Annotated in this window: 199 protein-coding genes, 1 tRNA gene, 2 pseudogenes and 1 riboswitch (2 of these 203 only partly in view); of the genes and pseudogenes, 125 read left to right on the forward strand and 77 right to left on the reverse strand. The window is 47.7% G+C overall.

Features of this window, described 5'->3' with window-relative positions; genetic code table 11:
* Window positions 1-6, reverse strand: the start of a protein-coding gene (locus tag MHM89_RS01340) for a YciK family oxidoreductase (protein WP_022943559.1). The gene continues 744 nt to the left of window position 1, outside the view; the window shows 6 of its 750 coding nt (coding positions 1-6); the start codon lies at window positions 4-6; its stop codon lies off the left edge, out of view.
* A gap of 198 nt (window positions 7-204) precedes the next feature.
* Between MHM89_RS01340 and MHM89_RS01345 the strand changes: the two genes are divergently transcribed.
* Both MHM89_RS01345 and sohB read left to right on the forward strand, forming a co-directional pair.
* Window positions 205-2610, forward strand: coding sequence for a VolA/Pla-1 family phospholipase (locus MHM89_RS01345; protein ID WP_239407886.1), 2406 nt, complete (start codon window positions 205-207; stop codon window positions 2608-2610).
* 100 nt (window positions 2611-2710) lie between these two features.
* Window positions 2711-3727 (forward strand): protease SohB, encoded by a 1017-nt coding sequence (gene sohB, locus MHM89_RS01350; RefSeq protein WP_151172608.1) that lies wholly within the window; start codon window positions 2711-2713, stop codon window positions 3725-3727.
* 54 nt (window positions 3728-3781) lie between these two features.
* Here sohB and MHM89_RS01355 read toward each other — a convergent pair whose 3' ends face one another.
* Window positions 3782-5116 (reverse strand): dicarboxylate/amino acid:cation symporter, encoded by a 1335-nt coding sequence (locus MHM89_RS01355; protein WP_239407887.1) that lies wholly within the window; start codon window positions 5114-5116, stop codon window positions 3782-3784.
* Window positions 5117-5281: 165 nt separating this feature from the next.
* Between MHM89_RS01355 and MHM89_RS01360 the strand changes: the two genes are divergently transcribed.
* Entirely contained in the window at window positions 5282-8194 is a 2913-nt protein-coding gene (locus MHM89_RS01360; protein ID WP_239407888.1) for a hypothetical protein, read from the forward strand.
* A gap of 266 nt (window positions 8195-8460) precedes the next feature.
* Window positions 8461-11106: a type I DNA topoisomerase gene (gene topA / locus MHM89_RS01365; RefSeq protein ID WP_138507853.1), complete on the forward strand. Its 2646-nt coding sequence runs from the start codon at window positions 8461-8463 to the stop codon at window positions 11104-11106.
* Window positions 11107-11181: 75 nt separating this feature from the next.
* Here topA and MHM89_RS01370 read toward each other — a convergent pair whose 3' ends face one another.
* On the reverse strand, window positions 11182-11418 hold the full coding sequence (locus tag MHM89_RS01370) for a hypothetical protein (RefSeq protein WP_239407889.1): 237 nt from the start codon (window positions 11416-11418) through the stop codon (window positions 11182-11184).
* 187 nt (window positions 11419-11605) lie between these two features.
* Complete coding sequence (locus tag MHM89_RS01375) at window positions 11606-13225, reverse strand: alpha-glucosidase family protein (protein ID WP_239407890.1); 1620 nt, start codon at window positions 13223-13225, stop codon at window positions 11606-11608.
* Window positions 13226-13877: 652 nt separating this feature from the next.
* Between MHM89_RS01375 and MHM89_RS01380 the strand changes: the two genes are divergently transcribed.
* The 6 genes from MHM89_RS01380 to MHM89_RS01405 all read left to right on the forward strand — a co-directional run bounded on the left by MHM89_RS01380 (window position 13878) and on the right by MHM89_RS01405 (window position 25878).
* Window positions 13878-16682 carry a TonB-dependent receptor gene (locus tag MHM89_RS01380; protein WP_239407891.1) on the forward strand — a complete coding sequence of 935 codons (2805 nt, stop codon included), beginning with the start codon at window positions 13878-13880 and terminating at the stop codon, window positions 16680-16682.
* An 86-nt stretch (window positions 16683-16768) separates the two neighbouring features.
* Window positions 16769-18262 (forward strand): tryptophan halogenase family protein, encoded by a 1494-nt coding sequence (locus tag MHM89_RS01385; RefSeq protein WP_239407892.1) that lies wholly within the window; start codon window positions 16769-16771, stop codon window positions 18260-18262.
* Complete coding sequence (locus tag MHM89_RS01390; protein WP_239407893.1) at window positions 18262-20076, forward strand: glycoside hydrolase family 13 protein; 1815 nt, start codon at window positions 18262-18264, stop codon at window positions 20074-20076. The genes MHM89_RS01385 and MHM89_RS01390 overlap by 1 nt, the downstream gene beginning before the upstream one ends.
* A gap of 82 nt (window positions 20077-20158) precedes the next feature.
* On the forward strand, window positions 20159-21991 hold the full coding sequence (locus tag MHM89_RS01395; RefSeq protein ID WP_239407894.1) for an alpha-amylase family glycosyl hydrolase: 1833 nt from the start codon (window positions 20159-20161) through the stop codon (window positions 21989-21991).
* The gene (locus MHM89_RS01400) at window positions 21991-23478 is read left to right on the forward strand and encodes an MFS transporter (RefSeq protein ID WP_239407895.1); all 1488 of its coding nucleotides are present in this window, start codon (window positions 21991-21993) and stop codon (window positions 23476-23478) included. The genes MHM89_RS01395 and MHM89_RS01400 overlap by 1 nt, the downstream gene beginning before the upstream one ends.
* Before the next feature lie 45 nt (window positions 23479-23523).
* The gene (locus MHM89_RS01405; protein ID WP_239408092.1) at window positions 23524-25878 is read left to right on the forward strand and encodes a glucan 1,4-alpha-glucosidase; all 2355 of its coding nucleotides are present in this window, start codon (window positions 23524-23526) and stop codon (window positions 25876-25878) included.
* A gap of 86 nt (window positions 25879-25964) precedes the next feature.
* On the opposite strand, the gene MHM89_RS01410 is transcribed toward MHM89_RS01405, so the two are convergent.
* A complete protein-coding gene (locus MHM89_RS01410) occupies window positions 25965-26990 on the reverse strand; it encodes a LacI family DNA-binding transcriptional regulator (RefSeq protein WP_239384091.1) in 1026 nt (341 codons plus the stop codon).
* Window positions 26991-27337: 347 nt separating this feature from the next.
* On the opposite strand from MHM89_RS01410, the gene glk reads away from it, so the two are divergent.
* The 11 genes from glk (at window position 27338) to MHM89_RS01465 (ending at window position 39388) form a co-directional block, all read left to right on the forward strand.
* Window positions 27338-28354: a glucokinase gene (gene glk, locus MHM89_RS01415; RefSeq protein WP_239407896.1), complete on the forward strand. Its 1017-nt coding sequence runs from the start codon at window positions 27338-27340 to the stop codon at window positions 28352-28354.
* A 12-nt stretch (window positions 28355-28366) separates the two neighbouring features.
* Window positions 28367-29407 carry a LacI family DNA-binding transcriptional regulator gene (locus MHM89_RS01420; protein WP_022945105.1) on the forward strand — a complete coding sequence of 347 codons (1041 nt, stop codon included), beginning with the start codon at window positions 28367-28369 and terminating at the stop codon, window positions 29405-29407.
* Between the two features lie 360 nt (window positions 29408-29767).
* Complete coding sequence (gene edd / locus MHM89_RS01425) at window positions 29768-31630, forward strand: phosphogluconate dehydratase (protein ID WP_045978380.1); 1863 nt, start codon at window positions 29768-29770, stop codon at window positions 31628-31630.
* A gap of 24 nt (window positions 31631-31654) precedes the next feature.
* On the forward strand, window positions 31655-32275 hold the full coding sequence (locus tag MHM89_RS01430; protein ID WP_022945107.1) for a bifunctional 4-hydroxy-2-oxoglutarate aldolase/2-dehydro-3-deoxy-phosphogluconate aldolase: 621 nt from the start codon (window positions 31655-31657) through the stop codon (window positions 32273-32275).
* A gap of 16 nt (window positions 32276-32291) precedes the next feature.
* Window positions 32292-33296: a type I glyceraldehyde-3-phosphate dehydrogenase gene (gap, locus tag MHM89_RS01435; RefSeq protein ID WP_022945108.1), complete on the forward strand. Its 1005-nt coding sequence runs from the start codon at window positions 32292-32294 to the stop codon at window positions 33294-33296.
* A gap of 143 nt (window positions 33297-33439) precedes the next feature.
* Window positions 33440-35203, forward strand: coding sequence for a HAMP domain-containing sensor histidine kinase (locus MHM89_RS01440; protein WP_239407897.1), 1764 nt, complete (start codon window positions 33440-33442; stop codon window positions 35201-35203).
* A 91-nt stretch (window positions 35204-35294) separates the two neighbouring features.
* Window positions 35295-35627 carry a metalloregulator ArsR/SmtB family transcription factor gene (locus MHM89_RS01445; RefSeq protein WP_239407898.1) on the forward strand — a complete coding sequence of 111 codons (333 nt, stop codon included), beginning with the start codon at window positions 35295-35297 and terminating at the stop codon, window positions 35625-35627.
* Window positions 35628-35638: 11 nt separating this feature from the next.
* A complete protein-coding gene (locus MHM89_RS01450) occupies window positions 35639-36643 on the forward strand; it encodes an ArsJ-associated glyceraldehyde-3-phosphate dehydrogenase (RefSeq protein ID WP_239407899.1) in 1005 nt (334 codons plus the stop codon).
* Between the two features lie 9 nt (window positions 36644-36652).
* Entirely contained in the window at window positions 36653-37846 is a 1194-nt protein-coding gene (arsJ, locus tag MHM89_RS01455) for an organoarsenical effux MFS transporter ArsJ (protein ID WP_239407900.1), read from the forward strand.
* A 159-nt stretch (window positions 37847-38005) separates the two neighbouring features.
* Complete coding sequence (gene lepB / locus MHM89_RS01460; protein WP_239407901.1) at window positions 38006-38692, forward strand: signal peptidase I; 687 nt, start codon at window positions 38006-38008, stop codon at window positions 38690-38692.
* 3 nt (window positions 38693-38695) lie between these two features.
* Window positions 38696-39388 (forward strand): aspartate/glutamate racemase family protein, encoded by a 693-nt coding sequence (locus MHM89_RS01465; RefSeq protein ID WP_239407902.1) that lies wholly within the window; start codon window positions 38696-38698, stop codon window positions 39386-39388.
* 17 nt (window positions 39389-39405) lie between these two features.
* Here the strand turns inward: MHM89_RS01465 and MHM89_RS01470 are convergent, their stop codons facing one another.
* The 5 genes from MHM89_RS01470 to MHM89_RS01490 all read right to left on the reverse strand — a co-directional run bounded on the left by MHM89_RS01470 (window position 39406) and on the right by MHM89_RS01490 (window position 45209).
* The gene (locus tag MHM89_RS01470; protein ID WP_235418924.1) at window positions 39406-40002 is read right to left on the reverse strand and encodes a DUF998 domain-containing protein; all 597 of its coding nucleotides are present in this window, start codon (window positions 40000-40002) and stop codon (window positions 39406-39408) included.
* 58 nt (window positions 40003-40060) lie between these two features.
* The gene (locus MHM89_RS01475; protein WP_239407903.1) at window positions 40061-40534 is read right to left on the reverse strand and encodes a hypothetical protein; all 474 of its coding nucleotides are present in this window, start codon (window positions 40532-40534) and stop codon (window positions 40061-40063) included.
* A gap of 68 nt (window positions 40535-40602) precedes the next feature.
* Window positions 40603-43389, reverse strand: coding sequence for an ATPase (locus MHM89_RS01480; protein WP_239407904.1), 2787 nt, complete (start codon window positions 43387-43389; stop codon window positions 40603-40605).
* Window positions 43390-43938, reverse strand: coding sequence for a hypothetical protein (locus MHM89_RS01485; RefSeq protein ID WP_022945119.1), 549 nt, complete (start codon window positions 43936-43938; stop codon window positions 43390-43392).
* Window positions 43935-45209, reverse strand: coding sequence for a hypothetical protein (locus MHM89_RS01490; RefSeq protein WP_239407905.1), 1275 nt, complete (start codon window positions 45207-45209; stop codon window positions 43935-43937). The genes MHM89_RS01485 and MHM89_RS01490 overlap by 4 nt, the downstream gene beginning before the upstream one ends.
* A 314-nt stretch (window positions 45210-45523) precedes the next feature.
* On the opposite strand from MHM89_RS01490, the gene nhaD reads away from it, so the two are divergent.
* The 7 genes from nhaD to lysC all read left to right on the forward strand — a co-directional run bounded on the left by nhaD (window position 45524) and on the right by lysC (window position 51342).
* Window positions 45524-46771 (forward strand): sodium:proton antiporter NhaD, encoded by a 1248-nt coding sequence (nhaD, locus tag MHM89_RS01495; protein WP_045978368.1) that lies wholly within the window; start codon window positions 45524-45526, stop codon window positions 46769-46771.
* Between the two features lie 247 nt (window positions 46772-47018).
* A complete protein-coding gene (locus MHM89_RS01500) occupies window positions 47019-47438 on the forward strand; it encodes a GNAT family N-acetyltransferase (protein WP_026111135.1) in 420 nt (139 codons plus the stop codon).
* A gap of 37 nt (window positions 47439-47475) precedes the next feature.
* Window positions 47476-47967, forward strand: coding sequence for a M23 family metallopeptidase (locus tag MHM89_RS01505; protein ID WP_022945123.1), 492 nt, complete (start codon window positions 47476-47478; stop codon window positions 47965-47967).
* A gap of 11 nt (window positions 47968-47978) precedes the next feature.
* Window positions 47979-48323 carry a hypothetical protein gene (locus tag MHM89_RS01510; protein ID WP_022945124.1) on the forward strand — a complete coding sequence of 115 codons (345 nt, stop codon included), beginning with the start codon at window positions 47979-47981 and terminating at the stop codon, window positions 48321-48323.
* 31 nt (window positions 48324-48354) lie between these two features.
* Window positions 48355-48810, forward strand: a complete 456-nt coding sequence (locus MHM89_RS01515) for a hypothetical protein (RefSeq protein WP_022945125.1) — start codon at window positions 48355-48357, stop codon at window positions 48808-48810.
* A 299-nt stretch (window positions 48811-49109) separates the two neighbouring features.
* Window positions 49110-49583, forward strand: coding sequence for a hypothetical protein (locus MHM89_RS01520; RefSeq protein ID WP_239407906.1), 474 nt, complete (start codon window positions 49110-49112; stop codon window positions 49581-49583).
* Between the two features lie 156 nt (window positions 49584-49739).
* Window positions 49740-49912: riboswitch (Lysine riboswitch) on the forward strand.
* Between the two features lie 80 nt (window positions 49913-49992).
* Window positions 49993-51342 carry a lysine-sensitive aspartokinase 3 gene (gene lysC / locus MHM89_RS01525; protein ID WP_239407907.1) on the forward strand — a complete coding sequence of 450 codons (1350 nt, stop codon included), beginning with the start codon at window positions 49993-49995 and terminating at the stop codon, window positions 51340-51342.
* Here lysC and MHM89_RS01530 read toward each other — a convergent pair.
* Window positions 51314-52027, reverse strand: coding sequence for a 4'-phosphopantetheinyl transferase superfamily protein (locus tag MHM89_RS01530; protein WP_239407908.1), 714 nt, complete (start codon window positions 52025-52027; stop codon window positions 51314-51316). The two genes, lysC and MHM89_RS01530, sit on opposite strands and share 29 nt — an antisense overlap.
* A 90-nt stretch (window positions 52028-52117) precedes the next feature.
* Here MHM89_RS01530 and MHM89_RS01535 point away from each other — a divergent pair, with 90 nt between their 5' ends.
* Window positions 52118-53440 (forward strand): sodium-dependent transporter, encoded by a 1323-nt coding sequence (locus tag MHM89_RS01535; RefSeq protein WP_239407909.1) that lies wholly within the window; start codon window positions 52118-52120, stop codon window positions 53438-53440.
* Between the two features lie 18 nt (window positions 53441-53458).
* Here MHM89_RS01535 and MHM89_RS01540 read toward each other — a convergent pair whose 3' ends face one another.
* Window positions 53459-54439, reverse strand: coding sequence for a 2-hydroxyacid dehydrogenase (locus MHM89_RS01540; RefSeq protein ID WP_239407910.1), 981 nt, complete (start codon window positions 54437-54439; stop codon window positions 53459-53461).
* The gene (locus MHM89_RS01545; protein WP_022945131.1) at window positions 54405-54917 is read right to left on the reverse strand and encodes a glutathione peroxidase; all 513 of its coding nucleotides are present in this window, start codon (window positions 54915-54917) and stop codon (window positions 54405-54407) included. The genes MHM89_RS01540 and MHM89_RS01545 overlap by 35 nt, the downstream gene beginning before the upstream one ends.
* A 97-nt stretch (window positions 54918-55014) precedes the next feature.
* Between MHM89_RS01545 and MHM89_RS01550 the strand changes: the two genes are divergently transcribed.
* The gene (locus MHM89_RS01550; RefSeq protein WP_239407911.1) at window positions 55015-55899 is read left to right on the forward strand and encodes an NAD(P)-dependent oxidoreductase; all 885 of its coding nucleotides are present in this window, start codon (window positions 55015-55017) and stop codon (window positions 55897-55899) included.
* A 17-nt stretch (window positions 55900-55916) separates the two neighbouring features.
* Here MHM89_RS01550 and sbcB read toward each other — a convergent pair whose 3' ends face one another.
* The 4 genes from sbcB to MHM89_RS01570 form a co-directional block, all read right to left on the reverse strand.
* Window positions 55917-57368: an exodeoxyribonuclease I gene (sbcB, locus tag MHM89_RS01555; RefSeq protein ID WP_239407912.1), complete on the reverse strand. Its 1452-nt coding sequence runs from the start codon at window positions 57366-57368 to the stop codon at window positions 55917-55919.
* Between the two features lie 354 nt (window positions 57369-57722).
* A complete protein-coding gene (locus MHM89_RS01560) occupies window positions 57723-58250 on the reverse strand; it encodes a cytochrome b/b6 domain-containing protein (protein WP_239407913.1) in 528 nt (175 codons plus the stop codon).
* On the reverse strand, window positions 58250-58531 hold the full coding sequence (locus MHM89_RS01565) for a PepSY domain-containing protein (RefSeq protein WP_022946512.1): 282 nt from the start codon (window positions 58529-58531) through the stop codon (window positions 58250-58252). The genes MHM89_RS01560 and MHM89_RS01565 overlap by 1 nt, the downstream gene beginning before the upstream one ends.
* A gap of 132 nt (window positions 58532-58663) precedes the next feature.
* Complete coding sequence (locus MHM89_RS01570) at window positions 58664-59887, reverse strand: HD domain-containing phosphohydrolase (RefSeq protein ID WP_239384064.1); 1224 nt, start codon at window positions 59885-59887, stop codon at window positions 58664-58666.
* 231 nt (window positions 59888-60118) lie between these two features.
* On the opposite strand from MHM89_RS01570, the gene MHM89_RS01575 reads away from it, so the two are divergent.
* Window positions 60119-61432 (forward strand): PAS domain-containing methyl-accepting chemotaxis protein, encoded by a 1314-nt coding sequence (locus MHM89_RS01575; protein ID WP_239384063.1) that lies wholly within the window; start codon window positions 60119-60121, stop codon window positions 61430-61432.
* A gap of 17 nt (window positions 61433-61449) precedes the next feature.
* On the opposite strand, the gene MHM89_RS01580 is transcribed toward MHM89_RS01575, so the two are convergent.
* Window positions 61450-62193, reverse strand: a complete 744-nt coding sequence (locus MHM89_RS01580; RefSeq protein WP_239384062.1) for an EAL domain-containing protein — start codon at window positions 62191-62193, stop codon at window positions 61450-61452.
* Between the two features lie 223 nt (window positions 62194-62416).
* Between MHM89_RS01580 and MHM89_RS01585 the strand changes: the two genes are divergently transcribed.
* On the forward strand, window positions 62417-62986 hold the full coding sequence (locus tag MHM89_RS01585; protein WP_239384061.1) for a DUF922 domain-containing protein: 570 nt from the start codon (window positions 62417-62419) through the stop codon (window positions 62984-62986).
* 3 nt (window positions 62987-62989) lie between these two features.
* On the opposite strand, the gene MHM89_RS01590 is transcribed toward MHM89_RS01585, so the two are convergent.
* On the reverse strand, window positions 62990-63682 hold the full coding sequence (locus tag MHM89_RS01590; RefSeq protein WP_239408093.1) for a haloacid dehalogenase type II: 693 nt from the start codon (window positions 63680-63682) through the stop codon (window positions 62990-62992).
* A 142-nt stretch (window positions 63683-63824) separates the two neighbouring features.
* On the opposite strand from MHM89_RS01590, the gene MHM89_RS01595 reads away from it, so the two are divergent.
* Complete coding sequence (locus MHM89_RS01595) at window positions 63825-64706, forward strand: LysR family transcriptional regulator (protein WP_239384060.1); 882 nt, start codon at window positions 63825-63827, stop codon at window positions 64704-64706.
* On the opposite strand, the gene MHM89_RS01600 is transcribed toward MHM89_RS01595, so the two are convergent.
* The 4 genes from MHM89_RS01600 to MHM89_RS01615 all read right to left on the reverse strand — a co-directional run bounded on the left by MHM89_RS01600 (window position 64678) and on the right by MHM89_RS01615 (window position 67698).
* On the reverse strand, window positions 64678-65217 hold the full coding sequence (locus tag MHM89_RS01600; RefSeq protein WP_022946519.1) for a DUF2937 family protein: 540 nt from the start codon (window positions 65215-65217) through the stop codon (window positions 64678-64680). The genes MHM89_RS01595 and MHM89_RS01600 overlap by 29 nt on opposite strands.
* 92 nt (window positions 65218-65309) lie before the next feature.
* On the reverse strand, window positions 65310-65984 hold the full coding sequence (locus MHM89_RS01605; protein ID WP_239384059.1) for a lytic transglycosylase domain-containing protein: 675 nt from the start codon (window positions 65982-65984) through the stop codon (window positions 65310-65312).
* 100 nt (window positions 65985-66084) lie between these two features.
* The gene (astB, locus tag MHM89_RS01610) at window positions 66085-67437 is read right to left on the reverse strand and encodes an N-succinylarginine dihydrolase (protein WP_239407914.1); all 1353 of its coding nucleotides are present in this window, start codon (window positions 67435-67437) and stop codon (window positions 66085-66087) included.
* A gap of 45 nt (window positions 67438-67482) precedes the next feature.
* The gene (locus MHM89_RS01615; RefSeq protein WP_022946522.1) at window positions 67483-67698 is read right to left on the reverse strand and encodes a hypothetical protein; all 216 of its coding nucleotides are present in this window, start codon (window positions 67696-67698) and stop codon (window positions 67483-67485) included.
* 439 nt (window positions 67699-68137) lie between these two features.
* On the opposite strand from MHM89_RS01615, the gene MHM89_RS01620 reads away from it, so the two are divergent.
* From MHM89_RS01620 to MHM89_RS01675, 12 genes are all read left to right on the forward strand, one after another.
* A complete protein-coding gene (locus MHM89_RS01620) occupies window positions 68138-68698 on the forward strand; it encodes a type 1 glutamine amidotransferase domain-containing protein (RefSeq protein ID WP_022946524.1) in 561 nt (186 codons plus the stop codon).
* Between the two features lie 535 nt (window positions 68699-69233).
* Window positions 69234-70214 carry a hypothetical protein gene (locus tag MHM89_RS01625; RefSeq protein WP_045978352.1) on the forward strand — a complete coding sequence of 327 codons (981 nt, stop codon included), beginning with the start codon at window positions 69234-69236 and terminating at the stop codon, window positions 70212-70214.
* Window positions 70215-70292: 78 nt separating this feature from the next.
* The gene (locus tag MHM89_RS01630) at window positions 70293-71537 is read left to right on the forward strand and encodes a hypothetical protein (protein WP_045978351.1); all 1245 of its coding nucleotides are present in this window, start codon (window positions 70293-70295) and stop codon (window positions 71535-71537) included.
* 659 nt (window positions 71538-72196) lie between these two features.
* Complete coding sequence (locus MHM89_RS01635) at window positions 72197-72982, forward strand: DUF2071 domain-containing protein (protein WP_239407915.1); 786 nt, start codon at window positions 72197-72199, stop codon at window positions 72980-72982.
* Between the two features lie 151 nt (window positions 72983-73133).
* Complete coding sequence (locus MHM89_RS01640; RefSeq protein ID WP_239407916.1) at window positions 73134-73541, forward strand: GFA family protein; 408 nt, start codon at window positions 73134-73136, stop codon at window positions 73539-73541.
* A gap of 450 nt (window positions 73542-73991) precedes the next feature.
* Complete coding sequence (locus MHM89_RS01645) at window positions 73992-74294, forward strand: isoamylase early set domain-containing protein (RefSeq protein WP_239407917.1); 303 nt, start codon at window positions 73992-73994, stop codon at window positions 74292-74294.
* Window positions 74295-74296: 2 nt separating this feature from the next.
* On the forward strand, window positions 74297-76300 hold the full coding sequence (gene malQ / locus MHM89_RS01650; RefSeq protein WP_239407918.1) for a 4-alpha-glucanotransferase: 2004 nt from the start codon (window positions 74297-74299) through the stop codon (window positions 76298-76300).
* On the forward strand, window positions 76281-78512 hold the full coding sequence (glgB, locus tag MHM89_RS01655) for a 1,4-alpha-glucan branching protein GlgB (RefSeq protein WP_239407919.1): 2232 nt from the start codon (window positions 76281-76283) through the stop codon (window positions 78510-78512). Before malQ ends, glgB begins: the two co-directional genes overlap by 20 nt.
* Window positions 78505-80580: a glycogen debranching protein GlgX gene (gene glgX / locus MHM89_RS01660; protein ID WP_239407920.1), complete on the forward strand. Its 2076-nt coding sequence runs from the start codon at window positions 78505-78507 to the stop codon at window positions 80578-80580. The genes glgB and glgX overlap by 8 nt, the downstream gene beginning before the upstream one ends.
* Window positions 80577-83072, forward strand: a complete 2496-nt coding sequence (locus MHM89_RS01665) for a glycogen/starch/alpha-glucan phosphorylase (protein ID WP_239407921.1) — start codon at window positions 80577-80579, stop codon at window positions 83070-83072. Before glgX ends, MHM89_RS01665 begins: the two co-directional genes overlap by 4 nt.
* 2 nt (window positions 83073-83074) lie before the next feature.
* Window positions 83075-84367 (forward strand): glucose-1-phosphate adenylyltransferase, encoded by a 1293-nt coding sequence (gene glgC, locus MHM89_RS01670; RefSeq protein WP_239384052.1) that lies wholly within the window; start codon window positions 83075-83077, stop codon window positions 84365-84367.
* A 2-nt stretch (window positions 84368-84369) separates the two neighbouring features.
* Window positions 84370-85887, forward strand: a complete 1518-nt coding sequence (locus MHM89_RS01675; RefSeq protein ID WP_239407922.1) for a glycogen/starch synthase — start codon at window positions 84370-84372, stop codon at window positions 85885-85887.
* Window positions 85888-85926: 39 nt separating this feature from the next.
* Here MHM89_RS01675 and MHM89_RS01680 read toward each other — a convergent pair whose 3' ends face one another.
* Window positions 85927-86961 carry a GGDEF domain-containing protein gene (locus MHM89_RS01680; RefSeq protein ID WP_239407923.1) on the reverse strand — a complete coding sequence of 345 codons (1035 nt, stop codon included), beginning with the start codon at window positions 86959-86961 and terminating at the stop codon, window positions 85927-85929.
* Window positions 86962-87276: 315 nt separating this feature from the next.
* Between MHM89_RS01680 and MHM89_RS01685 the strand changes: the two genes are divergently transcribed.
* Window positions 87277-90081 carry a collagenase gene (locus MHM89_RS01685; RefSeq protein ID WP_239407924.1) on the forward strand — a complete coding sequence of 935 codons (2805 nt, stop codon included), beginning with the start codon at window positions 87277-87279 and terminating at the stop codon, window positions 90079-90081.
* A 52-nt stretch (window positions 90082-90133) separates the two neighbouring features.
* Here the strand turns inward: MHM89_RS01685 and fur are convergent, their stop codons facing one another.
* The 5 genes from fur to MHM89_RS01710 all read right to left on the reverse strand — a co-directional run bounded on the left by fur (window position 90134) and on the right by MHM89_RS01710 (window position 92664).
* Window positions 90134-90580 carry a ferric iron uptake transcriptional regulator gene (fur, locus tag MHM89_RS01690; RefSeq protein WP_022946542.1) on the reverse strand — a complete coding sequence of 149 codons (447 nt, stop codon included), beginning with the start codon at window positions 90578-90580 and terminating at the stop codon, window positions 90134-90136.
* 137 nt (window positions 90581-90717) lie between these two features.
* Complete coding sequence (fldA, locus tag MHM89_RS01695) at window positions 90718-91245, reverse strand: flavodoxin FldA (RefSeq protein WP_022946543.1); 528 nt, start codon at window positions 91243-91245, stop codon at window positions 90718-90720.
* A gap of 14 nt (window positions 91246-91259) precedes the next feature.
* Entirely contained in the window at window positions 91260-91538 is a 279-nt protein-coding gene (gene ybfE, locus MHM89_RS01700; RefSeq protein ID WP_022946544.1) for a LexA regulated protein, read from the reverse strand.
* A gap of 2 nt (window positions 91539-91540) precedes the next feature.
* The gene (locus MHM89_RS01705; RefSeq protein WP_022946545.1) at window positions 91541-91762 is read right to left on the reverse strand and encodes a DUF2788 domain-containing protein; all 222 of its coding nucleotides are present in this window, start codon (window positions 91760-91762) and stop codon (window positions 91541-91543) included.
* Window positions 91763-91887: 125 nt separating this feature from the next.
* A complete protein-coding gene (locus MHM89_RS01710) occupies window positions 91888-92664 on the reverse strand; it encodes an alpha/beta fold hydrolase (protein ID WP_151172658.1) in 777 nt (258 codons plus the stop codon).
* Window positions 92665-92846: 182 nt separating this feature from the next.
* On the opposite strand from MHM89_RS01710, the gene seqA reads away from it, so the two are divergent.
* The 7 genes from seqA (at window position 92847) to MHM89_RS01745 (ending at window position 100779) form a co-directional block, all read left to right on the forward strand.
* Window positions 92847-93392, forward strand: coding sequence for a replication initiation negative regulator SeqA (seqA, locus tag MHM89_RS01715; RefSeq protein ID WP_239407925.1), 546 nt, complete (start codon window positions 92847-92849; stop codon window positions 93390-93392).
* Window positions 93393-93402: 10 nt separating this feature from the next.
* Window positions 93403-95043: a phosphoglucomutase (alpha-D-glucose-1,6-bisphosphate-dependent) gene (gene pgm / locus MHM89_RS01720; RefSeq protein ID WP_239407926.1), complete on the forward strand. Its 1641-nt coding sequence runs from the start codon at window positions 93403-93405 to the stop codon at window positions 95041-95043.
* Window positions 95044-95138: 95 nt separating this feature from the next.
* On the forward strand, window positions 95139-96173 hold the full coding sequence (astE, locus tag MHM89_RS01725; RefSeq protein WP_239407927.1) for a succinylglutamate desuccinylase: 1035 nt from the start codon (window positions 95139-95141) through the stop codon (window positions 96171-96173).
* A gap of 291 nt (window positions 96174-96464) precedes the next feature.
* A complete protein-coding gene (locus tag MHM89_RS01730) occupies window positions 96465-97682 on the forward strand; it encodes a thiamine pyrophosphate-dependent dehydrogenase E1 component subunit alpha (protein ID WP_022946550.1) in 1218 nt (405 codons plus the stop codon).
* Entirely contained in the window at window positions 97682-98659 is a 978-nt protein-coding gene (locus MHM89_RS01735) for a transketolase C-terminal domain-containing protein (RefSeq protein ID WP_022946551.1), read from the forward strand. The genes MHM89_RS01730 and MHM89_RS01735 overlap by 1 nt, the downstream gene beginning before the upstream one ends.
* 10 nt (window positions 98660-98669) lie before the next feature.
* Window positions 98670-100247 (forward strand): dihydrolipoyllysine-residue acetyltransferase, encoded by a 1578-nt coding sequence (locus tag MHM89_RS01740; RefSeq protein WP_239407928.1) that lies wholly within the window; start codon window positions 98670-98672, stop codon window positions 100245-100247.
* A gap of 166 nt (window positions 100248-100413) precedes the next feature.
* Entirely contained in the window at window positions 100414-100779 is a 366-nt protein-coding gene (locus tag MHM89_RS01745) for a DUF805 domain-containing protein (protein ID WP_022946553.1), read from the forward strand.
* A gap of 42 nt (window positions 100780-100821) precedes the next feature.
* On the opposite strand, the gene MHM89_RS01750 is transcribed toward MHM89_RS01745, so the two are convergent.
* Both MHM89_RS01750 and MHM89_RS01755 read right to left on the reverse strand, forming a co-directional pair.
* Complete coding sequence (locus MHM89_RS01750) at window positions 100822-101997, reverse strand: putative manganese transporter (protein ID WP_239407929.1); 1176 nt, start codon at window positions 101995-101997, stop codon at window positions 100822-100824.
* 61 nt (window positions 101998-102058) lie between these two features.
* Window positions 102059-103687, reverse strand: coding sequence for a M28 family metallopeptidase (locus MHM89_RS01755; protein WP_235418966.1), 1629 nt, complete (start codon window positions 103685-103687; stop codon window positions 102059-102061).
* 108 nt (window positions 103688-103795) lie between these two features.
* Between MHM89_RS01755 and MHM89_RS01760 the strand changes: the two genes are divergently transcribed.
* The 8 genes from MHM89_RS01760 to MHM89_RS01795 all read left to right on the forward strand — a co-directional run bounded on the left by MHM89_RS01760 (window position 103796) and on the right by MHM89_RS01795 (window position 110836).
* On the forward strand, window positions 103796-104605 hold the full coding sequence (locus MHM89_RS01760; protein WP_152440804.1) for a DUF3025 domain-containing protein: 810 nt from the start codon (window positions 103796-103798) through the stop codon (window positions 104603-104605).
* Window positions 104605-105396 carry an ATP-binding cassette domain-containing protein gene (locus MHM89_RS01765; protein ID WP_045978335.1) on the forward strand — a complete coding sequence of 264 codons (792 nt, stop codon included), beginning with the start codon at window positions 104605-104607 and terminating at the stop codon, window positions 105394-105396. Before MHM89_RS01760 ends, MHM89_RS01765 begins: the two co-directional genes overlap by 1 nt.
* A complete protein-coding gene (locus MHM89_RS01770) occupies window positions 105389-106597 on the forward strand; it encodes an ABC transporter permease (RefSeq protein ID WP_239407930.1) in 1209 nt (402 codons plus the stop codon). Before MHM89_RS01765 ends, MHM89_RS01770 begins: the two co-directional genes overlap by 8 nt.
* A 100-nt stretch (window positions 106598-106697) precedes the next feature.
* Window positions 106698-107972 carry a hypothetical protein gene (locus MHM89_RS01775; RefSeq protein ID WP_239407931.1) on the forward strand — a complete coding sequence of 425 codons (1275 nt, stop codon included), beginning with the start codon at window positions 106698-106700 and terminating at the stop codon, window positions 107970-107972.
* 107 nt (window positions 107973-108079) lie between these two features.
* Window positions 108080-108844 (forward strand): hypothetical protein, encoded by a 765-nt coding sequence (locus tag MHM89_RS01780; RefSeq protein ID WP_239407932.1) that lies wholly within the window; start codon window positions 108080-108082, stop codon window positions 108842-108844.
* A 35-nt stretch (window positions 108845-108879) separates the two neighbouring features.
* Window positions 108880-110019 (forward strand): hypothetical protein, encoded by a 1140-nt coding sequence (locus tag MHM89_RS01785; RefSeq protein WP_239407933.1) that lies wholly within the window; start codon window positions 108880-108882, stop codon window positions 110017-110019.
* A 12-nt stretch (window positions 110020-110031) separates the two neighbouring features.
* Entirely contained in the window at window positions 110032-110571 is a 540-nt protein-coding gene (locus MHM89_RS01790) for a tetratricopeptide repeat protein (RefSeq protein WP_239407934.1), read from the forward strand.
* Between the two features lie 79 nt (window positions 110572-110650).
* Window positions 110651-110836, forward strand: a complete 186-nt coding sequence (locus MHM89_RS01795; RefSeq protein ID WP_045978329.1) for a hypothetical protein — start codon at window positions 110651-110653, stop codon at window positions 110834-110836.
* A 78-nt stretch (window positions 110837-110914) separates the two neighbouring features.
* Here MHM89_RS01795 and MHM89_RS01800 read toward each other — a convergent pair whose 3' ends face one another.
* The 3 genes from MHM89_RS01800 to MHM89_RS01810 form a co-directional block, all read right to left on the reverse strand.
* The gene (locus MHM89_RS01800; RefSeq protein WP_239407935.1) at window positions 110915-112171 is read right to left on the reverse strand and encodes an aromatic amino acid transport family protein; all 1257 of its coding nucleotides are present in this window, start codon (window positions 112169-112171) and stop codon (window positions 110915-110917) included.
* Window positions 112172-112380: 209 nt separating this feature from the next.
* Complete coding sequence (locus MHM89_RS01805; RefSeq protein ID WP_022946566.1) at window positions 112381-113958, reverse strand: peptide MFS transporter; 1578 nt, start codon at window positions 113956-113958, stop codon at window positions 112381-112383.
* Window positions 113959-114135: 177 nt separating this feature from the next.
* Entirely contained in the window at window positions 114136-114936 is an 801-nt protein-coding gene (locus tag MHM89_RS01810) for a UDP-2,3-diacylglucosamine diphosphatase (protein ID WP_022946567.1), read from the reverse strand.
* A gap of 328 nt (window positions 114937-115264) precedes the next feature.
* Here MHM89_RS01810 and MHM89_RS01815 point away from each other — a divergent pair, with 328 nt between their 5' ends.
* Entirely contained in the window at window positions 115265-115501 is a 237-nt protein-coding gene (locus MHM89_RS01815; protein WP_239407936.1) for a DUF333 domain-containing protein, read from the forward strand.
* 34 nt (window positions 115502-115535) lie between these two features.
* Here MHM89_RS01815 and MHM89_RS01820 read toward each other — a convergent pair whose 3' ends face one another.
* From MHM89_RS01820 to MHM89_RS01840, 5 genes are all read right to left on the reverse strand, one after another.
* A complete protein-coding gene (locus MHM89_RS01820; protein WP_138547341.1) occupies window positions 115536-117263 on the reverse strand; it encodes a proline--tRNA ligase in 1728 nt (575 codons plus the stop codon).
* Window positions 117264-117338: 75 nt separating this feature from the next.
* Window positions 117339-118046, reverse strand: coding sequence for a tRNA (N6-threonylcarbamoyladenosine(37)-N6)-methyltransferase TrmO (gene tsaA, locus MHM89_RS01825; RefSeq protein ID WP_152440796.1), 708 nt, complete (start codon window positions 118044-118046; stop codon window positions 117339-117341).
* A gap of 104 nt (window positions 118047-118150) precedes the next feature.
* Window positions 118151-118747 (reverse strand): outer membrane beta-barrel protein, encoded by a 597-nt coding sequence (locus tag MHM89_RS01830; protein ID WP_045978324.1) that lies wholly within the window; start codon window positions 118745-118747, stop codon window positions 118151-118153.
* Between the two features lie 249 nt (window positions 118748-118996).
* On the reverse strand, window positions 118997-119464 hold the full coding sequence (locus MHM89_RS01835; RefSeq protein WP_022946572.1) for an acyl-CoA thioesterase: 468 nt from the start codon (window positions 119462-119464) through the stop codon (window positions 118997-118999).
* A gap of 105 nt (window positions 119465-119569) precedes the next feature.
* Window positions 119570-121216, reverse strand: a complete 1647-nt coding sequence (locus MHM89_RS01840) for an electron transfer flavoprotein-ubiquinone oxidoreductase (RefSeq protein WP_239407937.1) — start codon at window positions 121214-121216, stop codon at window positions 119570-119572.
* Window positions 121217-121447: 231 nt separating this feature from the next.
* Here MHM89_RS01840 and MHM89_RS01845 point away from each other — a divergent pair, with 231 nt between their 5' ends.
* Window positions 121448-122200, forward strand: coding sequence for an electron transfer flavoprotein subunit beta/FixA family protein (locus MHM89_RS01845; RefSeq protein ID WP_022946574.1), 753 nt, complete (start codon window positions 121448-121450; stop codon window positions 122198-122200).
* A complete protein-coding gene (locus tag MHM89_RS01850; RefSeq protein ID WP_239407938.1) occupies window positions 122197-123123 on the forward strand; it encodes an FAD-binding protein in 927 nt (308 codons plus the stop codon). The genes MHM89_RS01845 and MHM89_RS01850 overlap by 4 nt, the downstream gene beginning before the upstream one ends.
* A gap of 139 nt (window positions 123124-123262) precedes the next feature.
* On the opposite strand, the gene asnS is transcribed toward MHM89_RS01850, so the two are convergent.
* The gene (gene asnS, locus MHM89_RS01855) at window positions 123263-124660 is read right to left on the reverse strand and encodes an asparagine--tRNA ligase (RefSeq protein WP_130147800.1); all 1398 of its coding nucleotides are present in this window, start codon (window positions 124658-124660) and stop codon (window positions 123263-123265) included.
* 550 nt (window positions 124661-125210) lie between these two features.
* Between asnS and MHM89_RS01860 the strand changes: the two genes are divergently transcribed.
* Complete coding sequence (locus MHM89_RS01860; protein ID WP_022946577.1) at window positions 125211-125642, forward strand: ATP-binding protein; 432 nt, start codon at window positions 125211-125213, stop codon at window positions 125640-125642.
* Between the two features lie 22 nt (window positions 125643-125664).
* Window positions 125665-126171 carry a phosphate-starvation-inducible PsiE family protein gene (locus MHM89_RS01865; protein ID WP_045978320.1) on the forward strand — a complete coding sequence of 169 codons (507 nt, stop codon included), beginning with the start codon at window positions 125665-125667 and terminating at the stop codon, window positions 126169-126171.
* A 42-nt stretch (window positions 126172-126213) separates the two neighbouring features.
* Here MHM89_RS01865 and MHM89_RS01870 read toward each other — a convergent pair whose 3' ends face one another.
* Window positions 126214-127551, reverse strand: coding sequence for a lysine 2,3-aminomutase (locus MHM89_RS01870; RefSeq protein ID WP_022946578.1), 1338 nt, complete (start codon window positions 127549-127551; stop codon window positions 126214-126216).
* Between the two features lie 239 nt (window positions 127552-127790).
* Window positions 127791-129083 (reverse strand): adenosylmethionine--8-amino-7-oxononanoate transaminase, encoded by a 1293-nt coding sequence (bioA, locus tag MHM89_RS01875; protein ID WP_239407939.1) that lies wholly within the window; start codon window positions 129081-129083, stop codon window positions 127791-127793.
* A 97-nt stretch (window positions 129084-129180) separates the two neighbouring features.
* Here bioA and bioB point away from each other — a divergent pair, with 97 nt between their 5' ends.
* From bioB to htpX, 5 genes are all read left to right on the forward strand, one after another.
* Window positions 129181-130224 (forward strand): biotin synthase BioB, encoded by a 1044-nt coding sequence (bioB, locus tag MHM89_RS01880; protein ID WP_045978317.1) that lies wholly within the window; start codon window positions 129181-129183, stop codon window positions 130222-130224.
* Window positions 130224-131345, forward strand: a complete 1122-nt coding sequence (locus tag MHM89_RS01885; RefSeq protein ID WP_239407940.1) for an 8-amino-7-oxononanoate synthase — start codon at window positions 130224-130226, stop codon at window positions 131343-131345. The genes bioB and MHM89_RS01885 overlap by 1 nt, the downstream gene beginning before the upstream one ends.
* Window positions 131342-132097: a methyltransferase domain-containing protein gene (locus tag MHM89_RS01890; RefSeq protein ID WP_239407941.1), complete on the forward strand. Its 756-nt coding sequence runs from the start codon at window positions 131342-131344 to the stop codon at window positions 132095-132097. The genes MHM89_RS01885 and MHM89_RS01890 overlap by 4 nt, the downstream gene beginning before the upstream one ends.
* Window positions 132094-132774 (forward strand): dethiobiotin synthase, encoded by a 681-nt coding sequence (gene bioD, locus MHM89_RS01895; protein WP_239384030.1) that lies wholly within the window; start codon window positions 132094-132096, stop codon window positions 132772-132774. The genes MHM89_RS01890 and bioD overlap by 4 nt, the downstream gene beginning before the upstream one ends.
* Window positions 132775-132931: 157 nt before the next feature.
* Complete coding sequence (htpX, locus tag MHM89_RS01900) at window positions 132932-133801, forward strand: protease HtpX (protein ID WP_022946584.1); 870 nt, start codon at window positions 132932-132934, stop codon at window positions 133799-133801.
* A 63-nt stretch (window positions 133802-133864) separates the two neighbouring features.
* Here the strand turns inward: htpX and MHM89_RS01905 are convergent, their stop codons facing one another.
* Window positions 133865-134068, reverse strand: coding sequence for a hypothetical protein (locus tag MHM89_RS01905; RefSeq protein ID WP_022946585.1), 204 nt, complete (start codon window positions 134066-134068; stop codon window positions 133865-133867).
* Window positions 134069-134153: 85 nt separating this feature from the next.
* Here MHM89_RS01905 and MHM89_RS01910 point away from each other — a divergent pair, with 85 nt between their 5' ends.
* The gene (locus tag MHM89_RS01910; protein ID WP_138547331.1) at window positions 134154-134672 is read left to right on the forward strand and encodes a GNAT family N-acetyltransferase; all 519 of its coding nucleotides are present in this window, start codon (window positions 134154-134156) and stop codon (window positions 134670-134672) included.
* Window positions 134673-134678: 6 nt separating this feature from the next.
* On the opposite strand, the gene MHM89_RS01915 is transcribed toward MHM89_RS01910, so the two are convergent.
* Window positions 134679-135215, reverse strand: coding sequence for a TetR/AcrR family transcriptional regulator (locus MHM89_RS01915; protein WP_239407942.1), 537 nt, complete (start codon window positions 135213-135215; stop codon window positions 134679-134681).
* Window positions 135216-135297: 82 nt separating this feature from the next.
* Here MHM89_RS01915 and MHM89_RS01920 point away from each other — a divergent pair, with 82 nt between their 5' ends.
* From MHM89_RS01920 to MHM89_RS01940, 5 genes are all read left to right on the forward strand, one after another.
* Window positions 135298-135486 (forward strand): hypothetical protein, encoded by a 189-nt coding sequence (locus tag MHM89_RS01920; RefSeq protein WP_151172694.1) that lies wholly within the window; start codon window positions 135298-135300, stop codon window positions 135484-135486.
* 173 nt (window positions 135487-135659) lie between these two features.
* Complete coding sequence (purE, locus tag MHM89_RS01925) at window positions 135660-136142, forward strand: 5-(carboxyamino)imidazole ribonucleotide mutase (protein WP_022946589.1); 483 nt, start codon at window positions 135660-135662, stop codon at window positions 136140-136142.
* A gap of 11 nt (window positions 136143-136153) precedes the next feature.
* Window positions 136154-137293, forward strand: coding sequence for a 5-(carboxyamino)imidazole ribonucleotide synthase (locus MHM89_RS01930; RefSeq protein WP_045978314.1), 1140 nt, complete (start codon window positions 136154-136156; stop codon window positions 137291-137293).
* A 158-nt stretch (window positions 137294-137451) separates the two neighbouring features.
* Window positions 137452-138645 carry an endonuclease/exonuclease/phosphatase family protein gene (locus MHM89_RS01935; RefSeq protein ID WP_052698113.1) on the forward strand — a complete coding sequence of 398 codons (1194 nt, stop codon included), beginning with the start codon at window positions 137452-137454 and terminating at the stop codon, window positions 138643-138645.
* 197 nt (window positions 138646-138842) lie between these two features.
* Complete coding sequence (locus tag MHM89_RS01940) at window positions 138843-141329, forward strand: prolyl oligopeptidase family serine peptidase (protein WP_239407943.1); 2487 nt, start codon at window positions 138843-138845, stop codon at window positions 141327-141329.
* 20 nt (window positions 141330-141349) lie between these two features.
* Here MHM89_RS01940 and rrtA read toward each other — a convergent pair whose 3' ends face one another.
* Window positions 141350-141904, reverse strand: coding sequence for a rhombosortase (rrtA, locus tag MHM89_RS01945; protein ID WP_239407944.1), 555 nt, complete (start codon window positions 141902-141904; stop codon window positions 141350-141352).
* A 125-nt stretch (window positions 141905-142029) separates the two neighbouring features.
* On the opposite strand from rrtA, the gene ggt reads away from it, so the two are divergent.
* From ggt to MHM89_RS01965, 4 genes are all read left to right on the forward strand, one after another.
* Window positions 142030-143784, forward strand: a complete 1755-nt coding sequence (gene ggt, locus MHM89_RS01950) for a gamma-glutamyltransferase (RefSeq protein WP_239407945.1) — start codon at window positions 142030-142032, stop codon at window positions 143782-143784.
* A gap of 184 nt (window positions 143785-143968) precedes the next feature.
* Window positions 143969-145687 carry an NAD-dependent malic enzyme gene (locus tag MHM89_RS01955; protein WP_239407946.1) on the forward strand — a complete coding sequence of 573 codons (1719 nt, stop codon included), beginning with the start codon at window positions 143969-143971 and terminating at the stop codon, window positions 145685-145687.
* Window positions 145688-145856: 169 nt separating this feature from the next.
* Window positions 145857-146930: a histidine kinase gene (locus tag MHM89_RS01960; RefSeq protein WP_045978310.1), complete on the forward strand. Its 1074-nt coding sequence runs from the start codon at window positions 145857-145859 to the stop codon at window positions 146928-146930.
* Entirely contained in the window at window positions 146927-147754 is an 828-nt protein-coding gene (locus tag MHM89_RS01965; protein WP_022946597.1) for a LytTR family DNA-binding domain-containing protein, read from the forward strand. The genes MHM89_RS01960 and MHM89_RS01965 overlap by 4 nt, the downstream gene beginning before the upstream one ends.
* On the opposite strand, the gene MHM89_RS01970 is transcribed toward MHM89_RS01965, so the two are convergent.
* A complete protein-coding gene (locus tag MHM89_RS01970; RefSeq protein WP_239407947.1) occupies window positions 147751-148740 on the reverse strand; it encodes an ATP-dependent 6-phosphofructokinase in 990 nt (329 codons plus the stop codon). The genes MHM89_RS01965 and MHM89_RS01970 overlap by 4 nt on opposite strands.
* A gap of 37 nt (window positions 148741-148777) precedes the next feature.
* Window positions 148778-150214 carry a pyruvate kinase gene (gene pyk, locus MHM89_RS01975; RefSeq protein ID WP_239407948.1) on the reverse strand — a complete coding sequence of 479 codons (1437 nt, stop codon included), beginning with the start codon at window positions 150212-150214 and terminating at the stop codon, window positions 148778-148780.
* Between the two features lie 276 nt (window positions 150215-150490).
* Here pyk and gndA point away from each other — a divergent pair, with 276 nt between their 5' ends.
* The 3 genes from gndA (at window position 150491) to MHM89_RS18785 (ending at window position 153652) form a co-directional block, all read left to right on the forward strand.
* A complete protein-coding gene (gene gndA, locus MHM89_RS01980; protein WP_239408094.1) occupies window positions 150491-151864 on the forward strand; it encodes an NADP-dependent phosphogluconate dehydrogenase in 1374 nt (457 codons plus the stop codon).
* A gap of 290 nt (window positions 151865-152154) precedes the next feature.
* The gene (locus tag MHM89_RS01985; protein WP_343224210.1) at window positions 152155-153255 is read left to right on the forward strand and encodes an amidohydrolase family protein; all 1101 of its coding nucleotides are present in this window, start codon (window positions 152155-152157) and stop codon (window positions 153253-153255) included.
* Window positions 153256-153283: 28 nt separating this feature from the next.
* Window positions 153284-153652 carry an amidohydrolase family protein gene (locus MHM89_RS18785; RefSeq protein ID WP_343224213.1) on the forward strand — a complete coding sequence of 123 codons (369 nt, stop codon included), beginning with the start codon at window positions 153284-153286 and terminating at the stop codon, window positions 153650-153652.
* 122 nt (window positions 153653-153774) lie between these two features.
* Here MHM89_RS18785 and ansA read toward each other — a convergent pair whose 3' ends face one another.
* Both ansA and sppA read right to left on the reverse strand, forming a co-directional pair.
* On the reverse strand, window positions 153775-154785 hold the full coding sequence (gene ansA, locus MHM89_RS01990) for an asparaginase (RefSeq protein ID WP_022946602.1): 1011 nt from the start codon (window positions 154783-154785) through the stop codon (window positions 153775-153777).
* A 54-nt stretch (window positions 154786-154839) separates the two neighbouring features.
* Window positions 154840-156705, reverse strand: a complete 1866-nt coding sequence (gene sppA / locus MHM89_RS01995; protein WP_151172713.1) for a signal peptide peptidase SppA — start codon at window positions 156703-156705, stop codon at window positions 154840-154842.
* A gap of 198 nt (window positions 156706-156903) precedes the next feature.
* On the opposite strand from sppA, the gene MHM89_RS02000 reads away from it, so the two are divergent.
* The 7 genes from MHM89_RS02000 (at window position 156904) to MHM89_RS02030 (ending at window position 162254) form a co-directional block, all read left to right on the forward strand.
* A complete protein-coding gene (locus MHM89_RS02000) occupies window positions 156904-158871 on the forward strand; it encodes an NADPH-dependent 2,4-dienoyl-CoA reductase (protein WP_138588108.1) in 1968 nt (655 codons plus the stop codon).
* Window positions 158872-158982: 111 nt separating this feature from the next.
* The gene (locus MHM89_RS02005) at window positions 158983-159666 is read left to right on the forward strand and encodes a DoxX family protein (protein ID WP_239407949.1); all 684 of its coding nucleotides are present in this window, start codon (window positions 158983-158985) and stop codon (window positions 159664-159666) included.
* 118 nt (window positions 159667-159784) lie between these two features.
* Window positions 159785-160336 (forward strand): NAD(P)H nitroreductase, encoded by a 552-nt coding sequence (locus MHM89_RS02010; protein WP_022946606.1) that lies wholly within the window; start codon window positions 159785-159787, stop codon window positions 160334-160336.
* A gap of 229 nt (window positions 160337-160565) precedes the next feature.
* Entirely contained in the window at window positions 160566-160943 is a 378-nt protein-coding gene (locus tag MHM89_RS02015; RefSeq protein ID WP_138588110.1) for a hypothetical protein, read from the forward strand.
* A 56-nt stretch (window positions 160944-160999) separates the two neighbouring features.
* A tRNA-Ser gene (locus MHM89_RS02020) sits at window positions 161000-161090 on the forward strand.
* Between the two features lie 90 nt (window positions 161091-161180).
* On the forward strand, window positions 161181-161555 hold the full coding sequence (locus MHM89_RS02025) for a hypothetical protein (RefSeq protein ID WP_239407950.1): 375 nt from the start codon (window positions 161181-161183) through the stop codon (window positions 161553-161555).
* Window positions 161556-161636: 81 nt separating this feature from the next.
* The gene (locus tag MHM89_RS02030) at window positions 161637-162254 is read left to right on the forward strand and encodes an FKBP-type peptidyl-prolyl cis-trans isomerase (RefSeq protein WP_026111357.1); all 618 of its coding nucleotides are present in this window, start codon (window positions 161637-161639) and stop codon (window positions 162252-162254) included.
* A 52-nt stretch (window positions 162255-162306) separates the two neighbouring features.
* Here the strand turns inward: MHM89_RS02030 and MHM89_RS02035 are convergent, their stop codons facing one another.
* Window positions 162307-162825 (reverse strand): DUF2062 domain-containing protein, encoded by a 519-nt coding sequence (locus MHM89_RS02035; protein WP_053910494.1) that lies wholly within the window; start codon window positions 162823-162825, stop codon window positions 162307-162309.
* A 108-nt stretch (window positions 162826-162933) separates the two neighbouring features.
* Here MHM89_RS02035 and MHM89_RS02040 point away from each other — a divergent pair, with 108 nt between their 5' ends.
* The 7 genes from MHM89_RS02040 to tcdA are packed head-to-tail and all read left to right on the forward strand — an operon-like array spanning window position 162934 to window position 170275.
* On the forward strand, window positions 162934-165063 hold the full coding sequence (locus MHM89_RS02040; RefSeq protein ID WP_239407951.1) for a DNA internalization-related competence protein ComEC/Rec2: 2130 nt from the start codon (window positions 162934-162936) through the stop codon (window positions 165061-165063).
* A gap of 59 nt (window positions 165064-165122) precedes the next feature.
* Window positions 165123-166868, forward strand: a complete 1746-nt coding sequence (msbA, locus tag MHM89_RS02045) for a lipid A export permease/ATP-binding protein MsbA (protein WP_239407952.1) — start codon at window positions 165123-165125, stop codon at window positions 166866-166868.
* Window positions 166865-167863: a tetraacyldisaccharide 4'-kinase gene (gene lpxK, locus MHM89_RS02050; protein WP_239407953.1), complete on the forward strand. Its 999-nt coding sequence runs from the start codon at window positions 166865-166867 to the stop codon at window positions 167861-167863. The genes msbA and lpxK overlap by 4 nt, the downstream gene beginning before the upstream one ends.
* On the forward strand, window positions 167864-168061 hold the full coding sequence (locus MHM89_RS02055) for a Trm112 family protein (RefSeq protein WP_022944513.1): 198 nt from the start codon (window positions 167864-167866) through the stop codon (window positions 168059-168061). It abuts the gene before it with no gap.
* Window positions 168049-168798, forward strand: a complete 750-nt coding sequence (gene kdsB, locus MHM89_RS02060) for a 3-deoxy-manno-octulosonate cytidylyltransferase (RefSeq protein WP_022944512.1) — start codon at window positions 168049-168051, stop codon at window positions 168796-168798. The genes MHM89_RS02055 and kdsB overlap by 13 nt, the downstream gene beginning before the upstream one ends.
* Window positions 168795-169460: a TIGR01621 family pseudouridine synthase gene (locus tag MHM89_RS02065; RefSeq protein ID WP_152440776.1), complete on the forward strand. Its 666-nt coding sequence runs from the start codon at window positions 168795-168797 to the stop codon at window positions 169458-169460. The genes kdsB and MHM89_RS02065 overlap by 4 nt, the downstream gene beginning before the upstream one ends.
* Before the next feature lie 5 nt (window positions 169461-169465).
* Window positions 169466-170275 carry a tRNA cyclic N6-threonylcarbamoyladenosine(37) synthase TcdA gene (gene tcdA, locus MHM89_RS02070; protein ID WP_239407954.1) on the forward strand — a complete coding sequence of 270 codons (810 nt, stop codon included), beginning with the start codon at window positions 169466-169468 and terminating at the stop codon, window positions 170273-170275.
* Here tcdA and MHM89_RS02075 read toward each other — a convergent pair.
* From MHM89_RS02075 to MHM89_RS02085, 3 genes are all read right to left on the reverse strand, one after another.
* Window positions 170272-170688 carry a SufE family protein gene (locus MHM89_RS02075; protein ID WP_138588116.1) on the reverse strand — a complete coding sequence of 139 codons (417 nt, stop codon included), beginning with the start codon at window positions 170686-170688 and terminating at the stop codon, window positions 170272-170274. The genes tcdA and MHM89_RS02075 overlap by 4 nt on opposite strands.
* Entirely contained in the window at window positions 170685-171932 is a 1248-nt protein-coding gene (locus tag MHM89_RS02080) for a cysteine desulfurase (protein ID WP_239407955.1), read from the reverse strand. Before MHM89_RS02080 ends, MHM89_RS02075 begins: the two co-directional genes overlap by 4 nt.
* A gap of 75 nt (window positions 171933-172007) precedes the next feature.
* Window positions 172008-173294 (reverse strand): citrate synthase, encoded by a 1287-nt coding sequence (locus tag MHM89_RS02085; protein WP_045978838.1) that lies wholly within the window; start codon window positions 173292-173294, stop codon window positions 172008-172010.
* Window positions 173295-173722: 428 nt separating this feature from the next.
* Here MHM89_RS02085 and sdhC point away from each other — a divergent pair, with 428 nt between their 5' ends.
* The 9 genes from sdhC (at window position 173723) to MHM89_RS02130 (ending at window position 185412) form a co-directional block, all read left to right on the forward strand.
* Window positions 173723-174100: a succinate dehydrogenase, cytochrome b556 subunit gene (gene sdhC / locus MHM89_RS02090; RefSeq protein ID WP_051034453.1), complete on the forward strand. Its 378-nt coding sequence runs from the start codon at window positions 173723-173725 to the stop codon at window positions 174098-174100.
* Window positions 174091-174438, forward strand: a complete 348-nt coding sequence (gene sdhD / locus MHM89_RS02095) for a succinate dehydrogenase, hydrophobic membrane anchor protein (protein WP_022944506.1) — start codon at window positions 174091-174093, stop codon at window positions 174436-174438. The genes sdhC and sdhD overlap by 10 nt, the downstream gene beginning before the upstream one ends.
* On the forward strand, window positions 174439-176211 hold the full coding sequence (sdhA, locus tag MHM89_RS02100) for a succinate dehydrogenase flavoprotein subunit (RefSeq protein WP_045978836.1): 1773 nt from the start codon (window positions 174439-174441) through the stop codon (window positions 176209-176211).
* Window positions 176212-176222: 11 nt separating this feature from the next.
* Complete coding sequence (locus tag MHM89_RS02105; RefSeq protein ID WP_022946093.1) at window positions 176223-176939, forward strand: succinate dehydrogenase iron-sulfur subunit; 717 nt, start codon at window positions 176223-176225, stop codon at window positions 176937-176939.
* Window positions 176940-177054: 115 nt separating this feature from the next.
* Window positions 177055-179868, forward strand: coding sequence for a 2-oxoglutarate dehydrogenase E1 component (locus MHM89_RS02110; RefSeq protein WP_053910500.1), 2814 nt, complete (start codon window positions 177055-177057; stop codon window positions 179866-179868).
* Between the two features lie 10 nt (window positions 179869-179878).
* The gene (odhB, locus tag MHM89_RS02115) at window positions 179879-181405 is read left to right on the forward strand and encodes a 2-oxoglutarate dehydrogenase complex dihydrolipoyllysine-residue succinyltransferase (protein WP_130147848.1); all 1527 of its coding nucleotides are present in this window, start codon (window positions 179879-179881) and stop codon (window positions 181403-181405) included.
* 180 nt (window positions 181406-181585) lie between these two features.
* Window positions 181586-182752: an ADP-forming succinate--CoA ligase subunit beta gene (gene sucC, locus MHM89_RS02120; protein WP_022946096.1), complete on the forward strand. Its 1167-nt coding sequence runs from the start codon at window positions 181586-181588 to the stop codon at window positions 182750-182752.
* On the forward strand, window positions 182752-183624 hold the full coding sequence (gene sucD / locus MHM89_RS02125) for a succinate--CoA ligase subunit alpha (protein WP_045978833.1): 873 nt from the start codon (window positions 182752-182754) through the stop codon (window positions 183622-183624). Before sucC ends, sucD begins: the two co-directional genes overlap by 1 nt.
* A 360-nt stretch (window positions 183625-183984) precedes the next feature.
* Window positions 183985-185412, forward strand: coding sequence for a DEAD/DEAH box helicase (locus MHM89_RS02130; RefSeq protein ID WP_239408095.1), 1428 nt, complete (start codon window positions 183985-183987; stop codon window positions 185410-185412).
* Between the two features lie 93 nt (window positions 185413-185505).
* Here MHM89_RS02130 and MHM89_RS02135 read toward each other — a convergent pair.
* The 7 genes and pseudogenes from MHM89_RS02135 to MHM89_RS02165 form a co-directional block, all read right to left on the reverse strand.
* A pseudogene (locus MHM89_RS02135) lies at window positions 185506-185979 on the reverse strand (SRPBCC family protein).
* A gap of 228 nt (window positions 185980-186207) precedes the next feature.
* Complete coding sequence (locus MHM89_RS02140; protein ID WP_239407956.1) at window positions 186208-187137, reverse strand: hypothetical protein; 930 nt, start codon at window positions 187135-187137, stop codon at window positions 186208-186210.
* Between the two features lie 113 nt (window positions 187138-187250).
* A complete protein-coding gene (locus tag MHM89_RS02145; RefSeq protein ID WP_239407957.1) occupies window positions 187251-188261 on the reverse strand; it encodes a hypothetical protein in 1011 nt (336 codons plus the stop codon).
* A gap of 139 nt (window positions 188262-188400) precedes the next feature.
* On the reverse strand, window positions 188401-189099 hold the full coding sequence (locus MHM89_RS02150; RefSeq protein ID WP_239407958.1) for a hypothetical protein: 699 nt from the start codon (window positions 189097-189099) through the stop codon (window positions 188401-188403).
* A gap of 337 nt (window positions 189100-189436) precedes the next feature.
* On the reverse strand, window positions 189437-191005 hold the full coding sequence (locus tag MHM89_RS02155) for an ATP-binding cassette domain-containing protein (protein ID WP_239407959.1): 1569 nt from the start codon (window positions 191003-191005) through the stop codon (window positions 189437-189439).
* Between the two features lie 614 nt (window positions 191006-191619).
* A complete protein-coding gene (locus MHM89_RS02160; protein WP_239407960.1) occupies window positions 191620-193191 on the reverse strand; it encodes a PepSY-associated TM helix domain-containing protein in 1572 nt (523 codons plus the stop codon).
* Window positions 193188-193478, reverse strand: coding sequence for a hypothetical protein (locus MHM89_RS02165; protein WP_130147858.1), 291 nt, complete (start codon window positions 193476-193478; stop codon window positions 193188-193190). Before MHM89_RS02165 ends, MHM89_RS02160 begins: the two co-directional genes overlap by 4 nt.
* Before the next feature lie 403 nt (window positions 193479-193881).
* On the opposite strand from MHM89_RS02165, the gene MHM89_RS02170 reads away from it, so the two are divergent.
* Window positions 193882-195936: a TonB-dependent receptor gene (locus tag MHM89_RS02170; protein WP_239407961.1), complete on the forward strand. Its 2055-nt coding sequence runs from the start codon at window positions 193882-193884 to the stop codon at window positions 195934-195936.
* A 222-nt stretch (window positions 195937-196158) separates the two neighbouring features.
* On the opposite strand, the pseudogene MHM89_RS02175 reads toward MHM89_RS02170, so the two are convergent.
* Window positions 196159-196562, reverse strand: a pseudogene (locus MHM89_RS02175) (tyrosine-type recombinase/integrase); the annotation flags it as partial.
* Here MHM89_RS02175 and MHM89_RS02180 point away from each other — a divergent pair.
* From MHM89_RS02180 to MHM89_RS02200, 5 genes are all read left to right on the forward strand, one after another.
* Window positions 196493-197077 (forward strand): IS3 family transposase, encoded by a 585-nt coding sequence (locus tag MHM89_RS02180; RefSeq protein WP_239407962.1) that lies wholly within the window; start codon window positions 196493-196495, stop codon window positions 197075-197077. The pseudogene MHM89_RS02175 and the gene MHM89_RS02180 overlap by 70 nt on opposite strands.
* Window positions 197070-197573 carry a hypothetical protein gene (locus tag MHM89_RS02185; RefSeq protein WP_239407963.1) on the forward strand — a complete coding sequence of 168 codons (504 nt, stop codon included), beginning with the start codon at window positions 197070-197072 and terminating at the stop codon, window positions 197571-197573. Before MHM89_RS02180 ends, MHM89_RS02185 begins: the two co-directional genes overlap by 8 nt.
* Window positions 197574-197578: 5 nt before the next feature.
* Entirely contained in the window at window positions 197579-198106 is a 528-nt protein-coding gene (locus MHM89_RS02190; protein WP_239407964.1) for a hypothetical protein, read from the forward strand.
* Window positions 198107-198218: 112 nt separating this feature from the next.
* Entirely contained in the window at window positions 198219-198929 is a 711-nt protein-coding gene (locus MHM89_RS02195; protein ID WP_239407965.1) for a polysaccharide deacetylase family protein, read from the forward strand.
* A gap of 108 nt (window positions 198930-199037) precedes the next feature.
* Window positions 199038-199328 (forward strand): TonB family protein, encoded by a 291-nt coding sequence (locus MHM89_RS02200; protein ID WP_239408096.1) that lies wholly within the window; start codon window positions 199038-199040, stop codon window positions 199326-199328.
* A 499-nt stretch (window positions 199329-199827) separates the two neighbouring features.
* Here the strand turns inward: MHM89_RS02200 and MHM89_RS02205 are convergent, their stop codons facing one another.
* The 11 genes from MHM89_RS02205 to MHM89_RS02255 form a co-directional block, all read right to left on the reverse strand.
* Entirely contained in the window at window positions 199828-200751 is a 924-nt protein-coding gene (locus tag MHM89_RS02205) for a GyrI-like domain-containing protein (RefSeq protein ID WP_239407966.1), read from the reverse strand.
* 128 nt (window positions 200752-200879) lie between these two features.
* The gene (locus MHM89_RS02210) at window positions 200880-201215 is read right to left on the reverse strand and encodes a zinc ribbon domain-containing protein YjdM (RefSeq protein ID WP_045978814.1); all 336 of its coding nucleotides are present in this window, start codon (window positions 201213-201215) and stop codon (window positions 200880-200882) included.
* Between the two features lie 120 nt (window positions 201216-201335).
* A complete protein-coding gene (locus MHM89_RS02215; RefSeq protein WP_239407967.1) occupies window positions 201336-204125 on the reverse strand; it encodes a pitrilysin family protein in 2790 nt (929 codons plus the stop codon).
* 214 nt (window positions 204126-204339) lie between these two features.
* Window positions 204340-204999, reverse strand: coding sequence for a CoA transferase subunit B (locus tag MHM89_RS02220; protein ID WP_045978812.1), 660 nt, complete (start codon window positions 204997-204999; stop codon window positions 204340-204342).
* Window positions 205000-205011: 12 nt separating this feature from the next.
* A complete protein-coding gene (locus MHM89_RS02225; RefSeq protein ID WP_053911611.1) occupies window positions 205012-205713 on the reverse strand; it encodes a CoA transferase subunit A in 702 nt (233 codons plus the stop codon).
* A 23-nt stretch (window positions 205714-205736) separates the two neighbouring features.
* Window positions 205737-206642 carry a hydroxymethylglutaryl-CoA lyase gene (locus tag MHM89_RS02230; RefSeq protein ID WP_138547293.1) on the reverse strand — a complete coding sequence of 302 codons (906 nt, stop codon included), beginning with the start codon at window positions 206640-206642 and terminating at the stop codon, window positions 205737-205739.
* A complete protein-coding gene (locus tag MHM89_RS02235; protein WP_239407968.1) occupies window positions 206642-208594 on the reverse strand; it encodes an acetyl/propionyl/methylcrotonyl-CoA carboxylase subunit alpha in 1953 nt (650 codons plus the stop codon). The genes MHM89_RS02230 and MHM89_RS02235 overlap by 1 nt, the downstream gene beginning before the upstream one ends.
* A 3-nt stretch (window positions 208595-208597) precedes the next feature.
* The gene (locus tag MHM89_RS02240; protein ID WP_239407969.1) at window positions 208598-209374 is read right to left on the reverse strand and encodes an enoyl-CoA hydratase-related protein; all 777 of its coding nucleotides are present in this window, start codon (window positions 209372-209374) and stop codon (window positions 208598-208600) included.
* Between the two features lie 9 nt (window positions 209375-209383).
* Window positions 209384-210991 carry a carboxyl transferase domain-containing protein gene (locus MHM89_RS02245; RefSeq protein WP_138508465.1) on the reverse strand — a complete coding sequence of 536 codons (1608 nt, stop codon included), beginning with the start codon at window positions 210989-210991 and terminating at the stop codon, window positions 209384-209386.
* A gap of 8 nt (window positions 210992-210999) precedes the next feature.
* The gene (locus MHM89_RS02250; protein ID WP_151172754.1) at window positions 211000-212175 is read right to left on the reverse strand and encodes an isovaleryl-CoA dehydrogenase; all 1176 of its coding nucleotides are present in this window, start codon (window positions 212173-212175) and stop codon (window positions 211000-211002) included.
* A gap of 5 nt (window positions 212176-212180) precedes the next feature.
* A complete protein-coding gene (locus tag MHM89_RS02255; protein WP_045978805.1) occupies window positions 212181-212588 on the reverse strand; it encodes a MerR family DNA-binding transcriptional regulator in 408 nt (135 codons plus the stop codon).
* Between the two features lie 293 nt (window positions 212589-212881).
* On the opposite strand from MHM89_RS02255, the gene MHM89_RS02260 reads away from it, so the two are divergent.
* From MHM89_RS02260 to MHM89_RS02290, 7 genes are read left to right on the forward strand one after another with little or no spacing between them, the layout of a single operon-like run.
* On the forward strand, window positions 212882-214075 hold the full coding sequence (locus MHM89_RS02260) for an acetyl-CoA C-acyltransferase (RefSeq protein WP_045978804.1): 1194 nt from the start codon (window positions 212882-212884) through the stop codon (window positions 214073-214075).
* A 59-nt stretch (window positions 214076-214134) separates the two neighbouring features.
* Window positions 214135-215625 carry a CoA-acylating methylmalonate-semialdehyde dehydrogenase gene (locus MHM89_RS02265; protein ID WP_239407970.1) on the forward strand — a complete coding sequence of 497 codons (1491 nt, stop codon included), beginning with the start codon at window positions 214135-214137 and terminating at the stop codon, window positions 215623-215625.
* A 53-nt stretch (window positions 215626-215678) separates the two neighbouring features.
* Window positions 215679-216836, forward strand: coding sequence for an acyl-CoA dehydrogenase family protein (locus MHM89_RS02270; RefSeq protein WP_022944552.1), 1158 nt, complete (start codon window positions 215679-215681; stop codon window positions 216834-216836).
* 9 nt (window positions 216837-216845) lie between these two features.
* Window positions 216846-217625, forward strand: a complete 780-nt coding sequence (locus MHM89_RS02275; RefSeq protein ID WP_022944551.1) for an enoyl-CoA hydratase — start codon at window positions 216846-216848, stop codon at window positions 217623-217625.
* Window positions 217625-218758, forward strand: coding sequence for an enoyl-CoA hydratase/isomerase family protein (locus MHM89_RS02280; RefSeq protein WP_022944550.1), 1134 nt, complete (start codon window positions 217625-217627; stop codon window positions 218756-218758). Before MHM89_RS02275 ends, MHM89_RS02280 begins: the two co-directional genes overlap by 1 nt.
* A gap of 8 nt (window positions 218759-218766) precedes the next feature.
* Complete coding sequence (gene mmsB, locus MHM89_RS02285; protein ID WP_045978803.1) at window positions 218767-219654, forward strand: 3-hydroxyisobutyrate dehydrogenase; 888 nt, start codon at window positions 218767-218769, stop codon at window positions 219652-219654.
* A 2-nt stretch (window positions 219655-219656) separates the two neighbouring features.
* Window positions 219657-220430 (forward strand): SDR family oxidoreductase, encoded by a 774-nt coding sequence (locus tag MHM89_RS02290; RefSeq protein WP_022944548.1) that lies wholly within the window; start codon window positions 219657-219659, stop codon window positions 220428-220430.
* A 51-nt stretch (window positions 220431-220481) separates the two neighbouring features.
* Here MHM89_RS02290 and MHM89_RS02295 read toward each other — a convergent pair whose 3' ends face one another.
* The gene (locus tag MHM89_RS02295; protein WP_239407971.1) at window positions 220482-222215 is read right to left on the reverse strand and encodes a hypothetical protein; all 1734 of its coding nucleotides are present in this window, start codon (window positions 222213-222215) and stop codon (window positions 220482-220484) included.
* 160 nt (window positions 222216-222375) lie between these two features.
* Here MHM89_RS02295 and MHM89_RS02300 point away from each other — a divergent pair, with 160 nt between their 5' ends.
* Window positions 222376-224193, forward strand: coding sequence for a protein kinase (locus MHM89_RS02300; protein ID WP_239407972.1), 1818 nt, complete (start codon window positions 222376-222378; stop codon window positions 224191-224193).
* Between the two features lie 455 nt (window positions 224194-224648).
* A complete protein-coding gene (gene rmf, locus MHM89_RS02305; protein WP_026111006.1) occupies window positions 224649-224819 on the forward strand; it encodes a ribosome modulation factor in 171 nt (56 codons plus the stop codon).
* A 61-nt stretch (window positions 224820-224880) separates the two neighbouring features.
* Here the strand turns inward: rmf and fabA are convergent, their stop codons facing one another.
* Window positions 224881-225396, reverse strand: a complete 516-nt coding sequence (gene fabA / locus MHM89_RS02310; RefSeq protein WP_026111005.1) for a bifunctional 3-hydroxydecanoyl-ACP dehydratase/trans-2-decenoyl-ACP isomerase — start codon at window positions 225394-225396, stop codon at window positions 224881-224883.
* 238 nt (window positions 225397-225634) lie between these two features.
* Between fabA and MHM89_RS02315 the strand changes: the two genes are divergently transcribed.
* The 3 genes from MHM89_RS02315 to MHM89_RS02325 are packed head-to-tail and all read left to right on the forward strand — an operon-like array spanning window position 225635 to window position 227775.
* Window positions 225635-226498: a 6-carboxytetrahydropterin synthase gene (locus tag MHM89_RS02315; RefSeq protein WP_239407973.1), complete on the forward strand. Its 864-nt coding sequence runs from the start codon at window positions 225635-225637 to the stop codon at window positions 226496-226498.
* Window positions 226491-227351: a M23 family metallopeptidase gene (locus MHM89_RS02320; RefSeq protein WP_239407974.1), complete on the forward strand. Its 861-nt coding sequence runs from the start codon at window positions 226491-226493 to the stop codon at window positions 227349-227351. The genes MHM89_RS02315 and MHM89_RS02320 overlap by 8 nt, the downstream gene beginning before the upstream one ends.
* The gene (locus MHM89_RS02325; RefSeq protein WP_239407975.1) at window positions 227341-227775 is read left to right on the forward strand and encodes an acyl-CoA thioesterase; all 435 of its coding nucleotides are present in this window, start codon (window positions 227341-227343) and stop codon (window positions 227773-227775) included. The genes MHM89_RS02320 and MHM89_RS02325 overlap by 11 nt, the downstream gene beginning before the upstream one ends.
* A 90-nt stretch (window positions 227776-227865) precedes the next feature.
* Here MHM89_RS02325 and MHM89_RS02330 read toward each other — a convergent pair whose 3' ends face one another.
* The 3 genes in view from MHM89_RS02330 to MHM89_RS02340 are tightly spaced (at most 44 nt apart) and all read right to left on the reverse strand, a layout consistent with a single transcriptional unit that may run on beyond the window.
* Complete coding sequence (locus MHM89_RS02330) at window positions 227866-228948, reverse strand: hypothetical protein (RefSeq protein ID WP_239407976.1); 1083 nt, start codon at window positions 228946-228948, stop codon at window positions 227866-227868.
* 44 nt (window positions 228949-228992) lie between these two features.
* Window positions 228993-230312: a Na+/H+ antiporter family protein gene (locus MHM89_RS02335; RefSeq protein ID WP_022944212.1), complete on the reverse strand. Its 1320-nt coding sequence runs from the start codon at window positions 230310-230312 to the stop codon at window positions 228993-228995.
* Window positions 230313-230315: 3 nt separating this feature from the next.
* A protein-coding gene (locus tag MHM89_RS02340) for a DUF3488 and transglutaminase-like domain-containing protein (protein WP_239407977.1) crosses the window boundary here: on the reverse strand, window positions 230316-230686 show its end. 1570 nt of this gene lie beyond the right edge of the window; the window shows 371 of its 1941 coding nt (coding positions 1571-1941); its start codon lies beyond the right edge, outside the window; it ends in the stop codon at window positions 230316-230318.

Here is a 230686-nt window from a genome sequence, read left to right on the forward strand (position 1 = left end):
TTGCATAAGCTGCACCTAGAGCATGATCTTTTTAAGAATTTTACCATACTCAAATAACAAGTAATCGATTTAATTACAAAATTAAGTGGCGAAAGGCATAGGTTTACGTTAAGTTAAACTGGTCTAATGTGTCATTAACATTTTGCTATCTTTAATACACACATAATAAGCAGATAACAATAAAAAAGGTTTGGAGCCAACAACATGAAAAAATTGCTACTTCCTCTCGCTGTAGCGTCTGCGCTCGCTGGCTGTGGTGGCGGAGAAACGCTCGAAGACGTTAAAAATGAAACACCTACGGTTGTTCCGCAATCCACAGTGGTGTTTGACCCCGGTGCCGGGGAAATCTCCGTACCCAATGATCTGCTTTTAAGCGGCACCACCGATGGCACCTTGAATATTCCTGGTGAAGGCGATGATTACACTAACCCCCAACTGGCGCTCGGTGCGTTAGATGGGTGGTCGACGCAAATGCCGTATGCCATTGATTTCGACTTTTCCCCTGGTGTAAGCCTTGATGCAACATCGGCAGCAACACCGGGTAATGTGCGTATTTTTGAAGTTGTGATGGGCGCCGACCAAAGCTCACAAACCTGCGCTCAAGTACCGGCAGGCATTGCCTGTGAATATGTTAAAGAACTTAATTTTGGCGTTGACTTTATCACCCAAGCCAGTGGCAACTCCGTGGCCGTGGTGCCACTTAAGCCATTTACTCAAGGGCGCTCGTACATTACGGTATTGACCAACGGCCTGACCGACTCAGCCGGTAACGCCATTGCTCCGTCATCGACCTATGCTAGCGTTAGCAGTGAAGACCCACTTGTTACTGAGCAGCAACTGAGCTTGCAAGCGGTGATCAATAGTTACGAAGACGTTATTGTTGGCGGCAGTGATCTAAGCAAAGACGACATTATTTACTCAGCGGCGATGACCATGCAAAGTGCTGGTGAAGTGCTCGGCACGATTAAAAGCTTGCTTGCTGCGTCGCTCACTCAAGATAGCTTACCTAAGCCTGAGATGATGATCCCACAACAGCCTGCGCTCACAGTAGGGCAGGTTTTTGCGGCTCAAGGCATGCAAGACATTAATCCTGCATTTAACGCAGTGAGCTATGAAAAAGGCAGCATTGTTCTTCCTTACTACTTAAAAAGCCCACAAGGCAAAGAGCTCAGTGATTTAAACGACACCTACTGGCAAGCAAACTGCGACAGCGCTGTAACCGTGCTTGGTTACAAAGAGCAGGCTGGCGAAGCATTCCCTGAGCAACCAGTGAGTGAAAATGATGCGGTATGTGCTGCTCTCAGCGGCGGTCAATTGCGTGATTTAAGCTTGGATGACAAACGTCACCTAACGAAATACAACACCATCCCGAAAGTACAGAGCTATCGCAATATACCTGTACAGGTTACAAAACCGGCAGATTTAATGACCCTAAACGCTATCCGCAGTCAGCTTGGGCTTGATGCCATGAGCATGCCTGCTGCTGGCTGGCCAGTTGTTATCATGCAACATGGGATTACCAGTCGCAAAGAGGATATGCTGGCGTTGACTGCGGCGCTAAGTATTCAAGGTTTTGCCACCGTTGCTATTGACCACCCGGCTCACGGTGAGCGTGGAATCGATGTCGACAATGATGGCACTGACGATTTTAATGCGACCACAGGCTCTGTGCTTGCGTATATGAATTTGAATTCATTGCTGGTGGCGCGTGATAACTTACGCCAATCAGCTGCGGATTTATTGGGTTTGCGCCTAGGTCTTAATTTTGCCAACGACCCTATGCTCAACACGATGGATGTGGGCTTCGTCGGTCACTCCTTAGGTGCGGTCGTGGCCCCGGCTTTCTTATCTATGACGAATGCGGAGCTTGACCCTCAGGTTGATCCATTGTTTAAAGTGAACACTGTGGCACTTGGCAGTGGCGGCGGCGGTATCGCCAATTTCTTACTTGCTTCAGATTCATTTGGGCCATTTATCCAAGGTTCAGTATTAGCTGGCGCAGGAACCGATGAGTCAGCAGCGTTTGGCGCATTCCTACAAGAGGGCGCAGTCTCTAGCTGTGCACAATTTATTGATAACCAAGAGGCGTATGTTGGCTGTGGTTACCAAGCGTTTTTAGCGCAGTTAACAGCTCAAGGTGACACTGCCAGCTTGGCTAATATTCAAGGGTTGTTAACGCAGTTTACCTACGCTGCACAAACATTGCTTGATGCTGGAGACCCAACCAACTACGCAATGCGTGTAAACGCACAGCAAACCCCAGTTTACACCAGCGTGGTTGTGGGTGATGGCATGGAAAACAAGCCGGATACGGTGATCCCGCCTATGGTTGAGAGCAACCCCATTGCCGGCACTATTCCTCTTGCAATGATGATGGGCGCTGACAATGCAGCACAAACGCAGTTAGCAGATAGCCCACAAAGCTACCTTGTACGCTTTAGTAAAGGCCACCATGGTACCCTTTTGACGCCAGCTGCGAACCCGCAAGCAGGAGCAAGTGCAGCAGATAGCGCCGCAGCGAATGCTGAAATGCAACAGCAAGTAGCGACCTATCTGAAATCCAAAGGTACGATATTGCCTATCACTAATGAAGATGTGATAGCCCAGTAAGCACACGGGGTTCGACTATCAGCCGCGCAATTGCGCGGCTTTTTTGTGGCTAATGGCTGTGCTACATTGCCGTGCATCAACAATGAAAGAGGGACTCTAGGTGGAGTATATTTATGAATACGGGTTATTTTTTGCAAAAACCCTGACTTTTTTAGTGGCAATCGTCATTATCATCGCAATGATTGCAGGAGCGGCAAATAAACCTAAAAGTAAAGAAGGATCACTTCAGGTTGACGATCTCTCTGCAAAGTTAAAACAGTTGAAAGATGACTTTTTAGCAAACACCCTGGATAAAAAAGCCTTAAAAGCGCTCAAAAAAGAACAGAAAAAGGCAGCTAAAAGTGACAGCGGTGACGCAGAGCAAGGGCGCCTATACGTGATTGATTTTGTTGGCTCCATGGATGCTCATGAAGTTGAGAGCCTACGTGAGGAAGTCACGGCGATTTTAACATTGGCCGATAAGCAAAAAGATAAGGTATTAGTGCGCTTGGAAAGCGGCGGAGGCGTTGTTCATGGGTATGGCTTAGCAGCGTCGCAACTGGCCCGTTTGAAAGCGGCACAGATACCACTGACCATCGCCATTGATAAAGTCGCCGCCAGTGGTGGATATATGATGGCATGTGTTGGCGATGAAATCATTGCTGCGCCTTTTGCTATTGTTGGCTCTATTGGTGTGGTTGCGCAAATACCAAACTTTAATAAGGTGCTGAAAAAAAACGATATTGATCTAGAGCTCATTACCGCAGGGCAGTATAAGCGGACCCTCACTTTGTTTGGTGAAAACACCGATGAAGGGCGAGAAAAGTTCCGCCAAGAAATCGAGCAAACGCATCAATTGTTCAAACACTTTGTCAGCGAGCATCGCCCTGAATTAGACTTAGGCACCGTCGCTACCGGGGAGCACTGGTTTGCGATTGATGCCAAAGAAAAAGGGTTAGTGGATAGAATCACGACCAGTGATGATGAATTACTGGCACTGAGTAAAGAGCGACAAGCTTACAAAGTGAGCTATAAGAAAAAACAAGGCTTGGCGGATAAAGTCGCGCATAGCCTAAGCCTCGCGGTGGAAAAAGCAGGTTTAAAGATATGGTCTAAGGGTCAGCGCCTGAGACCTTAATTTAGATTTAAAAAAACCTCGCCACAACGGCGAGGTTTTTTTATACAAGTGAAGTTAGCTTCTTGCTTTGGGCTTATATTCTTCCAGTTCTTTAGCCGACTCGAGATCGTTAAAGACGGTCTCATCAAGCTGTCCTTCAGATTTGGCGACAACACAGGTAACCATACAATCACCGGTCACATTAACCGCTGTACGCGTCATATCTAACAATCTATCGACGCCGATAATAATCGCGATACCTTCGACGGGGAGGCCCACCTGATTCAGTACCATCGCCAGCATAATCAAGCCAACTCCTGGCACTCCAGCGGTTCCAACGGATGCCAATGTGGCGGTAAGAATAACCATTAGGTAATCTGAAATACTTAAATCGACACCAAACACTTGAGCGATAAACACGGTTGCACAGCCTTGCATAATGGCGGTGCCATCCATATTAATAGTGGCTCCCAGTGGCACAGTGAATGAGGCTACGGAGTTACTGGCACCGAGCTTTTTAGTCGCGGTCTCAAGTGTAATAGGCATGGTTGCACTGGAACTTGAGGTGCTAAACGCAAACAAACAAGTGTGCTTCATTTGCGATAAAAAGGTGACAGGATTTAAGCCAGTCAGCACTTTCAATAGGATAGAGTAGTTAATAAACCCATGGATCAGCAGCGCTGCGACCACCACACCGAAATACTTCATCAGGCTCCAAATAAGCCCCAGCTCAATGGTCGTAAACAGTTTTGCCATCAAACAAAAGACCCCGTAAGGGGCAATGTTCATAAGTAAGGTAACCAGTTTAAGAATGACGTTATTGAGGTCCTCAAAAACGGCGCTTAGGCGCTGGCCCGCTTCGCCACTGAGGGCCATAGCAATACCGAATAGTAGCGCAAAAACAATGACCTGCAACATGTTACCACTGGCCATGGCATCAATAGGGTTCGTGGGGAACATATTGATGATGACCTGAGCCAGCGTCGGCGCTTCTTTCGCATCAAAGGTCGCATCATTTGGCAAGGTGACGCCATCGCCAGGGCTTACTAACAGCGCTAAGGTAATGGCGACGGTGATGGCAATGGCGGTGGTACCCACATACATGGCGATAGACTTACCACCTAAACGACCTAAGGTTTTCGGGTCACTGAGGCTACAAGTACCACAAACGAGGGACACAAATACCAGTGGCACCACCAACATTTTTAGGCTGGCAATGAAGATTTGCCCGCCAATATTGAATAAACCGTCAACAAAAAAGCCTTTAACAGGAAAGGCAAACAAGCCTAAATCAAGTAATAATTCGTCTTCACCGGCCAAAATCAACTTGAACAAAAAGCCGACAACAACACCTAGCGCCATACCAATCATAATACGCGTGGTGAGAGACATTGAACCTTTTTCAGACATAGGTATGATTCATCTTCGTTATTGTAATTCGCTATAGCCTATCAGCGAAAATCACTCAATGCAGCGAAAAACGACAACTTTTTTCAAAAAAGGAATGCGTAATTCACTCATCCTGGGTTAATATTAAGTAAATAATTTAAACAATAAAACGTTAGGGAGAAGTCAATGCGTTTTGTGCGATTGCTCAGTGCCTCTTTACTGAGTTTACTTCTAGTCGCCTGCGGTGGCGGCGGCAGTTTAGAAGAAGGTGGTGACACGGGGGGAGATGGTAGTTCTTCTGGTAGTTATTCCATTACCGTAACCGTGGTGGACAGTGAAGGCAATGAAATCACTCCCGAAAACCCTCTTTCTAAAGAAAACTCAGCTACAGCTGTGGCAAATGTCAGTGCAACCTCTGGATCTGTATCTGGTGTAGCGATTGAGTTTAGTCTTCAAGAGCTGGGAGGATATACTCTGGGTCAGCTACAACAAACTTCAGCGCAAACGAATGCAGATGGTGTTGCAGAAGTAGACATTACTCCTGGCCAAGTAAGTGGAGCCGGCCGTATAACAGCAACCTACACCTCCGCATCAGGCGATGAAGTGACAGCGCGAGCTGACTTTACTACACGAGGGGATGATGTTGTTATTACCGAGGAAACTGCCAATGTTGATGTGCTGCTGCTCAGCGGATGTAACACTGGCTGGGATAATGAGCGTGATAACGTCATGCTTGACCCTCGTGACCCGAATACCGGTTGTAATATTGTAAATAGCATTTCTTCTAATGAAGTGGGTGAGATTTACGTTGAAGTAACCAGTATTCAAAGTGGCGACGGCGTGGGCTCAGCAATCGTTAATGCCCAGACCTCAGTGGGCACGGTATTACCATCCTCTGGTACTGCGTTAACCGACTCGTTTGGCCGCGCTTTATTGCGTTTACAGCCAGGCAACCAAGGTGGCGCAGGTACGATTACCGCCGAAGCATTGGGCGTCACTGACACCACTAACTTTGCTGTGGGTGTGGTAGATTTAGAGCTGACAGTTGATAACGGCTTGGCAACGGATAACAACAATAATGTTATTCCACTTAAAGCCGGTGGCAGTACAGTTATCGAAGTGCAGCTTCGCGATGAGGAAGGCAACCTATTCCAAACTCCGACCGATGTTGAATTTAGCTCTACTTGTGCCGCCAGCGGCCAGTCTACTTTGGATGATAAAGTAAAATCGCGTGCCGGTATTGCTACAGCAACCTACCGCGCGAACGGCTGTAACATTGAAGATAACGTCACTGTAACAGTAGAAACTGGCGGTAAGAACTATACCGCAACAACTATTATTCCGGTTGAAGCGTCGCCTGTGCAGTCTATCCAATTTATGGATGTAAGTGAGGCGTTTATTTCTCTTCCCCCGGGGGAGGGCGGTGTACCTACCCAATCTGTGGTGCGCTTTAAACTTCTTGATGAAGATGGCAACCCAGTCGCTCAGGACCGCATCGATTTTCGTTTGACGGACGGCACCGGTGAAGCAACACTGACACAGGTAACAAGTAATACCGATAACAACGGTGTGGTGCAAACCACAGTCACATCAGGTGTGGTCCCTGGTGCCCTAGTTGTAAAAGCCTGCTATGTACCAAAAGCCGATGTGGCCGCTTTGCCTGAAGGTGATGATTTGACCTGTTGGGTTGATGAGTATCAAGCTTGTCAAGCAGCCGATGCCCCAAGCTCTTGCCCTGAAGGCGAGCTTCAACTTATTCCGCTAAGCGAGCAAATCAGCTCGGTATCGAGCTTGCTTACTTTAAGCTCAGGCGTGACCGATCAAAACAGCTTTGATTTAAGCACCGATGTTATAAATTCCAACTCGCTTTACTACAACGAGGTTATTTCAAACCTTACGGTATTTTTTGGTGACCAGTTTAATCAGTTAAGTGGTGATGGTGTTGAAGCAACGGTACTTGCTGAGGCGGGCGCTACAGGGCTAATTGATGGTACGCAGTTTAACCCCACCTTTAAGTGTCAAACCACCGATGCGGCCTGTACCATTCAATGGCGCAGCCAAGGCGATAGACCGTTTTGGGATTACAAATGGGGTAACCGTATTGGTGATATCGATGGTGACTCATCTACCACCGAGGGCATTAATCCAAAAACCGGTGAGCAAAACTGTGACCCATATTTTGGTGCAGCAGCCCCTTGTATCAATGGTATGGTACGCGCTAAAAACGACCCTAACGGTATTGTCATGGGTGGTCGCGTTACCGTGATGGCGGTAGCCAAAGGCCAAGAAAACTTCGTTGATGAAGAGTCAAGTGGTGGTGTGACCCGCCGCAATGGCCTATTCGATATTGGTGAGTACTATCAAGAATATGACTTAACCGAGGCCTTTATCGACCATAACGAAAACGGCACCTTCGATAAAGCCAACTGCGACCCTGCACCTGGGCCTACTGACCCTTGTTCAGAGCTAATCTCGCGAGGCGGTCATAACGAAACTTGGCGTGACCTTGATAACGATGGCATCTTTGATGAAGCCGACGGCAAATACAATGGTCTATTGTGCTCACAAGAAGCTGAGGCGGCCGGAGAGTGTACTCGTGAACTGATTGAGGTGCGCAGCAGCGTAGAGCTGGTGATGTCTGGCGATCAGCCTTATGTACGTTTTGCCACCCTTCAAGAGCAGTGCATAGGCTCTGATTTCATTAGGTTAGAATCAACTAATGCGGCGTCTGTAATCGGTGAAGACGGCATTCCGCTGAAATGGTGTGATGTAGAGTGGGTTGACCTGAGCGCAGGCGGTTTTGCTTCTCTGGAGATTGGTATTTTCTACAGCGATGAATTTGGTAACCCGCTACCAGTGGGCACAGAAATTGATGTTGAGGCATCTAATGGCGATCTTGATATTCGCAGCGGTAACAGCATAATTTCTAACACAAATTCGACGGAAACCATGTACCACGAAGTCACTATCTCAAGAGAGCCAGAAGGGAATAACAAAAATGAAGGATCTCTTGTTATTACCTTCACCATTCCATCAGGCTTTGATGATGGTGCTGATAAAATCGTTAAGGCCGGTATGGGGGTTAAGGATGACAGGTAAATGTCATAACGATTAAACAAAATGCCAACCACTCGGTTGGCATTTTTGTTTTTATTCCTATATATTGCCCGGCGTTAGCCTGTGCATCGGTGATTAATCACCATAACGGACAAAATCACAGCAACAGCTGGTCAAAAAATCGCTGATTAGATAAAAGTTTAGCGTCAAAGCTTGTAACAATAGGTGTTTGTAGATATACCTATATTTATTCGTGCCCACGAACAAGGGCAATCATTATAAAAAGAGATAGGTCAACTTAGGCTATTATGGGCAAATCGCTAGTCATTGTAGAGTCTCCTGCAAAAGCAAAAACAATTAATAAATACCTAGGCAAGGACTATGTTGTTAAGTCCAGCGTAGGTCACGTACGCGACCTTCCCACCTCAGGGTCAGGTAAGGCGAAGGCGCCTGCGGCAAAATCCCCCGCCGAAGTGCGCAAAATGGCCCCTGAGGAAAAAGCCGCCTATAAAAAGAAGCGTGACTATCAAAACCTAGTTGCACGCATGGGTATAGACCCAGAAAAAGGCTGGGAGCCTCACTATGAGGTGTTACCCGGTAAAGAAAAAGTTGTTCAAGAATTAAAAAAGCTCGCCGAAACGGCAGATGAAATTTATCTCGCAACGGATTTGGATAGAGAAGGGGAAGCCATTGCATGGCACCTTGAAGAGATTATCGGCGGTGATAAGTCGAAGTACAAACGGGTGGTTTTTAACGAAATCACCAAAAATGCCATTCAACAGGCCTTTTCTACCCCGGGCGAGCTGAATACCGATATGGTACAGGCTCAGCAAGCGCGACGCTTCCTAGACCGTGTGGTTGGCTTTATGGTCTCGCCTTTGTTGTGGCAAAAGGTGGCGCGCGGGTTATCTGCTGGGCGCGTGCAGTCCGTTGCCGTTCGTCTTCTCGTGGAACGCGAGCGCGAAATCAAGGCCTTTATCCCGCAAGAGTTTTGGGATATTCATGCCGATGTACAAGCCAAAGCCGATGCGTTACGTCTTCTGGTAACCAAAGAGCAAGGTAAAGCCTTTAAACCGGTTAATAAAGACCAAGCAGAGGCCGCTGTGGCGCAGCTGCAATCGGCTCAGTACCAAGTTACCGACGTTGAAGAAAAACCGAGTAAAAGCCGCCCAAGTGCGCCTTTTATCACCTCCACCATGCAACAAGCGGCCAGTACGCGCTTAGGCTATGGCGTTAAAAAGACCATGATGCTAGCGCAGCGTCTTTACGAAGCCGGTTATATTACCTATATGCGTACCGACTCGACTAACTTGTCACAAGACGCTATCGCCATGTGTCGCGGTTATGTGGCCGATAATTTTGGCGACAATTACCTGCCGGAAAAAGCCAATATTTACAGCGCAAAAGGCAACGCACAAGAAGCGCACGAAGCAATCCGACCGTCAGATGTGAACGTTCTTTCAGGGCATGTTGAGGGTGTTGATGCTGACGCGAAGAAACTGTATGAGCTTATTTGGCGTCAATTTGTTGCCTGCCAAATGGTGCCAGCGCAATACGATTTAACCACAGTGACGGTCACCGCGGGTGAGTTTGAGCTTAAAGCCAAAGGCCGCGTATTGCGCTTTGATGGTTGGACCCGAGTGCAACCTGCCGTGCGCAAGAAAAGCGATGAAGAGCAAGCGCTGCCAGCATTGAGTGTCGGTGATGAATTAAGCTTAGATAAGCTGGACCCACAACAGCACTTTACCAAGCCGCCAGCGCGATACAGTGAAGCAAGCTTGGTTAAAGAGCTTGAGAAGCGCGGTATCGGTCGACCCTCAACCTATGCTTCGATCATCGGCACTATTCAGGACAGAGGCTATGTGCGGGTGGAAAACCGTCGTTTCTTCGCTGAAAAAATGGGTGAAATCGTCACCGATCGCCTTGTTGAGAACTTTACCGAGCTGTTGAACTACGACTTTACCGCCAAAATGGAAGAGCGCCTGGATGATATTGCCGAGGGCGAGCGTCAGTGGACTCAAGTGCTGGATAACTTTTATGCTGACTTCTCGGAAAAGTTAGCCATTGCCAGTGGCGATGAGGCGCAAGGCGGAATGCGTCAAAACCAAATGGTCGAGACTGACATTGATTGTCCTAGCTGTGGCAGAAAAATGGGGATCCGCACAGCATCAACCGGTGTATTCTTAGGTTGTACTGGGTATAACTTGCCCCCTAAAGAGCGCTGCACCACCACCATGAATCTCACGCCTGGTGAGGAAGCGGTCAATGCCGATGAAGTAGAAGATGTTGAAACATCAACACTGATGCAAATGAAGCGTTGCCCTAAATGTGAAACCGCCATGGATTCATATTTAATTGATGAAACCCGAAAACTGCATGTCTGTGGTAATAATCCCGCGTGCAGTGGCTACCTCATTGAACAAGGGCAGTTTAAGCTCAAGGGCTATGATGGTCCGATTATTGAGTGCGATAAGTGTGGCGCCGATATGGAGCTGAAAAACGGTCGCTTCGGTAAGTATTTTGGCTGTACCAATGAAGACTGTAAAAATACTCGTAAACTGCTCAAAAATGGCGAGCCGGCACCACCTAAAGAGGACCCGGTGCACTTGCCTGAGCTTGAATGCGAGAAATCGGATGCCTATTTCGTGCTGCGTGATGGCGCTGCCGGTATATTCTTGGCTGCCTCTACTTTTCCTAAGTCACGGGAGACTCGGGCACCTAAGGTTTCTGAATTAAAGCGTTTTCGCGATCGAATATCACCTAAATTTTACTATTTAGCCGATGCGCCAGAGACTGACTCTGATGGTAACCCAGCGGTAGTACGTTTTAGCCGTAAGACTAAGTCGCAGTATGTAATGACAGAAGTCGATGGTAAAGCGACCGGCTGGAAGGCAACCTACGAAAATGGTAAATGGGTTGAAGAAGAGAAAAAGAAAGCGAAAAAGAAAAAGTAACCCGCAAAAAAGAAAAAGCCGCTCACAATGATTGAGCGGCTTTTTTACTCCCCTAGGCCCATATTAGGCAAGTGGCTATTTGATATTCACTTGTTGTACGTGCTGGTAACCATTGTCACTGAGCTCATCATTGACACAGTCGAGCACATACTGATACTGGCTTTGCGCATCGATGTCATCTTCCGTGGCCCAGTCTAGGCACATCTGCGTGTGCTCCTTGATTATCTCCTCGGGGGCGACTGGTAGGTCATCGCTGGCAAAAGCATTGTGTAAGCCAATAGCAAACAGCGCACTTAAAACAAGGTATTTCATTGCATAGTTCCTCTTTGGAAAGTGCTTTATTTTTAGCGTAATACCCGGTTTTTAGAAAGTGAGTTATTTTTATCGTCAAGATAACCGACGTTGTCCTTGGGTGAACAACATGACTTTTGAACAAGCACAAAAAAAGCACCCCGTAGGGTGCTAAAAAATGTCACGTTTTATGACACAAGGGAAGGGGTTAAAGGCGAGCAAACCAACAGCCAAATGCAGGTAAATTCAGTGTTTGGTCTTGCAATCGCCCAGTGTGATGGCGCAACGAATCTTGATATTGATGACTGGGCGCGTGCGTTACTTCGACACTCACGGGTTGCTCCGATAGGTTAAAATAACAACATATGGACTCATCACCGTGGTTGCGGATAAAGGCAAGAACGGGCTCATGAGTATCAATAAAGTGAATGTCACCTTCAACTAACGCACGATGCTGACGCCGCCAAGCCATAAATTCGCTGTAGGCATTGAGCGTTGAATGAGCATCCTGTTGTTGTTTGGCAACATGGTGTAGGCTGTGAGCATGGCTTACCGGCAGCCATGGTTTTACCGTGCTAAACCCGGCGTGCTCACCGTCTTGCCAAGGCATCGGCGTGCGACAGCCATCACGGCCTTTAAAGTTGGGCCAAAAAGTGATGCCATAGGGGTCTTGCAAATCTTCGAATGCAACATCCGCTTCGCCTAATGCCAGTTCTTCGCCTTGATACATGCATACACTGCCACGTAGGGAGCCAAGCAGTGCGGTCAACATTTTTACTTGTTCAGGGTTAACTTCGCCGTTTTTTGCCCAACGGCTGGCAACACGCTCCACATCATGATTACTAAACGCCCAGCAAGGCCAGCCCTCGAGCATATTCGCCTCTAAGGTCTCGACCGTTTTACGAATATAGGCGCTGCTGTAATCATCAGTTAGTAGCTCGAAACTATATCCCATATGCAGCTTGTCGCCGCCGCTGGTGTATTCGGCCATGGTCGCAAGGGAATCCTCAGAGGAGATCTCCCCAAGTGCTACCGTACCCGGGTACTTGTCGAGTAAGGCACGAATATCGCGCATAAAGTCGAGGTTTTCAGGTTGCGTGTTGTTGTAGTAATGGTATTGAAAAGCGTACGGGTTATCTTCGCTAAAACCACGGCCTTGACGCTTTTCTTTTGGCTTTGCCGGGTTATCACGTAATTGAGCGTCGTGATAACAAAAGTTAATGGCATCTAAGCGGAAGCCATCAACCCCTTTTTTGAGCCAAAACTCCACGTTATCAAGCACCGCTTGGCGCACTTGCGGGTTATGAAAATTAAGGTCTGGCTGCTCGGTAAGAAAGTTATGCAAATAATACTGTTCGCGACGAGGTTCCCATTGCCATGCCGGGCCGCCGAAAATGGATAGCCAATTGTTAGGCTGCGTGCCATCTTCTTTAGCGTCTGCCCACACGTACCAATCAGCATAGTCATTATTGTTTGATTCGCGGCTTTGCAAGAACCAGGGATGTTGATCAGAGGTGTGGCTCAATACCTGATCAATAATGATTTTAATATCGCGTTGATGCGCTTCGGCGATCAGTTCATCGAAGTCGGTAAGATCGCCAAAAATAGGGTCGATATCACGATAGTCGCTGATGTCATAACCGAAATCCTTCATTGGCGATTTGAAAAACGGTGAGATCCACACCGCATCCACACCCAAGCTTTTTATGTAATCAAGGCGGTTAATAATACCTCGGAGGTCGCCAATTCCATCGCCGTTTGTATCTTGAAAGCTACGGGGGTAAATCTGATAAATTACCGCACCTTTCCACCAAAGAGGGTTCGCCATGTTTCGCTCCAGAACATCGGTTAATTTTTTTGCTTGGCAAAGAATACGGCAACCTCAGAACGCTTGTAAAAAATCTGCATACGTATGCATGATGTATTCGTATGCAAAAGCGCATCAGGTGACTTTAGTGTTTGCTTGGCTTTGCTACCAAATTGATACCAAAAGGCTGTTTACCAATGGAAACAGTGCCATTGAGCTGGCTGGTTCCGGTAATCGGGTCTTGCACTTATTTAAGGCGATTCAGCCCATTAATGCACTAAAGCAGTGCAAAAATAAATGGTAAGACCAATTACCACGCCACTGTATGGGCTTTTACTATCATGTTCTCAGTAGCCCTAACAGTAAGGGATGTAGGCTTATTTATGGGTTCAGGGGGCTGGGGTAGGCTAGGGCAGCGTATTGTTGGGGGTGTTAAATTGTAACTGCGCTGTAAGGGCTAGCAAGCTCGCATATTTACTGGATTGTTGCTAGTTTTGATGTAACTAAAATGTAAAATATTGCTGCTGCAATTACATTGAATACGTATGCATAAGTTTGTTAATAATTTAAGACGAGCGTTAGTATTTTTTGCGACAACAACACGAGCCAAATTGGTGCAGCGCTAACTATCACCAATTGGTCCTAATAAAATGGTTAATCGGGATAAAACACTATGTCTATGTTCAAACCAAGTATGCTAACGCTTGCACTGTTGAGTGCCGGTTTAGGTAGCCAAGTCGCGTATGCTCAAGGCAACGAAGCGCAGGCGCAAGCCGATGAGCAGCAAGATGTTGAAGTGATTGAAGTACGTGGCTTTCGCCGCAGTGTCGTCGAGTCAATCAATACCAAGCGTTTTGCAACAGAAGTGGTCGAGTCGGTCTCAGCAGAAGACATTGGTAAATTACCAGATTCGTCTATTGCTGAATCTATTGCTCGCTTACCTGGTTTGACTGCACAGCGCTTAGACGGTCGCGCATCACGTGTCAGCGTACGTGGTTTTAGCGAAAACGAGAGCGCCACCACCTTTAATGGTCGTGAACAAGTCTCTATCAGCGACAACCGTGGCGTAGAATTCGACCTTTACCCGTCAGAAATTATGAGCGGTGTAACGGTCTATAAAACACCGAGTGCGTCACTTGATGCTGAAGGCATTGCCGGTGTTATCGATATGCAAACAGTCCGCCCGCTAAGCAAGGGCGAGCAGGTCATTCAGTTTAACGGTCAGCTTGAGCAAACGAGTTTCGATAAACTAAATCCAGACGGCGATGACAAAGGCTTCCGTGGTACGGTTTCTTACATTGATCAGTTCGCTGACGATACCTTTGGCGTTGCTTTTGCTTATACAACGATGAGTTCACCCAACCAAGAGAAGCGTTGGAACTCATGGGGCTACCCTGAATTTACCACAGACTCAGGGGATACTTATTCAATCTTGGGTGGGGCGAAACCTTTTGTGCGCTCATCAACGCTTGAGCGTGACTCAGCGATGTTAGTGCTTGAATACGCGCCTACCAGCGACTTGAGCATGACCTTTGACGCGCTTTATGTTGATTTTACTGACGAAAAAATTCTTCGTGGTATTGAAGTCCCGTTTGCATGGGGTCAAGGCTCGATCTCTCCTGAGAGCGCAACGGTTGATGCAGACAGCGGCTTTATAACCAGCGCCTTAACAGAAGGTCAACGCGTTGTCGTTCGTAACGACTTTGAAGAGCGTAAAGCGGATCTGAGTCAGTTTGGCTTTAATGTAGAATACCTCCTTAGTAACGACTGGGAGTTGGAATTTGACGCCAGTCGCTCCGAAGTAGAGCGTCAAGTATGGAGTATCGAAAGCTACTCAGGTACAGGTCGTGGTGACAATAACGGTATTTCCGATAATATCGGTTATGCCTTTGATGATGGCAACACCGGCGCCCAATTCTCGCACCAGCTTGATTACAGCGACTTCAACCTTATTCAATTAGGTGGGCCTTTATCTTGGGGTTCTAGTGCGGCATTAAATAATCAATATGGCTTAACCGGTACGCCATATGAGAACACCGCGCAAGATGGCTTTATTAATGCCCCAGAAGTGGAAGACGAATTAACTACGTTGAAATTGGCCGCTAGCAAGGCAATGGATAACGCCTACATCAGCGGTGTGGAATTTGGCGTGTCTTATCGTGACCGTGAGAAAACCAAGGTCTCTGAAGGCTACTTTATGACTTTGGCTGATTTCTCTTACCCAGAGAACGTCGGCATGCTCGAAGTGCCTGAGCAGTATCGTCTAGGTAGTGCCGATTTAAGCTTTATTGGCATGGGCCCAATGGTCGCTTACGATACTCGTGCACTCGTGGATGACGGTTACTATAATCTGCTGCGTGAAAGCCTAACCGACTCTAAGCACTTAACACGTTCATGGACAGTGCAAGAAGAAGTCACCGCCGCTTTTGTACAAGCCAATATTAATGCAGAGCTAGGTGATATCCCAGTAACGGGTAATGTCGGTGTGCGTTATGTGTATACCAAACAGTCGTCACAGGGTAATGCCTTTAATGTCGTTGATGGCCTCGTTGTTGCCGAACCCACCGATATTAGCCACGACTACAGCAATGTGCTGCCGAGCCTAAACCTTAACTTTGCTCTAGATGAGCAGCAAACGCTGCGTTTTGGTGCGGCGAAAACCATTTCTCGTGCGCGCTTAGATGAAATGAATGCCTCAATCAGCGCCTCGTACAATGCCCAGCAGCCAGATGAAAACGGCAATTATTGGTCGGTATCCGGCGGCAACCCGGAGCTTGAACCCAAAGAGGCGACGGGCTTCGACTTAAGCTATGAGAACTACTTTAGTGAAGAAGGTTACTTCTCGGCAGCGGTGTTCTATAAAGACCTGAACCAATGGATTTTTGACGGTAACTATGAGATTGATATGAACGGCGTGGCGGACCCGGCTACTGGTGAAATTCCACCAAACAGCACCGGTACCGGCTCAGGTAAAATCAATGGCGGTGGCGGTGACCTATGGGGTTACGAGCTTTCCGTGGCATTACCGTTTAACTTATTTGCCGATGAGCTAGAAGGTTTTGGCCTACTGGCCAGCCATACCGGTGTTGAGCAGGATATGGAAGACCCCAATGGCAACGACTATGAATTGCCAGGTTTGTCTGACAGCATTCAAAGCTTAACCTTGTACTATGAGCGCTATGGCTTCACCGCACGTACGAGCATGCGTAAGCGTAGTGACTTTAAAGGCGATATCTACGGTGTGGGTTTCTCAACTGACCAAGTCGATATCCAAGGTGAAACCATCTGGGATGCACAGCTTGGGTATGACTTTGCTGATTCCGGTATTCAAGGCCTAGAGAGTCTAGAGATTACTTTCCAAGTGCAAAACATCACCGAAGAGCCGTTTATCTCGCTACAAGGTGACAATGCCCTGCAAGTACGTGATTACCAAGATTATGGTCGTACCTACTTGCTCGGTTTCAAGTATGAGCTATAACTCTTAACTGTCGTAACTTGTTTAAAAAGCCCTTGAATTTTCAAGGGCTTTTTTGAAGTTAACAGCTAATAGCGGGGCACGCAGAGATGGCAAATATTAATCGGGTGGTGATCTTAGGAGGCGGTACAGCAGGGTGGTTGAGTGCCGCGTTGCTGGAAAAAATTCTGGGTAAACAGCTGAGTATTACCTTAGTAGAGTCCAGTGATATTGGAACTGTCGGTGTCGGCGAAGCGACCATACCGCCGATTGTCGCCTTTAACAACGCCTTGGGGATTGATGAAAAAACGCTGATAAAGCGCACCGGGGCGACGATCAAATTAGGGATCCAGTTTGAAAACTGGGGTCGCAAGGGCGACAGCTACATGCATGCGTTTGGTCATTTAGGTAAAGCGCTGCCCTTTTGTGATTTTCATCACCTTTTTCACCATGCAAAAGAGCAAGGTCTTGGCCATTCGTTGTGGGATTACTCACTTAATTTCCAAGCAGCAAAAGCAGGGCGCTTTGCACCACTGCGGCATTTACCCAATACCCAGTTAGCCGGTACTGAGCATGCGTATCATTTTGACGCCAGCTTGTATGCGCAACTGTTGCGCGAGCGCGCCGAACACTTTGGCGTTCAGCGTATAGACGCTAAGGTTGATAAGGTTGAGCAAAGTGATAACGGCGATGTGCAGGCGTTGGTGTTACAATCAGGCGAGCGCGTAGAAGGGGACTTATTCATTGATTGCAGCGGTCAACGAGCACTGTTGATAGCGCAAACCTTAGGGGTCGGTTTTGAGGATTGGTCACACTGGTTACCGTGCGACCGTGCCATCGCTGTGCAATCGCATCACGGCGACGATAAAGACCCGCTACCTTATACCCGCTCCATCGCTCATGATAGCGGTTGGCAGTGGCAAATCCCGTTGCAGCATCGCGTTGGTAATGGCTTAGTTTACTGCTCTCGCTACCTCGATGACGACCAAGCCAAGGCGCAGTTACTAGCAAACCTTCCCGGTGAGGCATTGCATGAGCCTCGGGTGATCCCATTTCGCACTGGTGCTAGGCGCCAGCAATGGCACAAAAATGTGGTCGCCATCGGTTTAAGCAGTGGCTTCCTTGAGCCCCTTGAGTCCACCAGTATCCATTTGATTCAAACTGCGGTGATCCGCTTATTGAAACATTTTCCACACCAAGGCATTGCCCCCGCCTCGGTGCGTGCATTTAACCGCTTATTTAGCACCGAAATGGCGCAAATTCGCGACTTTATTATTCTCCATTATGCCCTCAATCAGCGCCAAGATAGTCGTTTTTGGCGTTACTGCGCCGATATGGAACTGCCGCCATCTCTCAGCGAGCGTATCGCCCAGTTCCAACAAAGCGGGCAGGTGCACCGCTATCAAGATGAACTCTTTGCCGAAGTGGCCTGGCAGCAGGTATTGATCGGTCAAAACTGTTGGCCTCAACAGCACCACCTACTGGCTGAGCAATTATCAAATGAGCAACTTGATGAATTATTGCAAAGTTTGCGCACACTGATTAATCAGGCAGTGCAAAATATGCCGAGCCACCAACAATTTATTCAAAGGAATCTAAGCTAATGCGTGTATTTATGGTGTTATTAGCCTTATTGGCACTACCCTGTCAGGGCCTCGAAGTGGCGCCAAAACATTGGTGGGTAGGAATGCAAAACCCCGATGTGCAATTACTGCTGCATGCCCCAAATACTGCCCAGCGGCAGTGGCAGTTACGCCCATACGACGGCGTTAAACTAATGCGTCAGCATCATCTTGACTCCGACAACTATCAGTTTCTCAGCGTGCATATCGGTGCCCAGGCGCGTCCAGGCACACTGCAGTTTGTCGCCGACGATGGCACGCAATTTGATTATCAACTCAAGGCGCGGGCGCACGATTCAAAGCAACGTCAGGGTTTTAGCAGTGATGATGTGATCTACCTTATTAACCCCGATCGCTTTGCTAACGGCAACGTGCATAACGATAACCACCCCAGCATGATAGAAAAAGTCGACCGTCAGGCGCGCGACGGCCGCCGTGGCGGTGATTTACAAGGGATAACCGAGCGTCTCGATTACCTAAAGCGCATGGGCTTTACGCAACTATGGCTCACTCCAGCGCGAGAAAATAATATGGCCACGGGGTCATACCATGGGTATGCGATGACCAACCTGTATGCCATCGACCCGCGCATGGGCGGCAATGAGGCCTATTTTGATATGGTGGCGCAAGCCGCTGAGCGGGGTATCGGGGTGATCATGGATATGGTGCCCAATCACATTGGCGTCAATCACCCATGGGTAGCCGATAAACCGAGCCGAGATTGGATTAACAATGGCGGTGAGTTTTTGGCTAATAATCATCGTCGACAAACGGTGATGGACCCCCACAGCAGCGTATACGATCGCACTCGCTTTAACGATGCGTGGTTTGTACCAGCAATGCCCGACCTGAATCAGCGTGTAGACGAGCTGAGCACTTATTTGATTCAGCACAGTATATGGTGGATTGAGCAGGCCGGGCTTAGCGGTATTCGCGTCGATACCAATTCCTATTCCGATAAAGCCTTTATGGCCCGTTGGAGTCAGGCCATTATGGCCGAGTATCCCAACTTCAGTATTGTTGGTGAAGAGTGGACCACCAATCCAGGGATTATTGCTTATTGGCAGCGCGGCAAACACAACCAAGACGGTTTTAGCACCGCCATCAATTCAATGATGGACTTCCCGTTGCAAGCGGCTCTGGTCAAAGCCCTCAATGAAGAGCCCGGTTGGCACACCGGCTGGGTACGGGTGTATCAAAGTCTCGGTAATGATTTTATGTATGCCAACGCCGATGACCTGCTGGTGTTTGCCGATAACCATGACATGAGCCGCATATACACCCAGCTCGGGCAAAGCGTTAACAAAACCAAGTTGGCAATGACACTGATGCTTACTATTCGTGGCATTCCCCAAGTCTATTATGGTACTGAGGTGTTACTTGATAACACCCCTTCGGATGCCCATGGGGATATTCGTATTGAGTTCCCCGGCGGTTTCAGTGGCCATCAAGCCGATGCCATCACTGGGCAAGGCTTGAGCGCAGAGCAAACACAGATGCAAGGCTATCTGCGCACCTTATTGCAGTTGCGCAAACAACATAGCGCGCTGCGTCAAGGTCGGATGGTGCACTTTGCACCCAAGGACAATGTCTACCTTTATGCCCGTATTGATAATGAGCAGCGCATTGTGGTGATATTGAACAAAGGCGGTAAACAGCACCTAGAACTGGCACCTTATGCCGAGATTTTACAAGGCGCAAAGCAGGCCAAAAACCTGCTAAGTGGTGAGATGTTACGGTTAAATCAAACGCTGGCAATCGGCGCTGAACAAGCCATGATTTTAGCACTGCAATAGAGTGAATACGTATGCACGGCATATCAAAGGGGCCGTGGAGAACGTAGTATTTTTGTCATAAAAGAAATAACAAAGTGTACCCATGAAAGACAACAAGTTAACAACCACGCTACTGGCTGGGTCATTGGCTGTAGCCCTGCTAGGCTGCTCTGAAAACACCAGTTCCTCGCACAGCAAAGATGCTGAAAAAGAGCTGCAACAAGATGCCGAGCAAGTACAAAAGCCGGTGGTCTACCAAGTGTTTACGCGCTTATTTGGTAACACCAAGCAAACTAATAAACCATGGGGCACGCTCAGCGAAAATGGCGTAGGCAAATTTGCCGATTTTGATGACAAAGCCCTCGCGGGGATTAAAGAGTTGGGGGTGACTCATATTTGGTATACCGGGGTGTTACACCACGCCACGGTCACCGACTACAGTGACTTCGGACTACCAGGTGATGATCCTGATGTGGTCAAGGGGCGGGCGGGCTCACCCTATGCCATTAAAGATTATTATAACGTTAACCCCGACCTAGCGGCGAAACCAAGCGATCGCTTACAAGAGTTCGAGGCCTTGATTGCTCGTACTCATGAGCAGGGCATGAAAGTGCTTATCGATATTGTGCCTAACCATGTCGCGCGTGATTATCACTCGGTATCTAAGCCCGAGGGAGTAGCGGATTTCGGCGCCAATGACGATACCAGCGTCAGCTATCGCCGCGATAACAACTTTTATTATGTGGTCGGTGAGTCATTTCAGGTACCGCAGTCGCCGCAGTATCAAGTACTCGGGGGGATGAGCCACCCCAAGGCCGATGGCCACTTTGCGGAAACCCCAGCGAAATGGACCGGCAATGGCGCGCGCAAGGCGCAGCCTGATATCAACGATTGGTACGAGACGGTAAAGATCAATTATGGTGTCAAACCCGATGGCAGCTATGACTTCCCGCGTTTGCCTGAGGACTATGCGAACAAAGATTACCGTGCTCACTACCAGTTTTGGCAAGATAAATCCCTACCGGATAGCTGGTATAAATTCCGCGATATCACTCAGTACTGGCTGGCCAAAGGCGTGGATGGCTTTCGCTATGATATGGCCGAAATGGTGCCAGTAGAGTTTTGGAGCTTCCTAAACTCCGCTATTAAAATGACCAACCCCGATGCCTTCTTACTTGCCGAAGTGTATAACCCAAGCCTATATCGCCCTTATATTCACCAAGGGAAAATGGATTACCTGTACGACAAGGTGGGTTTTTATGACACCTTAAAAGCCATTATTCAGGGGCAACAAGGTGCGGATACTTTGCTTGCTAAGCACCAAGAGGTGGCGGATATTGAGCAGCACATGTTGCACTTTTTAGAAAACCACGACGAGCAGCGTATCGCCAGCAGCGATTTCGCCGGCGACATGAACTGGGGCAAGCCCGCGATGACGGTGTCGACCTTAATCGGACGCTCGCCAAGCATGCTCTATTTTGGCCAAACAGTGGGCGAGGATGGCTCCGAAGAGCCCGGGTTTGGCGACCCAACGCGCACCAGTATTTTTGACTACATTGGGGTGCCTGCTCATCAACAGTGGATGAATAACGGCGCCTTTGACGGTGCACTGCTGAGCCCAGAGCAGCGACAATTACGGCAGTTTTATGTCCAACTTATGGCCCTTAATTCGTTGCCTGCCATTGTCGGCGGTGAGCTGCAAAGCGTTGCCAACTCACAACCAAAGCAGGTGGTTAGCTTTGTGCGCCAACTCGCGCAGCAGCGCATTCTCGTGGTGGCTAACTTTGCACAGCAGCCACAGTCTGTGCGTATTGATATCGCCAGTGGCGAGGGAGAAACCTTATTAGGCACAGAGCCACAGTTCGATGCCCAAGGCATCAGCTTAACGTTGCCATATCAGGGTGTCAGTGTGGTGCAATTAGGAAGTAAACAATAATGCAAAATGAAAGACCCAGCTTAAGCTTTTGGCAAATATGGAATATGTGCCTCGGATTCATGGGGATCCAGTTTGGCTTTGCGTTGCAAAACGCCAATGTCAGCCGCATTTTCCAAACGCTCGGAGCAAAAATCGATGACATCCCCATTTTATGGGTGGCGGCGCCGCTTACCGGGCTTATCGTGCAACCCATTATTGGCTATATGAGTGATAAAACCTGGGGGCGCTTAGGACGTCGCCGTCCGTATTTCTTTTACGGTGCGATCGTCACCACGGCGGCCTTAGTGGTGATGCCTAACTCACCAACACTGTGGGTTGCGGCGGGCATGTTATGGATTATGGATGCGTCAATTAATGTCACCATGGAACCCTTTCGTGCATTAGTCGGTGATAACTTGCCGAACAGGCAACGTGCGCTCGGCTACTCACTACAAAGCTTTTTCATTGGCGTGGGGGCGGTGGTCGCTTCCAGTTTACCGTGGATCTTAAGCAATTGGTTTGATGTCAGTAATACCGCTGCCGCCGGAGTAATTCCTCCGTCAGTGCAGTATGCCTTTTACGTCGGCGGTGCGTTCTTGTTGGGATGCGTAATGTGGACGGTGTTTACCACCAAGGAATACAGCCCAGAGCAGCTCGCGGCGTTTAATGACGACGCGCAGGCCAATGCCACAATCGATACCACGCAGGTCATTAACTTTGCTCGCACCTTAGTGGTTAGCGGCCTATTAGGGGCGGCGATTATCGCTGCCGTTGGGGTGATGGACTTAGAGAAAGAGTTGTACTTGCTCGGGGGCTTACTGCTGGCCTTTGCCATGTTACAAGGCATCGCCGCTTGGCAACAGCGCCAAGGCTACACAGGCAACGGCTTTTTCGCAGTGGTACACGATGTTTTCACTATGCCCAAGGCCATGCGTCAACTTGCCTGGGTGCAGTTTTTTAGTTGGTTTTCGCTCTTTGCGATGTGGATTTACACCACGGCTGCGGTGACCAGCTATCACTATGGCAGTGTCGATGTTACTTCTAAAGCTTACAATGATGGTGCTGACTGGGTTGGCGTGCTGTTTGCCGCTTATAACGGCTTTGCTGCGCTGGCCGCACTGGTGATCCCGGTGATGGTGAAGCGTGTCGGTATTCGCATCGCCCATGCCCTTAACTTGCTCTTAGGCGCACTGTCGCTGGCCAGCTTTTTGGTTATTAGTGACCCGGCCTGGCTGATGCTGCCCATGGTGGGAATTGGCTTTGCGTGGGCGTCTATTCTTTCGTTGCCCTATGCCATGCTCTCGAGCGCGCTACCGAGCTCAAAAATGGGCGTGTACATGGGTATTTTCAATTTCTTTATCGTTATTCCGCAGTTGCTTGCAGCCAGTATTCTCGGGCTTATTTTGAAGCATGGCTTTGCCAATCAACCTATTTACGCGCTCATCATTGGTGGCGTGTCTTTTGTGTTGGCAGCGCTTGCACTTACGCGGGTGAAACTTAATCATTAATCTAAGGGTGATACAGTGAAAGTATTAAACGCAATTGCCAGTGCCATGGTACTGGCAACGGTGGCGGGATGTAACAGTGCCGCCCCCACAGCGAACAGCGATAGCGCGCCGGGGGCTCCTGGCGATAAACCGTTTTGGGCGTATTCGGGGAAAACCGGTATTGGTACCTCTTATGAGGCTTATCAACAAGGTCGTTACGATGACAACAGTGCCACAGGCACGGTATCAAAAGTGTGGTTCTCCTTGGCAAAAGGGATGATCACCGAAACCATGTTTGGGTTGATTCACCAAGCGCAAATTCGTGACATGCAATTTATTGTCAGTGGTGCGGACTTCGTTGTCGCTGAAAGCGATGGTCTTAGCAATCGCGTGGAATACCTTGATGTCGACCCCCAAGGGCGACCGACATCATTGGCATACCGGGTAACCAGTGAGGATAGCCAAGGGCGCTTTCGCATTATTAAAGATATCTTTACCGACCCGGATGCGCAGTCACTGATGGTGCGAGTGCGTTTTCAGGCCAATGAGCCAGGGTTGCGAGCACATGTGCAGGTGAACCCTTATGTGAATAATGATGGCGTTGACGACCGGGCCAAAGTTGCCGACGATGCCCTTATTGCTTATTCCGGAGCCCATTACCTAAGCTTGCAAAGCGCCAAGGGTCTTAGTGACGGCTCCGTTGGTTTTGTTGGTCAATCGGATCGCTACTCGCAGCTTAAAGCGCGCGGTGAGTTCACGCGCTATCAAAGCACTGGCGAGCAAGCGGGGAATGTCGCCATGAGTGCCACACTCGGCGAGATAAGCGAAAACAGCCAGTTTGATCTGGTGTTAAGTTATGGCAACAGTGAACAAGACGCGCTTGCTCAGGGTCAAAAAACGCTGAAGCGTGGCTATGACAAGGTGCTTGCGCACTATAATGGGGATGGCGATGCCATTGGCTGGCAGGATTATTTGCAGAGCTTGCAGCTCGAGCGTCTCTATGATGCCAGCACCGATGGCGGCAAATTACTCAATACCAGTGCCTTAGTGCTCAAAGCGCAGGAAGACAAAACCCATGCTGGGGCATTGATTGCCTCTTTATCAAACCCATGGGGTGATACCGTGGCCGCAGAGCAAGGCCATACTGGCTATAAGGCGGTATGGGTACGCGACTTTTATCAAGTTGCTATGGCTTTTCTAGCTATGGGGGATACGCAAACGGCAAAAGCGGCGTTTAACTATTTACCTAAGGTCCAGGTACGAGAAGATACCCCAGGCAACCAAGGCGATACCGGCTGGTTTTTACAAAAGACCCATGTTGACGGTGAATTAGAGTGGGTGGGGGTGCAACTGGATCAAACCGCAATGCCTATCATGCTCGCCTGGAAACTATACAAAGGCGGGGTGCTGTCGAAAAACGAACTCACTCAGTGGTATCGTACCATGCTGCAGCCGGCTGCAGACTTCTTAGTCGAAGGGGGACTGGCAAAAATCCTGTGGAATGACACCCAGATCACCCCGCCTTATACGCAGCAGGAGCGTTGGGAAGAGCAAGCAGGCTACTCGCCTTCTACTACCGCCGCCGTAGTAGCTGGATTGATCAGTGCCGGGGAAATTGCCAAGCTAAGCGGTGATACCGACAGTGCCCAGCGTTATTTGGCAACGGCGAAGCAGTATGAGCAAGACATTGAAGCCTTGATGTTTACCAGTAAAGGTACATTAACGGGTGAAGCCAGCGATGGCCGCTATTTTGTGCGTATCGCTCAGGATGAAAATACCAATGGCGATACCCGGCTGGCAGCAAACAATGGTCGTGCCGGTATGGACAAAAAGCAGATTTTAGATGGCGGCTTTTTAGAACTGGTGCGCTATGGCGTGCGTGGTGCAGACAGCGAGTCGGTGACTGCGTCTCTGCCTGAGTACGACGACCAAAGTCTCGTCGATAATCTGCGAGTCAAATATACCTTTACCGATGAGCAGGGGCGCGCCTATCCCGGTTGGCGTCGCTATGGTAATGACGGTTACGGCGAAGATGAAAAACGGGGCAGCAACTATGCCGAGGGCGGCAATAATACCGACGGTCAGCGCGGTCGGGTATGGCCCTTTTTCACCGGTGAGCGGGGTCACTATGAAATTGCCGCAGCCAATGCCGTACGTGGCGGGCTCACTGCGCAAGACTATCAGCGTATCCAGCACACCTATGTGTTCGGTATGGAAGCCTTTGCTAATAAGGGCATGATGCTGCCAGAGCAAGTGTGGGATGGTGTCGGTGTCAACCCGTTCGGCTATGAGCTTGGCGAGGGCACAAACTCGGCCACGCCACTGGCGTGGACCCACGCCGAATACGTGAAGCTGCTGCGCTCATTGACTGATAAGACAGTATGGGACCATTACCCCATTGTTGAGCAAGCGTTGAAGTAAACGACCTTGAGAAATACAAGCCGCTGGCGTTATCGCAGCGGCTTTTTTATGAGCAAATTATCGGCAACAGGCTGCGCGCAATGGGACTAACGGCTGGATTGGCGCACGATAAGCTGCGGAGGCAAAATGCTATTCGCTAAGTCGACTTCTTGCTCACCGATCAGGCTGAGTAAGTTCGCCACCAACATCTGTCCGGCCAAAGTGGTATTTTGTTGGACGGTAGACAGCGGGGGCGTACAAAAGCGCGCCACTGCTAAGTCATCGAAACCAACGACTGACACATCATGGGGGACCCGAAGTCCCGCCTCTTGCAAAGCACGAATGGCGCCTATGGCGATTAAGTCGCTAGCACCGAATAGAGCGTTAAAGGTAATGTTGTTGGCCAGTAAGGATTTGGTCGCTTGATAACCGGATTCTTCGGTAGAAATAGCGGTGGCCATTTTACGCTCGCTTACATGTTTGCCGTGATCTTGTAAGCGTTGCTCGAAGCCCTTAAAGCGAGCGCTAAATTCTGGGCTGTGGTGTGAGGCGTCTCCAATAAACGCACAATCAGTGCGACCCAATTCAATAAAGTGCTCTGCCACTAAGCGCCCCCCATACTGGTTATCACAGCTTACCGTGAGCTCTGGACGGCCATCCACATTAGCGCCCCAGCAAACGAACTTAGTATTGGTATCTAATAAGCGGGCGAATTTGGCTTGGTAGTCAATGTAATCCCCGTAGCCAAGCAAAATAATGCCATCGGCACGATGACTTTCAGCGTAATCGGCGTGCCAGTCATTACTACTGGATTGAAAGGACACTAACAGGTCATAGCCTTCTTTGGCGCAAGCGCGGGTAATAGATCCCAGCATGGATAAAAAGAAAGGATTAATCTGCGACTCGTCTGAAGTAGGGTCTTCAAATAAGAGTACCGCCAAAGTCGAGCTTTGTTGCGCCCGTAAATTACTGGCGTTTTTATCCACCTTGTAATTTAGCTTGCGCGCGACTTCAACCACTTTACGCCGTGTCTCCTCATTTACCAATGGGCTCCCTCGTAGGGCACGGGAAACCGTGGACTGAGAAACCCCAGCATAATGGGCAATGTCGAAAGAGGTGGCTTTACCTTTCATGTATTTCCTCATAGAGCGCTCGCAATAGTCCACGACAATACAGCCAAGTACCATTAAAGAGAAGCGAAGTGTCTGCAAAAAACGGGCATTTTGCTACATTTTTGCCGCAAACTGAAAATTTTTATTGATTCATAGCTGACACCGGTGTCATAATGTCGGCGTTTTATCATTTTGTTGTCACAAAACGGTTTGGCTGCCCGCTGCCCGGGCAGCACTTTTTTCAGTAGCGCGAAAAAAGTACAGCTAACATAAAGTTAATAAGTTTATACCAGTTAAGTCAATGGTGAAGAAAAGCGCGGCCTACACACCCACACCATGACGCTGGATAAATAACAAGAGAATACATTATGAGTCCAGCGAGTACACAGGCAGAGAGCAAGGTGCCATTCGCACCCATTTTGGTCGCTGATATTGGCGGCACTAATGCGCGTTTTGCGCTGATCACCGACTACCTCCCCAACGACAACGAGTTTGTCATTAGCCATCGCCATACCTTTCCTAGCAGCGATTTCAGCACCTTTGAAGATGCGATTAGTGAATACATAGCGCAATTATCAGACATCACTATAAGCCGAGCTTGCCTTGCCGTTGCAGGGCCCGTTAAGGGTGAAGAAGTGATGCTGACTAATCTCGGCTGGCACTTCAACGTTACCCAGCTGAAAGCGCGCTTCGACTTTAGCAATTTACAGGTTATCAATGACTTCGCGGCGTTTGCCTATGCCGCGCCTTATCTTAATGCCAGCGATAACATTGTTGTTAAACAAGGCCAAGCACAGGCACAGGCTAATATTGCTGTGTTTGGTCCCGGCACCGGTTTCGGTGCTGCTTGTTTAGTGCGCTCTCAAGGTAATCAAGCGGTGATGAGCTGTGAAGCAGGGCATATTAGTCTTGCACCAGTGACAGAGCTGGACCGACAACTCCATAACGTGCTGCGCGATGAGTTGCAGCATGTTTCGGTAGAGAATGTCTTTGCTGGCCCCGGCATAGCAAGGCTGTATCAGGCCATGGCTAAGGTTGAGGGGGCGCAGGTCAATGAGCTCGATGCAGCGCAAATTGCTGCGCTTGCACAAAGTGGTGAATGCCATATCGCTACCAAAACACTGAATCACTTCTGTGACTGGATAGGTAGTGTGGCTGGTGATATCGCCTTGAGCTTTGGCGCTCTGGGCGGTGTGTATATTGGCGGTGGGATTTTGCCGCGCATGCACGAGCGCTTGCTTAATAGTCGCTTTAACGAGCGTTTTATCGCCAAAGGCATGATGTCACAGTACAATAGTCAAATTCCGGTGACCTTGGTGTGCCAAGAGAATATTCCTTTTATTGGCGCTGCGGCGTGTATCCACCAAGGGCAGAGTAAGGACTAAGTTGCGCGGATTATGAAAAAGATAACGATTAATAGTGTTGCCAGTTACGCCGGCGTATCCAAAAAAACTGTGTCTCGGGTATTAAACAACGAGCCTAATGTCAGTGATGCGACCCGAGAAAAGGTGCTTAAAGCCTTTAAAGAGCTGGATTATACGCCGAATCCCATTGCTCGGGGTCTAGCGCGCAATCGCAGCTTTATTATTGGTTGTCTTTACGATAATCCGTCAAAAAGTTACATCACGCGTTTGCAAAGCGGTGCACTGGCAGCGTGCCATGAGCATGGCTTTAATTTGTTGATCCATCCTTGTGAGTTGCGCGCAGAGGCGTTACTTGAAAATATAGAACAGCTGCTGCAAACCTCGCGTCTAGATGGTTTGGTACTGACTCCGCCGTTTTCAGATCATGCGGAGTTGGTGGCGTTTTTGCGCAAAAAAGGCGTGCCATTCGCCCGAGTCGCCTCGGTGAAACTTGATGACGACTCTATTTCTGTGCGCAGTAATGACGAGCAGGGCGCTTTTGAGATCACCGAGCTATTGATTAATATGGGGCACAAAGATATCGCCTTTATCAAAGGTCATCCCGATCACAGTGCTACCGAGCAGCGCTTTAATGGTTATCGACGAGCGCTCAAGCAACACGGTATTGAATATCAAGAACGGCTAGTGGAAGAGGGTAACTTCTCCTACCATTCTGGTGCCGACAGTGCACGCACCATTTTACATTTAAACCCTCGGCCTACGGCGGTTTTTGCCTCGAACGATTACATGGCCGCAGCGGCGCTCAAGTTAGCAACGCAAATGAACTTGAAAGTACCGGATGATATTTCCATTGCAGGTTTCGATAACGCGCCGATAGCCCGTCATATTTGGCCCGGTTTGACGACCATCGCGCAACCGGTTGAGGAAATGACGCGTCTTGCGGTTGACCACCTGATAGAGCAAATCAATCATGCCACCGATGAGCAGCAAGAGGGCGAGCAGCGTCAACCTCTGCAGCTGACCCTCGAAGCCGAATTGATTACTCGTGAGTCCACGGCGGCACCGAAAGCCTAAATAGCAACCAAATCCCAATTGCAACTGGCCCATATTCAGCTCGCTGATATGGGCCTTTTTGTGATCTAACCAACTATACTTTGAGTCACATTACACCCTGACTAGCGCTGTTATTTTTTCGTTTTTATTTGGTAAATAACTCGCAACATAGAAATTTTAAACTAAATTTATAGACAGGGTTGACACCGGTGTCAAAGGTGTGAGTTAATAACCCTGACACCGGTGTCAGCTTGGTTGTGAGAGACGAGTTGGCAGCGTACCTTTGAACGGGTAAATCAAAGCTGCTCAGTACTTCATTGCCTTGGAGTCGGTATTGAAGTACTGAGCCTTTTATCCACCAACGGCAAGAAGAGCAGAATTATGTTGCATCCGCGTATTAAAGAAGTCACCGAACGAGTTATAGAGCGCAGCAAGGCGACACGCCAAGCGTATCTAGCTCGTATGAACGAAGCCAAATCTCAAGAGCGCGTTCGAGCCGGTATCGGGTGTGGCAATTTGGCCCACGTGATGGCCGCCTGTAGCAGCGACGATAAAGCTCGCTTAAGTGGCGACGAAAAACCAAACCTCGCTGTCATTAACGCCTACAATGACATGCTTTCCGCGCATGTACCTTATAAAGAATACCCTGACCTTATTAAACAAGTAGCGAAAAAATTTGATGCCACTGCGCAAGTCGCTGGTGGCGTACCTGCGATGTGTGATGGTGTCACCCAAGGCCGTGATGGCATGGACCTTTCGTTATTCTCCCGTGATGTTATCGCTATGTCCACGGCAGTGGCATTGTCTCATGATGTATTTGATGGCGTGTTTTGCCTCGGGGTGTGCGACAAAATCGTCCCAGGCCTAGTGATTGGTGCCTTATCATTCGGTCATTTACCGGTTTACTTTTTACCTGCAGGGCCGATGCCTTCAGGCATTCCAAATAAAGAAAAAGCCCGTATTCGTCAAAAATTCGCGCAAGGATTAGTGAGTCGTGAAGAGCTCCTTAAGGCCGAGAGTGAGTCTTATCATAGTGCCGGTACATGTACCTTCTATGGCACCGCAAACTCCAACCAAATGCTAATGGAAATCATGGGCTTACATTTACCTGGAAGCTCTTTCATTAATCCTTATACAGAGTTACGCGATGGCCTCACTGCCAATGCGGTAGAAACCATGCTTAAGCAACTCGTAGAGAGTAAAGACGCAGTGCCCATGGCCGAGGTGATGAGCGAGAAAACCATCATTAATGGTCTAGTTGGTCTACTGGCGACGGGTGGTTCAACCAACCATGCCATTCACCTTGTGGCTATTGCCAAGGCTGCAGGGGTGGAATTGACGTGGAAAGACATGTCTGACCTATCTGAAATCGTGCCACTGTTGACGCGTATTTACCCCAACGGCCATGCCGATGTAAACCATTTCCAAGCCGCAGGCGGCATGGGCTTTTTAATGAAGCAACTACGTGATAAAGGCCTGTTGCATAACGATGTAAAAACCATTCTTGGAGAAGGGCTCGACCCTTACACCACTGAGCCTCGCTTAGATAAAGATAGTAACCTGATCGTTTCTGACGCCAGCGGCCCAAGCAAAGTGAAGTGGGTGCCATGCCCTGACAATTCACATGATGAGGACGTGTTACGTCCAGCGGATAATCCTTTCCATCGTAGCGGTGGTTTACAGTTATTAAGCGGTAATTTAGGTAAAGCAGTCATTAAAGTGTCTGCGGTCCAAGAGCAGCACCAAGTAGTGAGTGCGCCAGCCAAGGTGTTCTCAGATCAGGCCGAGCTTCAAGCCGCCTTTGGTCGTGGTGAACTGAACCAAGACTTTATCGCAGTTATCAAAGAGCAAGGTCCAAAAGCCAAAGGTATGCCGGAGCTACATAAGCTGACACCCGTTATGGCCAGCCTGCAAGACCAAGGTTATAAAGTGGCGATTGTCACTGACGGGCGCATGTCTGGTGCCTCAGGCAAAGTGCCTGCGGCGATTCACTTGGCGCCCGAGGCAGTTGAAGGTGGCCTAATCGCAAAAATTCGCGAAGGCGATTTAATTACCTTAGATGCGCCAAGCGGCGAGCTAAAAGTACACGTCAGCGATGAAGAGCTTGCCCAGCGTGAAGTGGAGCTGGTGCACACAGGGCCAACCTTTGGCACCGGTCGTGAGCTTTTCGCTGGTTTTAGAAATATTGTCAGCAGTGCAGATTTAGGGGCGAGCGCCTTTGCGCCAGCTTACGAACAACAATAATTGCGCTGGGAATGAGGACAAACTATGTCAATTGAACAGATTTTAACATCGGCACCAGTCGTGCCAGTGGTTGTTATCGACCGCTTAGAAGATGCCGAACCGCTAGCGAAAGCTTTATACAACGGCGGTCTTAAAGCACTGGAGATCACCTTGCGTACACCCGTTGCTGCAGAAGCAGTAAAGGTGATGAAACAGGCCGTTCCTGATGCGTATGTAGGCACCGGTACGGTGATTGATAAAGCCACATTTGATGCCTCTATTGCAGCCGGAGCTGACTTTATGGTCAGTCCCGGTGTTAACGACCAACTGCTAGAGCTTGCTAGCCAGTGCGATACCCCTTTCTTGCCCGGAGCGGCCACGCCAAGCGAAGTAATGAGGCTCGCTGAGCGTGGCTTCTCTTTTTTGAAGTTTTTCCCTGCCCAGGCAGCAGGAGGCCCAGCGATGCTTAAGTCTATTGGTGGGCCATTACCTGGAGTGAAGTTTTGCCCTACAGGTGGCATTAGTTTAGATACCGCACCCCAGTATTTGGCCCTTAACAACGTAGTCTGTGTGGGCGGAACTTGGATGCTAGATAAAACACTTATTGAAAAACAGGACTGGCACGCAATTGAGCAGCTCGCACGTCAAGCCAGCCAACTGAAATAGTCGAGGGGAGAGTAAGATGATTAAAGTTGCTATTAACGGATATGGCCGTATTGGTCGCAACACTTTGCGTGCACTGTACGAGTCTGGTTTAAATACTGATATTCAAATTGTTGCCATTAATGACTTGGCGCCGGCGAACGTCAATGCACACCTAACACAGTTCGATTCCGTGCACGGCCAATTTTCGCAAAAAGTAACCTTGCAAGATGATGTGATGGTGATTGGCAGTGATGAAATTAAGCTGGTACAAGAGCGTGACCCAGCGAACTTGCCGTGGGCAGAGCTGGGCGTCGATATTGTCCTCGAATGCACAGGCTTATTCACCAAACGTGAAGGCGCCGCTAAGCACATTGAGGCGGGTGCCAAGAAGGTGATTGTCTCAGCACCAGGTACTGATATGGACGCCACCGTCGTTCATGGTGTTAACGATGATGTTCTCGATGCCAGCAGCACGATTATTTCTAATGCCTCTTGCACCACCAACTGTTTAGCACCCGTAGCCAAAGCACTGAATGACAGCATCGGTATAGAGCAAGGCAGCATGACGACGATTCATGCTTACACCAATGACCAAAATTTATCTGATGTATATCACCCCGACCTTTACCGTGCCCGTAGCGCCACGCAGTCGATGATCCCTACCAAAACTGGCGCTGCTAAGGCCGTTGGTTTGGTACTTCCAGAGCTGGCAGGCAAACTTGATGGCATGGCGGTACGAGTACCGACCATCAATGTGTCTTTGGTCGATTTGACCTTTGTTGCCAAACGCGACACCAGTGCGAGCGAAGTCAATGAAATCGTCAAAGCCGCAGCCCAAGGTGCGATGAGCCAAGTGCTTGATTATAACGAGCTACCGTTGGTTTCTATCGATTTTAATCATAACCCTGCATCATCAGTGTTTGATTCAACGCAAACCAAGGTCGATGGTAAATTGGTTAAAGTAATGGCTTGGTACGACAACGAATGGGGATTCTCAAATCGGATGTTAGATCAAGTGAAAAACTTAGCACAGTTTTTATAGTTCCATTGTTGTTAAGTGAAGCCGCCTAGAGCGGCTTTTTTTATGCTTGGCATTTTGACTTGTAGTTGAAGCCAACTATGCTCTTAACTACGCCAACTCTATAAATCAATACATTGAAATTACAACGTTTTGCAACCTGGCTTTTGGGTTCAGCTGTCCTCATTATTGGCTCCTTAATTGCCGCCACAACTTATGTCTACTTCAGTTTGCACACCTTAACTGACGTGCAGCGTCAGGTGCAGCAATATCAGTATTCTGTAGACCGATTAGTGATATTAAAAAACGAGCTGTTACTGAATCGCGACGAAGCCAGCGTGCAGGCACTGCATCGGCAAATAGACAGTCATATTGCCGCGCAATTAAGTAATCCTTTTAATGCCCAAACGCATGCTCAATCTGCACTTATCACTGAAACTCAGCAGGCGCTAGAGGAATACATAGCACACCTCAATACCTTGGTGAGTTTGTTAACGCGTATGGGACTCAATGAGGATAAAGGTCTACGCCAGCACTTTCGTGCCCAAGCACATAAACTGCAAGAGTTAGCCGAAGAGCAGAACAACCTCATTCTAAACAACGAAGTATTAGAGCTAAGAAGGCGTGAAAAGGATTACTTAATGCGCTTTGATGACCAGTACCTAGCGCAGCATCGCCAGCATTATGACGCTATCCTCACCCTCATAGAGCGCCAGCAACTAGGCAATAGTGCGTCTCGTATACTTAAAAGTTATGGGCAAAACTTTGCAGAAGTGGTGGCGCTGTTTAACCGCATTGGTGTGCATGGTGATGAGGGAGTAAGGCAGACGTTAAGGCAGCAGGAAAGCCGCATCGAGGACTTACTGCAGCGACTCGATATTCAATATACGCAAACGCAAATCGATGATGCGCTGCTTGCGATTACGGCCACCTTGGTGGTTGTGGTTCTTGTTGCCGTGGTGCTGTTAGCGTTCTTGCAGCTTCTGAGTATGCGCGTCAATGATTCACTCACGCGCTTACACCGGCAAATCAGGCAAGTCATGGATGAAGAGGACTTCTCCTCACGCACTGGGCTGGATGGGCGCGATGAAATAGGACGGTTGGGCCAGGATATCGATCAACTCTTTGCCTTTATTGAAGAACTTCTTGAACGCTTAGCGAACGCACAAAATAAGCTGGTAGAGGAGGCTAAGCTCGCCAGTTTAGGCAGTATGGTCAGTGGCTTTGCCCATGAACTTAATACGCCAATTGGCGTTGCCATTACTAGCCAGTCATTGTTGAAAGACCAATTTTCCTTACTGAAAACAGATTTTTCCACCGGAAAGTTGAAAAAACACACTCTCAGCGCACTTATTGATAACGCCGAGCAATCGTTAGCGCTTTTAGAAAATAACCTCAATCGCAGCGCCAGTTTGATTGATACATTTAAAATGATGGCGGCACAGAACCAGTATGACAAAGAAGGCCTATTTAATGTGCGCACAACTGTGAGTCATATCATGACTAGTTTGCAGTCTGAGTTTGATTCGGCTGTGGCTATCTACCACATTGATATTGATGAGCAGCTTGAGATAATTTCTTCACCCGCAGCGCTGACCCATATTATAACCTGCTGTGTGCGCAATTGCTTGATGCATGGTAAGACAAGCGGGCGCACGCTGGAAGTCGGTATCAGAGTGAAAGAGCAAAATAGTGCGTTGCACTTGTTTATAGAAGACAATGGGCCCGGCATTGAGGAACCGTTATTGAGCAAAGCATTTGAGCCTTTCATTACCACCAAGCGTCATGAAGGTGGCACAGGGTTGGGTTTGGCGATTGTCTACAACCTAGTCCGTAGTAATTTAGATGGCCAAATCACCTTGCACAACCTACCGCAACGAGGTTTAAGCGTGCATGTGACCTTCACGCCTAAGTCTATCCAGCGCGGATAACTTCCATATGTAAATTTCCATATATACGCCATTGCATATATCCAACCTTAAGGGTAAGCTAGTTATATTCGATATTTCGTATATATAGTGTATGGCTGTACATTTTTTTAAAGCGCTCAGTGATGATACTCGTCTACAGACGTGTTTACTTATTGCCGAGCAAAAAGAGCTGTGTGTGTGTGAGTTGGTTTGCGCCTTGGCACTGAGCCAACCGAAAATATCTCGCCATTTGGCGCTGCTAAAAGAGGCGGGGGTGTTGGCGACACGTCGAGACCGCCAATGGGTGTACTATCGTATCGACGACACCCAACCCCAGTGGCGGCAGCAGATTATAGCCACCACGCTAAATAACCAAGCAGAATTAGTAGAAGACGCACTGGCGCGATTACAGGCAATGGATAATCGCCCTTCGTGCTGCGATTGATGGAGAAAACCATGACATTGAAAGTAGGCATTAATGGCTTTGGCCGCATGGGCCGGTTGGTGTTGCGCGCGGCGTATGACTGGCCGGAAATAGAGTTTGTTCATATCAACGACCCTGCAGGTGATGCTGCTACGCTCGCGCACTTATTGGAATTTGATTCGGTGCACGGACGTTGGCAATACCCAGTTAGCGCCGATGATGAGGCTCTGTGCATTAATGAGCAGCGAATCCAATGCAGCGCCAATAAGGCGATTGCTGATACCGATTGGTCGCAGTGCGATATTGTTATTGAAGCGTCCGGGAAGATGAAAAAAACCGAACTGCTGCGCCAGTATCTTACTCAAGGAGTGCGCAAAGTGGTGGTCACCGCTCCGGTTAAAGAGCAAGGCATCCTTAATGTGGTGATGGGCGTTAATGATGCGCTTTATTGCCCAGATAGCCATGATATTGTCACAGCGGCTTCATGCACCACCAATTGCCTCGCGCCGGTGGTTAAAGTGTTGCAAGATAAAATTGGTATTAAGCATGGCTCCATGACAACCATTCACGATATCACCAATACGCAAACGATTTTGGATGCCCCTCATAAGGACTTACGCCGAGCGCGCGCCTGCGGTATGAGCCTGATCCCAACCACCACCGGCTCGGCCACGGCTATCACCCATATCTTTCCTGAACTTAAAGGCAAGCTCAACGGTCACGCAGTGCGAGTGCCCCTAGCGAATGCATCGATCACCGACTGTGTGTTTGAGCTTAACCGTGAAACCACAGAACAAGAGTTAAATGCCTGGTTTAAAGAGGCAGCTCAGGGCGAGCTCAAGGGCATCCTGGGTTATGAAGAAAAGCCTCTGGTATCAATAGACTACCGCACCGATCCGCGTTCAAGCATCGTCGATGCCCTGTCGACTATGGTGGTTAATGGCACCCAGGCGAAGCTGTACCTGTGGTATGACAACGAGTGGGGTTATGCCAATCGTACCGCCGAGCTGATGCGCAAAGTCGGCAATAGCCTGTAGGGACCTGCTATGAATACATCGCCAATTCAGCAGTATGGCGTGATCACCGCAAATTATTGGGCTTTTACGCTCAGTGATGGCGCCCTGCGCATGCTGGTGGTTCTGTACTTCTACCAGCTTGGCTATGCGCCCTTGGCCATTGCCATGCTGTTTTTGTTTTACGAGTTTTTTGGCGTGGTAACCAACCTTGTGGGGGGCTGGATAGGGGCTCGTATCGGCCTCAATCGCACCATGCAAATAGGCATGGCATTGCAACTGATTGCCCTGGCCATGTTGTTAGTGGATAAAAGCTGGCTCAGTGTTCCTTGGGTAATGGCAGCGCAGGCACTCAGTGGCATAGCTAAAGATCTCAATAAAATGAGCGCGAAAAGTGCCATTAAAGCCGTGGTCAGTGACACACAACAAGGGCGTTTATACCGCTGGATAGCGCTACTTACCGGGTCTAAAAATGCCTTAAAAGGGGCGGGCTACTTTGCCGGTGGTACGCTGCTGTCGTTACTCGGTTTTAGCGGTGCGGTGATTGCGTTAATGGCCGTGGTGGGTGCTGGCTTTATCCTCAGTGCCTTGCTGCTCGGTGAGGATCTAGGTCGTAGTAAGTTTAAACCTAAGTTTCGACAATTGTTTTCTAAGAACGCGGCACTGAATCGCCTAGCAGCTGCGCGTATGTTGCTTTTTGCTTCTCGCGATGTCTGGTTTGTGGTGGCCTTACCGGTGTTTTTTATTAGTGAGCTTGGTTGGCAACACACCGAGGTTGGCAGTTTTATGGCACTGTGGATTATTGGCTATGGCGTAGTGCAAAGTATCGCGCCGCGCTTGAGCCGTCATGCCCGTGTATCGGTGTTTCACCAAGCAACCGCATTTAGTGCATTGTTGACGCTAACAACGGCGCTGTTAATAGCGGTGTGGTTGCTGTTTGCCACCACCCAGAGTGTGCAAAATATTGTCTTGGTGGTCGGGTTATTGTGTTTTGGTGCGGTGTTTGCGGTTAACTCATCGCTGCATAGTTACCTGGTTGTCAAACTCGCAGACAGAGATGCGGTGTCTTTGGATGTGGGCTTTTATTACATGGCCAACGCCATGGGAAGGCTTATTGGCACCGTGTTATCGGGTTGGTTATACCAACAAAGCGGACTACTGGCTTGTTTAGTCAGCGCGTTATTGATGCAAATAGCCACCTGGTGGGTGACCCGAAAGATAGCTTAAATACGCGGCCAAGCATTCGCTTGTGGCCGCTTTGATATTCTTTTTTTGCTGTCAGCACGGCCGTTTTGTTTTTCAATCAAGGGCAACCGCAAACACTCTTTTACATTTTTCGCCGAACTTTTTGTGCTCGCGCCCACCTAAGGCAAAAAGGAGTGAACAATGTCTCAACCAGCTAAACGCCGCCATTGGGCTGCGCAATTAATTAGAAACAACCGTGGATTTATCTGTTTTATTATCGGCATGTCGGTATTTCGCAGCGCTTTTGCTGATTGGTATACCGTGCCGACGGGCTCTATGCTGCCAACAATAGAAGTGGGTGACCGTATTACCGTAAATAAGATGGCCTATGATTTGCGCGTCCCTTTTAGTGATGTTTCACTGTTACGAATGGGCGAGCCAGAGCGTGGCGATATTGTGGTGTTTGATTCCAAGGCAGCTGATAACCGCCTCATTAAGCGTGTTGTGGGAGTGCCAGGCGATACCATTGCCATGCACGATGAGGTGTTAATTATCAATGGCCAGGCGCAGCGTTATAGGGTGACAAAGGAGAACGCTAAGGCGTTATTTGCCACCGAGTTGCTCGGTGACCTCGCCCATGCCATTCGTATTGATAAAACCCGTGCCATGCATGCTGGTAACTTTGCGCCGATACTTATCCCCAACGATCACTATTTAATGATGGGCGATAACCGCCGTAACAGTGCCGACTCTCGCTACTATGGCTTAGTGCCACGGGGAGAGTTAAAAGGGAAAGCTCATCACGTGGCCTTTTCTTTGGACTATGACCATTATTACCTGCCTAAGCGAGAGCGCTTTGGTGAATCCTTATACAGCTACAGTGAGTAAGCGATGAACACCCTAGGCATCATTGGCGGCATGAGCTGGCAAAGTACACAAAGTTACTATCAACTTATAAATCAAGGCGTGGCGCAGCGATTAGGGGGGCTGCACAGTGCTCAATTAATTCTCAATAGTGTCGACTTTGCCACTATTGCGCAGCTACAGCACGACAATCAGTGGTCGCAACTGGCAGATCGCCTCGGCTATGCTGCAACACAGTTACAGCGTGCAGGTGCTGACTGTGTGCTTATCGCCACCAACACCATGCATAAAGTCGCCGATGAGGTAAGCGCACATATTGATATACCACTTTTACATATCGTTGATGCGGTCGGTGAAGCGCTGCAACAACAGGGAATTACCACCGTAGGTCTGTTGGGCACGGCGTTTACCATGGAACAGCCTTTTTACCGCCAGCGCTTGTATGAGCAGTTCGATATCAGTGTCCTAGTGCCGAATGCTCAGCAGCGCCAGCGCGTTCACGAGGTGATTTACCAGCAATTGTGTAAAGGGCATATATGTCAGCAGGCCGAGTCTGATTACCTAAACATTGTCACTGAGCTCGGCCACCAAGGAGCTCAAGGCGTCATCTTAGGGTGTACAGAAATCGGATTGTTGCTAAAGCAACAAGACACCGCCATGGCATTATTTGACACCACGGCACTGCATGCGCAAGCGGCGGTCAATTTTGCCTTGCGCTAAATGACACAGCGGTGTGTCTAGTCAGTTATATAAAATGAGAACGCCACCAACCATAAGATTTGCCAGCCGTAACTCAAACGTTGATATAGGCCTGGGTAAGTGCGGGCTTTAAAAGCTAGATGAAGCCGATAGCAAAAATATAAGCAGGCGCAGACACACAGTAGCGAGAATCCCCGCATAAGCGATGTGAACTCCGATGATAACGCGACTATGCTCGGGGCAATGAGTAATGAAAGCAACATCAGCGCCCCACAATAGGAGTGAATGGTGCAGCTCAGGGTAGGGTGCTCAGTATAGGGGTCGCTATCCATCGCAAACAGCCCGCATCCCCAGGTTGATACCCCATGCACAATGACTAAGATGCCGATACTCAGATAGGCCAGTGAACCGTCGCTGACGCTGATGACATAAGCGCCAAACAGAGTAAAGAGCAGCCCTAATGGATAATTATTTATCAGCGGTGAGAGGGTATGTGTCGGGCTGCCTGTGGCGCCAAGCTCGCTACAAAACTGGCGAGTATGGCTGTATTGAGGATAGAACAGTGACGCAACATAGACCCCAGTGATGAGCCAGATAGAGGCAGCGATCCCCGAATATTGCACTATGCTTTGCATCGTTTTCTTCCCTGATTTATTGCTATTAACGTGTAGCGATCAAAGTACCACTTTTTACTTAATCACACATGATAAACGCTTTTTGAGTCTGGTCACTGTGAGCACCAGCTAGTTGAGCAACTTGGAGTAGCTCAGGGGTTATTGCAAATTCGGCCCCCGTGCCTGGCCAATAGAAGTCACTAGGGATGGCAGCGCTCTCATTTAAGCACAGTGTCAGTAACACCGGCGCTGCGGGGAGTACCGCTTCTTCGCCTTTTTCCACCAACATCGCGTAGCTAATATCACCACTTTGTTGTCCTCGTATTGGGGTGATAATCTCGCCACGGTAGATATGCCACACCAGACCCTTATCATCGGCAATACTGCTGACGCTGTGCACGCGCACCACTGCGCTAAAAGGGGTTTGTTGTACACTTCTTTGCAAAAAGCGTTGCTGGGCATCGAGCATATCGGTGTTCACTGGCTGCTCAGCATAGCTGCAAGTAAGCGGCAAAAACGCCGCGACTAACAAAGACAAAAATCCTTTTCTCACTCTATGCTCCTAGCGTGGTAGCTAATTTAAAGGCGACAGAAATAAGTGCCTTCCATCGCAGTCAGTTTTTAGCTAGCTTGGTCTTGCTCTACTTTAATCCAGTCACGCTCGTCAACCCAGTTCTGTTTACCATCACCTAGGGTGCGAATCGGGACGATATAGTCGCAGCTTATTTGCGGCTTCACCGAAGCAAAAATAGGCACAAAGCCAAAGCTCAGTGCGGTTTCAATGATCGCCTGTTGGTTTTGTGGGTCAATATCAGCCGCTTCATCAATATATAAAGGCACGCGATACAGGCTCTTTTCTTTGTCGGATAGCAAATGGCGTATAAATAGCATGCCACATAGCAGTTTAATGGTGATACGGGTGCCATTGGAGCCAGCAGAGTCTATTTTATCGAAGTACTCGGTTTCGCCAGCGCGATTAATCACCTGAAAGCGAATATCGAATAAATCGCTCAATGTCAGCCCAGCCTTTTCCGAGGCGAGCTTAATTAACTGATCTTTCGCCTCATTCACCTGCGACTCGTTGATATGTTGCTCTGAGAGCAAATCAAGGCTGTCACCCTGTTCATACAGATCAGAGGTCGCCAAAATGGTATCAATGCTTTGCACTAGCATCTGCCTAGGCAGCACATCAATTTTAAAGCCTTGCAGGTTAGAGATTTGCTGCTCACTGATACCATCGTTAAATAACCGCATCTCTGCCGTTAACCTATCCAGGTCTTGGCGTAACCCTTTGATCGTTGCCGCTACCTCGGTGAGGGCCACACGTGCTTGGCGGTTGACGGCTTCGCGTTCGTTATCAATGTTGTGATAGGCACTGATGAGTTTTTGGTATTTGCTCAGCTCATCGCTTTCGTTGTCGAACTTGGTAATCCCGGCATTGTAGATGTGCAAGTAGGTGTTGCGAATATTAATATCGAAGTTGCGCAGCTCCTGACAATCTTTGTTAAAGGTATGAATGGTGTCAGCCAGTGAATCAAAATCAAAGTTAATGTCGATTAAGTACGGCGTTACTTTACCGCCTACAACATCCAGCGTGTGGTCGATACGCTCGCTTTTAACCTGCTCTAAGCGTGCCTTTTGTCGTGCCAGGGCTTCAATCTTGGAGTTCACAATTGCGCGGCTATCGGCAATCCCCGCTGCACTTTGCTGTACCTCGCTGAGATAACCATCCACCTCTTCCTGTTCGGCGTTCAGGGTCTCCATCAGTGCCTGCTGCGCTTGCTGCGAGCGCTGCATCACCTGGTATTGTTCATAGCGCTTTAATGCCGCCTCTTGGGCCATCAACTGCTCATAAAGGGCGTCACGCTCAGCTTGTTTGCCGGCGGCATCGGCGGCTACGTCACGCTGCGCTTTTAAATCGGTTAATGAATGCTCCAATGATTGCAATTGCTCGGTGAGCTGTGCTTTATCGGCGCCACTTTGCATTTGCACCACAGGCAGCTTTTTAAGCTTGATGGTGGCCCCGGGCAGCACTAACTCACCGCCGCGTATCGCCTCGCTCAACAGACTTAAGAAGTCGCCAAAGGCGTGCTCATCGTCAATGCTAATTTCGCCGCCGCTGGTGGTGGCAAAAGAGAGCAAGTCCGGGTTTAAAATGCGCGAAATTTCTTCAACCTCTTTAAGCGATAAATCTTCGCGCATGCGAGTAAACAGGTTGTACTCAAGGTTTTTGAGTTGCAATTTCAGGCTTTTAATTTGCTTATGCGTTTCCTTAATACGGAAATCTAAGGTGTGTAAGCTTTGTCCTTCGGCGCTTTTCAATGAGTGACTAAGGGTTTCATATTCACCTTTCAGTGCTTTGAGCTCGCTGTGTAAGGTATCACTATTAGCGAGTTCAAACTCATGATGCAGAGCATCAAAATCACTAAACCAGGCGTTGAGTTCGGTCATTTTGCGCTCAATATCCCGAGATTGTTGCACATATAAACGCTGTTTTTGCTCAAACTCGTGCTTTTGCGATTCAATGGCCGAGAGTTGCTCATTGAGCTCGTCATTTTGCGCCTCGAAGTACTCAGCATACTCGCCCAAGGCAACATCTATTTTCGGCCCATAGGCACCCAGCTTCCCCTTGAGTGCGCTTTGATGTTCCAGCATATTTTCCAAGGCGGCAATGGGCTCTTGCATGGTCTCTAAGGCATTGAGCTCGCGGCGGGCTCGGTTAACCTTATCAAAGGCGCGTTGCCACACTTCGTAGAAGTCTACATGGGCGTTGGACATATGGCGTTCAAACACACGCAGCATAAAGCGTTTAACATCGCCGGCCCCGAGCTTATGAAGATTAAGCATACGGCGAAAAATTTCTTTGTAAGTAGGTGCGTCGCTGACATTATTAAGCGGGATCATGCGTAAATTGATATCGCCGTCAAAGGGTGTCGCACCGCCAATCAGCAAGGCATTGAGCTCTTGCGCCTTAAGCTCGAGCGGCTGGTAGCCTTTGTCTTGTAAATGCTTAAATAACCGGGTGTACTTAACGATGCGTTTATTGTCGGTAAAATCCTCTAAATTTAAAGCGCCGTTATAGCAAAAGTACTGATGAGCGAAACCGGCTATTTTACCTAACCCAGCGACGCCGATAACCACTTTGCCATGAGGAAGATCAGCCTCCAATAAAATGTAGGATTGGTCGGAGGCAAAATAGAACTTACGAGTTTCCTCTAAGTCATGGCCATCCCACTCGGTGAGCCGCAAATCGTTAATCAAAGGAAACTGTAGGGCATTAATGACCGAGCTTTTTCCGGTGTTATTAGGGGCACATATGGAGCTACTTTTATGCAAGGGGATAACGCACTTGGCATAGCCGGCAGTATTTAACAACGCGAGTTTGCTTAATCCATGTAACTGCTGCATTTATAGCTCCTCGGCGCTTTCTAGCGCATCACTGTTTACTTCTAATAGGGCATCTAAATAGCGATGGATGGGCGCGAGCAGGCGAAAGGCATGGTCTTTTTCTTTGCATAGCCCCAAGCGCACCATGCGCATTAACACGTCTTTGCGCAGGTCGGTGCCGGAGAAAATCTCCAGTTGGTCAAACAGCACCTTGTTGTGCAATACCAACTCTTGGCATAGCTCTAAATCCACCTCACTGTCGAATAGCGCACGCATTGGATCTTTACCGGCATTGGCGTAGTGTTCGATTAAGGTGTAGATAAAAAGCGCGATGGCCCGCGATATTTTGCCCATATTGGCGGTGCCTTCATCCATAGCGAAGTAATAAAAGCCTCGCGCATCATGCACAAGGGTGTGGCCTAAGGCCGTAAATAACAGCTCGTATTGGTCTCGCTGTTGGTCTAGCTCTTGCCAGGCCAAGTTGTCTTGCTCGCTGATGTGGTAGCCACTGACTAGTTTTTTGTTAATGTAATGCAGTTGCGTTAGCTGCGATAAATCAATCTGACTCATACCGGGTCATTACTCTCATTAGTGGGCTCGCTGGCGGCAACGAAGGGATACAAGGTAAAGCGCTTGCCAGCGAAGGTCTTTTGTTCGGGGTGGGTATCTTGCTCGAGTGCTAAGCTCGCGTCGTTAATAAGCTTTTGATACAGGTAAAGTAGCTCATCGGCTTCTAGTTCTGGGTAGGAGCCACTGAGTACATCGATAACCTGTTGTTTGCCTGCGCGCTTTTTATTGTTGCCTTTAAACAGTGCGCGCACATCGCCATAAGCGGGGATCGCTGGCGGTGTATAGGGCGCAGCTTGGTCGCCATCGGGCAGCTCAAAGTCGTGCTCTTCAAATTCAGCCAACCCTGCCATATAGGCTGTTAGCTGAGCATTGCTGCCGAGCTGGTGGCGCATCGGATCGGAGGCAAAAAACGGCTGATGGGCACTCATAACCGTGTCTAACCCGCGCTTTCTTATGTGTGCCAGCACTTTTGCTGCCTGACGGGTGATCAATGTGTTTTGTCGTAACTCCTCACGCAGTGGCATAAGAATATCGGCGCTGTGACGCAAGCTTTGCTGACCTACTTGATGCATATCGAGGATGCGGGTGCGCAGCTGCTCAAGCATGCGAATACTGGCGCTGTCACGACCACTTTGCTTTAGCGTATACAAGTGCGCGCTGAGGCCTTGCTCAATGGCATCAAAGCACAGCTGAAATGGGCCGTTGATATCGAGCATGGCTAACATCGGCTCTATGTACTCATCGAACGCTTCAATAACGGCTTTGTAGCGTTTTGCCAGCGACAAGTGCGAGGCGTCAGACTTGGCTTGCTCAACCAAGTTGTAAATGGCATTTTCGTTATGTCGATAGAGCTTAACGATTTTGCGAACCCGTTCATCCATAATCCGGCTGTAACGACTAATATCCATGTAATCAGCATCATCTACCGCTTGTGACAATTTAGTGCTTAAGCGTTGCAGGTCTTCCACCAAAACGTGAATCTCTGCGGCCACACCGAGACTTTCATCTTGCAGCAAGTAAGCGGCAAAATCACTAATGGCGCGGTTAATCTCCAACTGCGAAGACTTGGCCAAGGGCACCAAGATGTCTTGATTGAGTAGGCGGTTGGTTTCTTTGTATATTTGCGCGCCGGAATAGTGGGGAAAGTGCTGCTTCACTATACTCTGCACTTCTTTAATACTGAAATCGCCCATCTTGTAGCGTTTAATCAGAGTTTCCAGCACCGGCCATAGCTCTGTCAGCGTATTGAGAACGCGCTTGGCTAGTATCATGTTATGTATTCTTTGTGCTTGGCAATGGGGAGCGATTATAACGAAAGCGAACTAAGGGTAAAACAGCTTTTGCGCCGTTGCGCAAGCTTTACACGAGGGGAGTAAAAAAATTGTCATATTAGCGTATTTGGTAATAGCCCCGGGACATAAGCGGTGTTAGAATTCGCGCCGCTTGCAGACCAAAAACCTGTTATTGGTCTGACAATTAACCCAGGGTACTCCTAAGTTTGTTTTTTGTAGCGCGGGTGTGTGCATACGGGCAGTAAACTTAGCAGTATTGTTCTATTCGCCTATAGCAAGGAAAAATACCAAAAATGGTCAGTGCGCTCATCTTGACGCTCATTGCCGTGGCCTTTGTGCTTATTGTCGTGGAAGATGTCATCCACGTGAATAAGGCTAAAACCACGCTGTTTTTCGGCACCCTGTGCTGGATCATCCTCTTTATCTCCCCACTAAACGGTCACTCCCTCGACCACATTAAGCATGAACTCAATGAGAATATTTTAGAAATTGCCACCCTTTGGCTATTTTTAATGGCGGCAATGACCTTTGTTGCCTATCTCAATTCCAAAGGGTTCATTCAAAACTTAGTGCAACGCGTATTGCCCAGCGAAATCAGTGAGCGTAAATTAATGTTCCTGATTGCAGGTTTTGCATTTTTGTTTTCGTCGATTTCCGACAATATCACCGCAACCTTAGTGTCGTTGGCGGTGGTGATGTCGTTGAAGTTAGACGGACGCAAACTGGTCAAGTACGCTACGTTAATCATCTTCGCGGTTAACTCAGGGGGGGTGTCGCTTATTACCGGTGATGTCACCACGCTAATGATCTTCCTTGCTGATAAAGTCACCATAGCTAATCTTCTGCTGCTAGTGGCCCCAGCAGCACTGAGCGTTATTGTGCTCGCTGCTTTGTTATCGATGAAAATGAATGGTCGAGTGAGCTTCGCCTTGGGCGAGCCTAAAGCGATAGAAAAGACCGATATCACCATTGCAGCTATTTTTATTTCGACCATTGTCGGTACTCTAACAATGAGTGTGCTGTATTCCATTCCGCCTTTGCTGACCTTTTTGTTCGGGCTTTCGGTGATGTTCCTAAGCGCCCAGTTCTTGATGCGTAAAAAAGACGTGAATAAAAAAATCATCGACTATATTCGTGAAATTGAATACGACACCTTACTGTTCTTCGTCGGTGTGTTGCTGTTGGTCGGCGCGCTAAAAGAGGTTGGGGTGCTGGCGCAATTTACCCACTTGTATGAAGTATTGGCACCGAATCAAGCCAACTACTTGATGGGCATACTCTCGGCAGCGGTGGATAATGTGCCACTGACCGCAGCGTTATTAAAAGCAGATATTCACATGCAAACCCGTGACTGGCTCGCGTTTACCTATGCCACCGGCGTGGGTGGGTCGATGCTAGTTATCGGCTCGGCCGCAGGTATCATTGCCATGAGTAAGGTGCGTGACCTTACCTTTATGAGCTATCTGCGCAATACGGTGTACTTATTAATTGCTTATTCAGTAGGTTACAGCGGAGCCTACATGATGGGTGCGTTTGTTTAAGTACTGCAAAGTGGTATATCATTGACAGCATGAGGGCCATTATTTTGGCCCTCATAATGCACACATATAGGCATGGATTGCGATTATACGGTAAAAAGGATTGGCGCCAATTTTTTAGTTACTAGCAGTGATGTGCACCTTGGTTCTTAGAACTGGTCGTTGATCGCTGCAAAACATTTCCTTTCTCTGTAAGCTTCGCTTTTTATATCGGTGTTTAATTAGCTGCATCTATGTATTCAGAGGTCATATGACGTTAGAAGTAATACAGAATCCAGAACAAGACTTACTCGACTTTATTGCTCAGCAAATCAGCCAATATAATTGGGCCCATTGGCAAAATGTAGAACGCAAACCTTTAGCGGTTAGCTGGCGCGATGAACAAGGCGAAGTAAAAGCCGGTGCCAGTGGCCGCACCTTTGGTCATTGGTTGCTACTGGATTATCTTTGGGTGAGTGACACATTGCGTGGACAAGGCATCGGCTCACAGTGTCTCACTGCCATAGAGCAAGCCGCAAAGGCGCGCGGGTGCACCTATGTGCTGCTCGATACTTTGGATTTTCAGGCGCAACCGTTTTATGAGCGTCATGGCTATGAAACACAATGGGTGCAACAGCAATATCCGCTTGACGGCAAAAAATACTTTATGAGCAAACAGCTTCATGAGTAAGCCGAGACGGTACTTAAAAAGAACAAGGAGGTTAGTTTTGGCGGCATTACTGTTTGGTTTTATATTCGCGTTTCTAGTGCCCGAGCCGGTGACCATTCCCGTGCATGGGGCAAGCAGCGCAGATTGGCATCAAGATACCTTTTGGTATGAACCTTGGGGAAGCTCTGGGGTGCATAAAGGGGTAGATATTTTTGCCAATAAAGGCACTGACGTGGTGGCCGCTTCACATCACTTGGTGATTTATCGTGGACAGTGGCCCAAGGGCGGCAATGTGATGATTGCCCTCGGACCAAAATGGCGATTACACTATTATGCTCATCTAGACAGCTTCAGTGATAGCGAACGTCGTTGGTTTAGTGGCGGTGAGCAAATAGGCAGTGTTGGCACCAGCGGCAATGCCCAAGGTAAAGCCGCTCATTTACACTACTCATTGGTGACTTTAATTCCTTACTTTTGGCTTATTGATAGCGCCCCCCAAGGCGTCAAGAAAGCCTTCTACCTCAACCCTATAACTTATTTCGACAACTAACGGAGCAACGGATGCGATTAGTATTACTGGCTTTGGCGTTTATTTTACTGCTATGCAGTTGCGCAGAACCCGTCCCTGCACAAAAGCGCGATTATGTCGGGCACTGGCAAAGTCCCAGCATGAGTTTATTGATTCTTGAAGATGGCACAGTTGCCTATAAACGCTATAAAAACGGGGGCTCTACCTCAGTGGAAGGGCCGTTGCAATCATTTGAGGGTGACGACTTCAGTGTTGGCATTGGTTTTTTCAGCACCACCTTCATCGTCAACGAGCCACCGAACAACAACGACGGTCAATGGACTATGGTCGTTGACAATGAACGGCTAATAAAACAGCCGTCTGCCTACAGCCATTAAATTCAGTTTTCATCAAACAAGGAAGACCCCAGTGAGTCAACTTACCCGCAAAAAGCAATTTGCCACGCGTGCGGTGATCACCCGCGCTTTGTATACCGGTGCATTGTTTATCTATGTACTGTTTTTTATTAACTTTATGATGGAGCAGAGCTTTTGGGCGCAAGCGATATCGGTGTTGATATTTAGCTTTATGCTCAGTGCCCAGTATCAATGGAGCATCGAGCCCATACGCTGTAGTGCCATATTTGTTGAGCATGGGGTACTGAACTTACTTGATACGCCGATAAAGCTCGCTGATGTCAAAGAGGTCATTTACTGCCAGCACCAGCGTTATGAACATATTGTTCGTTTTCGCTATCACAATAGAACTTTTCAAGACTTTGAGCTCTCCTCGAGTGACCTGATAGCCGATTTACAGCTTTATCATTTTTTAGTGGCCCAAGGTTTGGTGGTGCGCATGACTGAAGACAGTAGTCAGTTTTCTTAGATATTGGCGAGCACTCACTATTAGCTTATCTCATGACGATTGTATTCACAGGAAAGGTAACTTTATTTTTCACACAATATCGAGCATTTATTCTTTATAAGCAAATTTTTATAAATTGATTGTTGCGTAATTAAGGAATTATAACGTTGGCTTTTTAATGAAAAAGAGGTGTTCAGATTTATTTATTGTTGATAGGTTAATAGCGGCTTGATTGAAAAACAATCAACTTAGTTTCTGTTTATATAAATGATAAGTTTATGTAGCATTTTTGTTTCCAAACTATTGTTAAGGAAATAAAAATGAGACAAAAAATTTTATCAGCCTGTGTGTTGGCGTTGCTCTTTTTCGTGGCCAATAATTTATTGGCATCTAGCTCACAAATAAAAGTAACAGACTACAATACCTTCTATGATACCCAAGTAAACAGTGTAAATTGCGGAGGGTATTGGGACGAGCGATTAGTGAGAGTCTGTGATTATAGAACCGAGTTAGTAGACGTTTCTTACAAACGTTGTCACTACAGGCTTACCGCATCGGCTCCTAATAGCGATGCGCCAGAGTGGGAAACTCGCGTTGTATTATCAACACAAAGTTGCCCAGCAAACTGGACAATTGCCGGACCTTCTGGCCAGGCTCCCGGTGGCGTATATATGCATCAACACAACTCCTATTTCACTCAACAAGAAGAGCAAACCGTCGAATATAATTGTCGTATGGAAACGCGAACTGTTTGGGTGCCAGTTGATGGTGAGCATTGCCCCATACAACCTTAATTAGATTCCATAATCGGCAATACACAGGTTGGCTGCGGCCAACTTGTGTGTCCAAGCAATCATTACCCGCCAGAACACCTTCCAGTGAAGTGTGATATTGACTTCTAGCCGTCTGCTAGGTACATTGCTGATTCACTTCGGTCGCAAGATCGAATGTGTCGCAGAAGAGGTGCGATAGCTAGGTAGTAAACGTGAGGCCGACGACAGCCTTTGACCGTTTATGAGGGAGACTATCGCCGAGGAAGTGCATTGTGCGTCGCAATGGCTTTCGGTTCTTGAGGCTGAATCCTCGGAACTGTCACCTGTTGGGGTGGAGGGCTTCTGGCAATGGACATTCTTACCTTTTTAGTCTTGCCAAGTTCTCCTGATTGTATTTGAAAAATAACTCGTTTTTCATCTCGGAGAGAAAATGAATCAGGAATATTCCGTCGCTAAATTTGGCGGCACTTCAGTGGCCGATCACAGCGCTATGAGTCGGTGTGCACAAATCATCGCCGCCAATGACAATGTGCGTGTGGTGGTTGTCAGCGCCAGCGCCGGGGTCACCAATCACCTTGTAGCGTTATGCCAAAGTGCATTAACGCCTCAGCAGCGCCAAGCGCACGTCGATGGGGTGATCGCTATCCAGCTTAATATTCTCGAATATGTCAGCCTTGATGCCGACTTAGCCCACGGCTTTGATGTCACCTTGAGCGCTTTTCGCAGCAGTGCTGCGCAAGCACCACAATCGAGCGCTCACAGCGATGAGCTACTGAGTTTTGGCGAGCGCTTCTCCTCTTATTTGTTTACTCAGGTATTACGGGGACACGGCGTGGCGGCAACGCGCTTTGATGTGCGTTCGGTGCTAAAAACAGATAGTCAGTTTGGCAAAGCCCAGCCCAATATTAAAACTACGGCACAGCAAGCCCATGCCCAATTGCTGCCGTTGCTTAAAGATCAAGTGGTTGTCACTCAGGGCTTTATGGGCAGTGATGATTATGGCGATACCACCACCTTAGGGCGCGGTGGTTCGGATTACAGCGCGGCATTATTAGCCGAGGCGATTGGCGCGAACAGCGTTTATATTTGGACCGATGTGGTCGGTATTTTCAGCACCGATCCCAGAGTCTGTGCCAAAGCCGCACCCATTGCCCACTTAAGCTTTGACGAAGCCGCCGAAATGGCAACCTTTGGCGCAAAAGTCTTACACCCGGCGACCATTTTACCCGCTGCGCGCAGTGGCATCAGTGTGTTTGTTGGCTCCAGTCGCGAACCACAAGGGGGTGGAACCTGGATACAAAAAACGCCACAAGGAGACACTTTAGCCGGGGTTCGCGCTGTGACTCAGCGTAAAAACCAAATTCTCTTGACCCTAAAAAGCCCGGAAATGTTATTAGCGAGCGGCTTTTTAGCGCGGGTGTTTACTATTTTGAGTGAGCATAAAATCTCCGTTGATTTGGTCACAACTTCGGAGATCAGTGTCGCACTGACGCTCGATAATGCCCCGAATGCCAGTCGTCCGGAGCTGGATCAGCAAGCCCTTGAGCGTTTAAGCGAGTTTTGCCATGTGTCGGTTGAGAATAACCTCACATTGGTGGCGTTAATTGGCTCGGAGATTGTCCTGCGCCAGAGCGAGCTGAATTTAATGCAGGTGCTTAGTGAGTTTGATATTCGCCTTATTTGTCACGGCGCATCGAAACATAACCTGTGCTTCTTGGTTGAGCAAAGCCAGTCTGATGCGGTGGTGCAAACTATTCATCAACGGCTGCTGGAAGGTTAACAGTAAGCACCGGGCGCTGCCTATCGGTGATGAGACTGATATCAAAGTGCCCGGCAAATAGCTCCTGACAATACACCTGGCCATCAAGGGCGGCGATAAGCTCCAAGATGGGTTGGCCTAACAAGGTGGCAATGGGTTGCTTAGTCGCTTTTGCGTAGGCTTCTTTTAATGTCCACACCCGGAAAAAGGTCTCAACATCGCTGCCAATATCCCTTGCCTCGGCCTCAGGATAATAGTGCGCCGCCAGCTTCTTAAAGGCGCGTGCGTTGTCAATTTTCTCAATATCTACGCCTAATAAGGTTGCGCCGCGCGTCATTGCTACGGCAATGTGGCCATGAGCGTGGCTGATGACTACCCGCGCATCGAGGGGGTGGCCATCAACGCTGAGCACCAGCTGCGCCTGATCAACGTCAAATTCACTGCACCAGGCAGCAAGGGGGTAATCGCGATACTGTGGGTAGAGTTGTCGCGCTAGCTGTTTTATGGCCCAGCGTGTGGCGCGATATTCCTGCTGAGCCTGCACCTTTTTACGTTTTGCTAAGACCGCTTGCTCTATGCGGTGCAAATGTGAGTCATCTAATTCACTGTGCGCCTTAGCACAATAAAGCAACACCACGTTGCTGTGCTTGGCAGATTGCTCGGTATCGGTCGGTAAAGGTGAAAAGCGATAGGCAGGGTTTAGCATCAAGGACATTCCGATAAGCGTGGCTATGACTACTTTGTTACGGGTAATTATGATTTAATAGCGGCAAAACAATAACAGATATCCCTGCGAATGACGAATAAGCGTGACGGTTTCCAAAGCCGTATAGGTTTTGTACTAGCGGCAGCTGGTGCAGCAGTAGGCCTAGGTAATATTTGGGGTTTTCCAACTCAAGCAGCGAATCACGGTGGCGGTGCTTTTTTACTGGTGTATTTCATTGTCATCTTTGCCTTGGCACTACCGGCACTGTTCACTGAGCTGTACCTGGGCTACGCCGCTCAAGCCAACCCGGTACAAGCACTTAAACGTGCTTGGCAACCAAAAGCGGCAAAAATAGGGGCAGGGGCTGGTTATATCGGTTTAGCCGGGGCCATTGTCATGCTGAGCTTTTATTCTATCGTGGCCGGATGGATGTTGGCTCATGCCTTAGCGCCGCTGTGCGAGATGCTGGGTATGAATGACGCTGCCGCATTTTTAAGTGGCGATTCTCTTGCCCGTAACCTTATTTTCACGCCGCTGATGTTGGTGTTAACCGCAAGCATTATTTTAAAAGGGGTCAAATCAGGGATTGAAGCCTGGTCGCGGCGATTAATGCCGTTGCTTTTGGTGCTGTTAGTTGGCTTGATTTTCTATATCGGCTCGTTACCCGGCGCCGGTGAAGGCTTTAGTAATTACCTGCAACCTGACTTTACTAAAGTGTGGGACCCAGATTTAATCATCGCTGCCATGGGACAAGCGTTTTTCTCATTGTCGCTGGGGGTAGGGTGCATGATGATCTACGGCTCGTACTTAAAGCCTGGAGCGAATATCGGCAAGCTGACCCTGAGTGTGGCCGCCCTCGATACATCGGTGGCGTTTTTGGCCGGTCTGCTTATTGTGCCCGCAATTTTTGTCGCCAGCCACAATGGCGTGGAAGTATTCCAAAACGGCAAACTCATTGGCGAAGGGCAACTGATCTTCGCGGTGCTCCCACAATTGTTTAATACCATGGGCAGCATGGGGCTGGTGATTGCCTTGGCCTTTTTCGTTCTCATGTCTATTGCTTCGCTGACCTCGACCATTTCTTCGACCGAGATCCCGGTGGCGTTTTTGGTGGAAAATCATGGTATCGGCCGTAAGGCAGCGACCTGGCTGGTTAGCGCCGTGGTGATGTTGGCATCGCTCACCATAGTGTTGAACTTTGATTGGCTGTTTGCCTTAGTGATCCAAGTATTTACTCAGTACCAGTTGCCTTTGATGGGATTGTTCTACTTTCTTACCCTCGGCTGGGTGTGGCGCCGTGGTAATCAATTAGCGCAATCTGACAAGATGAGTATTGTGGCGCTGCGCTGGTATATACGCCTAGTATGTCCGGTGCTAATGACCGCCGTGTTTATTAATGTGGCGCTGAAATAGCCGGCGCCACTTAGTGTTTTAAGGGGCGCAAACACGATTGGTTAGTGCTTCACCTTTGGCGTATTGCAGTAAATTATCAAAGGTGGTTTGCACGATTTGCTGCAACGCTTCTTCGGTGAAAAATCCCTGATGCCCGGTGATCAACACATTTTGGAAGGTGAGCAGGCGGGCGAAGACATCATCTTGAAGAATCTCCTCTGAGCGGTCTTTAAAAAACAACTCCGACTCTTGCTCGTACACGTCTAACCCCAAATACCCAAGCTGACCGCTTTTTAGCGCATTGATACAGGCTTTGGTATCGAGCAGGGCGCCGCGCCCGGTGTTAATCAACATAGCGCCGCGTTTCATGTGGCTCAGTGCGTCGCTGTTTATAATATGGTGGGTTTGCTCGGTTAACGGGCAATGCAAGCTGATAATATCGCTTTGCGCTAATAATGTGGCTTTATCAACCAGGGTAAAGTCGCCTTCAGGCTTTGCTGGGTCGACCACCAGTACCTTGGCGCCAAAACCGTTCAGTATACGGCACAACGCAAGCCCTATTTTACCGCACCCGATAAGCCCCACGGTTTTGCCGTGTAAGTTAAAACCCAGCAGGCCGTTGAGGTCGAAGTTATCCTCACGCACACGGTTATAGGCTTTGTGGGTTTTACGCGATAGGGTCAAGATCAGGGCGAGACAATGTTCTGCCACAGCCTCTGGGCTGTAGGCGGGCACCCGCGCAACCTCAATACCTAAGCGTGCGGCGTGGTCTAAATCAACGTTGTTAAAACCTGCACAGCGCAGTAAAACTAGCTTAATACCTAGCTCGTTGAGCTTATCGAGCACCTGCTTATTGACCACGTCATTTACAAATACGCACACGCTGTCGCACCCTTGCGCCAGCGAGGCAGTGAACTCATTAAGCTGAGCATCGAAGAAATGAATCTCAACGTTATCTGGACAATGTTCGCTGAATGCGTGTTGCTCATACCTTTGCGAGCTGAATAGGGCTAATTTCATCAAGTTGACTCTCTATTACCGCACGAAGGGTATCGGGTTTGGTCCGAGGTGCGTAGCGGTTCACCAGTTGGCCCTGAGAGTTTATTAGAAATTTAGTGAAATTCCATTTTATTGCCCGGTTTTGTGCAATGCCCCGGGTGTGTTCTTTTAAATAATTAAACAGCGGGTGGGCGTCAGGACCGTTGACCATTACCTTACTAAACAATGGAAAGCTAACATTAAATGTGCTGGTGCAAAAGGCTTTTATATCCTCATTTGAGCCTTGCTCATGGCGGCCAAATTGATTGCAAGGAAATCCCAATACCACTAAGCCCCGCTGTTGGTAGTCGCTAAAAACACGCTCCAACGCACTATATTGATTACTAAAGTTACAGGTACTGGCGGTGTTTACAATGAGTGCAACGCGTCCTTGTAACTGTTTAAATGAATAGGGCGTGCCATCGATGAGGGTGGCATTGAAATGGTAAATACTATCCATTGTGAGCTCCATAACTCAAAACAAGGCGTTTTTGTACGATGCCTTTGTTATACTTTTTTGCGTTTTCTCGAGGCTATCAGGCAAATAGGTCAAAATTATGTCAAAAATGTGTACCTTTATCGGTTTAGGCGTCATGGGCTACCCCATGGCCGGGCACCTGCAACAAGCAGGGTTTGATGTGTGCGTATACAACCGTACAGCGTCAAAGTCGCAGCAGTGGGTAGAGCAATATGGCGGGCGCAGTGCTGCAACGCCAGAACAAGCGGCCCAAGGCGCAGACTTTGTGTTTGTATGTGTTGGCAATGACGATGATGTGCGCAGCGTGATTTATGGTGAGCACGGGGCGCTGGCGGGTATGCACGAGGGTGCCTTGCTGGTTGATCACACCACCACCTCCGCCGAGCTTGCCAGGGAGTTGGGTGACGCTGCGAAAGCCCAAGGTATTGCCTTTATTGATGCGCCGGTCTCTGGTGGCCAGGCGGGCGCCGAAAATGGTGTATTAACCGTGATGTGTGGCGGGAGCGATGCGGCTTATGCCAAGGTGCAGCCCGTGATGGCATCCTACAGTCGCTTTAGCCAATTACAAGGTGATATCGGCAGCGGCCAGCTCTGTAAAATGGTGAATCAAATTTGTATTGCCGGTGTGGTACAGGGGTTGGCTGAAGGTTTACATTTTGCGAAAAAAGCCGGGCTCGATGGCGACAAGGTGGTAGAGACTATCGCCAAGGGGGCAGCTGGGTCTTGGCAAATGGAAAATCGCCATCAAACCATGTGGCAAGGAGAGTATGAGTTTGGTTTTGCCGTCGATTGGATGCGCAAAGACCTAGGTATTGCTCTTGATGAGGCGCGCAATAACGGTGCTAGCCTAGGTCTTACGGCATTGGTGGATCAATACTACAGTGACGTACAAGCTATGGGCGGTGGCCGTTTTGATACTTCCAGCTTACTGGCGCGGCTGGAAAAGCTAAACCCCAGTAAGTAGCGGTGTACGCCCACAAGCTAAAGGCTTTGGGCGTAGTGGTATAAGGCTTTGAGCACCGCCATATTGCGCTCATTGCCTTCATTCTCGTGCACTAGGTTCTCTAAGCTGAGCATGAAGTCTTGCGCGCCAATAGAAGGGCTGTCCTCGCCATTCATCAGCTTGTTTTGGCAGTACTTTCGCCATGAATCAAGCTCGCTGGGGGTCAGCGTTTCCGGCCAATTACGGGCGCGATAACGAAACAGCAAGGTGGTGAATTTATCATCTTCAAAGTCTATGTCTAAACCGGCGAGCTGCATGGGTTCAGTGGCGCGAATAATATCAAACTTGGCCTTATCACTGTTGCTGATAAAACCACTATAAAGTTGATAGTCGGGGTTGCCAGTATCAGCAAAATGGCGCGTGTCGTTAAACACTTCGGCGACCTTATCGCGTAATTCGGGGTGGGCCTTTAGTACCTTTAAGTGGGCTAAACATTGTTCGCGATCGATACCCAAACGTTCGGCGTTCTCTGGCAACAAGGTTTTCGCGGGGGCAAGAATAGGGCATTTATTTACATGCACCAGTTTTAAGCCAATCGGCGCTTGTCCAGGAGGCAGTTCATCATGACGGGTATAGAGGTACTCCCGTAATTGCTCGACACTCAAATCCAACAGCGGTTGCGGGTCTTGCGTTAAGTTAAAGCACACCACCGCGTTTTTATTACTGGGATGAAAGCTCATTGGCGCAATCCAAGTCGTGCAGCCTTGGCTTGCAGGAATACGCGATGAGGTATGCACTAGCGGTGTCATGTTATAAACATCCACCAAATCAAGTAGCGCTTTTTTATGGCGTAACGAGAAAAAGAAGTGATACAGCTTGGGCTGCGTGTCTTTAATCAGTTTTGCCAGCGCAATTGTGGCTTTTACATCGCTCAGGGCATCGTGGGCATCGGCGTGCTCAATGCCATTGGCTTTGGTAAGGTCTTCAAGGCGGAAGCTGACGCTGCCATCTTCCTTTTGCGGCCAGTTAATACCTTGCGGGCGCAGGGCATAACAGGCACGTACTAAATCAATGATATCCCAACGGCTATTGCCATTTTGCCATTCACGAGCGTAAGGGTCATAAAAATTACGGTATAAGGTGTAGCGGCTAACCTCATCATCAAAACGAATACTGTTGTAACCAGCCACACAGGTATTCGGGCGGGCGAATTCGTCATGAATTTTAGCGATAAACTCTGCTTCATTAAGGCCATGACGCAGCGCATGCTGCGGCGTGATACCCGTGACTAAACAGGCTTCGGGGTGAGGCAAATAATCCGGCGCCGGACGGCAATACTCAATAAGCGGCTCACCGATGATATTCAGATCTAAATCGGTGCGAATACCAGCAAACTGACTGGGACGATCTTTTTGCGGGTTTGCCCCCCAAGTTTCATAATCGTGCCAGTAGATTGTACTCTGGTCATTGTCGTTTCTGAGTTCTGCCATATTATTGCTTTTCCATATAAATCAGTGTTTTGCTGCCTTACTACTTTGCCTGTTGTTATTATGTGTCTTCGTAATCGTCGCGCTGTGTATATAAATATGTGTATACTTTATCGCGAAAAAGGTGTCTATTTTTAACGCTGCTTAGCGGCATACGATGATGCAAATTGCTCGGCAAAGAATATGCACTAAGCATACTAACACATTGAGCTGATTTAAGAATAAAGGTAACTGCCTAGCTTGCCAGTTTAACTCGCGCAATGGCTGCTTAGGACCATAAAGGCAATGGTATTAGCTGCACCTAAAGGCACTACCTACAAAAGCTTAAATTTAGGCTTTCAACCTATTCGCCAAAGGCTAGTCACGCTTTTTGCGTTGCCCGGTAATCATGGGCGGTATTAGCGGGATGCGCCCCCACCAGCTAACCACGATAACCGCAATAATATGGATAATGGCGATGGCATACAGGGTATTAGCCGCCAAGGCATGGATGTCTTGCAGTAGCGAGTTACCGAACAGGGCATCGATTTCCTCAAGCATAAATCCAGTAACGGCAAGTGCAATAAATAGCAGCCAAGTTGCAAACACCATCAGCCAGCCAATAGGGTTATGGCCGGATTCGGTAGGGATATGGCGCTCTTTGAGGTGAGTGATGTGCGCGCTTATCGCAGCGCGGTTGATAGCGGCTGCGCGGATACGGGCGTAGCCCGAGGGAAATAAGCCCCAAATCAGCCGCAGTAGCACTAAAGCAGCAGCGCTGTAACCCAGCCACTGATGCCACGAGCCACCGGCTTCAATAATGAAGTAATTAGTAATAAAGATGCCAACGAGGGACCAATGGACGATACGTACCACCGGGTCCCATATTTTGATTGTACTGCTCACTAGTGCGCTTCTTGTTTAACTACCGAGCCGTCTACTGGGTTAAAGTAAATTTCAACCTTGTTGTTATCTTTATCGGTGCCATAAATCTCATAGCAGCTGCCATCGGTCACTTTAAACTCATTGATGCTATAGCCCTTGGCTTGCAGTGTTGTTTTAAAGTCGCTTTGATCCAGCCATTGGCTTTGCGGCGCATCAGTACAAACGGTGACATCATTAGCAACACCGCAGCCAGATAGTATTAACATCGCTGCTGCAAGCGATAGAGTTCGTTTAATATACATAACCCATTTCTCCTTTTTTGCTGATGTATCACTAAAACAAACCTGGGGCAGATGATCAATGCGCTTGATCAATAAATGTGCAAAGTATCTGATGCCGCCTACAAACCAAAAACACTATCAGCGTTGCTAAGCTTAGTTGGTGGGCTGCGAAAGCTGGTAGCCTTGCTCACGAAATAAGCTTAACGCTGCTTTAACAACCTGGGGGTCATATAATTTACCGGCGTTAGTTTCTATTTCCGCAAGGGCAGCGTCCAGTCCCAGCGCATGGCGGTAGGGTCGAGATGTGGCCATTGATTCAATCACATCGGCAACGGCAATAATGCGCGCTTCAAGCAAAATATCCTCGCCTTTCAAGCCTTGCGGGTAGCCGCTGCCATCCATGCGTTCATGGTGCTGATAAGCCACTTGGGCGATGGGCCAAGGAAAAGGAATACTCTTTAAAATTTGATAGCCATGCTCAGCGTGCGTTTTAATAATGGCAAACTCGCTGTGGCTTAAGCGCGTGGGTTTGGTCAAATATTCAGAGGGGATGCTGATTTTGCCAATATCATGCACTAAGCCTGCAATGCGTAAACCGTATTGAGTGTCGGCGTTGAGCTGCATTTGCTTAGCAATTTGCACCGCTAAATCACCCACTCTGGACTCGTGGCCAGCCGTGTAGGGGTCGCGCAGTTCAACCATGCTCGAGATAGCTTCAACCGTGCCAAGTACGGTATTTTCCAACCGGCTAGAATAGTGTCTTACCTGATTAAGCGCGCCTTCCTCGGCGCTAATATCGCACAAAATACCAATATAGCGCTGCGGGTGAGAGCCGCTCACTAAGTGCATTTCGTCATGAATATGAATATAGTGGCCATCTTTGTGTTTGATGCGGTAATAGTGATGTCCGCCACCGGCGCCGATAATACGATGACTTTCTTCTTGAGCACGGAGTTTATCGTCTGGGTGTAGACTTTTCGACCACCAACCCATGGCCATTGCTTGCTCAGCTTGGTATCCCAGCACTTTGGTGACATTGTCACTCACCCACACGGTTTGGCTGCGCTGAGCAGTCACCTCAATGGCGTAGGTGACAATAGGCATGTGTTTAAAGTAGTTGGGTAATTTGTATAGGAGCAGCTGCTCATCGCTCTTGGCGGCAGAGACCAAGGTTTGAGCGTTATTGAGCTTCTTCAGTAAAAAGTGCAAGGCGATAGACATTAGCAGGACAAAACTCACTCCTTTGCCAATAGAAAGCGCCAACGAGTCTTCGAAATCTCCCCATACTAATGCCAATAACCAATCGCTGGAAACTATCCAAAGAGTGCTAATAACAGCATAAAGGCCAACTATTTGATTTCGACTTAGCCCTCTCATGTACTGCTCTTAAAAATGTGCGATGAACCCATTTTTTATACTCGTCGCATTTTACTGTTCGCTATATCTGCATAATAATACAATAATAAATCAAAGGGTGAGCATTCAACTTAAGGAGAATGTTATGCGCTATGTCAAATAATGCTGCGATAAGCTGCTTTATGATCCACCACACCATGCAAAACGTTCTTAAACGCTAGCTCTATTATTATTTACTTTGATGGTACCACCATGTTTCTGCGAAAAAGTCACCTCGCTGAGCTGAAAAGCTTGCAAGATGAAGTGCTCATTTACAAGCAAATATTCTCTAGTTTAAGTGAAGAGATGATCCATCTAACCTTGGATTTGCAGGGAGTGATTATCTCTGCCAACACACTTTTTGAAACTGAGACCCAGATTAGCAGCCACGCGTGGCAGGCCAAGGCGTTGCTCGACTTCGTGCCAAATTTGGCGCGCAACACAGAGCACTATAAGGCACTTAAAAATGCGCTAACTCAGCGCAAACACTGGGCTGGTGCTTTGGAAATGCAAAACAATGACCAGCACTTATGGTTACGTGTGGTATTGCAGCCGATTGTGGATGCCAGTGGGCACTGTACGCACTTTGATCTGTTCGCATCGAACCTAACCCGCACCATTAATACCTCAAGGCACAATGAAAATGTCATCAACGCTATTGAGCGTTCTATGGCCGTGATCCGCTTTAACCCTCAAGGAAATATAATCGACGCTAACGACTTATTTCTAAACACTGTGGGTTATCGCCTTGAGGAAGTCAAAGGCAAGCACCACAGCATGTTTTGTGAGCCCGCACTGGCAAATAGCCATGAGTATCGTGAGTTTTGGCAAAAGCTCAATCGTGGAGATTACATTGCCGACCGTTTTAAGCGTATCGACAAGCAGGGACGAGAAATTTATCTCGAAGCCTCTTATAACCCCATTTTCGATAGCCATGGTCAGCTCTATGAAATAGTTAAGTTTGCCACCGACATCACTGCGCAAGTAGAGCGCGAAAGCCAGGTAAATCATGCTGCTCAAATCGCTTACGACACTTCAATTAACACTCAAAGTAGTGCCAGCAGTGGGGCCGCCATTATGGAAGAAACCGCAGCGGTTATGAGCCAATTAGCAGCAAAAATGGACAGTGCGTCTGAGAAGATCAATGCCCTTGAAGCGCAATCGGCGCAAATAAATAAAATTGTTCAAGCCATCAGCGGCATCGCCGAGCAAACCAACTTATTGGCACTTAACGCCGCCATTGAAGCTGCGCGGGCAGGTGAGCTTGGGCGCGGTTTTGCGGTAGTTGCCGATGAGGTTAGAGAGTTGGCCTCGCGAACCTCAAAGTCGACCGAGGAAATCATTGGAGTGGTCAATGATAACGCGCAACTGACCTTGGAAGCGGTGCAAACCATAGGTGAAAATAAAGACACAGCCACCGAGGTGGCTGAGAAAGTCAATGATGCCAGTGCGGTGATTGAGGAAATACGCGAAGCGTCTCAAAAAGTCGTGGATGCGGTATCACAATTCGCTAACCGGCTGTCTTAAGGCAGCCGCTCAAGCGTTCAGTGACTCGGTATATGTACCTCTGGGAGCCCTTCAAACTGGGGCTTCGCTAACAAATAACCCTGCATTAGATGAATGCCGGCTGCTCGCAACCAATGATATTCGCCCTCTGTTTCAATGCCCTCGGCAAGCACCTGAATACCCAGCTCACGCAGCAAATTCACACAGTTTTTTATGATGATCTGTCGGGTTTTATCCTGGTCGATATTGCGGATCATCAACATGTCTAATTTAACAATGTCGGTTTGAAAGTCAGCTAATAGGTTAAGTCCTGAATAACCGGCGCCAAAGTCGTCCGTGGCAGTCATAAAGCCCAATTTACGATAATACTCAACGATGCGTTTGATATGGTGCGCATCACCTACCTTTTCAGCTTCGGTAAACTCGAACATAATTCGCTCAATAGGAAACTGGTAACGCTCAGCGGCTTCAAGAGTTGTTTTGATACATCGTTCAGGTTCATAGATGGCATTCGGTAAAAAGTTAATGCTCAGCATCGAGGATATTTGCAGCTTGGCAGCCAAGGCAATAGCTTTAATACGACAATGCTGATCAAACATATATTTATTTTCATCGGTGAGCTGGCTTATTACCGCACCGGCGGGTTCATTGTTAACGCCACGCACAAGCGCTTCATACCCAAATACCTCGCCTTGTTGGCAATCAACAATGGGTTGGAACGCCATGGTAAAGTCAAAAGGGAGAGGGGGCGTGTTAATGCAGCGGCGACACTGAGATGCCATCAATGAATTCTCTTATTATTAACTTCAAACACTAGTATTAACACTAGCTGGTATTTGTGGGCTGTACAAGCTAAGTCGATGATTTTTGGAGAGACCTGAGCATAATCTCCACAGTTGGCAGCAAATTTATGATATTTCACACAATTGTTATCTTTTAGTGGTACAAACCCACGTACTTGATAAAATAGCGGCGTTAACAAGCCAACGCCAAAAAGGAACTCTTGTGCGCTATCTCATCTTTTTACTTTTTTCATTCTCGCTCCATGCTCAACTTGTCATTGATGAAACCACACAAAACTATGCCGTCAGCGCCGAAGCGCCCGATGGTCTTTTACACGCACTCGATAGTGCTTCGCCGGTAAAACGTGATAACAAGGTTGTGCATGGTTACACCTACTACGACATCCGCTGGCAGTTTTGGTTTGATAGTAAGTCACGCCAATGTGATATCAATAAGGTAACCACTACGTTAGAGCTGGAATACACGCTGCCACAACTAACAGATAGTACTGAGAGTGTGAAAAAAGCGTGGTCACAGTGGTTTTCGTATTTGGCCGAGCATGAGCATGAACATGGTCGTATGATAAAGGCGATGGCACAGCGCATAGACGAGCAACTAGAGGCCATTCCCGAGTTGGGCAGTTGCCGCGTGATTGAACAACAGGCAGCGCTTATCGGCAATGCTCTGAAACAAGAACTAGCGCAGCAACTGCAAGCATACGACGAGCAAACCAATCATGGCCGCACTGAAAAGGCGTGGCTGGTGGATCATCTCCAAGCCACACCCAATTAGCCGTTAAGGGGTTAACAGGGTTGCGAGCTCGTCAACACTGTTAACTACATAATCAGGCGCTGAGGCTAAAGGGTAAAGCTGTTTGCCTGGGCGCGCAATAAAGGCGGTTTGCATACCCGCCGCCTTAGCTCCGGCCACATCCCAGCCATGGGCTGCAACCATCAGCGCCTGCTCGGGCGAAACGTTTAGCTCTTTCAGTGCCCATTGATAAGCGCGAAGATCAGGTTTGTATATTTTTAGGTCTTCAATGCTCAGGCGCTGCGAGAAATACGTTGTCAGTCCTGCATGTTCAAACTGGGTTTTCACGCCATAATTTGATGAATTGGTTAAGCTCACTAAGGTAAAGCCGTTATCTTTTAAGCGCTGTAACCCCGGTTTTACATCAGCATGCGCGGGCAAGCTTAATAAAGCAGGCACGATCGCTTGTTTTGCTTGCTGCTTTGAAAGTTCAATCCCCTGATTTTTTGCCACCATCTGCAATGCGGCAACGCCAATATCACCAAAATCCTGATAGTCGCCGCTGACCGTTGTTACCAGTGAATGGTGTAGCATGGTTGAAAACCACAGCGGTAACAATTGTTGCTGGCCATCCAGTGCCCCAGCAACTGAAGTGCGCATTGCTTCAAGATCAAGCAGGGTCTCGTTAACATCAAAAAAGATAACTTTAGGTCGTTGTTGGGCATAGCTTACGGGCATAGTTAAAACTCCAAAAATCAGAGTGAGAATGACGAAATACGTACGCATGGTGGTCTCCATAGTGTGTTTTCATCAGTTTATTGATTTAATTTTTTTACATATAGTGCTAAATAACGAAACTTAAATTCGAAATAATTAAATCATGTATAGCACCGCCGACTTGGAAACCTTTATTGCCATCATTAAGCATCAGGGCATTGTGAACGCCGCTAAACAGCTGCGGCTGTCGCCTGCCACGGTCAGCCATCGGCTGGCTAAAATAGAGCGCCACTTAGGCAGTGTGCTTATTTTTCGTGATGCGCGCTCATTAAAGCTATCACCGCAAGGTGAGATTTTTTATCAGCGAATTGAGGGCATTTTAGAGGCGCTGTACGACGCAGAATTTGAAATAGGCGCGCGTAGCTCCACGGTGGCGGGCGTACTCAAAGTAACCATGCCGCCTTGGGTCTTTTCTCAGTTTGTTATGCCGAGACTGGGTGAGTTTGAACAGCAATACCCGCAATTAACCTTGGATTTCAATATTACCGACCACTTTGTCAATATCGTTGAAACGCGCCAGGATGTGGCTATTCGCGTTGGACAATTGCCCGACTCGGGTTTGCTTGCGCGTAAACTGGTGGATAACCACCGTTTACTTTGCGCCGCGCCTAGTTATATTGCCCGCTATGGGATGCCACAGAGTGTTGCACAACTACAGCAGCACTATTTTGTGTGCTTACCTTGGCAACGGCAATTTAAGCTGCAGGTGGGCAAACAGGTGCGCACTTATAATGCCCGTACTCGTTTTACCATTTCGAATTCAGATAACATGACCTCGGCGGCACTGGCAGGCCATGGTATTGCCATAAAATCAAAAATAGCCATTAAGCAGGCATTGGACGGCGGTGAATTAGTCGAAGTCTTGCCTCAAGCGCTTGTCAACCCACAAGCGCCGGTGTGGTTTTTGCGCGCGCAACACTCTTTAGCCACGCGCAGAGTTGAAGTGTTTTATGAGTTTATGAAGACGTGCTTCGCACATTTATAAACAGCGATAACACAGCGAGCAGGGCACTGGTTAATAAAACAAACAGCCCCTCAACACACCAAGTAATCATTAACGCCACCACCAAGGCACTGCCTAAAGAGGCCATATTCAGTTGGATTTGCGGGCGGTAGGATTGCCATACCGACTGGCCAACATCAATCACCGGCGCAGTCAGCAAATGCCAATAAGGGTTACTTTGATAATCCGATACTGCGTTCTCTAGTTGCTCTTGGCGCTCCAAGAGTAGGGCTAAATTGTCACCGCCTTTGGCATAAATGCGGTCGTCACTTTGTTGATAGTGGGCCAATAGTTTTTCTAAGGAGCCATCAAAGAATTGCTTGGCGTCGTCTTTAAACGGGGCAATGGCCTGAGTTACCTCGTCGTTGCTTGCACGCAGTGCATGGCCATAATCGTCAACAAAGCCCGGTACTTGCAAACCCAGCAACGCGGCAATAAAAAACACGCATAAACGCACATAATGACGACACCAACGAATAATATCTTTAAGCATACACATCCATCTACGGGCACATTGCCGCACTGACTCCAGTTATGATGATTAAGTTATCACTTCACTCACACAATTGGTATGTCTTAGCGTAGCTAGCGCGCTGCACTGAGCAATCCATTCGGGTATTGGCGCGGTACTGTTAAAGTTAATAGCTGTTGATGTTGGCGGTAACGATTATGGAGAATATCGACACGTTTAACGAAGTCGCGGGTTTGCTGAAAAGGAGGCACGCCACTGTAATGGGCAACGTTGCCAGGGCCGGCGTTATAGGCCGCTGCGGCCAGTTTCGTATTTCCTTTAAAGCGCTTTAATAGCTTAGCAAAATAGGCGCTGCCGGCGGCAATATTGCTATCGGGGTCGAAGGGGTTATCGATGTTGTAGGCTTTGACTAGTAAAGGCATGAGTTGCATTAGCCCTTTGGCGCCCTTATTTGATTGCGCATTAGGGTTAAAGCCCGACTCGGCATGCACTATGGCTTGTAACAATGCCACATCTAAGTCATTTTTGAGCGCTTCTTCGTACAAGGTTTGACGAAACTTGTAGGGGTGCAAAGGGGTTGAATACCAGCTTTGATAACGCGATTGCTCGCAGCGTTGGCATTTTACTTCAACAACACGAAAGCCACTGACTTTTGGTTTTTGATCGGTGAATACCGCAATGCCCTCGCTGTTGTAATAGTGGTAGATCACCGGATCGTTGGCGCCAAAGGCGGATATGGAGCAGGCCATCCAAATACTGGAGGCGAAGATGATGCGCGTTAACAACATAGTGCCAAACCCTGTGATAAACGTTCTTTAAGCCTAGCACAGGGTCAGCCTTTTGGCTGATAAAATAGCCATTGCACGATCGCTTTAAGGCGCTAAGCGATCACCGCTGAAAATCATAAATACTGCCTAAATTCATAAGCTTAGTTAATTCGTCTAAGGCGGCGTAAGATTCTTGGATCAGCAGTGGATCGCGCAGATCGTCCTGACATAGCTGGTCACGATAATGACGCTTCACCCAATCACTTAGGGTGTGATGTAACTTATCAGAGAACAAACAGGCTGGGTTTGTGGCAGCCAATTCTTGCTCAGTTAACACCACTCGTAAGCGCAAACAAGCTGGGCCACCGCCATTTTGCATACTTTGTTTGATATCCACGTAATGAACTTCATCCAAGGTATCTGGCTGAGTGAGTAAATCATCTAAATACGCCTTAACCGCTGGGTTCTCAGCACACTCCTGCGGCGCAATCAGCGCTGTGGCATTGCTAGGCAGGGTAATAAGCTGGCTATTAAACAAATAACTGCTCACGGCATCGGCAACACTTACCGCCTCGGTGGGCACTTCAACAATACTAAGGCGATGGGCGTCGTTATACAGTGCACTGTAAGCAGAGCTTATTGTATCCAGTGCTTGGTGTTGCTTATAAAAGGCTTGCTCGTGGCAAAAAAGCAGCTGCTCATTACCAACGGCAATGACATCATTGTGAAACACGCCTTGGTCGATCACCTCAGGATTCTGCTGAATATACAGCTGTTGACTATCATCGAGCTGGTGCAAGCGGGCAATCGCAGCGCTGGCCTCAAGGGTATGGCGAGCAGGGAATTTTTGTGGTTTCACACCGCCTTCGTTAAAGGCCTCGCGCCAATACACAAATAAATGCAAGCCTTTATCGCCGTGCTTTGGGCATAAGCGGGTATGATTTGCAGCGCCTTCATCGGCGAAATGGTCGTGCCCAGGTAAGGGGGCGTGATGGGCAAAATAGTTTGAATTAGCGAACGTTGCTTGTAATACCCGGCCTGTGGTTGGGGCTTCAATGGAGCGATGCAGCTTATTGCTTAAATTGGCCGCCGTAAAATGAACGCGGTTATCGGCACTGTCGCTTGAGGGGGATACGGTGGCAGCATTCGCACTCCACATTGCTGATGAAGAAAAGCACGCACTTAATAAAGTCGGGTTATATTTGTACGCTTTTTCGAGTATTTGTGCATCCGAGCCAGTAAACCCCAGCTGCTTTAACAATGCCATATGAGGGCGTGCGTGAGGGGCCAGTACACCTTGGTGTAAACCCAGCTGGCGCATCGTGCGCATTTTCTCAAGCCCCTGCAAGGCCGCTTGTTTAGGGTTGGATGGCTGCGCTGCAAAACGCTTAGAGGCAACATTACCAAAAGACAATCCGGCGTAGTTATGGGTGGGGCCCACTAAGCCGTCAAAGTTTACTTCATAGCTGTGCATAGTACTCCTTAAAAATGCCTGTAACAGTAAAGGGCAGCTTTAAACCTAGCGGTGATGTTGTGCAAGTGCAATGTCAACGTCATTGAGTTGTTTTAATAGCTGCTGGCGCCGCTTGAGCAAAGTGCCTCGCGATGAGCTTTGGTCGTGCATTCGCAGCGCCTTGTATATTTCCCGTTTAGAGAGCTTAGTATGAGCGGCCGCTTGCGAGACGCTAATTTGCTTATTCAACAAGCGGGGCATCACAGACGCGAGGCTATTCATCGTCTTTACCCTGCGCATAGTCATGAATTTGCCAAATACTAATATCGAAATGCCAAAGTAGGTAAAGGGTTTCACGTAGCTGTTGCATAACGGCGCTCCTAATGTGGGTGACGCTGTAGTTAATGAATAATCTGTGCCACTAATGCAAAGAGTAATAAATACATAGGCCTATAGCTTGATGGAAGTATTTAAAAGGGGCGTTAAGCACTGTTTTGGGTCATTTTTAACTGAGGTTGCACCATGCTTTTGCACAGTGTGTGCAAGTATTAAGCACCCATCGTTTAGTCATGTAAGTGTTTCATTAAAGCCTGAAAGCTTTGCAGGCAAGCTGTCATTAAAAACACAGCCAGAAACTATAAAGGTTATTTATTTCAGTAGGTTATTAATTTGGCACGATGGCTGCTCATACTTAAATGTGTTTAATTTAAAGGAGATTAATATGAGTACACCTTTAGCAGGTAAGAAAGTAGCCATCCTAGCCACTGATGGGTTCGAACAAAGCGAACTGGTATCTCCTCGTAAAGCGTTACTCGATGCCGGTGCCGAGGTAGACATTATCTCTATTAAGCCTGGCACTATTCGAGGTTGGGAGGACGACCACTGGGGCGAAGAAATAAAAGTAGATAAGCTAGCGCAAGAAGTCAGCGCGGTTGAATACAACGCCTTGGTGCTGCCCGGCGGTTTATTTAACCCCGATGCACTGCGCCAAGACACCGAAGCAAAACGCTTTGTGGATGGTTTCTTCCAAGAAGATTACATCAAACCCGTTGCAGCTATATGCCATGGCCCATGGATGCTAGCGGAAATTGATAAGTTAAAAGGGCGCAAAGTCACCTCGTACCCAAGCATACGCACCGATTTAGAAAATGCCGGAGCCAATTGGGTAGACGAGCAAGTTGTGGTGGATAATGGCCTGGTTACCAGCCGCAAGCCTGGCGATTTGCAAGCCTTTAACAAAAAACTAGTTGAAGAGGTATGGGAAGGTCGCCACAGCGAATAATTATCCCCATTTACTTCTCAATATAAAAGCCAGCAGCCTCACTGCTGGCTTTTTTGTGGATGCAATAAATGAAACTGTACTTTATTAAACCCACTAGTAAACGCAGCGTATTTTTTATATGAAAAGCAGCAGACTCAGATGTTTAAGCGTTATTGTTGAGAGTTAATATTTCTCTTCAATAGGCATATGGGTTTTTTATGCGTCACCACATTGGACATGCTCATAGGTGAAGCGCCCGAAAACCTATCCAACGGGGCGTGTTATGGAATGTAATACCAGCCAAAAAAAGTAAATAATAACTCCAACTATCTGAAATTAAGACATTTATCTATTTGCATAACAGGCCAAGTTCAGCTCGGTTATCTTATTGCGCGTTTTCCACAACATACCCCGGTATCGACATTAGCCCCCTGCGCTGATAGCTTAATAATTTATTAACAATGAATGAACATTAGTGTGGTAAAAATACAAAAGTTATTCGGCTTAACCCGAAATGAACGCTAATAAACTCTTATGAGCCAATAGAGACTAAGGCATGGACTTGAAGGATGTAACTAAAAACCAACATTTTGTTCCTCAAGTAGAACAAAGGCTTAATGCAATTAACCCATTAGCTAAAGAAGAAAATCAAAAGATTTACTCATTCAGCCTGGATGATCGAGAATCTTATGCAATAAATCTAGACTCAGAGAAAGGCTTCAAAATATCAAACACTCTAAGCCTAAACGATATATTTAGTTTTGATGTTCTAGAAAAAGAGGCTGCACGATATAACTTTGAAAGCTTATTTCATCAATATGAAGCTAGTATCAAAACAAATACAGACAGTCTAATTTCAAAACTGCCTACCGCTGGAGCAGATATAAAGTCTGAAATATTAAATATTTTCCTTTCCAAATTTCTTAATTTTGTTAGAAATCCATACTCAATTAAAAAAGTACTAAATACCTTTCCTAAGCTTAGAAACGTTCACCCAACTGATCCCGTTCATTATAAAAACTTTGAGCGTGTATTGAACGGAAGAAAGCCACAACAGGCATACCTTTGTAAGCAGTTGGAAGTAACCGAAGAAGAGTATGCGGACTGGCTGTCTGTAATATTTCTTTTATTAACTCCACTGGAGAAAGGCCAACCAAATTTTCTAGAGCAAGTTGTAAAAGGGCTATATGAAAGTCCAGATTCATTCATCATGGTACTCATATATACCTACGATGATAAAACCTGTCTCCTTTCTGATAGAGGTTATAGTATCCCTCTCCCCGAAAATGAACATATGGCATGGGATTTCAATCTGTATTCTCATGGCTTTATAAGGTATGTCTTTGGAAACTTAGATCTACTTGCTCCAGCAACTGCTCCTAAGGAGCTCTTAGAAAAGTTCAAGGCATGTCCTAAATCAATTGATGTACACAATATAGTCAATGATTTGAACGCACTTGAGCAATACAATAAACATGTAGTGTATCAGTGTAACAAAAATGTATTTAATTCTAGCTCTGAGTGCTATGGCTTATAACAAGTTGCTGCACTCGGAAAAATTACTCGCTACGCTCCTAATCTTCCGGTTAGTAAGGCGTTAGCTTCAGAGGGTTTTATGAAAGATTTTGAGATTGAACTGGAAGAGCTTTCAAAACTAGAAGTAGATAATTTCCTATCTGTACAAGAGTCTGGAAAAGTAGAAAACTTTCTTAGGATCGCTACTCCAGAGCTAATCAATAAAATATTTGAAAACTCGAAAGAATCCACATTAAGAAAGATTTCCAGCGAAATTAAAGTAGATGTCTTAAAGCGAGCATTGGATATTGCATCAGAAAAGTCATTGCGGTGGTACGTGCAGGCATCATCGTTAAATTCATTGAAAAGAATTTCAGCTGCCAGTTCAAATACCTTGGTCGAAAAGCTAATTGATGTGGCTTCTGATCAAAAGCGAAGAGAAGCCATTATCAAATCTCTTCCTTTGGAGCGGCGTAAGCAGTGGGAAGACTATGTAAGAAGAGAGAAAAACAGAAGTAGAGAACTAAGAGAAAGCGCAAAACAGGCAGAAGTGTCTTTAGTGGAAGAAAGAAAGCGTATAGCTGATGATCTTTCTTCTGCTATTAGAGCCAAGGAAGAAGCGCTAGCAGAGGCCGAGCAAGTAGCAAATCTTAAAAAGAAACATTTAGATGAAGAGATTGCTATAGCAAAAGATAGGCTAAACTCGTTGCTCAGTGAAACCTCGGAAAGAGAAAAAGAGCTAAAAAAGCAGGAAGAAAAATTAGCTCAAAAAGTTGCAGAGCTTAACGAAGAGCATCAAAAACAAGTTCAGCAACGTATAGAAATCAAAGTTCCAGAGTACGTGAGTGCTGCGGTCAGGGTTCTAGAGGATCTTGAAACTAAATATAGAGAAAAAGCGAGAAACTGGAGTATACATGGGACGCTTGTTCTCATTGCCGCAGTAGTTGTCACGGTAGTTATATCCAGTCTGGGTACGGGTTTCCTTGATCAAAAAGCTGAAGATATCGGTTGGCCTTTACTAATTTTCATATCTTTTAAAGGACTTGTTGTGTTGAGTGTTCTTGGTCTGTGGGCAAGGCACGCTTTTACCGTGAGCAATGCTTATATGCACGAGGCTATAAAAAGATCTGATAGGGCTCATGCCATAAATTTCGGAAAACTATATTTTGAAATTTATGGCAATGCAGTGGACAGGAGCGAGTTGGTTGAGATATTCGAGAACTGGAATATAGCTAGTGAGAGTGCCTTTAGTAAAATCAAGATAAAGGATCAGGATGTTCAAGTGGTTGAGCAAATCAAAGAGTTAGTTAAGGTTATCAAGCTGGCTGAAGGTAAAGAAAGCTAACAATTAGCGCAAGTGTGAAAAAATTTTCCACTGCGTTCCAGAATTGACCCTTCGCTGGGCGTTAGCCGTATTAGAGAGTAATAGAGAATATGTCAGGTGAAAAATTACAAGATGTAGCTGAAGAGCCGAAATTCTAAAGCGTCTCGGATTTCCTAGAAGCCACGCCGCCATTTATGCTGAGGACTTTCACACCGCTTGCGAGAAAGTCAGGTGATTGAAAACCATGCAAATTATATCATTAACTCAGCTGGTAGCTAGAAGCCCGCTTTAAAGCGATACCTTAAGCCAATTTCTATCTACTCACCCTTTCTAAACTCTAAAACCCTTAACCCTGAAGAACAAGCTTTATCGTCCTGCTTTTGGCTATATCTACTGCGCCTTAAACCCTCAGGCAGACTAGGTCGTGGCATTTACCTCATTGCTTTAGGGCGTACAGCGGCGATTGGTGAGTTACTAAAATTTAAGCGGGTGTTTGCAGTGAACGCCATTCGCCTCAGCTGGCAAAATCCGGTATCTTTGCAGTTATAAAGAGTGGTCATAACCGCGCTCGGCAACATAAAACATGGGGGTAACATACCGCCAGTGGTGTCAGAGGGGCGTTATGCCCAACAAGGACGTCCACTTTTAGTGGATGACAGCGATTCAAGGAATGTACGTTGATGGACTCATTAAAATTAAAAGACTTTCTTCACCCTCGGCCTGCGCCAAGAGGGATTGATGTTCTATGCAAATTACAACACTTCTCAATTATTACTTATGCTGTGGACCCTTCACGGTTTGAGGGGCTTTTCCCGGAGCGATTTGAATTGGATACCCTAGAAATTAATGGTGAAGAAAAGGCGTTAATTTCTGTTGTTCCTTTCATTGATGTTGATTTTACCTCGGCCGTTTTTCCATTCCCTAAATTTACCATGGGCCAAACAAACTACCGCATATACATTATCGATAAAAAGACCAACGAAAGGTGTGTTTGGTTCCTGGGTACCACGTTGGATTCTTGGACTTTAGCTGTCCCTAGGTTTGTTTGGAACTTGCCTTGGTATAGTGGCAAAGTGAAGTTTGATTGTGAGTTCGATTCATCAACCAGGCTATATTCAAAATATAAAATGGTTACTCAAGCCGATTGGGCGCCAGCACATGTTGAACTAACCCAAAGCCCAGACTCTAAACTGGAGTTACCGGGCTTTCCTGATGTAGAAACGGGGTTGGTGTATTTAACTCATCCGCTCGCGGGCTTTTATTATCGCCGTGACGGTCAACTGGGGACGTATCGAGTCTGGCACAAAGCGCTAGAAGTGAAGCCGGCAAACCTTGAATCGGCCAACTTTGGTTTGTTATCGCGCTTGGGCTTAGTGACGCCAGAGGAGCAACAAGTCGCGCATAGCGTTCTTGTTGAACCTATTAATGAATTTACTATTTATTTACCCCCTAAAGTGATTCGATAAAACTACAGTATGGCGTGGAAACGTCATTGGCGGCCCTTGGCACTAGGGTGGGCGCACTTTTTTTGCCATGGCTTATGCGCGCTGTAACGCAAAGTCAGTTGCTTTTTGTTAAATGGTGGGCCCAGAGCGAACAGTTAAAAGAGGAGTTCAGATGTATAAGGGAAGTTGTTTGTGTGGTTCAATCCATTTTCAATTGCAGGGCACTCTCACGGATATCATTCATTGTCATTGCTCCTTATGTCGTAAGGCCAGCGGCAGTGCTTATGCAACCAATGGCTTCATTAATGCAGAAGATTTAAAAATAACAGACAAAGCGGGTACTTTGACTTATTACCAAAGTGCCGAGGGTAAACGTAAATACTTTTGCAGCCAGTGCGGGGCGCCCATTTACAGTGCTAATGCGCAGTCGCCAAGCAGGTATCGGCTGCGCCTAGGAGCGTTAGACAGTGATATTACAGAGCGACCCATTTCTCATAATTTTGTGACCTCAAAAGCAAACTGGGATGAGTTAGACGCGGCGCTCCCTCGTTATGAAAAGTACGAGCCTGGGCGGCAGTGAACTTGGCGCTGGGCTAGGCTGCAATCTGGCACCGACGGCGTTGGGTGCTTTGTAGGAAATAGCGCTGCCTTATATTAATTTCTTCAGTCAAACTCCTTCTTAAACAGTGTTAGATTTGCAACAGTCTGTTGCCCTGTGAGCTGATCGCAAGCACGCGTGAAAATATCTCATTATGCGTTTTGTTGGTTTGTTTCTATTATCCCTTGTATCTATTTGAGGTTCGCAGCAGATGCCTTGGCACTTATCCTGCTAACAGCCTATAAGTGGCGGGTGACACCCTCACTTTTCGGCGTGTTTGCACCGAGAAAGCGCATTTTATGCACTGTAATAATGCGTCCATATTTCTTTGCTAACCTCGCCATCAGACTTTGCAAAACACACCGATTTGCTGAGCAGTATCCATAGCACATTGATGTGGCGAACAAATATACACTTGTTTGGAGCCCAGCTATGTTAAAGAAGCGTTTTTTCAAAACAAAAAACGAAGCAGAAGTGACCTTTGAGTATGAGCACCCACACGCAGCCCGTGTCGCGCTCGTGGCGGAATTTAATCAATGGCAACCTTTGCCCATGACCTGCTCGAAAAAAGGCAGCACATTTCGCGTTAAAACGCGCCTTCCTAAAAACAGCGAATTTCATTTTCGTTACTTAATTGATGACCAAGAGTGGGATAACGACCACCAAGCCGATGCCTATGTTGCCAATGCCTATGGCACTGACAACAGTGTGGTATCAACCCACGTTCATCCTTAACAATGCAGACGCTGGCACAAAGCCTCTATTTGATGGGGGTTGGCGACAGCTACGTGGATTACCAAGGGCAACTGCAACAATTTGATCAAGCGTTGCGGGTAAAAGTGCTTGAGGCCATGGGGGTCGATGTTGATAACCTCGACGCCTTAGCCGCGCTTAACTATCAGCTTGATGCGGCCCCTTGGCAGCAACTTTGCGATGACATTATGGTTATCTCGGAGCCTTCGCCACGTTTAGTTATCCGCCTGAGCGAGGCGCAGTTTCAGCGGCAGCAGAGTGCAAGCTTGCACCTAGAGGTGAACGCACAACACGCTAACTGGTGCATTAGCCAAGGGCAGGTCACCGGTGACTACGTGATTGATGGCTGTCGCTACCTCGCACTTAGCTATGAACTGGGTCAAGGTTGGTTGGCGCCTGGGTTTTACGCCGCTCGGGTCCGCGTCGCAGAGCATAGCGCTGAGCTAGAGCTGTGGTGGGCGCCACAACACGTTTATCAAGGCGCTTATGGCCAGCAAGCAGCTGTTAAAAGTGTGGGGTTATCGTGCGGCTTGTACACCTTGGTGAGCGAACACGGGGTGGGCATGGGTGATTTTGCGGATCTTAAAGCGGTGCTGCGCGAAGCCGCTGCGTTATCCATAGATTATGTGCTACTTAATCCCTTGCACTTACTAGATTGTAATGATGCCAGTAGGCATAGCCCGTACAGCCCCAGCAGCCGCATGCTTATCCACCCGCTGTACATTGCCGTTCAGGATTCGCCGGAATGTGATGCGGCGATTTTAGCGCAGCTTAATGAGGCCAAAAGGCACTATAGCAATGTCGCAAGTGCGCCTTGGCTTGATTACGAGCAAGTCTATGCGCTTAAGCTGCCATTATTACGCGCGTTATTTGAGCGTTTTTGCACCACGGCAAGTGCTGAGCGCAAGGCCGAATTTGCACAGTTTAAAGAGCAGCACCGTGTGGCTCTTGATACCTTGGATGAACCAGATGATGAGCAGGCTTGTTATTGGCAATGGCAAGCCTGGCTGCAGCGCCAAGAATGCCAAAATATAGCGCAAGAGGCGGGTATGAAGTTGGGTCTTATCAATGATTTGGCCGTTGGCGTGAGTGATGGTGGTGGCGAGTTTAATCGTTATCGAGCACTGTTTACCCCCCATGCCTGTATTGGTGCGCCGCCGGATGATTTTGCGCCACAGGGGCAAAATTGGGGCATGCCAGCATTGTTGCCGCAAGCGATGAAGCGCCACCGGTTTGCCTATGCCAAAGCGTTATTTAGCGCCAATATGCAAGGGGCGGGGGCGCTGCGCATTGATCATGTGATGGCGTTGATGCGCATTTGGTGGTGTGTCGATGAGCAGGGTTGTTATGTCTATTACCCCTTTGATGAGCTGTTAGCGCTAATAAAAATACTCAGTCATCAACACCATTGTGTGGTGATTGGTGAAGATTTAGGCGTGGTGCCAGAGCAAGTACGACAGGCCTTGGCACAAGCGCAGATATTCTCCAACACCGTGTATTACTTTTGTTACCAGCACTCAGCCTTTAGCGCGCCGCAACACCTTGATGAGCATACCTTATTGATGATCAGCAACCACGATTTACCGCCTTTTGCCCAGTGGTGGCAGGGCGATGATCTTAATCAAGCGCTGCAACTGGCGCTTATCAGTGTAGAGCAAAAACAGTCGTTATATGAGCAACGTCAAAACCATAAAAGCGCGCTGATTGAGCGACTCACTCAACAAGGGCAGTCGGTTTCGTTACACAGCACCAGTGCCGATGTGTATCGCGCCTTGTGCCGGGCACTTGCGCAAGGAAGTAGTAAGTTGCTGACCCTACAACTTGATGATTTAGACGGCCAACATACGCCGGTCAATATCCCCGGTACGCACCGTGAATACCCGAACTGGCGACGACAGTTGAGCCAATCTGCTGTCGCTATTTTACAGCAGCAACAGCAGTTTATCTGTGAACTGACTAGGAGTCGTCATGGAACATGCGATGATTGATAATACGCCACTTCCTGATTTAGCCGATGCTGTTTGCGCCCTTGAAGGGGCGCAAGTGGGTGAGCCGCGACAGCTATTGGGCCATCAATGCATTGACGGCAGCTGGTATGTGGTTCTCTACAAGCCCGGTGCTTTGGCGGTGGAGGTGCAATTTGCTACTCACACTTGTATTGCCCAGCGCTATTCAGACTCACAGGTGTTTATCGCGCCGGCGCAGGCGGAATTTGTTCCGTATCAGCTCCGTGTTACTTACCCAGAGGCGGTGGTAGTTCAGGCCGACCCATTTTGCTTACCCTTAGGGCTCAGTGCCGCTGATTTATATTATTTCCGCCAAGGCACAGAGCAACAGGCGCAGCGCCACCTTGGTGCTCATATGATGACGTTGCAAGGCCACCGTGGCGTGCGTTTTAGCGTGTGGGCTCCTAATGCCCTCGCGGTGAGTGTGACTGGGGATTTTAACCACTGGGATAGTCGCCAGCACCCCATGGCGCGGGTTGAAGACAGCGGTGTTTGGGCCATTTTTATACCTGATGTAGCGCCGGGCCAGTGCTACAAATACCATATTCGTACGTTATCGGGTGAGGCCTTATTAAAAGCCGACCCCTATGCATTTGCTACAGAGCTGCCGCCAAATACCGCCTCGCGTGTCAGCGCTGTTACGTTGCCTAAAGCGCTGGATGAGCAAAGCTATGAGCAACGCGAGCGCCGCAATGCCATCGATGCTGCCATTAGTATTTATGAGCTGCACATTGGCTCTTGGCGGCGCACCGCCGATAACCAATTTTTAAATTACCGTGAGTTGGCCGCGCAATTAATTCCGTACGTTGAAGAAATGGGGTTTACCCATATTCAATTAATGCCCGTTAGCGAGTTCCCTTTTGATGGCTCGTGGGGATATCAGAGCACCGGTCTTTTCGCGCCCACCTCGCGCTTCGGCAGTGGCGATGATTTTGCCTATTTCTGCGCGCAATGCCGTGCGCACAATATTGGTGTGCTAATAGATTGGGTGCCGGGGCATTTCCCGGCAGATGCTCACGGTTTGGGGCGTTTTGATGGCACGCATTTGTATGAGCATGCCGATCATCGCCAAGGGTATCATCCAGATTGGCATACCTATATTTACAATTATGAGCGCCAAGAGGTACGTAGCTTTCTCACCTCTAGCGCCAGCTTTTGGTTAGAGCAATACGGGGTAGACGGGTTGCGCGTGGATGCCGTGGCATCGATGCTATACCTTGATTACAGTCGTGAGCATGGGCAGTGGTTGGCCAACCACTTGGGTGGACGAGAAAACCTCGGTGCTATTGCTTGCCTACAGCAAATCAACAGTGTGTGCTATGGGCGAAATCGCGGCATTATGATGGTCGCAGAGGAATCGACCGCATGGCCTGGAGTCACACAAACCACCGACAGTGGCGGCTTAGGGTTCGGCTTTAAGTGGAATATGGGCTGGATGAATGACTCATTACGCTACATGCAGTTAGACCCGATTTACCGCCAATACCATCACCACGACATGACCTTTTCCATGGTCTATGCCTATAGCGAAAATTACATTTTGCCTTTAAGCCATGATGAGGTGGTTCATGGCAAAGGGTCGCTGCTGAGCAAAATGCCAGGGGATAGTTGGCAGCAACACGCGAACCTGCGCGCCTATTTAGGTTTTATGTGGGCTCACCCTGGCAAAAAGCTGCTATTTATGGGCGGCGAGTTCGCTCAGCAGCGCGAGTGGGACCATAACCATGCGTTGGATTGGCACCTGCTTGATGACCCAGCGCACCAAGGCATGCAGCGTTGGGTTAAATGCCTGAATCAGCTTTATCGTTCGTACCCGGCTCTGCATGAAAATGACTGTGATGAGCGTGGGTTTCGGTGGTTAGATGGGAATAATAGCCAGCAAAGCATTTACAGCTTTGTACGTATTGCCAGTAGCCGCCTGCAAGTCGTGCTCGCGGTTGTGAATATGACGCCTCAAGTACATCATGATTTTCGCATTGGTGTGCCTCACGCTGGTAGTTACCGAGTTATCGCTAATAGCGATGAGAGTCAATACTTCGGCAGTGGCGTTAGGGTGTGCGCTGAGCGACCTGCAAATGAGCAACCACTCCTTTCGGAGCCACTACCCTGGCATGGGCAAAGTCAGTCTGTCAGCATCTGTGTGCCGCCATTGGCTTGTGTTTATCTGTTGTGGGAGGCACCTGATCATGAGTAAATTTATTACCAAGCCGGGCGTTGGTGCTCCCTTGGGGGCTTATATTGATGACCAAGGGGTTAATTTTTGCTTGTACTCGCGTCATGCCGGTGCCGTGTACTTATGTCTGTATGATGCTTCTGGGCACAGTGAAATTGCACGCATAGCCCTACATAAAGGTGAACCCGGGTATTGGCATGTTTATGTCTCAGGGGCTGCAAAAGGGCAGCTATATGGTTATCGTGTGGATGGTCCTTTTGCTCCTGAACAAGGGCAGTTGTTTAATATTAACAAGTTGCTGCTCGACCCTTATGCACACTCGCTATTTGGTGATTTTCAACACAGTATTCGCCACCGCGCTATTGATGAGCAAGGTAAGCTATGTCCGTTTGATAATGCTCACTTAATGCCTAAAGCTCAGGTAACCGCGCTGAGCCAGTATAAAGGTAAACGCCCGGAGATTGCCTGGCATGACACTGTTATTTACGAATGTCATGTTAAAGGGTGGTCGCAGCGCCACCCCGATATTGAGAACGCCCAACGCGGGTGTTTTGCAGCCTTAGCAACGCCGCAATTCATTGAGCATATCAAAGCGCTAGGTGTGACCAGCATTGAGCTTATGCCCGTGCAGCAGTTCATTAGTGAAGCGTTTTTACAGCCACTCGGGTTGAGTAATTATTGGGGCTATAACACCCTGAGCTTTTTCACTCCGCATAGTGATTATTTGGTTAGCGGCGATGTGCACGAATTTCAAGCCATGGTCGCGGAGTTACATCAACACAATATCGAAGTGCTGATTGATGTGGTTTACAACCACAGCTGTGAAGGCGAAGCCCTTGGCCCTTGTTGCCACCTAAGGGGCATCGATAATCGCAGTTATTACCGCCTTGATGAGCAAGGTCATTATATTAACGACACCGGCTGCGGTAACACCTTAGATTTAACCCAACAGGGTGCGTTGCGCTTGGTCATGGACAGCTTACGGCATTGGTATCAGGTATATGGGGTCGATGGCTTTCGCTTTGACTTGGCCAGTATTTTAGGCCGAGAGCGCCATGGTTTTAGCCCTGAACATGTCTTTTTTCAATGCCTTGCTCAAGACCCGGTATTACAACACGCGAAACTGATTGCCGAGCCTTGGGATATTGGCCCCGGAGGTTACCAGCTTGGCGCTTTTCCTGCTCCATGGCGGCAGTGGAATGACCAATATCGCGATGTTGTCAGGCGGTTTTGGCGCGGCGATAGCGATTTACTGGGCGTGTTAGCCAAGCGCTTGCATGGCTCTGCCGACATTTTTAGCGCCACCGGCATGGTGCCAAGCTACAGCATTAATTTTATAACCAGTCATGATGGCTATACCTTGGCCGACCTGGTCAGCTACGAGCAAAAGCATAATCACGCCAACGGAGAGCACAACCAAGACGGCCATAATGCCAACTACAGCTGTAATTATGGTGTGGAAGGGCACAGCGACGATGCTCACATCAAGTTACTGCGTTTGCGAGCACAAAAAAACTTACTGCTCACCCTATTACTTTCCAAAGGCGTGCCCATGCTCAGCGCCGGCTCGGAAATGGGGCACTCACAGGGGGGCAACAATAATGCATATTGCCAAGATAACGCCATTAATTGGCTTAGTTGGCACGATGTCTCTCGCCACCATCCGTTAGCACTGTTTATCAGCGATGTGCAAAGGCTGCGTCGTGAATTCGCCATTTTTACGCACCCGGAGTACATCCATGATAACGACCCGCGCTTTGTGATTGCTTGGTATCGCCCTGACGGGCGGCCGATGAGCAATGACGATTGGCATGACCCCTCGCTGCATACCCTGGTGTATTACAGTATCGATACCCAGGCCCATCACTATTTATGTGTGGTACTGCATCGCGGCGGGCGCGAGCAAGCGCTGCGCTTAGTGAGCCCTGATAATACGCCTCTGCAATGGCACCTGCGCTTGAGTACGGATGAACACAGTGAGTCTGCAACGCAGGGCATCGCTGTGGATCAAGAAATAACCTTAACTCCCTGTAGTGGTTGGGTGTTTAGTAACGTTGAAAACAAACACAATACAAGGCAAACACTATGACTACGTCTGGCACTGTATGCCACCCTGTGGATTGGCAGGATGCGCCGCTACTTGATAGCGAAACGTTAGCCGATGATTTGGCTCGTCATTTTCACTATACCCTCGGGCGCGACAAAGTGGGCGAATCGCAGCATTATTTGTATCAAGCACTGGCGCTGACAATACGTGATAGGCTGGTGGCGCGCATGCGACAAACCCGCAATGTCACCACCTCAGTGCCAACACGAAGAGTTGCCTACCTGTCGTTAGAGTTTCTCATCGGACGTAGCTTAAATAACGCTATTTTAAACCTAGATATGGCTGCTGAGGTGAGCGCCGCACTAGCCAATTACTGCGCTGAGCTCGAACATATAGCCAGCGCTGAGCACGACGCTGGTTTAGGAAATGGTGGTTTAGGGCGTTTGGCTGCGTGCTTCTTAGATAGCTGTGCGACCATGGCCTTGCCGGTCACAGGTTATGGTATTCGTTATGAATACGGCATGTTTAATCAACGCATTGATAATGGTCATCAAATAGAGCAGCCCGATCATTGGCTGCGTGAAGGCCATCCGTGGGAATTACCAGCACCGGATAAAACCGTGCGGGTGAAGTTTTTTGGTCATGTCGATATTTATCGAGACCATCAAGGCCGCGAACACCGCCAATGGCTGGACACCCAAGATGTGTTAGCTGTGCCTTATGATGTGCCCGTGCCAGGCTATGGTAATGATATCGTCAATACCTTACGGCTATTTAAAAGTGAGGCCACCGATGAGTTTGACCTTGGTGAGTTCAATGCTGGTGGCTATGCCGAGGCTGTGGCGCAAAAAAACCTCGCCGAGCAAATTTCCATGGTGCTGTATCCCAATGACAGCAGTGAAAATGGCAAAGAGCTGCGCCTGCGCCAGCAATATTTTCTCTGTAGTGCCGCACTGCAAGACCGGCTCAACCAATGGATAGCAATTAAAGGCGCACAGTTTACAGATTTTGCCGATTATCATGTATTTCAACTCAACGATACGCACCCCAGTATTGCCGTAGCTGAATTAATGCGCCTGCTTATCGACGAGCACTGCTTGAGTTGGGACGATGCTTGGCAGATAACCACTCGTACCATGGCCTACACCAACCACACCTTGCTACCTGAAGCGCTGGAAAAATGGTCTGTGGCTTTAATGCAACGGCTACTGCCGCGTTTGATGCAAATTATCTATGAAATTAACGCACGGTTCTTAATCTTAGTCGCCAAACAGTGGCCCGGGTGTGCACAAAAACAGCGTGCTTTGTCGCTTATTGAAGAGGGGGCAAATCCCCAGGTGCGTATGGCTTATTTAGCCATCGTTGGCAGTTATTCCGTCAATGGGGTGGCGGCGCTGCATAGCCGCTTACTAAAAGAGCAGTTGTTTGCAGATTTTTATGCGCTGTGGCCACAGAAGTTTAATAACAAGACCAATGGGGTCACGCCTAGGCGTTGGCTATCTCATTGTAACCCCGAGCTGGCACAATTGATCACCGCCAAAATAGGCGATGATTGGGTAAAAGATTTCGCGCATATTAACCGTATTCGCCGTTACTACGATGATGATAGTTTTATTGCCGCGTGGCAACAGGTAAAACAAGCCAACAAAGCGCGGCTGTGCGAGTTGGTGCAACAGCGCTGCGCCGTGCAATTTGACTCGACCATGCTGTTTGATGTGCAGGTCAAGCGCATTCATGAATATAAACGCCAGTTGCTCAATATTTTGCATGTGATTCATTTATACCGGCGCATTTGTGATGGCGATACGCAAGGCATGGTGCCCCGTTGTGTGCTGATCGGAGGCAAAGCGGCCCCCGGTTACGATATGGCTAAGCGCATTATTAAGTTGATATGTAATGTTGCCAACACCATTAACGATGACCCCCGTGCGAAAGCATGGTTAAGGGTGGCGTTTTTACCGAATTACAATGTCACAGCGATGGAAACAATTTGCCCTGGAGCGGATTTATCAGAGCAAATATCCACGGCGGGTAAGGAAGCGTCAGGCACCGGCAATATGAAGTTTATGATGAATGGCGCACTGACCATAGGCACCCTAGATGGCGCCAATGTGGAAATGCTTGAAGCACTCGGTGGCGAGCACTTTTTTACTTTTGGCGCCAAGATTGAGCAAATCGACGATATCCGCAGGCACTATAGCGCACGCGCTATTATTGATAACGACCCGCAGCTGCAAAAAGTAATCGCCTTGCTACAAAGCGGTCATTTTAATTTGTGTGAGCCGAATATTTTCGCTCCCATTATTAACCTCCTTTATGACGATAGCGACCCTTGGCTTACCTGTTATGACTTTGCCAGTTACTGCCAAGCTCAACAAGCTGTCAGCGAAGCTTATCAAGACCCTAAACACTGGACTCAAATGAGTATTTTAAATACCGCTGCTTCTGGTCAGTTTTCCAGTGATCGCACTATTGCCCAATACAGTGAAGACATATGGCAGTTACAGGCCATGCCAACGCGCCAAGGAGAATAACGATGCCAAGTTATGCAAATCGATACATTAGTACTTTAACCCGTGATACTTACGCCTTGATCCTCGCCGGAGGCAGAGGATCGCGGTTACATGAGCTGACCAACTGGCGCGCCAAGCCGGCCGTGTATTTTGGGGGTAAACATCGCATCATTGATTTTCCGCTTTCGAACTGCATCAATTCGGGGATACGTAGGGTCGGGGTGGCGACTCAATATAAGTCGCACTCGTTAATTCGTCATGTACATCGCGCCTGGGGACACTTTAAAAAAGAGCTCGGTGAGTCAGTAGAGATTTTACCCGCGTCACAGCGCTACGGCGATGAGTGGTATTGCGGCACTGCCGATGCGGTATTTCAGAATATGGACATCATTCGTCATGAGCTACCCCGTTATGTCATGATTTTATCAGGCGATCATGTTTACCGTATGGACTACGGGGCGTTACTGGCAAAACATGTAGAAACGGGCGCCGATATGACGGTGTGCTGTATTGAAGTCGACACCGAAGAGGCTGCCAACACCTTTGGCGTTATGACCGTCGACGAACAAAACCGTATTCGCCGCTTTGATGAAAAGCCCGCTGTGCCGAATGAAATTCCAGCAAAGCCGGGTCGGTGCTTAGCTTCGATGGGCAACTACGTGTTTAACACTGAATTTTTATTTGAGCAATTGCAAAAAGATGCGCAAAACAGCTGCTCGGGGCGAGATTTTGGTCACGATATCATCCCGGCAATCATCGACAATCACCAGGTATATGCCTTCCCATTTACCGATCCGAGCATGTCTGGGCAGCCCTATTGGCGTGATGTTGGCACCTTAGATTCGTTTTGGGAAGCGAATATGGAGTTGGTTGAACCGGAGCCGAAATTGGATTTGTACGACCCCAGTTGGCCAATTTGGACCTATCAAGAGCAATTACCGCCAGCGAAGTTTATTTTTGATGACGATGAACGCCGGGGGATGGCGGTGGATTCAACGGTTTCCGGTGGCTGTATTATTTCCGGCTCGCAAGTGCGCAAGTCGCTATTATTTTCTAATGTGCACGTGCACTCATTTTGTCAAATTGAGCAAGCGGTGGTGCTGCCCGGTGTGGTCGTTCATCGCGGTTGCCATATTAAGCGAGCGATCATTGACCGGGGCTGTGAAATACCAGAAGGACTGACTATTGGCTTAGATCATGAGGAAGATATTGAACACGGCTTTCGCGTATCCAAAAATGGCATTGTGTTGGTAACGCGCGATATGTTGGCGGCGCTTGCGCAAAAAACCGATGCCCAGAGTCAGCAGCGAGCGTAATAATGAAGTCAGTGTTATTTGTTTGTGCTGAGAGTAGCGCCATTGTCGGTGCGAAAGTGGGTGGGGTGGCTGATGTGGTGGGCAATGTGTCAAAAGCCTTGGCCGAGCAAGGTACCCGAGTCGATGTCATTTTGCCGCATTACCAATGCATGGAGCTCATTGACGCGCAGCCCTGTGCCGAGGTGCAGGTTCACTTTGCTCACCAACGGCTTAATATACAGCTTTTATTGGTAAGCAAACGCGATGGAGTCAGTCACTATGTGTTATCGCATCCGTGGCTGTGCAGTGAACATGTTTATCATCACGATGAAGATGGCCGGCCCTTTGCCGCTGACGCCAGTAAGTTTGCCTTATTTTGCTTGGCGGTGGCGCAGGCGATAGAGCAAGGTGTACTAGCGGCTGATGTGTTGCATTTACATGATTGGCACAGTGCCACGTTGGCAGTGCTTCGTGCTTATGGCAAAGATTTGCAAAGACTAAAAGCCATGCACACGGTGTACACCATTCACAACTTAGCATTGCAAGGTGTGAGGCCGTTTGCCCACGACCCGTCGGCGCTTGAATCGTGGTTTCCATGGTTAAGTTACGATGGCCAGCGTATTTGCGATCCGCGCTATCCCCATTGCTATAATCCGATGCGCGCTGCCATTGAACTATGTGACAAAGTGCATGTGGTCTCGCCCCAGTATATGCAAGAGGTTCAGCGTCCAAGCAATATGGAGCATGGTTTTATCGGTGGAGAAGGGTTGGAAAATCAGTTGGTTGCCGCGCAGCAGCAAAATCGGTTGTTGGGCATCCTCAATGGCTGTGACTACCAAAGCGAGTCGGTAAATTACACTCAAAAACGGTTATGGCAGCTCGCTGAGCAGGCTGTATTACTATGGATGGGCAAGGCCAATCAGTTAAGCGTGAGTCATTACATCGCCCATGTTCGCCTGCAACAATGGCGTGCCAAAGAGGTCACACCCTGGCTATGCTCTGTAGGGCGGATCAGCCCGCAAAAAGTCGCGCTATTGCTTGATGATGATACGCTGGGTGAACTGTTGCGATGTTTAGCTGAGCAAGGCAAGCACTTTATGATGCTGGGCTCTGGCGACCCGGCGCTTGAAGCGTTGCTAACACAGGCGATGGCCGAGCATGACAACTTCTTGTTTTTACGTGGTTTCGCCCTGGAACTGGGTGATGCGATGTACCAGCTTGGGTCATTATTTTGTATGCCCAGTTCATTTGAACCATGTGGCATCAGTCAGCTTTTAGCGATGCGCGAGGGCACGCCCTGCTTAGTACATCAAGTAGGCGGCCTTAAAGACACCATTGCCGAAGGCGTCAATGGTTTCACCTTCACGGGCAATAGCCCAAAACAGCAAAGTCGGCAGCTACTCACTGCCTTGCAGCGTGCTCTTGCTGTTTACCATAACGAGCCAGCGCAGTGGCAGACATTGTGCGCGCAAGCCAAAAACACGCGCTTTGACTGGCACCAAGTCGCCGTCAGTTACCTTGAGCAGTTGTACACCCATTAGTTGCGGCGCAAACGACTCAGCGACACCTTGGGGAGCGGCCTAAAACAGGTCGATATCCCCTTCATCCTGATTAGCATTGTCCGGTGAAATTGCACCGGATTGCACAAGATCATCAAAAAAGTGCATCTGATCACGGCCATTATTTTTTGCATAATAAAGTGCTTTGTCGGCGTTCTCTAATACGCTGATGGGGAAGTCATAAGGGCTGATACGAGCCATCCCCACACTGACTGTCAGCGTTTTTACAAAGGGGAAGTGGGTGTTGCGCACATGGTCCATAAACGCCTGCATTTTTTCATTGATATCTTCTTGTTTGCAAGGCTCAAAAATAAGTACAAATTCTTCGCCGCCGAAGCGAAACATTAAGTCTGAAGCGCGGAAGAAGCCGCGCATCTGCTGAGCTAAGATAAGCAATACCTCATCACCACAGACATGACCATAGTTATCATTAACTTGTTTGAAGTGGTCGATATCCACCATTGCTAACCACGAGTAACTCTCGGGTTGGCGCTTGCGGTTATTATTATCTCGGTTGTGGGCTTTTTGGTTCCTCACTTGCTTTTCTAGCAGGCGTTTAAATTTACGCTCAAAGGTTTGCCGATTTAATAATCCGGTCAGCTTGTCGCGCTCATTCTCATGTAAAATGGTTAGGTAATTTTCGTAAATGCGGCAAAAGGCGTTCAGTAACACTTGTTGTGATGAGCTCAAGTGATTACTGACCACCTTGATGGCGACCACAGGTTTATCAAAAATCGAAATGGGCAGCCAGCGATGCTCAATGCCATTGTTGTTCTGTACGGTAATGATACAAGCGGATTGTAAACACGAGAGAAGTTCAGATTCAGGGGATTCTACAATGTGTGTGTCGTGCCATTGATATTGACCGGCATTCTCATGGTGTAGCACCAGGCTGCACTCGATGACCCTGCGGCCAAAGTCCTGTAAGTCCTTATAAACTGCTATCTCTTGGCACTGTATGAACTCTTGTAGGGTGGTGACTAGGCTGTATTCGAGGGAGTTTACATCTCTGGTTTTAGTAATTTTGATAACCGAGTTTAATAATTCTTCTTGCATGATTCGGTAGGCCCTATAAATTTACCACATAATGCGACCTACATGGTCGCTAGCCCTGAGTATAGTCAATATATAAAAACCGGGACGTCCATTTCCGTCATTGTCATATTTTCTTCTCTTTATTGTTCCGACCCATACGCTTGGCATCTTGCAGCTCGGCTCGCAGCGAGCAATGGCCCCTAACATGTTGCTTGTAATCAAAAAAGGGAATTTGAATCTAACGATATAACCACAACGAATATAAAATATATTGTATACATTATTAACTAAATGTTAACTTTGCCGCGAGTTCAATCAACCCAGAAAAGGTACATTATGAGAAAATCAGCAATTACGTCGGCACTGATGGTTACGCTTGGCTGCGTAGCTGGCCACGTTAGCGCACACCCGGGCACCAGTGATGGCAAGCGATTGTTTAAACCTATAAGTGCACAGCATTCATTGGCCGTTGCCCATGAGGCGGACCAGCAGAGGCAACATGTGGCGCCGCCAACGGCTGATAGGCAAACGCAGCTTTCTTCAATCCATTTAGTGAATGAGCTTTCACATTCTAGCTTGATGGCAGATGCGAGTGCGCAGTGTGCCCTGCAGCAATTGGCTGACGCGTCGAGCGCCACCATCGCCGAGCAAGTGACCAGCCAGGGTGTGGATTGCGTCAACGCGCTATTTAGTGCCAGCAATGAAGTCGCTGGACAAATTGTTACTGATGGTAAAATGTTAGCAGTTGCTGATAGGGCGCTTGTGCTTGCCAGCAATTATAACGGCCAAGGCAGTGCTGATTTGGAAGCGCTATTTTTGTTTCTGCGCGCTGGCTTCTATGTCGAGTTCTATAACGATCAGGTAAGTTTATCGCCAGCTGCAACTGAGGCGACCCAGCAAGCACTGGATGCCTTTGTTGCCAATACCCACTTTTATGCCAACAGCGACGCCCATGGCAAGACGCTTAGTGAAGTGATCATCACTATGGATAGCGCTGAATTACAGCATCGCTACTTACCGCAAGTTAAACAATGGCTAAGTCGTTGGGACCAAAGTTATGGTAATAGCTGGCATATGCGCTCGGCGGTAAATGGTATTTTTACCATTTTGTTCCGAGGTCAATGGAATGATGAATTCATGGCGCTGGCAAAAACCGATACCGAGCTGGCACGACTGTTAGGTGAGTTCACAGCGCAAACCTGGATGATAGGTAGCGACAGCGAATATCTGATCACCAACGCGGCAAGGGAGTTAGCGCGGTTAAAAATGCACAGCGGCGAGCCAATTGAAGATGAGGCCGATAAGCAGCTTAGCGCACTATTTGCCCGTTATAACATGGTTGGCTACGGTGATGCCCTCTGGTTAGGCGCAGCCGACATCGTCGATTACTACGGTGCCTGCGCGCAGTTTGAGGTATGTGGTTTTAAAGCACAGGTTGAGCAGCAGGTATTGGGTCAAATTCACCAGTGCAGTGACACCATTCGCATTCGTGCACAGCAATTAAGTGCCAGCCAACAACAAGCAGCCTGTGAAAAAATGGCTTACGAAGAAGGGGTGTTCCACGACAAGTTAGCCACTAATAATCAACCTGTTGCCGATGATTTGAACTCCTTCTTACAGGTGAATGTGTTCAATAGCAGCGACGATTATAAAAAATATGCTGGGGTTATTTTTGGCATCGATACCAACAATGGCGGTATGTATTTAGAGGGGGATCCAAGCAACCCTGACAATCAGGCCAACTTTGTTGCTTACGAGGCCAGCTATGCCAACGCTGACCACTATGTCTGGAATTTAGAGCATGAATATGTTCACTACTTAGACGGGCGCTTTAATCTTTATGGTGATTTTAACGCCCCAACAGCCGATATAGTTTGGTGGAGTGAGGGAGTGGCTGAATATGTCTCGTTACTTGAGGACAACAGCGCTGCAATTGAGACCATAAAAGATGGCAGCACTTACCAATTAGGCGAGGTGTTTGCCACCACGTATGCCGGTTTTGACCAAGATAGAATTTATCGCTGGGGATACTTGGGGGTGCGCTTTATGTTTGAGCGTCACCGCAGCGAGTTGGCCAACATGCTAACGAATACTCGCCAGGGCAACTGGCAAGGCTATCAAAGCCAAATGAATAGCTGGGCGGCGAGTTATGGCAATGAATTCACGACTTGGACACAAGCGCTCGCTGGTGGCGAGAACAATACCGCGCCAACGGCCCGTATTAACGCCCTCGATACCGGGGTTGTGAATCAAAGTGTGAGCTTTGATGGCAGTGCGAGCAGCGACAGCGAAGGCGCTATCGCAAGCTATCTTTGGGATTTTGGCGATGGCACATCAGGGCGAGGGGCTATTGCACAGCATAGCTATAATCAGCCGGGAAGTTACATCGTGACCTTGAGTGTGAGTGATGAGCAGGGCCTGAGCCACAGTGTTAGTCACAGTATTACCATTGAGGCCGATAGCAGCGGCGGTATTACTGAGCTGAGCAATGGGCAAAGCGTGTCTATCAGTGGTGCACAAGATAGCGAGCAAGTGTTCCGTATCACATTGCCGCAAGGCACTTCAGCGCTTGATGTGATCCTTTCAGGAGGCAGTGGTGATGCTGACCTTTATGTTCGTGAACAGCAAGCCCCCACCACAGGCGAGTTTGACTGTCGTCCGTATATTGGTGGTAATGAGGAACAATGCCAGCTCAATCTAGGTAGCGCGACCAGTGAAGTGTATATCATGGTCAGAGGGTATAATGCGTTTGCGGATGTGAGCCTAACAGCCAGCTATCAGGCGCCTTCTCACATCGATGATATGTGCGCGCAACAAGGACCGCGTACTGATGGTCGCTTAGTGGCCGGTGAGACTATCTGCTTAGGTGCGCAGGCACCGATGTGGTTTAGTATTGAAAATGTCGCCGCAGCGCAAAGTGTGCGTATCGAAACGGCCCATGGCAGTGGCGATTTAATGCTGGAATATGCCAACCAAGGCTGGCCCAATGGCAGCAATGTTGAGGCCCGCAGCGATACATCAGGAAACGTGGAGTGTTTATCGGTGAGTGGTCAAAGCAACTACTGGGGGTATTTAAAAGTATCTGGCAACAGCGCTGGAGCGAGCTTGAAACTCAGTATTGATGAGGGCCATTGTCAGTAAACTAAAGACACAAAAAAACCTGCGTTAGCGCAGGTTTTTTTCATATTAGCAATTAGTTATTGCTCATCTCGGCGTAGTTCTTACACGCTTCAACATCTTTACACTCGCCGTATAGATAGAGTGAGTGATTAGTTAGCGTAATGCCGTTTTCTTCTGCGATTTCTACCTGACGACGTTCAATCATGTCGTCTTCAAACTCGATCACTCGACCACATTTTAAACACACTAAATGGTCGTGGTGCGTAGAGCCGGCCAATTCAAATACCGATTTGCCGCCTTCGAAGTGGTGGCGGGTGACAATGCCAGCATCATCGAACTGGTTTAAAACGCGATAAACAGTAGCCAGACCGATCTCTTCGCTGTTATCAAGCAGGATTTTGTAGACGTCCTCGGCACTGATGTGCTGGTTATCCGGAGACTGGAGGATTTCTAGGATTTTAATACGCGGTAGCGTGACCTTTAAGCCCGCTTTTTTAAGCTCTAGATTATGATCAGTCATTCAACTTGTTCTCGATTTTAGATTCTTGGTTGCACCGCTAAGGGACAGCAAGCGGTGCGTGCGACGCATAATAATGGCTAAGAATAACGTGCTTTACTATCAAGTGTAAAGCCAAGTTACCCTTAGCGTTTTTGTTCTTAGTCGGCAAGTTCTGCTAGGCACATTTCATCAAAAATCTGCTTACACCAGGTTTTCACACGCTCATCGGTCAGCTCTGGTTGACGGTCTTCATCAATGCCCAAGCCAACGAAATGCTCGTCATCAACCAGCCCTTTTGATGCTTCAAAATCATAGCCTTCGGTAGGCCAATTACCGACTACAATAGCACCACGCTCGGTGATAATGTCGTTGACCATGCCCATGGCATCAAGGAAGTACTCGGCGTAATCTTCTTGATCACCACAACCAAAGATAGCACATAGCTTGCCGTCAAAGTCGATTTCTTCTAGTTCAGGGAAAAAGTCATCCCAGTCACACTGCGCTTCGCCGTAGTACCATGTGGGGATACCAAAGAGCAGCAGGTCAAACTCTGCAATCTCTTCTTTGCTGCTTTTCGCGATGTCGTGCACGGCTACCATGTTCTTGCCGAGCTCTTTTTGGATCATTTTTGCAACGTGCTCAGTGTTACCCGTATCACTACCAAAAAATATACCTACACTTGCCATGAATAAATAACCTTTTATGTATCTATAGCCAATCGTTCTTGCAAAATGGTTTCAATCAACGCACTACGGCTAATATTCTGCGCATCTGCCATATCATTTAATGCTTGATACAGCTCTGATGAAACTTTAAATTCGACGCGTTTCAAGCCCCGCGCTTTATCGCGCTTGAGCTGGTTACGCTTATTTACTTTCAGTTGTAACTCCCGAGGGAGCGGGTTAGTTTTTGGACGACCCGGGCGTCGCTCATACTCGAATAAATCGAGCGTGGTTCTATCTAGCTCTGACTTGGCCATGGTTAACCCACACCTGCTCCTTGCCAGAAGACTTGAATAAGCCCTTTGGCGATAAAGCCGGAACAGCCTAAAAACAACACAAGCCAGACAATATAACGACCAAATTTAGGCACATCGCCTTTTTTAAGTACGTCTTGAATTGCCATGCCGATGAAAAAAAAGATGCCAGCAAGGCCAAAATATAACCCGAGGGTATCGATCTCATTGATTAATTGGTCGACCATTGACTGCTACCTATCTGTAAAACGGCGCGCATTGTAGCACAGAAAAATCCAATAATTTAGGTGATATTGAGGCTTTTAGCCTCCGTTATACTAACCCTAAATTACGCCCATACTATTGATATGGATTAACGTGTTAAAAAATCAACGATGGATTTATTTACTGCTGCCGGTTTTTCAGCGTGTAGCCAATGTCCGGTGCCTTGAATTACTTTTGCTTTGGCATTCGGGAACAGGGTCATGATCTGTTCTTTGTGCTCAGGCAAAATATAATCTGAGTCGCCACCTTTAACGAACAGTGTATCACACAAACAAGAATCATTTACAACTGGCTGCGATAGGATATTTGCATATTGCTGTTTTAGCACTGGCAAATTAAATTGCCATTCTAGGGAGCCTTTGTCGGTTTTTTTCAAACTTTTAGCCAAAAACTGGCGTACACCCGGTGTGGCTATGTATTCACTCATTAACTCATCCGCTTGCGAACGTGAGCTAACCGATGCACTGGCAACGCCTTCAAGCGCTTGAAAAATGGCGTCATGACGGGAGTGGTAACTCACTGGAGCCACGTCAAGTACAACGAGCTTGCTGACGCGCTCGGGTGCATCTATTGCTACTTGCATAGCCACCTTGCCGCCCATGGAATGACCCACAATGTGCGCTTGCGCGATCTCCAGCTCATCCATCAGCGCAATAATGTCCTCAGCCATAGCCGGGTAGGTCATGGTCTCGCTGTGAAAAGATTGACCGTGATTGCGCACGTCCACGTTAATTACATGAAACTGCTCACTGAGGGCTCTGGCAACGACTTTAAGATTATCTAATGAGCCAAATAAACCATGAATAACAATCACAGTGGGCGCATTTTTTGGCGCCTCAGAGCTGCTTTGATAATTTAGTAACATAAACACGTTATCATCGATGAAAGTAGGTAAATTGTGCCCACTGGGCGCGCGCAATGCAACACTTGGTCAAACACTGCTCAGTTGCTAAGGGCCTATACAGGGCACGCCCCCTAGCTTATTCAGGTAACTTGGGTATAATTCTGCAAAGCATTTGTAAACTTGGCAGTAATGACAGGAATATCATGAAAAAAATAGAAATAGACGACGAGCTATACCAATATATTGCCAGCAATACCCAAAGCATTGGCGAAAGTGCCTCTGAGATTTTGCGTCGTTTATTGAATTTGCAAAGCGCAGCGCCCATAGCTGCGCCAGCCACTGTAGAAACCGATGTAAGCGATGAGCCCGAGGAGCAGCAAGCGCAGCCCATGGCTGAAGCTGATGATAACCAAGCCAGCGTGTTCGACATTCTTAATAAAGAAGAACTGGCGATGCAAAAGGGCGTTGTTGGCCGCTTCTTGTTTATTCTTGCAGCGCTGCACCGCACCCATAAAACCACATTCCACCGCGTACTGAATATTAAAGGCCGTGACCGTCGATACTTTGGTAAAAGTAAAGAGGAGTTGCAGGCCAGTGGTAGCAGTCTAAACCCAAAGAATATCGATGACAGTCCTTTTTGGGTAATGACCAACTCTAATACCACCCGTAAGAAAATGATGTTGCATGAAGCGGCGTTAGAGCTGGGTTACACTAAAGAGCAAGCAGAAACTATTCGCGACTATTTATAAGGAATCAGGTATGGCCCTTCACCCCAATGCCGGAAAACTCGCCAAGCAAGCCGATCTTGTTAATGTACCTAAATTAATGAGCGCTTATTATCTCAACGAGCCTGATGTGGAGCAATTTCCAGAGCACCGGGTCGCATTTGGTACTTCCGGTCATCGTGGTTGTTCTTTTAATACGCAATTTAATGAATCTCACATTTTGGCTATTACCCAGGCTATTTGTGATTACCGCAAAAAAGAGAATATTTTCGGGCCACTGTTTTTAGGCAAAGATACGCATGCGTTGTCGGAGTCGGCGTTTAATTCTGCCATTGAGGTATTGGTCGCCAACGAAGTGCAAATCATTACCCAGCAAGACGATGACTTTACGCCCACTCCGGTGATAAGCCATGCGGTAGTGAGCCACAATAAAGCCCACCCACATGAATTGGCTGACGGCATTGTGGTGACGCCCTCACATAATCCACCTCAAGATGGTGGTTTTAAATATAATCCACCCAATGGTGGGCCTGCCGATACCAACGCCACAAAATGGATTGAAGATAGAGCGAATCAGTTACTCATTGAAGATCTGGTGGAAGTGGAGCTTTTCCCCTTTGCTAAGGCTGTGCGCTCTGGTTTTATCAAATACGTGGACTTAATAACCCCATTTGTTGCTGATTTAGCCAATGTCGTTGATATGCACGCGATCGCCAAATCAGGGATCACCATAGGAATCGACCCCCTCGGTGGTTCGGGAATTCATTATTGGCCGCATATTGCCAAGCAATACGGATTAAACCTCACGGTTGTGAACGACGCGATAGACCCTCGTTTTGCGTTTATGCCACAAGATAAAGATGGCAAAATCCGAATGGATTGCTCATCCCCTTATGCGATGACCAATTTGGTCGCACTAAAAGACCGCTTCGATATTGGCATTGGTAACGACCCAGATTATGACCGCCACGGTATTGTTACCCCAGACGGGTTGATGAACCCCAACCACTTTCTTGCCGTCGCTATTGATTACCTATTGACTCATCGCAGCGCGTGGCCGGGCGATGTGAAAGTCGGTAAAACCCTGGTTTCCAGTGCGATGATTGATAAAGTGGTACAAAGCCACGGTAAAACCTTGTTTGAAGTCCCTGTGGGCTTTAAATGGTTTGTTGATGGTTTGCACAGCAGTGAATTGTGCTTTGGCGGTGAAGAAAGTGCCGGAGCTTCGTATCTACGCTTAGATGGCTCGGTATGGAACACCGATAAAGACGGATTTGTTATGGGGTTACTTGCTGCTGAGATTCTCGCCGTTACCGGCAAAACGCCTTCGCAGTACTATCAGCAGCTAGTGGCAAAATTTGGTGAGCCTGTGTACAAACGCATTGACGCCCCTGCTAATAGTGAGCAAAAAGCGAAACTGAAAGCACTCAGTGCTGAGGTCATCACGGCCACTGAACTGGCCGGAGATGCGATCACAGCCAAGCTGACTCATGCGCCAGGCAATGATGCTCCGATTGGTGGTCTAAAAGTAGTGACTGAAAATGGCTGGTTTGCGGCCAGACCGTCGGGCACCGAAGACATTTACAAGATTTACCTTGAGTCCTTCCAAGGTGAAGAACATTTACAACAATTAGAACAAGCAGCCAAGGCGTTGGTTGATAACGCCATTGCTTAACCCGCTCATATAAGCCAGTCGTTCGACTGGCTTTTTACTGTTTATCTTGATAACGCTGCCGATAGGCGGCGAAGCTCTCACAATAAAGGTGTACTATGTATTTACAGCGTCTGAAAGAGACCGGTGACTTCCTTAGCATAACCCGTGAAAATGAATTCAATCTGCCGCCAGAGCAGTTCACGCTTGATAATGGCACAATTGTAAAGGTCCTTGACACAGGAGTCATTGAATTCACTCCAGCGCAATACGGTGATAAGGATTTTGTTTTCTCCAGTGCCGTGCATGGCAATGAAACTGCGCCTATAGAAATTTGTGATCAACTGATCAAAGCCATTATCGCTGAACACATTACTTTAACTCACCGTGTGCTGTTCATTTTTGGTAATCCGAAATCAATTAATATTGGCCAGCGTTTTGTCGATGAAAACCTTAATCGTCTGTTCTGCGGCAAGCACAGCGAGGGTGGAGTAGATAACCCTGAGCGTCAGCGCGCGAAAAAGCTTGAACACTATGTAGAGCAGTTCTTTACCATGGCGGGGCAAGGGCGCTATCGTGCACATTATGACCTGCATACCGCGATTCGCGACTCCAAGAACGAGAAATTTGCGGTGTATCCGTTTTTACATGGTAAACCCCATAAACGCGAACAACTACAGTTTTTGCTTAGTTGTGGTGTACAAACGGTGTTGCTAATGTCTGAACCCGCATCCACCTTCAGTTATTTTTCTTCCCGTCATTTTGATGCAGATGCGTTCACTATTGAATTAGGGAAAGTGCGTCCTTTTGGTGACAACGACATGAGCCGTTTCGCTAAAGCCAAAGCCACCCTTGAGGCATTGATCACGCAAGAAACCGTGACTTACCCTGAACTTCATGCGGATGATGTTGAGTTATTTTCGGTTTATCGCACCATTAATCGCCATCATGAAGATTTCAGCTTTACCTTTGCCGACGATGTGCCTAATTTCACTGGCTTCGCCAAAGGTGAATTATTAGGTCATGATGGTGAGCAAGAAATTCGTGCCGAGGTAGAGGGTGAGGCGATTATTTTCCCTAACGCTAAAGTCGCATTGGGGCAACGAGCTTTGCTCACAGTTGTCCCCACAAAACTCACCGATGAGTTCATCTGATCCGACCACTTCGCTCCGTAATATCCATTTATTTCAATACGTTACGGAGCGTACACGGAACTTGCCAAGGCCCCATTCTCAATGATGTGAATATTCGGCTATCATTAGTTGAATATACCTTTACGTTGACGTAAAGTGGCGGCAGCATAATTTAAACTAAGCGCGTGTAGTGGAAGATTTAGACCACTATTTACTAACTGAAAGACTAACTATTGCAAGTTAGTCTTTCAGCAAAGCAACAATAACAACATCTCAACGCTTAGCTTGGTGACAACAACAGAAGGGAAGGTTATGACTAACCCCAATAATGTTTCGTTGAATATTAATCACGAACTAGAATTTATTGATGGCCATGGCCTCGATGTGCCTACTTATCGCGTTCTTAGTGAACAAGGTAGTGTGCTTGAGGGTGCAAAAGAGCCAGAAATTGATAAGCAAACAGCGCTAAAAATATACGATACCATGCGCTTCATTCGTGCCTTAGACGAGCGTATGCAAGCAGCACAACGCCAAGGGCGTGTCAGCTTTTATATGCAGTGTTTAGGTGAGGAAGCTGCGGTAACCGCCAGTGCGGCGGCGCTTGATGATAATGATATGATCATGGCGCAGTATCGTGAGCAGGCGGCACTACGCTACCGAGGTTTTACCCTAGAGCAGTTCATGAATCAGATGTTCTCCAACGAGCAGGACTTGGGTAAAGGTCGCCAAATGCCAATCCATTATGGCTCACGTGAGCTCAACTACATGACCATTTCGTCACCGCTGGGCACGCAAATCCCACAAGCGACTGGGTATGCTTATGGACAGAAACTGAAGCACGTCAACAAAGACTCCGGCGAGCTCGATAGCACTATTGATAATGTCACCATTTGCTATTTTGGCGAAGGGGCGGCATCAGAGGGTGATTTTCATGCCGGGTTAAATATGGCCGCTGTACATAAAGCGCCAGTGCTGTTTTTTGCTCGTAACAACGGTTATGCGATTTCCACTCCAGCCGATGAGCAGTTTGCCGGCGACGGTATTGCATCGCGTGGTGTGGGTTATGGTATTAAAGCTATCCGTGTAGATGGAGCCGATGCCTTAGCCGTTTATGCGGCGACCAAAAAGGCACGTGAAATTGCCACCGAAACCGGTGAACCTGTGCTAATTGAATCCCTCGCTTACCGTTTAGGGGCGCACTCAACTTCGGATGACCCGAGCGGCTACCGCTCTAAAGATGAAGAAGCGGGCTTTCGTGAAAACTGTCCAGTCGCACGTTTTCGCAATTGGTTGCTGAGTAAAGGCTGGCTTGATGAACAAGAAGACGAGCAAGTTAAAGAGAAAGTGCGTGAGCAAATTCTTGAAGCATTAAAGGCGGCAGAGAAAGTGGCTAAGCCACCGTTGGAAGACCTTATTAGCGACGTGTATGACACGCCCATCCCGAGTCTTGAAAAGCAATACAATGAATTAAAGACTCATATTAAGAAGTACCCCGATGCCTATCCAACAACAGCAGGGAGATTGAAATAATGAAAACAATGAACATGCTTCATGCTATCAACTCGGCGTTGGATATCACCATGGCAGAGCACGACCATGCCTGTATTTTCGGTGAGGATGTTGGCTACTTTGGCGGTGTATTTCGGGCCACGTCCGGATTACAAGAGAAATACGGGAAACACCGGGTATTCAACACGCCGCTAACCGAACAAGGGATTGCGGGATTCGCCAATGGTTTAGCTGCGTTTGGTGCGCCAGCGATTGCTGAAATTCAATTTGCGGATTACATTTTCCCTGCCTTTGACCAAATCGTTAATGAGTCAGCGAAGTTCCGTTACCGCAGCGGTAACGAGTTTAATGTCGGTAATCTTACCATTCGTACACCTTATGGTGGTGGCATTGCCGGTGGTTTATACCACTCGCAATCGCCTGAAGCGTATTTTGCTCACACCCCGGGGTTAAAGATTGTAGTACCGCGTAACCCATACCAAGCCAAAGGCTTACTGCGCGCTGCCATCAAAGATGACAACCCAGTGCTGTTCTTCGAACCAAAGCGTCTCTATCGGGCCTCTACAGGCGAAGTGCCTGAGGAAGATTACACCATTGAGCTGGGCAAAGCCGAAGTGGTGCAAGAAGGTAAAGACGTGACTGTATTGGCCTGGGGTGCACAGATGGAAATCATTGCAGCAGCGGCTGAGAAAGCTAAAGAGCAGGGGATCAGTGTGGAGCTGATAGACTTGCGCAGCATCCTTCCTTGGGACGTCGATACCGTTGCTGAGTCTGTGAAAAAGACAGGTCGACTCGTGGTGAGTCATGAAGCGCCTATTACTAACGGTTTTGGCGCCGAGATTGTGGCGACCATCCAGCAACAATGCTTCCTTTACTTGGAATCACCCATCACGCGTGTGTGTGGCTTGGATACACCGTATCCATTAGCATTAGAAAAAGAATATATTCCAGATGCGCTGAAGGTATTCGAAGCCATTAAAAACGCGGTTGAGTTTTAAGGGGATAATCATGGCAAAAGATTTTATTTTACCAGATATTGGTGAAGGCATTGTTGAATGTGAAGTGGTTGAGTGGTTGGTGGCCGTCGGTGACGAAGTCAAAGAAGATCAACCCATTTGCGATGTCATGACTGACAAAGCCCTAGTGCAAATCCCTGCGGTACATGATGGCGTGATCACTGAGCTTTATTATGCCAAAGGGGATATTGCTAAAGTGCATCAACCATTGTTTGCAATGAATGTAAACGGCGAGCAAGAAGACAGCTCCAAGGCGCAAAGTACCGAACAAGAGCCCGAAGTAAAGCAAGCGAGTGCAACGTCTAACAGCGCGGGTACTCAGCGCGAGGACTTTATCTTGCCTGATATTGGCGAGGGCATTGTCGAATGTGAAATAGTTGAATGGTTGGTGAGTGAAGGCGATACCATTAAAGAAGACCAAGCGGTATGTGATGTGATGACCGATAAGGCGTTGGTACAAATCCCTGCTAAGTACGACGGTCAAGTGGTGAAGCTCTATTATCAAAAGGGTGATATTGCTAAGGTGCACAGCCCGCTATTCCAAATGGAAATTGCCGGTTCGGCACACGCCGAGCAACGTAGCGAGAGCACCGACTCGGCAGCGCAATCACAGCACAATGAAGCAGCTTCAAAGGCTAACACTGACACCTCTGTTGCCCAAGGAAAAGCATTAGCATCACCGGCTGTGCGTCGCCGTGCGCGTGAGCATGATATTGACATCAGCAAAGTTCCTGGCAGCGGTAAAAATGGCCGTGTATACAAAGAAGACATTGAACGCTTCTTGGCATCTGGTGACACAGCGCAAAGTGCTTCGCAGCAAGGGCCGAGCAACACTACATCGAGTAACGCCAATCAACAAAGTGGCGGGTCTCGTGTAGAGCCGATCAAAGGTATGAAAGCGGCCATGGCGAAGCAGATGTCGGCGTCGGTTTCCACTATTCCGCACTTTACATACAGTGACGAAATCGACCTTACGGACTTAATCGCATTGCGCGGAACGCTCAAAGAGCAGTATAAGCAGCAAGGCGTGAAGTTAACTATGATGCCATTTTTCATCAAGGCGCTATCACTGGCGATGCAAGAATTCCCGGTGCTAAACGCGCAAGTCAATGATGAGTGTACCGAGTTAACTTATTTCGATGACCACAACATTGGCATGGCCGTTGATTCTAAACTTGGATTGCTGGTACCGAATGTAAAACAAGTGCAGAGCAAATCGATTGTTGATGTCGCTAACGAAGTAACTCGCCTTACTGACAGTGCCCGAGAAGGGCGTGTAGCGCCAGCCGATTTGAAATCAGGGACTATCTCTATTTCTAACATCGGTGCTATTGGCGGCACGACAGCCACACCGATTATCAATAAGCCTGAAGTAGCCATTGTAGCCCTTGGTAAAGTACAGCAATTGCCGCGTTTTAACGAAGCCGGTGATGTTGAAGCGCGTGCAATAATGCAGGTCAGTTGGTCAGGGGATCACCGTGTAATTGATGGCGGCACCATCGCCCGTTTTAATAATTTATGGAAAGATTTCCTAGAGCAGCCAAGTAAAATGCTGATGGCAATGCGCTAACTGGTCCAATTAGCTGAACAAAAACTGAAAAAACTAGCTCCGGCTAGTTTTTTTTATAGCCATTTTCCTCTATTATTATCCTAACTTTTGCGCTGCAAAGGTGGCTTGCTCTGACGTACATCGCTCAGGACAAAGGAATTTCAAAATAACTAATAGGAAAATAGTGATGAACTATTATATTGAAGCGTTTCAACGCTTTGCTGATTTTAAAGGCCGTATCCGTCGTAAAGCTTACTGGATGTTCTTTTTATTCAACTTCATCTTTAGCATCGTTACTGCGGTGATTGATGGCGTTTTAGGCACGGCTTTTATCGGTTCAATCTACTCGTTAGTGCTACTTGTTCCAAGTTTAGCTGCGGGTGCTCGTCGCTTACACGATACTGGCCGTTCTGGTTGGTGGCAACTACTTTACCTTATTCCAATTATCGGTTTTATCGTAGTTATTATCTTCCTTGCGCAAGACAGCCAAGAAGGTGACAACGATTGGGGTGCAAACCCTAAAGAAGGTGATATCGAAGGCGCCACTGCCTAATCGATTACGAGATATATAGAGCCGGTTTAGTACCGGCTTTTTTTATGTCCACAGGTTTATAAAATACCAGCCATAGCCTAAAACGAGCGCCGGTATCAAGGTATAGACTGTAGCAATAAATGCGGCCTTGGGTGACAGGGCGATGGCAGGGAATAAGGCATCCCCATCATTTGAGATGGCATTGGCTAACAAGGCACTGAATGGGAGCCCGCCTTGAAGGTATAGGCCAGTGACAACAATCTGCGGGCCACAACCAGGAATTAAACCAATCAGCGCAGCGATTAAGGGTGTCCATAGCGCATACTGATTAAACCATACCGCTAAATCAAGCCCTGCGAGAGTGCTGACAAGTTCAAACGTAATAAACGCAGCCACCACCCATACAGTAATAAAGTGGGTATCTTGTATAGCCTTAAGAGTTGCAGATTCTGGCTCGGGCGGACAGTCTTCACAGGCAATAGATTGATAATTACCCTCATTTTTGGTGAGCGCCCACACCAGCATCGACGCCACCGCTAAAAAACTACCGCCATACAGCACCATGGTATCGGCACCTTGGAATAGGGTTGCCGGCTCGATATTAAACGCCAAAACGAGGGCAACAAGTAATAGCAATGGTAATGCCCATATCCATATTTGCTTTGTCGCCATCAGTAACGGGCTTGCAGGCTTGCCTTGCAATACATCGGGGTCTGGTTTTTTATGGTGAAATTCGATATCAGCGTGTATTTTATTAACTAGCGTGCCCATTAACGTGCCCGCCACCAAGCTAATAGCAAGGACTAACAGGGCATCAAAAGGACTGGCTGCCAAGAGCAAAAAGGCAGCATCCCCCATTGTGGCGCTTAACACCGCAACAACGGCACCGAAACTGACTTGCCCCCGGGTAAATTGGGTTACGACAATAATGGCGCCACCACAGCCAGGCAACGCGCCTAAGAACGCCGCGAATAACACTTCAAATTTAGGGTAACGCTGAGAAAACTGGCCTAATTCCAGTAAAGGATAACGCTTTATCAGCAGGTAGTAGAGCAGTAGGGTAGCAGCGACAAAGACACTGACCTGAAAGAACGCATCACTGAGCGCCGTTAACGTCAGTTCGCGGGTGCTAGGTAAGGCCAACAGTAGCGCCAAACCAAGAGGGAAAAATAACCGTTTATTAATGACTTTCATCCAATTGGTTGTAAGAACACAGGGTGAGAGAGTCGATACGGGCATAATGTGTAACCTAGATCATAAACTAGGTTACACTATAGTTTAATCTAAATGATAATTAAACCTATTTAGATCTTTGGAATTCCGCGTCTGCATACCACTGCGGCCATTCGCTTTGCTGTGAGATGTCATAGCCCACTTTATAGAACAGCTGCAAATCCTGTACTGCACCGGATAAATCCCATTCATCGCGGTAGCGATCGCAAGGCTGGTGATAACAGCCGCGCAACACTAGGCCCATACGTTTACGGTACTTAGCTGTTTGCGCATCTGCAGGCTCACTGCCGCCCCCGGCGTACATCGCTGGCACACCCATGTTGGCAAAGGCAAAGTGATCAGAGCGATAATACCCACCTGAGCTTGGTTTAGGGTCACCAGACACACTACGCTGCTGCATTTTAGCGGCTTCGCTTAGCATATCATCAAGTTCAGACTTACCCATGCCCACAACGCTGATGTCTTTAACCTTACCGAGTAGGTTCAAGCTGTCCATATTGATATTGGCAACGGTTTTATCGATATCGATAACCGGGTTAGCAGCATAGTATTTTGCCCCTAACAGACCTTGCTCTTCAGCAGTAACGGCTAAAAACGTCATCGAACGGTCTGGGTTTTTGGGCAATGTGGCAAAGGCTTCAGCGACTTCAATCATACCGCCAGTACCGGTGGCATTATCATGTGCGCCATTATAAATCTGGTCGCCCTTACGATTCTTATCGGTTCCTAAGTGATCCCAGTGCGCGGAGTAGATAACGTGCTCATCAGGTTTCGTGCTGCCCGGTAGCGTGGCGATAAAGTTATAGGAAATCGATTTTTTGATTTCGCTGTTTACTTCAACGCTGGCAGTTAAATCGCCCATATCAACATGGTAAGCACCTTCGCTTGCGCGTTGCTTAGCTTGGTCAAAATCCAGACCGGCTTTTGCGAATAGCTCTTTGGCTACATCCACAGTCACCCAGCCTTCAACCGCTACGCGGTCCATATTGTTGTTATCTTTTTGGAAACCAAACTGGGGGCCGCTCCACGAGTTTTCGACCACCGACCACGGGTAAGATGCAGGTGCGGTCTCGTGCACAATAATAGCACCAGCAGCGCCTTGGCGGCTTGCTTCTTCGTATTTATATGTCCAGCGGCCATAGTAGGTCATGGCATCGCCGGTGAACAACTCCGGATCTTTGGTCGCAAATCCTGGGTCGTTAACTAGCATCACTACGGTCTTGCCTTTTACATCAAGGCCTTCATAGTCGTTCCAGCCATATTCTGGGGCATTCACACCATAGCCAACAAATACCAGCTCAGAATCGTTGATGGCTTCTTTAGCACTAATACGGCTGGTCCCCATGACCATGTCTTTTTTATATTGGTAGTCTTTACCACCAATATTAAGGGTCATATTGGGGTCCGCTTCAATCGACACCAGCGGCACTTCTTGTAAGAAGCTATCACCATTGCCGGGCTTAAAGCCTAGGGCCGTAAATTGTTCGGTGAGATAAGCCAGCGTAAGCTCTTCGCCTTTGGTTGACGGAGCACGTCCGCCAAATTCATCGGAAGCCAGTGTTTTAACGTGCTGCGCGAGTTGTTCAGCATTGATGCTGTTCCAGCCCGCCATAACGTCTTGTTCAGTAATTTGTGTGCTTGCACAGCCAGCAAGGATGCCGCCGGCAAGTAAAGTCAGTGGGAAATAGCGTTTCATATTTATTCATTTCATTGCTATAAGACGACAGCCAGTATAAGGATAGCGATGAAATTACACCAGTTTTTGCGCTAAACTAGGCAAAATTGACGGTTAAAATAAGCAGTAATGAAACGTTTTACCCCCTATCCACAGTGGCGCACTGATTGTTTACAAGGTGGTGCATTTGCCCACCTCAACGCCCTGTTTGCTTTAGAGCAATATCGCGACTGGCCGAGTTTAAGTGAGTTAAACCAACATCAATTGGTGAATGCCCAAGGTTTGGCCATAGAATTTATAGCCAATAGCGAGTTTGAACTGGATGGGCGCTATTATGAGCAATTCATTTATGAAACTGGCAAAGTCCCCACGCGCAGCGAAAACTGGCATGATCTGTTTGGTGCCTATATATGGCGGCTATTTCCTAAAACCAAGGCCTTACTCAATCGCTTACATATTGAGGAAATGGCCCTGCAAACCTGCTCTAAGCGCAGTAAAACCCGTAATGCACTGACCTTATTTGATGAATGTGCCGTGGTATTAGCGGTGAGTGACCCCAGTTGGATAACCGCCTTTCGCCAACACCAGTGGCAGGAGGTGTTTGTAGAGCGCAAAGAGCAGTGGCAACATAGCATTCGTGCCTATACCTTTGGTCATGCTAATTATGAAATGCTGACACAGCCGTTTATTGGCTTAACGGGGAAAGCGTTATTTATCGACGTTGACGCTGATATATTTTGTAAAGATTTAAGTGCCCAATACCGCTACCTCGATGCGCGCCTATATGAGATGATAGCCGAACAAAATGTGTTGGCTGATAACTCGCAGCTATCCCCGCTTCCCTTGCTCGGGGTACCGGGATGGTATGACGATAATGTCGACCCAAATTTTTATGCCAATACGGACTACTTTCGACCAAAACGAAGGAACACAAAATAATGATAAGAGTGAATGGGCTACAGAAAAAGTTCAAACTCACCAAAGACCATAAGAAAAACGTCAAAGAGTCGCAGCAAGATCCACGTGAAGACAAAGACTTTTTCCATTCGGTTCGCGATGTCAGCTTTCATTGCAATCAAGGTGAAGTACTGGGGTTACTTGGGCCTAATGGCGCCGGTAAAACCACCACGCTACGAATGCTATCAACCGCATTAAAGCCCGACTCGGGAAGCATTGAAGTCAATGGCGTGGACGCGGTTAAAAAGCCCTTAGCGGGGCGCAAAGCCATTGGTTTTCTCTCGGGGTCAACCGGCTTATATGGGCGCTTAACAGCGAAAGAAAATGTTGAGTACTTCGCCAAACTCCATGGTCTGAGAGGTTCGGCGCTCGCTGAGCGTTGTGAAGAGCTATTTACCTTATTGGATATGCACAGCTTTTTGGATAAACGAGCCGATAACCTGTCTACTGGAATGAAGCAAAAAACCAATATCGCCAGAGCCGTGGTACATAAGCCCGATGTGGTGATATTGGATGAGCCCACCACAGGCTTAGATATTATGACCACGCAAACGGTGATTAACTTTATTAAAGGCCTTAAAGAGCAGGGCACACCAGTGATTTTCTCGACCCATCATCTCGATGAGGTTGCGTTATTGTGTGACCGTGTCAGTGTCATTGACTTAGGGGTCACTTGCTTTGACGGCACCTTAGCGCAGTTTAGCGAGCAAGGGCGCGCGACAGCCCTGAACGACGCGTTTATGAATATTCTTGAGGATCATCGCCATGTATGAAGTATTTTTAAAGGAAATAAAAGAGCTGTTACGCGATAGAAAAACGCTGATGTTCGTGGTTGCGCTGCCGCTGCTTATTTTTCCGATAATTTTTGCGCTTATTGGCTTTTTAGCATCGCAGGCCGCGCTAGAGGCCAAGCAGGAAGTACACACATATGCCATCGTTAATGCGCAATATGCAGAGCCTTTCGCGAAGGAAGTCTTTTTTCATAAAAGCTTTAAAGAGCTTGAACAAAAGCATTCATACCAGAGCATTGAAGACTTAAAAGCGGCGGTGGAAGCCGGGACCATCGATGTCGGTATTTACATTCCACAGGATGCACAAGGTGCGCTGGATAACGGTGAGCAAAGCACCTGGCAAGTTATATTTAATGATGCGCAAACCATCAACTTCTTATTTACCAACTTGAAAGAAGTGGCGGACAAATACGCGCAGCAACTACAAAGTGCCAAGCTTATTGAGCTTGGGGTCAGTGAAGATGCCCAGGCGGCGTTGCTACAGCCCATTGAGCTTGAGAAGGTCAATACCGCCGATCAGCGCGAGAATCTCGGTGAAAAAATCGGTGCCTATATCCCTTATCTGCTGCTACCTTTAGTGCTGACGGGCGCTATGTATCCAGCCATTGACTTAGGGGCCGGTGAAAAAGAACGCGGTACTCTGGAAACCCTGTTATTGACGCCTCTATCACGTACTCAAGTGGTGCTCGGTAAATTCTTAACGGTATTTTGCAGTGGCATTACCAGTGCCATGGTCACAGTGCTCAGTTTTGGCTTATGGATCACCCTAGCAGGGCAATTTATTGAGCTTGATATGCTTAAAGAAGCCTTTGGTACGGTAATGGTGACCGACTTATTATTGATTTTGTTGCTCTTAATTCCGGTTGCCGCGATTTTTGGCTCTTTAGCGCTGACCATTTCTATTTATGCGCGCAGCTTTAAAGAAGCACAAAACTACATGTCGCCGCTGTCATTTTTAGTGTTCATCCCTATCATTGTCGCCATCATGCCGAATATGGAATTGACCGCTAAAACAGCGCTGATCCCTATCACTAATATATGCTTGGCTATCAAAGAGATCATTAAAGGCACAGTTGATTTGGGCTTAGTGGGACTTATCTTTGCAGCCACCGTGGTGCTTGCCGGGGCGTTACTGGCATTTTGTACCTACTGGTTTAATAAAGAGGATGTGTTGTTTCGCTAAATTAGGTAATTTGGTTAACTAATTGTTACCCGATGTAATATCTATATAAGGCGTTCCTTCTATACTCAGCACTACGCTAAATGGTATAGAAGGAACCGTCATGAATCTTACCCAACCGCTCATCTTGGCGACCAGCATCGCGCTGGTGCTTAGTGGCTGTAACAATGCGACCCCAGTGGCTGATGAAATCCAAAGCGGTGATCCGCTGTTTTGCAAGGCCAGTCAGCAATGGGTTACCAACCCCAGTAACCCACCGGCAGAAATACCGGGGGATGGTGAGAACCTATGCCAGTTTTATCAATTTTCTTGGCAGTGGTTTATCAATCTAATGGCAGCGCCACAATCGACACGCAATTTCCTTGATTCCGGCCAATATCCCGTGTTTTTGGGGACTGAACAAAACTCCTGTGCAACAAACACCGTTGCGTCAAAGCTCTTTATTCGCACGCAGAAAGACAGCCACACTAGCAGCAGTGATTTCACTTTGCCTAGCGGCACCAACCAGGCGCTCAACGACGCAGTTATTTATGACCAACAAGGTAACGTCGTTCTCTACGAGGCTCGCTTTAATAAAGACATGTGTAATGTTGCATCAACCTCGACAACGCTGCCTGCTGGCACGACGGAGATAAAGTCGTCTTGGCGCAAGATCAGCGAACAAGAGAAAAGCGACTATGTGTGGATCCAATCTGATACTAACGCCAACGGCAAGCTTGAGAGCGACGAGATTTACGGTATGGTGGGTTTTCATTTAGTAAAAAGTACGGCGCTGCACCCAGAGTTTATTTGGGCTACGTTCGAGCACCGTAGCAACGCTCCTGACTGTCAAACTAAGCCACAAACGTCGCAAGGGTGGAGTTTTGCCAGTAGCCAATGCGCAAGCTCCCTACCTAACCCGAAAGCGGGCTGTGACTTCAATAAAACAGCGGATATCTCCGGCAGCACCCCCTTAACTGGCACGCCAACAGAAATTTGCCAAGTCTACGCACAAGGTACACGTGAAGGGGATAATCAAGCGACAAAAAATCGCGCTAATATCACTACCATTAATAAGCAGTTACAAAGCAGCTTTGCCGCCTTGCCTAATAGCAGTGAACTCCAGGTACTCAGCCAGTACAAGTTAGTTGGGGCATTGTGGGTCAGTGATACCAGTCAATCCAGCAGCCTTGAGAATCAACGAGGCTCTATTCAACTTGCCAATACCACCATGGAGACCAATGCTCAGCAAGGATTTGGTGAGTTGAGTTACAGTGGTAAAAGTAGCCTGCAACCCGCTGCTAATTGTTTTGCTTGTCATGGCTATAGCGGACCGCAAAGTAATGCGCAAGTTAGTCATATCTTCACCCATATTCACGGTAGCGGCGAAGGAAAATAGGTAAAGGGTTTTTTCAGCCATGCGCCCTTAGCGGCGCTTTACTTGGCAGCCTAGTTTGCTAATATCGTCCATTATTCAAAGGATTGCTTTATCAGTGGACGATATTTATGCGCTTATTATTGGTATGGCTGGCGATGGTAGCCAGCTCTGCTTCAGCCCGGTCACTTACCCTCGTTTATCAAGTAGACAACCGCCACACCAGTGAGCGCGGTGAAGCGGTGTTACATATATCCAATTCGGCCATTGCCAACCATTACCGCTTGCCCGATATGCAGTTATCGCAAATCACCCGGCAAGGCGAGGGCCAGTATGTGCTTATTCATAGCCACAAGCAGATCTTGTTTCGCGACTTTCAGCCTTTTTATGAAAATGCCAGTCGCCAACTTAAAGCTATGGCCGAGAGAATGGGCAAGAGTGAGCAGCAGTTATGGAAGATGATGCTCGACCCTAGCAACGACCCCAGTGCGGCCACTTTCTCTCAAATAAATACACAGCAATACCAAGGAGTACGTGATGAGGTTGTGGTATATCGTGTGCAGACTGAGCAATCGCGACTTAGTGCCTCCGAGCTTGATTGGCTCAAAACTCGTTTAGAGCAGCAGATGCAAATTCCTCAGTCAGGACTGGGGTTAATGGCCGACAACGTCGATGAATTACTGCGTTTATTTACCTATGATCACGATGCGCTTCCTAGTCGCATAGAGGATCTTGATAGCGGCTATGTATTGACACTACAAAAGCACAAATGGGGGGCCGTAGAGCCGTCGGCCTTTTCTTTGCCCGCAGGGTATCTTAAAAAAGACATCACTGAACAAACTCTCAACCTCATGGAATACCTGCAAAATTTAAACGAGCAGAAAAGCTTAAACTAAATCAAATCAAAGCTCGGTCATAAAAAGGAATAAAAATGAGCCAAGGATTACAGATAAAATCGTTGCGGGAGTGGATAGCGACCATTTTAGCTGGCTTCTTTTCACTGTTAGTCGTCCTAGCTATCGTTAGCGGTGATATTGAGTCAGTTGTAATAAACACGCTGTTTACCTTGTTGCTTGCGGCTTATCAGCGGCGCTTTATACTCGATAACGACGCTCTGCTAATTCGCAGCCAACTAAAGTTGTTTGGCATCGGGATGATAACCTTTAGCGTAAAGCGTATTGCGCTGTCATCGCTCAATGAGCTTGTGCTTACGTGTGGGCACGCTAAAAACGAGTTAATGATTACCTTTTCATCTGAGCATAGCACCCAAGTGGAGCGCTTCGACTTTAGAGGCCAAGATGAACTGATCAAGCGTATACTCGCGGACACAGGCATTGACTGCACCATACGTAGTAAGGGGGCAGCGAGTAAAAAGGGGCACAAAGCCGCTGTAGCCAGCAAAGACACTGTGGCTGATATTTTCTATCGCCATACTTCTCCTGGCGAGATACTCTTAAGCCATAGCGTGTCGCGCTTTGCGATGCCACTGCCAAACAGTCAACGTAAGACTGTATATATTGCGGTCGCAATTGGTTTGCTTATAACTATAGGCGTTGTGAGCTCATCCCAAAACTGGATCGCAGGGTGTGTTCTTTTAGCACTGACCTACCTGAGTTATTGGCTGGTTCGAGCCCATTTATGTAATCAGTATTACTTTATCGCCCAATCACCTCAAAGCGATATTGTGGTTGACGAGCAGTATTTACAACTCCCGGCACTGCTGTTTGCAGACAAAAAAGCGCGTAAGGTAGCAAAGGAGCAAGTCCAGTCGATAGAGGCAAGATGGAATTATTACGTAGTAGATAGCTATTCCATTGGCTGGTCTCGACGCAAAATTAAACGCCCACATGTGGTGTCATTAACCTTTATAACCGACGAAGGCCCGACTATTGCAGTGAGCAATATGGCCATCAATGGTCAAGCGCTGTTATTAGCGCTTACCCATAAGAACTATCCGGTATCGCTTGAGCGCTCAACAAAACAGGCACTGCCGATGCTGTTTCATATACGTATTGCCGTTTTATTGGGCGTTGTTGGCATTATCATCTCATCGATGATTCGTTTTCTATAAATAAGGATTGTTATGAAAAAACTAACGTTAATAGTCTTGCTGGGGATTATCAGTAGCACCGCATCTTATGCTCAACAAGTGAAAACTGATAACTCACTGAAAGCCACGTTGTTTGGCAAAGACGATAGTAATCTTGATATCCAACTGGAGAAAGCTAAACAGGGGGATGCACAAGCTATGGCTCGCTCTGGTTGGCTTTTTGCTCTAGGGTTAAAGCCAGATTATGACAAATCGCACTATTGGCTCAATAAAGCTATCGAAAACGGAAACACAACCGCGTTCTATTTTTATGCAAAATTATATGAAGAGGGAAATTTTGGCGACAAGAATCCTGAAAAGGCGTTCGATTATTATCAGCAGGGCGCTGACAATGGCAATTTAACCGCTATGTACTACGTATATGAAGCCTATCGAGATGGCAAAGGTGTTGCCGTGGATGAGCAAAAAGCCGAGGAAGTGCTCAATGAGTGTGCCAAGGCCGGTGGAGAGCTTTGTTCTGGATGGAAAGAGTTTAAAGACAACCTTAAACGTTCAAGAAAACAATCAAACTAAGCAGAGCCGCACATTTAGCGCTATACGCTCAGTTTCAATGTAGATAAAGTGCATAGAGATAAAAGAAGGAAAGATATAGATGAAAGGACAAGGACTAGGGCTGTTAGTGGGGACTGTGGGGATCTCTTTACTGTCATTTGCTGCGGTGAAGCTATTCTTATTTGTTGAACCCCCTGGGTTTATCAACATAGGAATGATGGCCGTGGGCAGCATACTGTGTTTATCGAGTCTCTTTCTCGTTACGCGTAAATCCCTAAACCTTTAAGCGTTCCGCTTTCTAGATACAGATATAAAAGGTTTACAGGGAGTCAGCGGCAGCCGTCATGGTTGCCGCTGCAAATAACTAACCTATCAAGTTATACAGAAGCGCAGAAACCGCCAGTACACCTACAAGTAACACAAAGTACGTACTGAGCTTGCCTTTGTAACGTGCAAGGGAAGGGACTTTGTACACTGCAATCATCGGCATAATAAATAAGATCATCGCGATAATTGGACCTGAAATCGCCCCCATCATATCCAAAATACTGGGGTTATAGATGGCGCAAACCCAAATCGCCACAAACATCAAGGCAACACCTAGCTTATCCGCCCCCTGATAACTTAACTTCGAATGCTTAACCGCCAAACCATTAAAGCTCTCGCGCGCTCCTAAGAAGTGACCAAAAAATGACGAGGTGATGGCAATAAAGGCCACCAAGGGGCCAACATAGGCCAAAAGAGGGTTGTCATAGGTATTAGCAAGATAAGAGAGCACGGAAATATTGTCTTCCTTCGCGGCTTCAAGCTGTTCAGCACTTAGCGCAAAAACACATGAAAATACAAAAAGAAGTACAAAACTTATCAGCATAATTGCAGTGTACTTGAGGATTTTGTCAGACTTTACACGTGCACTTTGGCCATAATGACGACGCTGTGCGTTGGCAAAGCTGGAGATCGCCGCAGCATGACTAAAAGAAAATACGATAACAGGCACGGCCAGCCATAAGTTCTCAATAAACTGCGGTGCTTGGGCGATATCTGTACTGGGGACCTGCCAGTGTGGAATTAAATACAGAGATAAACCAAACAGTACCGCAACTAAAGGGTAAACCAGGATGGCAAAGGCGCGCAGCATTAGCTTTTCGCCTCCGAGCATCACGGCCACCATGGCTGCCACCAATACGCCGGACAGTAGCGCACGAGGTGGCTGTGCAAAGCCCAGTTGATGCACGATAAAGTCATTCACGGTGTTGGTCAGGCCGACTCCGTAAATAAGTAAGATAGGGAAAATAGATAGAAAATACAGCAGTGAGATTAATCTGCCAGCGCCAGCACCGAAGTGTTCTTGCACCACATCAGTGAAGTCACTGTCGTCGTGTTTAGACGATAACACAAAGCGTGCTAAGCCTCGGTGCGCGAGGTAGGTCATTGGGAATGCGGCACAGGCCATAATGATGAGGGGCCAAAAGCCGCCGAGGCCGACATTAATGGGTAAGAATAAAATACCTGCACCGACTGCGGTGCCAAATAAACTTAATACCCAATGGGTATCGTGGCGAGACCACGCCGGTGCTGTGGTGGTGCCTTCACCGCCGAGCACATGTTGAGAGGAACTCATAGATACTACCTTTGAACTGCATAAAAACGTGGCAATCATACAGAATTTGGCAAGGTAATTCATACTTATGCCAAAAATTGTTATAGCAATCCAACTTTGGTCGTACTAATTAGAATAACTAGCTAAATGATGTTCTTTTTTTAGCCAAAGAGTGTGGTGTTGAAATAAAAACGGCCCTATTAAGGGCCGTTTGTAGTGGTGATTTAGTATTAAATCTTTTGTTCTGCAGGTTGTTCGCTTGGGTTTGGTTCAGGAACTTCTGGGGCATTTTGGCCCGCACGCTCCCAATACTTCGCTTTGAAGTTAAACAATACCAAGATAATACCTACACCAATACTGAACAAGGCTATTTGCATGTACAGGCCAGGGATTTCTTGAACGTTTTCTGGGTCAAAGCTACCAGCTAGTAAGCCAGAGATAATATTACCAATGGAGTAGGTAAGAACAAATACGCCCATCATTTGGCCCACATAACGTGCTGGCGACAAGCGGCTTACCGCACTGAGTGCGACTGGGCTTAGGCATAGCTCACCTACTGTATGTAGGAAGTAAGTGGTAATAAGCCAATAAGGTGCGACTTTCAGGCCATCAGCAGCATATTGCGCGGCAAAGAACATGACTAAAAAGCCAGTTGCCATAATGATAAGACCCACGGCACATTTAACGCTGTACGATGGCGTGATCATGCGTTTAGCGAGGTTAATCCACAGTGCTGCAAAAAATGGCGACAATATGATGATGAAAAATGAGTTCGCTGACTGGAACCATGCTGTCGGGATCTCAAAAGAACCCAGCATACGGTCGGTGTAATCGCGAGCGAACAAGTTCAAGGACGAACCAGCCTGTTCGAACCCTGACCAAAAACACGCTGAGGCCACACAGACTAAGAATAGTGCCCACATGCGCTGCTTTTCATCGTCTGTCAGCTCACCTAAAAAGTAGATGTAGCCAAAGTAAATGAAAAAGGTGATGGTAAAGACGATGGCTACCGAGCCCGCTAAAGCGACCGGGTCAATGACCAACCAGCCATTGTGTGCCGCGTAAACAGTCAGTGCGACCATCGCAATTGATGCGCCAATGACAGTCCAAGCAAGCGATGCGCCCTTGGTCGACAGTGGGTTTGCTGGCTTATCATTGATGCCGCGAATGCTGCCTTGAGTCAGGCGGTACTGCACTAAACCGATGGCCATGCCCACGGCTGCTGCACCAAAGGCCCAGTGCCAACCGACATTTTCCATAAAGTAGCCACATACACCGTAGCCAATCATAGAGCCGAGGTTGATGCCCATGTAATAAATCGCGTAGCCACTGTCGCGACGCTCATCTTCGGTTTTATACAGCTGACCTACCATGGCACTGATGTTTGGTTTTAATAAACCGGTGCCGGTAGCAACAAATATTAAGCCGATAAAGAACGAACTAGGGTGGGGAATTGCGAGGATAATATGGCCGATCATAATAACGATACCGCCATACCAGACAGTTCGCTGACCGCCTAACAGGCGATCTGAGATCCAACCACCGGGTAAGCCAAGGAAGTAGACTGCACCGGTATAGAGGCCGTAAATTGCCGCAGCAGACGCTACCGTGAAGGCCAAACCTTCCTCTTGCAGCGATGCGGTCATAAACAGCACTAACATGGCACGCATGCCGTAGTAACTCATGCGCTCCCACATTTCTGTGAAAAACAGGGTTTGTAGCCCTTTGGGATGACCGAAAAAGGCGGTATCCAATTTTGAATCCCCAGCCGCCGAAGTCGGTGGCGTGGGTATCTGCTCATCAGACATAGATTCACTTCCATTATTGTCGTTATAGTGAGCAGTTATTAGTACGTGAAATAAGCTCAATATGCAACCAAATCGCGCCTTACAGAGGCTAGATGGTTAGATTTATAGCAATAGCTGTGAATAAATTAATCAACCTTGGACGTGTCGTTGAATAATGCCTACAGCCATGTAATGAATTTATGCTGCCTTGCTATTCACTTCGCTTAATGGGTTTGAAGCCATCACATGCTGAGTGTCTGACCAGTGCAAAAGCTCAATACGGCCCTGATGATTCTCTACCAAGGCGCTACAGTTCTCTATCCAGTCGCCATCGTTACAGTAAATAATACCATCACTGACACGTAGCTTGGGTTGGTGAATATGACCACAGACAATGCCGTCATAGCCTCGGCGCTTGGCCTCGTGAATGGCCGCATCTTCAAATGCAGTAATCGCTTGTTGGGCCTTGTGTACACGAGATTTTAACCACGCTGCTAAAGACCAATAGCGGCCACCAAAAAGGCGGCGCACTCGATTATGCCAGCGATTTAAAAACAGCAAAAAGTCATAGGCGGCGTCGCCGATAATACTGATCAGTTTGCTGTAACGCGTTGCAGAATCAAAGTCATCACCGTGCAAGATAACAAAGCGCTTACCATTACCTGTGGTATGCACAAATTGCCGGTGTACTTCCACGCCCATGAGCAGCTCTTTATCATACTTACGAAAGGTTTCATCGTGATTACCTGGTACGTAAATGACCCGAGTGCCTGCTTTTACTTTCTCCTGCAGTGCTTGCAGTACATGGTAGTGACTGGAATGCCAAAAGAACCGCCTTTTCATTGACCATAAATCAATAATATCGCCCACTAAATAAAGTGTATCGCACTGAATATGGGCTAAGAAGTCGAGTAAATAGTCGGCTTTACAATCTTTGCAACCTAAATGAATATCGGAGATAAATACGGCCGGGTAATGGGTGGTTTTACGTTGTTTCATAATGGTGTGACTCGCAGCGTAATAATAGTGAGGCTAGAGCGTAGCGATGACAAAAAAAAGACTAAAAAAAGAACAATCCGTGACAACTATCGGATCTGCTTGTCTAACGGTATGAGCCTGATTATTATTGCGACCTTCAGCCAGCCTTGGTAAGCAAGTGCTGGGAGACAATGAGCCAATATGACAGCAAAGCAATGATTTATTCGCTTTAACAGGCTTTACGCTTTGCCAAGAACCGGTCATTTTGGCGATGTTTTAGCAGTGCCTCGTCGACCATAAAACTTGGGTGTAACGAGGATAAACGCGTAGAGCGTAATAGGAGAGCAACATGAAGTATCGTTTAGCTGGGCTGTGTATCGTGTTAACAGCTGCGCTTAGCGGTTGCCAAGACGAGCCATTAACGCAACAACTGCCTGTGGATATGAGTAATCCCGCTGCAAAATTCTGTGTTGATCAGGGCGGGCAATACCTTGTTGAGCATCAGCCCCAAGGCAAGAGCAGCTTTTGTGTATTGGATAACGGATCAAAAGTTGACGCGTGGGAGTTTTTCCGCAAATACCAGTAATAAAAAAGCCAGTCTCTCGACTGGCTTTTTTCGTTTATGCTTTAGCAAGCTCGGCAACAATGGCGGCTACCGCACCATCAATATCCAGCAACTGCTTTTCACCTGTACGGCGGTTTTTAAGCTCTACTTGATCATTATCGAGGTTACGCTCACCAATCACTAAGGTCAGTGGCACACCCAGTAGTTCCATATCGTTAAACATGACGCCAGGGCGCTCTTTGCGGTCGTCAAAGAGTACATCAACGCCAGCTTGTTGCAATTCGCTGTAAAAGCGCTCAGCAATATCAGGGATACGATGTGACTTGTGCATATTCATGGGCACGATAGCCAGTTCGTATGGAGCGATATTTTTCGGCCAAATAATGCCGTATTTATCATTGTTTTGCTCGATGGCAGCGGCAACGATACGGGATACACCGATACCGTAACAGCCCATAGTCATGGTCTGGTTTTTACCACTTTCTGCCAATACCCCGGCTTTCATAGCCTCGGAATACTTGGTGCCAAGCTGGAAGATATGACCAACTTCAATCCCTCGTTTAATACTCAAAGTACCGCTACCACAAGGGCTCGGATCGCCATCAACCACGTTACGAATATCCGCAACTTGGTAGTCATTGACGTCGCGATCCCAGTTGATGCCACTGAAGTGCACATTATCTTCGTTGGCACCGGCGACAAAATCCGCCATCACCGCCGCTGAGCGGTCAACAATAATCGCTGTATTTAAGCCAACAGGGCCTAAAGAGCCAGGACGAGCGCCTACTGTTTTAACAATGTCCGCTTCGCTCGCCATTTCCAGTGGTGCCTGCACGCCTTCAAGCTTCTCTGCTTTGAGTTCGTTGAGCTCATGATCGCCACGCAGTACTAAAGCAACCAGTGGGCGTTGCTCTTGCTCGTCTGCTTCGCCGTAAACAAATAAAGTTTTCACACCACGGTGCGGCTTAACGCCGTAATGCTCTTTAAGTTCAGCAATGGTTTTTGCTTTCGGGGTATCGAACTTTTGCAATTCTTTGCTGGGCTCAGGACGGGCTTCGCTCGGGGCTTTTGCCTCTGCCTTTTCGATATTTGCGGCATAATCACTGCCATCACTGAAGGCGATAGCATCTTCACCGGATTCGGCCAATACGTGGAATTCATGAGACAAATTACCACCAATGGAACCGGTGTCTGCAAGAACTGGGCGGTAATCTAAGCCTAAACGGTCGAAAATATTGCAATATGCTTGGTGTAGCTTTTCATACGTTTGCGCTAAACACTCGTCACTTAGATGGAACGAGTAAGCGTCTTTCATGACGAACTCGCGCGAGCGCATGATGCCAAAACGAGGACGAATTTCATCGCGCACTTTGGTCTGTACTTGGTATAAGGTGATTGGCAGCTGTTTGTAGCTACTAATTTCTTTACGTACGCAATCAGTGATCACTTCTTCGTGGGTAGGTCCTAACGCAAAAGGGCGTTTATGACGGTCTTCAATACGCAAAAGCTCAGGACCATATTGTTCCCAACGGCCCGACTCCTGCCACAACTCAGCAGGTTGAATGATGGGCATGAGCATCTCAATGGCGCCAGCCTTATTCATTTCCTCACGAACAATGTTTTCAACTTTTTTCAGCACTTTAACGCCGGAAGGCAGCCAAGTGTATAGGCCGGAGGCGAGTTTGCGGATCATGCCCGCACGAAGCATGAGCTGGTGGCTCACCACCTCGGCATCTGAGGGCGTCTCTTTCAGGGTCGCAAGTAAATACTGACTGGTACGCATGAATATTCCGTTTTTTGTTTAATGATTAATAGGTAAGAGCGCTAGTTTAGCAGCGCTCGGGCGCAGGGCAAAGCGCTAAAGCGGGCAAATTTCGAGAACATGATTGTGCTCACCGTCTACTTGCCAGCGAATATTAAAATCATACAAGGTCATGCCATAGTGCTGCACCCCAGCCTGACTCTTTTTATACGCTGGCCGTGGGTCTTGCTGAAGCACTTGAGTGATAAATTGCTCAAGCACTAAAGCAGGGTCGCTGTTGTCGATAACACTTTGTGCTTGTTCAGAAAAACTGACACTCATCTGGGTGTGTGGCCGGGTATCGGCAAAGCCAGCACTGGCATCCATCATGGCATCGGAATAAGGCAGATAGGGCTTGATATCAATAATCGGGGTGCCATCGAGTAAGTCGATTCCCCCTAAACGAAGACTAAGCTGCCCGTGTTGGTAATTCACACCGAGCAATTCGACTGCGCTCATGCCAATGGCGTTGGGACGGAATGTCGCTCGCGTAGCGAACACACCTTTGCGAGCGTTTCCGCCTAAGCGAGGAGGGCGAACCAACGGTGAATAGCCTTTATCAGCCGTTTCATGAAAACGAAACAACAGCCATAGGTGGCTAAACTCCTCAATACCACGCACAAACTCTTCTTTGTTAAATTCATCGGTAAAGATAAGATCAGCGCGCGCTGCGCTAACTAGGCGAGGTTGTCGCGGGATAGCAAACTTTTGTTTATACGGAGAGCGAATATGGCCAATGGCGGTGATTTGATACTGGGACGACACAATGTTTTACACAGCGAATTAAGGTGAGCGCAGTGTAGTCATGGCACCGGGTAAAAACAAGGGGCACAGGGCCCCTTGTACAAGTAGGGAAAGTGCTGTGCTAATTAGAATAGGTATTCAACCGAAACAGACGCGACGTCCATTTCAGGGTCAATTTGTTCGTCTAGTTCATAACGCTCGTACTCAAGATTGAAGCGTACTTGCTCTGTCATCGCAAACTGTACGCCGGCGCCGTAAAATACATCGCCACCATCGGCCTGCGTGGTGGCAATGGTTAGGTCATCAAGTTGCGCACGTAAGTCTGCATCCCATTCTAGCCAACCGGCGGTTGCGTAAACTTTGAAACGCTCACTAACAGGCAGAGCGAGTTTAGTTGATAGCGAAACACCATCTAGTTCTGCTTGTTGGTCGATATCAGACACTTCATCAAAATTGTGATAGCCGAGCTCGAAACTCCAATAATCATTGAGCTGTGTGCCCACGTAAGCTTCAAGCATACCGGCATCGTCATCAAATTCAGTATCTAGGTCATCATTGTCGAATTCAAATGAGTATTGGCCATAACCGATACCGGTGTAGAAACGAGGGTTCACTTCACTGCTTGGTTCATAACTTGAAGGAGCCGCCATCGCTGTGGTTGTCGTCAAAGCCATAGCTAAAGCGCAAAGGGAAAAGCGAGCAGTTTTATTAGTGTGTTTCATCTTGATTCTCCATTTTGTTAGTTCGTGCCTAACAAAGCAGAGGCCATGCCAAGAGTCTTAAAACAACTAAAATTAGGTGTTTTATTAATATATAATTCAGTTAGTTACAGAAAAGCGCAGGGTTGTTTACAAAGCCTTAAGGAGTGTAACGCGCGGCTGTTTTGTATGGACCTGAAAAAGGTGTAAAATTTTCCGGTAAATGTCAAAATTACACCCTGAATGGAACCTAACTAATTGATTAATAGTCGATTAACAGGTCTTCTGTAAAAGTGTTTCAGTTTCGATGGCTATCTCTTTCATTTTAATCGCATACGCCTCTAGGCGCTTCTGCTCTTCTGTTTTTGCCTTAAAGCATGGCACCTCTACTGGGTAGCCGGCTTGGTCCATAGCGACAAAGCTGATCACGCAGTGGTTAGTCTCGACCATGTGTTGCGTCTTGGGGTCGCCACAGCGTACTTGTATAAATATTTGCATACTGGTTTTACCGGTATGCGCAATAGAGGCATTAACTTCAACTAATTGCCCCACTAACACTGGCCGGCGAAATTTTACTCCTGCCACAGATACCGTGACACAGTAATGACCGCTCCAACCTGCGGCACAGGCATAGCCAGCTTGATCTATCCATTTCATGACGACTCCGCCGTGGACCTTACCACCGAAATTGACATCGGTAGGCTCGGCTAAAAATCGAAAAGTAACCGTATCTTGACTCATAGAGCTCCCCAAATATGCTCGACCTGTTACAGCAAGTGTAGTGTATATAAATAAAAAAGGGGCTTACGCCCCAGTTGCAACTTAGGATAAAGTACTTAATAACAACTACATATTAGGGTAGTTAGGACCACCCGCTCCCTCTGGGGTGACCCAGGTGATGTTTTGGCTAGGATCTTTGATATCACAGGTTTTACAGTGCACACAGTTTTGCGCATTGATCACAAACTTTGCCTCACCTTCACTGTCATCCACTTCGTAAACCCCAGCTGGGCAGTAGCGCTGTGCTGGTTCATCAAAGCGTGGCAAATTAACCGTAATAGGTATCGCAGCATCCTTTAATTGTAAGTGACACGGCTGAGACTCTTCGTGATTGGTGTTAGACAAAAAGACCGATGAGAGTTTGTCAAAACTAAGCTCACCATCTGGCTTTGGGTAGTCAATTTTCGGTGCTTGTGAGCTGCTCAGTAGGGTCGCGTAATCAGGGGTGTTGTCCTTAAAGGTAAAAGGCAGCTTTCCTGCGAATAGGTTTTGGTCCAGTGTGTTGTACGCGCCCCCGAAGAACTTACCCAATTTGTGCATCGCCGGCCCAAAATTGCGTGAGCGGTAAAGCTCATCATACACCCAAGAAGATTCAAAACGCTGCGCAAAGTCCGCCAAATCAGTGTGTTGATCACCGCCTTTTATTGCCTCAAAAATACTTTCGGCTGCCAACATACCGGATTTCATTGCGGTGTGATTGCCTTTGATTTTGGCAAAATTCAGCGTACCTGCGTCACAGCCTACGAGTAGGCCGCCTGGGAAGTGCATTTTCGGTAGCGAATGTAACCCGCCTTTGGCTATAGCACGCGCGCCGTAGGCTAAGCGTTTACCGCCTTTGAGCACATCAGCGAATACAGGATGATGTTTCATTCGCTGAAATTCATCAAAAGGACTTAAGTGCGGGTTGGTGTAGTTAAGGTCGACAATGAGGCCCACCACCACTTGATTATCCTCGCAGTGGTACATAAATGCGCCGCCATTGGTATCTCCACTAAGCGGCCACCCAGTGCCATGAACCACTTTTCCTTGTTGATGTTGCTGTGCATCTACTTGCCAGATTTCTTTAAAACCAAGACCGTAGTGTTGCACAGAGCGGTCTTTATCAAGGGCAAATTGATTGATCAATTGTTTACCCAAGTGGCCACGGCAGCCCTCTGCGAAAATGGTGTATTTTGCTCTGAGCTCCATCCCCGGCATAAACCCAGGCTTTTCATTGCCCTCTTTATCGCGACCCATATCACCGGTAATGATGCCTTTGACGCTGTCGTCTTCAATAAGTAGTTCGTGCGCGGAAAAACCAGGGAAAATTTCGACCCCTAATTGTTCTGCTTGCTCGGCTAAAAAACGACAAACGTTGCCCATAGAGACGATATAGTTGCCATTATTATGAAATGTTTTGGGCACCATAAAGTGGGGCAGGGATTTAGCTTTTTGCTCATCACTGAACCATAAAATTTCGTCTTCGGTGACTTGGGTATGTAGTGGCGCGCCTAACTCCTGCCAATTAGGGAGTAGCTCATCGAGTGCGCGAGTTTCGAAAACGGCACCGGAGAGCACATGAGCACCTACTTCAGAGCCTTTTTCAACCACGCAAATCATCAATTCTTGTTGTTGTTCTTGTGCTAATTGCGCGAGCTTAATGGCGCTAGCAAGGCCGCTGGGCCCTGCACCGACGATGACCACGTCAAATTCCATGGTTTCGCGTTCTACCATAATGATCCCCTGCTTTATATGACGGTATAAGGTGTTACGAAATGCAAATTATTCGTTACACAAAAGGTTATTGTCCAAGGTTATTTTAGGTTGACGTTTACGTCAACAGGAAGTAGTCTGATTTCATCAAATAAATAAGTTTACGTTAACGTCAGGTGTGGGCGTGTCAGTAGTAACCGCGCAGGTTATAGCCGCTTTAGAACGTCCACTCGCGTGTCAACAGGAGCAAATATGAAAGTATTAGTGCCCATCAAACGTGTCATCGACTACAACGTCAAAGTACGCGTAAAGGCAGATAACAGCGATGTCGATTTGGCGAATGTGAAAATGGCGATGAACCCATTTTGCGAAATCGCCATAGAAGAAGCTATTCGCCTAAAAGAATCAGGTAAGGCAACGGAAGTGGTTGCTGTGACTATTGGTGATAAGTCATCGCAAGAGCAGTTGCGCACAGCACTGGCACTGGGCGCCGACAGCGCCATTCACATCGAAAGTGATGAGAAGCTAGACTCACTGCATGTGGCAAAACTACTCGACAAGTTAATTGATGAGCAGCAACCCGATCTGGTTATCTTAGGGAAGCAAAGTATCGACTCGGACAATAACCAGACTGGGCAAATGCTGGCTGCGCTGCGCGGATGGGGGCAGGGTACATTTGCCTCAAAAGTGGATATTAACGATGGCAAAGTGAACGTGACGCGTGAAGTTGATGGTGGTTTACAAACTGTAGCGCTCACGCTTCCTGCGATTGTCACGACTGATTTGCGTCTCAACGAGCCCCGTTATGCATCATTGCCTAACATTATGAAAGCAAAACGCAAACCTTTAGATGTGAAAAGCGCTGCGGATATGGGCGTCGACCTTGCTGCGCGAGTGCAGTTGGTGAGCGTGGAAGAGCCCGCTCAGCGTCAAGGTGGTGAAATCGTTGAAGACGTTGAAACCTTAGTGAACAAGTTAAAAAATGAAGCAAAGGTGGTGTCATGAAAGCATTAGTGGTAGCTGAGCACGAGTACGGTGAACTAAAGCCTGAAACCGCGAAGACATTAAGCGCGGCGCACAAAGTAGGCGCTGATGTTGACGTGTTGCTGGTTGGTGAGAACCTTAATGACGCGGCTGAACTGGCCAGTAAGCTTAGCGGTGTAAGTCGTGTGTTGGTCGCTGATAGGAGTGACTATGCACACCAACTAGCTGAAAACACCGCTGATTTAATTGTGAGCCTAGCGGGTGATTACAGCCATCTATTTGCCAGTGCGACGACCACCGGTAAAAACATTATGCCACGGGTTGCAGCGCTATTAGATAAAGCGCAAGTATCGGACATTATTGATGTTATCGACGCTGATACGTTCAAACGCCCGATTTATGCTGGTAACGCCATTGCGACGGTGAAGTCACTTGAGTCTGTGCACGTTATTACTGTGCGTGCCAGTGCCTTTGATGCAGTGAGCAGCGACGGCAGCGCTAGCATCGAAAAGATTGACAATAGCATGGCCTCAACGAACAGTGAGTTTGTCTCTAAAGAGCAAACTGAGTCTGAACGCCCTGAATTAACCGCTGCTGATGTGGTTATTTCCGGCGGCCGAGGTATGCAAAATGGTGAAAACTTCAAACTGTTAGAAGGTATTGCCGATAAGCTCGGTGCGGCTATTGGCGCATCACGCGCTGCGGTAGACGCGGGCTTTGTGCCGAACGATATGCAAGTAGGGCAAACCGGCAAAATTGTCGCTCCTGACTTATACATAGCCGTGGGTATCAGTGGTGCCATCCAGCATTTGGCAGGTATGAAAGACTCAAAGGTCATTGTAGCTATCAACAAAGACCCAGAGGCACCGATTTTCCAAGTGGCTGACTATGGATTAGTGGCTGATTTATTCGATGTTCTACCTGAGTTAGAAGCCAAGCTTTAAAGCGCAACTAGTTTACAAAAAGCCCGCGACTGTTTTTGTGTTGTGGGCTTTTTTGTAGGTAATGTTGTTTCAACAGCTTAGGCGCAAATAAAAACCCGCTGAATTAGCGGGTTTTTGATGTCTATAGCGTGCGCCGTTATTAGTAAGTAGCGCTGCCTTTAGTGCGTGGGAAGGCAATCACGTCACGGACATTGCCCATACCGGTCACGTAAGCGACTAAACGTTCAAAACCTAAACCAAAGCCTGAATGAGGTACCGTGCCGTAGCGGCGTAAGTCGCGATACCAGCTATAATCTTCTTTGTTTAAGCCCATTTCCTCTAAACGAGCATCAAGCACATCTAAACGTTCTTCACGCTGAGAGCCACCGATGATCTCGCCAATGCCTGGGGCAACCACATCCATCGCTGCCACCGTCTTGCCGTCTTCGTTCTGGCGCATATAGAAGGCTTTGATATCGCGCGGGTAGTTTTTGATAACCACAGGCGCTTTGAAGTGCTCTTCAGCCAGATAACGCTCATGTTCAGACTGTAAATCCACACCCCACTCAACAGCGTATTCAAATTTCTTACCGCACGCCTTAAGAATCTCGATAGCGTCGGTGTAATCAACCTGCGCAAAGTCCTTACTGACGAATTCTTCAAGACGACTGATGGCCGTTTTCTCGATACGTTGCGCGAAGAACTCCATGTCATCACGACGCTCTTCCAATACCGCTGCGAATACATACTTGAGCATGTCCTCGGCAAGTTTGGCGATGTCGTTCAAATCGGCAAAAGCCACTTCCGGCTCGACCATCCAGAACTCTGCAAGGTGGCGCGAGGTGTTAGAGTTTTCAGCACGGAAGGTTGGGCCAAAGGTGTAGATCTTTGACATTGCGCTGGCATAGGTTTCACCGTTGAGCTGGCCTGATACCGTTAAAAATGCTTCTTTACCGAAAAAGTCTTCGCTGTAGTCAATATCGCCCTTATCAGTACGTGGTAGGTTCTGCATATCCAATGTCGACACTCGGAACATTTCACCAGCACCTTCGCAGTCACTGGCGGTAATGATGGGAGTGCTGATCCACATGTAGCCACGCTCATGGAAAAAGCGGTGGATAGCCTGCGATAAGCAGTTACGAACACGGGTAACAGCGCCAATCACGTTGGTGCGTGGACGCAGGTGGGCGTGCTCACGTAGGTACTCAATACTATGGCGCTTTGCTGCCATAGGGTAAGTGTCAGGATTTTCTACCCAGCCAATTACTTCGACGCTGTCCGCTTGAATTTCAAAGGCCTGACCTTTACCGGCTGACGCTACGAGCTTGCCGGTTACGCTTACCGAGCAGCCGGCCGTTAAACGCGTTACTTCATCATAATTATTGAGCGAATTAGGCACTACAGCTTGGATAGGATCAAAACTCGAACCGTCATGAACGGCTAGAAACGAAATACCTGCTTTAGAATCGCGACGTGTGCGCACCCAACCTTTAATGTTGACCTGGGTGTCCACGGCAACGGCACCTTTTAATAGCTCGGCGATTGCTGTATGGCTCATTTTCACTCCAATGATTACTATTGCCCACTGTGCTGCACCTTGGCAGCAGCAGTATTATGATGAAAGTTAAGAGGCCTATCTTAACCGTGATTTAGGGAGAAAAAAACTGCCAATTGCCTCAATCAGGGCAGAAATACGTAAAAGCGTAGAAAATATCACCTAAACTAATCATATATAACTTATTATTGAGACGCTTTAGCATGTTGAGGGGAGATAAACCGGGCCCTTTTCGATTAGTCGCTTGGTGTGCAGGTGTAGGCTGGGTGCTTTTTGTTGTGGTATTAGTATTGATTCACTACGCTCGCCCTGATGTAGATTACGGCATATTACGTTATTTCGACGTGCCCATTCGCGAGCATTGGCTCTTCAAACCGAAAAATAGCGCCTTAATCATGCTAATGCTGTGTGGTCTTTGCTGCGTTTGTGGCATTATAAGGGCAAGAAATATAAATAAAATGATGCATCTGGCTGCACTTTCGCTTATTGCTTTAGCGTTTTTGTGTGTCAGCTTTACCCTTGCAATCTTAAGTTAAAACGCAGTGAGTAGTTAATGAAACAAGCTTTTATCCTACGCGGCTTGCCAGGTAGTGGTAAAACCCACTATGCGCAGAGCCTTGCCGACGACCTCGTTGCCGGCGATGCTAGCCAATACTTTATTTGCAGTACCGACGATTTCTTCGTGCAAGATGGCCACTATCAATTTGATAAGCACAAGTTACCTGAATATCACAATCTTAATTTAGCCCGTTATATTAAAGCGCTCGCGGAGGGCATTCCGTTAGTGATTGTTGATAACACCAATATCAAAAAATGGGAATTTATCGCCTACATTGAAGCCGCGCATGCGCTCGGTTATCAAGTCAAAGAGGTAATCGTTGGCGAGGTAAAAGACAAAGCAATGCAACACCTATATGCTCAGCGCAACACCCACAAAGTAGCGCTGCGGACGATAGCGAAAATGGCCTATCAATTTGAGTGGTAATTGACCATATCAAGGAGCATTCATGAGTAACAAGCAAGTAGAGCATGACACCCAAAAACCTAAACTAGCGCATGAGCTCCACCAAGAACTTCCCGTTGACCATCCCGATGCGTTTTTTCGCATGCTACACAAAGTGATTCGCTTTGCTATTTGTGTTTTAGCCCTGTGTATGGTGGCAGTTATACTCTGGGGGGTCGGTGATGTTATGTACATTATCTACGAGCGATTAATGCAGCCACCTTACTTTTTACTAGATGTAAATGACATCTTTTATACCTTTGGTGGCTTTATGGCTGTGTTGATAGCGGTGGAAATATTTATCAACATTAGGATGTATTTAGGCAGCAACGTGTTTCCTGTCAAGCTTGTCGTCGCGACTGCTTTAATGGCTATCGCTCGTAAAGTGATCATCCTTGATTTTGATACTCTCACCCCGCTTTACCTGATAGGTATCGCCGCCACAACTTTAGCGCTGGGGATTACCTACTGGCTTTTGGGCAAAGCGCCCAATGATGATTATGACCATTAGATGCATATTGATAAAAAAACCGCCTCAAGGGCGGTTTTTTTATTACATGGCGTTGTATTCGTCTTCCCAGAAGAACTTTTCTTCGCCAAATGCCGGCTTTAAGTCATTAAGCCATGTGGCGTTCTCGTCATACTTGGCGAAGAAAGGACGCTGCACCCAATCTGGGTTGCGAGCTTGAATAAAGCGCAGTACGAAGACCTTTTCACCGGCAATCTCGCTGACACCAGATACCTCCACTTTACCTGGACCTGCACTCATAGATGGGCCGCGCACGGTGCGACTGACGCCGGATACCTGTTTATAAGCCTCGCGGAAGGTTTCCCAGGTTTTATACAGGGGTAATTCAAAGTACCGCTTGGCCCCGGTATCACGTTCAATAAACATGTAGTACGGGATCATCCCTAGCTGCGTTTGCTCTTTCCACATTTCCGCCCACATATTAGGGTCGGTATTAATGTTATTAAGGAGTGGTGCTTGAGTACGGATTTGCGCGCCGGTTTTACGCAATAGGGCAATCGCTTCGCGTGTAGCTGCGGTGCGCAGCTCTTGCTTATGGTTAATATGGGCCATAATAGAAACGTGCTTACCTGCATCCACGAGCTCTTTAATTAAGGCGAGCAAGTCTTGCGCATCGGGATCGGTTAAATAACGGAATGGCCAGAAAGTCAGTGACTTGGTGCCGATACGGATGGTGCGAATATGGTCAAATTCGGGATCTTTAAGCTTTTCAAGATAGCCACGAAGTTTAACGGTACGCATCACCATTGGATCGCCGCCGGTTACGAGTAGATCGGTAACCTCTTTGTGCTCACGCAGATAGTTATGCAGTAAGTCCGCATCGTTGTTATTGAATCGTGTCGCTTTACCAACAAACTGCGCCCAGCGGAAGCAGAAAGTACAGTAAGAGTGACAATATTGTCCTTGTGCTGGAAAGAATAACACGGTTTCTTTGTATTTGTGTTGAATGCCTTCAACGCGCTCACCATCGAGCTCGGGCACATTCTTTTCCATTTGCCCGGCAGGGTGCGGGTTCAGCTTGTTACGGATCTGTTGTGCCAGTTCCATTACCTGTTCAGCGGTTGGGTCCGTTCTATGCAGCGCAGCCATTTGCTCGTACGACTCGTCATCTAACATACCACGCTGAGGGAACGTAAGTTGGAATACCGGATCATTGGGAACTTTATCCCAATCAATCAATTCTTCAATTACAAAGTTATTTACGCGGAATGGGAATACACTGGCCACGACCTTCATCTCAAAGCGCATATGCTCTGGTAGTTGGTGTAGGGCTTCAATTTTATCAATTTGACGGTGTTGATACACGGTAAACCTAGGCGGGACAAAGGTTTCCGCTGGCTGTATTTGAACGGTTTGCTGCATATATTTTCACTTGCTAGTTGAAAAGGTTGGTACTCTAACAAAAAGGTCAAGCCAATTCCTAGTCCTAAGTGCGAATATAATTGCGCTGTAACACGCAAAGAGCGGCCTTTGGCGCGCCCAAGCAGGTATAAAATTGCTACGCAGTGAAACTAATTATTCAGCGAAAAGTAAGTTAACTCTTTGAGCTGGTTATAAACTGTGGTGATTCCCAGCTCAAAGAGGCAACAGTCACCACCTCATTAGTAGTGACCCTGAGCGATGGCATCGTATATTGCCGTGGCTAAGCGCTGAATGTCGTTTTCGCTGCTAACAAAAGGCGGCATAAGATAAATCAATTTACCAAAGGGGCGGATCCACACTCCTTGGCTGACAAAGAACTGCTGGATCTTGGCGACATCCACAGCACTATTGAGCTCAACTACACCAATGGCGCCAAGGCGGCGTACATCAACCACGGCGGCTAATTCGCGGCAGCGCTCTAAGGCACCAAGCCAATGATGAATATCGTTTATTTGCCCTTGCCAATTGTTATCTAGTAACAACTCGAGACTTTTGTTGGCCACGGCGCAGGCCAGCGGGTTGCCCATAAAGGTGGGGCCGTGCATCAAAACGCCTGCTTCGCCTTCGCAAATACCGCGTGCTACATGACTCGTGGTCAGTGTTGCGGCTAAGGTCATATAACCACCGGTAAGTGCTTTACCCACACACATAATGTCTGGAGTTATATCGGCATGTTCAACAGCGAACAAGGTACCGGTGCGGCCAAAACCAGTGGCAATTTCATCGCAAATAAGCAATATCTCGTAGCGGTCGCACAACTGGCGCACGGTTTTTAAATAGTCGGGATGATAAAAGTTCATACCGCCGGCATTTTGGACAATCGGCTCAATGATAAAAGCCGCCACTTCATGATGATGTTTATCAAAGTATTGCTCTAGGGTGTGCGCCTCTTCTGCGTCAAAGCGTTCATGAAAACGGCTACGGGGTGGCGGCACAAAGATTTGTTCGGGTAAAAATCCGCGATACATACTGTGCATTGAGTTGACCGGGTCGCACACACTCATAGCGGCAAAGGTATCGCCGTGATAGCCCTTTTGCGGGGTCATAAGTTTATGCTTTTGTTTATGGCCTTGGCTATACCAATATTGCACCGCCATTTTTATCGCCACTTCCACACTTACTGAGCCGCCATCGGCAAGAAACACCTTGTCGAGCGCTTTGGGGGTCATCGCCACTAACTTTTTACACAGTTCAACTGCTGGCGCGTGAGTGATACCGCCAAACATAACATGGCTCATATTGTTGCTTTGGCTTTGCAGCGCTTCATTTAACTGGGGGTGATTGTAGCCGTGCAGGGCACTCCACCACGATGCCATACCATCAATTAAGGCTTCGCCACTTTGTAGATAAATGCGGGTTCCCTCAGCATGGGTAACGGGATAATTGGGAAGAGGGTTGAGCATTGATGTGTAGGGGTGCCAAATGTGCTCACGATCAAACTCAGTGTCGATATATGTATAATTATTGCTCATAGGTAAACTTCAAATGTCATTGCAGCGTTGACAATACTAAGGCAACTCGTAGACTGATACAAAATTAAATTCTACCGTCGATAATAAAGAGAACTCTATGGAACAGGCCGAAATCCGTCATAACTGGACGCATGAACAAGTTAAAGCCCTTTTTGACATGCCATTTAATGATTTGCTGTTCAAAGCGGCAAGCATTCACCGTCAACACTTTAACCCCAACGAAGTGCAAATTTCGACTTTATTATCGATTAAAACCGGCGCCTGCCCAGAAGATTGTAAATATTGCCCTCAGTCAGGGCACTATAAAACCGACCTCGAGCGTGAACGCTTGATGGAAGTAGAAAAAGTGGTTGAGCAAGCAAGGGCAGCCAAGTCAAAAGGTGCGACCCGTTTTTGCATGGGTGCAGCATGGTCAGACCCTAAAGACCGCGACATGCCTTACATTGAGCGCATGGTCCGAGAAGTAAAAGAGCTGGGTTTAGAAACCTGCATGACACTGGGCAAGCTCGATAATGATAAAGCCAAGCAGCTGCGCGGGGCGGGATTAGACTACTATAACCATAACCTTGATACTTCACCTGAATACTATGAGCAGATTATCACGACGCGCACTTACCAAGACCGTTTAGACACACTGGATCATGTGCGTGATGCCGGCATGAAGGTATGCTCCGGTGGCATTATCGGTATGGGAGAGCAGGCTTCTGATCGCTACGGCCTACTTATCCAGCTGGCTAACTTGCCTAAGCAACCGGAAAGTGTGCCGATTAATATGCTGGTTAAGGTCAAGGGCACGCCTTTAGAAAACGTCGATGATTTAGACCAGTTCGAATTCATTCGCACCATTGCTGTGGCGCGTATCATGATGCCGAAAAGCTACGTGCGTTTATCAGCAGGGCGCACGGCAATGAATGAGCAGATGCAAAGCATGTGTTTCTTTGCCGGAGCAAATTCCATCTTCTATGGTGACAAACTGCTGACCACCGATAACCCTGAAGCCGATGCCGATATGAACCTTATTCGCAAACTGGGGATGCGCCCAGAGCAGGCTCAGGATTACTCAGATGAGGCCTATGAAGCGTCATTGAGCTCAGCTATCGCTGATAAGAAAACCTCAGAGCTGTTTTACGAAGCAACCTAATGGCGTTTGAATACATTGATAATGTGCTCGAGGGTGCCAAAGAGCAGCACTTACTGCGCCAGCGCGTGGTAGTCGACGACATTTGTGCGCGCACCTTGGCCGTGGATGGTCGACGCTATTTAAATTTTGCGTCCAATGACTATCTTGCTTTAGGCGATCGGCCGCTGCCGCCATTGAAAGGGCGCAGTGGCGGGCACAGTTCGCCGTTGGTTACTGGTTACAGTCGTGAGCAAGCAGAGCTGGAGCAACGTTTTTGTGCACTTTATGGCTTTGAGTCAGCGCTGCTGTTTGCCAGCGGTTTTAGTGCTAATGCCAGTGTGCTGAAAGCCTTGTTTGCTCAAGCCCGTGAAGGCTTGATTGTGCAAGACAAACTGAATCATGCCAGTTTAGTCGATGGCGGCCTTGCGGCAAACGCACAGATGCAGCGTTTTAATCACAATAATATGGCGCATCTGGATGCGCGCTTGGGTAAATCCAAAGCTCACCATAAACTGGTAGTAAGCGAGGGCGTGTTTTCGATGGATGGGGACTGCGCGCCGCTTGAACAGCTACGCAGTCAGTGTGAGAAGCACCGGGCCTGGTTAATGCTTGATGATGCCCATGGGTTTGGGGTGCTCGGTGGAGGCAAAGGCAGCGCTGCGGTGCTTAAGCCTGATATTTTAGTGCTCACCTTTGGTAAAGCGCTGGCTGCCAACGGGGCTATCGTACTAGCTAGCAACAAAGTCATCGATTTGCTGCTGCAAAGTAATCGCGATTACACCTATTCCACGGCACTGTCCGCTTTGCAATGTGAGGTGATTGACGAGCGACTGACGCAGTTGTTGGCGGCTGACGCCGAGCGTCAACATTTATTTGCACTGATTGATTACTTTAAAAGCCAATTTGCGGCGGCCCATTTAGCACTAATGCCCTCAGATACACCGATACAGCCGTTGATCGTCGGCGATAGTGAATCAGCGTTGGTGATGCAAAATCAACTTCGTGAAAAAGGTATATGGCTTAGTGCCATACGACCGCCCACTGTGGCCCACAATACTGCGCGTTTGCGTATCACCTTAACGGCGGCTCATACTGAGGAAGATATCGACACCTTAGTCAGCGCCTTGGAGCAATGCCGATGAGTGCGGCATTAAAACTTACGACCCAGCGGCAATTCTCCAAAGCGGCAACGAATTATCAGCAGCATGCGCGAGTGCAAGCCGCGAGCAGTACTGTTTTGTTAGACCACATTGGCGCCAGGCATTTGGGTGTATGTTTAGACTTAGGCGCGGGTCCCGGCGTGAATAGCCATGCGCTCAGTGTCAGGGCACAGCAGTTAGTGTCCCTTGATTTATCAGAATCCATGCTACAGTGTGCACGAACCCTAGGTGGCGATGATAATCAGGTAGTGTGCGCAGATATGGACACGCTACCAATACACAGTGCAGCGATAGACACTGTCTTTAGTAACTTTGCGATGCAATGGTCTGCTGATTTAGCTGCCTTACTTTGCGAGTTACACCGTATTTTAACGGTGAATGGGCGGGCATATATTGCCGTGGTGAGCGAAGGCTCCCTTGAGGAAGTGAAAGCTGCTTTTGCCATGGCAGGGGTGCCAGCCATTAACCAATTTATACGTGTTGGCGATTTGACCATCGCGGCAAAGCAGGCTGGGTTTAAGGTGCAATGGCAGCATCAAGCAAGGCTATTTGATCGCTTTGACAGTGCTAAACAGGCGTTAAAAAGTTTATCGGCTATTGGTGCCAATAGCTGTGAGCATGGCCACCGTCACTTATCGAAAAATCAGTATATGCAGATTCTCAACCATTTACAGGGATCGCAGCCGGGCGTGGAGTTAAGCTACAACGTCGCATTTTTGGAGCTCATTAAATGAAACAATTTTTTGTTACCGCAACCGATACCGATGCAGGTAAAACCCATGTCACCAGCTTGCTACTGAAACTCGCTGTACAGCATAAAAAGAAGGCGGCCGGGTTTAAGCCCATCGCCGCAGGTGCTGAGGAGGCGTTTGGCCGACTGGTCAATACCGATGCACTGACACTCATCGAAAGCGGCAACACCAATGTGCTCTATGAGCAAGTAAATCCGTTTATTTTTGCGCCACCGATTGCACCTCATATTGCCGCTGCGCAGCAAGGTGAACATATTAGCGTTAGCAAGTTACGCAGCGCATACGACGAGTTTAAAAGTTGCGGTGCCGATATTCTCATTACCGAAGGCGCCGGAGGTTGGCTATTACCCATTAATGACACGGAGCTGTTAAGTGATTGGGTGCTTGCTGAGCAGCTGCCAGTCATTTTAGTGGTGGGTATGAAACTCGGTTGCCTCAACCATGCATTGTTAACGATGGAAGTGCTGGCGCATCAAGGTGTACACGTCGCTGGGTGGATAGCCAACCAAGTGGATCCACAGATGCAGGAATACGATGCCAATTTAGCCACTTTGAAAGCAAGGCTGCCAGCCCCATATCTCGGAGAAAGCCCTTATACCGGGCACACACCAAAGCTAAAAATCCACCGCGCTCTAATGGAGCTATTCGAGTTAGGTTAAGGTTACAGTTGCTTACAAATCCGTTTGCCGAAATAACTTGATACCGTAAACATCTGCCTATATATATTGAGCATAACGCGTCGATAGGGTGACGCTATCCATTATGGATCACTCGATGATCCCTAATGAATAATCTTACCCGTTGGAGAAATGTAGTATGAAACGTGTTGTGCTCTTTTTATTGACCAACCTTGCCGTTATGTTAGTGCTAGGTGTGGTGTTATCTATCGTATTCTCAGTGTTGGGGATATCAAGTCGCAGTATGGGGGGGATCCTCATCATCGCCGCTGTGTTTGGTTTTGGTGGCTCCTTTATCTCATTGTTGATGTCTAAGTGGATAGCTAAACGCTCTACTGGCGCATATGTTATTGAGCAGCCGCGCTCCGGTACCGAGCAGTGGCTGGTAAACACGGTTGCCGAGCAAGCGCGTCAACGTGGTATCAACATGCCAGAGGTCGCTATTTACGACAGCCCAGAAATCAATGCTTTTGCTACTGGACCATCGAAAAACAACGCGTTAGTCGCGGTAAGCAGTGGCTTGCTTCACAACATGAGCCAAGAAGAAGCCGAAGCGGTACTCGCTCATGAAGTCTCTCATGTGGCCAATGGCGACATGGTGACATTGACGTTGATTCAAGGAGTCGTGAATACCTTCGTTATCTTCTTTGCTAAGGTATTGGCTGGCATCGTTGATAATTTCCTCAATGGCGATGAGGAGCAAAGTGGCCCCAGCTGGACTTATTTTATCTTCGACATGGTGTTTCAGGTGTTATTTGGCATACTCGCTTCCGTGGTCGTTGCTTACTTCAGCCGCAAACGTGAATTTGCCGCAGACAGAGGCGCAGCCGAGTTAGTGGGCGCACATAAAATGCGTGCCGCATTAGAGCGCTTAAAAGGCAACCATGAGTCACAGCTGGAAGGCTCAATGATGGCCTTTGGTATCGCACCAGGGCGCTCTATTGGTGAGCTATTTGCTTCACACCCGCCATTGGATGCGCGAATTCATGCACTGTCAACGCAAAGCTAACGGCTGTTGTGGAACTAAAAAAAGCGCACTTAAGAGTGCGCTTTTTTGTTTTCAGTTAAGCAATTACGCGCTTTGTTGCTGGCGTTGCTGCTGGTTGGGGATCAACTCTTCAACCACCTCTTTGGCGCTTAGGGTGTAGCGGACGCCATCAAACATCACCGAGACGAACTCCTCAATGCCAGTGATCCCTGTTAACGTCCAGCCTTCGCCGCGTTTAGGGCAGTACACCGTGGTAGTAGGAGGAACCATAATAAAATCATCAGCCATGGGGGTTTTTAACTTCTAGTGCTTGCTCTTGAGCATAGTTTAAGGCAATAATTCGCTAACTCAAGCCCGATATACTCTTACTGCTATGAATCGCTGCCCATCTCGCGGGCTTAGTTTACGTCCCATAGGCCACAAAGATGCGCCGGCAATGTTTGCTATTCTCTCGCAGCCTTTGGTTTTTCGCTTTAATGATTATTTACCACCGAAAACTAAAACTGAGGTGCGTAGTATGATTCAAGCGGACATCGAACTACTTCTAAAAGGGCAAGGCGTGCGCTTTGCTATCATTCACCAGCACCAGGTCATTGGTAGCTGCGGCCTATACAATATCGCCCAAGGTTGCGCGGAGCTTGGCTTTGAACTTCATCCTCAGCATTGGGGTAAAGGTTATATGCAAGCAGCAATAGCTTTGCTATTAGCCGAATACGGCCGCTATATTGATAAGCCGCTCACGCGTATCCAAGCACGAGTGATGGTCGAAAATCACCGCAGTATTAACACGCTTACCCGTGCAGGCTTCAAACCAATTAGCGCGCAACTCTATAGTTTAGCGTTACCGGCCTGTGCACTCGATGTTGCCGAGCAACTCAATCAAGCAAGTTAATCCTGATTAGAGTAGGGCGAGCTTGGCACTTAAGCGACGCACCATAGCATTAGCGTTAGGGGCTGGCTGATTTAACCCCTCTATCAAAGTCATAAAGTAACAGTCCATCATGGCTGCGGCGCGCACCTCGTCATACTGGGGAGCCGATGCAAATAACAACGCTTTAAATTGCTGTATTTGCTCATCGAAAAACTGTCCTTGCCAAATTAAACTCTGTAGTAGAGTCTTACTGAATTCCACATGCTGCAAATAAAACGCATACAGGTACGTGGCATAGTGGCGCATTTTCAGTTTTGGCTGCTGATGGTCGTCACTGCGTTGGGCATCAGCGATGACGTTATCAATCTGCGCAATCATTAACACCTTGAGCAACTCATCTTTATTCGCAAAATGGCTAAACAAGGTGCCATTTGCTATCCCTGCTGCCTTGGCAATATCACGTGTTGACGTGCTCTCAAACCCTTTGGCAATAAACAGCTCCCACGCGGTTTGGCAGATCCGTGTTCGTGTTTGCAGTTTTTTAGGCGTTAATTGGTTACTCAAAACAAACCCTTTTGCTTGATATTGAGCGCGCTCAATTATTATAATGAGCATGCTCATTTTTATAAGTTGATGGAAAACTACAATGGAATCAGTCGTTAATATAGTATCACGGATAATCGGTTATGTGTTATTTGTGCCCTTTATATGCTTTTACAGCTATGTTTTAGGACCGGTGCTAAAGGCGGTGCTCATCCCCGGAGGGGTGGTGGTTTTGGCATTGATAATAGGGCCTGCTAAGGCATGGCGAGTTTGGAAAGCAGCGAATGGATAACTTTGTTCATTGCCTCTAGCAACAAAACTTAGCCATGCTTTTTATCGGGCTTTTTAGTATAATGCGCGACAATTTTTGCGGTGAAAGAGAATCACTGCGGCGCTAACCCCCCTTGATGCTTGGTCATCATACGGCGTAATTTACATTTATATCGTTCATACTGAGGAGTGGCAATGAAAGTAGGAATTATTATGGGCTCAAAGTCAGACTGGCCCACCATGCAACATGCGGCGGACATGCTGGATAAATTCGGTGTCGAGTATGAAACCAAAGTGGTTTCTGCGCATCGCACTCCTCAACTTTTAGCTGATTATGCGAGCTCAGCTGCTGAGCGTGGTATTAAAGTGATTATCGCCGGTGCTGGCGGGGCTGCGCATTTACCGGGTATGGCGGCCGCTTTTACCTCGCTACCGGTATTGGGCGTGCCAGTAAAATCGAAAGCGCTCAATGGTGTTGACTCGTTATTATCAATCTGCCAAATGCCAAAAGGTGTGGCGGTAGGTACTTTGGCTATTGGTGATGCCGGTGCCGCTAATGCGGGACTGTTGGCAGCGCAAATCTTGGGCTGTCAGCAACCAGAGCTACTGGCGAAAATTGACCAATTTCGTGCCGAGCAGACAGAGACTGTTTTAGCTAACCCTAACCCAGCTGAATAAGCGAGTTGTATATGCAAATGTTAGTTCTGGGCGCGGGCCAACTAGCGCGTATGATGGCGCTTGTGGCAGCGCCGCTGGATATCCATATTCGTGCTTATGACGTGGCTAGCAAACAAGTGGTGCACCCGGTAACCGGTGAGCACTATACGCAAACGTTAGAGCAAGCAATCGCCAGTAGCGACCGTATTACTGCTGAGTTTGAGCATATTCCCAGCGATGTGCTTGCGGCCTGTGAGCAAAGCGGCAAATTCTTCCCCGGTAAAAAAGCAATTGAATGCGGCGGCGATCGCGCCAAAGAGAAGGCGCTGCTCGATAATGCTGGCGTACCGAGTGCTCCGTATATTTTAGTGAGTGAACGTACTCACCTTGAGCAAGCGGTGAATGAACTGGGTTTACCTTTGGTGATCAAAACTTGTCAGGCTGGGTACGACGGCAAAGGCCAATGGCGCTTAAAAAGCATCGACCAGACTGATGAAATCTGGCAAGAAATGCAGGCATTTTTAGATAAAGATGCGTCGCATCGCATTATTTGTGAAAAGATGATTGCGTTTGACCGTGAAGTTTCAGTGATAGGTGCGCGCGATGCACAGGGGAATGTAAAAGTATACCCGGTCACCGAAAATGAACACACTGACGGGGTGTTGACGCTGTCGGTAGCAGGCATCGTCAGCCAAGATATGCAATCTCAGGCGGTTGATGCCTACAGCAAAATAGCCAATGCGCTGGATTATGTTGGCGTACTTGCTATCGAGTTTTTCGATGTTGACGGTGAATTGCTAGTCAATGAGATTGCGCCGCGTGTTCACAACTCGGGTCATTGGACACAGCAAGGCGCTTATTGTTGCCAGTTCGAGAACCATGTGCGTGCTGTTGCCGGTTTGCCTTTGGGCTGTACTTATCTATTGCAGCCGAGTGCGATGATTAACGTTTTGGGTCAGCCAGCAATCCCGGCAGAGGTATTGGCCACCACTGGCGTTCGCAGTCACTGGTATGGTAAAGCGGTAAAACCAGGGCGAAAAATGGGTCATATCAATGTCAGTGCTAATACCTTGCATGAGCTTGGGGAGCGTCTCGGTGAATTGCATGAGCACCTCAGCGAGCAGGATTATCCTGGTATTGAAGCACGAGCCCATCAGTTAATTCTCAACTAGTACCTGTGGTTGCGCAGTACCGCTAGCAACCAACAAGACTATTTAAGCGAATAAACCGAGCCTTGAAGCTCGGTTTTTTCATCCCAAACGCTGACACAATGTCATTAACAGCTGCTAGTATGGCGTTTTCATTTTGCTTATATAAGAGAAAACCCTAAATGACCTTGTGCAAACGTTTTGGCCTTATTGGCTCCTTGTGTCTGTTCGTTGCGGCCTGTGCGCAACCTCATTCGTCTGTGCCAACAACGCTGCGTATCGCGACCTTTAACGTTAGTATGGATGGCTCGAACTACGTTACTAATCCCAGTGAGCTAAGTGAATCGCCTTTACCTGCCTTGCTAGCCCAAGGGCAACACCCACAAATTCACAATATCGCGCATATTATTCAACGGGTGCGTCCTGATGTGATATTACTCAATGAATTCGACTATAACGAGGATTGGCGCGAACAAGTCGATGCTTTTCAACGCCACTATCTAGGCAAGGATCATGGCAGTGTAAAAGCCATTCACTACCCCTACAGCTATAGTGCGCCCGTTAATACCGGTGTTGCCAGCGACTACGACTTTGACGGCAATGGTGAGCTCTCTGGCAATGGCGGGGATGCTTATGGCTTTGGTTTCTACCCTGGTCAATACGGCATGGTGATCTTAAGCCGCTATCCCATTGACCATGAGCGCGTGCGCACGTTTGCACAATTGAAATGGGCGCAACAACCGCAGGCGCAGATGCCCATGCTTGATGGCAATGCTTTTTATGATAACCGTACATGGCAAGCTGCGCGCTTAAGCTCTAAGTCATTCTGGGATGTGCCTATCAGCGTTGATGGTAAACGTGTGCATCTGTTGGCATCTCATCCTACACCACCGGTATTCGATGGTCCGGAAGATAGAAACGGTCTGCGCAATAAAGCTGAGATTAAACTAATCGCCGATTATTTAGATAATCAAAGCGATTATTTGGTGGATGACCAAGGCCGCCAAGGAGGCCTCGATGACAACAGCCGATTTGTTATCCTCGGAGATTTGAACGCTGCACCGCAAGGCGATAAAGCGCGTCCTGAGGCCATTAATCAAGTGTTAGCTCATGATAAAGTGGATGCCAGTATGGTGCCCGAGAGCACCGGAGGAGCAGGGGTGGAAGAGCAAGCGTATGCGCGTTATTACACCGCAAGCTGGCGTGCTAGAGCTGATTATGTGTTGCCATCAAAGTTCGGTTTTGAGCCTATCTCGGCAGGTGTATATTGGCCGACGGAGCAAAACCCGGCACAATACAAATTAATTAGTGATAGAAAAGCCTCGTCAGATCATCGTCTTGTGTGGATGGACCTAAAATTAATAAAAAAACAGTGAACCATTTAGCCGCTTAGTACTCTATATATGTGAAGCAGGTCCCGTACTTGTTTCGTTATTGCTAGCGCAGAGTTTTGGTCAGCATCCCTTGCTGACCTTTTTTTTGTCTAAGTAAACTGCCGTTGGTCTTAAAACACTGTCTTTGCTTGTAAGTTTTTGCTTAAATCAGGGCACCGTGTATTTAGTTGAAGACAATCATGTTCCATAAATCAGTACTGGCGGCGACCATTGCTTCCAGTTTTATCCTCAGCGGCTGTCAAAGCACCGCACAACAAAGCAACACGCAAGTAGAAACGAATCAAACTTCCGCCCCAAGCCAAGTGGAGACACCGGCAAAACCAGGTTCAGTGGCTATTACCTTAGAACAAGCCATGGCTGATCCGGACTGGATAGGTAACCAGCCAGAAGGCGCGTTCTGGCACAGCGATTCAAACACCGTTGTTTATCAGCAAAAACAACAAGGTAATCAACTACGCGACACCTACACACAGGCCGTTGGCGCAGACAGTGCAACCAAAGTAACGCTGGCGCAGCTACACACGTTGGGCGATGACAAGGCCGTATACAGTCAAGATAACCGCTTACAAGCCTATGTATTTAAAGGGGATATGTTTGTTCGTGATACTTCTGCTAACACCTTAGTGCAAATCACCAAAACGTCGGCATTTGAATCTGCGCCACAGTTTTTAAATGATAACAGCCTAGTATATCGCCGTGGTAACGTGTTTATGCATGTAGACTTAGGCACCGGGCTGCATAGTGAGTTGGCCAACCTTAAGCTCGAAGATAAGCCAATCAAGGTTAATGAGCCGAAAAGCTATATTGCTAAGGAACAACATAAGCTTATTGACTATGTTGCACTGCAGCTAAAAAACCAACAAGATGCCCTCGAGCGCGACCAGCAGTTAGCGAATGAAAATAGCGCGGTAGTCGATGCCACCATTTACCTAGGCGATAAAAAGCGTTTAGTGGATGCCCAGCTCTCTCCTGATGGCAGTAAGCTTATCGTTGCGCTAATCGATGACAGAAGCTGGCGCGCCGACACCGACATCATGCCTAATTACATTACCCAAGATGCAGGGGTAGAATCGGTACCAGCCCGTCGCCGGGTTGCGGATGCCAAGCCACAGGGCACAGAATTGGTGTATATCGACTTGCCAAGCAAAGCAAAAACGACGCTGACCTATAATACCTTGCCCGGTTGGAATGAAGATGTGCTTGCCGAGGTGAAGCGTGAAAACTATGCCCGCCAAGGCAAAGAGTATGAAAGCGAAACTAAGCGCCGTGAAATCAATTTAATGATGGATTGGGGCTGGGGTCAAAGTGCCATTCAATGGAACCGCAGTGGCTCACAAGTTGCTGTTATGCTTGAGGCTTGGGATAACAAAGACCGCTGGATAGCGACCGTTGACTTTAAAGGTAAAAAGTTAGTGAACCAACACCGTTTACATGACGATGCTTGGGTTAACTACACCTTTAATGATTTCGGTTGGTTAAACACTAGCGACACTTTGTATTTCTTGTCAGAGCAATCCGGTTATAGCCACATCTATACTAAGCCGTTAACAGGTAAAGCAAGCCAGCGTACCAAGGGTCAATTTGAAGTTTCCGATCTGACCTTGAGCGAAAATGACCAATACCTGTACTACAAAGCGAATAAAAAGCACCCAGGTATTTACGAGGTGTATCGCTTAAATCTGGATAGCGGCAACAGCGAGGCGCTAACCAGCCTTGATGGCATGACTGACTATAGTTTGAGTCCTGATGAGCAAAAACTGCTGTTACAGCACTCAAAAATCATGCACCCGCCGGAGCTTTATGTCATGGATGCGGCACCGGGGGCTAAGGTTACGCAGCTAACTCACACCGTATCAGAGCAATTCAAAGCGACTAAGCTGGTGGCTCCGAAAGTGGTTGCCGTACCGTCGAGCCATGGTGAGCAACCGGTGTATGCGAAAGTGTATTATCCCAGCGATTACCAAAGCGATGAAAGCGGTAACACCCGCAAGGCGGTTATTTTCAACCACGGCGCCGGCTATTTGCAAAACTCACACTTTGGCTGGTCCGGTTACTTCCGCGAGTTTATGTTCCACTCGTTGCTTGCCAGCGAAGGCTATGTAGTTATGGATATGGACTACCGCGCCTCGAAAGGGTATGGCCGCGATTGGCGTACCGCCATTTATCGACAAATGGGAACGCCAGAGACGCAGGACTTGGTTGATGGGGTAAAATGGATGCAGGCTAACGCCAATGTTGACGTTGAGCGGGTCGGTACTTACGGCGGCTCATACGGTGGCTTTATGACCTTTATGGCGCTGTTCACCGAGCCTGAGCTGTTCCAAGCCGGAGCGGCGCTGCGTCCAGTGAGCGATTGGGCACATTATAACGCTCCGTATACCTCTAATATTCTCAATCACCCAGATGTTGACCCTATTGCCTACGAGCGTAGCTCGCCTATCTACTTCGCTGAAGGATTAGAGAAGCCGCTATTGATCAATGCGCCGATGGTTGATGACAATGTGTTCTTCCAAGATGTTGTGCGCCTAGTGCAGCGTTTGATTGAACTGGAGAAAGAGGACTTTGAAACGGCTATCTTCCCAGTTGAACCGCACGGTTTTGTGCAGCCCTCAAGTTGGCTAGATGAATACCGCCGCATTTATAAGCTGTTTGAAGAGAACCTTTAATCGCTAATGAAAAACCCGAGCTAAGCCTCGGGTTTTTTTATGCCTCGCCACTCTAGCAGCGCTAAGCCCAAGCCACACAACAGCCCGAATAGATGAGCCTCAATAGCCACGCGGGAGTCAATTAATGCCTCAACGTCACTACTGGCGCCAACAATTTGCTCATAAGTCACCTTGGCTATTACGCCTACGATAATTAAATATCCGGTTTTTTCACCGCAGCGAATATCTTTCATTGCACCATAGGCAATCAAGCCGTGCAATGAACCACTTAAGCCGACATATAAAGAGATGTTCGGGCTAAAGCCGTATAAACAGAGGCCAACCCCAAAAGACAAGAGCAGCAAATAAAGCCAATACTTACGCACACTAAAAAAATGGCCATGGAGCGACCACAGCACTAGAGCACCTGCCATGTTCATGCCTAAATGCGGCCAATTGCTATGTAAAAAGTGCCCTGTTAGCAAGCGATACCACTGGCCCTCAGCGATGGCGGGGCGCTGAAAAGACAATGGCCCAGCGGCATCAATTACCATAAGCAGTGTACACAGTGCGATCAGTGGCCAGACGGACAGCATTGCGCGGTGCGAAAAGAGGGTTTTAAACACAGTCATAACTTAACAGTGGTCGTTATTTTTTGCCTATTGTGCCCCTTTGCCTTTAAGATGCCAATTAATTAACCACGACAATAACACTCAGCGCTATGTTACGAACTTATACCCAGATAGCAGCGGCTCTCTCGTTGCTTATTAGCTCTGGCTGCACAGCCACCACCACTAATAAACAGGTGCTCGCCGATAGAGAGCCTGAGGCCACCACGGCGGTGGTGACAAAACAACAAGTGAGCGGTGAGCATTACATGGTTGCCGCTGCCAATCCCTATGCGGTGCGCGCCGGTGAAGCGATTTTAGCTGAAGGGGGCAGTGCCATAGACGCAGCCATTGCTGTGCAATTGGTACTGACATTGGTCGAGCCGCAATCGTCCGGTATTGGCGGTGGGGCCTTTATTTTGCACTATGATGCAAAGCAGCGCCGACTCACCACCTATGATGGCCGCGAGCAAGCTCCTAGCAAAGCGACACCGGAGTTATTTGTTGATGGCAATGGCAAGGCTGTTCGCTGGATTGATGCAGTGGTTGGCGGGCGCTCAGTGGGGGCTCCTGGGGTCTTGAAGGCGCTGGCCAAAGCCCATGAACGTGATGGCAAATTACCTTGGTCCCGTTTATTTGAGGAGGCCATTACTTTAGCCGAACAAGGGTTTAAGGTGTCACCGCGATTACATAAGCTTTTAGCGCGACGTATTAACCCTGGAGTGGAGAAAATGCCTGCGGCGCGGGCGTATTTCTTTCCCGGTGGTGCGCCTTTGGCCATTGGCACCGTTAAGCAAAACCCCGCCTTGGCATCGCTTTATAAACGCTTGGCCAGCGAGGGAGTGGATGCCTTTTATCATGGCGACAATGCCAAAGCCATTGCCAAAGCAGTACAAACAAGTCCCATCGCCCCAGGTTTACTCACTGAGCAAGACATTAACAACTATGTCGCCAAAGAGCGTGCCCCGGTGTGTGTGGGCTATCATCAATACCGAGTGTGCTCGATGGCACCGCCTAGCAGCGGTGGCATGGCAGTTTTGCAAATCTTGAAATTGCTGGAGGATAAAAACCTCAGCCAATATGCGGTTAATAGCCCCAAAGCGCTGCATTACTTTACCCAAGCGTCGCGCTTAGCCTTCGCTGATCGCGAAGTCTATATGGCCGACCCCGACTACCAACCCGTGCCAACGCAAGCGCTACTCGACAATAGCTACCTTGAAAAACGTGCCTTATTGATGCTTGAGCATGATGCTAAAAAGCAAGCTGGGCACCCGGGCGTCGGTATTGCCTATGGTAAAGACGATGCCTTTGAGCTGCCCAATACCAGCCACATTTCCATTGTTGATAATCAAGGCAACGCGGTGTCGATGACCACCTCCATTGAAATGGCGTTTGGCTCTACCGTGATGGTCAATGGCTATCTGCTCAATAACCAGCTCACCGATTTTGCGCTATCGCCGAAGCGTGATGGCAAATATGTATTAAATCGCGTTGAAGGCGGTAAGCGCCCGCGCAGCTCTATGGCCCCCGTGATGGTATTTAATGAAGATGGTTCTTTGCGTTTAGTGATTGGCTCGCCCGGCGGCAGCCGTATCATTAATTACGTGGCCCATGCATTGGTCGGGGTGTTGGATTGGCAGCTGAGCGCCCAGCAAGCGATCAATCTGCCCCGTATTACTAATCGTAACCATATCACCACCTTAGAGCAGGGCACTGAGCTGGTGGAGCTAAAAACGCAGCTCGAGCAATGGGGCCACAAAGTGCGTATTGGCGACCTTAACTCTGGCATTCATGCAGTCGAGGTGAAAGGCGGTAAGCTCTATGGCAGTGCCGATCCACGCCGAGAGGGAATCGCTCTCGGAAAATAAAGGTAATCAAACAGCAGGTATTTGAATGCCTGCTGTTTGTTAACAAAGATTCATTGGTGTGTATCAAAAATGATAATGCGCCAATCAGCGATAAATCAATGGTCTGATAAGCCCAAATGGGTTTGCAATTTGCGCGCTAAGGGCAATAATATCAGGCAATCTCCTTCTGTGCTAAGTAGGCAATATGACAGACAAATCCAACGATAAAACCAATACACACACCGATCCCAATTACTTGTACATTCCTTACGCTGGTCCGACCTTATTAGAAACGCCACTACTAAATAAAGGCAGTGCTTTTACCCAGCGTGAGCGTGAGAGCTTCAACTTGGCAGGCTTACTGCCGCCACGTTTTGAGACCATTGAAGAGCAAGTAGAGCGCTGTTACCAACAGTACTCTAGCTTCCAAGATAACCTTAATAAGCATATCTACTTGCGCGCCATCCAAGACAATAACGAAACGCTTTACTATCGTTTGGTGCGAGACCACATTGAAGAGATGATGCCGATTATTTACACGCCAACAGTGGGTGATGCGTGTGAACAGTTCTCAGATATTTATCGTAGCTCGCGCGGTTTGTTTATCTCCTATGAAGACCGCCACAATATCGATGATATTTTGCGTAATGCCACTAAAGGTAAGGTGAAGGTTATCGTTGTTACCGATGGTGAACGTATCCTTGGCCTAGGCGATCAGGGCATTGGTGGCATGGGTATCCCCATTGGTAAGTTATCGCTATACACCGCATGCGGTGGTATCAGCCCGGCCTACACGCTGCCGGTGATGCTGGATGTTGGCACTAATAACGAGAAACTACTGAACGACCCAATGTACATGGGCGCACGTCACCCACGTATTGGCCAGCAGGAGTATGACGAATTTTTAGAGTTGTTCATCAAAGCGGTGAAGCGCCGTTGGCCCAATGTCATGCTGCAATTTGAAGACTTTGCTCAGCCTAACGCGATGCCACTGCTGAAGCGCTACCGCGACGAAATTTGTAGCTTTAATGATGATATTCAAGGTACTGCCGCTGTCACTGTGGGCACCTTGCTGGCCGCGTGTCGAGTGAAGGGCACTCGTTTAAGCGACCAAAAGGTAGTGTTTGTTGGGGCTGGCTCCGCAGGATGTGGCATCGCCGAGCAGGTGATCAGCCAAATGGTCTCTGAAGGGATCAGTGAAGAGCAAGCGCGCAGTCAAATCTTTATGGTTGATCGTTTTGGCCTATTGAGCGAGGGCATGCAAGGCCTGCGTGACTTCCAACAGGCGTTGGTACAATCCAATGAAGCGCTCTCGCAGTGGCAGTATAGCGGCGATTATGCCTCTTTGCTTGATGTTATGCATTGTGCTGAGCCAGGCATTATTATCGGCGTATCTGGGCAGCCGGGGCTATTCACCGAGCAGGTGATCCGCGCAATGGCATCAAGTCACGAAAATCCGATTATCTTCCCGCTTTCAAACCCGTCCAAACAGGTTGAAGCGCATCCGAGTGATGTGCTGGCGTGGACACAAGGGCGTGCCATCATCGCCACAGGTAGTCCATTTGGCACCGTGGAATATGATGGCCAGCAGTATGTTATTCCGCAGTGTAATAACAGTTATATCTTCCCTGGCATTGGCCTTGGTGCAATTGCCATTAAGGCTAAGCGCATTACCGATGAAATGTTGATGGCGGCCAGTGAAACCTTAGCGTCGAGCTCACCCCTTGCCAATGATGGCAAAGGGAGCCTACTGCCGCCACTGACCGAGATTGAATCGCTATCTAAACGTATCGCCTTTGCTGTGGCTAAAGTCGCCATCGCCCAAGGTGAAGCGTTGGAATTTAGCGATGAGGATATTATCAAAGCCATTGATAATAATTACTGGCACCCTGAGTATCGTAACTACAAGCGAGTCAGCATCTAGCCTTCACGAATATGAGCAAACGCCGTGCAACTGCACGGCGTTTTGCGTTGAAGGAAAGGTTAAGTAGGACCAATCACAGTGCCTTTTTAGTTGTCTTTATTAATAATGGCGTTAGATAAGTATGCAACCGCTGTGGATAAGGCTGCGTTGCAAAGGAGTAAAACGAATTTTGAATTGGCAGCAGCTAGTTGATAATCGCCAACGATTCTTTTGGGTGTTACAGATAGCCGGTTGGATAGGTTATGCCCTGGTGAATTACATTGGCTCCAAAGTATTTGAGATGCGCGACATCTATGTCTTTGTGATCTTGCTTAATGCCTATGCGGGCTGCTTAATGACGGTGCCGCTGCGTTACTTGTATCGCCGGGTGTGGAATGCCAAGCCGTGGCTGCTCGTGTTGGTGGTGTTCACCGCTTCCTACGCCACAGGGACCTTGTGGTCGGTGGTACAAAAATTTAATTTGTGGGAAATTTATCGCCATGGTTACCGCCCTGATGAGTGGTTCTATTACTTTCAACAGGGCCTTGATGCGGTCTATATCATCCTTTGTTGGAGTGGTTTGTACTTTGGCATTAAATATTACCAGTTGCTCCAAGGGGAGCGACAAAAAGCGCTGAAAGCCAATACCATGGCTCATGAGGCGCAATTAAAAATGTTGCGCTATCAGCTTAATCCGCATTTTTTGTTCAATACCCTTAATGCGATATCGACACTGATTTTAGTGGAAGAGAATAAAGACGCTAACAAGATGGTGTCACGGTTAAGCGATTTTTTACGCTATACGCTCAATACCGATCCGATAAAAAAAGTACCACTCGAGCAAGAGATTCATGCGTTGAGTCTGTATTTGGAAATCGAGCGAGTACGTTTTGATGACCGTCTAGCGGTGGACATGCAAGTCAGTGACGAAGCAAGCCATGCCTTGGTCCCGAGCTTGATTTTGCAACCGTTAATTGAAAACTCATTGAAGTATGCCATTGCGCAGATGACACAAGGCGGGGTGATCAGTATTAAGGCCCAAGTGTTTGCCAACGAGCTGTTACTGGAAGTGAGCGATAATGGCCCTGGCGCTGAGCTTAAAGATGGCCAATTGGTCAATGCCACCGGTGTCGGTGTGGCCAATACTAAAGATCGACTAAAGACACTTTACGAGAACAATTATTCATTTGTATTATCAGGGAATACGCCCACCGGTCTGACGGTAAACATACGTATCCCCTATGAAAAGGCTGTAGCAGAATGAATACCATAAAAACCCTCATCGTGGATGATGAATCGCTGGCCCGTAAAGGGTTGGCTATACGATTAGCTGATATTGAATGCATTGAGCTGGTACAGCAATGCGCTCAAGGGCAAGAGGCCGTCGACATTTGTCGCAGCGAGCCTATCGACTTGGTTTTTTTGGATATTCAGATGCCAGGTATGAATGGCTTTGAGGTCGCGGATGCGTTAGCGCAACTGCCAGACTCACAACAACCTTTGGTGGTGTTTGTCACTGCCTTCGACCGTTACGCCGTTCAAGCTTTTGAAGTCCATGCTTTGGACTATGTACTCAAACCCGTAGATGACAACAGACTAAAACAGGCGGTGGAGAAAGTGCAATCACATCTAAAAACACAACAAGACAACACCCATAAGAAAAAGCTAGCGAGTTTTGTGGCCGGGATCACAGGCAATAATTGCGAGGAAATTCTCAAGAAACTAGCTTCAGGTGACTCATTAGAAACTAAGCGCTACCCAGAGTCGCTGGCGGTGAAAGAGCAGGGCGAGATCATCCGTGTGCCTACCAATACCATCCAATGGGTTGATGCGGCAGGGGACTACATGTGCCTGCACTGTGGTGATGGGCAAACCCATATTCTACGTAAAACCATGAAAGAGCTTGAGCAAGAACTCGACCCTGGGTTGTTTGTCCGTGTGCACCGCAGCGCCATTGTTAATTCAAAACAAATCAACAAGCTGGTGACGCAAGTCAGTGGTGAATACCTGCTGGTGCTCACCAACGGACAGGAGCTTAAAGTCAGTCGCAGCTATCGAGATAAAGTCAAAGCGGCGCTGGCCAATTAACGGCGAAAGCGTTTTAAGCGGGCGACAAAATCACGATTACGCTGTTGTGTGTCGCTGGTGTGCTCAAAAGCCAAAGTTTTCAGCTGATTATTAACGACACCGACCATGACACCATCAGCGCCAGCATTAAGGTGCTCGATGGCGCTGCAGCCTAACTGCGTTGCTAATATGCGATCGCCTGCCACAGGGGCGCCGCCACGCTGTACATAGCCCAAAATGGCACTGCGGCTTTCAACGCCGCTGTGCTCGGTCAGCTGGGCCGCTAATTGTTCGGCGCTAATCGATAGCGAGTGCTCCGCCATGACCAGCACGTAGCTATGACCGGCATCATTATTAATATTCGCTTTCACTTGCTCATACAGTTTTTGTAAAAACTGTGGCTCGTCTTCAATCAGTTCCTTACAAATTATTTGCTCCGCGCCACTGGCAAGGCCTGCTTCCATGGCAATGATGCCGCAATCTCGACCCATTACCTCGACAACAAAAGTACGTTCAAACGCTTGCGCGGTATCGCGAATTTTATCGATACACCCCAATGCAGTATCTATTGCGGTGTGAAAGCCGATGGTTTCATCGCTGCCATTAATATCGTTATCAATGGTACCGGGAATACCAATAATTTGCCCTGACCAGTGCTTTGCAAGTGCCTGAGCACCTTTAAAGCTGCCATCTCCGCCAATGACGATCAAGGCATCGATGTGGCACTTACGCAGGCTATTGGCAGCTTGTAACAAACCATCTGTATGGTGCATTTGCGGGCAACGGGCCGATTTTAAAATAGTGCCACCTCGGTGGATGATATCGGTTACGCTGGCTGCGTTGAGTTCAGTGAAGTGTTCGTTGATAAGGCCGTTGTAGCCACTAAAAAAACCGAAGACCTGATGTTGATGAGATAGCGCGCTGAGCGTAACAGCGCGAATTGCAGCATTCATACCGGGGGCATCACCGCCGGAAGTGAGTACTGCAATTCGTTTTGAATGAGACATAAGTTGCTGCTTCAGATAGAAAACTTATGTCTACTATTTACCCTACAGTGACAATTTTCAAGGTATTTGTGGCACCGATGGTTTCCATCAAGTCACCGTGGGTGAGGATCACGGTATCGCCTTTTTGCAATTCGCCAAGCTCTACTAAGGTATTCATTGCTTCACTAACAATACATTCTTTGGTGAAGTTAGTAGAGTCAAAACGCACTGGATATACGCCGCGATACAGCGCGGTCTGACCCAGTGTTTTGTCATGGCGTGAAAGTGAATAAATAGGCAGACCCGAAGAGATGCGTGACATCAGCTTAGAGGTGTTGCCTGATTCAGTGAGCGCGACAATGGCTTTCACTGTACCCAGGTGGTTAGCTGCATACATGGCAGATAGTGCGATGGTTTCTGCATTATCGGCAAACATGCTATCAAGGCGGTGCTTAGAAATGTGCGTTTCTTTTTGTGACTCAGCACCTAGGCAAACACGGGCCATGGTGGCAACCGTTTGCTCAGGATAATCCCCTGCGGCTGTTTCAGCAGAGAGCATGACCGCATCGGTGCCATCAAGCACGGCGTTAGCAACGTCCATGACTTCAGCGCGCGTGGGCATGGGGTTATCAATCATTGACTCCATCATTTGCGTTGCGGTGATCACCACACGGTTCAATGAACGAGCTCGGCTGATAATGGTTTTTTGTTTACCCACTAATTCCGCATCGCCTATTTCAACGCCTAAATCTCCGCGCGCGACCATCACTGCGTCGGATGCGAGGATAATGTCGTCTATGGCTTCAACCGTTTCTACCGCTTCTGCGCGTTCGATTTTCGCTAGCAATTGAGCATCAGAACCGGCCTTTTCTGCTAATGAACGCACATAGCGCATATCATCGCCAGAGCGGGGGAAAGACACGGCGATATAATCGACGCCAATTTTAGTCGCGGTGATAAGATCTTCTTTATCTTTATCAGTAAATGCAGGGGCAGTCAGGCCACCACCGAGGCGATTAATGCCTTTGTTGTTAGACAATACGCCGCCGACTTTCACCCTGCAGTGTACTTTTTGTCCTTCAACACGCTCTACGGTCAGCTGGATTAAACCGTCGTTAAGTAACAATAGGTCGCCGGCTTTAACGTCTTGAGGTAATTCTTTATAGTCGATCCCCACGCCATTAACATCACCCTCACCTGGGGCAAGCGCTGCATCAAGGATAAAAGGGGCGCCAGGGGCGAGGTTCACTTTCCCTTCTTTAAAGGTGCTTACGCGGATTTTCGGCCCTTGTAAGTCTGCGAGGATGGCAACATGAGTGCCTAGGCGCTGAGCGATTTCACGCACGGCCTCGGCGCGCGCTTGGTGGTCACTGGCCACCCCATGAGAGAAGTTTAAGCGCACGACATTGGCGCCAGCGCGGATGATTTTTTCTAAGTTATTATCTCTGTCCGTGGCAGGGCCAAGGGTGGCCACAATTTTCGTACGTCTTGGCATGCATTTCTCCTGTAGGCATTATTGCTTATAGCATGTTAGAGCAGGGAAGGACGCTCCGCCAGCTCTAATTCCTATTATTCGTTAACAAGATTTCAGCATTATGACACCGGTGTCAGATTCAGTCAATTAAGCTTACCCGCAAACTTTATCCATGTACCTTGCGTTAATTTGATATAATTCAGCGCCAGGGATTGAATGGGGCATCGTATGCCCTATAATGCCCGCCGTATTTACGTTGAATTACCCAGTCGTACGTTTTACCGAGGAGGAAACTGGATGCAAGTTGCATTAGTAGGTCTTGGGGTGATGGGCAAAAATCTCGCCCTGAACTTAATCGAAAAAGGGCTCACCCTAGTAGCCTATGATACCAACCCCGATGCCGGGGAAGAATTGTTAAGCTGCGCCAAATCACAAGGAATGGCCGAGCGCTTGCACATTGTTTCAGACCTTCACGACATGGTGCGTCGTTTAGAAACGCCGCGCTCTATCCTTTTGTTGGTACCGGCAGGCGAGTTGGTTGACAAAGTCTGCCACGACTTGGTCGATGCCGGTGTCAGTAAAGACGATATCATCATCGATTGCGGTAATAGTAATTATAAAGACGGCATAGCCCGCAAGTTGAAATTCCAAAACAAATTTGAGTTTGCCACGATGGGGATTTCCGGTGGTGCAGAAGGCGCACGCCATGGCCCGGCCATGATGGCGAGCGGCTCCGAAGGGGGCTGGGAGCGCATTGAACCTTGGTTTGAGAAAGTAGCAGCCAGTTACAATGGCGACTCATGCTTTGCCCGCGTTGGCCAATCCGCCAGTGGCCATTTTGTGAAAATGGTGCACAATGGCATCGAGTATGCCCTTATGCAGCTTATTGCCGAGACTTACCAGCTATTGCGCTTGGGTGCTGGCAAAACACCACAGCAAATTGCCGAGATTTTTGATACCTGGGCCGAGGGCGAGCTCAACAGCTATTTACTCTCTATCTCTAGCCATATCCTCAAGTTAGCAACCAAGGACGATACACCGCTGGTCGATTTAATCGATAACAAGGTGGGCGCCAAGGGCACCGGCTTATGGACGGCACAAAATGCCTTGGAGCTTGGTATTGCTGTGCCATCGCTTGTTGCTGCGGTGCAGGCACGTCACTTAACTAATACCGGTGATACCCATGCGGCTAAAGAAATGACCTATGCAGCAAAGCAAACGGACAGTATCGATATTGATATTGACCAGTTGCAGCAAGCGTTTCATTTAGCGAGCCTGCTTTGCTACCGCCAAGGCTTGGCACTGATCAAAGGCGCGTCACGAAACCATCAATGGAAAGTTGATTTAAACAAAACACTGCAAACTTGGCGTGCAGGGTGCATTATTCGTGCAGATTACCTAGACCAAGTTGCTCAGGGTGTTGAGTTTATTGATACCTTAGATGAGCAGGCGAAGGCGCTTCGTAGTGTGACTGGTGCGGCCGTGACCACTGGTTTGGCATTCCCGGTACTGTGTGCAACACAAAACTACTTAGCAACGCTAAGCACTCCAAGTAATGGTCATCTAGTGCAAGCGCAGCGTGACTACTTTGGTGAGCATGGTATTAAAACCCACACTGGTGAGTTATGTCATCTAACTGATCTGGTCGATATTGACGCTAAAGTACGCTAATTAATTAGCTGCTTTTTCAATCAAAAGAGCCCTGTCTATACAGGGCTTTATTGTATATGCCAAAAACACATTCCAAGTTTCTTTTTTGAGTACTTTAAAGTGTTACGCATTCTCTGTTAGGCACTGTTGAATGTAGGTATTATTGGCTGCACTCAGCCTCAACAACCCGCAAATAAACTCGCAAATGCCGATACCCTATACTTTGGCGGCCCGATTCTAACGATGGTCGGATCCTATTTACCGGTCAACTTAATAAAGCAAATGATCATGTTGGCGAGCAGACTAAACAAGTGAACTTACAAGGGCAGGCGCTATTGCCTGGGTTCATCGATGCCCACAGTCACCTTTTCAATGCTGGTTTAGCACAGTTGAGTGCTGATTTACTCCCAGGGCCTGACGGCCAAGTAAATTCTATTGAGGCGTTGCTGAGCACCTTAACGCAATGGCACCAGCGTCAACCTATGTTAGCGAAAAAGCTCGGCTGGATCGTTGGCATGGGGTATGACGACTCACAACTGGCGCAGCGCCGGCACCCAACTGCCACAGAGCTCGACACAGTCTCCAGCGAAATACCTATTTTGATTATGCACCAGTCCGGGCATTTGGGGGTTATGAATACCAAAGCCTTGGAAATGGTGGGTTACTTACCACAGGCCCCACACATTGATGGCGGCGTAATACGTATTGATGAACTTTCTAATCAAGCGAATGGGGTGCTTGAGGAAATGGCTCTTTTTCAGCCCTTGTTTAGTGTTTTTTCGGCCATTGATAAGCAATTACAAGATGAAATCGCGAGCGCAGGGCTTGCCCTTTACATGGCCAATGGTTACACCACAGCTCAAGAAGGTCGTGCAGATAAAAGCACTAGTATGTATTGGTTAGCACGGGCGCAAAAGCAGTCTTTGCCGATTGATGTGGCTATCTACCCTGATCTTGAGCAGGAATATGATTTTATGCTTGAACAAGGCGCTAGCAAAGATTACCAAGGCGGGGCACGAATAGCCGGCGTCAAATTGAGTTTTGATGGCTCGCCTCAAGGGAAAACAGCCTGGCTCAGTAAACCTTATCTTCATCCGCCAGCAGGGCATAACTCTGAGTATCGTGGCTACCCAGCCATTGCCGATGATAAGGCTCGCTCTAAGCTCGTTGCACAGGCCTATGCCAACAACTGGCAACTGATTGTTCATACCAATGGCGACGCCGCAGCAGACGCCTTATTGCGAGATATAGAAAGCGCAGCGACAAGATTTGAGCAGGCAGGTCGCAGGACGGTGATGATCCACGCGCAAACTGTTCGTGAAAATCAGCTTAAACGTATGAAACAGCTAGCAGTGATCCCGTCTTTTTTCTCTATGCATACCTTCTATTGGGGGAGATTGGCACCGAGATGAAGTATTAGGACTGGAGCGTGCTGAGAATATTTCTCCTACAGGGTGGGCGCAAAAGCACGCCATGCGCTTTACCCAACATCATGATGCACCTGTGGTAAAGCCTAACCCATTACGCGTGTTATCGACAACTGTTAATCGTAAGACACGTTCTGGCAAAGTGTTGGGGGCGCACCATCAAGTGAGCCCTTATATCGGTTTGAAATCTATGACAGAGTGGGCGGCTTGGCAGTACTTTGAAGAGCCAAATAAAGGGACGTTAGAGGTAGGGAAGTTAGCTGATTTCGTTATCCTTGATAAAGACCCGCTGCGCGTTGAGCCGGCGCAACTTGAGCAATTACAGGTTCAGCAAACCATAAAAGCAGACCAAGTGGTTTATGATGTAAATCACGCCCTGTGATGGGGCCTGTGCAAAGCGAGTTGGTACAGGCTGCGGCTTATCTTATTGCGCTAGTGAACTATGCGTGCAGATAGATACCACTCGCAATAAAAGGCACAGTCGCTGCTGTGCCTAAATATCACTTAGCGACTCAACTCTCCGCGCAAGTTATCTTGCATTAAATGGCGAATACTTTGCGGGCTTGCGTTTTTGCTTAGCAAGTAGTGTAACTTACTGAGGCAAGCTTCTAGGGTCATATCATAGCCACTGATCACACCGACGTTTAGCAGTGCATTGCCCGTAGCGTAGCCGCCCATATTAACTTGCCCTTGTAAGCACTGGGTAAGGTTTACGACGATAATGCCACGTTCGTTCGCATTTGCTAAAAGCTCCAGAAACTCGTGGTTTTGAGGCGCATTACCGACACCAAAACTCAGTAAGATGAGCGCTTTAATATCGTCATTAATAATAGAGCTGACCACATCGGCGCTGATCCCGGGGTACAAGTGCAGCACGGCAATAGCCTGAGGGGTGATGCGCGATACTTGTAAATCGTTGTCGATATAGGGGCTTAGCTGGCCTTCTAGCAGCCGAATATTAATCCCTGCTTTTGCCAGCGGCGGCAAATTTGGAGAGTCAAACGCATTGAACCCATCGGCGTGGATTTTGGTGGCGCGATTGCCTCTAAATAGCTGATTATTAAAAAACAGACTGACTTCTGCAATGGGATAGTTAGCTGCTAAATACATCGCATTTAGGAGGTTCACTTGACCATCTGAGCGCAGCTGTGACAACGGAATTTGCGAGCCGGTGATAATGACTGGTTTGGTCAGGTTTTCAAACATAAACGATAAGGCAGACGCGGTGTAGGCCATGGTATCGGTGCCATGAAGTACCACAAAACCATCGTAGTCGTGGTACTTGGCTTTAATATCGTCGGCTATCATCTGCCAATGCGCCGGTGACATATCAGAAGAATCGATCAGCGGGCAGTATTCTTCAATGTCAAACAGCGGCATCTCGTCGCGATTAAATTCAGCACTGTTTTTCACCGTCTCGGTTAAAAATCCCGCCGCTGGCACATAGCCTTGGCTGGATTTTTTCATACCTATGGTACCGCCTGTATAAGCGATATAAATGCGTTTACGTTTCATAAAAAAAGCCCGATGAAATTCATCGGGCTAGTATATCATTCCAGGCTTTAAGCGCTAGTTAGAAACACGACATACCAAGCACTTAGCGTAGATGCCATCAGGGTCATTGTAGTTTTGTAAACTCTGAACCTGCTGCTCAACCTGTTTTAGTAAGCTGTTGACTTGCATGGTCGCACCAAGGTTTGCGTTTGCCGGGGTTTGCTTATCAATTAGCGTGCTAACCATGGACGAGCTCAATAAGCTATTTAACAGTTGCTCACGCGGCGTCAGCTGTTGCTCAATGAGTTTAACGTCATACTGCTTGAGGCTGGCCATTTCAGCGGCAGCGCTGATGGCTGCGTCCTTATCACCAAGTTTGTCCACTAGCCCGAGCTCTTTTGCTTGAGTTGCAATCCACACTCGGCCTTGGGCGATATCATCCACCTCAGCAGGGCTCATATTGCGAGACTGTGCAACCACATTCAAAAAGCGCTCGTAGGCATTCTCAACACTCATTTGGATCGCTTGTGCCATCTTATCTTTTAGACCCAACAGAATGGATGAGCCTTTCAGTTCCGTCGTCCCCACACCATCAGAATATACTCCCAACTCGGCAGCACTGTCTTCAAATGTCATGATTGTGCCAAATACGCCGATTGAGCCGGTGATGGTGCTTGGAGCGGCCCATATCTCATTGGCTGCAGAAGCAATCCAATAACCGCCCGAAGCTGCTACTGAGCCCATAGAGGCAACCACAGGTTTGCCTGCTTCTTTAAGGGCGATGACTTCGCGACGAATAACTTCTGAGGCAAACATGCTGCCGCCACCGGAATCAATGCGTAATACCACGGCTTTAACCAAGTCATCTTCACGGGCTTCACGAAGGAGAGCTGCTGTGCTGTCTCCCCCGATTTCGCCAGCGCGTCGCTCACCATCAACAATGGTTCCTTTAGCAACGATAACCGCCACTTTTTCCGTGATTGGGTTTTCGAATGGCATGGGCGATTTAAACGATGCGAGGTAGTCGTTAAAGCCAATTTGCAAAAAGTTTTTACCTTCGTCGTCGTAACCGACTAGGTCGACCATCTGTTGACGAATTTGTTGATTATTTTTAAGTGCATCCACCCAACCAAAACGCTGTGCATACTCACCACTGTTCCCGTCCACTTGCGAAAGCTTACGTAAATAGTCGTCAAGGGTTTCATCAAAGTTGCTGGCATCGAAGCCACGTAGTGCGGTGATTTCATCTTTATACTGCTGCCACAATTCACCCAACCACTCTTTATTCGCTTCTTTTGCAGCGGGGGACATGTCGTTACGAATCAAAGGTTCAACCGCAGACTTAAAGGTACCGACGCGGAAAACGTGTTGCGTCACTTTAAGCTTATCGAGTGCTTCTTTGAAATACACTGGGTAGACACCAAAGCCATCGATTGAAACGCCGCCATAAGGATGTAAATTTACTTCGTCAGCATGCGCTGCCAAGTAATATTGACTTTGGGTGTAATAATAGCCAGTAGCAATAACCGGTTTGCCCTGCGCTTTGAAAGCGTCAATGGCATCGGCAACAGCATTGAGTTTATTAATGTGCGCGCCACCCATCTGCTGTAAATCGAGCAGCATAGCGGTGATACGATCATCTTTAGCAGCGTTATTGATCACATCAACAACGTCATCAACTAAAATTTCAGCCGGCTCATCTTGACCCCCAAACGGTCCAGCAAATACTGCATCGAGAGGGTCAACATAGCGTTTCTGCTCAACTAAATAGCCATTTAGGTTAAGTGTCAGCACGGCACCGTCAGGGACGATAATCTCGCCTTCATCGCTTGCAATAGACGCTATAATAGCGATAACAAGCACTATAAAAAGAATGTTGACCAAAAGTTGGCGCGAGAAGTTAATTCCATGCCAAGTGGCCTTTACTGCTTTTTTAATCAAAATCAGATCCTTACTTTATCCATTTTGGGGGCGTACGGGATAGAATCCCATATTAGCCTAAAGGGTTGAAAAGTTTAAACAGAAAAAAGTAACGAAGTGTTTATATTGGCGAATACTGTATCGCTAGTGCTTGCTCAATGTGGCAAAGATCGCTACCCTGAAACAGGTATGACCAGATAATAGTAAAGGGGTAACACCATGCTAGAACAACCACTAAAATTGATGCATGGAGAATTAAGAAACCGGCTCGTGATGGGCTCTATGCACACCGGTTTAGAAGAGGGGTGGCATAATCGCAAACGCCTCGCTGCATTCTACGAAGAACGCGCGAAGGGAGGCGTGGGCCTCATCGTCACCGGCGGTTATAGTCCAAATATTCGCGGAAAGCTTACGCCTATTTCGTCCTCCTTTAACAGTGTATTTGATGTAGTAAAGCATAAAAAATACACCCAAGCCGTGCACAAACACGGTGGCAAGATTTGTTTGCAACTGCTTCACGCCGGACGGTATGCCTACCACCCATTTAGCTGCGCGCCGAGCGCTATTCAGGCGCCAATTTCGCCTTACACGCCGAAGGCTATGTCGGTGGGGATGATAAAAAGCACCGTTAAAGACTTTGCCAAAAGCGCCAAGCTAGCGCAAAAAGCCGGTTATGATGGTGTCGAAATCATGGGCTCGGAAGGCTATTTAATAAACGAATTTATGGCACCGCATACCAATAAGCGCACCGACGAATACGGCGGTAGCAATGAAAACCGTATGCGTTTAGCTAAGGAAATCGTCTCAGCCGTGCGCGCTGCTGTCAGTGATGACTTTATGATTGTATTTCGCCTGTCGGTGATGGATTTAATTCCTGATGGTTCGACAGCCGAAGAGGTTACTGCTCAGGCCAAAGCGCTGGATGCGGCGGGCGTTGATATTTTCAACACCGGCATTGGCTGGCACGAGGCGCGCGTGCCAACAATTGCTTCTATGGTACCGCCAGGGGCCTTTAGAGAAGCTTCAGAGCGCCTTAAACAAGCAACAGATAAGCCCGTTATTGCCGTCAACCGTATCAACACGCCGGAAATAGCCAATAGCATTTTAAACCAAGGTCAAGCCGACATGATATCCATGGCTCGGCCACTGCTTGCTGACCCAGAGCTCTTTAATAAATATGCGCAACAACGCAGCGAACAAATCAATATTTGCATAGGGTGTAACCAAGGCTGTCTGGATCACGTGTTTAAAGGGCAACGAGCCACTTGCTTGGTGAACCCACTGGCCGCATTCGAGCTTGACTACGCCATCACAAAAGCCGCAAAAGCGAAAAAGGTATTGGTTGTTGGTGCTGGACCTGCGGGACTCGCAGCAAGTATTTATTTACGCCAACGTGGTCATAACGTCACCTTAATCGAAAAATCCAATGATTTAGGCGGTCAGTTCAATCTCGCTATGCGTATCCCGGGTAAAGAAGATTTTCAATTAGCACTCAAATACTTCAGTGAAGAGGTGGTGCGTCAAGGCGTTGATTTGCAAACCAATACGGCATATGAGCCGGCCATGCTTAACGAATACGATGATGTGGTATTCGCCTGTGGGGTGTCGCCTCGTGAAGCGGATATTGAATGCGCCGATGGTAAACGCATCTATCGTTATGACGAGGTTATTCGCGGTGACGTGACGCTCACCGACCGCATCGCTATTTTAGGTGCAGGTGGGATAGGCTTTGATATGGTTGCGTTTTTAACCGAGCAACATCACCAAAGCGTTGAGCATTTCAAAGCCCAGTGGGGCATTGAGCAACCCATTGAACTGCATAAAAGCGATAGAAAGATTTATATGCTTAAGCGCAGTGCAGGGCGTTTCGGTAAAGGGTTAGGGAAAACCACGGGTTGGATCCACCGTAAAGTGGCAAAAATGCACGACGTGGAGCAAATTGGTGAATGTCAGTACGAGCGCTTTGATAACGAGGGGTTACACATTCGTGTGAATGGCGAAGCGAAAGTGCTGAATGTTGATACTGTGATAGGTTGCATTGGGCAAACTGCCAATGATGCCCAATTTAAACAAGTTGATCAGCAACATAGTGCTCAAGTCCATGTGATAGGTGGTGCTAAGCTGGCCGCAGAAATTGACGCTAAGCGGGCAATTAAAGAAGCCTTATTAGTAGCGAGAGAAATTTAATAGTGCCTAGCAAAGCAAAAGCTAACTACTGTCAATAATATGAAATAACTTCCGGCACCCGGCGGTCTGTGTGCTATATCAATATTAGTTAACTCAGACCCAAGGTGCCCTATGCTCACCACCGTTACCGGTGTTTACCGTTCCCTGCTATCACAACTCAGCTTTCTCGATGGACTACCATCGTTGTGTATGCGCTTAATTCTTGCCCCTGTGATGATCATTGCGGGCTTTAATAAACTCAACCTTGCTAATAGCGACCTTGCGTGGTCGCAACGATTACTCGCCGATGCCAATGTCATTGCTTGGTTCGGCAATAGCGACTGGGGCTTGGGCCTACCATTTGCTGAGGTACTTGCTTTTTTAGCCGGGTGGACCGAGTTTTTAGGTGGATGGCTCATCTTTGTTGGCTTGTTTACACGCTTAGTGAGTATCCCTTTAATGTTTACCATGGTCGTGGCCGCTACAACCGTGCATTGGCATAATGGCTGGTTTGCAATTACGCCAACTAACCCAGATACCAGTGCCGCAAAAGTGCTTGATTGGGGAGGGGTTCCAGGAGCGCAGCAGAGTCTAGAGAACTCCATACAAGCTAAGCAGCGGCTCGATATTATGAAGCAGCTGATTGCCGAAAATGGCCGCCCTGAGTATTTATATGAAACCGGCAATATCGTCATTCTTAATAACGGTATTGAGTTTGCGAGTATCTATTTTGCCATGTTGTTAGCGCTATTTTTCTATGGTGGTGGTCGTTTTGTCAGCCTCGATTATTACTTGCGTCCAGCACCTCGTGAATAACGACAGGTGCTAGCCACTCATTCTCAGTAGCTACAATTCTATGGCCCGTTTGGGCCATTTTTATCATCGCTTGAATATGGTACTCTTTTGTTAATTATTCACATTCTCATATATAGCCATGAATGCAAAAGAGCTTTTATTAAATCGTCAATCTGATAGCCAGCTTTCTTTTCCCGGGCCTAATGCTCAACAACTTGAACTTATTCAGCAAGCGGCATTGAGAGTACCAGATCATGGCCACCTTGCGCCCTGGAAATTCGTCGTTTTACAAGAGCGCCAGCGCGAAAAGCTAGGTGATATTTTCTTACAGGCGGCGCAAAAAGAAGACATGGGCGAGCGAGTGATTGAGCGAGCAGCGTCATTGCCTGAGCGAGCTCCAATGGTGATCGTCTGTATCATGAAGTACATTGAACACGATAAAGTGCCGTGGGTCGAGCAAGTGGCCAGTGCTAGCTGCGCGACATTTGCGATGCAACAAGCGGCATTTGCCCAAGGTTTATCGGGTATTTGGCGAACGGGTGCATTTGCAAAATCAGCCACAGTTAAACAGGCTTTAAAGCTCACTGATGACGACGAAATTGTCGGCTTCCTTTACTTGGGAACGCCCACTGTGGATTGTCCTAAGAAGCGTCGCCACCAAGTTGCTGATTTTTTTACCGACTCGCTGTGAACTATTTTAATAAGTTAGTGTCAAATGCCCTGTGCGGGCAAGGAGCATTATATTGTGCCCGCAGCTACAAATGAGTCATCTTTCATTAACCTTTTATTTGTTATTGTGTTTCGAATTTCGCCAAATTAACGGGAAAATAATCTAAATGCTCGGTTTTTTATCATGATTATTTTTGTTAGGCTAAGTTTTGAGCAGACCCTAATAAATAATAAGAAGAAGATGTATTGCTATGGGTAATCTATTTTTAAGAGAGAAAGAACGCTGGGGCTTATGGACATTCTGGGGGGTCATTGGGGCGTTATTAACGACCTATGTGGCGATGCTAACCAAAGCGCCTCTTTACATTACCTTAAGCGCCATGGCCGTGGTCGTGTTTATTGCCATTTGGATGCTTTACACTAAACGTTTTGGCTTTTTACGAGCACTTAAGGTCTCCGCTTATATTTTGTGTTTCAGTGCATTACCGGCTTTATGTTTGCTCATTGTTCCTGCCAGTAAGAATCAACGGCCAGAACTTATTACCCAAAGTGTGATTTTTGCACTGTTGGCGCTTATAGGCTGTGTTATTTGTGCGCTGATCGCCAAGCGCCCTCGGCAATATTACTAAATTGATTTAAAACGCTTTACAGCGCCAACAAAAGCCATTAATATGCGCGCCAATTCGGAGAGATGGCAGAGCGGTTGAATGCACCGGTCTTGAAAACCGGCATGGGTTAATAGCCCATCTAGGGTTCGAATCCCTATCTCTCCGCCACCTCATTCCCAAAACCGCCTCATTGGCGGTTTTTTTCGTTTTGCTTCCCGTTATAATGGCGGCTATTAACCTATTAGGATTTACTCGCTCATGCATAATGTAATGCGTATTGTTGCTTGGGGCATTGTGGCATTTTTATATGCACAGGGCTTGGATGTGGTGTTAACTCTCGTTCACGATGCCGAGCTAAACTGGATTATGACGTTAACTGCCATTGCCGGTTTCAACCTGCTTACCGCCCATTTAATCACAAAATACGATAACACCTTGGCTATTTTAAGCGCACTTATCATAAGCTGTTTGGGCATCATTGTATTTGGGGTCATGATCCAGCCATTATTCGTTGGGCTCCCTTATTGGCTATGGGTATTTAGCATTGTGTCTTTGCTGCTTTTCGTTTGGTTAATGCCTTGGATCAGCGCAAAAGTGGCCAATAGTTCGGCAAATGAGCGCTCATCGTCTTAGATTTTCTAGCCAGCACTGACGTGCGTTTTTCAGTGTGTTACCCTGTGCTGGCATTTATAGAAACAAAAGATGAACAACTTTATGTCTGATAAATTTAATACCGACGCGGAAAAGGCAAGCTACGGCATTGGCCTACAAATGGGTGAGCAACTAAAAGCAACCCCTTTCGAAGGAATGAACGTAAATTCCGTGTTTGAAGGAATGAAGGATGCCTTTACCGGTGAAAGCTTCCAAGTAGAAATCCCTGAAATCCAGGCAGCGTTTGAGAAAATTAACGCTGAGATTCAGCAACGCCGCGAAGAAGAAGCAAAAGTATTGGCCGCAGAAGGCGAAGCTTTTCTAGCTGACAACGCTAAGCGTGCAGAAGTAACAGTGACTGAATCGGGTCTACAGTACGAAGTAATCGAACAGGGCGAAGGTGACAAGCCTAGCGCTGATGCGACCGTTCGCACCCATTACCATGGTGCACTTATCAACGGTACTGTATTTGATAGCTCTTACGAGCGCGGCGAACCTGCAGAGTTCCCAGTAGGTGGCGTTATTAAAGGTTGGACCGAGGCGTTACAAATGATGCCTACAGGTTCAAAGTGGCGCTTGTATGTGCCGCATGACCTTGCTTACGGTGAGCGCGGTGCAGGTGCAGCTATTGCTCCTTATTCAACACTTATTTTCGATATCGAGCTTATCGACATCCTGTAAGTGTTATACGCATAAAAAAACCGCCAACTGGCGGTTTTTTTATGGCTTAAATTTAGCTGTCATGGTCAGAGTTTCGAGCTTGCCATGCTTTTTTAACACCGCGACACCACAAAAAATCAACTACTATAAAGCTAATAAGCGCGGCGACTGTGCCACACACCAGCGAACCTACTAAAAACGCAGGCCCAATGGTTGTGAGGCTGTCACTCAGCCACTGCCAACTCGCCTCAAAGTAAAAGGCTTGCTCTTGATGCCCTAAAATCCACGTACCGACCAAATAAGAAAAATAGAAAATCGGCGGCATAGTCAAAGGGTTGGTGATCCACACTAGGGCGATGGACAAAGGCAGGTTGACCCTTAGAGGTATTGCCACAGCAGCCGCTAAAATCATCTGGAAGGGAACCGGAATGAATGCGAAAAATAGGCCTACGGAAAAGGCACCTCGCGCCGATCGTCTGTTTAAATGCCACAGATTAGCGTCATGTAAAAATCGCCCAAATATGCGTAGCGACTTTTGCTGTTTAATCTTATTGTGATCGGGTAAAAACCGTTGAATGGTTTTCTTCGCCATGGGATAGGGCCCTGTACATCTATTGCGGTGTGCAGTGGATTCGCGTTCGGGTGTATTTTGTCACTTTTCACCCCGTCACTGCCAGTACTTTTTATCATAATACCTATAATGGCAATAATCAGGGTGTATTGTGGTGTATTTTTAGGCTTTATTCGCGGTGTGGTCTTCGCCATTGGCTATACCCTGGTTTACCACCAACTTATATTTACCTGGCATGGACCATCGTTGAGTGGTGCATACATTGAGGTGCATGGCACAGTGCAACAAACACGGGTATTGGGGGCAACTCAATTTGTCACCTTGCGCCTCAATGATGTGGCCGGTTACGCTGTTCCTTTTTATCAAAACCATTTACTCAGTGTAGCGGTGCATGCCAACCAGCCTGTCGCAATGGGCGCTAAGCTGAGCGCTGATATGCGCTTAAAATCGAAACGTTGGCGTGTTAACTACGATGCGCTCGATAGGCGAATTTATGGGTTTTTACATGGGTTCAGTTTCACAGCAAGCTCACCTAAAAACATAACGATTACTAACGCATCGCCGTCGATAAGGCAGCGTTACCTGGCTTGGTTGAAAGCGCAGCTGCAACCACTTGAGTTAAAAGGCGTATACTTAGCACTACTGAGCGCAGAACGCAGTGATATAGAGCCCAAGCACAATCAGTTTTTCAAACACAGCGGTATTATCCATTTATTAGCTATTTCGGGGTTGCATATCTCTTTGCTGTACGGGTTGTGCTTTATAGGTATAAAGTGCGGGCTTTGGTGTGTAGCGCATGGGGTGCGCTCAGGACAATGGCAACAGGCTCTTACAAACCGATTAGTGGCAGGTGCGGCGCTTTTAATATCTGGTATATTTGTGCTGCTATGCGCGCTGCCTATCAGTGCTCAACGAGCTTGGCTGATGTTAGCCGTTTTTGTTTGGCTGTATTTTTCACGACAACACTATTCGTTGTCGCGCTGCTTGCTTATCGCCTTGGCCTGCGTGTTGTTAGCGAATCCCTTCGCGTTACTTAATATCGGGCTTTGGTTTTCTTTTTTAGCTGTGGCGGCCATTGTTATTGCTTTGGTGCAGTCGCAACGATGGCACTGGCTTAGTCGTTATATGTTCATTCAGCTATGGTTGTTTATTGCCCTAGCGCCATTGAGTGCAGCGACGTTCGGTGGATTTTCATGGGCCAGTGCCCCGGTGAATCTGGTTGCCGTGCCTTTTGTCAGCTTTATTTTATTGCCTTTACTGATTGTCGTGGTATTAACAGGGTTCAGTGAACCAATGCTGTGGCTATTACGTCAATTAGACTTGGCGCTATCCTCGACGTTAGAAGAGGTGATAGAGCTTGGCCCAGTACTTTGGTTTTCCACCGGTGAGCTTGATATCACAGTGGTTATGATTTATTACCTTGCGGTTATGGCCATGCTGATAAAACCCAGTTTATGGCCCGTGTGTTATGCAGGGGGATTGTTTGTTGGCTATTGTGCACAGCAATGGGTTTATCAACCCAGATGGCAACTTGATGTGCTTGATGTCGGCCATGGGCTAAGCATAGTGATCAGCCGCCAGGGCAAAGCCGTGGTATATGATCTCGGACCTAGTTATTTCTCGCGCTACTCGATAGTTAAAAATACCTTGCTACCTATCATTAACGCGCGAGACTTGCAGGTCGAGCATACCATTATTTCACACAGCGATAATGATCATGCTGGCGGGTTAGAGCACTGGCTACAAGCAGGGTATGGGCACACCTTGAAACCCTTTCATAATGGTAATCCAGGTATCTGTAGAATGAGCGAATTGAGCTGGCATGGCTTGACTGTTCGCTCTATTTGGCCACACAGCAATCAGCAAAATGACAATGCTAACTCTTGTGTGGTGCACATCAGTGATGGCAAATACAATGTGCTACTAAGCGGTGATATCACCGAGCGAGAAGAGCAGCAGCTGTTAACGCAAGATAAAATAAGGCCAGTGGATGTCTTGGTCAGTGCCCATCATGGCAGTGACAGCTCTTCTAGTGCCGCGTTTATTAAACAAGCCAAGCCTAAGGTGGTGATTCACTCAAGTGGCGCCCGTCGCAATTGGCAGATGCCACACCCCGTGGTGTTCGCACGTTTTGCAGCGCATAATGCTGAGCAATACCAAACTAAATTGCAAGGTGGGATTCGGGTGCAATTTTATGACACCGAAATGCAGATAAAAACAGCAAAAGCAGACAAAAGCTATTGGTTTATCAGTGATTGAGTTTTGTTTTTGCTTTGCTAAAGCTACAATACCCGCTATTGCGTTGATTCGAGAGTATTATGCAGCAAAGCGCCTCCCAAAGTTATAAGCGACTACTTGGTTATGTAAAAACTTATAAAGCCGCCGCCATTGTCGCCATTATTGGCATGCTAGGGTATTCAGCAATGGATGCCACCTTTGTGTGGCTAATGCAGCCATTTATCGATGAAGGTTTAACTGAGCGTAACAGCGCTGTTTTGACTTGGGCTCCTTTTGTTGTGATTGCGTTGGTATTAGGGCGCGGCGCATTTAACTTTGTGTCCAGTTACTGTTTAGCCTATGTGGGTTCGCAAGTGGTGCGCTCATTGCGCCAAGACTTGTTCCAACACATGCTCAATCTACCGGTGAGTTTTCATGATAAGCACTCCAATGGTGAGCTTATCTCAAAGATCACCTTTGATACCGAGCAGGTGCAGCAGGCTATTACCAAAGCCTTGTTGGTGCTGGTGCGCGAAGGGGCGTATGTGGCGTTTCTATTGGTGGTGATGTTTGCCGCCAGTTGGAAGCTGTCGCTGGTGTTTTTAGTGATCACGCCGATTGTTGCCATCATCGTGACTGTGGTGTCTAAGCGTTTTCGCCGTATTTCCAAAAATATTCAAAATGCCATGGGTGATGTTACCCGTTGCTCAGAGCAGATGCTCTCAGGGCACAAAGTGATCCATGGTTTTAATGGCCAGCAGCAGGAAACCGAGCGCTTTGCCCATGTCAACAATATCAACCGCCTGCAACGGGTGAAAATGGATGCCACCAAAGCGCTGAGCGTATCGGTCATTCAAATTCTTGCTGCCTCATCTATGGCGGTGATCTTAGTGCTTATCTCCATGCCCAGCATGCTTAACTCAATTACTTCTGGAACCTTTGTCAGCCTGATCTCGTCGATGATGCTGATGCTACGCCCGCTGAAGCAGCTATCCAATGTTAACAGCGAGCTGCAACGTGGTATCGCCGCTGCGCAAAGTATCTTCACCGTGCTTGATACCGAACAGGAAAAAGACACCGGCACGCACGTATTGGAAAAAGCCAAAGGGCATATTCAAATTACCGACTTGACCTTCCATTACCCCGATGTCGCAGAGCCGGTATTAAAGTCATTGTCACTGGATATTACTCCGGGACAAAATATCGCCCTGGTCGGGCGTTCGGGCTCGGGTAAGTCGACGCTGTCGAACCTATTACCGCGTTACTATGACGTCGAGCCGGCATCGGCGATTAAACTCGATGGTATTGCCACCAATGAGTTGACTCTAGCGAGCCTGCGTCAACAGTTTGCTATTGTCTCGCAACAGGTGGTGCTCTTTAACGATACTATTGCTAACAATATTATGTATGGCTTGGCACAACCGCTGAGCGAACAAGCCCTTATCGAAGTGGCCAAAAAAGCACATGTGTGGGAGTTTGTCAAAGACTTGCCGCAAGGCTTAAATACCATGATTGGTGAAGACGGTGTCATGCTCTCTGGGGGTCAGCGCCAGCGTATTGCCATTGCCAGGGCTCTGGTTAAAGATGCACCGATACTGATCCTTGATGAGGCCACCTCAGCGCTTGATACCGAGTCGGAAAAGTTAATCCAGCAAGCGCTTGAGTCGCTGATGAAAGACAAAACCGCGATTATTATCGCCCACCGTTTGTCGACCATAGAGCAAGTAGATTGCATATATGTGCTCGACCATGGACAAATTATTGAACAGGGCACCCATGGCGAACTGTTAAATGCTAACGGCACTTATGCGGCGCTGGCAAAAATGCAGCAAGGCGAGGGGCAATGAGTCGCGCCGATAACGGCATCGGCGCTGCGATAGAGCGCGCTTGGTTTCGCCGAGTGAGCCTGATTACGTTGCTGTTATTGCCGTTAACGGCCTTATACTGGCTGATTAGTCATGTCCGTCGCCTAGGCTATCGTCTGGGCCTATTCGCGACTTATCGCGCGCCAGTACCAGTGATTGTCGTGGGCAATATCAGTGTGGGTGGTAACGGTAAAACGCCCATGACACTCTATCTGGCCGAGCTGCTGCAGCAACGCGGTAAGCGCGTCGGCATTATTTCCCGTGGCTATGGCAGCCACCCACCAGAGACGCCCTTTGTGGTCACAGCGGATACCGAGCCCCATCAAGGCGGCGATGAGCCGGTGCTACTCGCTAAACGCAGCGGATGTGCGGTGGTGATTGGCGGCGATCGCAAGGCCAGCATAGAAAAACTGCTGGCGCTACAAAGTGTCGATGTCATTCTCAGCGATGATGGTCTGCAGCATTACGCGCTAGAGCGCGATATCGAATTATGTATAGTCGATGCCGCGCGGCGCTTTGGCAATGGCTTACTGCTCCCCGCAGGGCCGTTGCGCGAGGGTCAAGCGCGGCTAAAATCTGTCGATTTGGTGATCTACAATGGTGCGCAAGCAGGACAAGCCAGTTATCAGTTAGCCTCATCCGGGCTTTATGGGGTTGCCGATGAGCAACCGCTATCGCCCCCTTTTGCAAAGGGCGTGGCCATCAGTGCGATTGGCAATCCGGAGCGCTTTGAGCAGAGCCTGCAAGCAATTGGTGTGGTTATTAGTGAAGCCGTGCATTATCGCGACCACCACCATTATCAAGCATCGGATTTAACCCAGTTTGGCGAACAGGCTGTCTATATGACAGAGAAAGATGCGGTAAAATGTCGTACTTTCGCTCACCGGCAGTGTTATTATTTACGCGTAGATGCCAAGGCCAACCAGGTTTTGGAAACTCAATTAACAACTATTTTAAAACGTAAAGGGGTGCTGTAAATGGCGTTCGATACTAAGCTCTTAGAAATTATTGCCTGCCCAGTTTGTAAGGGAAAGTTGCGCTACGATAAAGAAAACCAAGAACTCATTAGTACCGCTGCGAAACTGGCTTACCCAATTCGTGATGACATTCCGGTGTTGTTGGAAAACGAAGCGCGAGAGTTGAGCAGCGACGAGGTTGAGCAGTGGAATTCGTAGTTATTATTCCCGCACGCTATGCCTCTACACGCTTACCAGGCAAACCTTTGGCTGATATAGCCGGCAAGCCAATGATTCAGCATGTTTATGAGCGTGCGGTGCTATCCGGTGCGACGGCGGTTTATGTGGCCACCGATCATGTTGATGTAGCGACCGTGTGCGAGGGCTTCGGTGCCCCTGTGGTGATGACCCGGGAAGACCACCAATCCGGCACAGAGCGTTTAGCCGAAGTCGTAGCTAAGCTAGCGTTAGATGACGATACGCTGGTGGTTAATGTGCAAGGCGATGAGCCGCTACTAGCGCCAGAAAATGTCGCCCAAGTGGCGCAATTGCTCAGTGGTAACGACGCCCCGATGGCGACCCTGTCGACGGCGATTATAGACCGCGAAGAGGCGCTCAACCCTAACGCGGTGAAGGTGGTGAGTAACACCGCACAGCAAGCGCTTTATTTCTCCCGCGCGCCGATCCCTTATCATCGCGATGCATTACTAACAAAAAGCTGCGAGTTAGACATTCGCCACATGCAACGCCATATCGGTATCTATGCCTATCGCGCAGGTTTTATTAATGAGTATATCGGCTTGGCGCCATCGCCTTTAGAGCAACTGGAGTCGCTGGAGCAATTACGTGTGCTTTATCATGGCTTCACCATTAACGTGGCCGAAGCCAAACAGGTGCCCGCTGCGGGAGTGGATACCGAAGAAGACCTAGCGCGAGTGATAAGCGCACTTCAATGAGTACCCTCACAGTCATCAATGATGACAGCGATTTCACCGTTGTATATAAACCAGCGGGGATGGATTTTCACTCGCAGGATAACGAGCCAGGGCTGGTGGCCATAGCCCAGCAGCAATTGGACACTAAGTTCTACCCCGTACATCGCCTTGATAAGGTGACCTCAGGTTTAGTGCTGCTACCAAAAAGCAGCGCGGCGGCGGCGACATTCACGGCGATGTTCAGTGCCCATGAAGTAGATAAATTCTATATGGCGCTTTGTACGGCAAAACCGAAAAAGAAGCAGGGGTGGATCAAAGGTGACATGGGCAAAGCCCGGCGCGGCGCTTTCAAGCTACTTAAAACCCAGGAAAACCCCGCTATTACCCGATTTTATAGCTACTCACTGGCACCGGGACTGAGGGGCATGGTGTTAAAGCCTTACAGTGGCAAAACTCATCAGCTCCGTGTCGCCATGAAGTCATTATCGGCACCGATTCTGGGCGATACCCTGTATGGCGCCGAGGCCAGCGATCGCACCTATTTACATGCGTACGCGCTGCGTTTTCAATATCGCGACCAGCATTATTGCTTTTGTGCGCCGATGCAAGAAGGACAGCATGCAGCGCAGTTAAATACACTTTTAAGCTTTTGTGACAACCAACCTTGGCAGTTAAATTGGTAGAGACAATGACACAAGATGATTATCAACTTCGCTTCGGTGGTATCAGCCGCCTTTACGGACAACAGCAAACCCAATGGCTGCAGCAGGCGCATTTCTGTGTCATCGGCATTGGTGGGGTCGGCAGTTGGGTAGCCGAGGCGCTGGCGCGTACCGGAGTAGGGCACCTCACCCTTATCGACCTCGATGATATATGCGTTACCAACAGTAACCGGCAAATTCATGCGCATTCGCAATCGGTGGGCGAAGCCAAAGTGGAAGCTATGAAAGCGCGTTGCCTGCTTATCAATCCACAGATCACCGTACATGTGATTGATGATTTCATCACCTTGGATAATATCCGCGAACACATTCAAGGCTTTGACTACGTCATCGATGCCATTGATGCGGTAAAGGAAAAAGCGGCCTTGATTGCCCATTGCAAACGCAATAAGTTGCCTATTATCACCACCGGCGGCGCGGGGGGGCAAACCGACCCGAGTGAGATAAAATTTGGCGATGTCGCCAAAACCACCCACGATCCGTTATTGGCTAAGGTTCGCTATTTACTGCGCAAACAATATAATTTTAGCAACAATCCGAAGCGTAAGTTTGATGTCGATTGTGTGTATTCCACCGAGCAGTTGGTCTATCCCGATGGCCATGGGCAGGTATGTCGAGCTAAGCAAGGGGCCGATTCAACGATGAATATGGACTGTGCCAATGGCTTTGGCTCGGCAACCATGGTGACCGGCAGCTTTGGCTTTTTCGCAGCGGCTAAAGCGGTGCGCAAATACTTAAATAAGCGCCAACGTTTGAGTGAGCAAAGCCAAGGTTAACAGTGGCTTTTGGCAAATTGGTTAATCGCGCTGACAATGGCGCGAATGCCATTACCGCGCGAGGGGCTAAGGTGGCGCATCAACCCTAACTCCTCGAACTCTTGCTCGGCGTCAAGGGCCGCTGCTTGTTGCGGGGTTTTACCGTTGTACATCATGAGAATCAACGCCAGTAATCCTTTAACAATGCGAGTGTCAGAATCGGCCACCACAACCAGCTTATCTTCTTGGGGAGTGAAGTCGATATACAACCAGACATTACTTTCACAGCCGGAAACCTTAGCTTCATCGACTTTGAGCTCATTGGCAAGGACTGGCAAGCTTTTTCCCAACAGCATCAGCTCACGATAACGTTGCTGCCAGCCGTGAAGGGCTTGAAAAGCCTGTTTTAGCTCTGGGTAATTGCTATAACTCATGGTGCCATCATCTCCAAGGTATTACGTAGTGCACTGATAAAGTGGTCGATTTCTGCAAAGGTATTATAAAACGCCAAGCTGACTCTCACCGTACCATTCACCCCTAACGCGTGCATTAACGGCTGCGCGCAGTGGTGGCCATGACGCAGGGCAATGCCTTCCATATCGAGTAAGGTAGCAATGTCATAGGGGTGCTCTGATTGTACATAAAAGCTGACGGTACCGACATTATGCTTCATGTCGCCAAGCAAGGACACCGACTCAATGTCGCTCAGTTGCGCCACTAAATACTGCATTAAGCTACGCTCGTGTGCTGCTAGGGCGGCGCTATCAAGGTTATTTAAATACTCAATGGCGGCAGCAAAGCCAAGCACCGCACTGATATTCGGCGTGCCGGTTTCAAACTTACTCGGGGGCGGGTTAAATTCGGTATGCTCGATACGTACTTTAGCGACCATTTCGCCGCCGGTTTGAAAAACATCGAGCTGCTGAAGACAACTAAAGCGCCCGAACAGTCCGCCAAGGCCGGTAGGGCCAAGACATTTATGTGCCGAAAACACGAAAAAGTCGCAGCCCAAGTCGGCCATTTGTGGGCGCAAATGCAGCAGCGACTGGGCACCATCAACCAAGGTCCAAGCACCTTGTTGCTTGGCCTTACTGAGTAGCGCTTTAACGGGGTTAATGTTGCCAAGGGCATTAGAAACATGGGCCAGGGCAAATACCTTGGGTCGATACTGGGCAATCATTTGCTCGGCTTGAGCGATATCGAGTAGACCAGCGGGGTTAACTGGTACGGCCATCAACGTGGCACCGGTGCGCTTCGCTAGCTGCTGCCAGGGCACGATGTTGGCGTGGTGCTCAAGCTCGGTAATTAAAATCACGTCTTTGGGTTGTAGCTGCGCCGTCAGCCCATAGGCAACCAAGTTAATAGCCTCGGTGGCCCCTTTGGTCCATACCAGTTCGTTATGCTGACAGCCGATAAATTCGGCCACTTGCTGGCGTGCGTGCTCATAACGGCTGGTTGCTTGCTGGCTTAATTGGTGTGCGCCGCGATGCACGTTGGCGTTTTCTTGGCTGTAAAAGCGCGTCAAGGTGTCAATCACACAGCGTGGTTTGTGCGCCGTTGCGGCCGAATCAAAATAAACACGTTCGGTGTCACCATGTTGAGTCAGGGCAGGGAAATCTTGGCGTATTGCGTCTATATCAAACATGGTTAGTAAAGCTGGCTGTACAAATGCCGCCATTGTAGAGAACTAGGCTGAAATGGCAATAAAAAAGGCCGCTTGGGAGCGACCTTTTTCAACTCTAAAACGCGTTGCTTAGCGCTTGTCTTGAGCGACGTAATCGCGCTTCGTTGCGCCTTTGTATAGCTGACGTGGACGGCTGATCTTGTGACCAGGCTGAGACAGCATTTCATCCCAGTGCGAGATCCAACCGACGGTACGCGACATAGCGAAAATAACTGTGAACATGCTAGTTGGGATACCGATCGCCTTAAGAATGATACCTGAGTAGAAGTCTACGTTCGGGTATAGTTTCTTCTCAACGAAGTAAGGGTCTTCAAGAGCAATTTGCTCTAAGCGCATAGCAACATCTAGAAGAGGATCTTCGATGTTTAGCTCTTTCAATACTTCGTGGCAGGTGTCACGCATTACCGTGGCACGTGGGTCGAAGTTTTTGTAAACACGGTGACCGAAGCCCATTAGGCGGAACGGGTCATTCTTGTCTTTCGCTTTAGCGATGTATTCGTCGATGCGATCAACTGAGCCAATCTCTTGCAGCATGTTCAAACATGCTTCGTTAGCACCACCGTGCGCAGGGCCCCAAAGTGATGCGATACCCGCTGCGATACATGCATAAGGGTTAGCACCAGATGAACCAGCAATACGGACTGTTGAAGTTGATGCGTTTTGCTCGTGGTCAGCGTGCAACATGAAGATACGGTCCATGGCTTTAGCAAGCACAGGATTTACTTGGTAATCTTCAGAAGGCACTGAGAACATCATGTGTAAGAAGTTCTCTGCGTAGCTCAGGTCGTTACGTGGGTAAACGAATGGTTGACCAATGGTGTACTTGTACGCCATCGCTGCGATAGTCGGCAGTTTCGCAACTAGGCGAGTGGCACTGCGCTTACGCTGCGCCGGGTCTGAGATGTCTAAGTCTTGGTGATAGAAAGAAGACATGGCACCAACCACACCACATAGCATCGCCATTGGGTGAGCATCAACGCGGAAACCTTGGAAGAAGGCCGCCACTTTCTCGTGCACCATAGTGCTTAAGGTGATTGACTTAGAGAATTCTTCAAGCTCTGCTTCTGACGGTAATTCACCGTTAAGCAGTAAGTAGCAAAGTTCGACGTAGTTAGATTGTTCAGCAAGCTGATCAATGGGGTAACCACGGTGTAGCAATACGCCTTTACCACCATCGATGTAGGTGATAGATGAGTCACAAGAGCCAGTCGACATGAACCCTGGGTCGTAGGTGAAGTAGCCGTGTGCGCCTAAGGTACGGACGTCGATAACGTCTTGACCCGCAGTACCTTCGTAAATGGGAAGTTCAATCGGGTCTTGTCCATCAATATGGACAGTGGCTTTCTTATCTGCCATCTAATTATCTCCTATAAGAATAACAAGCTAAAGCTGTTATGCGTGATACTAATGTTAAGCAAATTCCGATCATTCTAACGTACAAGAGGGGTAGAAAGTCAATTTTAATGCATTTGTGTATAATAAATATTCTGCAAAGATTAAATATTATACCAATGGCTAATTCGCAAACCTCCGTGACTAAACAAGAATTGTAATATCCGCTGCAGACTTATATACTGTCAGGGGTTCAATACCGTAACGTCTTTGAGTAAACCGTTTATGACAAACACGTGAAATTTCGCTTTAAAATTGAACAAATAAAGTGATCTTTTTTCGCGTCTGTGGGTTTATTTATGTGAGCGCATTTATGCAGTGATTGCATAAATGGTTATAACAACAATGTAGATGGCTCTATTTATCAATGTGAGCAAGATGGGCAAGTAACTGTGAAAAAGCAAAGACCTGTAAATCTCGATCTAACGACCATCTCTATGCCAGCAACGGCCAAAGCATCAATTCTGCACCGCGTCACCGGTGTCGCAATGTTCTTTGCCTTGACCTTTGTTATCTGGGCATGGGCTGTGTCACTGTCTTCTCCGGAAGGATTTGAATTTGTCAAAAGCCTGTTAACCGGGTTTGTTGCCAAATTTATCGCCTGGGGTACCCTCACCGTTCTCTCGTATCACTTCATCGCAGGTGTACGCCACTTAATCCAAGACTTGGGTCCGTGGAAAGAATTAGATTCAGGCAATGCAACCGCTAAAATCGGCTTTGTATTGTGGGTGATTGTTGCCGTATTGGCGGGAGTTTGGCTATGGTCTTAAATCAAGCATCTTTAAAGCGTGATGGTGTTCAGGATTTCGTATCACTACGAGCGACGGCACTTATCATCAGCTCTTATGCACTATTTATTATTGGTTATCTGCTATGCACTCCAGCATTAACCTATGAAGCATGGTCGGGGTTATTCGGTAACTTCGCGATGAAGGTATACACCCTAATCGCCCTTGCGTGCATTATGGTGCACGCACGCATCGGCCTATGGCAGGTGCTAACCGACTATGTAAAGAACGCCAAACTACGCGCGTTTCTTGGCTTCGTATTAAACCTTATGGCCCTATCTTACGTAGTAGTTGGCCTGTTTGTTCTATGGGGTGTTTAAGTGAAATATTCAGTTCGCGAATTTGACGCAGTAGTGGTTGGCGCTGGCGGTGCAGGTATGCGCGCAGCGTTAGCAATCACTGAATCAGGCAAGTCTTGTGCGCTTATTTCCAAGGTTTTCCCAACCCGTTCACACACCGTGTCGGCACAGGGTGGTATTACTGTAGCACTAGGTAACTCGCACGAGGATAACTGGGAATGGCACATGTACGATACCGTTAAGGGCTCCGACTATATCGGTGACCAAGACGCCATCGAGTACATGTGTAAAACTGGTCCAGAGGCAATCACCGAGCTTGAAAACATGGGCTTGCCATTCTCACGCTTTGAGAACGGCCGCGTATACCAGCGCCCATTCGGTGGTCAGTCGAAAAACTTCGGCGGCGAGCAAGCAGCGCGTACAGCGGCTGCTGCGGACCGTACTGGTCACGCCTTGCTGCACTGCTTATATCAGCAAAACGTGAAGAACAAAACCAATGTATATTCTGAGTGGTATGCACTGGACCTTGTTAAAAACGACGACGGCGCGGTAGTGGGTTGTACAGCTATCGACATCGAGTCTGGTGAAGTGGTTTACTTCAAATCGAAAGTGGTTGTGCTTGCCACCGGTGGTGCAGGGCGTATTTATGCCTCGACCACTAACGCGCACATCAACACGGGTGACGGCGTGGGTATGGCCACGCGTGCTGGCGTAGCCATGCAAGACATGGAAATGTGGCAGTTCCACCCAACCGGTATTGCCGGTGCCGGAACCCTGGTAACCGAAGGTTGCCGTGGTGAAGGGGGTTATCTTCTGAACAAAGATGGCGAGCGCTTCATGGAGCGTTATGCGCCTAATGCCAAAGACTTGGCGTCACGTGACGTAGTTGCCCGTTCAATGATGACCGAAATCCGCGAAGGTCGTGGTTGTGAAGGTCCATGGGGCCCGCACATTAAATTGAAACTGGATCACCTTGGTGAGGAAACGCTGAATCTACGTCTACCTGGCGTATGTGACCTAGCTAAAACCTTTGCTCACGTTGACCCAGCGAAAGAACCAATTCCAGTTATTCCAACCTGTCACTACATGATGGGTGGTGTTCCAACTAATGTGAACGGCCAAGTACTAAGCGTTGATGCCCAAGGCAACGATACGCTAGTAGAAGGTCTATTCGCAGTCGGTGAAATCGCTTGTGTATCTGTACACGGTGCTAACCGCCTAGGTGGTAACTCTCTACTTGATTTGGTTGTATTTGGTCGTGCAGCAGGTAACTACCTAGGTGTTTACTTGAACGATTACCAAGCGCAACGTGATGCTTCAAGCGACAACATTGAAGGTGCATTGGCACGTTTCAACCGTTGGGAAACATCAAAAGAAGGCCAGGGCGAAGACCCAGTGCAAATCAAAAAAGACCTACAGCAATGTATGCAGCTTAACTTCTCGGTATTCCGTGAAGGGGATTCAATGGCGACGGGTCTTAAAGAGCTTAAAGAAATTCGCGAGCGTCTACAGCATGCCCGCTTGGACGACAAATCAAGCGAGTTCAACACTCAACGTATCGAGTGTTTAGAGCTTGATAACTTGATGGAAACAGCTTACTCAACAGCGGTTGCTGCGAATTTCCGTACTGAGAGCCGTGGTGCGCACTCGCGCTTCGACTACCCGGACCGTGATGACGAAAATTGGCTGTGCCACAGTGTTTACAACCCTGAGACAGAAGAAATGTCTAAGCGTGATGTAAACTATGCACCTAAGCTTCGTGAAGCGTTCCCACCTAAAGCTCGTACTTACTAGGAGAGATGACGATGGCAACTTTAGAATTATCTGTTTATCGTTACAATCCAGACGTGGATGATGCGCCATTCATGAAAGACTACACCCTTGAGGTGGAAGAAGGTCGTGACATGATGGTGCTTGACGCACTGCTGATGTTAAAAGAGCAAGATCCAAGCCTGGCATTTCGTCGTTCCTGCCGTGAAGGGGTATGTGGCTCCGATGGTGTGAACATGAATGGTAAAAATGGCCTTGCCTGTATTACGCCAATTTCTGCATTGCAGACAAACGGCAAGGGCAAGGTAGTGATTCGTCCACTACCGGGTCTACCGGTTATTCGTGACCTTGTAATCGACATGTCGCAATTCTACACTCAGTACGAGAAAGTGAAGCCGTATCTCATTAATGATACGCCTCCAGCGGGTGAGCGTTTGCAGTCGATTGAAGATCGTGAAAAGCTAGATGGACTATACGAATGTATTCTTTGTGCATGCTGTTCAACATCATGCCCAAGTTTCTGGTGGAATCCAGACAAGTTTATCGGCCCGGCCGGCCTATTACACGCTTACCGCTTCTTAGCGGATAGCCGAGATACCGCCACCGATGAGCGCTTGGCAGATTTAGACGATGCATTCAGCGTATTCCGTTGTCACAATATCATGAACTGTGTCAATGTATGTCCGAAAGGTTTGAATCCGACCAAAGCGATTGGGCAAATCAAATCAATGCTTCTTAATCGTTCCGTTTAAGGGCATAATAGAACTAAGAATGGCTGGACGTCTGTCTGGCCATTCTTCGATCACTTACTTGAGTTTTAAGTAAGTCAGACAATGTAAATTCTGCGCTAGATAAAAGGGCTTATAAATGCACGATGGTGTGATGAAGGCATGGCTAGAGTCTTCTCATCTGTACGGCGGTAACGTTGCCTATGTTGAGGAGCTTTATGAAGCATATCTTGATGATGTGACTTCAGTGCCAGAAGAATGGCGTGAAGTGTTCGAGCAACTTCCCAAAGTGGAAGGGGTGGATGTAGAAACTAAGCATTCACAAGTAAGAGCTGAATTCGCCAAGCTGGCAAAAAATAAACATCGCGAAGTAGTTGTTGCAGAAGGTGGTCAGGGTGACCCCAAACAGATCAAAGTATTGCAACTGATAAATGCTTTTCGATTCCGTGGTCACCAAAACGCGAATCTTGACCCACTCGGGATTTGGAAACGTGAACGCGTTCGCGATTTGGAGTTAGACTTCCACGGTCTTTCTGAAGACGATTTTGACACTGAGTTTTATGTAGGTTCGTTTGCCGCCGGCGGCGAAATGATGAAACTGGGTGACTTATACAAAGCATTGAAGGCAACTTATTGTGGTTCCATCGGTGCCGAGTACATGCACATCACATCTACCGAAGAAAAACGTTGGCTACAACAACGCTTAGAATCGGTTCAAGCACGCCCTCAATTCGATAGCAAAACCAAGCAGCGCATTCTTAAAGGCTTGATTGCGGCCGATGGTCTTGAAAAGTACCTAGGCTCGAAATTCCCAGGTGCCAAACGCTTCTCATTGGAAGGTGGCGACGCCTTAGTGCCAATGCTTAAAGAGCTGATTCACCGCGCCGGTGAAAGTGGTCAACAAGAAGCGGTTATTGGTATGGCCCACCGTGGTCGTCTAAATGTGTTAGTGAACGTACTAGGTAAAAACCCATCGGCGCTGTTCGATGAGTTTGCTGGTAAACACGATGACACGCTGGGCTCTGGTGATGTGAAATACCATATGGGTTACTCATCAGACTTCGCCACTGAAGGCGGCAGCGTACACATGGCCTTGGCATTTAACCCCTCGCACCTAGAGATTGTTAATCCAGTGGTGATGGGCTCGGTACGCGCTCGTCTTGACCGTTTAGAATGTGAAAGTGGTTCAAAAGCACTGCCTATCACCATCCACGGTGACTCGGCCATCGCCGGTCAGGGGTGTGTGCAAGAAACCTTCAACATGTCGCAAACTAACGCCTTTAAAGTAGGCGGCAGTGTGCGCATCGTGGTCAATAACCAAGTTGGTTTCACCACCTCTAAGCAAGACGACACACGTTCTACCGATTACTGTACCGACATTGCTAAAATGGTGCAGTCACCGATTTTCCACGTTAACTCCGACGACCCTGAAGCGGTTGCCTTAGTGACGCAAATTGCACTTGATTTCCGTAATCAGTTCAAACGCGACGTGGTTATTGATTTAGTGTGTTACCGCCGTCATGGACACAACGAAGCGGATGAGCCAAGCGCCACGCAACCGTTGATGTACAAAAAGATCAAAAAGCACCCAGTGCCGCGCCAAATCTATGCTGATCAGCTGGTTAGCGAAGGTGTCTTGAGTGAAAAAGAGATTAAGAAACTTGCTGATGATTACCGCAACGGCCTAGACGAAGGCAACTGCGTGGTTGAAGAAATCGAGCCAGAAACTAAGCACTCTTCTGATTGGTCGAAATTCGTCGGTCACGATTGGGATACCGAGTATGAAACTCATATTCCTGTTGAAAAGCTTAAAGAGCTTGGTGAGAAGGTGGCTTCTTATCCAGAAGAGCACAAAGCGCAATCTCGGGTTAAGAAGATTTACGATGACCGCAAAGCAATGGCCGCCGGCGAGAAAAAACTCGACTGGGGTATGGCTGAGACCCTTGCATATGCCACTATGGTTGAGCAGGGCACAGACATTCGTCTAACCGGCCAAGATTCAGGCCGTGGTACCTTCTTCCACCGTCATGCTGTGGTGCATAATCAAGAAGATGCATCCACCTATTTACCGCTGCAACACATCAAAGAAGACCAGGGTAAATTTGAAGTGTACGACTCGGTGCTTTCAGAAGAAGCCGTGCTTGCATTTGAATATGGTTACGCCACAGCCGAGCCAACATCACTGGTGATGTGGGAAGCGCAGTTTGGTGATTTCGCCAATGGTGCGCAGGTAGTATTTGACCAATTCCTAAGCTCAGGCGAACAAAAATGGGGTCGTTTATGCGGCTTAACCTGTTTGCTACCTCATGGCTACGAAGGTCAAGGCCCAGAGCACAGCTCAGCCCGCCTAGAGCGTTTCTTGCAGCTATGTGCAGACCACAACATGCAAGTGTGTGTGCCGTCAACGCCAGCGCAGGTTTACGCTATGTTGCGTCGTCAATCAGTGCGCCCACTGCGTCGTCCACTGATTGTTATGACCCCGAAATCATTGTTGCGTCACCCGTTAGCCGTTTCTACGCTAGAAGAGTTATCTGAAGGCGTATTCCACAATATGATCGACGAAATCGATGATATTGATGCTAAAAACGTTGAGCGCGTGGTGTTCTGTAGCGGTAAAGTTTACTACGAGCTGCTGCAAGAGCGTCGTAAGCAAGAGCTGGATAACATCGCCATTGTGCGTGTTGAGCAGCTTTACCCATTCCCGCATCAGGAAATGGCTGACATTATCGAACGCTACAGCCATGTGAAAGATTTCGTATGGTGTCAGGAAGAGCCACAAAACCAGGGTGCATGGTACTGCTCGCAGCACCACTTCTGGCAGGCAATTCCACAAGGTGCAAACCTAACTTATGCAGGACGTAACGCGTCCGCGTCACCGGCATGTGGTTACATGTCAGTACATACTAAAGAACAACAAGCGTTAGTCGCTGACGCGCTTACCATTAAAAAATAAGGGATAAGAGATGACCACAGAAATCAAGGTTCCTGTTCTTCCTGAGTCAGTTGCAGACGCCACCGTTGCAACTTGGCATGTCAGTGTTGGCGACAAAGTAAGTCGTGACCAGAACCTCGTAGACATCGAAACCGATAAAGTCGTACTTGAAGTAGCGGCGCCGGCAGACGGTGTGATCAGCGAGATTAAAGAGCAAGAAGGCGCAACGGTACTTGCTGAGCAAGTGCTAGCCATTGTTGGCGAAGCCGACGATGCGCCTGCTGCTGATGAGAACAGCAGCGACGATAACGCTAAAAGTGAAGAAAAAGCTGATTCAGCACCAGCCAAAGATAGCGGTGCTTCAGAAGGTAAAGAAGTGGATATTAAAGTACCTGTACTTCCTGAATCTGTTGCCGATGCCACCATCGCAACATGGCATGTTCAACCAGGTGAAGCGGTCAGCCGCGACCAGAACTTGGTTGATATTGAAACTGACAAAGTTGTACTTGAAGTGGTAGCCCCGGATGACGGTGTCATGGGCGAGCACGTTCACGGTGAAGGCGATACGGTCACAGCCGAGCAAGTTATTGGTAAAGTGAAAGTAGGCGCTAAAGCTGCTGGCGGTAGTAAAGAAGAGTCTGCTCCGGCTGCCGAGCAAAGTGGTGATGACAGTGCCAGTGATGCATTGACTCCTTCAGTACGCCGCCTCATTGCTGAAAAAGGCCTAGATGCGTCAAAAATCAAAGGTTCAGGCAAAAACGGTCGTGTTACTAAAGAAGACGTAGACAAGTTCCTTAAGCAGGCGCCGGCTAAGCAAGAAAGCAAAGCCGATGATGCTCAGTCAGCGCCTGTGGGTAACCGCACGCAAAAACGTGTTCCTATGACACGTCTTCGTAAGACCATCGCTAACCGCCTACTTGAAGCGAAAAACTCAACGGCGATGTTGACCACCTTTAACGAAGTGAACATGAAGCCAATCATGGACCTTCGTAAGCAATACAAAGACGCCTTTGAAGAGCGCCATGGCATCCGTTTAGGCTTCATGTCGTTCTATGTTAAAGCGGTAGTAGAAGCGCTTAAACGCTTCCCAGATGTGAACGCATCAATCGATGGCGACGACATCGTTTATCACAACTACTTCGATATCAGCATTGCGGTATCAACACCGCGTGGCTTGGTAACGCCAGTACTACGCGATTGTGACAAGCTGTCGGTTGCAGAAATCGAAGCCGGTATTCGTGAGCTAGCGCTTAAAGGCCGTGATGGTAAGCTAACGGTTGAAGACATGACCGGTGGTAACTTCACTATCACCAACGGTGGTGTATTTGGCTCACTATTATCAACGCCAATCATAAACTTGCCACAGTCTTCAATCTTGGGTATGCACAAAATCCAAGAGCGTCCTATGGCGGTGAATGGCAAAGTTGAGATTCTACCTATGATGTATTTGGCCCTGTCTTATGACCACCGCCAAATCGATGGTAAAGAGTCTGTTGGCTTCTTAGTGACCATTAAAGAGATGTTAGAAGATCCAACACGTCTTCTACTTGATGTATAAACATCGAGAATGAATAAAAATTAAGCTGTGGCCCGCGCCGCAGCTTTTTTTTGCCGCCTTTAGTCCCACTAGGGTTTTCAAGCATAGCCATGGGATCTATACTAGGTGCGCAATTTGGGATGGTTGGGTAAATTGCATATTTATTCAGCTCTTTTAGTACAAAAAATTGGATAAAGCATCATGAATTTGCATGAGTATCAGGCAAAACAACTTTTTGCCGAATATGGTTTACCAGTTTCTGAAGGTTACGCATGTGACACACCTCAAGAAGCTGCTGAAGCTGCTGATAAAATCGGCGGTGATAAATGGGTTGTTAAATGTCAGGTTCACGCCGGTGGCCGTGGTAAAGCGGGCGGTGTAAAACTTGCTGACAGCAAACAAGAAATCAAAGAGTTTGCACAGAACTGGCTAGGTAAAAACCTAGTAACTTTCCAAACTGACGAAAATGGTCAGCCTGTTGCAAAGATCCTTGTTGAAAGCTGCACTGACATTGCAAACGAACTCTACCTTGGTGCTGTTGTCGACCGCGCTTCACGTAAAGTTGTTTTCATGGCGTCTACCGAAGGCGGTGTTGAAATCGAAACTGTTGCTGAAGAAACGCCAGAGCTTATCCACAAAGCTGAGATCGACCCACTTGTAGGTCCTCAGGCTTACCAAGGCCGTGAGCTTGCTTTCAAACTTGGCTTGAACCCAACTCAACTTAAGCAGTTCGTTAAGATCTTCATGGGTCTTGGCAACATGTTTATCGATCACGATTTCGCGCTACTTGAAATCAACCCACTGGTTATCACTGACGAAGGCAACCTACACTGCCTAGACGGTAAAATCGGTGTTGATGGCAACGCACTATATCGTCAGCCTAAAATCCGCGCGATGCACGATCCTTCGCAAGAAGACGAGCGTGAAGCACACGCAGCACAGTGGGAACTAAACTACGTAGCGCTAGACGGTACTGTAGGCTGCATGGTAAATGGTGCGGGTCTTGCGATGGGTACTATGGACATCGTTAACCTACACGGCGGCAAGCCAGCTAACTTCCTAGATGTGGGCGGCGGTGCAACTAAAGAGCGCGTTGCTGAAGCATTTAAGATCATCCTTTCTGATGACAATGTTAAAGCAGTACTTGTTAACATCTTCGGCGGTATCGTACGTTGTGACATGATCGCAGAAGGTATTATCGGTGCGGTTAAAGAAGTTGGCGTAAACGTACCTGTAGTTGTACGTCTTGAAGGTACTAACGCTGAACTAGGCCGTGACGTTCTTGCTAACTCAGGTCTAGACATCATTGCTGCAGAATCTCTAACAGACGCAGCTGAAAAAGTTGTTGCTGCTGCGGAGGGCAAATAATGTCTGTACTAATTAATAAAGACACTAAGGTAATCTGCCAAGGTTTCACTGGTGGTCAGGGTACGTTCCACTCTGAGCAAGCAATCGAATACGGTACGCAGATGGTTGGTGGTGTATCACCAGGTAAAGGTGGTCAAACGCACCTAGGTCTGCCGGTATTTAACACTGTACGTGACGCTGTTGAAGAAACAGGCGCAACGGCTTCTGTTATCTACGTACCAGCGCCTTTCTGTAAAGATGCAATCCTAGAAGCGATCGATGCGGGCATCGAGCTAATCGTTTGTATCACTGAAGGTATCCCAACGCTAGACATGGTTGACGTTAAAGTTAAGCTTGATGAAACTGGCGTGCGTATGATTGGTCCTAACTGCCCAGGTGTTATCACTCCGGGTGAGTCTAAGATTGGTATCATGCCTGGTCACATCCACAAGCCTGGTAAAGTAGGCATCGTATCACGTTCTGGTACTTTGACTTATGAAGCCGTTAAGCAAACAACTGACGCTGGCTTTGGTCAATCTTCATGTGTTGGTATCGGTGGTGACCCAATTCCTGGTACTAACTTCATCGACGTATTAGAGATGTTCGAAAAAGATCCGCAAACCGAAGCTATCGTAATGATCGGTGAGATCGGCGGTACAGCTGAAGAAGAAGCGGCTGCGTACATCAAAGACAACGTCACTAAGCCTGTTGTTTCATACATTGCCGGTGTAACTGCACCTCCAGGCAAACGTATGGGTCACGCCGGTGCGATTATCGCAGGCGGTAAAGGTACTGCTGACGAGAAATTTGCAGCCTTAGAAGCAGCGGGCGTACAAACTGTACGTTCACTTGCTGAAATTGGCAACGCGCTAAAAGAGAAAACCGGTTGGTAAGCTCTGCTAGTGAGTGACATAAAAACCCGCCTTGAGCGGGTTTTTTTATGGTTGCACTGATGCTCAGTTAAAAGCGAGTAGGGCACATGCCAACGGGAGCGAGCACCGGTTCTGCGCTTTCTTTTTTTGCCATGCACAGTATTAACCCAGAGTGTGTTATGATGGCAGCGTGATCAGTAAAGAGCATACCTTGAGGCGCCACTGCGCCGATGCTCTTTACGCCTGTGTAGCAAGTCGCTACGCCTTTTTAATTTTTTGGTGATGCAATCGGGTTTAAGCTTGTTTCGCCATGTATACCGAGTTTATATGACCGAACAGCAAGTACCATCAGCAAACAACACCATCAAAACCGAAGACACCATCCAATTCAGTGACTTAAAACTACAACCTAAACTACTTCAAGCGATTGAACGCCAAGGCTACCAGCATCCTTCACCAATACAGGCGCAAGGCATTCCTGCGGTGTTATCCGGCCACGATGTCATGGCGGCAGCGCAAACCGGCACCGGTAAAACGGCGGGTTTTACCTTGCCGATGCTAGAAATATTAAGTAAAGGGCAGCGTGCTCGCGGTAATAACGTGCGAGCTTTAGTGCTTGCTCCTACCCGTGAGCTGGCCGCTCAGGTGGGTGCCAGTGTCGCCACGTATGGTAAAGAGTTAGCGCTGAGCTATTGCGTGGCCTTTGGCGGCGTTAAAATTAACCCGCAAATGATGCAACTGCGTCGCGGGGCCGATATTCTCGTGGCCACGCCCGGACGGTTAATGGATTTGTATCAGCAAAATGCCATTAAATTTGAGCAACTAGAAATGCTGGTGCTTGATGAAGCCGACCGTATGCTAGATATGGGCTTTATTCACGATATTCGCCGCATTATTAAGTTATTGCCGCCGAAACGACAAAATCTCCTGTACTCGGCGACTTTCTCTGATGAGATCCGTGATTTGGCGAAAACCATAGTCCACCAGCCGCTAGAGATTTCTGTGGTGCCTGCCAATACCACGGCAAAAACCATAGAGCAGTGGGTTTACCCTGTGGATAAATCGCGAAAAACAGCGCTGCTAAGTCATTTAATTAAAGAAAATGATTGGCAGCAGGTGTTGGTGTTTAGCCGCACCAAGCATGGCGCGAATCGTATTGCTACTAATTTGGAAAAGCGTGGTATTCACTCTGCCGCGATTCATGGCAACAAGAGCCAAGGCGCCAGAACCAAAGCGTTGGCCGGATTTAAAAACGGCAGTATTAAAGTTCTGGTGGCCACCGATATCGCCGCGCGCGGCATTGATATTGACCAGCTTCCTTGTGTGATCAACTTTGACTTGCCCAATGTTGCCGAAGACTATGTTCACCGTATCGGACGAACTGGTCGGGCGGGGGCCTCAGGGTTGGCTATCTCATTTGTCACAGCGGACGAGGCAAAAGACTTAAACGGCATTGAAAACCTTATTCAAGAATTATTGCCACGGCAAACTATCGCGGGTTTTGAGCCCACGAATGAGGTGGCACCAAGCACATTGCGGGCGCCGAAAAAGCCTAAAAAACCTAAAAAGCCGAAAGCAGCTAAAGCTGAGCAGCCAGGCAACACCGCTAAGCGAGCAGTGAAAAAGAAGCCTTCGCACGTGAAAAAAGCGGCGAGTGCGCCGCAGCAGGGTAAAGCGCTGCAGCAAGGTAAAGAGCAAGGCGGTGCTAATAAACCCAAAGGGCGCGATAGCGACTCACCCCAAGCCAAAGGCCCGGCAAGAAGGAATAACCGCTGGAAAACACGGCGCGCCAAAACCGGCAGCAGTTAAGTTCTAGCGCTTATCTAAAAAAAGCGAGCTCTTGAGTGGCTCGCTTTTTTAGTTATATTGCCAAGGCTAGTGTGAACTTTCGGCACGCAGTGGCTAGCTGATGCGGTCGCTACCGCCGTGCTCTGCGGTAAATTTGTTTGTCAGCAGCACCTTGTTAGTTGCTTTTTTTTCAACGTGCTTTTTGAAGTTGTTGAGGATACTTTGCCAACCTTGTTTTTGCTGCTCAGCGGAGTTCTCATCTTCCGCCTCAAAGGTTTCTACGACCTTAACGCCATTGATTGTTTCTATGAACTCAACTATCACAACACGGTTATCACCAAGCTTAAAATGAATCGATTCGTTTGACTCAATTTTGGTAAATGTACCTTCAAAATCGAACCCCTTCTAGCCGTCTTTTGCTTCCATCCTGTAATTGAAATTACCACCAACTACCAGGTTTACCTCTGCTCCAGGACAACACCACTCGTCTATAGCAAAGTTCCAGTTTGTTTTATCATTGGGAGTGACCCAAACATCCCAAACAGTGGCTAGTGGTGCTTGTACTTCTGTTTCAATAACAATTTTCATATCGACTCCATTGATTGGTTAAAAACTAAATAGCCTGGACCATAATATGGTCTCAATGGATAGTCGATTAGACCGACCTAAATTCGACAATATGGTGAAATATTTTCGCAAACGAATAACAACTAACGCCCACATAAGGGGCAGTAATACGTGGGCTAATATCCGAACGAAGCGACAGAGCCCACATGTTACTGTCCCAGGGAGCTTGCGATCGACTTAATGTGATTGTTATATGTTCTCACTTATAAACGCTAAAACATCATTATGTATTCTTAAGTCTGTACCGTGACCTATATTTTCATAGGTTCTAAATGTGACGTTTGCGTTTTGCCTTAAATATTCGTTTTGACAACTTTTCCAGCGATTTGGCTGCATAATTTTACCTAGCACTGAGTAAATAGTCGCCTTTTCTGAGTCCGAGTAAGCATCGTCGAATTTCGCTGAATCGTTTGTGTCATTTTCGCCCATAAAAAGAAGTTGAGGTAGGGCTGCCCATTGCTCTTTTTTAAAAGCTCTACCAGTTATTTCCTCAAAGTCATTTATTCCTAATGGGTAGTTAAGTTCTTCTCCGCTCAACGAGCTTGAAGGTACCATAAGAATACCGTTTAAGCCGCCAGCGACTACAACTTGAAGAGATTCGGGGTGCAGAAGTGAAAATCTATTCGCAAACGTACCTGATGCAGAAAACCCCGTCATTATAACCTTTTCATTTACAGTAATAGAGTGGGTTTCCAATACAGATTTTGCTTCGTTGATCATAGCTAGTAACTGGAGGTCGATCCTTTTTAATTTTCCAGATTCCACTAACATTGTATCTCTATCCAACGAATGCGTGTACATTTCCCAACCTTTCTCGGGCCTAGGGAAAGAAGGAACAAGAATAGGTGCTTTTAGTTTTTTAGAAACCCACGGACCTAAAGCGTTCCCGAGAACTGCTTTACGGGCACTTTTGCGGTGGATGTTTAAGTCGTCCGAAACTTTTCCAGTATTGTTCGTCTCAACAATCAAGTAATTCGTTTCGGTCGCTTCGGGCACTTTCAAAAAGAAAGGATAGAAAAAACCTTTTTCTGGGTTGGCAGGAACTTCAACAACAAGGTCTGCAGCGCAGAGGTTACTTGATACTATAAAAAACAATAAACAAAAAATCTTTTGGCGCATCCATCTTCCTTATTTTCAGACATCCTAGTAGGACACATAACGCCCGCAGCACAGGCAATTTATTAAGCGCAGCGTATAAGTTGTCCTAGTGACTGCGATTGTTATGGCGGACATCATATTCCTGTAGATGCTTTAATAGCGGCCACCGCAACACCGATACCAATTTTTTCTGCAATTTCAAGAGTCTTCTTTCCAGTAAGTTTGAGAAACTCCAATGCTTTAGGGCCATTCCCAGCTTCTGCTTCTTGTTGGGCGCTGGCTACATTTCCTATTTCAATATAATCTTCACTGGAAGATGCATTTGCAGATAATGCCTCCCTTAATCGCTCTAATTCTGAGGACAAGTCTGCCAGTTTTATATTGTTTTTGTTTTGTTCCCAAATCTGATTGAATACAACATCATGAACATGTGCGTTCGGCCCTTGCGCTCCAGCTTGTCCTGCTTCATATTTATCACCCATAGTATTCTCCGCTATGATATTTATTCGTTCGATATAAGTTACACTCGGACCTTCGTCGATTCGTAGGTTTTCAGGAATTTCCGTTATAACTTGTGACTCCAAGGCTTCATCTATAGTTGATATACTAATATTGTGAACAAATTTAGCAAATTCAGATGAGGGATAGATATTCTTTCGACAAAAAACAAATCCTTCCCTAGCTGAAAACCATGCCTCATCCATAGCGTCATTAGAATTTGTAAGCGCAATTAAAATAGATCCTTCGCATAGATCAGAGGCTTCTTTTGAAAGAAGAACACCAGTCCTTGATCCCCCCACAGTTCTTTCAAAACTAAAAAATCTTCCATAATTCATTCTAATATCAATAGTAATAAGCCAGAAATCTTTTCCGTTCATATATAAAATTTTTAAGGCTTGTTCTGAGTCGAGAGCATACGAAACACTATATCCATATGCTTCAAGCATGAAGCCATATTCTTTCGCTACGTATTCGTCATCCTCTATAATCAAAATATTCTTAAATCTATCTTTTGATACATTAAGTTGGTCATCTTTAATTTCTACTGACACCAGTTCTGAAAAGAGTTCTTCTGACTCATCTATCAGGTATTCGAAAGCCCCCTCTTCTGAGCTATCTTCATTTTCCGTTTCATCAGAAGACATTCTAATTACTATCCTTAATACTATCTAAAGTGTACTTTAAAGCCATAACGCCTCAATAACCGGCAGCCGTAATGAAGCGAAGCGTAATGTAGGCTGTCCGGCGCCGAAGGCGCGAAGTTGATTGATTTGTTAAGTGTGATTATGACCACTTGGTAAGTTCTCCAAGAAAGGCACAGTGCATATTGTTTACATATTCCATTATTTCAGACAGTGCTTTTCGGACGTCTTCAATAGGCTCTGGAACTAAATTATATGTACCGACAACATTATCTTCCGAATCCAGCATGACCGCACATTTTACGGGACTTGAACCTGGCCGGCTTGCTTCAGCTAGTGCAGATGCGAGATCCATTGGCTGAACTGTTGATTTCTTTTTATCTTGACTGTCGCTACTTGCCTTTGGATAACGGAAGTAAGTACTTTTTGGGTCGTACCCACTGACTAAATCAATTTGCTTTCCAAGATCATCAGAAATACTCCAGTCAGTTGATTTCGGCAGTAAACCAACGTGCGAATCAAATACTTTCCGGAAATATTTGTATAGATCGGATAGGTTATGCGTGTTAGAGAACGGCCTCCATTTTCCATTTATGGAAATGGCTGGGTTCTCCAAATCAAAATCTTGTCCAAATTCTATATTGTACTTTCTGTGTAAAATATAGATTAGCGACTTTAAGTACAATTCAATGGCATGCCTCTGCAAGTAGCCAATAGGCGACACAAGATCACGGTTACCCTCCGACTCTAACAACAATTTTGCTGCATCCCTAAATCGCCAAGCTGAAATTCCAAGCCCTCTATCGAAATGGTTTTCAGGGGGAGTTATCAGTATGTTCATTGAAAATACCTAGCCAGCACGACGCAAACACTTAACAATTTAATATCGAGCGATTGGGTCGTTTTTCTGCCGCAATCATTCTCGTTTTTTGTCCTTAGACCAGTAATAGCAAATTTAAGAAGTACTTACCAGCATTGAAGTTAGGCGATATTGCTCTAACCGTGGATACGACAAAAACGACCCAACGGGTCGTTTTCCTGACTATAGGAGAAATCCAAGGAATATGGTGTATAAATAGTTAATTCCGTGGGGTGAAAGAGGGCATACCGCCCATGGCAGATAGCTCGTTTTAATACCATGGACGATATAGTTCGTTTCTAGATGGCAGTTATACAAGTTAAATATCGATTTGTATCTGAACCCCTGATTCATGAACAAAGTCTTCATCATGGCTAACGAGAATAAAGCCTCCAGGGTATTGATTGAGCGCTTGAGCCAGCATAAGTTTTGACCCAAGGTCGAGGTGGTTATCAGGCTCATCGAGCAGTAAAAAAGGTTTAGCTTGCTGGTGACTAACAATAAGCATGGCTAACTTCATCTTCTCTCCACCACTAAGCATATGACCAAGACGAAATACATTATCACGACTAAAACCAACGCCTGCTAGTAATGTTCTGGCATCACTCTCCTCAAGGCCACGGCAAAGCGTAAAAAGGTTATCGAGTAGTGATAAATCCCCTCGAATAACCCCAAAATGTTGGTCAAGGCAATGCAAAGGGGTATTAATTTGCAGCTCGCCTTGCTGGAGAGAAAGGTCACCCAATAGCGTTTTCAGGAGCGTTGATTTACCACTGCCGTTTTTACCTGCCAGATAAATCTTATCATGAGCGTATGCTTGAAATGAGATAGGCTCGGTGCGACCAAACGGCAATACGCCTTGACGCATCGAGATGACTTTACGTGAGCGAGTTGGGGTGTGCGCTAAATAGAGTTTTTGGTTTTTCTGTGACTCTTTGTGTGCCTTGAGTGAGCGCTCTGTATTGTGCAAATGCGCTCGACGAAGTTGCTCATTTTTAATTTGATTAGCTGCCTGTGCCGTTGCTTTGTCTTTCTTAGCATCAAGCAATACTTTCGGCTGACTGCCATTCTTTCGTAACTGCGTACCTTGAGCCGCTCTTTGCTCTGCTTTTTCACGGTTTTTCTGCGTTTGTACTTGTAACTGCTTTTTTTGTTTATCAATGCTTGCCAGTTTTCGTTCAAGCGCTTGTAACTCGGCCCTTTTTTGTTCGGCATACAGAGTATAATTGCCGCCAAATACCTGTAACCCAAGCTCTGAAAGCTGCCAAATTTCGTCCATTTCATGCAATAACTTTCGCTCATGACTGACAAGTAAAATTGCCCCTTTGAAGGCGCGCATAGACTGAATTAACCAGTGTTTAGCCTGCACATCAAGGTGATTGGATGGCTCATCAAGTATAAGTAATTCAACATTGCTTGCAAACAACTGCCAAAGCTTTAAACGGGCTAATTGCCCACCACTGAGTTGAGCGCATGGAAAATCTGCATCTGCTGGTAAGCCTTGCTCTTTTAATTGCTGAGTGAGCTTTAAGGGCAAGTCCCATTGTTCCTTTATTATATCAAACCAATGCTGTGAACAAGCACCCGCCTCAACCTGCTTTATCGCTTCAAGCACCTGATCTTTACCCAAGAACTGAGCAATCGTCAGTTCGCAAGATAATGACTGGGGTGGCTGCTGATGATACATCGCCACTGATTGAGGCAAAGCAACAGCCCCACTTGATGGTTGTTGTTCACCACTTAAAATTGACGCGAGTATTGATTTACCAACACCGTTACGCCCGACTAAGCCAACACGCTTGTTAGACATTGAACATGACAGTTGCTGAAAGAGAAAATCGCCGTTACCCAATTGATAACTTATATTGTAAGCCTGTAGTAATGGCATAAAGTGCCTCCTGTATGAAAGGGGCAACAGTCGCAGCTAGCTACCTTTGAGAGGTGAACAACACCACTATACGCTTCTGCCAATGGGAAAAATACACAATGCGCTTGTACAGACATATCGGAATGTGAGCTACGCCTACTAACCCTGTAAATCCAAAAAGAAAATAAGAAATGGATGACAGGTTTAGTTGTTCATGTTGGCGCAATCTCCTTAGAAGTGATAAATCAAGGTTACAGTATCCTTTCCGGCTGGGTCAAGATGCCTCCTACTGGCAAAACTATGATGCGCACCAACTCTGGTTGGGGAAGTGCGCACTGCCAGAATGCTCAAAAGGCTCATCGCTTAAGCATTACACGCGAGTGTAGTACCGCGAATAGTTAATTATCTTCGCGCTTTTGATACATGGCGTTTTAGTTGGTTTATATTTACTCCACGGTTTTATTTTGAACTTCGTTGACGTGCTACAAGCGAACGTTGAGAACAAGCACGTTGCACGACCTGACACCATTGCTTCTTTTTTATAGGGCAAGAAATGCTTTCATTAAACGGGAGTGAATCGTGGATAAGGTAAAAGGATGGGTATCAAATCGCTCTGATACCCATACTAGGAGTGCTTAAGTTTGGCTAACCTGTTCAAAGGCTGGCATGATGCTTTGTGTGGCCTGCTTTTGCTGCTGATGTTTCGACATTTTAAAGAAAATAACAGCAAACATAGCGGCGACGATATCAACCATATAGCTTGAGTAGAAGAGCGCATTCCCGTCACTTAGTGCAAGTTTCACCAGCGTTGATAACACCATTAATGCACACAAACTCGCGAGTAAATAAAGGCCAACCGTCGTTGCCTTTTGTACAGGTTTTATGAAGCTATATATCACAAAAGCAAAAAAGGCGGCGTAGTAACTGTATAGACTGGCGTAGTTTGCGTTAGCAACAAATGTAGGTAGCCATTTAGCTGCAACTAACGTGAAAGCAACGGCAATCATCGACCCTAAACAAACACCAATAGTGAGTTTTGCCATAAACAACGTACTGCGTTTGTTGGGAGCTTTTTTGAAGCGCTTATCTATCCATAATAAATTGCCTGAATAGAACAAAAATGCCCCAAGTAAGCCCATTATAAAGTAACCCCAGCGCCCCCATTCTCCACCATAGGTGCCAAAGTGGAGTGAAAATATACTGGCCACCATGTTACCCCACACTGCATCTTCGCCTTGTGGGTAGCTTGAGTTAACGACCTCTAAGGTATACGGGTTCATAAACAAATAGTCAGTATCTGGGCCGCGCACAACCGCATTGTTGTTACTCATCATAAACACCGCAGAGGGCGAGGCTGAATTTAAATTACTGTAGCGAATGTGGATAGGCTCATAGCCAGGCGCATAGCTTTTAGCTGCAAGCACTTGCTCATCAATACTAGGTAAGTTGTCAATGTGAAAACTTTGCGCAGCGGGAGTAGGGCGCTGAAACAGCGGTTTATCATCATAAAATTGCGCTAAGCCACCATAAATAAAGTCATGAAATGCAAACACCACCACAGTGAAGGCTATGACTAAATGAAACGGTAAACTGGCAATCCCCACAAGGTTATGGCTGTCGAGCCAAAACCGGCTTGGCCCTTTTTCTTTACGCAGTGCAAAAAAGGTTTTAACTAGTGTCGGCAGTAAAATAATGACCCCAGAGACCAAAGCTAAAAAATACAACACACTGGCAATACCTAGAATATAAACCCCTGATTGGTCATGGCCAATTTCACCAATAAAGCCTGCTGTGCGATGTAAGTAATCAATTAAATCGCCAAGTTCGTTTTCAGTTTGCGCGCTAACGTTTAATGTGCCATCAGCATTGAGGTGGGCGTAGTTGAGCTGTTTATCAAGCTCCATGCCACGGGCACTGCCTTTGATATACCAAGAAAGAGGCGCGTCTTGGGTATGTAAGTCTAGGTTAAAGCCTTTAGCAAGTTGTTCACCACGCACACTTAATACCGTATCTACCAGTTTTTGGTAGTCATAATCAGAACTGGTTACTTTAGGCGCGGTAACCGGTGCAGCCCACCGTTGTATTTCGTGTTTAAACATGGTCAGGCTGCCAGCATAAAAACCAATAAACAGCACTAAGCCAGCAATAATGCCCGTCCATGTATGTACACCTTGATAGGTGCGTAAAATATCCGATCTTACTTTCATAGTGCGTTCCTTAGCATGAAAAATACGCCATAAAGCAGCACAGTTAAGCTGCCAAGGACAAGCCAAGCTTGCTTTGCAGAGTTGAACAAATAGCTAAAACTAAAAATGGTTAGCCAAATAGGGGTGATCATCCACATGTTAAATTGCACTTTATCTCGAGCTTCAATGCCTCCAGGGCCATACCAAGCAAAAAAAGCAATGAATATAAATGACAGTGCCAACCCTAAAAAGGCACCGGCTAGCGTTTTACCTAACCACGTTGGTTGGCGCTTTGATGAGTTTTTCATGAATTACCCTTTGTTTGCAGCAGGCTAATAAAAGGGATCAGCATTAGCATAAGCATCACGCTAAAGATTATGTAGAACACAGCTGCTGTGGCTGATAGCTGCACAAAGGCAAGTGTTAGTGCACACGCTATTAATGCAAACGATAGTAATCGCCAATGTTTTTTTATCGGTTGTTTTAAAAATCGCTGTTGTTTTCTGGTGCAGTAAAAAGTGCTGACAGCGAAAACGATGAGTAAAGTAACGGTGAAAATGAGCATAAAATGAGAGTTAGAATTTATGTTACATCTCATTGTAAATGATAACTAAACTCAATTGCAATATCATTAAGCCTGTGTTAATTTCCTCGCGCTTTTTATCAAGCTCGATTTGTTTAACTCTAATAATCTCTTATGGGGAAAGGACATTGGCTACTGCATTAAAACTCAACACAATAACCAAGGTTATTTTTGCATCGTTACTTGTTGCTCAAGGCTCGGCTTGGGCTGACGACGAGCAAAGCAGTCGAGAATCAATGGACACTATTGTTGTTACCGGTGAAAAAACGGAAAAGTCACTTAAAGAAACCATGTCGTCGGTGGCGGTTGTTGATAAGGCGCTACTAGAAAACGGCCAGCTTGCGTCTATATCCGAAGCGCTCTCAGAAATGGCAAACGTGGTGGTGTTAACGGGTTCGGTGCCTGATATGCGAGGGGTGTCTGGTAATGGTGGGGCAACCGGTTTTAACTCATTTAGCGGAGGTTCAAAAGCCCGTGTTTCAACGTTAATAGATGGTGTAAGCCAACCCTTTGTTGCTGACTTAACGGGTGATACCGGCCTTTGGGATGTAGAGCAAATTGAGGTTTACCGGGGGCCGCAATCAACTAGCAATGGTCGCAATAGCATCGCAGGTGCGGTGTACATGACAACGAAAGCGCCAACTCAGGATTTTGAAGGGGCAGTGCGCGTAGGTTATCGCAATCAAGATAGCTACCTTGATACTGCCGCAGTGGTATCGGGAGCATTAGTAGAGGATGTGTTGGCATTTCGCTTATCAACTCAGTATGTCGATGGCGAAACATTTTCAAACCCGCCGGTATACGAAACAAACCCAACTGATCGTGAATTAAACAAGTTAAATACCAGCAGTACGCGCGCTAAATTACTTTACACGCCAAGCAAAGACCTTGCCGTACAGCTGACTTACTCAACTTACAGTGAAGAGGGGAACTCCGGTCGTAAATACTTTGTTGCGGACGAACCATTTGATTATAAGCCCCTATATCAACGTATTGTGGATACAGACTCTGATACTACGCAAGTAAATGTCGATTACAGTATTAATGATGATTTTTCGTTAGACGTATTAGTTGCTTACATGGATTATCAATGGAGCTTTGACGCATACGAGCCAGTTGAAAGCGCCGAATCTGACGTATCAATGGACGAGAGCAATATCACCGTCGATACCAAGCTCAACTTTGGGCTAAGCAACCGCTTTTACTCGGGTTTTATCGGCCTTGCTTACTTTGATCGCGACCAAGAATTTGAAAGTGTGGGGGCAACAAACTACTACGGTGACGATAGCAGTAAATCGACCGCAGTCTATGGCGAAACAAGCTTTAACTTAAGCCGCGAATTAACGCTAACAGCGGGCCTTCGTATTGAGCGTGAAGAACAATTACGTAATTTCAATATGGCGTTTCGTGGCGATCAGCTCGTTGAACAGCTTGATAATTCACACACAGTGCGTTTACCAAAGTTAGCGATTCAATATGATGTTAGCGAAGAAACGACTTTATTTGCCAGTGCTCGCCGTGGCTATAACGCAGGGGGCGGTGCGCTCGATTTTACCGCTGAAGATTACTACTACTACGACGAAGAAACGGTTAATACCTATGAAATAGGTTCACGCAGCGTAATAGATAATGGCGACATCAATATTAGCGCTAATGTGTTTTACAACAATTTTAACGGGTATCAAGCATTAAGTTCAGCGCGCAGAATCACGAATGTAGAAGATGCTCATAGCTACGGTTTAGAGGTCGATGCTTACAGTATGCTTGGAGAGCAGTGGCAGCTACATGGTGGTTTTGGTTTATTAAAAACTAATATTGATGAATCATCAGCCTTTCCAGATGCCGTTGGCAGTGATTTAAACTCTGCACCCGAACTAACGGCGAGTTTAGGTCTTTCACACTGGTTTACCGATAGCCTAAAAGTAAATTTAAGCGCCAACTATGTGGGTGAGTATTATGGTGACTTAACAAACACAGAAGAGCGCATTGCAGGTGATTACACTATTACTCGTTTATCGATGACCTACGACACCGAGCATTGGTTGATCAGTGCCTTCATCAATAACGCCCTAGATGAAGAGGCATATACTTCACAAGAGCCGGCAAGTGGCCGTTACCCACAAGGTTATGCGGCCGTTGTGAACCCGCAAACAGTCGGTGCATCAGTTACTTACCGATTCTAATCTAACAAGATAGCTAGTCGCTGATGAACCAGCGACTAGCTTAATTTAACGTGATTAATTTGACCGTTTAAGTTATTCGATGCGCGGCCTGCCCATTTTCTGAATAGACTGGAAGTTAATAGTCCAAACATTAAAAATTGAGGATTTTAAAAACTAAACGGACGACCTTGATACGTTTGAAACCTATCCAATCTAAGTTCAGTTGCTTTTTCTCGATCGTGCCTAAAACGAACCTTCGTAACCCGTTTTAGCCCCAAAACAAGCTAGAAGATTTTGCTCAAAAGGACTAACAACACCGTTTGCGCCTTGCTGTAAAACATCAGTATAAATCTGAGTGGTTTTAACGTCTGAATGACCCAATTGACTTTGGATTGTGCGACTGTCGGCTCCTGATTGCAAAAGATGAGTCGCGAACGAATGCTGAACGTATGTGGTGTAAATAACTTTGTGATCCCCGACTGTTTTAAAGCAGCCTTCACCGCCTTCCTGACACAAGTTGGATGAAAATGATGTGGACGAATTTCTCCCGTTTTTGGGTCACCGCTTAATTTATAGAATGGAAATAGATACTGCCAAGCCAACGACTTGTTTGCAGAGGGATATTTTTTTGCTAACGCACTTGGCATTTGTGCTTGCCCAGCAGTTCGTCACAGAGCGTGCCAACAGGAAATGGGTATCAGATATCACCTATATCCGTGTTCGCGGCCAGTGGCTTTACCTGGCCGCTGTGATGGACCTGTTCTCAAGGGCGATTGTCGGTTGGGCATTAGACACGTCGATGACGGTCAAACTGATTTCAGATACCTTCAACATGGCACTGGCCCGCAGGGAGGTTAAACCAGGTTTGATGCTTCACTCAGATAGAGGCGTGCAGTACCGTGCGGTGGCCTATCAGGATTTAGTGCGTTCATCGGGTGCGATGATCAGCAAGAGCCGAAAGAGTAATTGCTGGGATAATGCGGTGATGGAATCGTTTTTCAGTCGCCTCAAAGTTGAGCTGGTTTATGCCGAGAAATTTCATTCGATACAACACGTTAAATCCTGTATGTTTGAATACATAGAAATATTTTATAACCGTAAACGGCGTCACTCAGCGTTAGGCTATCTCAGCCCGCTGGAGTATGAGCAACGGTTTGCGTAATAACCTGTCTACTTTTGATGGGGAAGACCAATTGCAGGGAAGTATGATTAAACATCTGGCTCTATTATTTTGTTTTCTACATTGGTGCTCATTTGCCAATACGGATATGGTATATATTGCCGAAAAAACAATTACCCCTGAGCAAGCGAGTGAATTTGGTATTCACAGGTTAACCTCTGGCAATGATCCGAGCTGGAATGTATTAGTTTACCCTTCCACAAACGCTAATAATGAGCCTGTCGCAGAGGCATCAATTACATTTATTATTAATGGTAAAGAAGTAGCGTTGGTACTTTCTAAAATCAGTAATTTTGAACGGACAAGTTTCAAGCGCTCTGATATCGTTGTAGATACCACCTCTGGTGTTGCTGTAAATTTCACAGTTACATATGGCTCTCAACGCTTGATACTAAATAATATTACCAACTTAAAATCAAATGATTATGAAACGTTTGCAATGCAATATAACAAGCGCCTTAACTCCGACAATGATTAGTTGTCATGGTTTCAAAAAGCCATGCCAACACATTGCGTGTTAGGTGGGCGTTACATTGCAATAATATATTAAATATGAAGTATAAATGCCCAAATTGCGATAAGACTATTTTCAATCGAAGATTATCGCATTGTGAATTTTGTAGTTTTGAGTTACCACAAGAGCTATTGCTGAGTGATGCCGAAAAAATTAAGCTGAATAAAGAATATAAGGAAGCTCAATTAAATACATCTAGGCGAAGGTTAAGTAAAGATGTTGGCTATTCGGGGGTGACTGAAGCGAACGAAGTTAGCTTTCTGCTCGGAGTGCCGAGTCTTCGCACTAGAGCACCCAGACAATGTATTAAATGTAATTTACCTGTTTCAGAGGACTTTGAAGATTGCCCATATTGTTTTGGCAAGAACGAAAGTGAAGTAAACAAAGCAAGGGTAGCTTACCAACAAGAAATGAAATTGGTTCAGGGGCTCGGTAAATACTTTATTATGGCTTTTTTACTAGTCGCTTTGGTTATGATTGGTGTATTTTCCGCATAACAAGTTAGTTAAACTGTGGGTGTAAAACAACAGGCTTGGGCCCCTTGGTCGCTTATTTTAGCCTGCTATTTTTTCTTTTTATCAAGCATTATTAAAATAAGGATGGAACCCTTTGAAAAGAGTATACCTGACGATATTGATTATCTCTGTAGTAATGATCCTGGGAGCTTGGAATATAAGTAAATCAAGGACTTTTCAGGTTTTTGGAGAGGTAGTCGCAAAGGCCGAAACGAATGAAAAGGTTATCGCCTTAACCTTTGATGATGGTCCTTGGGGGGCGAAATATACCACTCAAGTGTTGAATATCCTCGAAGACCATGACGTGAAGGGGACGTTCTTCCTCAATGGGTCGGGAATTCAACAAAACAAGCAATCGGCTATAGATCTGGTTAACGCAGGTCATCAGATAGGCAATCATTCGTACAACCATAAAAATATGACGTTAATGGGGCTTGACGAGGTGAGGGATGAAGTCGACTCCACTACAGCCTTAATTCGCCAGATTGGATTCGAGGGTGAAATATACTTTAGGCCTCCGTATGGTAAAAAGCTTTTTGTTTTGCCCTATTATTTGAATTCGGAAGGAATAAAAACAATCACATGGAACGTTGAGCCTGAAACCTATCCTAAAATTGCAGGAAGTTCTGCGTCTATCGCAGAGTATGTTGTTAACTCTTCTACTCCAGGTTCAATTATTCTTTTACACGTTTTGGGGTCTAAAAACAAAGAGTCGCGAGACGCTATAGGGCCAATAATTAAGGGGCTGAGAGCAAAGGGCTACAAATTTGTTACGGTCTCACAGTTGCTAGGGAAAAATGCATAACAAATGCAAGCAACCTACTCGCTGCGCTCCCGGCTGTGGCGGGTATTATAAGCCATGATGATCGAACTAGTTTTAGCATCAACCTTAGTGTCATTTGTGAATACCGAAATGTATGAGATAGATTCGTGCATAGGCGAAAAATTCGCGTTAATTGAAACTGTAAGTCCTCGGTGGCCGATACACTCCGAAAGATTCTTAGGTATTGGTTACGTTGACTTTAGGGTAACAGTGAATAGTGAAGGCAAGATCATAGAACAGCAAATTACTCGTTCTCAGCCAAGGCGAATTTTTGATAGGCAATCACTTCGAGCGTTAAAAAAATGGAAATTTAATTCATCAAAGCATGAAAAACGCTGCTTTGATGTAACTATTAAATTCGATTCGAATAATCATAAGTAAATGTCTTATAACAAGGCACTCAAAGAGCAAGTATCATTTGGTTTTCAGCACGAAGCACATATTCGTCCAAACTCATTTTTGTCCAGAAACGAGTTTGCCTGACCGACTATTTTTCGCTCTTAAAGCCTTTAAGGCTAGGTGGTGAAAAAGTCCACTAGCGGAGCACTTACCGAACTATTGCGTTTATATAACTCAGTGAAACCACAATCCAGGCAGCTAATGGTTACATATTTACCGGTTTCATAATCCAGAATACTTTCTAAGCGGTCAGCAGCATAGGGTTGACCAGCTTCTTACACTTGGGGCATTGGTAATCACCACCTTGTTTTTCAGCGATAATTTTTTTAATTAAATTGAAGCTTCCCGGGAATCTGTCCTTATCGATAGAGAGCTAGACTTCAAATAATATTTCATCATTTTTAATTAGCGGAGCTGCCAGCAGAGACATTGCTTAGCTTGTTGAGCTTTGCAACTTCCTGCCGGCAGCTACTTTGTTTTCCTACAGGTCTTTCAATTTAACGTAGATTTCCATTTCTACGTAGCCATCAACTCTTACATCATTCAGATAACGCTCCAACATTGGAAAGTTGTCGGGTTCAAATCCGCTATTAGGCAGCCAGTCAGAATAAATACCTAGCTGGGCCTGAATCGTTTCCTCTGGACTGCCCTTAAAATAGACGACGGCATACTTACCTTTTGGAATTTCAGATGGCGAAAATGGCGGCTTTATGCTCACGTTTTCGCCAACCACTATAGAGGCGCTGTAGCGGCACTTATCCTCGGGAGTGACTGTTGGGTTATCAAACGCGAAGGCAAAGCGCTGTTGTTCGTCCGCTTTTATGCCATTATTCGTTGCCCATTCAATTATTTTATCCCATGCGTTATATATAGACTCAGGCTCATAGCCTCGCTGTGAGACTAAAGTACATACGCGCTGGGTATCAAGGTCTTTGATCTCAACATTCATATTTATATCCTTTGATTTAGTTTTAATCATCACTTCATTTGTGATGTGTGCAGGATATAAATCGCGAGGATGGAAATCTTTTCCATATTTGCTAAAGATTTTTCCAATCTTGCTATTTTTAATTTTCTCTGGGTTTCGTATTTGTGATGGCGTGAAGCCAAAGTGAAGCTTAACGGCTTTTGCGAAGTTGGCACTTGATGAAAAACCACAGGCTAAGGCTATTTCGGTGACTGTTAACTGGTCTTTAAAGATTAATAAATTCGCAGCTCGCTCAAGTCTTCGCCGAGCGATGTAATCGTTGACGGTTTCACCGATAACCCCGGTAAAAATACGATGAAAGTGATACGCCGAGAAATGGCTAACCTTTGCCACATCAGCAAGGGAAATTTTTTCCGTTAAATGAGTTTCAATGTATTGGATTACTCTCTCAATGCGCTTTTTATATTCTCTGTCCATGGAAACCTGATTTAAAATATGGCTACTGTGATATTTCCTGCCACAGTATTAAAGGCGAAGCGGGGGAGTGAGCTTACCACCTGCTAGTGGCTTAGCACAGCAGGCAGCAAGGCGGGTATAAAGCGCGGTTAGGCTTTTTTCACAAACTTAGCGGTGACCATCATTTCACCTACGCCATCGACCTTACAGTCGAGCTCATGGTCTTTACTGTCTTGAATGCGGCGGATCACGGCTTTGGTGCCGATTTTCATTACCATTGAGCTGCCTTTTACTTTCAAGTCTTTGGCAAGGGTCACCTTGTCGCCTTCATTTAATTCCGTGCCGTTGGCGTCTTTGGCTGTGATCGCTTCTTCTTCTTCGATTTGATTGGGGTCCCATTCATAGGCGCATTCAGGGCAAATCAATTGGTTTTGGTCTTGATACACGTATTGTGAATCACATTTTGGGCAAGGAGGAAGAGACATACTATTTAACTACTGAGATTGACAATAGCGCCAATGATAAAGGCTGAGACGGGATTTTGCGAGTGCATTCGCACACTAAAAAGCCCCAAACAAGTTGGGGCTTAGTATATTACCTTAGCTTTAGTCTAAGTAAGTGACTTCACCTAGGTTCAAGCTTTCGATTTGCTCTTTGATTTTAGCAACATCGCCAACAATCACCCATGTAAGCTGTTTGGGCTTAATAAGTGACTGTGCCTGCTTAGCGATAGCCTGCGTATCTGGCTGTTGCACTAGCTGCGGGTACTTTTCTAAATAGCTTACGTCGCGGCCATTGTCGTAGGCATCAGCCAAGGCATTAAGCAGAGAACGTTTCTTCTCATAGCGACCTGGCAGTTTCGCGATTTTATTGGCAACCACTTTGTCCAGCTCTTCTTGGGTAGCTGGTTGCTCGCCAATATAGCCGTTAAGCTCTTTAAGAATTTCCTGCATTGACTCTTTGGTCTTATCGGTTTGCACTGGGGCAAACACAAAGAACGTACTTTGCGCGTCGGTATCCATTAAAATAGTCCGAGCACCGTAAGACCACCCCTTATCTTCACGTAAATTCATATTCATACGTGAGGTGAAACTGCCGCCGATGATGGTGTTCATCATATCCAAGGTCACTTCTTGCTGGGCGTCAGTGTCGTTGGCATCGGGCCCTAGCAATCCAGAAATAATCAATGATTGCGGCGAGTCTGGCTTATCAAGTACAAAGACCCGCGCTTGCTCGGCGTTGTCCACCGTCGGAATATCTAAACTAGGCGCCGCTTGCTGTGGTGCCTGCCAGCTTGCTAAGGCTTGTTCAAGGCTCTGCTTCAATTGCGCTTGGTCAATATCGCCAACAACCACTAAGCGCGCAAGATCAGGGCGCATCCATTTCTCGGTGTAGGCGAGCATATCATCACGGCTAATTGCCGCTACTGATTCCTCGTTACCAGTACCGGTGAGCGGTTTACCGTAAGGGTGGCTGGCACCGTAGAGCAGGGGCGGTAATACACGTAGGGCATTGCTCATAGGCCGTGCCTTTTCTTGCTTGATTTGCTGCAAGATGAGTGTGCGCACGCGCTCAATGTCGCTGTCATTAAAGCTGGGGTTTTGCAGTACCTCAGAAAACAGCGCTAAGCTTTGTTGCCAGTTAATAGCCATGGCCGACATCGACAGCGAGGTCTTATCAAGGCTTGCACTGGTGTCGATCGATGCGCCAAGTTTTTCGAGCTCTTCAGCAAGGGCCAAGGCCGATAACTCACCGGCGCCTTCATCAAGCATATTGGCGGTGAAATTGGCCACGCCTGGCTTGTTATTATCGTCACTGGCGGTACCGGCAGATATATCTAAGCGCATATTAATCACCGGTGTGTCGCTGCGCTGAGATAACACCACTTCAAGGCCATTACTTAGGGTAAAGGTATTCACCTCGGGCAAGTCAAGACTCGGGACGTCACCTGCACCCGGTACTCCAGTGGAACGATCAACGCCTTGTTCGTTGGCGCTAAGCTCGGCAAATGGGTGCACGGTCAACACAAAGTCGCCACTGCTTAGCCAGCGCTCGGCGGCGCCTTGTACATCGCTGGTTGTGGCATTGCTGGTAATTTCAAACGCGCGTTTATAGTAGCCTGGGTCGTTGTGATACACGGCACCGGAGGCAAGTACATCAGATTTACCGCCAAAGCCGCCCACGCCTTCTACTTGTTTTACCCACTCAGCGGCGTTAGAGAATTTAATACGGTTAAGTTCATCAGTAGTGGGGCCTTGATCAATGATGTTAGCAATTTCTTCATCGATGATGGCTTCGATTTTTTCAATATTCGATTTATCAAGGGCATCAACACCAATGATCAGCTGACCCGCTAAGGTGCGCAGGTAGTTAAAGCTAAATACGTTAGATGCTAATTGCTCATCGTACACCAAGCGTTGATACAAACGCGAATTCTTACCACCGGCTAACACGTCACTTAGCAGGTTTAAATACTCGCCATCGGTGGTGCCTTTTTCTGCGGTGTTCCACACCTTCACTATACGCGAAGCAGGTACCCGGTCTTTGATCACCATGCGCGATTGCTCATCACGCTTGGCTATCCACTTTTCCAGTTTGGCTACCGGTTTACCCGGTTTAATATCGCCAAAGTATTTGTTGGCCTTTTTCTTCGCAGTCTCAACATCAATATCACCGGCTAGCACTAACACTGCGTTATTGGGGCCGTAATAGTCTTTAAACCACTGATGCACATCGTCTAACGATGCCGCATTTAAGTCTTCCATCGAGCCGATGACTGACCATGAATAAGGGTGGCCTTGTGGGAAAGTGTATTTCCACACGTTATTCCACATGGTGCCATAAGGCTGAGCTTCACCTTGGCGTTTTTCATTTTGTACTACGCCGCGTTGCTCATCGAGCTTGTCTTGAGTGATGGCGCCAAGCAAGTGGCCCATACGGTCAGACTCCATCCATAATGCCATATCGAGGGCAGGGGTCGGCACGTTTTGGAAATAATTGGTTCTATCTGAGTTAGTGGTACCATTTTGCTCGGTGGCACCCGCGCGCTCGAATGGTCCGAAATACTCGTCGTCGTAGTTTTCGGTGCCATTAAACATTAAATGCTCAAATAAGTGCGCAAAACCGGTTTTACCCACCTGTTCGTTCTTAGCGCCTACGTCATACCACACGTTCACCGCCACAATTGGCGCTTTACGGTCGGTGTGCACCACCACGGTTAGACCATTGTCCAGGGTGAACGTTTGATAATCGATATTAACGAATGGCAGCGCTGGCGCTGCAGTTTGTTCCGCCTGTTGGGTTGCGGAGGTATTCGTTTGCGACGCAGTGCTTGCGCAGCCGCTGAGGGATAACATCACGGCGACACTAATCGCGCTTAAAGACATCTTATTCATGGTAGTCCTTGTTATTCTATTTATGAGTCCAGTAGTAACTTAGCATGATTTTGTAACCAGCGGCATCATCGATGCGAGCACTGGAGAGTTACAAATGTAAGAAAATATGTTTAGTTATTTAAAGTATAAAAAAAACCCCTCAAATGAGGGGTTTTGGGTAACACAGTGCCAACTAGCACTGGGAATGAGGATGGTACATTAACGGGGTGTCCCGTTAGTCAAAGCGCATCTCGGGAACATCGCCTTCAACGATGAGTTTCCCTGCGGTTTTGCTGATTATTTCATCAACACTAACACCGGGTGCACGCTCTAGCAAATGGAACGCGCCGTCTTTGACTTCTAGCACTGCGAGGTCAGTCACTATCTTTTTAACGCAATTCACGCCGGTTAGCGGCAGTGTACATTGCTCTAGCAACTTCGAATCACCGTGCTTACTTGCATGGGTCATGGTGACGATAATGTTTTTCGCCCCCGCCACGAGATCCATGGCGCCGCCCATGCCTTTGATTAATTTCTTGGGGATCATCCACGAGGCGATGTTGCCTTGCTGATCCACTTCAAATGCACCGAGTACCGTCAAGTCTACATGACCACCACGGATCATGGCAAAGCTATCGGCGCTATTAAATATGGCTGCACCTGTGGCTGCTGTAACGGTTTCTTTACCCGCATTGATCATATCAGCATCGAGCTCATCTTCGCTGGGGTAGGGACCCATACCCAATAACCCGTTTTCTGATTGCAACATGACCTCAATGCCGTGCGGTACATAGTTGGCCACCAGCGTGGGAATACCAATACCTAGGTTAACGTAATATCCGTCTTCGAGCTCTTGCGCCACACGTTGGGCGATTTGTTCGCGGTTTAATGACATGCTCAGTACTCCTTAGGCAGTGCGTGTGGTAACACGTTCAATACGTTTTTCAAAATCGCCTTTGATAACGCGATTAACGTAAATCCCTGGGGTATGGATTTGGCTGGGCTCCAACTCGCCCGGCTCGACAATCTCTTCCACCTCAGCAACGGTAATTTTACCCGCCGTTGCGGCCATGGGGTTGAAGTTCATGGCCGTATGGCGAAATACCAAGTTGCCGTAGCGGTCGGCTTTCCATGCTTTAACAATGGCAAACTCACCGGTGACTGATTCTTCGAGAATATAGGGGCGACCATTAAATTCTTTCACTTCTTTGCCTTCGGCGACCGGTGTGCCGTAGCCAGTGGCGGTGTAAAAGGCTGGAATACCGGCACCGCCGGCGCGCATTTTCTCAGCCAAGGTGCCTTGTGGGGTGAGCTCGACTTCTAATTCGCCGTCCAGCATTTGCTTTTCAAACAAGGCGTTTTCACCGACGTAAGACGCCATGATTTTTTTAATTTGTTTATCTTCGAGCAGTACACCAAGGCCGAAGTCATCCACGCCACAGTTATTAGAAACCACGGTGAGGTCTTTCACCCCTAGGCGTTTAATTTCACTAATGAGGCCTTCTGGGATCCCGCACAGGCCAAAGCCGCCTGCGATCACGGTGTCACCGTCTTTAATTCCCGCCATTGCATCGGCGTAACTGGTGACTACTTTGTCAAAACCGGACATGTCTACGCACTCCTTCGTTGTTGTTATTGGTCACAGTGGGCAAGAACGGCGTTTGCGACCTTGCTTTGTGGTTGTTTATCAAGGGCGCGGCATATTGCTGCGCCTGTCTGTGCCAATCTTTGTAAATCAATACCTGGGTTGATGCCAAGCTTTTGTAATAGATAAACCACATCTTCGGTGGCAACATTTCCTGACGCGCCTTTGGCGTAGGGGCAACCACCGAGTCCCGCCACGGCACTGTCAATGGTGGCAATCCCCATTTTGAGCGCCGTGTAGATGTTACTGATGGCTTGGCCGTAAGTATCATGAAAGTGTACCGCCAGCTTGTCAGCGCTAATATCTTGCAATAGCACGCTCAGCAGGCTTTCTACTTGGTTGGCTGTGCCCACACCAATGGTGTCGCCAAGGCTGACTTCGTAACAGCCTAAATCGAGCAGCTGCTGGCTGACCTCGAGCACCTTTTGGGCGCTGACTTCGCCTTGATATGGGCACCCCAGCACACAGCTTACATAGCCGCGCACCTTGATGCCGTTAGCCTGAGCCAATGCCACCACTGGGCGAAAGCGCTCTATGCTCTCATCAATGCTGCAATTAATGTTTTTGTTGGTAAAGGCTTCACTGGCCGCAGTAAAAATCGCAAATTCGCCCACCCCGGCTTGCAGTGCAAGCTCAGCTCCTTTTAGGTTGGGAGTCAGGGCGCTGAATAATACTTCATCGGGGCGCTCAATAGCGGCAAATACCGCGCTGGAGTCGGCCATTTGTGGCACCCACTTCGGTGAAACAAAGGCGCCGCCCTCAATATGTTTAAGCCCAGCGTCGCACAAACCATTTATCAGCGCGACCTTGGCAGCCAAGGGCACACTGGTTTCGTTTTGCAGGCCATCGCGGGCCCCAACTTCGACGATGCGCACTTGATTAGGCATGGCCATTAGCTGTGCTCCTCGACCACGGCAAGTAACGCGCCATGACTAACGAGCTCCCCCTCGCCATAGCAATAACTGCTTAACACGCCATCATGAGGGGCATTAAGCGTATATTCCATTTTCATGGCTTCCATGACTACGATGGCATCGCCTTGAGAGACCTCAGCGCCAAGCGCTTGCAGGTGTTTGACCACTGTGCCATTCATTGGCGCGGCAAGGGCGTCGTTGGCACTTTGCTCAGCGCCGATGTAGTGCTTCGATGCCAGCTCAAACTGGAATTGTTGGGCGTCACGCATGACACACAAATGCTCGCTATCAACGGTGGCATCGGCGCTAAAGCGCTGGCCATCGACCACCACCACATAGTGGTTGCCATGGCGTTCGCCATTAATGTTATAGCGCTGACCATCAATATCCACCGACATCCCGGTGGTGGCCACATGCATGACCACATCGTGACCTATAAGCGGCACGGCAACTTCATTGACTGAGTTGAGCTTAAAGCCCGCTAAACGTTGCCACGGTGAGGCGCTCGATTGCTGAGTATTTAATTGGCAGAAATACACCCAAGCGGCCATCGCCAATGTATGAGCATCGGCTTGGGGCTCAACGGTCAATGCGTCGCTGTGACTGTCGATAAAGTGGGTATCCATGGTGCCTTGTTGCAACGGCTCGGCTTGAGTCAGCGCCAATAAAAAGCCAATATTCGCTTTTACCCCGGCAATATGAGTTTGTTTTAGGGCATCAGCCAAAAGCGCTAAGGCCTGCTCGCGGTTATCGCCGGTAACAATAAGTTTGGCTACCATGGGGTCGTAAAACGGACTTATTTCATCGCCACTGGTCACCCCGGTATCAATACGTATCTGTGCGCTGGCTGGTGGAAATTGCACATGGGTAAGGGTGCCGCTACTGGGCATAAATTGCTGCGCCGGGTCTTCGGCGTAAATGCGTGCTTCAAAGCTGTGCCCGCTAATGCGTACCTGCTCTTGCGTTAATGGCAAAGGCTGTCCTGAAGCAATGGCAATTTGCCATTTCACTAAATCAACCCCGGTGACCATCTCCGTTACCGGGTGCTCAACCTGTAGTCGGGTGTTCATCTCCATGAAGAAGAACTCTTCACCACAGAGTAAAAACTCCACCGTACCGGCGCCGACATAATCAATGGCCTGCGCACAGCGCACAGCGGCTTCGCCCATAGCGGTGCGTAAGGCATCACTGAGTCCGGGGGCGGGGGCCTCTTCAATCACTTTTTGGTGACGGCGCTGCAAAGAGCAGTCGCGATCGCCAAGGTAGATGCAATTTCCCGACTTATCGGCAAACACTTGCACTTCAACGTGACGTGGGGTGTCCACATAGCGTTCAATGAGCACCAGATCATTGCCAAAACTACTGGCTGCCTCGCGTTTTGCGCCCTCAAGGTGCTCGACGAAGTCGGCCTTGTCGCGCACTACGCGCATGCCTTTACCGCCGCCGCCATAGGCCGCCTTAATAAGTACGGGGTAACCGATTTTATCCGCCTCTTGGCGTAAAAACTCGGTGTCTTGTTGGTCGCCATAATAACCGGGAACCAGTGGCACATTAGCCGCTGCCATAATTTCTTTGGCGCGGGTTTTAGAGCCCATGGCTTCGATGCTTTTGGCACTGGGGCCAATAAACGTCAGGCCTTCGCGCTCGCAGCGCTCGGCAAAGGCTTCGTTTTCAGATAGGAAGCCGTAACCGGGATGAATGCAGTCGGCCGCCGCCTGCTTGGCAACGCGAAACAAGGTCTCAATATCTAAATAGGATGATTTGCTTGGCGCCGGACCAATATGAAAGGCACTATCGGCTAATTTAACGTGTTGTGCATTGGCATCAGCGTCGGAATAAACGGCGATGGTGTGCAGCCCCATGGCCTTAGCACTGCGGATAATGCGGCAGGCGATTTCACCGCGATTGGCGATTAAAATTCGTTTTAACATAGCTTATCCTTGTTGTTGCCAGGCTGGAGCTTGCTTTTCAAAAAACGCCGTAAGCCCAGTTTGGCCCTCGTCGCTGACGCGGATAGCGGCGATACGCTCGGCGGTCAGTTGGCGTAAAGAATCATCGATGGGCTGATGAGCCACCTCGGCAATTAGGCGCTTCGCTGCTTTGACTGCTTGCGGGCCATTATCGGCTAATTTACTGAGCAGTTGCTCGGCGCTGGCGTCCAGATCGTCACTGAGCTCGTGGATCAGCCCGAGCGTTTGTGCTTGCTCGGCGTTAAATACCTCTGCGGTGAGAAAATAACGTCGCGCATTGCGCTCGCCCATGGCGTTGATCACATAAGGACTGATCACGGCAGGAATAAGCCCCAGTTTGACCTCTGACAGGCAGAACTTGGCACTTTTATCGGCGAGGGCAATGTCGCAACAGGCAATGAGCCCCAGCGCGCCGCCAAAAGCGGCTCCTTGCACTAAACACACCGTGGGCAGGGGACACTCATACAGCACCTGCATCAAGCGTGCGAGCTCCATGGAGTCAGCTACGTTATCCTCGAAGCTATTGTCCTTCATGGATTTCATCCAGTTTAAATCGGCCCCAGCGGAGAAGTGCTTGCCTTTACTTTTGAGTACCAAAGCGCGTACATCTAAGGTACTGGCATGCTCGATACAGCGGATCATTTCGTTGATAAGCACATCGTCAAAGGCGTTGTGTTTTTCAACACGGGCCAAGGTTAAGATGGCGATGCGACTTTTAGTTATTGTTAATGTGACAGACATAGCGCCTCCTTACATCCTAAATATGCCAAACTCGGATTCTTTCGCTGGCGCGTTGGTGGTGGCCTCAAGTGCCAAACCGAGTACCGAGCGGGTGTCGGCGGGGTCTATGATGCCGTCGTCCCAAAGCCTTGCACTGGCGTAGTAGGGGTGCCCTTGGCGCTCATACTGCTCAATGATGGGCTTTTTAAATTCATCTAGCTGTTCATCGCTCATGGACTCGCCTTTGCGCGCTAGGCCATCTTGCTTCACTTGTGCTAATACCCCTGCGGCCTGCTCACCGCCCATCACCGAAATACGGGCGTTGGGCCACATCCACATCATGGTCGGCTCATAGGCGCGGCCACACATGCCATAGTTACCGGCGCCATACGAGCCACCAATAAGAATGGTAAACTTAGGCACCTCGGCACAGCTTACGGCGGTCACCATTTTCGCGCCGTGCTTGGCGATGCCCTCGGCCTCATATTTCTGCCCGACCATAAAGCCGGTGATATTCTGCAAAAACACCAGTGGGATATTACGTTTGGCACACAGCTGAATAAAATGCGCGCCTTTTTGCGCCGACTCGCTAAACAACACGCCGTTGTTAGCAACAATGCCCACCGGGTGGCCGTAAATTTCGGCAAAGCCGGTCACTAGGGTTTCGCCAAAGTAGCGCTTAAATTCATCAAAAGAAGAATCATCGACGACGCGCGCAATCACCTCGCGCACATCAAAGCTCTTTTTCAAGTCGGTGCCGACAATGCCGTAGAGCTCGTGGATATCGTAGCGTGGTGCCTTAATCTCTTTTAATACCGGCGCGACTGGGCGTACATGATTGGTGCGGGCAATACATTGGCGCGCAATCGACAGGGCGTGCTCGTCATTGTCAGCATAATGGTCAGCTACACCGGAGGTTTTACAATGCACATCGGCACCGCCTAAGTCTTCGGCGCTCACTTCTTCCCCAGTAGCCGCTTTAACCAAAGGTGGGCCGGCAAGGAAAATAGTGCCTTGCTCTTTGACAATAATACTTTCATCAGCCATGGCGGGAACATAGGCACCACCGGCGGTACACAGCCCCATGACCACGGCGATTTGCGGGATCCCTTTTGCCGACATGCGCGCCTGATTGTAGAAGATACGGCCAAAGTGCAGTTTATCGGGAAACACTTCGTCTTGCTCTGGTAGGTTAGCGCCGCCGGAGTCGACCAGATAAATACAAGGTAGGTGGCAACGCTCGGCAATTTCTTGAGCGCGCAGGTGTTTTTTCACCGTCAGCGGAAAGTAGGTGCCGCCTTTAACGGTGGCATCGTTACCGACAATCATGCACTCCACGCCTTGCACTCGACCAATCCCGGCAACCACACCGGCGCAGGGAATGTCTTGCTCATACACGCCGTGGGCAGCGAACTGGCCGATTTCCAAAAACGGCGAGCCCTCATCGAGCAAATGTTCAATACGGTCACGAACAAATAACTTGCCTCGACTTTGGTGGCGCTCCACGTATTTTGGACCACCGCCACCACGAATAGTAGCAGCGCGCTCATGAAGATCTTGAACCAATGAGCGCATCGACTCGTCGTTAGTGAGAAACTGCGGGTCTTTAGGATTAATAGCAGAAGATAAAATCGTCATAACGCACCTTAGCGGCTTTCAGTGAATAGCTCGCGGCCAATTAGCATACGGCGAATTTCTGAGGTGCCAGCACCAATTTCATACAGCTTGGCATCACGCAGCAGGCGCCCAGTGGGGTATTCGTTTATGTAGCCATTGCCGCCCAGAATCTGAATTGCATCTAAGGCCATTTTTGTTGCTAGTTCAGCTGCGTATAAGATAACGCCGGCCGCATCTTTACGGGTGGTTTCGCCTCTGTCGCACGCTTGGGCAACGGTGTAAACATAGGAGCGTGCGGCATTCATTTGCGTATACATATCAGCTATTTTGCCCTGAATAAGTTGGAAGTTACCAATCGGGCTGTCGAACTGTTTACGCTCATGAATATAAGGAACGACCACATCCATACACGCTTGCATAATACCCAGTGGTCCGCCAGCGAGTACTACGCGCTCATAATCGAGGCCACTCATAAGTACTTTGACGCCCTCATTAAGGTTGCCGAGAATGTTCTCTTCGGGCACGGCGCAATCCTCAAACACTAGTTCACAAGTGTTTGAGCCACGCATCCCCAATTTATCGAGCTTTTGCGCTTGGCTAAATCCAGGAGTGTCACGCTCGACGATAAACGCGGTGATCCCTTTCGGGCCGGCGCTGGCATCGGTTTTGGCATAAATTACAAAGGTGTGAGCGTCAGGACCATTGGTGATCCACATCTTGTTGCCGTTTAGGATGTAGTGGTCGCCTTTTTTCTCCGCTTTTAAGCGCATAGACACCACATCTGAACCGGCACCAGGTTCACTCATCGCCAATGCACCAATGTGCTCGCCACTGACAAGCTTGGGCAGATATTTTTCTTTTTGCTGCTCGTTACCGTTACGGAAGATTTGGTTAACGCAAAGGTTAGAGTGTGCGCCATAGCTTAAACCAATTGAGGCGCTGGCACGGCTTACTTCTTCCATGGCAATAACATGTTCGAGATAACCTAAGCCGGCACCACCATATTTCTCATCTACAGTCATGCCTAGTAGCCCCATCTCACCAAATTTAGGCCACAGCTCATTGGGGAACATGTTTTTCTCATCAGTTTGTTCAGCAAGCGGCGCAATCTCGGCGCTGGCGAAAGAATTAACGTGCGAGCGGATCATATCGGCTGTTTCCCCGAGGCCGAAGTTGAGTTCTTTATAAAGCGAAATTGTACTCATGGTGATTAATCCTGTTGTAAATGTGAGAGGGTTTCACGGCAGCGTTTCTCAGCCGTAACGAGTTCCATTAGCACGACTTTAATGTCGTCCATTTGCTGATTGAGGTGTGCTTTTTTTTCTTCGATAAGATCGAGCATAGTGACAAGCTGCTTGGCACTGGATTTGTCCGCGTCATAAAGTTCGAACAATCGACCCGTTTCTGCTAGGGTGAAACCTAAGCGTTTACCGCGAAGGATCAGCTTCAAGCGCACTTTATCGCGTTTAGAATAGATTCTGGTTTGGCCATTTCGTCTCGGAGTAATAAGCCCTTGGTCTTCGTAAAAACGAATACTGCGGGTGGTTATATCAAACTCCTTGGCAAGCTCACTGATAGAGAACGTTTGCTCGCTGGCCGTTGGGCTTTGCTCTGTCATTGTCTTTTAGTCTTATCTACTACAAATTTTTAACACCAATATAAGTGAAGTTTACGTAAAGGTAAAGCTGCATTTGGTGCTCACTTTTATTCTTCTATTTTCTTTTCCATAAGCCCTGAAGCTAACTGTTTATAAGGCTTAGCTTAAACTCGCAATGTTTTTATAGGCGTAACTAGGCGGTGGCTGCTAAAGTTTACAGCGATTGAAATTTCATCATTTCACTTATCTAATTGACGTTGGCGTAAACGTAAATTTTATGTATGCTCAAGTGAAATTGATATGGAGAACACAGTATGAGTACACCATTGCAGGATAACGATATTGTTATTGTTAGTGCCCAGCGTACCGCCATGGGTGGTTTTATGGGTGCACTAAGCGGTGCCAGCGCCACTGAGTTGGGTGCTAGCGCAATCAAAGGCGCCTTAGCGAGCGTTAATCTAGATGCCGGCGAAATCGACGAAGTCATTATGGGGTGTGTTTTGCCCGCTGCTTTGGGTCAAGCGCCTGCGCGTCAAGCGATGTTGAAAGCAGGTATGGAAAAGCACACTGGTGCAACAACCATTAATAAGGTGTGTGGCTCAGGTCTAAAAGCGGTAATGCTGGCTCATGACCTAATCAAAGCAGGCAGTGTTAATAGTGTTATCGCTGGTGGCATGGAAAGCATGTCAAATGCTCCTTATATGTTACCGAAGGCGCGCTCAGGCATGCGCATGGGCCACGGCGAAGTAAAAGACCATATGATGATGGATGGCTTAGAGGACGCTTACGATAATCTCGCGATGGGGTGTTTTGCACAAAGCACTGCCGATCAATACGACATGACTCGTGAGCAAATGGACGAATTTGCGCTTAACTCACTGGCTAAAGCCAATAAAGCGATTGAAAGCGGGGCCTTTAAGGCGGAAATCACCGCGCACACTATCAGCAGTCGTAAAGGAGACGTGACAGTGGAGGTGGATGAGCAACCGGGGAACGCCCGTCCAGATAAAATTCCGTCATTGCGCCCAGCGTTTAAAAAAGACGGCACCATCACCGCAGCAAACTCTTCGTCAATCTCCGATGGCGCTGCGGCACTTGTGGTAATGAGCTATGGCGAAGCGCAAAAGCAAGGCATGACGCCCATTGCCCGGATCAGCGGTCATAGCACCCACTCACGTTTACCGGCTGAATTTACCATCGCCCCTGTTGGCGCTATGGAGAAGCTATTGAAAAAGCTTGATTGGCAAGTAGACGACGTTGATTTATGGGAAATCAATGAAGCCTTTGCCATGGTCACGATGCTGGCTATTAATGAAATGAAACTTGATGCTGACAAAGTCAATGTCCACGGCGGCGCGTGTGCTCTTGGCCATCCAATTGGAGCCAGTGGTGCACGAATTTTGACCACGCTAATTCATGCGTTGCGTAATCAAGGCAAACAGCGCGGTGTCGCGTCACTGTGTATCGGCGGCGGTGAAGCCGTTGCTTTAGCTATCGAAACACTTTAATTTTTTCGCGCCCATAATTACTACAACACTGGGCGCTGCTATTTTGGGGAGTATGCATCATGCATCAGGTACCACTTTATATCGGCGGCGAAATGCGCCAATCCACATCATCACAATGGCTGGATGTTCTTAACCCAGCAAACCAAGAAGTTTTGGCGCAAGTGCCACTGGCTACCGAAGACGAAGTGAATGAGGCGATTGCCTCAGCTAAAGAAGCGTTTAAAACGTGGAAAGATGTGCCGGTCACTGAGCGAGCACGCATTATGATGCGTTATGCGCAGTTACTAAAAGAGCATCATGATGAAATAGCTACGATTATCTGCCATGAGTTAGGTAAAACTTTTGAAGATGCCAAAGGCGACGTTTGGCGTGGTATTGAGGTTGTTGAGCAAGCGGCGAACGCCCCATCAAATATGATGGGGGAGACGGTTTCTAACGTCGCCCGCAATATTGATACCTATTCATTAATCCAACCTTTAGGGGTATGTGCGGGGATCACCCCGTTTAACTTCCCGGCGATGATCCCACTGTGGATGTTCCCACTGGCTATCGTTTGTGGCAATACCTTTGTCCTTAAGCCCTCTGAGCAAGATCCGCTTACACCGATGCGTCTAGTGGAGTTATTTGAAGAAGCCGGTGCACCTAAAGGGGTGTTGCAGGTGGTACATGGCGCAAAAGACCAGGTTAATCAGATCCTAGAGCATGATGATGTGCGCGCTATCTCGTTTGTCGGCTCCTGTGCAGTAGGTCAATATATTTACGATAAAGGCACCGCTAACCTCAAACGCGTGCAGTGCTGTGTGGGCGCTAAAAACCACCTCGTGGTGATGCCAGATGCGCATAAAGAGAATGTTATTAATAACCTAGTGGGCTCTTCCGTTGGCGCCGCAGGACAACGCTGTATGGGTATTTCAGTGGCGGTGTTCGTGGGTCAGTCAAAGCAATGGGTTGATGATTTGAAAACTGCGTTGAGCAAAGTACACCCAGGTACTTGGGATAATCAAGATGCTGCGTATGGCCCGCAAACCACCGCTGCGGCCAAAGAGCGTATTCTCTCTTTGATTGCCAAAGGTAAAGAAGAAGGTGCCGAGTGTTTGCTTGATGGTTCAGATTGCACTGTAGAAGGCTATGAGAAGGGCAACTGGGTGGGGCCAACTTTATTTGCCGATGTGACTCCAGACATGGCTATCTACCGCGAGGAGATTTTTGGCCCGGTACTGTGCTGTGTGTTTGTGGATACCTTGGAAGAGGCCATCGCCTTAATCAACGACAACCCTTATGGCAATGGTACGTCGCTATTTACCGCCAGCGGCGCAGTGGCACGTAAATTCCAGCATCATATTGAAGTGGGTCAGGTGGGTATCAATGTGCCAATTCCTGTGCCGTTACCGTTTTTCTCCTTTACTGGCTGGAAGGGCTCGTTTTATGGCGACCAGCATACCTATGGCAAACAAGGTGTGCGTTTTTACACCGAGACCAAAACCATCACCGCACGTTGGTTTGAAGACGACGCAGTCAGCGGTCCCAATATGAGCATCAACCTAAAATAACTGGTTCGGCCGGTTAAATCCGGCCGCTATGTAAGTAGTAAAGAGAGTGCATTATGGATTTTAACCTTACAGAAGACCAACAAGCCTTTGCCGATATGGCTGAGCGTTTTGCTGCCCAAGAGTTGGCCCCGTTTGCAGCTAAATGGGACCAAGAACATATTTTTCCAATAGAGACCCTACAAAAAGCCGGTGAGCTGGGCTTTTGTGGCCTCTATACTCCGGAAGAAGTCGGTGGTCTAGGGCTGTCACGTCTTGACTCAAGCATCATTTTCGAGCAGCTAGCTAAGGGCTGTACCGCCACAACCGCCATGCTTACTATCCACAATATGGCGACGTGGATGGTCGCAAGCTTTGGTACTGATAGCGCCAAGGAGCGTTATTGCCCTGAGCTTGTCACCGGTGAAAAACTGGCTTCGTATTGTCTAACCGAGCCAGGCAGTGGCTCCGATGCGGCGTCGCTGAAGACCAAAGCGGTTCGTGACGGGGATGATTATCTGATCAGCGGCTCAAAAATGTTTATTTCCGGCGCTGGCAGTACTCAGGTGTTAGTAGTGATGGCTCGCACTGGCGAAGCAGGGCCAAAGGGTATTAGCGCTTTTGTTGTGCCTGCCGATGCCGAAGGGATCAGCTATGGTAAAGCCGAAGAAAAAATGGGCTGGAACGCGCAACCAACCCGTTTGGTCACGTTTGAAAATGTACGCATTCCTCAAGACCATTTGTTAGGTCAAGAGGGCGAGGGCTTTAAGTTTGCTATGCAAGGGCTTGATGGTGGCCGCATTAATATTGCGACCTGCTCATTAGGTACGGCGCAGCAGGCATTGAACACCGCCAAAGAGTACCTAAAAGAGCGTGAACAATTTGGTAAGCCATTAGCGGCGTTTCAGGCACTGCAATTTAAACTCGCAGATATGAATACCGAACTGGTGGCGGCCCGACAAATGATCCGCTTAGCGGCGTTTAAGCTCGACAGCAATGACAGTGAAAAAACCACTTACTGCGCCATGGCTAAACGCTTTGCCACCGATGTGGGCGTAAAGGTCTGCGATGATGCACTGCAAATTCATGGCGGTTATGGCTATATCAAAGAATACCCATTGGAGCGCCACCTTCGTGATGTGCGCGTACATCAAATTTTAGAAGGCACTAACGAAATCATGCGAGTGATCATTGCGCGTCGTATTTTGGCCGATCACGTCAGCGAAATTCTATAAGGAGTCATTATGTCGTCAGCACAAATAAAGTTGGAAAAACGTGGCCACACTGCCATTTTAACAATGAGCAACCCACCGGCTAATACGTGGACGAAAGAGACACTGACAGCACTTAAAGAGCAGGTTGAAGCCCTAAACGCCGACAAAGACATTTTTGCCTTGGTGCTTACCGGGGAAGGAGAGAAGTTTTTCTCTGCTGGGGCCGATTTAAATGTGTTTGCCAGCGGCGATAAAGGCGTTGCTGCACAAATGTCACAAGTATTTGGCGCCGCCTTTGAAACCTTAAGCGATTTTCGTGGTGTGTCTATTGCCGCCATCAATGGTTTTGCTATGGGCGGAGGCTTGGAAGTGGCGTTGGCCTGTGATATTCGCATTGCCGAAGAGCAAGCGCAGATGGCTTTACCTGAGGCAAAAGTGGGTCTGCTTCCGTGTGCTGGTGGCACTCAAAATTTGGCGCTCTTAGTTGGTGAAGGTTGGGCTAAGCGCATGATTTTGTGTGGTGAGCGTATTAAAGCGGACAAAGCGCATAGCATAGGCTTAATCGAAGAGGTCGTTGGCAGTGGTGAAAGCTTAGATAAAGCCCTTGCCCTCGCTGAGCAGGTAGGTGAGCAAAGCCCAGTCGCGGTCAGCTATTGTAAAACTCTCATTCAGCAGGGCCGTCATGGCGATATTCGCAGCGCTTTGCCACTTGAACGCGAGTTATTCGTGAAGCTATTCGACACCCAGGACCAGACTGAAGGCGTTAACGCGTTCCTAGAAAAGCGTAAAGCGAAGTGGGTGAATGGCTAATGGACGAACTTATCCCGTTAAATAATCAAGACGCCGAAGTTGTCTTTGAACTGGCTCAGTGTAGCAACGGCTCTAAAATTGGATTGGCAACGCTCAATGTCCCTAAGGCTCTCAACGCGCTGAACTTGAATATGATTCGTTTGCTTGATAAGCAATTGAAGCATTGGGCCGATGACGATGAATTAGCCTTTGTAGTTCTTAAGGGGATGGGTGATAAAGCGTTTTGTGCTGGTGGTGATGTCGTCAGCTTACACAGCGCTATGGCTACAGGGGAGCCTGCAGACTATGGGCAGACCTTTTTCAGTGAGGAATATCGTCTTGATTATGCCATCCACTGTTACAACAAACCGATTGTTGTGTGGGGCGATGGCATTATCATGGGCGGCGGTATGGGCCTAATGGCTGGCGCCAGTCATCGGGTGGTCACTGAGCGCTCAAAGCTTGCAATGCCGGAGATCACCATTGGCTTGTATCCAGACGTAGGCGCGAGCTACTTTTTGCAAAAAGCACCGGACAACATTGGCTTGTTCTTAGGCCTGACCGGGGCATTGATGAATGCCGATGATGCGCGCTTCGCTGCCCTTGCCGATCACAGTATCGATAGCAACAAGTTTACCGCCTTACTGGCAACCTTGTGCGAGCAGAGTTGGGGCAAAGTGGCTGCACTTAATCATGATAAGCTCACTCAACTTTTGAAGAAGTTTGATGGTGAGTCAAAAACCATGGAAAAAGGTGGCCTGCGCACTCATTTGAACACCATAAATCGTATGAGCGAATACAGCGATTTAGCAGGTAAGGTAAACTACCTTACGGGTATAGAAAGTGATGATAAATGGTTAGCTAAAGCCGTAAAAACGCTGAAGCATGGATGTCCGCTAAGTGCTCACCTGGTATTTGAACAACTTAAGCGTGCTCAAGGGCTGTCACTCAAAGCCTGCTTCAAAATGGAGCTGGGTATGTCGGTGACGTGCTGTGAAGTGGGTGAGTTTCAAGAAGGGGTGCGCGCATTGCTGATAGACAAAGACATGAGTCCGCAGTGGCAATACCCCAGTTTGCAAGAGGTACCTGAGTCGGTAATTGAGCGCTTTTTTAATCGCCAGTGGCGTGAACACCCACTTGAAACCCTAGTCTAGGAGGCAGCATGGCAAAAATAGGATTTATTGGTTTAGGTAATATGGGTGCGCCTATGGCGCGTAACCTAATTAAGGCCGGCCACTCGGTGAGCGTGTTTGATCTCAATAAACAGGTGGTCAACGAGCTTGCCGATGAAGGCGCGCATGCAGGTACAACCGCTGATGAGGTCACTCACGGCGCACAGTTTGTGATCTCCATGTTGCCAGCAGCAAAGCATGTTAAGTCGCTGTACTTGGCAGACGATGGTTTAATCCATCATTTAGCCAGTGACACCGTAGTGATTGACTGTTCAACCATTGATGCGGCCAGTGCCACTGAAGTCGGACAAGCCTTAGCCGATAAGGGCATTGCCTTTGTCGATGCGCCCGTCTCGGGCGGGGTCGCTGGAGCCAGTGCTGGTACCTTGACCTTTATTGTTGGTGGCGCTAAGACTCACTTTAATGCCGTGCAACCGGTCCTGGAAGATATGGGGAAAAATATCTTCCATGCTGGCGATATTGGCGCCGGTCAGGTGGCAAAAATCTGCAATAACATGCTGCTGAGTATTTTAATGGCCGGGACCAGTGAAGCTCTGCAAATGGGCATTAATCACGGCTTAGACCCCAAAGTGCTGTCGGACATCATGGTCAATAGCTCGGGGCGGAACTGGACGTTAGAATTGTACAATCCTTGCCCTGGGGTACTGGAAAACGCGCCATCAAGCAATAACTATCAGCCCGGTTTTATGGTCGATTTAATGGCCAAAGATTTGGGCTTAGCACTGGAAGCCGCTCAGAATTCTGGCTCGGCTACCCCTTTAGGGGCGCTTAGCAAAAACTTGTACACCCTGCTACAAAACCAAGGGGCAGGGGCGCAAGACTTCAGTGCTATATTCAATTTATTCGAGAAGAAGTAACTATGGAATTAAACAACAAAGTAGTCGTCGTCACCGGTGGTGCCCAAGGTTTGGGATTATCGATGGCCGCTATGGCGGCGAAAGCCGGTGCACATTTGGCGCTGATTGATATGGACAGCGCTTTATTAGACGAGGCGATAGCACAGCTAAAAACTCACAGCACGCTCGCCGATGCCAAAATCCAAGGCTATATCTGCAATGTCAGCGTTGAACAAGAAGTTGAGCAGACATTCGCTGCTATAGCGAAAGACTTTGGTGCTATCCACGGCTTGATAAACAATGCCGGCATCTTGCGTGATGGTTTATTTATCAAGGCGAAAGAGGGCAAGGTGGTCGATAAAATGTCACTAAGCCAATTTCAATCGGTCATTGATGTTAACCTGACCGGGGTGTTCTTGTGCGGGCGCGAAGCCGCCGTGCACATGGTGGAGCACGCCGAGGGCGGGGTGATTATTAATATGTCCAGTGTGGCTCGTTCCGGAAACATGGGGCAAACTAACTATTCAGCAGCTAAAGCGGGTGTAGTGGCCATGACCACAAGCTGGGCTAAAGAGCTTGGTCGTTATGGTATTCGCGTGGGTGCCATTGCACCTGGCGTGATCCGCACCAAAATGACCGATGCAATGAAGCCTGAAGCGAAAGAGCGTCTTGTTAAAATGAAGCCGGTGGGCCGTTTAGGTGAAGCAGAAGAAATCGCGCACACGGCGAAGTACATCTTCGAAAATGATTTCTTTACCGGTCGTGTGGTCGAGATAGACGGCGGTATTCGCCTGTAGTATTGGCAAGCTAAATATAACAAAGGGCGCTGTTAGCGCCCTTTTTAGTGGTTATTTACTTTTGCTGATATTGGTTTCAGATTTCATCTCAATGCCGTTGTCGGTGATATCTGTTGTCAATGATAGCTTCATGTTTTGCTTAGCCAACGAGTGGATTTCAGGTGGCAATTCTTCGCCTGTACTGGCGGCCGCTTCAAGGACAATGTCCATCATCGGTGCAAATTGCAGGCTCATACCTAATACACCGTTGGCATCCACTGCTTGTGAACTCATGTCAGCGGCGAGCGCTGTTGATTTTTCACCATTGTATACGGTGATGTGTTGACCGTTTATAGCCAGTTGAGCATCGACGTTACCGCTGGCAGGCACTGGCATAATTTCATTCATCGAAATAGGCGTGCCATCACTAGGGATTTCAATTTGTGCTAGCTGCGGCACTAACCCTTTTGCGGTGTTTATGAGTGTTGTTGGATCATCGGCGCTAAGCGTGACTAACGCATCAATATCACTTACTTGTGGGGTATAGCCACTGAAATCCATCACCACATTTTGTACGCTAATGCTGATCCCTTTTACTCCAGCAGCCATGCCGGTGGCCATCGCCATAGCCATTGGGTTTGATTGTTTCGCTTGCTGTTGTGCCATCATTAGTGGCTCACAGGTAAACTCAGCCTGCGTAAACGCGCTCCAAACGGTATTAGCAAGTGGTGCAAGTTTACCTACATCGATACCGTAACCGACGCTAAATAAGCCATCGTCTTTATTGGTCACGTGACTTGGAATAAAGCCGCGAACAGTTTGTAACGCGCCCAAAATATCTTTGTCCGTGCTTTCAATCACAATATCCGCATCAAAGTCGGCGCTGCTGTCACTGACTTTGACATTTGATGTGCCAGAGACGATAGCGGGCCATTTCGCTGCAATAGCTGGAATATCGGCTTTACAACCTGGGGTGCGCAAAGCTTGCATTGCTTGTGCTTGGCCCATTTTCGTAAGGATGGCATCAAGCATACTGCTTAAACGTGAAGGTTTGTCAGCGACTGCTGCTGAAGCTAATGCTTCAAAGTTAACGTAGCTAATCGAGCTGCCGTCCCACTGATACTTATTGATGTAGTCATTAACACGATTGGAGCTGTTTAAACTTGTTTGCGCTTTTTCAGTGGCAAGGGCTAAGGCAAGGTCATCTTGATTATTGAATTCACTGTCTAGGGTCACTGTAAGCCAGTTATCCTTAATCGCAGCGATAATCGCCACAGAGCTGCTGTCATCAAGTGCAAGGGTAAAACGGGTGTAAGACTGCGAATTCAATGATTCATCAGCGTAGCTCACGCCTGCGTTGTCGGCTGCTTTTTTCAGCGTATTGATAAAGTTTTGCGGCTGTTCGAGCTCAGCGCGCATTACCGGCATTAAACCAATAGCGTACCCTAGGTAGCGTAGGTCATTACCAATGCCCCACGTTTGCGTATAACTGCCATCGCGTACGCTACTCTCGTACTGGTTTAGTAGTTCGAAGAAGAATACGGCGTTAACGTTTCCTTGAGCCTTTGCATGTTCGATAGCTTGGGTGAGCTCTTCGTCTGTGCCGCTGGACATCATGTCAGAGGGCAACAACTGTGCATATTGCTTATATGGAAACGGTTTTAACTGTGAAGCAAAAAAGACAGTATCAGCAGGCACATAATCTAGCTCAGCCATACTCGCGCCGCCGCCAGCACCTTGGTTTGAATAATAAAGGCCTGCCGCCACAGCAGCGGCAACAGCACCGCCGATTAGTACTTTTTTCATGGGAATTCCCTTTCGTTGTCGTTCAAAGCGTTAAAGAATACGTTATTGCCGTTTTTAGGACAAGCATTTTAGGCGCGCAAAGTGGTGCTTTATGTTGTCGAATATGTAACAAAAAGCGTAAACTTAGCAATTAGTTAGCAGATAACACCCAGAGGCAAGCTTGGCGCAGCGGGCAATCACCAATTTTTATATTAATGAAGAGCAATCTATTTATTTGCTCTCCCATCGCAATGCTAAAAAGCATAAGCAATGGCTGAATATATGCATTAAACAGCTCACCATGCTGGGCTATAAAAATGTTGAGTTAATTGGCTCCGGCGCATTTGGTTTTGTGTTCGCAGGTATTGATGATAGGCAACAACACTGGGTGTTTAAATTCTCTCGTATTACCTTAGCGCAATCAGTGCGCGATAGGCTCGAAGACGAAGCCTATATGCTTTCACGTTTTGATCACCCGATGATCCCGCAATTTTATGCCTTTGAGCGGGTAAAAAAGCAAGGCATATTGATGATGGCGCGAGCCGAGGGTGAAGACTTAGAACAATTGTCTATTCGCCAAGGCAAGTTTACTGCCAAGCAACTTCTCGATTTAGCGCTGCAGCTCCACCAGTTATTACACGTATTACGAAACTACCGAGGTGGGATCACTCCTATGCCCGTTGTTCATGGGGATATTAAGCCTTCCAATTTGGTCTGGGATGAGCGCAGCAAAACCTTGTCACTGGTTGATTGGGGGAGCTCTGTTTATGCGCAGCTGGATGCCAGTGGGCAGCCCATTGCCGCAAATGTGATGGACTTAATGTCTGCGGATGTAACCAATACCAACGCGCGCATGGGGGATGTCTACTTTATTGGTGATGAGCAAATGTCTGGGGCGCAATCGTCTCCGCGTTTTGACGAGCAGGGGGTGGCGTCAACGTTGTACGCGCTGGCGTCAGCGCAGTCGTGTCGTTTTGGTGCGCAAGTGATACCTGCTGCATCACTGGGGTTGCCTAAAGAATTTGCCCGCGTGATTGATGCCATGCTCAGTAAAGACAAGGCAACGCGCGACGCCGGCGGCGACTATTTTATGCGTAATATGCCGACCATGGCCCGCGCCTATGTTCCTGATAATCCGGTGGTTCGAGATAAAGCATTGATCCCCGTTTGGAAAGCGCAGGTAGCGACTTTGCCCGATACGGTAGTGTACAGCTCGCGTAAGCAGTTTTTGCGTCAGGCAGACAGTCAACAGCGGTTGGTTGATGTTAATGATGCGCAATTGGAGCGCTATTACCGAGAATTTTTATTTGATACCGGTGATACTGAAAAAGCGTTTTTGGCAGCGATCAGCCGCTTGGCCAAGTACCCCGTTGTGGGCGGTTTGAGCTTTCACTGGAAGCAGTCATCACTGTTTGTTGAATCAAGCTTGATCTTGTATGACGAGTCATTAGAGCCTTCATTCCAAGATGCGGTAGATAACACCGTGAAGTTGGCGCAAGGGATCACCCAAAAAGGGTTGTTTAAATGTTGTCTATTCGATGCCCGACAAACAATTCAACTTGAGCGTGATGCCACCGGCGCCTTTAAGTTCGAGCAACTGCCACAATTGCATTATGACGTTATTAATATACCCGGTACTGAGATGCTGAGGCCGCATTCTTATTTTGAAGATGGTAAAGACCCGGATGAGCAGCTACAGCTTCCAAAGAAAATTATTCAATGCGTATTTGAGCTTAATAAAATACATCACACCGGATGCATCATTTTTGAATCTTTGCCCCAACGTTTGAAGATACACCATTATTATCGGTTATTGGATGCCAGCCAAGAAGTGCGGTTTGGCCAACTACTTGATGAGATTATGCAATACGCGATGGCCATTGACGGCATAGGTGTTGCGGGCTTTATGAAACTCCCTTACAAAAACACGCGAGAATTCGAATTGTGCGCCATGCAGAGCGAAGACTTCTTGGCAAAAAATCCTAAAAAACATAATTGAGCCAGTAATCACGTGCACAGTGCATGACTAAGCACATAACAAAGCCAGCGTGGTGTTGAACTTAGAGTTAATGTTATTCATGGACATAAATTATGGCAAATTTGTGTCACATTAAGGGTTGAATTTAAGGTCAATAGACGGCAGATTAGAACTAAGGGCAGGAACTTTTTTAGAGAAACCACTGTCTTTATTTACAAGCGTTAAGCGCGTGTTTGGTCATTTTAGCGCGCGCGAAAATCCACGTAAAAATAGTCCAATAAAAAGGTCGGCGAACGCGAGGTACGACCACTGAAATTTTTCAAAACTAAATTTAATCCGCGCTCAGCCAGTTAGGGTTTGTCAATAGGCAAAGGTTAAATTTGTTGATTGCAAGTGACAGTTTTATTAACTATCCATTAAATGTAGATGACCGATTCACTACAACGTATCAAAACTATAATGGTGAGGACTTACCTATGAAGAGACAAAAGCGTGATCGTCTAGAACGTGCACATTCTCAAGGTTATAAAGCAGGCATGGCAGGCCGTTCAAAAGAACATTGCCCCTACCAACAAATAGATCCACGATCACAATGGCTCGGAGGGTGGCGTGAAGCCGTCGAAGACCGCTCTATGTATAAAGTATAAAGAGCAAACGAATAAAAGAACGCCGCAATTACGCGGCGTTTTTCGTCTCTAGCGTCTACATTTAAAAAGCGCTGGTATCTTGGAATAAACCCACTTTTAGATCTTTAGCTTCATAAATAACGCGACCGTCTACTTCCACTGTGCCATCGGCCATACCCATGAATAATTTACGCTTAATCACGCGTTTCATCTGGACACGGTAAGTTACTTTTTTAGCAGTAGGCAAAATTTGTCCGGTGAATTTTACTTCACCTACACCTAGGGCGCGCCCTAAGCCAGGGCCGCCAGACCAACCAAGGAAAAAGCCGACGATCTGCCACATTGCATCGAGGCCAAGGCAGCCGGGCATCACCGGATCGCCTTTAAAGTGACAATCAAAAAACCATAGGTCGGGGTTAATATCGAGTTCAGCGACAATTTCGCCTTTACCGTATTGGCCACCATCATCAGTGATTGAGGTGATACGGTCCATCATCAACATGTTATCGATAGGCAAGCGGCAGTTACCTTCGCCGAACATTTCACCTTGGCCACATGAAACCAAGTCTTCTTTGGAGTAGCTATTTTTTTGTTCCATAACACACTTTATTGTCGAAAATTTGCCAGCTACTTTAGCGTACACTTGTACGCTAAACAACTCTGAACAGTGCTTTAGGATGTTATTTTTACGCCATTTTTGTGTCTGTAGTGTGACTGCTTCGTTATTGCCACGTAGCAATGTTGGATTTATCACCAAGGATTCAAATTCAGGCAGCATTTTTACTTCATCCCTTGTATAATTGCGACATCTTCTCAACTGCATGCAAGGACAGTGTATGACGCTCTTCGTCAACGACTTAACCGTGATTGATTTCTCCTTTTTTTGCCCCCAGCGCGGCCCGGTTGGTGAGAGTTGGATTGTTGACTTGACTTTAGACGGCGATTTAAACGATGAATCCATGTTGCTTGATTTTGGTTTAGTGAAAAAACAAATCAAGGGCATTATTGATAGCAGTGTTGACCACACCCTAGCGGTACCCACTAAAGCCAATATCGATATCCTTCAGGGCGATGACAAAGTGACGCTGGAAAGTAACTTTGGCGATAACAACGAACACCATTTCGCTATGAGCGGCCCAAAGCAAGCGGTTTGCTTGATTGACGCACCGAGTATTAATGAGCAAGTAGTGACCGAGTATCTAGTCGCAGAAATCACTCCTCAGCTGCCAGAGAACGTCAAAGGTATTACTTTGACGTTGCGTGCTGAGCAGCATCAGAGCTTTTATTATCATTATTCTCATGGCCTAAAAAAACACGACGGCAACTGCCAGCGAATTGTTCATGGCCACCGCTCAACGTTAGGCGTTTGGCTAGATGGTATGGCCATGCCCAGTGTGCAAAAGCAGTGGGCGCAGCGTTGGGCTGATATTTACTTGGTCAGCGAAGAAGATGTGGTGGAGGCTGTACACTTACAAGATATAAGCGCAGCACCGGGAGACATCTGTAGCCGTTACCATGCTAATCAAGGTGAGTTTGAATTGGCAATCAGTGCAAAGCGTACTGAGGTACTGCCTTGTGATACCACAGTCGAGTGTATCGCCGATTATATGGCCAAGCAAATTAAGCAAGCTTACCCGGATAAGCAAGTAGAGGTTCGCGCCTATGAAGGTGTAGGCAAAGGGGCGATTGGTTATGCTTAAACGTATGGCAATCACCGCCTTGCTCCTAGGGGCATCATTGTGTGCGCCCATTAATGGCGAAGCCCAAGAGCTGCCGACCCCATTGATTAAAGGTCAGTTGACCCAAGGCGGTATGGTTATAGGGCAGCTACAAGATGCTAAAAAGGTCGTTTTTGCTGAACGCGAGCTTAAGCTTAGCAAAGAAGGCTATTTTGTTTTTGGCTTCGGCCGTGATGCACAAACTGATCAGCAATTAAAGTGGCAAAGCCAAGGTGAGCAATGGCATCATCTTGATTTCAGCATTGCTGAGCGTGAGTATCAAATAGATAAAATAGAAGGTGTGGCAAGTAAATATGTGGCCCCGCCTGAAAAGGTTTTAGAGCGCATCCGTAACGATGCAAAACTGGTTCGCCAAGCGCGTGCTAACAACAGTGAACGCACGGCGTTCCTTGAGCCGGTATATCGTCCTGCAGTGGGTCGAATCTCCGGTGTGTATGGCAGCCAGCGTTACTTTAACGGCACCCCTAAACGGCCACACTTTGGTCTCGACATCGCTAACAAGACAGGTACACCTATCTATGCACCAATTAGTGGTGAAGTCGTGATGGCGCATCCTGAGCTTTATTATTCCGGTGGCACCGTTATTTTAGACCATGGTTATGGCATTACCTCCACTTATATTCACATGCACAAGGTGTTGGTTGATGTGGGGGATACCGTGAAAACCGGCGATGTGATAGGGCAAATAGGGGCTACTGGCCGGGTAACTGGCCCCCATTTAGATTGGCGTTTCAATTGGTTTAATGAACGATTGGATCCACAATTACTTATGATTGATACATTAGCGAGTGAAGTTAATACGAATGAGCAGTAAGTTAGATAGAGAAGCCGTTGTTGCACAGCGCATAGAAGATTCGGAAACATCGGTGACTAAAACCGTGTTTCCTGGGCGTACCAACCACCATAATACCTTATTTGGTGGCGATGCACTGGCATGGATGGATGAAGCGGCATTTATTGCAGCAACCCGTTTTTGTCGCAAACCATTAGTGACTATTTCGTCCGACCGTGTTGATTTTAAAGAAGCAATACCGGCGGGCACATTTGCTGAGTTAGTTTCTCGCGTAGTCCATGTGGGCAATACCAGCTTAAAAGTGGATGTGGAGATATTTCTTGAAACCATGCACCGCGATGACAAACATTTAGCGATTCGTGGCAGCTTTACCTTTGTTGCTGTGGATGACAATCACAGGCCAACGCCTGTAGTGTGCGAACGCATGCTCAACGGGTTTAAATAAATTCTTATTTGTTAGGCCGCAGCATCGCGGCCTTTATTTCACCAACAAGTGAACACATCATACAATATATGGTTTTTACATACCGCAGCGTCAGTGTATGGGGTAGTAATATTGGGCTTTCACAACGCCGCCCATGTCTAACCCCAATAGCAATGAAACGGACTGCTCATCGCTGCTCAGTGGCAATAGGCTTAATACGCCGCCATGATAGTCAGCACTTTTATCATAGTGAAAGCGCTGCCATTGCTCGCCACCATTATCACTTACGTCGACATAAAGAGGCTGGGGGGCACGTTTTTGACTCTTGTTCCATCCAGCACTAATTAGCGTGTGAGTATTTTCTGTATAGATAAAATCAAAATAGAAACGATAGGGTACTTGTTCGTCTCGATAGATTTGTGTCCACGTTTCGCCTTGGTCGGCACTTTTCATTAAGCCACCTTCACCACTGATAATAATCTCCCCCTGGGAAGTGGTCTTAATCGCTTTGATTGTGCTCGGGGCAGGAAACAAGTCGTGGTATTCCTGCTGTGCAAGGTTCTCTAAATCTACGCGGCGCAATATTGGGTTTTCGATTGCACCTTGGCCACCGTACCACAGCATATTGTCACTTTTGTGCATAGAGGCCGTCATGCCGGTAGCCGCATACCCATATTCTCCTGCCAGCGCTTGCCAACTTACTCCATCATCATAGGAGGCCGAAAGCACTAGATTTCCGGTCCCGTATAAGGTTGATTCAGTGCAATAGAGTGCGTAGATGTGCTCACTTTCGCTTGGGGCAAAACGATGCTCAATATGACTTAGCTCTTCGTTCATCGACACTTTCGTCAGTGTCGAGCGTTGGGCTGGACGAGTGGCATAGAAAAGCTCGGTGCTGTTTGCACACATGGCACTGATAGGGGCTGAGGTCGTGGCTACCTTCTGCCACTGAGTAAACGTGTCATTGTTGGATTTAAATAAGCCGGTATCAGTCCCGGCATAAATCGCATCGTTGAAATGAACCAGGTGATTAATGCGCTCGCCCGACAGCCCCGCATCTGTAAAGGTAATACCTGAAGGTGTGGGCTCAGGTTCAGGGGCTGGCTCTATCGGTGTTGAAGTTGCATTATCGCTGCCGCCGCAGCCAGTTAACGTGGCACAAATAACACTGAGTAATGTTAGTTGCTTGAACATCTCACCTCCTTGTGTGGGTACTAATTGGCTAAAATCTGTCCCCTTTATAGCACAAGGGCCGCTAGCCACCCAAACAAAACCAGTGGAATATTAAAATGTAAGAAGGTTGGTACCACGGTATCCCATATGTGGTCATGTTGGCCGTCGACATTCAATCCTGAAGTGGGCCCGAGTGTTGAATCTGACGCCGGTGAACCTGCATCACCCAGGGCGCCCGCCGTGCCTACTAATGCAGCCGTGGCCATTGGGGAGAACCCCAGTTGCAAACACAAAGGAACGAAAAGTGCTGCAATAATTGGAACTGTAGAAAATGAGCTGCCGATCCCCATAGTAATGAGTAGTCCTACTAGCAGAATAAGCGCCGCCGCTAATGGTTTGTTGCCTTGAATCATATCTGCGGCACTGGCAACGAGTGAGTCAACATGACCGGTGGCTTTCATAACTTCGGCAAACCCTTGCGCTGAAATCATAATGAAGCCGATCATCGCCATCATCGCCACTCCTTTGGAGAACACATCTTGATTTTCATGCCATTTAACAATGCCAAACACAGTAAACACAATCACCCCAACAAGGCCACCGAGAATCATCGATTGACTCAGAAATTGAGCTGCGAGTGACAGCACGATTGCCACAGAGCCTATGGCTAAGACCTTTGATGGGTGGGCTATTGCATTCTCAGTCTCTTCTGTAGCGAGCGATATATTGTTATAGCTGCGGCTTTTGCGATAACTGATAAAAAGCGCAACACATAAGCCGAAAACCATGCCCAGTGCCGGGATCACCATAGCTAGAGGAACGCTGGTTTTGTCGATTGATAAGCCATTCTCGACCAAATTTAAATGTAAAATGTTGTATAAATAAATGCCCCCAAAGCCATAAGGTAACACCATATAAGCCGTAGCTAAGCCGAAGGTGAGTGTGCAGGCGAGGGCGCGGCGGTCTAACTTTAAGCCATTCGTAATACCTAACAGCGGTGGAATGAGTATAGGAATAAAAGCGATATGAACAGGAATGAGATTTTGTGATGCCAAAGAGCAAAAGAGAATCACTGAAAGCACCGCAAAAGATAAAAACCGCGAAGAAATATGCTCTTGCCCCATCATTTTCAATAGTCGACGAGCGAGTAAAGTGGTGAGGCCAGATTTCGAGATAGCCACAGCAAAGGCGCCGAGCATAGCATAACTGAGGGCAATTTCAGCGCCGCCTGAGAGGCCATTATTGAACGCTTCTACTGTTGTTTTTAAAGGTAGTCCAGCGATTAATCCGCTGGTCACAGCTGCGACAGTCATCGCCACGATTACGTTCACTCGTAACAGGGTGAGTGCAAGCATCAAAATGACGCCAATTAATACCGAATTCATATTCTAGCCTATTATTTTTATTGCTTTTTTTACCTGTTTTACAAGGTCTTTTTTCTGTGCTTTGGTAAGCGGGCGTTGCTTATAAGCGGCCAACGTATAAAGCTGCTCTATACGCGCAAGTGGCGTTGCCGCGCCGGGGCAGTGTGTTGCTAATTGTGCCAGCTTTTGCTTGGGTGTGCTATTTTGCGTGCTAAGCAGTGCCTGTTTATCTGCATATAAAAACAGCCTATTCAGCCATTTAGCGCTGAAGCTCATTGACTGCTGTTGTTTGCGACTACCCAATAACAATAACCCAAGCAGAACAAGTGCAACCACGCAAAGGGCCAACACCATGCTGTACTGTGCTATTTGGTTACCGAGTAAATCTTTAAGCA

Origin of the sequence: Pseudoalteromonas sp. CNC9-20, assembly GCF_022347875.1 — a bacterium.
Classification (GTDB): domain Bacteria; phylum Pseudomonadota; class Gammaproteobacteria; order Enterobacterales; family Alteromonadaceae; genus Pseudoalteromonas; species Pseudoalteromonas ruthenica.

What these genes read in the sequence shown, in the direction of transcription:
- MHM89_RS01345 (WP_239407886.1), top strand. Translation starts at nt 205, where the DNA reads ATGAAAAAATTGCTACTTCCTCTCGCTGTAGCGTCTGCGCTCGCTGGC.
- MHM89_RS01355 (WP_239407887.1), bottom strand. Translation starts at nt 5,116, where the DNA reads ATGTCTGAAAAAGGTTCAATGTCTCTCACCACGCGTATTATGATTGGT.
- MHM89_RS01360 (WP_239407888.1), top strand. Translation starts at nt 5,282, where the DNA reads ATGCGTTTTGTGCGATTGCTCAGTGCCTCTTTACTGAGTTTACTTCTA.
- topA (WP_138507853.1), top strand. Translation starts at nt 8,461, where the DNA reads ATGGGCAAATCGCTAGTCATTGTAGAGTCTCCTGCAAAAGCAAAAACA.
- MHM89_RS01370 (WP_239407889.1), bottom strand. Translation starts at nt 11,418, where the DNA reads ATGAAATACCTTGTTTTAAGTGCGCTGTTTGCTATTGGCTTACACAAT.
- MHM89_RS01375 (WP_239407890.1), bottom strand. Translation starts at nt 13,225, where the DNA reads ATGGCGAACCCTCTTTGGTGGAAAGGTGCGGTAATTTATCAGATTTAC.
- MHM89_RS01380 (WP_239407891.1), top strand. Translation starts at nt 13,878, where the DNA reads ATGTCTATGTTCAAACCAAGTATGCTAACGCTTGCACTGTTGAGTGCC.
- MHM89_RS01385 (WP_239407892.1), top strand. Translation starts at nt 16,769, where the DNA reads ATGGCAAATATTAATCGGGTGGTGATCTTAGGAGGCGGTACAGCAGGG.
- MHM89_RS01390 (WP_239407893.1), top strand. Translation starts at nt 18,262, where the DNA reads ATGCGTGTATTTATGGTGTTATTAGCCTTATTGGCACTACCCTGTCAG.
- MHM89_RS01395 (WP_239407894.1), top strand. Translation starts at nt 20,159, where the DNA reads ATGAAAGACAACAAGTTAACAACCACGCTACTGGCTGGGTCATTGGCT.
- MHM89_RS01400 (WP_239407895.1), top strand. Translation starts at nt 21,991, where the DNA reads ATGCAAAATGAAAGACCCAGCTTAAGCTTTTGGCAAATATGGAATATG.
- MHM89_RS01405 (WP_239408092.1), top strand. Translation starts at nt 23,524, where the DNA reads ATGGTACTGGCAACGGTGGCGGGATGTAACAGTGCCGCCCCCACAGCG.
- MHM89_RS01410 (WP_239384091.1), bottom strand. Translation starts at nt 26,990, where the DNA reads ATGAAAGGTAAAGCCACCTCTTTCGACATTGCCCATTATGCTGGGGTT.
- glk (WP_239407896.1), top strand. Translation starts at nt 27,338, where the DNA reads ATGAGTCCAGCGAGTACACAGGCAGAGAGCAAGGTGCCATTCGCACCC.
- MHM89_RS01420 (WP_022945105.1), top strand. Translation starts at nt 28,367, where the DNA reads ATGAAAAAGATAACGATTAATAGTGTTGCCAGTTACGCCGGCGTATCC.
- edd (WP_045978380.1), top strand. Translation starts at nt 29,768, where the DNA reads ATGTTGCATCCGCGTATTAAAGAAGTCACCGAACGAGTTATAGAGCGC.
- MHM89_RS01430 (WP_022945107.1), top strand. Translation starts at nt 31,655, where the DNA reads ATGTCAATTGAACAGATTTTAACATCGGCACCAGTCGTGCCAGTGGTT.
- gap (WP_022945108.1), top strand. Translation starts at nt 32,292, where the DNA reads ATGATTAAAGTTGCTATTAACGGATATGGCCGTATTGGTCGCAACACT.
- MHM89_RS01445 (WP_239407898.1), top strand. Translation starts at nt 35,295, where the DNA reads ATGGCTGTACATTTTTTTAAAGCGCTCAGTGATGATACTCGTCTACAG.
- MHM89_RS01450 (WP_239407899.1), top strand. Translation starts at nt 35,639, where the DNA reads ATGACATTGAAAGTAGGCATTAATGGCTTTGGCCGCATGGGCCGGTTG.
- arsJ (WP_239407900.1), top strand. Translation starts at nt 36,653, where the DNA reads ATGAATACATCGCCAATTCAGCAGTATGGCGTGATCACCGCAAATTAT.
- lepB (WP_239407901.1), top strand. Translation starts at nt 38,006, where the DNA reads ATGTCTCAACCAGCTAAACGCCGCCATTGGGCTGCGCAATTAATTAGA.
- MHM89_RS01465 (WP_239407902.1), top strand. Translation starts at nt 38,696, where the DNA reads ATGAACACCCTAGGCATCATTGGCGGCATGAGCTGGCAAAGTACACAA.
- MHM89_RS01470 (WP_235418924.1), bottom strand. Translation starts at nt 40,002, where the DNA reads ATGCAAAGCATAGTGCAATATTCGGGGATCGCTGCCTCTATCTGGCTC.
- MHM89_RS01480 (WP_239407904.1), bottom strand. Translation starts at nt 43,389, where the DNA reads ATGCAGCAGTTACATGGATTAAGCAAACTCGCGTTGTTAAATACTGCC.
- MHM89_RS01485 (WP_022945119.1), bottom strand. Translation starts at nt 43,938, where the DNA reads ATGAGTCAGATTGATTTATCGCAGCTAACGCAACTGCATTACATTAAC.
- MHM89_RS01490 (WP_239407905.1), bottom strand. Translation starts at nt 45,209, where the DNA reads ATGATACTAGCCAAGCGCGTTCTCAATACGCTGACAGAGCTATGGCCG.
- nhaD (WP_045978368.1), top strand. Translation starts at nt 45,524, where the DNA reads ATGGTCAGTGCGCTCATCTTGACGCTCATTGCCGTGGCCTTTGTGCTT.
- MHM89_RS01500 (WP_026111135.1), top strand. Translation starts at nt 47,019, where the DNA reads ATGACGTTAGAAGTAATACAGAATCCAGAACAAGACTTACTCGACTTT.
- MHM89_RS01510 (WP_022945124.1), top strand. Translation starts at nt 47,979, where the DNA reads ATGCGATTAGTATTACTGGCTTTGGCGTTTATTTTACTGCTATGCAGT.
- MHM89_RS01520 (WP_239407906.1), top strand. Translation starts at nt 49,110, where the DNA reads ATGAGACAAAAAATTTTATCAGCCTGTGTGTTGGCGTTGCTCTTTTTC.
- lysC (WP_239407907.1), top strand. Translation starts at nt 49,993, where the DNA reads ATGAATCAGGAATATTCCGTCGCTAAATTTGGCGGCACTTCAGTGGCC.
- MHM89_RS01530 (WP_239407908.1), bottom strand. Translation starts at nt 52,027, where the DNA reads ATGCTAAACCCTGCCTATCGCTTTTCACCTTTACCGACCGATACCGAG.
- MHM89_RS01535 (WP_239407909.1), top strand. Translation starts at nt 52,118, where the DNA reads ATGACGAATAAGCGTGACGGTTTCCAAAGCCGTATAGGTTTTGTACTA.
- MHM89_RS01540 (WP_239407910.1), bottom strand. Translation starts at nt 54,439, where the DNA reads ATGAAATTAGCCCTATTCAGCTCGCAAAGGTATGAGCAACACGCATTC.
- MHM89_RS01545 (WP_022945131.1), bottom strand. Translation starts at nt 54,917, where the DNA reads ATGGATAGTATTTACCATTTCAATGCCACCCTCATCGATGGCACGCCC.
- MHM89_RS01550 (WP_239407911.1), top strand. Translation starts at nt 55,015, where the DNA reads ATGTCAAAAATGTGTACCTTTATCGGTTTAGGCGTCATGGGCTACCCC.
- sbcB (WP_239407912.1), bottom strand. Translation starts at nt 57,368, where the DNA reads ATGGCAGAACTCAGAAACGACAATGACCAGAGTACAATCTACTGGCAC.
- MHM89_RS01565 (WP_022946512.1), bottom strand. Translation starts at nt 58,531, where the DNA reads ATGTATATTAAACGAACTCTATCGCTTGCAGCAGCGATGTTAATACTA.
- MHM89_RS01570 (WP_239384064.1), bottom strand. Translation starts at nt 59,887, where the DNA reads ATGAGAGGGCTAAGTCGAAATCAAATAGTTGGCCTTTATGCTGTTATT.
- MHM89_RS01575 (WP_239384063.1), top strand. Translation starts at nt 60,119, where the DNA reads ATGTTTCTGCGAAAAAGTCACCTCGCTGAGCTGAAAAGCTTGCAAGAT.
- MHM89_RS01580 (WP_239384062.1), bottom strand. Translation starts at nt 62,193, where the DNA reads ATGGCATCTCAGTGTCGCCGCTGCATTAACACGCCCCCTCTCCCTTTT.
- MHM89_RS01590 (WP_239408093.1), bottom strand. Translation starts at nt 63,682, where the DNA reads ATGCCCGTAAGCTATGCCCAACAACGACCTAAAGTTATCTTTTTTGAT.
- MHM89_RS01595 (WP_239384060.1), top strand. Translation starts at nt 63,825, where the DNA reads ATGTATAGCACCGCCGACTTGGAAACCTTTATTGCCATCATTAAGCAT.
- MHM89_RS01600 (WP_022946519.1), bottom strand. Translation starts at nt 65,217, where the DNA reads ATGCTTAAAGATATTATTCGTTGGTGTCGTCATTATGTGCGTTTATGC.
- MHM89_RS01605 (WP_239384059.1), bottom strand. Translation starts at nt 65,984, where the DNA reads ATGTTGTTAACGCGCATCATCTTCGCCTCCAGTATTTGGATGGCCTGC.
- astB (WP_239407914.1), bottom strand. Translation starts at nt 67,437, where the DNA reads ATGCACAGCTATGAAGTAAACTTTGACGGCTTAGTGGGCCCCACCCAT.
- MHM89_RS01615 (WP_022946522.1), bottom strand. Translation starts at nt 67,698, where the DNA reads ATGAATAGCCTCGCGTCTGTGATGCCCCGCTTGTTGAATAAGCAAATT.
- MHM89_RS01620 (WP_022946524.1), top strand. Translation starts at nt 68,138, where the DNA reads ATGAGTACACCTTTAGCAGGTAAGAAAGTAGCCATCCTAGCCACTGAT.
- MHM89_RS01625 (WP_045978352.1), top strand. Translation starts at nt 69,234, where the DNA reads ATGGACTTGAAGGATGTAACTAAAAACCAACATTTTGTTCCTCAAGTA.
- MHM89_RS01630 (WP_045978351.1), top strand. Translation starts at nt 70,293, where the DNA reads ATGAAAGATTTTGAGATTGAACTGGAAGAGCTTTCAAAACTAGAAGTA.
- MHM89_RS01635 (WP_239407915.1), top strand. Translation starts at nt 72,197, where the DNA reads ATGGACTCATTAAAATTAAAAGACTTTCTTCACCCTCGGCCTGCGCCA.
- MHM89_RS01640 (WP_239407916.1), top strand. Translation starts at nt 73,134, where the DNA reads ATGTATAAGGGAAGTTGTTTGTGTGGTTCAATCCATTTTCAATTGCAG.
- MHM89_RS01645 (WP_239407917.1), top strand. Translation starts at nt 73,992, where the DNA reads ATGTTAAAGAAGCGTTTTTTCAAAACAAAAAACGAAGCAGAAGTGACC.
- malQ (WP_239407918.1), top strand. Translation starts at nt 74,297, where the DNA reads ATGCAGACGCTGGCACAAAGCCTCTATTTGATGGGGGTTGGCGACAGC.
- glgB (WP_239407919.1), top strand. Translation starts at nt 76,281, where the DNA reads ATGGAACATGCGATGATTGATAATACGCCACTTCCTGATTTAGCCGAT.
- glgX (WP_239407920.1), top strand. Translation starts at nt 78,505, where the DNA reads ATGAGTAAATTTATTACCAAGCCGGGCGTTGGTGCTCCCTTGGGGGCT.
- MHM89_RS01665 (WP_239407921.1), top strand. Translation starts at nt 80,577, where the DNA reads ATGACTACGTCTGGCACTGTATGCCACCCTGTGGATTGGCAGGATGCG.
- glgC (WP_239384052.1), top strand. Translation starts at nt 83,075, where the DNA reads ATGCCAAGTTATGCAAATCGATACATTAGTACTTTAACCCGTGATACT.
- MHM89_RS01675 (WP_239407922.1), top strand. Translation starts at nt 84,370, where the DNA reads ATGAAGTCAGTGTTATTTGTTTGTGCTGAGAGTAGCGCCATTGTCGGT.
- MHM89_RS01680 (WP_239407923.1), bottom strand. Translation starts at nt 86,961, where the DNA reads ATGCAAGAAGAATTATTAAACTCGGTTATCAAAATTACTAAAACCAGA.
- MHM89_RS01685 (WP_239407924.1), top strand. Translation starts at nt 87,277, where the DNA reads ATGAGAAAATCAGCAATTACGTCGGCACTGATGGTTACGCTTGGCTGC.
- fur (WP_022946542.1), bottom strand. Translation starts at nt 90,580, where the DNA reads ATGACTGATCATAATCTAGAGCTTAAAAAAGCGGGCTTAAAGGTCACG.
- fldA (WP_022946543.1), bottom strand. Translation starts at nt 91,245, where the DNA reads ATGGCAAGTGTAGGTATATTTTTTGGTAGTGATACGGGTAACACTGAG.
- ybfE (WP_022946544.1), bottom strand. Translation starts at nt 91,538, where the DNA reads ATGGCCAAGTCAGAGCTAGATAGAACCACGCTCGATTTATTCGAGTAT.
- MHM89_RS01705 (WP_022946545.1), bottom strand. Translation starts at nt 91,762, where the DNA reads ATGGTCGACCAATTAATCAATGAGATCGATACCCTCGGGTTATATTTT.
- MHM89_RS01710 (WP_151172658.1), bottom strand. Translation starts at nt 92,664, where the DNA reads ATGTTACTAAATTATCAAAGCAGCTCTGAGGCGCCAAAAAATGCGCCC.
- seqA (WP_239407925.1), top strand. Translation starts at nt 92,847, where the DNA reads ATGAAAAAAATAGAAATAGACGACGAGCTATACCAATATATTGCCAGC.
- pgm (WP_239407926.1), top strand. Translation starts at nt 93,403, where the DNA reads ATGGCCCTTCACCCCAATGCCGGAAAACTCGCCAAGCAAGCCGATCTT.
- astE (WP_239407927.1), top strand. Translation starts at nt 95,139, where the DNA reads ATGTATTTACAGCGTCTGAAAGAGACCGGTGACTTCCTTAGCATAACC.
- MHM89_RS01730 (WP_022946550.1), top strand. Translation starts at nt 96,465, where the DNA reads ATGACTAACCCCAATAATGTTTCGTTGAATATTAATCACGAACTAGAA.
- MHM89_RS01735 (WP_022946551.1), top strand. Translation starts at nt 97,682, where the DNA reads ATGAAAACAATGAACATGCTTCATGCTATCAACTCGGCGTTGGATATC.
- MHM89_RS01740 (WP_239407928.1), top strand. Translation starts at nt 98,670, where the DNA reads ATGGCAAAAGATTTTATTTTACCAGATATTGGTGAAGGCATTGTTGAA.
- MHM89_RS01745 (WP_022946553.1), top strand. Translation starts at nt 100,414, where the DNA reads ATGAACTATTATATTGAAGCGTTTCAACGCTTTGCTGATTTTAAAGGC.
- MHM89_RS01750 (WP_239407929.1), bottom strand. Translation starts at nt 101,997, where the DNA reads ATGCCCGTATCGACTCTCTCACCCTGTGTTCTTACAACCAATTGGATG.
- MHM89_RS01755 (WP_235418966.1), bottom strand. Translation starts at nt 103,687, where the DNA reads ATGAAACGCTATTTCCCACTGACTTTACTTGCCGGCGGCATCCTTGCT.
- MHM89_RS01760 (WP_152440804.1), top strand. Translation starts at nt 103,796, where the DNA reads ATGAAACGTTTTACCCCCTATCCACAGTGGCGCACTGATTGTTTACAA.
- MHM89_RS01765 (WP_045978335.1), top strand. Translation starts at nt 104,605, where the DNA reads ATGATAAGAGTGAATGGGCTACAGAAAAAGTTCAAACTCACCAAAGAC.
- MHM89_RS01770 (WP_239407930.1), top strand. Translation starts at nt 105,389, where the DNA reads ATGTATGAAGTATTTTTAAAGGAAATAAAAGAGCTGTTACGCGATAGA.
- MHM89_RS01775 (WP_239407931.1), top strand. Translation starts at nt 106,698, where the DNA reads ATGAATCTTACCCAACCGCTCATCTTGGCGACCAGCATCGCGCTGGTG.
- MHM89_RS01780 (WP_239407932.1), top strand. Translation starts at nt 108,080, where the DNA reads ATGCGCTTATTATTGGTATGGCTGGCGATGGTAGCCAGCTCTGCTTCA.
- MHM89_RS01785 (WP_239407933.1), top strand. Translation starts at nt 108,880, where the DNA reads ATGAGCCAAGGATTACAGATAAAATCGTTGCGGGAGTGGATAGCGACC.
- MHM89_RS01790 (WP_239407934.1), top strand. Translation starts at nt 110,032, where the DNA reads ATGAAAAAACTAACGTTAATAGTCTTGCTGGGGATTATCAGTAGCACC.
- MHM89_RS01795 (WP_045978329.1), top strand. Translation starts at nt 110,651, where the DNA reads ATGAAAGGACAAGGACTAGGGCTGTTAGTGGGGACTGTGGGGATCTCT.
- MHM89_RS01800 (WP_239407935.1), bottom strand. Translation starts at nt 112,171, where the DNA reads ATGAGTTCCTCTCAACATGTGCTCGGCGGTGAAGGCACCACCACAGCA.
- MHM89_RS01805 (WP_022946566.1), bottom strand. Translation starts at nt 113,958, where the DNA reads ATGTCTGATGAGCAGATACCCACGCCACCGACTTCGGCGGCTGGGGAT.
- MHM89_RS01810 (WP_022946567.1), bottom strand. Translation starts at nt 114,936, where the DNA reads ATGAAACAACGTAAAACCACCCATTACCCGGCCGTATTTATCTCCGAT.
- MHM89_RS01815 (WP_239407936.1), top strand. Translation starts at nt 115,265, where the DNA reads ATGAAGTATCGTTTAGCTGGGCTGTGTATCGTGTTAACAGCTGCGCTT.
- MHM89_RS01820 (WP_138547341.1), bottom strand. Translation starts at nt 117,263, where the DNA reads ATGCGTACCAGTCAGTATTTACTTGCGACCCTGAAAGAGACGCCCTCA.
- MHM89_RS01830 (WP_045978324.1), bottom strand. Translation starts at nt 118,747, where the DNA reads ATGAAACACACTAATAAAACTGCTCGCTTTTCCCTTTGCGCTTTAGCT.
- MHM89_RS01835 (WP_022946572.1), bottom strand. Translation starts at nt 119,464, where the DNA reads ATGAGTCAAGATACGGTTACTTTTCGATTTTTAGCCGAGCCTACCGAT.
- MHM89_RS01840 (WP_239407937.1), bottom strand. Translation starts at nt 121,216, where the DNA reads ATGGTAGAACGCGAAACCATGGAATTTGACGTGGTCATCGTCGGTGCA.
- MHM89_RS01845 (WP_022946574.1), top strand. Translation starts at nt 121,448, where the DNA reads ATGAAAGTATTAGTGCCCATCAAACGTGTCATCGACTACAACGTCAAA.
- MHM89_RS01850 (WP_239407938.1), top strand. Translation starts at nt 122,197, where the DNA reads ATGAAAGCATTAGTGGTAGCTGAGCACGAGTACGGTGAACTAAAGCCT.
- asnS (WP_130147800.1), bottom strand. Translation starts at nt 124,660, where the DNA reads ATGAGCCATACAGCAATCGCCGAGCTATTAAAAGGTGCCGTTGCCGTG.
- MHM89_RS01860 (WP_022946577.1), top strand. Translation starts at nt 125,211, where the DNA reads ATGAAACAAGCTTTTATCCTACGCGGCTTGCCAGGTAGTGGTAAAACC.
- MHM89_RS01865 (WP_045978320.1), top strand. Translation starts at nt 125,665, where the DNA reads ATGAGTAACAAGCAAGTAGAGCATGACACCCAAAAACCTAAACTAGCG.
- MHM89_RS01870 (WP_022946578.1), bottom strand. Translation starts at nt 127,551, where the DNA reads ATGCAGCAAACCGTTCAAATACAGCCAGCGGAAACCTTTGTCCCGCCT.
- bioA (WP_239407939.1), bottom strand. Translation starts at nt 129,083, where the DNA reads ATGAGCAATAATTATACATATATCGACACTGAGTTTGATCGTGAGCAC.
- bioB (WP_045978317.1), top strand. Translation starts at nt 129,181, where the DNA reads ATGGAACAGGCCGAAATCCGTCATAACTGGACGCATGAACAAGTTAAA.
- MHM89_RS01885 (WP_239407940.1), top strand. Translation starts at nt 130,224, where the DNA reads ATGGCGTTTGAATACATTGATAATGTGCTCGAGGGTGCCAAAGAGCAG.
- MHM89_RS01890 (WP_239407941.1), top strand. Translation starts at nt 131,342, where the DNA reads ATGAGTGCGGCATTAAAACTTACGACCCAGCGGCAATTCTCCAAAGCG.
- bioD (WP_239384030.1), top strand. Translation starts at nt 132,094, where the DNA reads ATGAAACAATTTTTTGTTACCGCAACCGATACCGATGCAGGTAAAACC.
- htpX (WP_022946584.1), top strand. Translation starts at nt 132,932, where the DNA reads ATGAAACGTGTTGTGCTCTTTTTATTGACCAACCTTGCCGTTATGTTA.
- MHM89_RS01905 (WP_022946585.1), bottom strand. Translation starts at nt 134,068, where the DNA reads ATGGCTGATGATTTTATTATGGTTCCTCCTACTACCACGGTGTACTGC.
- MHM89_RS01910 (WP_138547331.1), top strand. Translation starts at nt 134,154, where the DNA reads ATGAATCGCTGCCCATCTCGCGGGCTTAGTTTACGTCCCATAGGCCAC.
- MHM89_RS01920 (WP_151172694.1), top strand. Translation starts at nt 135,298, where the DNA reads ATGGAATCAGTCGTTAATATAGTATCACGGATAATCGGTTATGTGTTA.
- purE (WP_022946589.1), top strand. Translation starts at nt 135,660, where the DNA reads ATGAAAGTAGGAATTATTATGGGCTCAAAGTCAGACTGGCCCACCATG.
- MHM89_RS01930 (WP_045978314.1), top strand. Translation starts at nt 136,154, where the DNA reads ATGCAAATGTTAGTTCTGGGCGCGGGCCAACTAGCGCGTATGATGGCG.
- MHM89_RS01935 (WP_052698113.1), top strand. Translation starts at nt 137,452, where the DNA reads ATGACCTTGTGCAAACGTTTTGGCCTTATTGGCTCCTTGTGTCTGTTC.
- MHM89_RS01940 (WP_239407943.1), top strand. Translation starts at nt 138,843, where the DNA reads ATGTTCCATAAATCAGTACTGGCGGCGACCATTGCTTCCAGTTTTATC.
- rrtA (WP_239407944.1), bottom strand. Translation starts at nt 141,904, where the DNA reads ATGCTGTCCGTCTGGCCACTGATCGCACTGTGTACACTGCTTATGGTA.
- ggt (WP_239407945.1), top strand. Translation starts at nt 142,030, where the DNA reads ATGTTACGAACTTATACCCAGATAGCAGCGGCTCTCTCGTTGCTTATT.
- MHM89_RS01955 (WP_239407946.1), top strand. Translation starts at nt 143,969, where the DNA reads ATGACAGACAAATCCAACGATAAAACCAATACACACACCGATCCCAAT.
- MHM89_RS01965 (WP_022946597.1), top strand. Translation starts at nt 146,927, where the DNA reads ATGAATACCATAAAAACCCTCATCGTGGATGATGAATCGCTGGCCCGT.
- MHM89_RS01970 (WP_239407947.1), bottom strand. Translation starts at nt 148,740, where the DNA reads ATGTCTCATTCAAAACGAATTGCAGTACTCACTTCCGGCGGTGATGCC.
- pyk (WP_239407948.1), bottom strand. Translation starts at nt 150,214, where the DNA reads ATGCCAAGACGTACGAAAATTGTGGCCACCCTTGGCCCTGCCACGGAC.
- gndA (WP_239408094.1), top strand. Translation starts at nt 150,491, where the DNA reads ATGCAAGTTGCATTAGTAGGTCTTGGGGTGATGGGCAAAAATCTCGCC.
- ansA (WP_022946602.1), bottom strand. Translation starts at nt 154,785, where the DNA reads ATGAAACGTAAACGCATTTATATCGCTTATACAGGCGGTACCATAGGT.
- MHM89_RS02000 (WP_138588108.1), top strand. Translation starts at nt 156,904, where the DNA reads ATGCTAGAACAACCACTAAAATTGATGCATGGAGAATTAAGAAACCGG.
- MHM89_RS02005 (WP_239407949.1), top strand. Translation starts at nt 158,983, where the DNA reads ATGCTCACCACCGTTACCGGTGTTTACCGTTCCCTGCTATCACAACTC.
- MHM89_RS02010 (WP_022946606.1), top strand. Translation starts at nt 159,785, where the DNA reads ATGAATGCAAAAGAGCTTTTATTAAATCGTCAATCTGATAGCCAGCTT.
- MHM89_RS02015 (WP_138588110.1), top strand. Translation starts at nt 160,566, where the DNA reads ATGGGTAATCTATTTTTAAGAGAGAAAGAACGCTGGGGCTTATGGACA.
- MHM89_RS02025 (WP_239407950.1), top strand. Translation starts at nt 161,181, where the DNA reads ATGCATAATGTAATGCGTATTGTTGCTTGGGGCATTGTGGCATTTTTA.
- MHM89_RS02030 (WP_026111357.1), top strand. Translation starts at nt 161,637, where the DNA reads ATGTCTGATAAATTTAATACCGACGCGGAAAAGGCAAGCTACGGCATT.
- MHM89_RS02035 (WP_053910494.1), bottom strand. Translation starts at nt 162,825, where the DNA reads ATGGCGAAGAAAACCATTCAACGGTTTTTACCCGATCACAATAAGATT.
- MHM89_RS02040 (WP_239407951.1), top strand. Translation starts at nt 162,934, where the DNA reads ATGGCAATAATCAGGGTGTATTGTGGTGTATTTTTAGGCTTTATTCGC.
- msbA (WP_239407952.1), top strand. Translation starts at nt 165,123, where the DNA reads ATGCAGCAAAGCGCCTCCCAAAGTTATAAGCGACTACTTGGTTATGTA.
- lpxK (WP_239407953.1), top strand. Translation starts at nt 166,865, where the DNA reads ATGAGTCGCGCCGATAACGGCATCGGCGCTGCGATAGAGCGCGCTTGG.
- MHM89_RS02055 (WP_022944513.1), top strand. Translation starts at nt 167,864, where the DNA reads ATGGCGTTCGATACTAAGCTCTTAGAAATTATTGCCTGCCCAGTTTGT.
- MHM89_RS02065 (WP_152440776.1), top strand. Translation starts at nt 168,795, where the DNA reads ATGAGTACCCTCACAGTCATCAATGATGACAGCGATTTCACCGTTGTA.
- tcdA (WP_239407954.1), top strand. Translation starts at nt 169,466, where the DNA reads ATGACACAAGATGATTATCAACTTCGCTTCGGTGGTATCAGCCGCCTT.
- MHM89_RS02075 (WP_138588116.1), bottom strand. Translation starts at nt 170,688, where the DNA reads ATGAGTTATAGCAATTACCCAGAGCTAAAACAGGCTTTTCAAGCCCTT.
- MHM89_RS02080 (WP_239407955.1), bottom strand. Translation starts at nt 171,932, where the DNA reads ATGGCGGCATTTGTACAGCCAGCTTTACTAACCATGTTTGATATAGAC.
- MHM89_RS02085 (WP_045978838.1), bottom strand. Translation starts at nt 173,294, where the DNA reads ATGGCAGATAAGAAAGCCACTGTCCATATTGATGGACAAGACCCGATT.
- sdhD (WP_022944506.1), top strand. Translation starts at nt 174,091, where the DNA reads ATGGTCTTAAATCAAGCATCTTTAAAGCGTGATGGTGTTCAGGATTTC.
- MHM89_RS02105 (WP_022946093.1), top strand. Translation starts at nt 176,223, where the DNA reads ATGGCAACTTTAGAATTATCTGTTTATCGTTACAATCCAGACGTGGAT.
- MHM89_RS02110 (WP_053910500.1), top strand. Translation starts at nt 177,055, where the DNA reads ATGCACGATGGTGTGATGAAGGCATGGCTAGAGTCTTCTCATCTGTAC.
- odhB (WP_130147848.1), top strand. Translation starts at nt 179,879, where the DNA reads ATGACCACAGAAATCAAGGTTCCTGTTCTTCCTGAGTCAGTTGCAGAC.
- sucC (WP_022946096.1), top strand. Translation starts at nt 181,586, where the DNA reads ATGAATTTGCATGAGTATCAGGCAAAACAACTTTTTGCCGAATATGGT.
- sucD (WP_045978833.1), top strand. Translation starts at nt 182,752, where the DNA reads ATGTCTGTACTAATTAATAAAGACACTAAGGTAATCTGCCAAGGTTTC.
- MHM89_RS02140 (WP_239407956.1), bottom strand. Translation starts at nt 187,137, where the DNA reads ATGCGCCAAAAGATTTTTTGTTTATTGTTTTTTATAGTATCAAGTAAC.
- MHM89_RS02145 (WP_239407957.1), bottom strand. Translation starts at nt 188,261, where the DNA reads ATGTCTTCTGATGAAACGGAAAATGAAGATAGCTCAGAAGAGGGGGCT.
- MHM89_RS02150 (WP_239407958.1), bottom strand. Translation starts at nt 189,099, where the DNA reads ATGAACATACTGATAACTCCCCCTGAAAACCATTTCGATAGAGGGCTT.
- MHM89_RS02155 (WP_239407959.1), bottom strand. Translation starts at nt 191,005, where the DNA reads ATGCCATTACTACAGGCTTACAATATAAGTTATCAATTGGGTAACGGC.
- MHM89_RS02160 (WP_239407960.1), bottom strand. Translation starts at nt 193,191, where the DNA reads ATGAAAGTAAGATCGGATATTTTACGCACCTATCAAGGTGTACATACA.
- MHM89_RS02165 (WP_130147858.1), bottom strand. Translation starts at nt 193,478, where the DNA reads ATGAAAAACTCATCAAAGCGCCAACCAACGTGGTTAGGTAAAACGCTA.
- MHM89_RS02180 (WP_239407962.1), top strand. Translation starts at nt 196,493, where the DNA reads ATGGAAATAGATACTGCCAAGCCAACGACTTGTTTGCAGAGGGATATT.
- MHM89_RS02190 (WP_239407964.1), top strand. Translation starts at nt 197,579, where the DNA reads ATGGTTTCAAAAAGCCATGCCAACACATTGCGTGTTAGGTGGGCGTTA.
- MHM89_RS02200 (WP_239408096.1), top strand. Translation starts at nt 199,038, where the DNA reads ATGTATGAGATAGATTCGTGCATAGGCGAAAAATTCGCGTTAATTGAA.
- MHM89_RS02205 (WP_239407966.1), bottom strand. Translation starts at nt 200,751, where the DNA reads ATGGACAGAGAATATAAAAAGCGCATTGAGAGAGTAATCCAATACATT.
- MHM89_RS02210 (WP_045978814.1), bottom strand. Translation starts at nt 201,215, where the DNA reads ATGTCTCTTCCTCCTTGCCCAAAATGTGATTCACAATACGTGTATCAA.
- MHM89_RS02215 (WP_239407967.1), bottom strand. Translation starts at nt 204,125, where the DNA reads ATGAATAAGATGTCTTTAAGCGCGATTAGTGTCGCCGTGATGTTATCC.
- MHM89_RS02220 (WP_045978812.1), bottom strand. Translation starts at nt 204,999, where the DNA reads ATGTCATTAAACCGCGAACAAATCGCCCAACGTGTGGCGCAAGAGCTC.
- MHM89_RS02225 (WP_053911611.1), bottom strand. Translation starts at nt 205,713, where the DNA reads ATGTCCGGTTTTGACAAAGTAGTCACCAGTTACGCCGATGCAATGGCG.
- MHM89_RS02230 (WP_138547293.1), bottom strand. Translation starts at nt 206,642, where the DNA reads ATGGCCATGCCTAATCAAGTGCGCATCGTCGAAGTTGGGGCCCGCGAT.
- MHM89_RS02235 (WP_239407968.1), bottom strand. Translation starts at nt 208,594, where the DNA reads ATGTTAAAACGAATTTTAATCGCCAATCGCGGTGAAATCGCCTGCCGC.
- MHM89_RS02240 (WP_239407969.1), bottom strand. Translation starts at nt 209,374, where the DNA reads ATGTCTGTCACATTAACAATAACTAAAAGTCGCATCGCCATCTTAACC.
- MHM89_RS02245 (WP_138508465.1), bottom strand. Translation starts at nt 210,991, where the DNA reads ATGACGATTTTATCTTCTGCTATTAATCCTAAAGACCCGCAGTTTCTC.
- MHM89_RS02250 (WP_151172754.1), bottom strand. Translation starts at nt 212,175, where the DNA reads ATGAGTACAATTTCGCTTTATAAAGAACTCAACTTCGGCCTCGGGGAA.
- MHM89_RS02255 (WP_045978805.1), bottom strand. Translation starts at nt 212,588, where the DNA reads ATGACAGAGCAAAGCCCAACGGCCAGCGAGCAAACGTTCTCTATCAGT.
- MHM89_RS02260 (WP_045978804.1), top strand. Translation starts at nt 212,882, where the DNA reads ATGAGTACACCATTGCAGGATAACGATATTGTTATTGTTAGTGCCCAG.
- MHM89_RS02265 (WP_239407970.1), top strand. Translation starts at nt 214,135, where the DNA reads ATGCATCAGGTACCACTTTATATCGGCGGCGAAATGCGCCAATCCACA.
- MHM89_RS02270 (WP_022944552.1), top strand. Translation starts at nt 215,679, where the DNA reads ATGGATTTTAACCTTACAGAAGACCAACAAGCCTTTGCCGATATGGCT.
- MHM89_RS02275 (WP_022944551.1), top strand. Translation starts at nt 216,846, where the DNA reads ATGTCGTCAGCACAAATAAAGTTGGAAAAACGTGGCCACACTGCCATT.
- MHM89_RS02280 (WP_022944550.1), top strand. Translation starts at nt 217,625, where the DNA reads ATGGACGAACTTATCCCGTTAAATAATCAAGACGCCGAAGTTGTCTTT.
- mmsB (WP_045978803.1), top strand. Translation starts at nt 218,767, where the DNA reads ATGGCAAAAATAGGATTTATTGGTTTAGGTAATATGGGTGCGCCTATG.
- MHM89_RS02290 (WP_022944548.1), top strand. Translation starts at nt 219,657, where the DNA reads ATGGAATTAAACAACAAAGTAGTCGTCGTCACCGGTGGTGCCCAAGGT.
- MHM89_RS02295 (WP_239407971.1), bottom strand. Translation starts at nt 222,215, where the DNA reads ATGAAAAAAGTACTAATCGGCGGTGCTGTTGCCGCTGCTGTGGCGGCA.
- rmf (WP_026111006.1), top strand. Translation starts at nt 224,649, where the DNA reads ATGAAGAGACAAAAGCGTGATCGTCTAGAACGTGCACATTCTCAAGGT.
- fabA (WP_026111005.1), bottom strand. Translation starts at nt 225,396, where the DNA reads ATGGAACAAAAAAATAGCTACTCCAAAGAAGACTTGGTTTCATGTGGC.
- MHM89_RS02315 (WP_239407973.1), top strand. Translation starts at nt 225,635, where the DNA reads ATGACGCTCTTCGTCAACGACTTAACCGTGATTGATTTCTCCTTTTTT.
- MHM89_RS02320 (WP_239407974.1), top strand. Translation starts at nt 226,491, where the DNA reads ATGCTTAAACGTATGGCAATCACCGCCTTGCTCCTAGGGGCATCATTG.
- MHM89_RS02325 (WP_239407975.1), top strand. Translation starts at nt 227,341, where the DNA reads ATGAGCAGTAAGTTAGATAGAGAAGCCGTTGTTGCACAGCGCATAGAA.
- MHM89_RS02330 (WP_239407976.1), bottom strand. Translation starts at nt 228,948, where the DNA reads ATGTTCAAGCAACTAACATTACTCAGTGTTATTTGTGCCACGTTAACT.
- MHM89_RS02335 (WP_022944212.1), bottom strand. Translation starts at nt 230,312, where the DNA reads ATGAATTCGGTATTAATTGGCGTCATTTTGATGCTTGCACTCACCCTG.